At 58.5% G+C, this 170,511-nt stretch carries 153 protein-coding genes and 2 tRNA genes; 60 read left to right on the forward strand and 95 right to left on the reverse strand.

Translation table 11 applies throughout. The features are described from left to right. Positions 1–133 precede the first annotated feature (133 nt). From ACP7D9_RS05175 to ACP7D9_RS05190, 4 genes are all read left to right on the forward strand, one after another. Positions 134–487, forward strand: a complete 354-nt coding sequence (locus tag ACP7D9_RS05175) for an MGMT family protein (protein ID WP_101158364.1) — start codon at positions 134–136, stop codon at positions 485–487. 43 nt (positions 488–530) lie between these two features. Further along, positions 531–2,090 (forward strand): AmpG family muropeptide MFS transporter, encoded by a 1,560-nt coding sequence (locus tag ACP7D9_RS05180; RefSeq protein ID WP_426156011.1) that lies wholly within the window; start codon positions 531–533, stop codon positions 2,088–2,090. 129 nt (positions 2,091–2,219) lie between these two features. Then, a complete protein-coding gene (locus tag ACP7D9_RS05185; RefSeq protein ID WP_426156013.1) occupies positions 2,220–3,935 on the forward strand; it encodes a proline--tRNA ligase in 1,716 nt (571 codons plus the stop codon). 17 nt (positions 3,936–3,952) lie between these two features. Continuing rightward, positions 3,953–4,906, forward strand: a complete 954-nt coding sequence (locus ACP7D9_RS05190) for a hypothetical protein (RefSeq protein WP_426156015.1) — start codon at positions 3,953–3,955, stop codon at positions 4,904–4,906. Positions 4,907–5,000: 94 nt separating this feature from the next. Here the strand turns inward: ACP7D9_RS05190 and dinB are convergent, their stop codons facing one another. After that, the gene (gene dinB / locus ACP7D9_RS05195; RefSeq protein WP_101157985.1) at positions 5,001–6,062 is read right to left on the reverse strand and encodes a DNA polymerase IV; all 1,062 of its coding nucleotides are present in this window, start codon (positions 6,060–6,062) and stop codon (positions 5,001–5,003) included. A 281-nt stretch (positions 6,063–6,343) separates the two neighbouring features. On the opposite strand from dinB, the gene ACP7D9_RS05200 reads away from it, so the two are divergent. The 5 genes from ACP7D9_RS05200 (at position 6,344) to ACP7D9_RS05220 (ending at position 11,793) form a co-directional block, all read left to right on the forward strand. Further along, positions 6,344–6,420 (forward strand) — tRNA-Met (locus ACP7D9_RS05200). 217 nt (positions 6,421–6,637) lie between these two features. After that, a tRNA-Met gene (locus ACP7D9_RS05205) sits at positions 6,638–6,714 on the forward strand. A gap of 277 nt (positions 6,715–6,991) precedes the next feature. Beyond that, positions 6,992–9,631, forward strand: a complete 2,640-nt coding sequence (gene mprF, locus ACP7D9_RS05210; RefSeq protein ID WP_426156018.1) for a bifunctional lysylphosphatidylglycerol flippase/synthetase MprF — start codon at positions 6,992–6,994, stop codon at positions 9,629–9,631. Next, on the forward strand, positions 9,631–10,926 hold the full coding sequence (locus tag ACP7D9_RS05215) for a virulence factor family protein (protein WP_426156019.1): 1,296 nt from the start codon (positions 9,631–9,633) through the stop codon (positions 10,924–10,926). Before mprF ends, ACP7D9_RS05215 begins: the two co-directional genes overlap by 1 nt. A 555-nt stretch (positions 10,927–11,481) precedes the next feature. Further along, complete coding sequence (locus tag ACP7D9_RS05220) at positions 11,482–11,793, forward strand: DUF3077 domain-containing protein (RefSeq protein ID WP_426156021.1); 312 nt, start codon at positions 11,482–11,484, stop codon at positions 11,791–11,793. Positions 11,794–11,882: 89 nt separating this feature from the next. Here the strand turns inward: ACP7D9_RS05220 and ACP7D9_RS05225 are convergent, their stop codons facing one another. After that, on the reverse strand, positions 11,883–13,724 hold the full coding sequence (locus ACP7D9_RS05225) for a potassium transporter Kup (protein WP_371918375.1): 1,842 nt from the start codon (positions 13,722–13,724) through the stop codon (positions 11,883–11,885). Between the two features lie 508 nt (positions 13,725–14,232). Here ACP7D9_RS05225 and rimO point away from each other — a divergent pair. From rimO to tsaA, 6 genes are all read left to right on the forward strand, one after another. Further along, on the forward strand, positions 14,233–15,570 hold the full coding sequence (rimO, locus tag ACP7D9_RS05230) for a 30S ribosomal protein S12 methylthiotransferase RimO (RefSeq protein ID WP_041478077.1): 1,338 nt from the start codon (positions 14,233–14,235) through the stop codon (positions 15,568–15,570). Between the two features lie 217 nt (positions 15,571–15,787). Next, positions 15,788–16,261 carry a GNAT family N-acetyltransferase gene (locus tag ACP7D9_RS05235; protein WP_426156023.1) on the forward strand — a complete coding sequence of 158 codons (474 nt, stop codon included), beginning with the start codon at positions 15,788–15,790 and terminating at the stop codon, positions 16,259–16,261. 192 nt (positions 16,262–16,453) lie between these two features. Beyond that, positions 16,454–17,164 (forward strand): rRNA pseudouridine synthase, encoded by a 711-nt coding sequence (locus ACP7D9_RS05240; RefSeq protein WP_426156025.1) that lies wholly within the window; start codon positions 16,454–16,456, stop codon positions 17,162–17,164. 70 nt (positions 17,165–17,234) lie between these two features. Then, the gene (locus tag ACP7D9_RS05245) at positions 17,235–17,705 is read left to right on the forward strand and encodes a DUF1456 family protein (RefSeq protein WP_101157969.1); all 471 of its coding nucleotides are present in this window, start codon (positions 17,235–17,237) and stop codon (positions 17,703–17,705) included. Between the two features lie 129 nt (positions 17,706–17,834). Further along, positions 17,835–18,605, forward strand: a complete 771-nt coding sequence (locus tag ACP7D9_RS05250; RefSeq protein ID WP_101157967.1) for an SDR family oxidoreductase — start codon at positions 17,835–17,837, stop codon at positions 18,603–18,605. A 112-nt stretch (positions 18,606–18,717) separates the two neighbouring features. Further along, positions 18,718–19,416, forward strand: coding sequence for a tRNA (N6-threonylcarbamoyladenosine(37)-N6)-methyltransferase TrmO (gene tsaA / locus ACP7D9_RS05255; protein WP_397479833.1), 699 nt, complete (start codon positions 18,718–18,720; stop codon positions 19,414–19,416). 181 nt (positions 19,417–19,597) lie between these two features. On the opposite strand, the gene fpr is transcribed toward tsaA, so the two are convergent. Next, positions 19,598–20,377 carry a ferredoxin-NADP reductase gene (fpr, locus tag ACP7D9_RS05260; RefSeq protein ID WP_007908723.1) on the reverse strand — a complete coding sequence of 260 codons (780 nt, stop codon included), beginning with the start codon at positions 20,375–20,377 and terminating at the stop codon, positions 19,598–19,600. 132 nt (positions 20,378–20,509) lie between these two features. Between fpr and ACP7D9_RS05265 the strand changes: the two genes are divergently transcribed. Further along, a complete protein-coding gene (locus ACP7D9_RS05265) occupies positions 20,510–21,436 on the forward strand; it encodes a LysR family transcriptional regulator (RefSeq protein WP_397479835.1) in 927 nt (308 codons plus the stop codon). Here ACP7D9_RS05265 and ACP7D9_RS05270 read toward each other — a convergent pair. From ACP7D9_RS05270 to ACP7D9_RS05280, 3 genes are all read right to left on the reverse strand, one after another. Further along, positions 21,433–21,795 carry a diacylglycerol kinase gene (locus tag ACP7D9_RS05270; protein ID WP_090282071.1) on the reverse strand — a complete coding sequence of 121 codons (363 nt, stop codon included), beginning with the start codon at positions 21,793–21,795 and terminating at the stop codon, positions 21,433–21,435. The two genes, ACP7D9_RS05265 and ACP7D9_RS05270, sit on opposite strands and share 4 nt — an antisense overlap. Before the next feature lie 74 nt (positions 21,796–21,869). Beyond that, entirely contained in the window at positions 21,870–22,520 is a 651-nt protein-coding gene (erdR, locus tag ACP7D9_RS05275; RefSeq protein ID WP_064393119.1) for a response regulator transcription factor ErdR, read from the reverse strand. Between the two features lie 226 nt (positions 22,521–22,746). Further along, complete coding sequence (locus tag ACP7D9_RS05280) at positions 22,747–23,493, reverse strand: tRNA-uridine aminocarboxypropyltransferase (protein WP_426156029.1); 747 nt, start codon at positions 23,491–23,493, stop codon at positions 22,747–22,749. Between the two features lie 189 nt (positions 23,494–23,682). Here ACP7D9_RS05280 and ACP7D9_RS05285 point away from each other — a divergent pair, with 189 nt between their 5' ends. Further along, complete coding sequence (locus ACP7D9_RS05285; RefSeq protein ID WP_007908738.1) at positions 23,683–24,108, forward strand: PA3611 family quorum-sensing-regulated virulence factor; 426 nt, start codon at positions 23,683–23,685, stop codon at positions 24,106–24,108. Here the strand turns inward: ACP7D9_RS05285 and ACP7D9_RS05290 are convergent, their stop codons facing one another. Further along, on the reverse strand, positions 24,109–24,306 hold the full coding sequence (locus tag ACP7D9_RS05290; RefSeq protein ID WP_101157958.1) for a hypothetical protein: 198 nt from the start codon (positions 24,304–24,306) through the stop codon (positions 24,109–24,111). A gap of 341 nt (positions 24,307–24,647) precedes the next feature. On the opposite strand from ACP7D9_RS05290, the gene ACP7D9_RS05295 reads away from it, so the two are divergent. Then, positions 24,648–25,763, forward strand: coding sequence for a TIGR00730 family Rossman fold protein (locus ACP7D9_RS05295; RefSeq protein ID WP_312995734.1), 1,116 nt, complete (start codon positions 24,648–24,650; stop codon positions 25,761–25,763). A 58-nt stretch (positions 25,764–25,821) separates the two neighbouring features. Here ACP7D9_RS05295 and recX read toward each other — a convergent pair whose 3' ends face one another. The 23 genes from recX to ACP7D9_RS05410 form a co-directional block, all read right to left on the reverse strand. Beyond that, a complete protein-coding gene (gene recX, locus ACP7D9_RS05300; protein WP_426156032.1) occupies positions 25,822–26,292 on the reverse strand; it encodes a recombination regulator RecX in 471 nt (156 codons plus the stop codon). An 8-nt stretch (positions 26,293–26,300) separates the two neighbouring features. Next, positions 26,301–27,359 (reverse strand): recombinase RecA, encoded by a 1,059-nt coding sequence (gene recA / locus ACP7D9_RS05305; RefSeq protein ID WP_024011876.1) that lies wholly within the window; start codon positions 27,357–27,359, stop codon positions 26,301–26,303. Between the two features lie 83 nt (positions 27,360–27,442). Continuing rightward, positions 27,443–27,943, reverse strand: coding sequence for a CinA family protein (locus tag ACP7D9_RS05310; RefSeq protein WP_426156035.1), 501 nt, complete (start codon positions 27,941–27,943; stop codon positions 27,443–27,445). Between the two features lie 67 nt (positions 27,944–28,010). Then, the gene (locus ACP7D9_RS05315) at positions 28,011–28,529 is read right to left on the reverse strand and encodes a lysis system i-spanin subunit Rz (protein ID WP_426156037.1); all 519 of its coding nucleotides are present in this window, start codon (positions 28,527–28,529) and stop codon (positions 28,011–28,013) included. Then, complete coding sequence (locus ACP7D9_RS05320; protein ID WP_101157948.1) at positions 28,508–29,074, reverse strand: glycoside hydrolase family 19 protein; 567 nt, start codon at positions 29,072–29,074, stop codon at positions 28,508–28,510. Before ACP7D9_RS05320 ends, ACP7D9_RS05315 begins: the two co-directional genes overlap by 22 nt. Positions 29,075–29,211: 137 nt before the next feature. Next, on the reverse strand, positions 29,212–30,372 hold the full coding sequence (locus ACP7D9_RS05325) for a tail fiber protein (protein ID WP_101157946.1): 1,161 nt from the start codon (positions 30,370–30,372) through the stop codon (positions 29,212–29,214). Between the two features lie 11 nt (positions 30,373–30,383). Then, positions 30,384–30,983: a YmfQ family protein gene (locus ACP7D9_RS05330; protein WP_101157944.1), complete on the reverse strand. Its 600-nt coding sequence runs from the start codon at positions 30,981–30,983 to the stop codon at positions 30,384–30,386. Beyond that, positions 30,971–32,014 (reverse strand): baseplate J/gp47 family protein, encoded by a 1,044-nt coding sequence (locus tag ACP7D9_RS05335; RefSeq protein WP_101157942.1) that lies wholly within the window; start codon positions 32,012–32,014, stop codon positions 30,971–30,973. Before ACP7D9_RS05335 ends, ACP7D9_RS05330 begins: the two co-directional genes overlap by 13 nt. Then, on the reverse strand, positions 32,004–32,402 hold the full coding sequence (locus ACP7D9_RS05340; protein WP_101157940.1) for a phage GP46 family protein: 399 nt from the start codon (positions 32,400–32,402) through the stop codon (positions 32,004–32,006). Before ACP7D9_RS05340 ends, ACP7D9_RS05335 begins: the two co-directional genes overlap by 11 nt. Continuing rightward, positions 32,402–32,911: a phage baseplate assembly protein V gene (locus ACP7D9_RS05345; protein WP_426156041.1), complete on the reverse strand. Its 510-nt coding sequence runs from the start codon at positions 32,909–32,911 to the stop codon at positions 32,402–32,404. The genes ACP7D9_RS05340 and ACP7D9_RS05345 overlap by 1 nt, the downstream gene beginning before the upstream one ends. Before the next feature lie 136 nt (positions 32,912–33,047). Then, positions 33,048–34,097: a phage baseplate assembly protein gene (locus ACP7D9_RS05350; RefSeq protein ID WP_101157936.1), complete on the reverse strand. Its 1,050-nt coding sequence runs from the start codon at positions 34,095–34,097 to the stop codon at positions 33,048–33,050. 4 nt (positions 34,098–34,101) lie between these two features. Then, on the reverse strand, positions 34,102–35,337 hold the full coding sequence (locus tag ACP7D9_RS05355; protein WP_312995710.1) for a DNA circularization protein: 1,236 nt from the start codon (positions 35,335–35,337) through the stop codon (positions 34,102–34,104). Beyond that, complete coding sequence (locus ACP7D9_RS05360; RefSeq protein WP_426156043.1) at positions 35,334–36,875, reverse strand: phage tail protein; 1,542 nt, start codon at positions 36,873–36,875, stop codon at positions 35,334–35,336. The genes ACP7D9_RS05355 and ACP7D9_RS05360 overlap by 4 nt, the downstream gene beginning before the upstream one ends. Before the next feature lie 130 nt (positions 36,876–37,005). After that, the gene (locus tag ACP7D9_RS05365) at positions 37,006–37,302 is read right to left on the reverse strand and encodes a phage tail assembly protein (RefSeq protein ID WP_312995704.1); all 297 of its coding nucleotides are present in this window, start codon (positions 37,300–37,302) and stop codon (positions 37,006–37,008) included. Then, positions 37,299–37,646 (reverse strand): phage tail tube protein, encoded by a 348-nt coding sequence (locus ACP7D9_RS05370; protein ID WP_007908779.1) that lies wholly within the window; start codon positions 37,644–37,646, stop codon positions 37,299–37,301. Before ACP7D9_RS05370 ends, ACP7D9_RS05365 begins: the two co-directional genes overlap by 4 nt. Positions 37,647–37,713: 67 nt before the next feature. Next, positions 37,714–39,210: a phage tail sheath subtilisin-like domain-containing protein gene (locus tag ACP7D9_RS05375; RefSeq protein ID WP_426156047.1), complete on the reverse strand. Its 1,497-nt coding sequence runs from the start codon at positions 39,208–39,210 to the stop codon at positions 37,714–37,716. Continuing rightward, a complete protein-coding gene (locus ACP7D9_RS05380; protein ID WP_101157926.1) occupies positions 39,210–39,392 on the reverse strand; it encodes a DUF2635 domain-containing protein in 183 nt (60 codons plus the stop codon). Before ACP7D9_RS05380 ends, ACP7D9_RS05375 begins: the two co-directional genes overlap by 1 nt. Beyond that, positions 39,389–39,973, reverse strand: a complete 585-nt coding sequence (locus ACP7D9_RS05385; protein ID WP_426156049.1) for a phage tail terminator protein — start codon at positions 39,971–39,973, stop codon at positions 39,389–39,391. Before ACP7D9_RS05385 ends, ACP7D9_RS05380 begins: the two co-directional genes overlap by 4 nt. A 206-nt stretch (positions 39,974–40,179) precedes the next feature. Then, positions 40,180–41,025: a putidacin L1 family lectin-like bacteriocin gene (locus ACP7D9_RS05390; protein ID WP_426156051.1), complete on the reverse strand. Its 846-nt coding sequence runs from the start codon at positions 41,023–41,025 to the stop codon at positions 40,180–40,182. Positions 41,026–41,050: 25 nt separating this feature from the next. Beyond that, positions 41,051–41,221: a Com family DNA-binding transcriptional regulator gene (locus tag ACP7D9_RS05395; RefSeq protein ID WP_083387099.1), complete on the reverse strand. Its 171-nt coding sequence runs from the start codon at positions 41,219–41,221 to the stop codon at positions 41,051–41,053. Between the two features lie 37 nt (positions 41,222–41,258). Then, a complete protein-coding gene (locus ACP7D9_RS05400; protein ID WP_312995688.1) occupies positions 41,259–41,603 on the reverse strand; it encodes a phage holin family protein in 345 nt (114 codons plus the stop codon). A gap of 526 nt (positions 41,604–42,129) precedes the next feature. Next, the gene (locus ACP7D9_RS05405) at positions 42,130–42,873 is read right to left on the reverse strand and encodes a LexA family transcriptional regulator (RefSeq protein WP_101157919.1); all 744 of its coding nucleotides are present in this window, start codon (positions 42,871–42,873) and stop codon (positions 42,130–42,132) included. Between the two features lie 260 nt (positions 42,874–43,133). After that, on the reverse strand, positions 43,134–45,131 hold the full coding sequence (locus ACP7D9_RS05410) for a tetratricopeptide repeat protein (protein ID WP_426156054.1): 1,998 nt from the start codon (positions 45,129–45,131) through the stop codon (positions 43,134–43,136). A gap of 463 nt (positions 45,132–45,594) precedes the next feature. Between ACP7D9_RS05410 and ACP7D9_RS05415 the strand changes: the two genes are divergently transcribed. The 9 genes from ACP7D9_RS05415 (at position 45,595) to fdxA (ending at position 56,078) form a co-directional block, all read left to right on the forward strand. After that, on the forward strand, positions 45,595–47,268 hold the full coding sequence (locus tag ACP7D9_RS05415; RefSeq protein ID WP_426156056.1) for a sugar phosphate nucleotidyltransferase: 1,674 nt from the start codon (positions 45,595–45,597) through the stop codon (positions 47,266–47,268). After that, positions 47,265–47,669, forward strand: a complete 405-nt coding sequence (locus ACP7D9_RS05420) for a GtrA family protein (protein ID WP_256589735.1) — start codon at positions 47,265–47,267, stop codon at positions 47,667–47,669. The genes ACP7D9_RS05415 and ACP7D9_RS05420 overlap by 4 nt, the downstream gene beginning before the upstream one ends. Next, positions 47,666–48,364, forward strand: a complete 699-nt coding sequence (locus tag ACP7D9_RS05425) for a glycosyltransferase family 2 protein (RefSeq protein WP_101157912.1) — start codon at positions 47,666–47,668, stop codon at positions 48,362–48,364. The genes ACP7D9_RS05420 and ACP7D9_RS05425 overlap by 4 nt, the downstream gene beginning before the upstream one ends. Next, complete coding sequence (locus ACP7D9_RS05430) at positions 48,361–48,966, forward strand: phosphatidylinositol-specific phospholipase C/glycerophosphodiester phosphodiesterase family protein (RefSeq protein WP_426156058.1); 606 nt, start codon at positions 48,361–48,363, stop codon at positions 48,964–48,966. Before ACP7D9_RS05425 ends, ACP7D9_RS05430 begins: the two co-directional genes overlap by 4 nt. Further along, complete coding sequence (locus ACP7D9_RS05435) at positions 48,939–51,017, forward strand: hypothetical protein (protein WP_426156060.1); 2,079 nt, start codon at positions 48,939–48,941, stop codon at positions 51,015–51,017. The genes ACP7D9_RS05430 and ACP7D9_RS05435 overlap by 28 nt, the downstream gene beginning before the upstream one ends. Beyond that, positions 51,017–51,775 carry an HAD family hydrolase gene (locus ACP7D9_RS05440; RefSeq protein WP_218239543.1) on the forward strand — a complete coding sequence of 253 codons (759 nt, stop codon included), beginning with the start codon at positions 51,017–51,019 and terminating at the stop codon, positions 51,773–51,775. The genes ACP7D9_RS05435 and ACP7D9_RS05440 overlap by 1 nt, the downstream gene beginning before the upstream one ends. Then, complete coding sequence (locus ACP7D9_RS05445) at positions 51,762–52,772, forward strand: class II aldolase/adducin family protein (RefSeq protein ID WP_426156062.1); 1,011 nt, start codon at positions 51,762–51,764, stop codon at positions 52,770–52,772. Before ACP7D9_RS05440 ends, ACP7D9_RS05445 begins: the two co-directional genes overlap by 14 nt. A gap of 236 nt (positions 52,773–53,008) precedes the next feature. Next, complete coding sequence (gene mutS, locus ACP7D9_RS05450; protein ID WP_426156064.1) at positions 53,009–55,591, forward strand: DNA mismatch repair protein MutS; 2,583 nt, start codon at positions 53,009–53,011, stop codon at positions 55,589–55,591. Between the two features lie 163 nt (positions 55,592–55,754). Next, on the forward strand, positions 55,755–56,078 hold the full coding sequence (gene fdxA, locus ACP7D9_RS05455; protein WP_101157903.1) for a ferredoxin FdxA: 324 nt from the start codon (positions 55,755–55,757) through the stop codon (positions 56,076–56,078). A 529-nt stretch (positions 56,079–56,607) separates the two neighbouring features. On the opposite strand, the gene rpoS is transcribed toward fdxA, so the two are convergent. From rpoS to ACP7D9_RS05495, 8 genes are all read right to left on the reverse strand, one after another. Further along, entirely contained in the window at positions 56,608–57,615 is a 1,008-nt protein-coding gene (gene rpoS, locus ACP7D9_RS05460) for an RNA polymerase sigma factor RpoS (RefSeq protein WP_016771451.1), read from the reverse strand. Positions 57,616–57,721: 106 nt separating this feature from the next. Continuing rightward, a complete protein-coding gene (locus tag ACP7D9_RS05465; RefSeq protein WP_426156067.1) occupies positions 57,722–58,591 on the reverse strand; it encodes a peptidoglycan DD-metalloendopeptidase family protein in 870 nt (289 codons plus the stop codon). A gap of 211 nt (positions 58,592–58,802) precedes the next feature. Next, a complete protein-coding gene (locus ACP7D9_RS05470) occupies positions 58,803–59,438 on the reverse strand; it encodes a protein-L-isoaspartate(D-aspartate) O-methyltransferase (RefSeq protein WP_160768345.1) in 636 nt (211 codons plus the stop codon). A 38-nt stretch (positions 59,439–59,476) separates the two neighbouring features. Next, a complete protein-coding gene (surE, locus tag ACP7D9_RS05475) occupies positions 59,477–60,226 on the reverse strand; it encodes a 5'/3'-nucleotidase SurE (protein WP_024011837.1) in 750 nt (249 codons plus the stop codon). Continuing rightward, complete coding sequence (truD, locus tag ACP7D9_RS05480) at positions 60,214–61,272, reverse strand: tRNA pseudouridine(13) synthase TruD (RefSeq protein ID WP_426156069.1); 1,059 nt, start codon at positions 61,270–61,272, stop codon at positions 60,214–60,216. Before truD ends, surE begins: the two co-directional genes overlap by 13 nt. Next, on the reverse strand, positions 61,269–61,742 hold the full coding sequence (ispF, locus tag ACP7D9_RS05485) for a 2-C-methyl-D-erythritol 2,4-cyclodiphosphate synthase (RefSeq protein WP_101157895.1): 474 nt from the start codon (positions 61,740–61,742) through the stop codon (positions 61,269–61,271). The genes truD and ispF overlap by 4 nt, the downstream gene beginning before the upstream one ends. A 54-nt stretch (positions 61,743–61,796) precedes the next feature. After that, positions 61,797–62,642 (reverse strand): S-formylglutathione hydrolase, encoded by an 846-nt coding sequence (gene fghA / locus ACP7D9_RS05490; protein ID WP_101157893.1) that lies wholly within the window; start codon positions 62,640–62,642, stop codon positions 61,797–61,799. Between the two features lie 96 nt (positions 62,643–62,738). Further along, entirely contained in the window at positions 62,739–63,851 is a 1,113-nt protein-coding gene (locus tag ACP7D9_RS05495; protein WP_426156072.1) for an S-(hydroxymethyl)glutathione dehydrogenase/class III alcohol dehydrogenase, read from the reverse strand. 115 nt (positions 63,852–63,966) lie between these two features. On the opposite strand from ACP7D9_RS05495, the gene ACP7D9_RS05500 reads away from it, so the two are divergent. Beyond that, positions 63,967–64,863 carry a LysR substrate-binding domain-containing protein gene (locus tag ACP7D9_RS05500; RefSeq protein WP_397480229.1) on the forward strand — a complete coding sequence of 299 codons (897 nt, stop codon included), beginning with the start codon at positions 63,967–63,969 and terminating at the stop codon, positions 64,861–64,863. An 87-nt stretch (positions 64,864–64,950) separates the two neighbouring features. Here the strand turns inward: ACP7D9_RS05500 and ispD are convergent, their stop codons facing one another. From ispD to rpsB, 23 genes are all read right to left on the reverse strand, one after another. Further along, on the reverse strand, positions 64,951–65,658 hold the full coding sequence (gene ispD, locus ACP7D9_RS05505) for a 2-C-methyl-D-erythritol 4-phosphate cytidylyltransferase (RefSeq protein ID WP_101157887.1): 708 nt from the start codon (positions 65,656–65,658) through the stop codon (positions 64,951–64,953). Beyond that, entirely contained in the window at positions 65,655–65,933 is a 279-nt protein-coding gene (ftsB, locus tag ACP7D9_RS05510) for a cell division protein FtsB (RefSeq protein WP_007964293.1), read from the reverse strand. The genes ispD and ftsB overlap by 4 nt, the downstream gene beginning before the upstream one ends. Before the next feature lie 169 nt (positions 65,934–66,102). Further along, a complete protein-coding gene (gene eno / locus ACP7D9_RS05515; protein WP_426156075.1) occupies positions 66,103–67,392 on the reverse strand; it encodes a phosphopyruvate hydratase in 1,290 nt (429 codons plus the stop codon). Between the two features lie 155 nt (positions 67,393–67,547). Beyond that, positions 67,548–68,393: a 3-deoxy-8-phosphooctulonate synthase gene (kdsA, locus tag ACP7D9_RS05520; RefSeq protein ID WP_007954807.1), complete on the reverse strand. Its 846-nt coding sequence runs from the start codon at positions 68,391–68,393 to the stop codon at positions 67,548–67,550. 4 nt (positions 68,394–68,397) lie between these two features. Continuing rightward, complete coding sequence (locus ACP7D9_RS05525; RefSeq protein ID WP_016771462.1) at positions 68,398–70,029, reverse strand: CTP synthase; 1,632 nt, start codon at positions 70,027–70,029, stop codon at positions 68,398–68,400. A 274-nt stretch (positions 70,030–70,303) separates the two neighbouring features. Further along, positions 70,304–71,632: a tRNA lysidine(34) synthetase TilS gene (tilS, locus tag ACP7D9_RS05530; protein WP_426156077.1), complete on the reverse strand. Its 1,329-nt coding sequence runs from the start codon at positions 71,630–71,632 to the stop codon at positions 70,304–70,306. A gap of 130 nt (positions 71,633–71,762) precedes the next feature. Beyond that, positions 71,763–72,710, reverse strand: a complete 948-nt coding sequence (locus tag ACP7D9_RS05535; RefSeq protein ID WP_126360655.1) for an acetyl-CoA carboxylase carboxyltransferase subunit alpha — start codon at positions 72,708–72,710, stop codon at positions 71,763–71,765. A 139-nt stretch (positions 72,711–72,849) separates the two neighbouring features. Further along, the gene (gene dnaE, locus ACP7D9_RS05540) at positions 72,850–76,371 is read right to left on the reverse strand and encodes a DNA polymerase III subunit alpha (protein ID WP_426156079.1); all 3,522 of its coding nucleotides are present in this window, start codon (positions 76,369–76,371) and stop codon (positions 72,850–72,852) included. 76 nt (positions 76,372–76,447) lie between these two features. Then, the gene (gene rnhB, locus ACP7D9_RS05545; RefSeq protein WP_426156182.1) at positions 76,448–77,074 is read right to left on the reverse strand and encodes a ribonuclease HII; all 627 of its coding nucleotides are present in this window, start codon (positions 77,072–77,074) and stop codon (positions 76,448–76,450) included. Between the two features lie 11 nt (positions 77,075–77,085). Continuing rightward, positions 77,086–78,216 carry a lipid-A-disaccharide synthase gene (gene lpxB / locus ACP7D9_RS05550; RefSeq protein ID WP_101157877.1) on the reverse strand — a complete coding sequence of 377 codons (1,131 nt, stop codon included), beginning with the start codon at positions 78,214–78,216 and terminating at the stop codon, positions 77,086–77,088. A 2-nt stretch (positions 78,217–78,218) separates the two neighbouring features. Continuing rightward, complete coding sequence (gene lpxA, locus ACP7D9_RS05555) at positions 78,219–78,995, reverse strand: acyl-ACP--UDP-N-acetylglucosamine O-acyltransferase (RefSeq protein WP_016771468.1); 777 nt, start codon at positions 78,993–78,995, stop codon at positions 78,219–78,221. Continuing rightward, positions 78,992–79,432, reverse strand: coding sequence for a 3-hydroxyacyl-ACP dehydratase FabZ (gene fabZ / locus ACP7D9_RS05560; RefSeq protein WP_016771469.1), 441 nt, complete (start codon positions 79,430–79,432; stop codon positions 78,992–78,994). The genes lpxA and fabZ overlap by 4 nt, the downstream gene beginning before the upstream one ends. A 106-nt stretch (positions 79,433–79,538) precedes the next feature. Further along, on the reverse strand, positions 79,539–80,594 hold the full coding sequence (gene lpxD, locus ACP7D9_RS05565) for a UDP-3-O-(3-hydroxymyristoyl)glucosamine N-acyltransferase (RefSeq protein ID WP_426156082.1): 1,056 nt from the start codon (positions 80,592–80,594) through the stop codon (positions 79,539–79,541). A gap of 3 nt (positions 80,595–80,597) precedes the next feature. After that, positions 80,598–81,101: an OmpH family outer membrane protein gene (locus ACP7D9_RS05570; RefSeq protein ID WP_042557882.1), complete on the reverse strand. Its 504-nt coding sequence runs from the start codon at positions 81,099–81,101 to the stop codon at positions 80,598–80,600. Between the two features lie 45 nt (positions 81,102–81,146). Further along, positions 81,147–83,537, reverse strand: a complete 2,391-nt coding sequence (gene bamA, locus ACP7D9_RS05575; protein WP_101157874.1) for an outer membrane protein assembly factor BamA — start codon at positions 83,535–83,537, stop codon at positions 81,147–81,149. 74 nt (positions 83,538–83,611) lie between these two features. Then, the gene (gene rseP, locus ACP7D9_RS05580; RefSeq protein ID WP_397504698.1) at positions 83,612–84,964 is read right to left on the reverse strand and encodes a sigma E protease regulator RseP; all 1,353 of its coding nucleotides are present in this window, start codon (positions 84,962–84,964) and stop codon (positions 83,612–83,614) included. 53 nt (positions 84,965–85,017) lie between these two features. Then, positions 85,018–86,208 (reverse strand): 1-deoxy-D-xylulose-5-phosphate reductoisomerase, encoded by a 1,191-nt coding sequence (gene ispC / locus ACP7D9_RS05585; protein ID WP_426156085.1) that lies wholly within the window; start codon positions 86,206–86,208, stop codon positions 85,018–85,020. Next, positions 86,205–87,011: a phosphatidate cytidylyltransferase gene (locus ACP7D9_RS05590; RefSeq protein ID WP_101157868.1), complete on the reverse strand. Its 807-nt coding sequence runs from the start codon at positions 87,009–87,011 to the stop codon at positions 86,205–86,207. Before ACP7D9_RS05590 ends, ispC begins: the two co-directional genes overlap by 4 nt. Continuing rightward, positions 87,011–87,766 carry a polyprenyl diphosphate synthase gene (gene uppS, locus ACP7D9_RS05595; protein ID WP_039762463.1) on the reverse strand — a complete coding sequence of 252 codons (756 nt, stop codon included), beginning with the start codon at positions 87,764–87,766 and terminating at the stop codon, positions 87,011–87,013. Before uppS ends, ACP7D9_RS05590 begins: the two co-directional genes overlap by 1 nt. Before the next feature lie 14 nt (positions 87,767–87,780). Continuing rightward, complete coding sequence (frr, locus tag ACP7D9_RS05600) at positions 87,781–88,338, reverse strand: ribosome recycling factor (RefSeq protein WP_101157866.1); 558 nt, start codon at positions 88,336–88,338, stop codon at positions 87,781–87,783. After that, entirely contained in the window at positions 88,335–89,078 is a 744-nt protein-coding gene (gene pyrH, locus ACP7D9_RS05605; protein WP_003222124.1) for a UMP kinase, read from the reverse strand. The genes frr and pyrH overlap by 4 nt, the downstream gene beginning before the upstream one ends. Before the next feature lie 210 nt (positions 89,079–89,288). After that, complete coding sequence (tsf, locus tag ACP7D9_RS05610; protein ID WP_016771476.1) at positions 89,289–90,152, reverse strand: translation elongation factor Ts; 864 nt, start codon at positions 90,150–90,152, stop codon at positions 89,289–89,291. A 191-nt stretch (positions 90,153–90,343) separates the two neighbouring features. Further along, on the reverse strand, positions 90,344–91,081 hold the full coding sequence (rpsB, locus tag ACP7D9_RS05615; protein ID WP_003222119.1) for a 30S ribosomal protein S2: 738 nt from the start codon (positions 91,079–91,081) through the stop codon (positions 90,344–90,346). Positions 91,082–91,454: 373 nt separating this feature from the next. Between rpsB and map the strand changes: the two genes are divergently transcribed. The 4 genes from map to ACP7D9_RS05635 all read left to right on the forward strand — a co-directional run bounded on the left by map (position 91,455) and on the right by ACP7D9_RS05635 (position 97,107). Next, positions 91,455–92,237, forward strand: coding sequence for a type I methionyl aminopeptidase (gene map, locus ACP7D9_RS05620; protein WP_101157864.1), 783 nt, complete (start codon positions 91,455–91,457; stop codon positions 92,235–92,237). 40 nt (positions 92,238–92,277) lie between these two features. Further along, on the forward strand, positions 92,278–94,980 hold the full coding sequence (locus ACP7D9_RS05625) for a [protein-PII] uridylyltransferase (protein WP_426156089.1): 2,703 nt from the start codon (positions 92,278–92,280) through the stop codon (positions 94,978–94,980). 43 nt (positions 94,981–95,023) lie between these two features. Continuing rightward, positions 95,024–96,223, forward strand: a complete 1,200-nt coding sequence (gene dapC / locus ACP7D9_RS05630) for a succinyldiaminopimelate transaminase (protein ID WP_101157860.1) — start codon at positions 95,024–95,026, stop codon at positions 96,221–96,223. 149 nt (positions 96,224–96,372) lie between these two features. Next, positions 96,373–97,107 (forward strand): M12 family metallopeptidase, encoded by a 735-nt coding sequence (locus ACP7D9_RS05635; protein ID WP_101157858.1) that lies wholly within the window; start codon positions 96,373–96,375, stop codon positions 97,105–97,107. Between the two features lie 8 nt (positions 97,108–97,115). On the opposite strand, the gene ACP7D9_RS05640 is transcribed toward ACP7D9_RS05635, so the two are convergent. Continuing rightward, positions 97,116–98,747 (reverse strand): Na+/H+ antiporter, encoded by a 1,632-nt coding sequence (locus ACP7D9_RS05640; protein ID WP_101157856.1) that lies wholly within the window; start codon positions 98,745–98,747, stop codon positions 97,116–97,118. Between the two features lie 292 nt (positions 98,748–99,039). Here ACP7D9_RS05640 and ACP7D9_RS05645 point away from each other — a divergent pair, with 292 nt between their 5' ends. The 4 genes from ACP7D9_RS05645 (at position 99,040) to ACP7D9_RS05660 (ending at position 102,201) form a co-directional block, all read left to right on the forward strand. Next, complete coding sequence (locus ACP7D9_RS05645) at positions 99,040–99,402, forward strand: ArsC family reductase (RefSeq protein ID WP_093104271.1); 363 nt, start codon at positions 99,040–99,042, stop codon at positions 99,400–99,402. A 31-nt stretch (positions 99,403–99,433) separates the two neighbouring features. Continuing rightward, positions 99,434–100,468: a 2,3,4,5-tetrahydropyridine-2,6-dicarboxylate N-succinyltransferase gene (dapD, locus tag ACP7D9_RS05650; RefSeq protein ID WP_073476070.1), complete on the forward strand. Its 1,035-nt coding sequence runs from the start codon at positions 99,434–99,436 to the stop codon at positions 100,466–100,468. Between the two features lie 126 nt (positions 100,469–100,594). Next, positions 100,595–101,800 (forward strand): aminotransferase class V-fold PLP-dependent enzyme, encoded by a 1,206-nt coding sequence (locus ACP7D9_RS05655; protein ID WP_426156093.1) that lies wholly within the window; start codon positions 100,595–100,597, stop codon positions 101,798–101,800. Further along, entirely contained in the window at positions 101,797–102,201 is a 405-nt protein-coding gene (locus ACP7D9_RS05660; protein ID WP_426156095.1) for a SufE family protein, read from the forward strand. The genes ACP7D9_RS05655 and ACP7D9_RS05660 overlap by 4 nt, the downstream gene beginning before the upstream one ends. A gap of 99 nt (positions 102,202–102,300) precedes the next feature. Here the strand turns inward: ACP7D9_RS05660 and tcdA are convergent, their stop codons facing one another. Further along, positions 102,301–103,119, reverse strand: coding sequence for a tRNA cyclic N6-threonylcarbamoyladenosine(37) synthase TcdA (gene tcdA, locus ACP7D9_RS05665; RefSeq protein ID WP_426156097.1), 819 nt, complete (start codon positions 103,117–103,119; stop codon positions 102,301–102,303). Between the two features lie 214 nt (positions 103,120–103,333). Here tcdA and ACP7D9_RS05670 point away from each other — a divergent pair, with 214 nt between their 5' ends. From ACP7D9_RS05670 to ACP7D9_RS05685, 4 genes are all read left to right on the forward strand, one after another. After that, positions 103,334–105,925, forward strand: a complete 2,592-nt coding sequence (locus ACP7D9_RS05670) for a glycosyltransferase (protein WP_426156099.1) — start codon at positions 103,334–103,336, stop codon at positions 105,923–105,925. 220 nt (positions 105,926–106,145) lie between these two features. Further along, on the forward strand, positions 106,146–107,297 hold the full coding sequence (gene dapE / locus ACP7D9_RS05675; protein WP_101157846.1) for a succinyl-diaminopimelate desuccinylase: 1,152 nt from the start codon (positions 106,146–106,148) through the stop codon (positions 107,295–107,297). Then, positions 107,297–108,106, forward strand: coding sequence for a putative RNA methyltransferase (locus tag ACP7D9_RS05680; protein WP_101157844.1), 810 nt, complete (start codon positions 107,297–107,299; stop codon positions 108,104–108,106). The genes dapE and ACP7D9_RS05680 overlap by 1 nt, the downstream gene beginning before the upstream one ends. Positions 108,107–108,181: 75 nt before the next feature. Further along, positions 108,182–108,559 carry a hypothetical protein gene (locus tag ACP7D9_RS05685; RefSeq protein ID WP_007978418.1) on the forward strand — a complete coding sequence of 126 codons (378 nt, stop codon included), beginning with the start codon at positions 108,182–108,184 and terminating at the stop codon, positions 108,557–108,559. A 91-nt stretch (positions 108,560–108,650) separates the two neighbouring features. On the opposite strand, the gene ACP7D9_RS05690 is transcribed toward ACP7D9_RS05685, so the two are convergent. Beyond that, the gene (locus tag ACP7D9_RS05690; RefSeq protein ID WP_101157840.1) at positions 108,651–108,860 is read right to left on the reverse strand and encodes a cold shock domain-containing protein; all 210 of its coding nucleotides are present in this window, start codon (positions 108,858–108,860) and stop codon (positions 108,651–108,653) included. A 238-nt stretch (positions 108,861–109,098) separates the two neighbouring features. Between ACP7D9_RS05690 and plsB the strand changes: the two genes are divergently transcribed. The 3 genes from plsB to ACP7D9_RS05705 all read left to right on the forward strand — a co-directional run bounded on the left by plsB (position 109,099) and on the right by ACP7D9_RS05705 (position 112,835). Continuing rightward, positions 109,099–111,600, forward strand: a complete 2,502-nt coding sequence (gene plsB / locus ACP7D9_RS05695; protein ID WP_101157838.1) for a glycerol-3-phosphate 1-O-acyltransferase PlsB — start codon at positions 109,099–109,101, stop codon at positions 111,598–111,600. 119 nt (positions 111,601–111,719) lie between these two features. Continuing rightward, positions 111,720–112,118: a YbaY family lipoprotein gene (locus tag ACP7D9_RS05700; RefSeq protein WP_426156103.1), complete on the forward strand. Its 399-nt coding sequence runs from the start codon at positions 111,720–111,722 to the stop codon at positions 112,116–112,118. 27 nt (positions 112,119–112,145) lie between these two features. Further along, the gene (locus ACP7D9_RS05705) at positions 112,146–112,835 is read left to right on the forward strand and encodes a DUF4197 domain-containing protein (protein WP_426156105.1); all 690 of its coding nucleotides are present in this window, start codon (positions 112,146–112,148) and stop codon (positions 112,833–112,835) included. A gap of 196 nt (positions 112,836–113,031) precedes the next feature. Here the strand turns inward: ACP7D9_RS05705 and ACP7D9_RS05710 are convergent, their stop codons facing one another. Together ACP7D9_RS05710 and ACP7D9_RS05715 are read right to left on the reverse strand one after the other, a co-directional pair. After that, entirely contained in the window at positions 113,032–116,100 is a 3,069-nt protein-coding gene (locus tag ACP7D9_RS05710) for an efflux RND transporter permease subunit (RefSeq protein WP_426156107.1), read from the reverse strand. 6 nt (positions 116,101–116,106) lie between these two features. Continuing rightward, positions 116,107–117,207: an efflux RND transporter periplasmic adaptor subunit gene (locus tag ACP7D9_RS05715; RefSeq protein WP_426156109.1), complete on the reverse strand. Its 1,101-nt coding sequence runs from the start codon at positions 117,205–117,207 to the stop codon at positions 116,107–116,109. A gap of 94 nt (positions 117,208–117,301) precedes the next feature. Between ACP7D9_RS05715 and ACP7D9_RS05720 the strand changes: the two genes are divergently transcribed. Further along, entirely contained in the window at positions 117,302–117,937 is a 636-nt protein-coding gene (locus ACP7D9_RS05720; RefSeq protein ID WP_426156111.1) for a TetR/AcrR family transcriptional regulator, read from the forward strand. 268 nt (positions 117,938–118,205) lie between these two features. Here ACP7D9_RS05720 and ACP7D9_RS05725 read toward each other — a convergent pair whose 3' ends face one another. Continuing rightward, positions 118,206–118,988, reverse strand: coding sequence for a class I SAM-dependent methyltransferase (locus tag ACP7D9_RS05725; RefSeq protein WP_426156113.1), 783 nt, complete (start codon positions 118,986–118,988; stop codon positions 118,206–118,208). 92 nt (positions 118,989–119,080) lie between these two features. Between ACP7D9_RS05725 and ACP7D9_RS05730 the strand changes: the two genes are divergently transcribed. Then, on the forward strand, positions 119,081–119,701 hold the full coding sequence (locus tag ACP7D9_RS05730; RefSeq protein ID WP_426156115.1) for an energy transducer TonB: 621 nt from the start codon (positions 119,081–119,083) through the stop codon (positions 119,699–119,701). 3 nt (positions 119,702–119,704) lie between these two features. On the opposite strand, the gene ACP7D9_RS05735 is transcribed toward ACP7D9_RS05730, so the two are convergent. The 7 genes from ACP7D9_RS05735 to ppc form a co-directional block, all read right to left on the reverse strand. Beyond that, a complete protein-coding gene (locus ACP7D9_RS05735) occupies positions 119,705–120,397 on the reverse strand; it encodes an extensin family protein (protein WP_426156117.1) in 693 nt (230 codons plus the stop codon). Between the two features lie 2 nt (positions 120,398–120,399). Beyond that, positions 120,400–121,236 carry an isocitrate lyase/PEP mutase family protein gene (locus tag ACP7D9_RS05740; RefSeq protein WP_426156119.1) on the reverse strand — a complete coding sequence of 279 codons (837 nt, stop codon included), beginning with the start codon at positions 121,234–121,236 and terminating at the stop codon, positions 120,400–120,402. 30 nt (positions 121,237–121,266) lie between these two features. After that, positions 121,267–122,127 carry a DUF72 domain-containing protein gene (locus ACP7D9_RS05745; protein WP_101157811.1) on the reverse strand — a complete coding sequence of 287 codons (861 nt, stop codon included), beginning with the start codon at positions 122,125–122,127 and terminating at the stop codon, positions 121,267–121,269. Then, positions 122,127–122,435, reverse strand: coding sequence for a hypothetical protein (locus ACP7D9_RS05750; RefSeq protein ID WP_101157809.1), 309 nt, complete (start codon positions 122,433–122,435; stop codon positions 122,127–122,129). Before ACP7D9_RS05750 ends, ACP7D9_RS05745 begins: the two co-directional genes overlap by 1 nt. Positions 122,436–122,692: 257 nt before the next feature. Next, positions 122,693–123,367, reverse strand: a complete 675-nt coding sequence (tsaB, locus tag ACP7D9_RS05755; RefSeq protein WP_101157807.1) for a tRNA (adenosine(37)-N6)-threonylcarbamoyltransferase complex dimerization subunit type 1 TsaB — start codon at positions 123,365–123,367, stop codon at positions 122,693–122,695. A gap of 94 nt (positions 123,368–123,461) precedes the next feature. Continuing rightward, entirely contained in the window at positions 123,462–124,112 is a 651-nt protein-coding gene (gene adk / locus ACP7D9_RS05760; protein WP_039762420.1) for an adenylate kinase, read from the reverse strand. 299 nt (positions 124,113–124,411) lie between these two features. Further along, on the reverse strand, positions 124,412–127,042 hold the full coding sequence (ppc, locus tag ACP7D9_RS05765) for a phosphoenolpyruvate carboxylase (RefSeq protein WP_426156122.1): 2,631 nt from the start codon (positions 127,040–127,042) through the stop codon (positions 124,412–124,414). Between the two features lie 212 nt (positions 127,043–127,254). Here ppc and ACP7D9_RS05770 point away from each other — a divergent pair, with 212 nt between their 5' ends. The 3 genes from ACP7D9_RS05770 to ACP7D9_RS05780 all read left to right on the forward strand — a co-directional run bounded on the left by ACP7D9_RS05770 (position 127,255) and on the right by ACP7D9_RS05780 (position 129,204). Beyond that, positions 127,255–127,599 carry a pilin assembly protein gene (locus tag ACP7D9_RS05770; RefSeq protein ID WP_065615306.1) on the forward strand — a complete coding sequence of 115 codons (345 nt, stop codon included), beginning with the start codon at positions 127,255–127,257 and terminating at the stop codon, positions 127,597–127,599. A gap of 356 nt (positions 127,600–127,955) precedes the next feature. After that, positions 127,956–128,360: a DUF4398 domain-containing protein gene (locus ACP7D9_RS05775; protein WP_024011747.1), complete on the forward strand. Its 405-nt coding sequence runs from the start codon at positions 127,956–127,958 to the stop codon at positions 128,358–128,360. A gap of 55 nt (positions 128,361–128,415) precedes the next feature. Then, entirely contained in the window at positions 128,416–129,204 is a 789-nt protein-coding gene (locus ACP7D9_RS05780; protein ID WP_024011746.1) for an OmpA family protein, read from the forward strand. A gap of 138 nt (positions 129,205–129,342) precedes the next feature. Here the strand turns inward: ACP7D9_RS05780 and ACP7D9_RS05785 are convergent, their stop codons facing one another. From ACP7D9_RS05785 to ACP7D9_RS05845, 13 genes are all read right to left on the reverse strand, one after another. Further along, positions 129,343–129,672 carry a hypothetical protein gene (locus ACP7D9_RS05785; protein WP_426156126.1) on the reverse strand — a complete coding sequence of 110 codons (330 nt, stop codon included), beginning with the start codon at positions 129,670–129,672 and terminating at the stop codon, positions 129,343–129,345. Further along, a complete protein-coding gene (locus tag ACP7D9_RS05790) occupies positions 129,669–130,574 on the reverse strand; it encodes an alpha/beta hydrolase (RefSeq protein WP_426156128.1) in 906 nt (301 codons plus the stop codon). Before ACP7D9_RS05790 ends, ACP7D9_RS05785 begins: the two co-directional genes overlap by 4 nt. 153 nt (positions 130,575–130,727) lie before the next feature. Continuing rightward, positions 130,728–131,978, reverse strand: a complete 1,251-nt coding sequence (locus tag ACP7D9_RS05795) for a flavohemoglobin expression-modulating QEGLA motif protein (RefSeq protein ID WP_312997008.1) — start codon at positions 131,976–131,978, stop codon at positions 130,728–130,730. A gap of 195 nt (positions 131,979–132,173) precedes the next feature. Then, entirely contained in the window at positions 132,174–132,887 is a 714-nt protein-coding gene (locus ACP7D9_RS05800) for a TetR/AcrR family transcriptional regulator (protein ID WP_056783159.1), read from the reverse strand. A 105-nt stretch (positions 132,888–132,992) separates the two neighbouring features. Next, entirely contained in the window at positions 132,993–134,495 is a 1,503-nt protein-coding gene (lysS, locus tag ACP7D9_RS05805) for a lysine--tRNA ligase (protein WP_101157795.1), read from the reverse strand. A 79-nt stretch (positions 134,496–134,574) separates the two neighbouring features. Further along, positions 134,575–135,670 (reverse strand): peptide chain release factor 2 gene (gene prfB / locus ACP7D9_RS05810; RefSeq protein WP_101157793.1). Its coding sequence is split into 2 segments (ribosomal slippage): positions 134,575–135,597 and positions 135,599–135,670, totalling 1,095 coding nucleotides; the frame shifts between segments, so codons are not numbered across the junction. A gap of 225 nt (positions 135,671–135,895) precedes the next feature. Then, a complete protein-coding gene (locus ACP7D9_RS05815; RefSeq protein ID WP_426156131.1) occupies positions 135,896–136,897 on the reverse strand; it encodes a diguanylate cyclase domain-containing protein in 1,002 nt (333 codons plus the stop codon). 48 nt (positions 136,898–136,945) lie between these two features. After that, on the reverse strand, positions 136,946–137,956 hold the full coding sequence (locus tag ACP7D9_RS05820) for a chemotaxis response regulator protein-glutamate methylesterase (RefSeq protein ID WP_426156133.1): 1,011 nt from the start codon (positions 137,954–137,956) through the stop codon (positions 136,946–136,948). Continuing rightward, positions 137,953–140,223: a hybrid sensor histidine kinase/response regulator gene (locus tag ACP7D9_RS05825; protein ID WP_426156135.1), complete on the reverse strand. Its 2,271-nt coding sequence runs from the start codon at positions 140,221–140,223 to the stop codon at positions 137,953–137,955. Before ACP7D9_RS05825 ends, ACP7D9_RS05820 begins: the two co-directional genes overlap by 4 nt. Beyond that, positions 140,220–140,903, reverse strand: coding sequence for a chemotaxis protein CheW (locus ACP7D9_RS05830; RefSeq protein WP_426156138.1), 684 nt, complete (start codon positions 140,901–140,903; stop codon positions 140,220–140,222). The genes ACP7D9_RS05825 and ACP7D9_RS05830 overlap by 4 nt, the downstream gene beginning before the upstream one ends. Continuing rightward, entirely contained in the window at positions 140,900–142,171 is a 1,272-nt protein-coding gene (locus ACP7D9_RS05835) for a CheR family methyltransferase (RefSeq protein ID WP_426156140.1), read from the reverse strand. The genes ACP7D9_RS05830 and ACP7D9_RS05835 overlap by 4 nt, the downstream gene beginning before the upstream one ends. Then, entirely contained in the window at positions 142,168–142,704 is a 537-nt protein-coding gene (locus ACP7D9_RS05840; RefSeq protein ID WP_426156142.1) for a chemotaxis protein CheW, read from the reverse strand. Before ACP7D9_RS05840 ends, ACP7D9_RS05835 begins: the two co-directional genes overlap by 4 nt. After that, entirely contained in the window at positions 142,704–144,326 is a 1,623-nt protein-coding gene (locus ACP7D9_RS05845; protein ID WP_426156144.1) for a methyl-accepting chemotaxis protein, read from the reverse strand. Before ACP7D9_RS05845 ends, ACP7D9_RS05840 begins: the two co-directional genes overlap by 1 nt. Positions 144,327–144,768: 442 nt before the next feature. Between ACP7D9_RS05845 and ACP7D9_RS05850 the strand changes: the two genes are divergently transcribed. The 10 genes from ACP7D9_RS05850 to ACP7D9_RS05895 all read left to right on the forward strand — a co-directional run bounded on the left by ACP7D9_RS05850 (position 144,769) and on the right by ACP7D9_RS05895 (position 159,112). After that, positions 144,769–145,284 carry an Hcp family type VI secretion system effector gene (locus tag ACP7D9_RS05850; RefSeq protein WP_007949952.1) on the forward strand — a complete coding sequence of 172 codons (516 nt, stop codon included), beginning with the start codon at positions 144,769–144,771 and terminating at the stop codon, positions 145,282–145,284. 134 nt (positions 145,285–145,418) lie between these two features. Beyond that, positions 145,419–147,497: a type VI secretion system tip protein TssI/VgrG gene (tssI, locus tag ACP7D9_RS05855; RefSeq protein ID WP_426156147.1), complete on the forward strand. Its 2,079-nt coding sequence runs from the start codon at positions 145,419–145,421 to the stop codon at positions 147,495–147,497. Further along, positions 147,482–148,315 (forward strand): DUF4123 domain-containing protein, encoded by an 834-nt coding sequence (locus tag ACP7D9_RS05860; RefSeq protein WP_426156148.1) that lies wholly within the window; start codon positions 147,482–147,484, stop codon positions 148,313–148,315. Before tssI ends, ACP7D9_RS05860 begins: the two co-directional genes overlap by 16 nt. A gap of 1 nt (position 148,316) precedes the next feature. Then, on the forward strand, positions 148,317–151,328 hold the full coding sequence (locus ACP7D9_RS05865) for a hypothetical protein (RefSeq protein ID WP_426156150.1): 3,012 nt from the start codon (positions 148,317–148,319) through the stop codon (positions 151,326–151,328). Next, positions 151,321–152,292 carry a tetratricopeptide repeat protein gene (locus tag ACP7D9_RS05870; protein ID WP_426156152.1) on the forward strand — a complete coding sequence of 324 codons (972 nt, stop codon included), beginning with the start codon at positions 151,321–151,323 and terminating at the stop codon, positions 152,290–152,292. Before ACP7D9_RS05865 ends, ACP7D9_RS05870 begins: the two co-directional genes overlap by 8 nt. A 570-nt stretch (positions 152,293–152,862) precedes the next feature. Further along, entirely contained in the window at positions 152,863–153,705 is an 843-nt protein-coding gene (locus ACP7D9_RS05875) for a DUF6708 domain-containing protein (RefSeq protein ID WP_426156154.1), read from the forward strand. A 292-nt stretch (positions 153,706–153,997) separates the two neighbouring features. Next, positions 153,998–154,756, forward strand: coding sequence for a hypothetical protein (locus tag ACP7D9_RS05880; protein ID WP_426156156.1), 759 nt, complete (start codon positions 153,998–154,000; stop codon positions 154,754–154,756). Positions 154,757–154,760: 4 nt separating this feature from the next. Then, positions 154,761–155,858: a DUF6708 domain-containing protein gene (locus tag ACP7D9_RS05885; protein WP_426156158.1), complete on the forward strand. Its 1,098-nt coding sequence runs from the start codon at positions 154,761–154,763 to the stop codon at positions 155,856–155,858. Positions 155,859–156,987: 1,129 nt separating this feature from the next. Beyond that, a complete protein-coding gene (locus tag ACP7D9_RS05890) occupies positions 156,988–158,148 on the forward strand; it encodes a hypothetical protein (protein ID WP_426156160.1) in 1,161 nt (386 codons plus the stop codon). Next, a complete protein-coding gene (locus ACP7D9_RS05895; protein WP_426156162.1) occupies positions 158,141–159,112 on the forward strand; it encodes a tetratricopeptide repeat protein in 972 nt (323 codons plus the stop codon). The genes ACP7D9_RS05890 and ACP7D9_RS05895 overlap by 8 nt, the downstream gene beginning before the upstream one ends. Positions 159,113–159,455: 343 nt before the next feature. On the opposite strand, the gene ACP7D9_RS05900 is transcribed toward ACP7D9_RS05895, so the two are convergent. Together ACP7D9_RS05900 and ACP7D9_RS05905 are read right to left on the reverse strand one after the other, a co-directional pair. Beyond that, positions 159,456–160,178, reverse strand: coding sequence for a tellurite resistance TerB family protein (locus tag ACP7D9_RS05900; protein WP_426156164.1), 723 nt, complete (start codon positions 160,176–160,178; stop codon positions 159,456–159,458). 176 nt (positions 160,179–160,354) lie between these two features. Continuing rightward, positions 160,355–160,540, reverse strand: coding sequence for a hypothetical protein (locus ACP7D9_RS05905; protein WP_101159372.1), 186 nt, complete (start codon positions 160,538–160,540; stop codon positions 160,355–160,357). A 403-nt stretch (positions 160,541–160,943) separates the two neighbouring features. On the opposite strand from ACP7D9_RS05905, the gene ACP7D9_RS05910 reads away from it, so the two are divergent. Further along, positions 160,944–162,572: a glucan biosynthesis protein D gene (locus ACP7D9_RS05910; RefSeq protein ID WP_101159371.1), complete on the forward strand. Its 1,629-nt coding sequence runs from the start codon at positions 160,944–160,946 to the stop codon at positions 162,570–162,572. 177 nt (positions 162,573–162,749) lie between these two features. Here the strand turns inward: ACP7D9_RS05910 and ACP7D9_RS05915 are convergent, their stop codons facing one another. The 3 genes from ACP7D9_RS05915 to ACP7D9_RS05925 all read right to left on the reverse strand — a co-directional run bounded on the left by ACP7D9_RS05915 (position 162,750) and on the right by ACP7D9_RS05925 (position 166,418). Beyond that, positions 162,750–163,856: an NADH:flavin oxidoreductase/NADH oxidase gene (locus ACP7D9_RS05915; protein WP_101159370.1), complete on the reverse strand. Its 1,107-nt coding sequence runs from the start codon at positions 163,854–163,856 to the stop codon at positions 162,750–162,752. Between the two features lie 255 nt (positions 163,857–164,111). Continuing rightward, complete coding sequence (gene recJ / locus ACP7D9_RS05920) at positions 164,112–165,821, reverse strand: single-stranded-DNA-specific exonuclease RecJ (protein WP_101159369.1); 1,710 nt, start codon at positions 165,819–165,821, stop codon at positions 164,112–164,114. 54 nt (positions 165,822–165,875) lie between these two features. Then, entirely contained in the window at positions 165,876–166,418 is a 543-nt protein-coding gene (locus ACP7D9_RS05925) for a YaeQ family protein (protein WP_007908961.1), read from the reverse strand. Between the two features lie 146 nt (positions 166,419–166,564). Here ACP7D9_RS05925 and ACP7D9_RS05930 point away from each other — a divergent pair, with 146 nt between their 5' ends. Beyond that, complete coding sequence (locus tag ACP7D9_RS05930; protein ID WP_101159368.1) at positions 166,565–167,764, forward strand: CaiB/BaiF CoA transferase family protein; 1,200 nt, start codon at positions 166,565–166,567, stop codon at positions 167,762–167,764. A 222-nt stretch (positions 167,765–167,986) separates the two neighbouring features. Here the strand turns inward: ACP7D9_RS05930 and ACP7D9_RS05935 are convergent, their stop codons facing one another. The 3 genes from ACP7D9_RS05935 to ACP7D9_RS05945 form a co-directional block, all read right to left on the reverse strand. Next, complete coding sequence (locus ACP7D9_RS05935; protein WP_016771530.1) at positions 167,987–168,268, reverse strand: DUF3509 domain-containing protein; 282 nt, start codon at positions 168,266–168,268, stop codon at positions 167,987–167,989. A gap of 160 nt (positions 168,269–168,428) precedes the next feature. After that, positions 168,429–168,836: a response regulator gene (locus ACP7D9_RS05940; RefSeq protein WP_101159367.1), complete on the reverse strand. Its 408-nt coding sequence runs from the start codon at positions 168,834–168,836 to the stop codon at positions 168,429–168,431. Between the two features lie 117 nt (positions 168,837–168,953). Further along, positions 168,954–170,327, reverse strand: a complete 1,374-nt coding sequence (locus ACP7D9_RS05945) for a transporter substrate-binding domain-containing protein (protein WP_101159366.1) — start codon at positions 170,325–170,327, stop codon at positions 168,954–168,956. Between the last annotated feature and the right edge of the window lie 184 nt (positions 170,328–170,511).

A 170,511-nucleotide genomic window follows, 5' to 3' on the forward strand; every position in this document is an offset into this window, starting at 1 on the left:
GGTCGGCATTATCCGTAGGATTTTGCCCATGACAAGGACTGACCGGACTATTTCAATTGAGTTCATTTCTCAACTGGGCCGCGAGCGATTACGCTTGTCGCCTTCGCCACACCAATGTTCAGGAGCCGCGCACGTGAAAGACCCGCTCGACAGTGTCGAAAACGATGCGCACATCCGACGCACGGCACTCTACTCGACACTTGCCCAAGTGCCCGAAGGCAAAGTCGTCAGTTATGGTCAGTTGGCCGAACTCGCCGGACTCGGCCGCGCCGCGCGCTGGGTCGGCCGTACCTTGAGCCAGTTGCCTGACGATACCAAGCTGCCTTGGCACCGCGTACTCGGCGCCGGCGGACGCATCAGCCTGCCAGTCGGCAGCCCCTCCGGCGACGAACAACGCGCCCGACTGCGCATGGAAGGCATCTGCGTCCAGAACAATCGTGTGGATATTCGGCGCCATGGCTGGCGTCCGGTAGAGCACAGCGGTTAGAGTGCGCGCTTTGTTTCCGCAATCTTGAGGCAGACTTCAGCCCATGCCCCGTAAAACCTGGCGCGCCGCGCTCGCCGCCTATGCCAGTCCTTCGACGCTCGTGCTGTTGTTGCTCGGTTTTGCCGCCGGCCTGCCGTACATGCTGGTGTTCTCGACGCTCTCCGTGTGGCTGCGTGAAGCGGGCGTGGCCCGTGAAACCATCGGCTACGCCAGCCTGATCGGTCTGGCCTATGCGTTCAAATGGGTCTGGTCGCCGCTGCTCGACCAATGGCGCTTGCCCTTGCTGGGCAAGCTCGGCCGCCGCCGTTCCTGGCTGGTGCTCTCACAGGCACTGGTGATTCTCGGCCTGATCGGCATGGGTTTCTGTGATCCGCAGAAGCATCTGTCCTGGCTGATCGCTATTGCCGTGGTCGTCGCATTTGCCTCTGCCACGCAAGACATCGCGGTCGACGCCTATCGCCTGGAAATCGCCGATGACAGCCGCCAGGCTGCCCTGGCCGCCAGTTACATGTCGGGTTACCGCGTCGCCGCCCTGCTCGCTACCGCCGGCGCGCTGTTTTTCGCCGAAGGTTTCGGCTCCACCGGTTTCAACTATAAGCATTCAGCCTGGACCGGCACTTATGTGCTGTTCGGCGTATTGATGGTGCCGGCGCTGCTGACCTCGCTGTTTATGCGCGAGCCGCCGGTGCCGCTGCGCACGCAATTGCAGGCCGGGCGTTACACCTTCATGCATCAACTGATGTCGGTGTTCGTGCTGATCGTCCTGCTGGTGTCGGTACCGGCGATGTTCACTCAGTTGTACAACACCGATTTCGCTGGCGTGCTGTTCGGCGACATGAGCCCGCTCGACCTGCTGCTCGAAGACCGCGCCTTTCTGCGCGCCATTCTCTATACGTTGCTGACGGGGATGTGTCTGTCAGCCATGGGCCGGCGCGGCCTGGCACCGGTGCTGACGCCGGTCAACGACTTCATTCTGCGTTATCGCTGGCAGGCGCTTTTGCTGCTGGGCCTGATCGCCACCTATCGCATGTCGGACACAGTGATGGGCGTGATGGCCAACGTGTTCTACATCGACCAGGGCTTCACCAAAGATCAGATCGCCAGTGTCAGCAAGATCTTCGGCCTGATCATGACCCTCGTCGGCGCCGGCATGGGCGGCCTGTTGATCGTGCGCTTCGGTATCTTGCCGATCCTGTTCATCGGCGGAGTGGCTTCGGCGGGGACCAACCTGCTGTTCGTCATGCTCGCGGACATGGGCCCGAACCTGCAGATGCTGGTCGTGACCATTTCCCTGGACAACTTCAGCTCGGGTCTGGCGACATCGGCGTTCGTCGCCTACCTGTCGAGCCTGACCAACCTGAAGTTCTCGGCCACGCAATACGCCCTGCTCAGCTCGATCATGTTGCTGCTGCCGCGCTTGATGGGCGGCTATTCCGGCGTTCTGGTCGAGAAATTCGGCTACCACAGTTTCTTCCTCATCACCGCCCTGCTCGGCGTGCCGACGCTGGTGCTGATTGCGCTGCACTGGTTTCAGGAGCGCCGCCGCGAAGGCGCGACACCGTCGCCCGAGCCAGCACCGACGCCCGTCACCGAAGAATCGTAAGACACTTCGCCAATGGCGGGAGCAATCCCGCCGCTGGATCTTTACGCCGGCCACGCTTCTGTACGTCAGCAAAACTCGCCGGTACACTGCTCCGTCATTTCCAGTCATAGCAACCGACAACGGCCAACCATGCGCACCAGTCAATTTTTGCTCGCCACACAGAAAGAAACGCCTTCCGACGCGGTCGTGATCAGCCACCAGCTGATGCTGCGCGCCGGCATGATCCGCAAGCTTGCCTCCGGCCTGTACACATGGCTGCCGATGGGCTTGCGAGTCATGCGCAAGGTCGAAGCCATCGTTCGCGAAGAGATGAACGCCGCCGGTTCTCTGGAAGTGTTGATGCCGAGCACCCAACCGGCCGAGCTATGGCAGGAATCGGGGCGCTGGGAAGAATACGGCCCTGAGCTGCTGCGCATCAAAGACCGCCACGGTCGTGACTTCTGCGCGGGCCCGACCCACGAAGAAGTGATCACCGATCTGATGCGCAACGAGTTGAGCAGCTATAAACAGCTGCCGATCAACCTGTACCAGATCCAGACCAAGTTCCGTGACGAAATCCGCCCACGCTTCGGTTTGATGCGCGGCCGCGAATTCATCATGAAGGACTCGTACTCCTTCCACGCCGATCAGGCGTCGCTGCAGGTCACCTATGACCGCATGCACGAAGCCTATTGCAACATTTTTACGCGTCTGGGCCTGAAATTCCGCCCGGTTGAAGCCGACAACGGTTCGATCGGCGGCGCCGGCTCCCACGAATTCCACGTGCTGGCCGAGTCCGGCGAAGACGATATCGTTTTCAGCAACGGTTCCGACTACGCGGCGAACATCGAAAAAGCCGAAGCCGTGCCACGGGAAACCTCGCGCCCGGCGCCAACCGAAGAGCTGCGCCTGGTCGACACGCCAGACACCAAAACCATCGCGGCGCTGGTGGAAAAATTCAATCTGCCGATTGAAAAGACCATCAAGACCCTGATCGTGCATGCCGAAGAAGAAGGCAAGCTGATCGCGCTGGTGATTCGTGGCGACCACGAACTGAACGAAATCAAGGCTGCCAACCAGCCTGGCGTGGCCAGCCCGCTGGTCATGGCTTCCGACGCCGAACTGCGTGACGCGATTGGCGCCGGTGCCGGCTCGCTCGGCCCGCTGAACCTGCCACTGCCAATCATCATCGACCGCTCGGTCGCGATGATGAGCGACTTCGGTATTGGCGCGAACATCGACGACAAGCACTACTTCGGCGTGAACTGGGAGCGTGACCTGCCGGTTCCGACCGTTGCCGACCTGCGCAACGTCGTCGCAGGCGACCCAAGCCCGGACGGCAAAGGCTCGCTGGAAATCAAGCGCGGCATCGAAGTCGGGCACATCTTCCAGCTGGGCAACAAGTACAGCAAGGCGATGAAATGCGAAGTGCTGGGCGAGAACGGCAAGCCGGTCACCCTGGAAATGGGTTGCTACGGCATTGGCGTTTCCCGCGTGGTGGCTGCGGCTATCGAGCAGAACAACGACGCCAACGGCATCATCTGGAGCGACACCCTGGCGCCATTCCAGATCGCTCTGGTGCCGCTGCGCTATGAAACCGAGCAGGTGCGCGAAGCCACCGACAAGCTGTATGCCGAACTGACGGCGGCCGGCTTCGAAGTGCTGCTGGACGATCGCGACAAGAAAACCAGCCCGGGCATCAAGTTCGCAGACATGGAACTGATCGGCATTCCACACCGGATCGTGGTCAGCGACCGTGGCCTCGTCGAAGGCAACCTGGAATACAAGAGTCGTTCCGAAGCAGAGGCGCAAGCGCTGCCGGTGGCCGATGTTGTGTCCTTCCTTCAGGCCCGTATCCGCCGCTGAAACCAGATAGAGACGTCATGTTCAAGCGAAACACCTTAGGCCTCGGTGGCGCCGCCCTGTGCGGCGCCCTGCTGGTCAGCGGCTGCGCCAATCACATGTCGCAACGCAGCGAGCACGAAGAGCGGGTCGAGCGAAAGTTGCTTGATCACAGCCTGCAAATCGATGTCGGCGAGCCCAAGGTGCTCGAGCTGCCGCAGCGACGCGTGAAGATCAACGAGCAGAAAACTTTCGAAGTCACCGAGTTCGAGGTCACCCGCCGTTACGACCGTTACACGCCTTACCAGCCCTGGCGCGAAGTCTATGAGATTCCGCTGGGTGCGGTAGCCGTGGTCGGTGGTGTCGGTGCGAACGTAGTCAACGTGTTCGCCCTCGGCAACCTGCCGGACAGCGTCACCAGAGATTGGCTGAGCTACGGTTTCGCCGGGCTCAACCCGTTCATGAATGTGCAGTCCAATGGCCGCGCACAGCAGAACCTTGCGGGCATCGATGAAGTTCAGCGCGACAAGCGCACGGAGTATTCGAGCCTGCCTTGGAGCGAGCGACCGGTGCAGGTCAAGGCCGGCAAGCAGACCTTCGACATGACCACCGATCGCAACGGCGTGCTGCGTTTGAATCTGCTCGACAGTCCGTTTGCCGAGCATGACCTCAATCATATCGGCCGCTTGCAGATCAGCGTCGAAGACGCCAAGGACGACGTGCATTCAGACTCGACGCTGATGCTCAGCGGCCACCTGCGCGGCAAATTGCTGGAAGCACACGGGCTGATTTATGACGATCTGGAAGATGACGAGGTGAGCCAGTGGGTGCACCGGGTCAAACGCCTGTCGGAACTGGGCCTGGAAGAAGAAGCCAGCGAACTGGAGCAGAGCCTGATCGAACTCACCCGCAATGACCCTGAGTTGCAGGCTGAATTCCTCAAGGCGCTGACCAAGGACGCCGGGCGACTGGTGGCTGATCCGGGACCGAATTAAGCCCAAAAGATCGCAGCCTTCGGCAGCTCCTACAGGATGTACACCATCCCGGTGTAGGAGCTGCCGAAGGCTGCGATCTTTTTGCTTTTAAGATTCAGCGCTCAAACAACTCCATCTGCTCAAACCCGCCGCGCAGATCCTCCAGCCTCACTCCCACCCCTAACAACCGCACCGGCTTGCCGCCGCGATTGAACGCCTGCGTCAGCATCAATTGGTAACTGCCCAGATCGCGCCCCGCCCCGGCCTGCTCCAGTGTGGTCTGGGTGAAGTCATGAAATTTGACTTTGACGAAAGGCTTGCCCGGGCGGTAACTGCTGTCGATCCGCGCCATGCGGGTTTTCAGGGTGTCGAGCAGCTCAGGCAACTTGTCGAGGCAGCTGCGCAAATCCGGCAGGTCTACGTCGTAGGTGTTTTCCACGCTGATCGACTGGCGCCGACTGTCGTTGTGCACCGGTCGGTCATCGATTCCACGGGCGAGATTCCACAAGCGTTCGCCGAAACTGCCAAATTCGCGCACCAGCGCCAACCTGCCCCACTCGCGCAGGTGCTGGCAGTCAACGATGCCGAGCTTGCCGAGTTTTTCGGCAGTGACCTTGCCGACGCCGTGCAGCTTGCTCACGGGCAAACCGCTGACGAAATCCTCGACCTGATCCGGGGTGATCACAAACAAGCCGTTGGGTTTCTTCCAGTCGCTGGCGATCTTCGCCAGAAACTTGTTTGGCGCAACGCCAGCCGAGACGGTGATGTGCAGTTGATTGGAGACGCGACGGCGGATGTCTTGGGCAATACGCGTGGCGCTGCCGCCGAAATGCGCACTGTCGGACACATCCAGGTAGGCCTCGTCCAGCGACAGCGGCTCGATCAGATCGGTGTAATCGGCAAAGATCGTATGGATTTCCCTGGACGCCTCGCGGTACGCATCCAAACGCGGCTTGACGATGGTCAGATCCGGGCACAATTTCAAGGCGTGCCCCGAGGCCATCGCCGAGCGCACCCCATAGGCGCGCGCCTCATAATTGCAGGTGGCAATCACCCCGCGCCGATCGGCTGAACCACCCACTGCCAATGGCTTGCCGGCCAGACGCGGGTCATCGCGCATTTCGATGGCGGCGTAAAAGCAATCGCAGTCAATGTGGATGATTTTTCGCTGAGTCATGTCGGAAAAAGGGAACGTGGCGAGCCAGGCCGGCAGTATCTCACTGACACCTGTATATAGCACCAGTGGTGTTGAATGTTCCTGACCGGCTGTAGGAAACCGAGCATGAATTTATTTTCTCAATCAAACAAATGCATTCAATAGAGCCAGAACCCTTGCTGTGCCTGCCCTGCGGCCCGACAACCCCTCACGGAAAAACGCTAACCGTTTGAACCTGAACAGATTTATCCCAATCGGCGGTTGACACCTCGGCAAAGCTCTGTAGAATGCCGCCACACAGACGCGGGATGGAGCAGTCTGGTAGCTCGTCGGGCTCATAACCCGAAGGTCGTCGGTTCAAATCCGGCTCCCGCAACCAAACATCAAAAAAGGCTACTCGAAAGAGTGGCCTTTTTTGTGCGTGTCTGTTTTGTACATACGCGCCCTGCTCAATCGCTAACGAAACGGTAATTCGTTGCATTTCCGAAACTTACGCATCCCCTGCGACCGTTTGCCGCGATTTCGCACTTATTTGGCCCATTGCAGGATTAGCGGTTGACACCTCGCCGTTCGCCTGTAGAATGCCGCCACACAGACGCGGGATGGAGCAGTCTGGTAGCTCGTCGGGCTCATAACCCGAAGGTCGTCGGTTCAAATCCGGCTCCCGCAACCAAACATCAGAAAAGGCTACTCGAAAGAGTGGCCTTTTTTGTATCTGTGGAAAAAGTCCTTTCGCAACAATGACCTGTCATCGTGCAGTGAACCGTCCAGGATCTCAGTACCGCCGAGTTGCGACTATGCTTGAGTCGCGAACACGACGCCTGTGATCCACGACTGCCCTCGCCCACACCCGGTGAGAGGCGTAATATTTTGTGATTATTTTTTTCTACAGGGATTGGTAACTTGGCTGGATACCTCCATCCTGTCGCGCACAATCCAAGAGGTGATTGATGCGCGCCAACTCGTCTGATCCACAAGACTCCGTTACAGCAGAACAACCGATCAAACCCGAGCGTCTGCGCTGGCTGGATCGGTTCAGCAAATACCGTCAGCCGATCGGTCTGGCGGTGACGTTGCTGCTGTTTGCCATTGCCCTGATTGCTTGCCGCCATCTGCTCGCCGAGCTTGATCTCGACGCGTTGCATGACTCGATTCTCGACGTGCCCAAACCGGCCCTGCTTGGCGCCATCGGCGCGACCGTGGTCGGTTTCATCATTTTGCTCGGCTATGAATGGTCGGCCAGCCGCTACGCCGGTGTGACATTGCCACCGCGCACGCTCGCCCTCGGCGGCTTCACCGCGTTTGCGATCGGCAATGCGATTGGCCTGTCACTGCTGTCCGGCGGCTCGGTTCGTTATCGTTTATATGCGCGATTGGGCATCAGTGCGTCGGAGGTCGCGCACATGACCCTGTTCGCCAGCCTGTCGCTGGGCTGCGCCTTGCCGCCGTTGGCCGCGCTGGCCACCCTGAGCAACCTGCCTGCCGCCTCGCAAGCGCTGGGACTTTCCGAAGCCCTGCTCGGCTCGGTCGCCGCTGCCGTACTGATCCTCGGCGCAGTGCTGGTGATCGGCATCTATCGCCGCCGTCTGCCGGAACAACCCTACCCCGACAATTTGCTGGTTCGCGCCGGTCGCCGCACATTGCGCCTGCCGGGTCGGCGCCTGACCTTCCTGCAACTGGTGATCACTGCTCTCGACGTCGCGGCTGCCGCCACCGTTCTTTATTTGTTGCTGCCGCAAGCGCCGCCGTTTGCGCCGTTCCTGCTGGTGTATCTGTTGGCCTTGGCGGCGGGTGTGCTCAGTCATGTGCCGGGCGGCGTTGGCGTGTTCGAAGCGATTCTGCTCGCTGCGTTCGCCGACAAGCTCGGCGCCGCGCCATTGGCCGCGGCCCTGCTGCTGTATCGCCTGATTTACGTGGTGCTGCCGCTGCTGGTCGCTTGCGTATTGCTGCTGATCAACGAAGGCCAGCGCCTGTTTCAAACACAGACCATGCGCGCTGCATCTGGTCTGGCGGCGCCGATTCTGGCGGTGCTGGTATTCCTGTCTGGCGTGGTGCTGCTGTTTTCCGGCGCCACCCCAGAGATCGATACGCGCCTGGAGCACATTGGTTTTCTGATCCCGCATCGCCTGGTCGACGCCTCGCACTTCGGCGCCAGCCTGATTGGCGTGCTCTGCCTGTTGCTCGCGCAAGGCCTGCGCCGGCGCCTGTCGGCGGCGTGGATGCTGACCACTATTCTCTTGCTGGTTGGTGCCCTGCTCTCGCTGCTCAAAGGCTTCGACTGGGAAGAAGCCACGCTGATGACGCTGACGGCCGCGCTGCTCGGCGTGTTCCGCCGCTCCTTCTATCGCCCGAGCCGGTTGACCGAGCTACCGTTTTCGCCGCTGTATCTGGTTGCCAGCCTTTGCGTACTGGGTGCTTCAGCCTGGCTATTGCTGTTCGCCTATCAGGACGTGCCCTACAGCCATCAACTATGGTGGCAGTTCACCCTCGACGCTGACGCTCCGCGTGGCCTGCGCTCGCTGCTCGGCGCTGCGGTGTTGCTGCTGGTGATCTCGCTGACGTGGCTGCTGCGTACCGCGCGCCCGGTGATTCATCTGCCGACGCCGGACGAACTCGACCGCGCGGCAAAAATTCTCATGGCGTCATCGCAACCCGATGGCGGCCTCGCACTGACCGGTGACAAGGCGTTGCTGTTTCACCCCAACGACGAGGCGTTCCTGATGTACGCCCGCCGTGGCCGCAGTCTGGTGGCGCTGTACGACCCGATCGGGCCGAGCCAGCAACGTGCGGAAATGATCTGGCAGTTCCGCGACCTCTGCGACATCCATCACACCCGCCCGGTTTTCTACCAGGTGCGCGCGGAGAACCTGCCGTACTACATGGACATCGGTCTTACCGCGATCAAGCTGGGCGAAGAGGCCCGGGTCGATCTGCAGCGCTTTGATCTCGAAGCCAAGGGCAAGGAGATGAAGGATCTGCGCTACACCTGGAACCGTGGCACCCGCGACGGTCTGTCGCTGGAAATCCATGAGCCGGGCCAGGCGCCGATGGACGAGCTGAAAGTGATTTCCGATGCCTGGCTGACCGGCAAGAACGTGCGCGAGAAAGGCTTCTCCCTCGGCCGTTTCAGCGACGATTACCTCAAGCATTTCCGCATTGCAGTCATTCGCTTCGAAGGCCGTCCGGTGGCGTTCGCCAATCTGCTCGAGACTTACAGCCACGATCTGGCCAGTCTCGACCTGATGCGTGCGCACCCGGAAGCGCCGAAGCTGACCATGGAATTCATGATGGTCGGCCTGATTCAACATTATAAGAGTCACGGATACGCGCGCTTCAGCCTGGGCATGGTGCCGTTGTCGGGGTTGCAACCCCGGCGCGGCGCACCGCTGACCCAGCGGCTGGGCTCGATGGTGTTCCGCCGTGGTGAGCAGTTGTACAACTTCCAAGGCTTGCGCCGCTTCAAAGACAAGTTCCAGCCTGACTGGGAACCCCGTTATATGGCCGTGCCCGCCGGACTCGATCCGCTCGTGGCGCTGGCCGACACTGCCGCCCTGATCGCGGGCGGCTTGACTGGATTGGTGAAACGCTGATGATTCAACGCTCCCTGAAGTACATCCTGGCCGCCCTGCTGGTGCTGGCCGTGATTGCCGGCGGCGGTTTCTGGTACCTCAAACGCCCGGCACCGGAACCGACCGTCGAACAGCTCAAACCCGCCGATGGCGCGGCCATGACCCGCGTGATCCCGGGCAGCAAGCCGAAAGCCCAGGTGCTGGTGGCCGTCACCGACGAACAGAAGCTCACCGAGAAGCAGCTGACCACCCTCAGCCGCAGCGCCTCGGCGCAGATTGTTCAGGTGATTCTGCCAAAGGACTGCCTGCTGCAAAGCCGCGCCCTGCAATCGGGCCTGCGTGAACTGAACGGCCCGGCCACGCTGGTCAGCGGCATCGGCCCGGGCGCTGTGCTGGCGTGGCGCTGGCTGGCGGAACAGAAAGACGACAAGGCCCAGGCCATCTCCGTCGATCTGGCCCTGGAAAAACCCGGCTGCACCCACCTGCTGCCGAAATCCGCCGCCCATGGCCACTGGCTGGTGGCGTGGAACGATAACCCGGACGACGCCAGCGCAGGCTTCGTGCGCGATCAGCCGAACGCCGAAACCAGCATCAGTGACTACGACATCAACCTGCCGCAAGTGCTGAACAACGAACTGCGCAAAATCCTCGTCGGCGGCGACAAGGCCAACGGCGGCCTGGCGATCCCGGTGGTTGAAGTCCCGGCCGGCCAGGCCAACGACACCGTGACGCTGTTCCTCTCCGGCGACGGCGGCTGGCGCGACCTCGACCGCGACGTGGCCGGCGAAATGGCCAAGATCGGTTTCCCGGTGGTCGGCATCGACACCCTGCGCTACTACTGGCAGCACAAGAGCCCGGAACAAAGCGCACTCGACCTCACCGAACTGATGCAGCACTACCGGCAGAAATGGGGCACCAAGCGCTTCATCCTCACCGGCTACTCGTTCGGCGCTGACGTACTCCCGGCGATCTACAACCGCCTGCCAGAGAACGAGCAACAGCGCGTCGACGCAATCATCCTGCTCGCCTTCGCCCGCACCGGCAGCTTCGAAATCGAAGTCGAAGGCTGGTTGGGTAACGCCGGCAAAGAAGCCGCCACCGGCCCGGAAATGGCCAAGCTGCCTGCGGCCAAGGTTGTGTGTATCTATGGCGAAGAGGAAACCGACGAGAGTGGTTGCACGGACAAGACTGCAGTGGGTGAGCCGGTGAAGTTGCCTGGTGGGCATCACTTTGATGAGAACTACCCGGCGCTGGCCAAGCGCTTGGTCGAGCTGATTCAGAAGCGCCAGAGCAAGGACTCGGTGGCTGAAGAGTGATCTGAGCCACGCCCACAAAAAGCCCCCGCAACTTCGCAGTGACGGGGGCTTTTTAAATTCCAGTATCCGCGACCAAAATGTACTTGTGGGAGCGAGCCTGCTCGCGAATGCGGTGGGTCAGTTTACAGATTCGGCGACTGACACTGCGTCTTCGCGAGTAGGCTCGCTCCCACAGAAAAAAAGTGCCAGGTGTTTACTTTCGTTTACTTCCAGTCTCGCAATATCAGATGACGCCCACAGTCCTTGTAGGCAAACTCCGAATCGCGTGTTTGGGCACTTTTCCGCCCTATTGTGCTGTTTTTCCACGGGATACTCTCTGAACGTCGCTGACCCATTCAGCGATCGGGCTTGGTAACCCGGTGGAATAAGGCGCAACAGCGCACCTAATACGATTCAGGCGTATTTCCGCCTGTTGTCCAGTGTTATGGCAGCTGTGTGTGGGACGCTTTCGAGCGTGCCGGTTTCCTTGATTCCCCGGTTTACCAACCTGCGCACAGCTGCCACCCATTCGCTTGGTATCGGATGCGGCAGCTCTCGAAATCAAGGGAATTGAACATGAGCAATCAATCTGATCTTAAAATCATCGGCTTCACCCCCTTCCTCTACAACTCGGATCAAGCGTATTTCAACGTTCGCTCCGGCATCCACATAATCGATGCATTGTCCCAATCCTCCGACCTGCTATCCCTCGCCAAATCCTTCGCAGAAGACGCTGCATTCAATAGAGACACCGACCGCCATGCCTGGGCCGCGCATTACCTGACGTTGATGGGCAAAGCCTTGATTGATGATGTGATTCAGGCGCTGATGCCGCGACCCGCGCGGACGAAGACTGAATCTGAAGCGCAGATGCCTGAAAGCTTGTAGAGATTTGAAGAGCAAAAGATCTGACAGCGCCCACAAAAAAGCCCCCGCCAGCCACAAGGCTGACGAGGGCTTTTCATTTGAGGTGAAAGCTACATCTCCACCTGCGTCCCCAACTCGATCACCCGGTTCAACGGCAGATTAAAGAACCGCAAATTGCCATTGGCATTCTTCAACATGAACGCGAACAGCGCCTCACGCCAACGCGCCATGCCCTCAAGTTTCGAAGCAATCACCGTTTCCCGGCTGAGGAAGTAGGTGGTGCGCATCGGGCTGAAGTCCAGATCATCCAGATGACAAAGTTTCAGCGCCTGCGGCACGTCCGGCTCGTCGGTGAAGCCGAAGTGCAGGATCACCCGGAAAAAACCTTCACCATGGGCTTCGACCTCGAAGCGCCGCGATGGCGGCACACGCGGGATGTCTTCGTAGACCACCGTCAGCAACACCACCTGCTCATGCAGCACCTGGTTATGCAGCAGGTTGTGCAACAACGCATGCGGCACGGCGTCGGAACGAGCGGTGAGGAACACGGCGGTGCCCTGCACGCGATGCGGCGGTTGTACGCGGATGCTGCTGATGAAGATCGGCAGCGGCAATGCGCCTTCGTCGAGGCGTTCGACCAGCAGTTGTTTACCGCGCTTCCAGGTGGTCATCAGCACGAACAGGGCGATACCGGCGATCACCGGGAAGGCGCCGCCCTGGACGATCTTCGGCACGTTGGCAGCGAAGTACAAGCCATCCACCAGCAGGAAGCCGAGCAGCACCGGGACTGCGAGGATCGGTGGCCACTTCCACAGCAGCAGCATGACCGCCGACACCAGAATGGTCGTCATCAACATGGTGCCGGTCACTGCGACGCCATAGGCCGAGGCCAGTGCACCGGAGGATTCGAAGCCCAGCACCAACAGCACCACGCCGACCATCAGCGCCCAGTTCACCGCGCCGATGTAGATCTGGCCCTGCTCGTCGCTGGAGGTGTGCTGAATGTACATGCGCGGGATGTAGCCGAGCTGGATCGCCTGACGGGTCAGAGAGAACGCGCCGGAAATCACCGCTTGCGAGGCGATCACCGTGGCCAGGGTCGACAGGCCGACCAGCGGAATCAGCGCCCAGCTCGGCGCCAGCAAATAGAACGGGTTGCGCGCGGCGTCAGGGTTATCCAGCAGCAAGGCGCCCTGGCCGAAATAGTTCAGCACCAGCGCCGGCAGCACCAGCAGGAACCAGGCGCGGGCGATCGGCTTGCGGCCGAAGTGGCCCATGTCGGCGTACAGCGCTTCCGCGCCAGTGAGCGCCAGCACTACCGCGCCGAGGATCGCGACGCCCATGCCCGGGTGCACGACAAAAAAATTCACCGCCCACATCGGGTTCAGTGCGTGCAGCACTTCCGGCGTGTGGCTGATGCCATACACACCGAGGGCGCCAAGGACGAGAAACCAGGTGACCATGATCGGCCCGAAGAGGATGCCGATCCGCGCGGTCCCGTGGCGCTGGATCAGAAACAGCGCGACCAGCACCACCAAAGACAGCGGCACCACCCAGTGATCGATGCCTTCAAACGCCAGACCCAGACCTTCAATCGCCGACAATACCGAGATCGCCGGGGTGATCATGCTGTCGCCGTAAAACAGCGCCGCGCCGATCAGGCCGCAGACCACCAGCAACGAGCGCAACTTGCGTCGATGCCCCGCCGCTCGTCGTGCCAGCGCTGTGAGGGCCATGATCCCGCCTTCGCCCTGGTTGTCCGCGCGCAGGACGAACATCATGTACTTGATCGAGACCACCCAGATCAGCGACCAGAAGATCAACGACAGAATGCCGAGCACACCGTCGTGATTGACCGGCACGCCGTATCCGCCGGAAAACACTTCTTTGAGTGTGTACAACGGGCTCGTGCCGATGTCGCCGTAAACCACCCCGACCGCCGCGACCAGCATGCTCAGCGGTCTGCTCGCCGAACCTTCGGCGCCCGCCGCATGACTACTTGCCTGACCCATCCAACACTCCTGATCTCAATACCGGCTTCTTCGAATGAAGCACTACGCTTTGTGGTGCAGCATGCGCTGTTTTACCTGTTGTTACAGACTAATGATTGACTGCAAAAAATCGGTAAAGCTCAACGGCGCGAAGCATAGCGCAGCACTCGTCGTATTTCCCCGTATAAAGCTGGTCAAGTGCGTTGCCCGCCGCTAGAATTGCGCACTTTTTGATCAGAGGCGCACGAAACGTCCTGTCTCGCGAATCACTGCTGCTTTTTGACGGTGCCTGTTGTCGCCATGCTGCGTTGCCGCTTCTCGCCATAGCGCGCTATGACTCGGCGCGGCGCCTTGCCTGACGACAACAGTCACTCGTCAAAAAACAGCGGATTCACGAGACAGGACGTAAAGCGCCCATCCGTCCGCTGCCGCGCGTGGCCAGCGACGTCACAAAACACCGAGGTTAGACATGTCCACCACTCCTGCGCCGGCCAATCCAAAGGTTGGCTTCGTATCTCTGGGTTGCCCGAAAGCACTGGTCGACTCCGAGCGCATCCTGACCCAGCTGCGCATGGAAGGCTATGACGTGGTGTCCACCTATCAGGACGCCGACGTCGTGGTGGTCAACACCTGCGGTTTCATCGATTCGGCCAAGGCTGAGTCGCTGGAAGTGATCGGTGAAGCGATCAAGGAAAACGGCAAGGTCATCGTCACTGGCTGCATGGGTGTGGAAGAAGGCAATATTCGCAACGTACACCCGAGCGTGCTGGCCGTGACCGGCCCGCAGCAGTACGAGCAAGTGGTCAACGCCGTGCACGAAGTGGTGCCGCCGCGTCAGGATCACAACCCGCTGATCGACCTGGTGCCGCCGCAAGGCATCAAACTGACCCCGCGTCACTACGCCTATCTGAAGATTTCCGAAGGCTGCAACCACAGCTGCTCGTTCTGCATCATCCCGTCGATGCGCGGCAAACTGGTCAGCCGTCCGGTTGGCGATGTGCTCGACGAAGCCCAGCGCCTGGTCAAATCCGGCGTTAAAGAGCTGTTGGTGATCTCGCAAGACACCAGCGCTTACGGCGTCGACGTGAAATACCGCACCGGTTTCTGGAACGGCGCGCCAGTGAAAACCCGCATGACCGAGCTGTGCGAAGCGCTGAGCACGCTGGGCGTCTGGGTCCGCTTGCACTACGTTTATCCGTACCCGCACGTCGACGAGCTGATCCCGCTGATGGCCGCCGGCAAGATCCTGCCGTACCTGGACATCCCGTTCCAGCACGCCAGCCCGAAAGTCCTGAAGTCGATGAAACGCCCGGCGTTTGAAGACAAGACCCTGGCGCGCATCAAGAACTGGCGCGAAATCTGCCCGGACCTGATCATCCGTTCGACCTTCATCGTCGGCTTCCCGGGCGAAACCGAAGAAGACTTCCAGTACCTGCTCAACTGGCTGACCGAAGCGCAGCTCGACCGCGTCGGCTGCTTCCAGTACTCGCCGGTCGACGGCGCGCCGGCCAACGATCTCGACCTGGAAGTGGTGCCGGACGACGTCAAGCAAGACCGTTGGGAGCGCTTCATGGCGCATCAGCAGGCGATCAGCTCGGCACGCCTGCAAATGCGCATTGGTCGTGAGATCGAGGTGCTGGTGGATGAAGTCGATGAACAAGGCGCGGTCGGCCGCTGCTTCTTCGATGCGCCGGAGATTGACGGTAACGTGTTCATCGACAATGGCAGCAACCTGAAGCCGGGCGACAAGGTCTGGTGCAAGGTGACTGACGCCGACGAATACGATTTGTGGGCTGAGCAGATCTAAGCACCACGCAAAACCTGTGGGAGCGGGCTTGCTCGCGAAAGCGGTGAGTCAGTCAGTGAAGATGTCGGCTGATGTGACGCATTCGCGAGCAAGCCCGCTCCCGCAAGGGACAGTGCAGAATTCCAAAGCCTCGCTCTTTTTCAGGATGCGGGGCTTTTTTGCGGCTATCGTTTAGCGGGGGACGGACTCCCTTCAACTGCACAAGAGGCACACGCACATGCGTCAGCATTCGGTCATCCACACACCGAAAATCAGTGATTACGAAGAACTGGCCCGGGTCTGGGAGGCCTCGGTTCGTGCTACTCACCAATTCCTGCCGGACAGCTACATCGAGCTGCTGCGCAATCTGGTGCTCACCCGCTATCTCGACGCGGTGATGCTGATCTGTACCAAAGATGCCCAGCAGCGCATTACCGGGTTTGCCGGGGTAGCGGCGGGAAAGATTGAAATGCTGTTTATTGACCCCAGCCATCGCGGTCAAGGCCTCGGCAAGCAGTTGCTCCGATATTCGATCGAACGGCTGAACGCCGACGAACTCGACGTCAACGAACAGAACCCGCAGGCACTGGGATTTTATGAGAAACAGGGATTCGAAGTGATCGGCCGCTCCGAGGTCGATGGCATGGGCCAGCCGTATCCGTTGTTGCACATGCGGTTGCGGCAGTCCCTGCAACGCTCAAGCAACGGCTGACACAGCACAAAACAAACTGTGGGAGCGGGCTTGCTCGCGAAAGCGGTGCATCAGTCACTGCAAATATTGACTGACAGGACGCCTTCGCGGGCAAGCCCGCTCCCGCATTGAATACAGCGCCTGCAAATGGAACCGGGCTTAACCGCTTCCACACAGGTACAATGCCCACCCCTTTTTTGTTACGGCCCCGTCATGACTGACCCGATTCGCCTCTCCAAACGCCTCATTGAACTGGTCGGTTGCTCCCGCCGGGAGGCCGAGCTGTTCATCGAGGGCGGCTGGGTCACCGTGGACGGCGAAGTCATTGATGAGCCGCAATTCAAGGTCGGCGAGCAGAAGGTAGAGCTCGACAAGGACGCCAAGGCCACCGCACCTGAGCCGGTGACCATCCTGCTCAACGCGCCCGCCGGCATGGACGTCGAAACCGCCATGCAGTCGCTCAGCGCCGAAACCCTCAGCCAAGAGCACCGTTTCAGCAAGCGCCCTTTGCGCGGGCACTTCCTGCGCCTGACCGCCAGCGCTGACCTGCAGCCCAAGGCCAGCGGGCTGCTGGTGTTCACCCAGGACTGGAAAATCCTGCGCAAGCTCACCGCCGACGCGGCGAAGATCGAGCAGGAATACATCGTTGAAGTCGAAGGTGAGATGGCTGCCCACGGCCTCAATCGTTTGCAACACGGCCTGACTTACAAGGGCAAAGAGCTGCCGCCCGTCAAAGCCAGCTGGCAGAACGAAAACCGTCTGCGCTTCGCCATGAAAAACCCGCAGCCGGGAATCATCGCGCAGTTCTGCGAAGCGGTCGGCCTGAAGGTCATCGGCATCCGCCGCATCCGCATCGGCGGCGTGTCGATCGGCAAGGTCCCGCTCGGCCAATGGCGTTACCTGTCCGGCAAAGAGAAGTTCTGACACTTGCACTGTCGCCATATATTTCGGCAGCGTTTACGAGCGCTGCCCACCACGCATCAGGAATACCGACATGGTTCATAACGACGTACTGCGCAGCGTGCGCTACATGCTCGACATCAGCGACAAGAAAGTCGTCGAGATCATCAAACTCGGCGGCATGGACGTAGCGCTCGCTGACGTGGTGACCTGGCTCGACAAAAAGGAAGAGGACGAAGAAGGTTTCGTGCGCTGCCCGGACGAAGTCATCGCACACTTCCTCGATGGCCTGGTGATCTTCAAACGCGGCAAGGATGAAAGCCGTCCGCCGCAGCCAATCGAAGTGCCGGTAACCAACAACATCATTCTGAAAAAGCTGCGCGTGGCCTTCGAACTGAAAGAAGACGACATGCACGCAATCCTCAAGGCTGCCGAGTTTCCGGTGTCCAAGCCTGAGCTGAGCGCGCTGTTCCGCAAGGTCGGACACACCAACTATCGCCCGTGTGGCGACCAGTTGCTGCGTAACTTCCTCAAGGGCCTGACCCTGCGCGTCCGCCCTGCCTGATGCCCTTGTGCGGCGGCCACTGATGGTCGCCGCCGCTGCGCATGACCGCTTATTCCCTGCAAAAATAATGGCTCCGCTTTTCGCGGCTGACGACTAGGGTGTACTGACCCCTAATCTTCAGGACTCGCCATGCATCCCTACTTTTCCCTGCAAGGCCGCACCGCTCTGGTGACCGGCGGCACCCGTGGTATCGGCAAAATGATCGCCAAGGCGTTCGTCGAGGCCGGCGCCCATGTTTATGTGTGCTCGCGCGACGTTGAAGCCTGCCATCAAACCGCTGTAGAACTTGGCACGCTGGGCACTTGTCACGGCGTGGCGGCGAATCTGGCCACCGAGGACGGTGTGCGGGAATTGGCTGCGCGCCTGGGTGAGCAGATCACTCATCTGGATATTCTGGTGAACAACGCCGGCACCACGTGGGGTGCGCCGCTGGAGAGCTATCCGGTCAAAGGCTGGGAAAAGGTCATGCAGCTCAACGTGACCTCGGTGTTCAGCTGCATTCAGCAGTTCCTGCCGCTGCTGCGCAAGGCTGGCTCGGCGGCGAATCCGGCGCGGATCATCAATATCGGTTCGGTGGCGGGCATTTCTTCGTTTGGCGAGCAGGCGTATGCCTATGGGCCGAGCAAAGCGGCGTTGCATCAGTTGTCGCGGATTCTCGCGCGGGAACTGGTGAGCCAGCACATCAACGTCAACGTGATTGCACCGGGGCGCTTTCCGAGCAAGATGACGCAACACATTGGTAACGATGAGCAGGCGCTGGCCGAGGACACCGCACTGATCCCGATGAAACGCTGGGGGCGCGAGGAAGAGATGGCAGCGCTGGCGATCAGTCTGGCGAGTACCGCTGGGGCTTACATGACCGGGAATATCATTCCGCTGGATGGTGGGTTCAGTCTGTAGGTGGGCGGTGCGGCATGTGCGAGCAGGCTCGCGAAGAGGCCAGCCCTGTCACCACCAGACTTGAAGCGAGCCGGGTTATCATGCCCGCCCTACCCCGATTCGATTCCAGACCATGACTTACAGCGTCTCCCCCATCGGCTTCGTGCGCTCCTGTTTCAAGGAGAAGTTCGCCATCCCCCGCCAGCCACAACTGGCCTCGGCCGCCCGTGGCGTGCTGGAACTGGTCGCGCCGTTTGATCAGGGTGACGCCGTGCAGGGGCTGGAGCAGGTCAGCCACATCTGGCTGTTGTTCCTGTTTCATCAGGCGCTCGAAGAAAAACCGCGCTTGAAGGTGCGCCCGCCTCGGCTGGGCGGCAACAAATCGATGGGCGTGTTCGCCACCCGCGCCACGCACCGCCCCAACGGCATTGGCCAATCGGTGGTGAAGCTCGACAGGGTAGAAGCCAATCGACTGTTTATCTCCGGGATCGATCTGCTCGACGGCACGCCTGTGGTGGATATCAAACCCTATGTTCCGTATGCCGACATCATCCCTGGGGCGACCAATGACATCGCCAACGCCGCGCCGCAATTGATCGACGTGCAGTGGGCAGAGTCGGCCTTGAAACAAGCGCACACCCACGCTCAGCGGCTCGATGAGCCGTTGGTTGAGCTGATCGAGCAGTGTCTGGCGCAGGATCCGCGCCCGGCCTACCAGACGCCGGCACCGGAACGTGAATACGGCGCGCAGTTCTGGGATCTGGACGTGCGCTGGCATTATCCGACGCCCGAGCAGATCCGCGTGCTGGAAGTCATCCCGGCCGGGGATTGATGCTCACGGTCGATGTAGGAGCTGCCGAAGGCTGCGATCTGTTGATCTTGCTTTTAAGATCAAGATCAAAAGATCGCAGCCTTCGGCAGCTCCTACAGGAGATTGTCGTAAGCATGGGGAAATGTGTCGGGCATAAAAAAGCCCCCATTGCCTGCAAGGCAATGGGGGCTCTCTGTAGCGCTTACTTCTCGACGAACGCACGCTCGATCAGGTAATCACCCGGCTCGCGCATCCGCGCCGAGATCTTCAGGCCGAAGCTGTCGAGCACTTCGCTGGTCTCATCGAGCATGCTCGGGCTGCCGCAGATCATCGCGCGGTCGTCCTGCGGGTTGATCGGTGGCAGGCCGATGTCGCTGAACAACTTGCCGCTGCGCATCAGATCGGTGAGACGGCCCTGATTCTCGAACGGCTCGCGGGTCACGGTCGGGTAGTAGATCAGCTTGTCACGCAGCGCTTCGCCGAAGAACTCGTTCTGCGGCAGGTGCTCGGTGATGAATTCGCGATAGGCGACTTCGTTGACGTAGCGCACGCCGTGAACCAGGATCACTTTTTCAAAGCGCTCGTAGGTTTCCGGGTCCTGAATCACGCTCATGAATGGCGCCAGGCCGGTACCGGTGCTCAGCAGGTACAAGTGCTTGCCCGGGTTCAAGTCATCAAGGACCAGGGTGCCGGTAGGCTTTTTCGAGATGATGATCTCGTCGCCTTCCTTCAGGTGCTGCAACTGGGAGGTCAGCGGGCCGTCCTGCACCTTGATGCTGAAGAATTCCAGATGCTCTTCCCAGTTCGGGCTGGCGATCGAGTAAGCGCGCATAAGCGGGCGGCCGTTGGGTTGTTGCAGGCCGATCATCACGAACTGACCGTTCTCGAAGCGCAGGCCCGGATCGCGGGTGCACTTGAAGCTGAACAGAGTGTCGTTCCAGTGATGAACACTGAGGACACGCTCGTGGTTCATGTTGCTCATGTACGTTTGACTCCTGGAGATTGGTCTGCGCGGCTCATTGAGGCTTAACGTGCGCAATTGCATCGCATTCTAATAGCGACGACAATATCTGTTAACTGGATTATTAAGATAAGGGTTATCGGTTATATCGATATGCGATTTACTCTCCGTCAACTGCAAGTTTTCGTCGCCGTCGCCCAACAGGAAAGCGTATCCCGTGCTGCGGGTCTGCTCAACCTCTCGCAGTCGGCGGCCAGCACGTCGATCACCGAACTCGAGCGCCAGTCCAGCTGCCAGCTGTTTGATCGCGCCGGCAAACGCCTGAGCCTCAACGCCCTCGGCAAACAACTGTTGCCGCAAGCGGTTGCCCTGCTCGATCAGGCCAAGGAAATCGAAGACCTGCTCAACGGCAAATCCGGTTTCGGCTCTTTATCAGTGGGGGCGACGCTGACCATTGGCAACTATCTGGCCACCCTGCTGATCGGCAGCTTCATGCAGCTGCACCCGGAAAGCCAGGTCAAACTTCATGTGCAGAACACTGCCAATATCGTGCAACAAGTGGCGCACTACGAAATTGATCTGGGTCTTATTGAAGGCGATTGCAGCCACCCCGACATCGAAGTGCAGAGTTGGGTCGAGGATGAGCTGGTGGTGTTCTGCGCGCCGCAGCATCCGTTGGCCAAACGCGGCAGCGCGACGATGGAGGAGCTGACCCACGAGGCGTGGATTCTGCGCGAACAAGGCTCTGGAACACGCCTGACCTTCGATCAAGCCATGCGCCACCATCGCAGCGCGCTGAACATTCGTCTGGAGCTTGAGCACACCGAAGCGATCAAACGCGCAGTGGAATCAGGCTTGGGGATTGGCTGCATTTCGCGGCTGGCGCTGCGCGATGCCTTCCGGCGTGGCAGCCTGGTGCCGGTGGAGACGCCAGATCTGGACTTGGCGCGGCAGTTCTACTTCATCTGGCATAAACAGAAATATCAGACCTCGGCCATGCGCGAGTTTCTCGATCTCTGTCGCGCCTTCACCGCCGGGGTGCAGCGCAGCGACGAGATCGTCTTGCCGACCATCGCTTAAAGCAGAATCACCGCCCACACCAGCGCAATCATGCTCAACGCCACAAACTGCGCAGCGCTGCCCATGTCCTTGGCGTTCTTCGACAGCGGGTGCAATTCCAGCGAGATGCGGTCAATGGCCGCTTCCACTGCGGAGTTGAGCAGTTCGACAATCAGCGCCAGCAAGCAGACTGCGATCAACACTGCCTGCTCGACACGGCTGACATTGAGGAAGAATGTCAGTGGAACCAGCACCACGTTGAGCAGCACCAATTGGCGGAACGCCGCTTCGCCGGTGAAGGCTGCGCGCAGGCCATCGAGCGAATAGCCGGACGCGTTGAGGATGCGTTTCAGGCCGGTCTGGCCCTTGAAAGGTGACATAAGAAAGAGACCAGCCAAAAAGGAGTGGGGAAGCTAGATCAACGAAAGTCAAAAAAGCGTGAAACCGCCAGCGTTCACTGGCTCGGAATTGACTCAAGTTGTTGCAGCAGTAAAGCCGCTTGCGTGCGAGTGCGCACGTTCAATTTACGAAAAATAGCGGTGACGTGGGCTTTGATGGTCGCTTCCGACACGCTCAACTCATAGGCAATCTGCTTGTTCAGCAGGCCTTCGCAGACCATGGTCAGCACGCGGAACTGTTGTGGGGTCAGGCTGGCGAGCCCGTCGCTGGCGGCTTTGGCTTCATCGGAAACGGCGACCGCTTCGAAGGCTTGCGGCGGCCAGAACACATCGCCATCGAGCACTTTGCGCACGGCCTGCTGAATCACGCTGAGGTCGCTGGACTTGGGAATAAAACCACTGGCACCGAACTCGCGGGATTTGACCATTACCGACGCTTCTTCCTGCGCCGAGACCATCACCACCGGAATCTGCGGGTACTGTCCGCGCAGCAGCACCAAGCCGGAAAAGCCGTAAGCGCCGGGCATGTTCAGGTCCAGCAGGACCAGGTCCCAGTCAGCCTTTTCAGTGAGGCGGGTTTCCAGTTCCGCGATGCTCGCCACTTCCACCAGGCGTACATCCGGGCCAAGGCCCAGGGTCACCGCTTGGTGCAGGGCGCTGCGAAACAGGGGGTGATCATCGGCAATCAGGATGTCGTATGTGGCCATTTTTCAAATGATCCTGTTTTTTGATGGCAGACGCGGTGCATTCCGGTCTGGCCAAAGCAACTCAAGATGTCGCTTTTTGAAGCGATATCCACAGGGGCACGTTCAACGCCAATCAACAGCAAACACGGCGTTTCAAACCTTGGCCGCACCCTAATCGGCGCCCAGCATGCCCAGCGAAGCCGGGGTGGTCAAGCAGCGCGGCCGCTGGCTCGTACAGTATGGGCCACTATTGCGCCAACTCCGGCTGCGGCTTTCGTATATAGGGCAACAACTCGGTGTGCGCCGGAGTCGATTCGTTCATGTCCAGTTGCTGCTTGGCACCGAGGTAATGCTGGCTGAACACATCAAAATAAGCATCCAGCGCCGAAGCGGCAGCGCTGTCACCGGCCAGTTCGAGGCACAACGCCGCGACTTCTGCGGTGCACAGGTGCTCGCTGCGGGTCGACCGGCGCAGGCGATACCGCGAGAGTTTGTCGGGCAACAGGCTGAGGATCGGCAAACGTTCGAAATATGGACTTTTGCGGAAAATCTTGCGCGCCTCGGTCCAGGTCGCATCGAGCAAAATGAACAGCGGGCGCTTGCTGCTATCGACGGAGACGGTATTGGTCACCCGAGACGGCTCGACGTATTCACCGGGAAACACCAGGTACGGCTGCCATTGCGGATCGTTGAGCAGTGCAAGCATCTGCGGGTCGGGCTCTGTGCGCGACCAGATAAACGCATGGTTGTCGCGCACCACGTCGGCAATCAGCCAACCGGTGTTGCTTGGCTTGAACACTTCCTTGCCAGTCATGATCAGGCACACGCCGGAGCGGGTGTCGACGCTCGGCCGCCACGCGCACAGGCAATGGCTGATAATGACCCGGCAATCGCGGCAACGCTCGGAGCGAAAGCCGCGCGCCTGAATCGGCTTGATGCCCTCGTCCTCGCGCTGATCACGCAGGCGGGCCACGGCGTTAGGGGCATGGTTCATCGCAGGCAACACCGGCAGACAGGGAAACTCGACACGAATGACACTCGGCAGGGCAATAAAGGCCGGCAGTTTACCAGAGCGACGGCCACAAGCCTGTACCGTCCAGACCGGCTCCCCTATAATTCGCCGCCACTGAACGCACCGCCCCGTGACGGGTCGAACCACCAGTCACTGAATCAGGAGAGTTTCATGCTGCGCCTTATCGTTCCCACCGCTGCCATTCTGCTGGCGTCGTCCTTTACCGCTCAGGCTGCGTCCCTGAGTGAGCAGAATCTGAACAGAGAGCTGCGCAACGTCGCCGCCCAAAGCAGCGTCGGCACGCCACGGGCGATCAATGAAGACATTCTTGATCAAGGCTACACCGTCGAAGGCACGCAACTGATCAACCATCTGAGCGTGCAAAAGAGCCACGCAGACAAGATGCGCGCCGATCCCAAGGCTGTGTATTTCCAGTTGGGTGCGTCGGTCTGCAACAACCCGTCGTATCGCAAGCTGATGGCCAAGGGCGCGATCATGCGTTACGACTTCACCGAAGTGAAAACCAACAAGGCCATCGGCTCGGCCAGCTATCAGGAATCCGATTGCCCGAAAGCCGCGCCAGCGAAGAAGAAGTAATCAGCGCGAAGCGTTAGCGCGCCGCTGCTCATCCTCGGCGCGCAATTCGGCGACCAGAGCCTGCAAATAGCGCGAGCGACGCTCGCCGCCCGCCAATCGTCGGCAGCACTCTTGCTCAAGGCTCAATTGATGAGCCTTGGCCGACTCTTGCAACATTCGATACAGCTGCGTATCGATTTCCAGAACCACTCTGGCCATGCATCCCGCCTCCTTGCCACCACGAATCCTTGAGTTGCCTTTGCCTTGCGCCAATGCAAGGTTGTCTTGCGACATCTGTATTTGAGTAAATCAGACTGATGGCCCTACGCGACACGTTCAGACGAGCGGCGAGGCTTTGGCGCAGATTGGTGAGCAGTTGCCAGGCAAAACGTTACAACGCACTGTTCAAGCCAGCGCGAATGCGTGCGAGGGTCTAGATTGAGAATATTCCCGACCATTCGTTAACGGCAGAAAATGGAGCTGCCGGCCCGTGTTTTTTTGCAGTGCGGCCCTGACGCTGTTTGTCAGGGCTACCCGCTCTGTACAGAAGGAGACGTTGAATGCCTTATCAACCGAATGACCTCTTGAGCCGTCATTTTCAGGAAAGCGGCGACCTCATCACTCAGGTCGAAGCCCAGCTCGACCATGTTTCCCCCAATAGCCCAAATCTTCCCATCTACCGCGACATGATCCTGACCGTGCTGCGCATGGCCCAGGAAGACCACAACCGCTGGAACGCCAAGATCACCTTGCAAGCCCTGCGTGAACTGGAGCAGGCGTTTCGTGTGCTTGAGCAATTCAGGGGGCGGCGCAAAGTCACCGTGTTTGGCTCAGCGCGTACGCCAGTGGAACATCCGCTGTACGCGATGGCCCGCGAGCTCGGCGCAGCCCTGACGCGTGCAGAGATGATGGTCATCACCGGCGCCGGCGGCGGCATCATGGCCGCCGCCCACGAAGGAGCCGGGCGTGATCACAGTCTCGGTTTCAACATTACCCTGCCCTTCGAACAACATGCCAACCCCACCGTCGACGGCACCGACAATCTCTTGCCCTTCCACTTTTTCTTCACCCGCAAACTGTTCTTCGTCAAAGAGGCAGACGCGTTGGTGCTGTGCCCGGGCGGGTTTGGCACCCTTGATGAAGCGCTGGAAGTGCTGACGCTGATTCAGACTGGCAAAAGTCCTCTGGTGCCGGTGGTGCTGCTGGATGTTCCGGGCGGTACCTTCTGGCAGGGCGCGCTAGACTTCATCCGCAATCAGCTGGAAGAAAACCGCTACATCCTGCCGACCGATTTGAAGCTGATGCGACTGGTCTACAGCGTTGAAGAAGCGGTGGAAGAGATCAATCATTTTTACAGCAACTTCCACTCCAGCCGCTGGCTCAAGCGCCAATTTGTACTTCGCATGAACCACAAGCTCAGCGAACACGCAATGGCGCAGATGCAGGAGGAATTTGCCGATCTGTGCCTGAGCGACCAGTTCCATCAACATGCCTACAGTGGTGAAGAACACGACGATCCACAGTTCAGCCACTTGGCACGGCTGGCGTTTGCCTTCAACGGCCGCACCCATGGTCGTCTGAGAGAGTTGGTGGACTTCATCAACCTGCCGGAAAACTGGGCCGATTCAAAACCGCCCACTGCACAACGCTCCCGAGAACCTTCCAGCGTGATCTGAAAGCAAAAAAAACGGCCCGCTATTATAAAAAATAGCGGGCCGTTTTTATCGAAGCGGTTTAATCGTCCATCCCTCGACCGCTGAATAAGCGGTTGATCATCTCCATCGAGAACCCCCGATACGCCAGAAACCTGCCTTGCCTGGCCCGTTCTTTCGCATCAATCGGTAAATGCCCGGAGAACTTGCGTTGCCACGTCTCCTGAAGCTGCGCCTGCCAATTGATACCGCTTTCGCGCAGGGCGATTTCGATATCGGTACGCTGCAAGCCCCGCTGGCTGAGTTCCTCACGAATCCGCAATGGGCCATAGCCGGAACGGGCTCGGTAGGAAACAAAGCTTTCAAGGTAGCGAGCTTCGCAAAGCAGCCCCTCTTCCATCAGACGGTCGAGGGCTGTCTCGATCAGCTCCGCCTCGGCGCCGCGTTGACGTAACTTACGTGTCAATTCGACGCGACCATGCTCGCGGCGTGCGAGCAGGTCCATGGCGGTTCGCCGCACCGCGACGAGGGTATCCAGTACGGCGGTGGTCATCGCTGGTATCAGAGGTCAGCGTCGGCCAGGTCGTCTTCGGTCTCTTTGACCGCCGAGGCCTTGGAGTCCGCGATCACCGCTGGAGACAGCAGCTTGTCACGCAGCTGCTTCTCGAGCTTCGCGGCGATTTCCGGGTTGTCCGCCAGGAACTTGGCCGAGTTGGCCTTGCCCTGACCGATCTTGGTGCCTTCGTAGGCGTACCAGGCGCCGGATTTCTCAACGAAACCGTGCAGCACACCCAGGTCGATCATCTCGCCGTTGAGGTAGATGCCCTTGCCGTAAAGAATCTGGAACTCGGCCTGACGGAACGGCGAAGCCACCTTGTTCTTCACAACCTTGACGCGGGTTTCACTGCCGACCACTTCGTCGCCTTCCTTGACCGCGCCGGTACGGCGGATGTCGAGACGAACCGAGGCGTAGAACTTCAGCGCGTTACCACCGGTGGTGGTTTCCGGGCTGCCGAACATCACGCCGATCTTCATACGGATCTGGTTGATGAAGATCACCAGGCAATTGGCGTTCTTGATGTTGCCGGTGATTTTACGCAGCGCCTGAGACATCAGACGTGCTTGCAGGCCGACGTGCATGTCGCCCATCTCACCTTCGATTTCAGCCTTGGGTACCAGTGCCGCCACGGAGTCGACGATGATCACGTCAACGGCGTTGGAGCGCACCAGCATGTCGGTGATTTCCAGGGCCTGTTCGCCAGTGTCCGGCTGGGAAACCAGCAGGTCGTCAACGTTGACGCCCAGCTTGCCAGCGTACTCTGGATCGAGGGCGTGTTCGGCGTCGACGAATGCGCAGGTCGCGCCGGCTTTTTGCGCCTGGGCGATGACCGACAGTGTCAGTGTGGTTTTACCGGAAGATTCAGGACCGTAGATTTCAACGATACGGCCTTTTGGCAGACCGCCGATGCCGAGCGCGATGTCCAGACCCAGAGAGCCAGTAGAGATGGCCGGGATCGCCTGACGGTCCTGATCGCCCATACGCATTACGGCACCCTTGCCGAATTGACGTTCGATCTGACCCAGGGCCGCAGCCAAGGCTTTCTTCTTGTTGTCGTCCATTAAAGTCCTCACGTAATCAATAAGGCCTGACGGCCAACACCTGTATAAGTAGCCAGTATTATTCCACAGCGTTCGAAGATCGCCTACCCCTGATTTTCGATTTCTCGTGCCGCTAGTCGCACAAGGCCCTCTAGCGCGGCCTTCACCGTTTGTCGGCGGACTTCGTCACGGCTGCCGGGGAAGTACTGGACCTCGCTATAAACCGCGTCGCCGACACCCCAGGCCAGCCACACCGTACCCACCGGTTTGTTCGGCGTGCCACCGTCGGGGCCGGCGACACCACTGACCGCCACGGCAAAGTGCGCCAGGCTGTGCTGCTGCGCACCGCGCACCATGGCCTCGACCACCTCGCGACTGACCGCCCCCACCGTCTCGAACAGTTCCTCCGACACATTCAACTGCCGGGTTTTCTGCCGATTGGAGTACGTCACGTAACCCGCTTCAAACCAGGCCGAACTGCCCGGAATCCGCGTAATCGCTTCGGCAATACCGCCGCCGGTGCAAGACTCGGCGGTAGTGACGTGGGCATTGAGCACTTGCAGACGTCGGCCCAGTTCGGCGGCCAGTTGGGTGGTCTCTTTCACGGCGAGCTCCGGATCGTGTGGAATGCCTTCACCGTACACGAGCCGGACGCGCTTTCAATACACAGAATCATTCAAGATGTTCGGGCGCCAGCGCTCTTACATAGGCCTGACAGGCCTGCAGGGCAATCAATCCGCGGTCACCGGTGTCGGTAATGGCGATAATTCGTTGAGCATGCGCCGGGTCAAGTCGGGCGCGTACGGTTGCAGAATCCACGCCGCCGGCGCTGGCGGTGGCTGGCACGTGGCAGCCTGAGGCAACATCGCCGGCGTCGAGAAGGACTGACAGCCGAACATCGGCAGTAGCAAGACGATCGCGCAGGCGATCCTGATCACGTTGGGCATCGCTCAGCGCTCGATAATGGGTTTGTTCACTCGCCGACAGCCGTTGCTCCAGCGCCAGACGTTTATCCTGTTCGGCCTGTTGCGCGCTCGCGGCGGTCTGAGTGAGTTGATTCTGCGTTTCGGCATTTAACCGCGCCTGCTCGGCCAATTGGCGCCCGTAGCGCCAGTCCTGGAAGTGCCACGCCGCAGCGAAAGCCGCGGCCGCCAGCAACAACAGGCCAATCACCCGCCAGGAGCCGGACATAGCACCGCCCTCGCCCGCGCCCAGATTTCCAGACGATCCTGCAAGCCATTCAACCCGCCGTTGATCCGCCGGGTAATGCTGTTGAACTGATCAACATCGGCCAGTTCGTTCAGGCCTTTCTGCGCCCAGAACCACGCTGCCGATTCGGCCGCCCATTGCGGTTGCTCGAGCAATTCAGGCAACGACAACAGACGCTCATCGCCAAACAAGCCGAGGCTGCATTGTCGATAGTTGGCGCGACCGGTGATTTGTATAAGCCCACGCCCCCTGTATTTTTGTCCGTCACCATCTGCCTCGGGCGTGTTACCCAAACGCAGCGCTAACGTGCCGGTGTCATATTTGCTCAGATACTGGTTGTCGCCCAATTCGCGCACGTAACGCAATTGACCGGACTCGTGGCCGACCTGTGCGAGAAACGCAGCAACACGTTTCGGCGTATCGATGCGATGCCTGGCCATCGCGGCGTTGAGTGGCGAAACAAAAACGCCCGCTTGGGAGCGGGCGTTGGGCATGATGTCGATAAGGTGTTTTTCAGTTAATTGCATGATGCTTGATCCTCCCTGGATGTTGCCCCGATTGAATCACGGCTGACAGTGGATGTTTGCCAGCCATTTCTTTCTGGATTTTTCAGGGGTCTATCGCAACGATCGGTCCACCTGATGTGCGTTCCGGACAGCTGCGATCAGAACTTGATAACGTACAACAGCGCGGTGTTCATCGGGCGAGCCTCATTGCCGCCAGAGGCCGCCATCGAGATCGTATGCGTATGTTGCCCGGCGGCATCCACGCCGACGTTATGCGCGTGGTTGCCGTCCGCCACGATGCCGTGGGAGTGCGCGGGAGCGTTGGTGGTGAAGTTACGGTTGATGAAGGGCGCCGAGCTGGAGCCCATGATCGACCCCGCAGTATTACCGCCGTTGATCTGCCCCTGCCCGCCCATGACCGTGTCGATGTTGAACGCGCCTCCACTCGTCACAGCGCCACCGTGCGCGTGCAATCCGGCAGCATCAGTGCGCGCCGTGTGAGCATGGTTACCAGCGGCTGCGGCCGACACATCGTGAACGTGGGAAGCATTCTGCCCAGCCTGTTTGCTACCCAGAACACGGCCCGGATCGACACCACGGCCCTCGTCCAGACCCCGGACAAATTCCCCGCGCAAATCCGGCAGGTTAAAGGTATTGGCACCGTCACCGGCACCGAACCGGGTGCCGATTGCTGCGAACAGATTGGCATACTGGGTACGCAACACAGGCTGTCCGTTGCATTTGAGCCAGCCACTGGGCGCATCTACGGTAGCGACGGCTTTCACGTCGCCGACATCGGCCCCCAATTGTCTGGCCACGCCGGTACTGGCAATCAGAATCCAGGCGCCGCTGCCCAGCGAGCTGTTCCATTGCACCCAGACATCTCCCGTCGCAACGATTTCACCGGAGCGAAGCGGAGTATGGTCAAGACCGACCAGCGGTTTGGCGACCGACCCCGCTACGGAAAACGTACTGGCGCCGGTATTGGTATTCAAAGCCTTGAAGCGCAACACCATGCCGTCTGTCAGCGTAGCGGGAGCCGGCGAATAGTTCGCGGCATACGCATTGGCCGTGCCGGTATCCAAGGCGAAATCGATGAGACCCGCCTGATTGATTTTGCGCACGGCAGTCAGCAATTGTCCGACATCGGCCTCATCGGGTTTGAGCGCACCGCCCTTGATCACGCCGAGTATTTCTTCGGTTACCGCATTGCCCCATGATGCCGGGATCAACGATCCCGGCGTGCCTGCCACCGGATTCTCATCGACAAACTTGCCATCGACCAGCCCGACGCTGGGTACGCTTTTTGGATAATCCATTTATTCAGTCCTTAGTCATAATTGATGTACACCTGGGTATGCGCCGGTGCACTGCGGTGAATGAGGCATTCCAGGGCCGAGCCCGGGTACATGCCGAAACGTTCGCCCCAATAACTGGCGCCGAAACGCCGTCCGATCGCCAAGCGGCCGCCGGTGTTGAGGATCCACATGAATTGCCCTTTCCAGGTGCCAAAATGAGCGCTGCCGAACCGCGAACGGCCCATGCGCGGGACCCGCAGTTCGGTCACCGAGGCCTCTGGATAACCCTGAGTGCGGGCGACCTCAATGAAGTACGCGGCGCACTGGTTGCCCACCGCCAGCAACCGCCGACGCACAGCCAGGCGGCGATCGTCATAGAGCGGAGTGACTCCAAGACAGGGGTCGGGCAGGTTCATCACCGCCTCCCAATCCGGCACTAGCTCGCTGACGCCAGCCGGATCCATCTCGTTGAGCAAATCCGCAGCTCGGGCGTCAAGGCGAGCCAGTTCCTGAGCGACGCCTTCAAGCACTTGTTCGAGTTCCGGTACACGTTCCGGGTCCCAGGCCGGACCGCTGGGAAGCAGACTGCGCAACTGTTGCCGGTATTGTCTGGCACTTCTCAGGACAGCCATTCGCACCCCCCGAACGTCAGCAATTGATTGCTTTGGGCCGTGACGTTGGCCGAGGGGCTGATGAGGCTGTGATCGCTTTCACCGGTGGCGCTGCTGATGGCTTCGGTGATGTGACTGAGCAACAACGTATCGCCCAGCCCCGCCTCGCGGTTGTGCAAATCTCGCAACTGGGTTTCAACCGCCGCGCGCACTGCGCTGGTGTTCGGCGTCACGCGCATTGTGTACTTGACCAGCACTTGCACGGGCGCCATTACCCTCACATCGGCGGTGACTGGCCGCAGCGGCTCGATATAAGCCTCGACGTCAGCCAACTGTTCTTCGTTGGGGATCGGTTGTGGATCATCGTCGCGCATGACGAACAGACCAACCGTGCCGGGGCCGAGGAAGTTGCCACGGCACCATGCGCGGGTGATTCCGGGGCACTCCAGCGCCCATGTTTCATAGTCTTGCGCCGAGCCGCCGTGGGGGATCACCCGATAAGAGCGAATCACTCTGGCGCGCAACGATTCAAGGCTTTCGGTGCCGACGCCGCCTGTGAGACCAGGTGGCTGAACGATGAAGCTGTTACCGATGACACCCGCAATCGGTTGCACCAGATTCAATGTCAGACCGGCGTCGGCATTACCCACGCTGCCTGCATCAAGCGCAGCGATCGTGGTGCTGTTGGCGCCGCTGACGGCGATGCGGGCACCAGTAACTTTGTAAGTACGGCCATCATTGGACTGCAGCAGCGTATCGACATCCAGCACAGCACCGGCACTGGCGCTGAAACTGACGCTGCCCGTAGCTGCTTGCGCGGCTTTACGCGGTTGGTTAAGGCGCAGCGCGGCGATGCGCTCCAGAGTCGATTCGTCCGCCTTGTCTGGCAAAATCTGCTCGGCAATCCAGTCGAGATAACCGTACAAGCCATAAGCGGCGCCGCCGAGGGTGCGGGCCAGCACTTGCGCATCGGACTGGCGCAGCGAATCGCCGGCCAGGTCGCTTTGGGTGCGTTTGATCAGCACCGGCAGCGAAGGGGTTTCAAACGGCATAGATCACCTGCCAGCTGTTATCGGGGTTGATGTCCAGACGTTCACCGTCGGCCAGGGTCAGGACCGTGCGCAGGTTCAGGCGCTGGGCGTCGAGGCGTTCGCTGATGATGTCGATGGCGCTGCAATGGCCGTCGTCGAGCAGCCATTGCAGGGCTTCGCGGGCATAGAACTCGGCGTCCATTTGCGTCTGCCGGGTCAGCTTGACCCGGCGTAACAGCCACAGCCGCGAGCCGATGCGATCGTCGGCGACGGTGGGGAAACTGTCGCCCCACCAGCCGAAGCGCTCTTCGTCATCGAGGGCATCGTCATCGGCGGCGCGGCGCCAGGTGAACAGGCTGATGAGCACCGCGCGGGTCAGTGCGGCGTGGAGGTTCTGGCTGATGAGCATCATTGGCCTCCAGCCGGCGCGCCGGTCTGACCGTTACCGGCCTGCACGCCAATGTGAACATGCTTGATCTGGCTGATGCCGCCGGCGAGTTGATCACCGGTGGAAACGATCTTGCCGGTCTGGTTGATGACCGGCGTGTCGAAGTTGACCGCGCTACTGGCGCGGATATTCAGCGTGGCGGTCTCGATGTCGATGATCCGTCCGCGCTTGAAATGAATCCGGTCGCCCTCGTCGGTGTAGAGCGCCACTTCACCAGCAGCGAGTGCTTGCAGGCGATAGCGGCGGTCGGCGATGACCAGGGCGATGGCGTGGGAGCGGTCGCCGCCAATGAAGGTGACGACCCCTTCAGCACCGGCCAGCGGATGGCTGGTGAAACCGTAGGGTTCGAAGTGTTCGAGGTCATCGTTCACCTCGCCGGCGGTGAGGCGCATTTGCAGCGATTGCAGTTTCGAAGCCGAATTGGCGAGCACGACAGTGCCGCGCGCCAGCAGGCGTGTCAGTAGGCTCATGGAAGTTCCTTGGAGGTTGAGCTGACACAGCCAATCCTGTGGGAGCGGGCTTGCTCGCGAAGGCGGTGGGTCAGGCGATACGATGTCGAGACTGCCGCCGCTTTCGCGAGCAAGCCCGCTCCCACAGGGTCTAGTGTCAGGCTTGGGGATTTTTCACAGGGGCGGGATTGGCATCAAAGGTATGCGGCGGTGCTACTTGCAGCGTGGTCACAGATCCCTGTGCCGACAACGAATAGGTGACCTTGGAAATCAGCATGTCACCGTCGAAATCGAGCACCGGGTCCTTGACCTTCACCAACATGTTATGGCGCCACAAATCACCATTGCTCTGCCGCCAGCCCTGCACCTGATAGGTGGTGGTCTGCGCGCGGCCCATGCGGGTGGCGCTTTCCCATAGGGCACGCTGCTGCGCCAATTCAAAGGTCAGTTGCGTGCCTTCATTGATCACCGTGGTGCGCCGACGTTTGAAGCTCAGATCCGCCGCCGTCGATTCGACTTCGCTGACCGCCGCGCCGCTTTTCGCATCCGAGCCTTTTTGCTGGCCGATCACCCGGTACTCGGAGAACACCTGGCTGAAATCCATCGGCGCATCGGCCGACAGAATGTTCTTGCCCAGCTCCAGCGCATCGCTGGCGCGCCCGGCACTACCGGGTTTGGCCAACACCAACTGGCCCAGCTCGTTGTCGGTAGAAAACACCCGCAGCAGCGACAGCAGTCGGTCGATCGACTGGAATGCCGTTTCACCCGGCACGATGGTGTGTTTGGTCAGGCGTGTGGTTTCGCTGATTTCATTGACGACCCACAGCCCATATTCGCTCGCCAGATCGCGGACGATGTTCAGCAAGGGCTGTTGCTGCCATTGGCTGGGCAGATTGCGGGCGGCGCAATCGACCAGATCCTGGGTTTTGGAACTGCCTTCGATGGTCAGGCTGATCTGTCGCCCGTCATAGCGGATCGGCGCCTTGAACACGTAGCCGGTGAGCACAAGATCTTTGCCGATTTTTACCTCGCAGGGGTCGCCCGGTTTGATCCTTTGATCCACGGACTGACCGGGCCATTGCCAGGTGATGTCGAGTTTGAAGGTGCGGAACTGGCGCTCCAGATCGGCGGTGATCTCGACGCTTTTCCAGCCACCGTATTCCATGTCGTTGACCGTCAGCGTGACGTGATTGTCCATCTCATTCATGGCATCACTCCCGCGAGACTTTCACGTCGTTGGGGGAGAACCCCGGATGGGTAATTCCGTTGCGCTGAGTCACTTCGTCGACTCGCGTGGCGTCGCCGAACTGCTTGTAGGCCACGACCACTGCCGGAAAGCTTTCCTGAAACGATTTGCTGACTTGCCGCACGCCCGATGAAGCCACTGCTTTGAGATGGGCGACCAGCGCTTCCTTGACATCACTGATTGCCTGAAAATGCGCGGGCCCGGCCTTTGCCAGCATCGGGTCAATGGCGGCAGTCACCGCTGCGCGCAGGGCTTGCATGTCATCGCTGACGGGCACTTCCTGACGGCTGACCGGCGACGTCGACTGTTGCGCCACCGAGGGTGTCGACGCCAGTTTCACCGGCGTGGTTGCCACGGGCATCGACGCCACCCACTGCGCGACTTTGACCAGCATCGTGTCCTGCACCAGATCGGCCATCGCTTGCGCGGCGGCATTGGTGTCCTTGCCGGTGGTGATCTTCGGCGCATCGGCCTTGCGAATCGCTTCGAGTTGCTGCGACACGTCGGCAATCACGCCTCGGTAGCCTTCCTTGGCGAACGCTTTCAGCTCCTTGATATCGCCGAGCAAACCCTTGAATTCCGCCGCCACTTCCTTGGGCAACTCCTTCACGGCTTTGACCAGTTCGGTGATTTGCCGGTACTGCTCGATCAACGGTTTCAGCTGTTCCTTGATCACGTCATAGACGCCGGTAAGGCTGTTGCGCAGGTTGGTGATACCGATCCGCGCTGCCTTGATCAGCGTCATCGCCTGCTCGAAACGCGCCACCGCCGAACCCAGCAGACCGTCAGCTTTGACCAACAGCACTTTCTGCGTGCTGACCGTTGCCGTCGGAAACGGCAGCGGCTGATCGGGGTAGAACTTCAGGGTAAACGTCACCAGCCCGCCGTCCTGGCGGGTATGGGTCATGTCGCATTCGCCGACCTTGACCTGCAGGCGACCGAGCCACGGATGCACGAGTTCGCCACGGCCCTGCTCCAGCGCCTGGAGCAGTTTGTCGCGCTGCTCCAGGCAATCAGGGCCGATGATGAACGCGGTCAGATCGTGGGTCTTGGCCTGCTGGCCGAGATCCTCGAAAAACGGCAGGTCGCGTTGCGGGTATTCGTGCAACTGCCCTTTGCGCCCGACCGGTGTCTTCGCCTGGTCGATCCAGAAACCGACACCGCGAAAGGATGCCGGCAATAAACGGTCACGCCAGTTCATTGGGTACCTCCCATCGACAGCGAGCGATAGCCGATGCGCGAAGACACGGCCAGGCCCGGTTGATTGGTTTGCGGTTGTTCGGTGCGCAGGCCGGCCGGTGCATTTTCGAAGCGCACGGTCAGGCCGCCTTCGAGTTGCGTGCGGTTGTTGGCGGCGCTTTGCTGGATGAGGCTGCTCGAAGTTTGCGTCAGAGAAGTCGAGGGCTGTGTCAGCGCCACCATCGGCGCAGGACTTGTGGAAGCGGAATCCGCACTGGAGCCAAAGAATTCTGGCGCCCACTCCCCCTTGCCTTGGGCATTGGTTCGTTCCTGCGCGTGGGTAAAGACATCGACCTTGGCCGACGCTTCGGCGGCGAGCTCACCCAGGCCCCCGTTGAAAAATGCCCGGACCGGGGCAAGCGCCTGGTAAAACTTTTCGCTCCACTTCTCGATCCAGACCGTGACCGAGCCCCAGGCCTGAATGATCAGCTCCAGAGGCGACCAGCCCAACTGCTCGCGGATCACCGCATACAGGGCGAGCACGGGGAGTTTGATGGAATCGACAAGATCGTGGAAAAAAGCGCCCACCGGTACCGACACCGCTCGGAGCAGATCCCAGATCGATGCAAAAAGCCCTACCAGAGGCGCCCAGTTCTTCAGAATCAGCGCCTGCGGGGAATACGCAAACAACGTTGCATAAAAGTCGATGACCGGCGCAGCCAGCGCCTTGAGCACGTTCCACAGCGCCGCAAAGAACGTGCTTACCGGTCCCCAATTGCTGATCAGCATGCCCATCGGAGTGAACCCGAACATCGTGCGAAAGAAACTGGCCATCGGCATGACGACCGGCGCAATGTCTTGCCACAGTCGAGCAAAAAAAGCCGAGACGGGTTTCCAGTTGGCGACGATCAACCCGGCCGCCAGCGCAACTGCGGCGGCAAATAGACCGACAGGCGAAGCGAGCAGCGTCAGCACGGCGCTGAAACCGGCAGCCGCTGTTGTCACGAACGTGAACGCCAGCGCTGCCGCCGCCAGCCCTTCCACCAGTTGCGGGTGATCGGCGACAAATTCACCGACCGAAGTCACCACCGGCACCAGCGCCGTTACCAGTCTATTGACGGCGGGTAGCAAAGCCTGCCCGATCTTCAATGAAATGTTGTCGAGGGAGAGGTTGAACTTCGCCAGATTAGTCGAAGTTTCCCCCTTCACTACCGCCGGCACCTGTGCCGGGACGGGCTTGTTCAACGGTGCAGGAATCAGCGCGTCTTTGCCCAGCGTCGGCACGCTGAGCTTTTTGCTCTTGGTCGCCAGTTCGTCTTCGGCCTTGATCGCCTTCTTCAGTCCCTCCTGAAAAGGTTTCAGCAAGCCGCCACCGGAAAGGAAACCCGATAAATCGAAGGGCTTGATCGAACTGCTTTCCAGACTTTTCCTGAACGCCGCCACCTTGCCTCGGACGCCCTTCATTTCAGTGTCCATCTTCTGCAGACCCTGCATCACGACCAGCATGTTCACCGTGGTCTGCATGTTCTGCTGGAGCGCATTTATTTGTGTCTTCGCCATCACTGCACCTGCTGCATCGCATTGATCCGTTGCGCGTGCTCCAGCGATTCGCGGAGCACATCCAGGGGCCTGGCCATCATCTGTTCGGGGTCAACCTTCCAGAACCAGGCCAGGTCATAGGCGACGGCGATCAGGTCGGTGATGGCGCCGACGCCGCACTCATGAAAAAACTTGCGACGGCCCAGCTCAGCGCATTGAGGTCGGCCAGATCCAGCTGGTTGACCGACGACGGCGGAATGCCGGCGCACACCGCGATGTATTTCGCCGCCACGTCCATGTCGAGGCTGACTTCTTCGTTCTTGTCGATCTTGTACGGCAGCGCCTTGATCGCTCGCACTTCCTGCACCGTCGGACGGCGCAGTTCGAGTTCGGTCAGGGGCTCGCCGTGGGCTTCGATTGCTACTTGAAGCTTCACGGCGCCGCTCATTGCCAGGTCCCCTTGATGCCTTCGAATTTCAATTCGATGGTGGCGTCATCGCCCTTGGAGACAGGCTCTTCGACCAGATAGGCGCCGGCCAGCACGTAGACTTTGCCGTTGCTGAATTCGCAGGTGACGGTGATGTCTGTGCCTTCGATCAGCTTCTTCAGCGGGAAGTCGGCGGTGTGCAGCGCGGTCACTTTGAACGACGGCGCGATGTCGGTTTCCTTGTAGAAACCGGGCACGACGGTTTCACGTTTGACAGCCATCAGCGGGGCTTCGCAGCCGCCGTTGATCGTCAGTTGTGCGCCGTCGACCTTGACGTAGCAGGTGCCTGCAATCAGTTGACCCATGGTGTTACTCCCTTGAATGAAAAAGCCCACACGCGGTGGGCTGAATGCTTGACGGTAAACGCGGATATCAAGCCGCGTCGTCGTACTGCAGACGGAACTGGTTGAGCAGTGCGAACACACGCAGACCGTTGATGTAATCCGGCGGGAACAGCACGTTCACGCGGCTCGGGTCTTGCACGTCGCGCTCGACGATCAGGTGCTCGGCGAACAGCTCGGCGTTCTCCACGTGGCCTTCGAGTTCGAGCTTGGCATACTGGGCAATCAGCTCACCGCGAATGGTCGCCGGTGTAACGATCGGCTGGCCGGCGCCGAAACGGGTGCCGTCGGAGGCCAGTTTGTGCCGTCCGTATTTGCTGGTGATCACGCTTTGCAGACGGCGCACGATGAATGCCGACTGGTGCATGGTTTCGCTGTCCAGATAAGAGTTGTCGGCCTGGCCGTAAGCGTTCTTCTGGTAGGTGGTGATCGAACGCTGAATGCGCATGTAACCGCCCTCGTAGTAGGCGGTGGCGATCCCGTAGTTGAGCAGCGACTGACGCTCGGTCAGGGTAAAGCGTTCGCTCGCCGGTGCAGGGTCGACACCCGGCAGGCTGCCACTTTGCGTCGGACGGCTGGCATCGGCGGAGATGAACACAGCCGTGCGCGCAGCCAGCGCGGCGGCCTGCACCCAGAACGGTTGCGGTACGCCCGGCTCCAGCGCCTGAATGGTCATGTGCTGATCGTTGCGCGCCTGGCCTGCGGCGACCAGGGTGCCGACTGTGCCGCGTTTGGCGCTGTAGACGTGACCGAACAATTGCTTGGCCCACGACCAGCGCCCGGTGCTGTCATCCATGACCGCTTGCCAGGTGTTGAGGGTGGCCAGATCGGACCACGGCAAGGCGATGAATTCGAATGGCTCATCGCCTAGCGCCGCAACGGCAGCGATCTGATCAGGCACGCCAGCGCCGCCGATCATCGCGCTGATCGCAGTGGTCAGGCCAGCCGGGGTTTCTTCACCGTTGCTCTTGCCCAAACGATTGAATTGCAGGCTGATATCGTTGCCGCTGTCGCCGGTCCATTTGGCGTTCAAGGTGACAATACCTTCGGCAGCCGCCGCGCTGACAGGCAAATCGGCGCTGGCGTTGATTTTCTGCGCCAGTGCGGTGGCAGCTTGTGCTGCGGTGGCGCCGTTGACCACGGTGGCCTGCACCCGCACACCGCCAATATAAAGGTTGAGCATGCCCGCCTGTGTCGCGGTGCCGGTCAGAGTCAGCACGCCCTTGGCAATGGCGCCTTCGGTGTTGTGCAATGGCAGGCACCAGATCTCGCCGATCGGGTCAGCCTTGCGGAAGGTCTCGTACATCGAAGCGAGCATCGAACCCTGGCCACCGATGTTCTTCGCCAGCGCCACGCTGGAAACCAGCACCAGTTTACCGACTTCAGTCGGGGCGATATTGTCGTTGACCTGAGCGACGATCAAACGGCGCATGGCCGAGGTCGCGCTATTGGCAGCCGAGTTGTCCATTTCGGCATAAAACAGCGGCACACGAATGTCCGCCGGGATGTTGCTGAATCCGATTGCCATTATTTGGCTCCCTGTGGTTTAGCCGCTTTTGCGGCCTTGAGTGTGATGTCGCCATCGGCCAGACGCCGGCGCCACCAGGCGCTGTCCGGCACGTCACGGCCTGCAGCCGGCAGCAGGTCGCCCGACTCCGGGTCAGGTACAACACGGCCGGCGGCCGGCACTACGGTGATGCGGTTGCTCATGGGGTTACGTCTCCAGAGAAAGTCATTTCCACCCGTCCATCCGGACCCGGGTGTTGCAGGTTGGGGTCGGCCGGATCGATCGCATCGACCCGCACCGTCATCCCGGTAAAGGACGACAAAGCATCCAGTTCGCGCTCGTGCCAACTCTCCGCAGGCTGCCCTGGCAAATTGCGGCCGAGCTGGAATTGGGCGTAGAACCGCAGCCGATAGAGCACGTCGCTGCTGCTGATCGACACCAGTTCACCGCCGTCATAAACGATGGCGCTGTAGTTGGAATCGGGCTTGAACCCCACCAGCGCACGCCACAGTTCAGCGCGCAGGTCGTGCAACAGATCCAGCGCTTTTGTCGCGTCGGCTGCGTCAAGCACGAGGACGATTTCGAAACGGTCGCGGATCGGTTGGGTGGCGAGGTTTTGGGCGCTGCCAGAACTGGCCAGATCGGCCAGCGGAAGGACGTGGGCTGAGGGTGTCGGTAGATCGGGGTTGCCTTGCAGCAACGCCAGATCGACACCCACCGAAACATGATTGGCAAGCCCAGGGCATTGCCCACGCAACTGCGTGAGGATCGGGGTGATCTTCATGGGGGGTGTTCCAGAGTTGGAGGGAATTGACGAAAACACCGCTCCCACTTTGGGTTTTGTGCGGGGTTCAGGCGTTTGGGGCGCGGCGCGTCGAGTTGGTCAGGCAGCGATCGCTGTTTTCAAAAAAATAAATGCCGCTTGGCAGTGGGCAACTCAATATCAAACAAAACAGCCCCGAAGTGACTCGGGGCTGACCTCAGGAATACTTAAAACGACCAGACTGGACGCTCGATAAACGGCGTCCATGGTCCGTTATCCCACTGGTAAACCCGCTTCGGCAAAATGGTGGGGGTAAAACCGAATCGGGCCCACACCGGTTTCTCGCTGACAATCGAAAAACTGCCGTTAGCCTGTACCTTGGCCATGGCACCCGGTTTGCCAGCAGTACCGGTAAACCACAGTGGCGTATTGTTCGCGTCATAAATAACGAAGTTGCCGTCCTCCTGCATAACTGCACGGGTGGCACCTTTGTTCTGAGTCCAGCTCGCCCACAGGACACCAAGCGGGCCATTCGAAACCACCAGGTTGCCGTCGGACTGGAAGACTAGAGTCGTTCCCCCCACGACATACCGTCGGTCAACTTCGAGCGTGGTACCGGCGGGAATATAGACAGATTCCACCACCGGACTGATCGGGATGGCAGAGTTACTCGCCCACACCGGAACGGAGTCAACTACGACGAGGTTGCCGTCATTCTGCAACTGCAGATAGGTGCGAACATAAGCGCCCCAAATGTCATTGTTCAGTGGCGTACTGTTGGCAGTGCCCCACATCCGTCCGTGAGTCGGATCGTTGAGAAACGCGTAATACATCAGATAGAAATAAATCTTTGATTTATCAATCTGCTTACCCCCGGAGGTATACGGTTGACCGGCCGTAGCTACCCAGACAGGAGTGGCACCATCGTAAATCACCAGGTTGCCATCGGCCTGAACATCCAGCTTGAAGCGCTTGTCCGGCGATTGAAGATATTGTCCGGCGGACATCTCATGCAGCGGTAGCAAAACCGAACTGCCATTTTCGGTAAACGGATAACGAGGTAGCGATGCCATAGAACTTCACCTATTGCTTGATAAGTTATTGTTTGCAGTCTGAAGCTGTCAGTTCGCTCACAGGCGGGGTGCCAGGACGTTCAGCCTTGGCATAGTTCAATGTCCTGCATCGAGGACATTTGATTTGTACTTGGAATACTGTGTTTACTCGGGCGAGCAAACGGTTGCACTGGCCGCAGCGAAATTCGCTCAACATGAAATGACCTCCCTTTCAGATGTGTCGTAATTGCGTATTACTCCTTGTTGGTATTGCGTGACGGCACTTCGCAGACGCCAATGCGCTTGGCCGCCCAGCGTTCGTAAAGGCCAATGGCGACATCAGCGCCGGCCATCGCCGTCAGACAGCCAAAGGCTCCAGCCGCCCAGATCGACATGCCGGCCGCATACAGCAGCATGATCGCCGACACTCCGCAGATCATGCAGGCGCCTGAGCGCAGGGCCAGACGCCGTACCAGTGACCAGCCACGGGCGCCTTCCTTGTCGGCGCGCCACATTTCGCCAGACACCCCGCCGACGACGGCCAGGAGGATGACCAGCCAGATCGGCATGTCTGCCAACGCTTGTTGCTCGTTTGTCATGTCACGCCTCCGTGGGTGATTGATGAGTGATGGGGTGGATTCAAACGGTTTCGCTTGAGGCAGGCATTCCAAAAAGCCCGGCGCTCGCACGCCGGGCCTTTGAGTAATGCGCTCCTTCGCCTTCCTTCAAATCCTGTGTTCGAGAAGGAAGCTGACTTTTCGGCGCTGCTGGCGCGGTACGAGTCCATTCAGATTGTTTTTCCGACCGCGGTCCCTGCCCGCCGGATAACTGGTTCTGGTGCTTTACGCTGCACACCCGGGTCAGTTGCCAACCCTCTGAACCGTTGAGGCCGGTTCATCGCTGCCTGTTCTTGTGGAACCAAAGAGCTTGTCTTGCCAACCGCTTTGTCGAGCGGCTTGGTGGCAAGAATATGCATGGATGCATATACAGTCAATGCATAAACGCATTTATTTATGCATTAAATTTGCGTACGTGCATGGGAGCCAAGCGGGGCAAGGGTTGGGGAGGTTTCTATAGACGAAAAAAAACCTGCCGAGCGGCAGGTTTCTGTTGGATCGAAAGGGGTTAGCGTGCGTACATTCCCCACCAGAAGACATGACCGAGAATGACGATCTGCTCTTCCTGAATTTCCTGGAAGCTGTAGTCCTCATCCGGATGCTCGTCGCGATTGAAGCTGCGCAGACGAATGCCGGTGGGCAGGCGATAGAGTTGCTTCACGCGCAACTGGCCGTTGTGATTGATCGCATAAAGGTCGCCATCAATGATGTCGCCAATCCCGCATTTGCCGGCGTTTACGCCGACAGTGGCGCCATCACGCAGAACCGGCAACATGCTGTTGCCACGGACTGTCACGCATTTGGCCTGGTCGAATTGCACACCGTTGTGACGCAGGCTGCGCTTGCCGAAACGCAGGCTAGAGCGCTCGCTCTCCTCGATGACGAATCTTCCTGATCCAGCAGCCAATTCAACCTCACGTAGAAAGGGCACCGACACCTCGTCATCATCGACTGGCGTGTCGTCATCCCACAGGCTTATGTCCTTGAGTTCGGCATGCACATCTGCGCGCGTGCCGACGGCCGCTGGCGCGACATCCGCACGCCCGCGCAACTGATCGGTGCTGACGTTGAAATACTCGGCGATCTTCGAGATGTGCTTATCCGAAGGATCGACAATTTTCCCGCTGAGAATCCGCGAGAGCGTGGATTGAGGCACGCCGGTGCGACGGTGGAGCTCCGTGGGGGAGATCCCGTGCTGATCGAGCAGTGCTCTTAAGACGGAGGATACGTTGCGTTTTTGCATAACGCGCATAGTGCTTGAAGTTTTTTGCGAAGACAAATGCTGATTTGCATATTTCATATAAACTGCATTCTCATACCGACTGCAGCTCGCTTCAGGCATCGAAGCATCGGATACGATAAAACCACCACAAACCCTGGTCAGCGCTATCAGGGAATGTACGGTATGCAAAGTAATCTCTGCATACCGAACGCCCCTTTGAAACCACAAACACCTTCATTCGTGCATTTGCTATCGCTGGGCACGCAAGAAGTTCATTGCCCCCAACACGGCTATTTTGCCCTCGGTTTCAGGCGTTCAAGAGCGTTTACCGCATCTTGACTGCCGTTTAGCGCAGCCTTCTGATACCAGACGCTGGCTTCGACCTTGTTTTCAACAACCCCGATCCCGGTATCATAGGCTCGCGCCAGCCAATACTGAGCTTCAGCGTTATCGGTAGCAGCTGCTTTCATATACCAGTTCACTCCTTCGCCAGGATTCTTGGCGACACCTTGCCCTTCACTGTACATTCGCCCCAGAACAAGTTGAGCCGAAACATCACCATCGACGGCCCGCTTCAATATATTTCCGATACTTTCAGGCATATACTTGGTGCCCATCAGAACAATCGAGGGCTGAGATTGATTGCTACTCTGGTATGCGACATCGACAGGTTGCTCAAAGACAATCCGAATTCGCTTGAAGGATTCAATATATTGACCCGATAACTGGGTAAACAAAAGCAGCCCCCCAGTACTTGGAAGAACCCGGCGAGCGTGCAGCTCATGCACTTGCCCCTGCATATCCTCCACCAGTGCTCGGCCACGTATGTCACTATCGGAATCGGAGGCAGGCTTAATAAACAAAGCGATCGACACCAGGTTTCGGCTCTGAACAGACGCAGATATCGGCACCTCCAAGAGGTAACCCTCATCGCTCTTTTTAATTTGTTTTAATACGTAATTTTGCTCTGCCAAAGGCGTTAACCGCTCACAGTTTCTCCCGTACAGCCATGGAAAAGGATCAATAGGAACGCACAAGGGCGTGACACCTTGGTCAATAGCTCCCGAAAACTCCTTCCAATAGGAGTTTCCAAGACCCGGAGCAACCCACTGACGACTGATCTTGGTACCATAGGAAGCCCAGCCAGTGCCAATAAACCAAAGAGAGAAAATCACCACGGCGGCCAGGCGCCCGAAGCGAAACCTGGCAGCAGCCGACGCCAAAATGGCTGCACAGGCAGCGACAACAAATACAAACCCAATGTAAGCAGTCAGTATATATCTGGAAATTCTGAAATCTGTCACTACTGGCTGAAAGGAATCGGTCCAGACGAGACTAAACGCCAAACAATTTAAAAGCGCCGTGAACGCTACCAAGCCGACCCCAACCAACAATAGAGGACGGGCATTAATTACCTTTGCAAATGCCAATCCGAGGATGGCCAACACCAGGGATCCGACCACTGAAAATGTACCAAAACCAGCCTGAAAGTCAGGACCCAGTAAAAAACGTCCAAACAAGGTCACCGTATAAACGAGTGCCAGGTAGCCTTTGTAGAACAAAGAACTATCACTGTGTTGCAGCGGCGTCCACCCGGTATTCGCACTTACGACCATCCGTGCGACCTGCACCAGGCAAAACAGTACAGAAACGACAGCAATTGCCCTTATACGTCCCGGCCTCAAGAGTGCTGCGAAGACCAATACTGGGAGAATCGTCATTACCGCTGGTTTCGAGACGAATAGAAAGGGTACTAACCAGGCCCATAGCGGTAGGTCATTTTTTCGATCGCTCAATGCAAGAGCGATTAGAGCACCAATGAAGAAAACCGAAAAATAAGTAAAATTGATAAACGTACGGCTTTCAAAGTCAGCAACCATCAAGACAGCTATAACAACCAGCAATCGTAACCCGTCGCTTTCGATAACAGCTCGAAACCGCTCGATCAAAAAAGAGCAGATTAACAGAGAGATAAGTGCAACAGACATCCAGCTATAGTAATACGGCACGGAGACTGCCGGAATTGAAAACAACGCACCTATATAAGCGACAATACGTTGCGGTAAAGGTACGTACCCCGCGTCCACAGCGAAAAAATTCTGATAAAGCGATGGAGCGTTCGCATTATCAAAATAATTAGGCCCCATTTCCGCCCACATTGCACCACCCAACAACCAACCAGGTTGCAGGGCCAGTAAATAGACCACATGAAATAAAACTGCTGCCCAAAATAATATAGCGCCTCTCCCGAGGAAGTTATTTCTATTTGGGGATTCTACGGATTGCATAAAAAATTCCCTGGTTGAAAATCAGACAAAACTTCCGAAAAAATCAGAGCAGCCTATTCGCTGAGGACATCACCGTCCACCGCCCCCCCTTTTCTGGGGCAGCAGATCAAGGCGCTCATCCCCCCTGCGATGCGCGGGATGATACCTGCCAACCCTGCTTGTGGCTAACACAAGTCGAAGCAATTTGCTGAAGCAAACCAGGAGTAATCGGGCTCTGGCTTTGCATTAATGGATGCCAAAATCTGATCTACGGCAAATGAATTGCTCCTGTCACCGGATTTCCACAACCACGAGTCGAAGCCGGACCTCAGTTCATCGCTAGCTCGTCCCGCGTCTGAAACGGGCAGATTTGGCTACTCACAGGCCTTCTAAAGCGCCGTTCCAAGACGTATAATCGCGACACTTCAAAGCGTGCTGCCCCCTAGTAGCTTTCGATATCAACCAAGTACATGGCGAGGACATCTTGCAAATAATCATTCCAATGTCAGGCTTTGGTGAACGGTTCCGCCGTGCCGGTTATACCGTTCCAAAACCGCTAATTGAAATAGACGGCAAGCCTATCATTGCACATGTTCTAGATATGTTCCCTGGTGAGCAGGACGTCATTTTTATTTGCAATCAGGATCATCTTGATAACTCCGACTACCGTATGGAGTCGCTCCTGAAGAATCTTTGCCCGACGGGTAAAATCATCGGCATACCTGCGCATAAACTCGGGCCTGTTTATGCTGTTCGCCAAATTGAGCACTTGATCAAACTCGACAGCCCGGTCGTGGTTAACTATTGTGACTTTACCTGTTACTGGGATTGGCCGCATTTTAAGAGCTTTGTAAAAACCACAGGCTGCGCCGGTGCAATACCTGCCTACAAAGGATTCCACCCCCACTCGCTGGGCAGCACTAATTATGCCTATATTCGAGAAACTTTAGGCGCTGTACAGGACATTCAGGAAAAACAGCCTTACACCAATAATCGAATGGATGAGTATGCTTCCAGTGGTACCTATTACTTCGACTCAGGCAAGACGATGATCGATGCGTTCCGGCAAACCATGGACCAGCAACTCAACGTCAATGGAGAATATTATGTCAGTCTGGCCTACAAGCCGTTACTGGCCGACAGCCGTTCTGTAATGGTTTATCCGCTCCAGCACTTCATGCAGTGGGGCACACCCGATGACGTCAGAGAGTATAACGGTTGGTCTACAGCATTCAGAAAGATGAACCAGCTGTCCGCCCCTCTCTCTGCCCCACCCGCCGGCGCGCTGATCATTCCAATGGCCGGTATGGGTCAACGTTTCACCAACGAAGGTTATGCGCTGACTAAACCCCTGATACCTGTTTCAGGCAAAACCATGGTCAATCAGGCAACCGACGATTTGCCTAAAGCCAAACATCATGCATTCGTCATTCGCCAAGACATGCCGGGATATGCCGAAACCGCGGAGCAACTTGAAGGTTTGTATCCTGGCACGGTAATCAAGACAATTCCGAACGTTACACAGGGGCAGGCCTGCACAGCGTTACTCGGTCTTGATGCACTTGAGAGCGCCATTGGGCATATTGACGGTCCTATTACTTTCGGCGCCTGTGATAACGGTGCTCTTTATGATGAACAGGCGTTTCGAACCCTGATCGACAATCCTGAAGTGGACGTAATTGTCTGGGGCGTGAGAGGCCATGCAAATGCGATCCGTCAGCCACAAATGTACGGCTGGATCGACTCGGAGAATGGCCGCATTCTTCGTGTTTCGGTGAAGACACCACTGGCGTCTCCAGAAACAGACCCGATCATCCTCGGAACATTCACTTTCCGACGTGCAGAAGACTTCCGTTTGGCAATCTCTAATTTGATTCAGAGAGATGGTCGTATCAACGGCGAGTTTTATATTGACTCTGTTATCAATGACGCAATTGAAACAGGCCTGCGTTGCGAGCTGTTTGAGGTAGATAGCTTTCTATCGTGGGGCACCCCGAACGATCTGCGCACGTTTGAATATTGGCAATCCTGCTTTCACAAATGGCCAAGCCACCCTTATCGATTGCAGAACGACGCACGAATTCCACCGCAAGCCGTTGTAGAGCTGGAATCGCGTTACCAAGCGATACTACCCGAACTCCCTGGCTCAAACGTATGATCCTCCGCGAGCTTAAGGTTTTTTTAATCGTTGGAATCTTGACCGTTCTCATCGATTTCCTGACCTACCGCGCCATTATCTGGACCGCGCGACTGGATATCGACATGGCCAAAGCAGCTGGTTTTCTGGCAGGTACCTTATTCGCCTACGTTGCAAACAGGAGATGGACGTTTGATCAAAGGGAACATGCGCCCGGGAGCGCATGGCGCTTTATACCGCTTTACGCGATCACTTTGGGCGCCAACGTCTGGGTAAACTCGATGTGCCTGAGTCTGCTCCACTCCTTGCCCGGTTCAATCCAGATGTCGTTTCTGGTCGCCACGGCAATGTCCGCCGCGCTCAACTTTCTGGGAATGAAGCTCTATGTGTTCAAAGCGCACACTACTAAGGAGAGGTCATGAAGTTCTCGCTCGTCATTCCCTGCTATAACGAGTCGGCCAGTTTGCCGTTATTGCTTGAACGCTGCAAAGGCCTGGTTGCGCAAAAGGGCGTAGAGGTCATTTTGGTCGATAACGGATCGACCGATAGCACACCGCAAGTACTGGAAAGCCTGCTACCTGCTTACCCAGGTTGCAGAAGCGTGCGAGTCGACGTTAACCATGGATATGGCCACGGCATTCTCTGTGGTTTGCGTGCGGCCGAAGGCGACGTTCTCGGATGGACGCACGCAGATCTACAAACCGATCCAATGGACGCACTGCGTGGGCTAGCTATCTTTGATCAGTATGGACCGGAAATTTTCGTCAAGGGTCGTCGCTTTGGTCGCCCCTTAGCGGACGTCGCGTTCACGTTTGGCATGAGCGTCTTCGAAACCATTCTGCTGGGTAAACCCATGTGGGATATCAACGCTCAACCCACCATGTTTTCGAGAGACTTCTTTGCGCGTTGGGAGTCAGCTCCTGCGGATTTTGCACTGGATTTATATGCCTACCATCTGGCACAGGCCGAAGGACTGAAAATTCATCGATTTGCGGTTCGCTTTGGTGAGCGCCACCATGGTGTATCCCACTGGAACGTCAACTGGGCTGCTAAAAGAAAGTTTATCCGCAGAACTATCGATTTCAGCTTGCAACTTAAAAAGAGTCTAAGGAAATGAAGCTCATCTCGCATCGGCGTAATACTCGCCAAGAACTCAATGCCACTGATGGAAAATACGGTATTGAAGTCGACATCCGCAGCTTCGGAAATGAACTGATCATCCATCACGACCCCTATACAAAGGGTGAGTCATTCGAGGAGTGGGTTAATGACTATCGTCACGGTACGCTGATTCTGAACGTGAAGGAAGAAGGGCTGGAGGCGCGCCTGATTGCGCTGATGAAAGAAAAGGCAATTGAGGATTACTTCTTTCTGGATCAGTCATTTCCGTTCCTGATCAAGTGGTCCAAAGCAGGTGAACGCCGATGTGCTGTGCGTGTATCAGAGTTTGAGTCCATTGAAACAGCTCTGACACTTGCCGGAAAAATCGAATGGGTATGGGTCGACTGCTTTTCCCGCTTTCCGCTCAGTAATGAAGACGCCACGCGCTTGCAGAATGCTGGCTTTAAGCTGTGCCTGGTATCTCCAGAATTGCAAGGCCGGGATGCAGAGTCGGAAATCCCGTTACTGATGAACATGCTGAGTGAACGGAACATTGTTGCGGAAGCTGTCTGCACCAAAAGACCTGATTTGTGGGAAAAATTGGCGACGAAGGCATGAAATCAAAGCTATTTATCCACCCGCTCTTCCTGATCGGTCTGGCACTGCGCATTCTGCTCATACTGTGTATCGCTCCCGCGTCAATGACAAATTGGTATGTGCCCTTTCTGGATACCAGCGTTAGTACATTGACAATTGACCCGTGGGCTACGTGGCTTGAACAAGGTGGAGATATCGCTGCGTTTCCCTATGGTTACGTTATGTGGACAGCCTTCACGCCTTTGATAGCGCTATGCAAGCTCCTTTCAATACCGCTTTCTGTGGGTTATGGCCTGACTTTGTTTGGCACCGACCTGCTATTATTGATCGTTTTGCAAAAACTGATCCCAAATCGCGATCGCTTGCTGCTGGCAGTCTATTGGTTGTCGCCCATAGTGATTGTGGGCAGCTATGTACTGGGCTTTAACGACTTGATTCCAGTGCTTCTTCTTGCTGGCTCACTCTACTTTATCAAACGTGCCCGATTGGTTATCGCGGGACTAATATTTGTCTGTGCGGTATCAGCGAAACTCAGCATGGTGCTAGCCCTGCCTTTTTTCCTGGTTTACTTGCAACACAACCGACCACTACGTCAGTTTTTACCGCGTTTTCTAATCGCCCTTGCGGTGGGTGCCTTTGTCACGATATTGCCATTCCTTCTGTTCAGTTCCGGTTTGAGCATGCTTTACAACAACCCGGAAATTCAAAAGGTCTACAAGCTAACTATCAGCATCAACGAAAATAACCTCCTGTACATCGTACCGCTTGCATACTTATTGATGATTTATGCAACATGGAGAATTAAACGGCCTAACTTTGAACTCTTTCACTCAACACTAGGCGTCGTTTTTTTACTTGTGGTGCTCATGACACCTGCGTCACCTGGCTGGTTTATCTGGGTCATTCCTTCTCTGGTAGCTTACCAGGCAGCCAGTGACCGGATTGCTATTGTGATTACCGGAGTTTTCTCGCTGCTCTACGTCGCGAGCTCGGCGCTGATCATCTCTGATCTCGGTGTAGCCGCTCAGCAAGCGACCTGGTTACCGCAAGTCGTCAGCCAGTGGTTGCTAAACGGCAAGTTGTCTTCTCTGATTCATACAGCCATGGTTGCGACGGGCATTATTCTGACCCTTCGTATATGGCGTGAATCTGTCAGTCGCAACGATTATTTCAGACTGAGTCGAAAGCCTTTCGTCATTGGTGTGGCTGGAGATTCAGGGGCAGGCAAAGATACCTTTTCAGACGCCATCAAAGGTCTGTTCGGGGGCCACTCGGTAGCGACGCTATCTGGCGACGACTACCATCTATGGGATCGTCAGAAACCAATGTGGCAAGTGATGACCCACTTGAACCCGATGGCCAACGACCTCGAAGGTTTCGCCAATGATCTGGTATCGCTGACGGACTCAAAACCCATCCACTCTCGTCACTATGACCACCATACGGGTCGCATGAGCCGTCCCTTCGTCATCAACAGCAATGACTTCATCATTGCAAGTGGCTTGCACGCTCTGTACTTACCGATCTTGCGCGAATGCTACAACTTGAGTGTTTACTTGGATATCGATGAGGATTTGAGGCGCCATTTCAAGCTTCAACGTGATGTACACCAACGCGGACATACGGAAGAAAAGGTGCTCTCGTCTTTCGCTCGCAGAGAACCCGATTCCGCGCGTTTTATACGCCCTCAGGCGGCACATGCAGATCTCGTATTGTCCTTGCAACCGATACACCCGCGTATTCTCGATGGGGCAAACATAGAACGTCTTCTGCACTTCAAGATTGTGGCCCGTTCGTGCAATGGCTTGAACGAGATGTCCCTGGTCCGGGTGCTGGTCGGGGTTTGTGGGCTGCATGTCGATATGTCGACCAATGACGATGCGACTCAAGTAGAGCTGACTATCGAAGGCGAAACCTCTGCTCAGGATATTGAGATGGCAGCGAGGATGATCTGTCCAAGGATCTTCGAGTTTCTGGATCTGGCGCCCCAATGGCAGGATGGCGTAATGGGGCTGATGCAATTGATCACCCTCTCTCACATCAATCAAGCACTCACGAAACGGTTTATATAGTGAAAATTTTTACACCTGAGCGGTTTGACCGGCTTCCCGACGCTATTTTGTTCGACACCGACAATACTCTTTATCCCTATGATCCTGCACATGCGGCTGCGCAGCAGGCGATTCGGGATAAAGTCGTCAACACTTTCTCTATCAAACCGGAAGTTTTCGACGCCGCTTTCAAGGAGGCTCGTCAACAGGTGAAGACCCGGCTCAAACACACTGCTTCATCTCATAGTCGCCTGTTGTACCTTCAACGTATGCTGGAAATCATGGGACTGGGCTCACAAGTCCTTCTGGCGCTCGATTTTGAACAGACGTATTGGCGTACCTTTCTCAGCAATGCGGTTCTATTCGACGAGGTCAAAGACCTTCTTGACGACCTGAGACTGATGGGAATACCCACTGCGATCGTCACAGATCTGACGGCCCAGATTCAGTTTCGCAAGGTAGTCTACTTCGGGCTTGATCATTATTTTGATTACATCGTGACCAGCGAAGAGGCAGGTTACGACAAGCCTCATCCGGCACCATTCGAGATTGCCCTGGAGAAAATGCGTCCAAAAGGCAATTGCATCTGGATGATTGGCGACAACCCAATCAATGACATCCGAGGTGGCCGCGAGCAGATCAACGCGGTCACATTGCAAAAGATTCATACCGGGACCCCAATGGGTACTGGCGAGAACTCTCCGGACGCCGCATTCACTGATTTCAAAGAGCTACGTCGCCTGATCTCAAAATTGAGGGACAAACATGAACATGCATGAGTCCGTGCGAAAATTCTGCGCAATGATCGGTGAGAATCCGCTACTGGTTCAAGGCGCTGGAGGAAACGTCTCTTGGAAAGAAGACGCTACTTTATGGATTAAAGCGTCGGGCACCTGGTTGGCTGAGGCGATGACAGACGAAATTTTCGTTCAGGTTGAGCTCAAGAACCTCACTCAAGAACTGCAAAACAAAAACTATAGCATCACGCCTCAAGTGATCGAGCCCGGTTCATTGAAGCCTTCGATTGAAACTTTGCTTCACGCATTAATGCCACACCCGGTAGTCGTTCACCTACACGCGGTGGAAGTGCTTGCTCATTTAGTGCGTGAAACATTCGAGCTTTCCGCCTATCCAGATCTCGACACCACATTGAATGCAAGGGTAGTGAACTATTTAAAACCAGGGGTCGATCTCGCGAAAGGCGTTGCTGATCAACTTGAAAACTCGGATCAAACCCGTGTCATTTTTTTAAAGAGTCACGGCGTCATCCTCGGGGGCGAGAGCATAGAGGAAATAGATAAACTATTGAATTATTTGACGAAATTCTTCAGGACTCAACCAGCACACTTTGCCCCCTTGGAAGTACCCTTGCCTATAAGCCTAGTGTGCGGCGCAACATACAATCCTGTGTCGGACATCAGACTTCATGAGCTTTCATTAAACCCGGAGCACATCACTCGTATCAAAGAGAGCTGGGCTCTCTATCCTGACCATGTGGTGTTCATGGGCGCCCAAGCCCATATATTTGAGAGCCGTGAGGACGCTGAACGCCAGCTATCGGCATACGAAGAGCTCCCCGACGTTATTTTCATTAAAGGCGCAGGAACCTTTACAAGTGAAAAAATAAGCAAGGCAAAGAGTGCTCAACTTACTTGCTATTACGACGTCATAAAAAGACAGCCCACTGATACAGTGCTCTCAACACTGAGAGAGTCCGAAATTGCCGAACTTCTCAATTGGGATGCCGAGAAGCTCAGAATTCAACTCTCAAAATAGTCATAATCGCGTAAGCGCTCGATGGACAGTCCTTTCGCATGCGCTTCTGCTCGAGCCTCACCCTCCATGGTAACCTTGCACTAATTAGCAAAACTATGGGCGAGAGTTTCATCTCCGGACAGTGAATAGATCGGCCTGCGTTCGCAGCACCAAGCCGCATAGGCTCCGCGATCAAATCGCTTATCTAGACGCTCTCTTTTCGCCACACACTTTTAAAGAAAAGCGCTAAGCCATTGATGAATAAAGCAACTTCCGACCTGTCCTCCCACACCCCAATGATGCAGCAATACTGGCGCCTGAAGAATCAGCACCCGGATCAGTTGATGTTCTACCGCATGGGCGATTTCTACGAGATCTTCTACGAAGACGCAAAGAAAGCCGCCAAATTGCTGGACATCACCCTGACCGCGCGCGGGCAGTCGGCGGGTCAGGCGATTCCGATGTGTGGGATTCCTTACCACGCCGCGGAAGGTTATCTGGCGAAACTGGTCAAGCTCGGCGAGTCGGTGGTGATCTGTGAACAGGTCGGTGACCCGGCCACCAGCAAAGGCCCGGTCGAACGCCAGGTCGTGCGTATCATCACCCCGGGAACGGTCAGTGATGAGGCGCTGCTCGATGAGCGTCGCGATAATTTGATCGCAGCCGTATTGGGCGACGAGCGTCTGTTTGGTCTGGCGGTGCTGGACATCACCAGCGGCAATTTCACCGTGCTCGAAATCAAAGGCTGGGAAAACCTGCTGGCCGAGCTGGAGCGGGTGAATCCGGTAGAGTTGCTGATCCCGGATGACTGGCCAAAAGACCTGCCGGCGGAAAAACGCCGTGGCGTACGTCGGCGTGCGCCGTGGGATTTCGAGCGTGATTCGGCGCTGAAAAGTCTCTGCCAGCAGTTTTCCACTCAAGACCTGAAAGGCTTCGGCTGCGAGAACCTGACCCTGGCCATCGGCGCTGCCGGCTGCCTGTTGGCCTACGCCAAGGAAACCCAGCGCACCGCCCTGCCCCACTTGCGTAGCCTGCGTCACGAACGCCTCGATGACACCGTGGTGCTGGACGGTGCCAGCCGGCGCAATCTGGAACTCGACACCAACCTGGCCGGCGGCCGCGACAACACCCTGCAATCGGTCGTTGATCGCTGCCAGACCGCCATGGGCAGCCGTTTGCTCACTCGTTGGCTGAACCGGCCACTGCGCGATCTCACCGTACTGCTGGCCCGCCAAACCTCGATTCGTTGCCTGCTCGACGGTTACCGCTTCGAAAAGCTGCAACCGCAGCTCAAGGAAATCGGTGACATCGAGCGGATCCTGGCGCGGATCGGTCTGCGCAACGCGCGGCCGCGTGACCTTGCGCGTCTGCGCGATGCACTCGGCGCACTGCCTGAACTGCAAGTGGCGATGACCGATCTGGAAGCGCCGCACTTGCAGCATCTGGCGGCTACCACCAGCACTTACCCGGAACTGGCGGCGCTGCTGGCAAAAGCCATTATCGATAACCCGCCTGCAGTGATCCGTGACGGCGGCGTGCTGAAAACCGGTTACGACAGCGAGCTTGATGAACTGCAATCACTGAGCGAAAACGCCGGACAGTTCCTCATCGATCTGGAAGCCCGCGAAAAGGCCCGCACCGGCCTGGCCAATCTGAAAGTCGGCTACAACCGCATCCACGGCTACTTCATCGAATTGCCGAGCAAGCAGGCTGAGTCGGCGCCGGCGGACTACATCCGCCGGCAGACACTGAAGGGCGCCGAGCGATTTATCACGCCGGAGTTGAAAGAGTTCGAAGATAAAGCGCTGTCGGCCAAGAGCCGCGCGCTGGCTCGGGAAAAAATGCTTTACGAGGCGCTGCTCGAGGACTTGATCAGCCAATTGCCGCCGTTGCAGGACACCGCCGGCGCGCTGGCTGAGCTCGATGTGCTGAGCAACCTCGCCGAGCGTGCGCTGAATCTTGACCTCAACTGCCCGCGTTTCGTCAGCGAGCCGTGCATGCGCATCACCCAGGGTCGTCACCCGGTGGTCGAGCAAGTGCTGACCACACCGTTCGTAGCCAACGATCTGAGCCTGGACGACAACACGCGCATGCTGGTCATCACCGGCCCGAACATGGGCGGTAAGTCTACCTACATGCGGCAAACAGCTCTGATTGTGCTCCTGGCGCATATCGGCAGCTTTGTACCGGCCGCCAGTTGCGAGCTGTCGCTGGTGGATCGGATTTTCACCCGCATCGGTTCCAGCGATGACCTCGCTGGCGGTCGTTCGACTTTCATGGTCGAGATGAGCGAAACCGCCAATATCCTGCATAACGCTACCGAGCGCAGTCTGGTGCTGATGGACGAAGTCGGACGTGGCACCAGCACTTTCGACGGTCTGTCGCTGGCGTGGGCGGCGGCTGAGCGTCTGGCCCATCTGCGCGCCTACACCCTGTTCGCCACCCATTATTTTGAACTGACCGTGCTGCCCGAAGCCGAACCTCTTGTCGCTAACGTGCACCTCAACGCTACCGAGCACAACGAACGCATCGTGTTCCTGCACCACGTTCTGCCCGGGCCTGCCAGTCAGAGCTATGGCCTGGCGGTGGCGCAACTGGCGGGCGTGCCGAGCGAAGTGATCCTGCGCGCGCGCGAGCATCTGAGCCGCCTGGAAGACACTGCCCTGCCCCACGAAGCCCCGAAACCGGCGGCCAAGGGAAAACCCTCGACACCCCAGCAAAGCGATATGTTTGCCTCGCTGCCGCATCCTGTACTGGACGAATTGGCGAAAGTGGATCTGGACGACATGACGCCACGGCGTGCGCTCGAAATGCTCTACGCACTGAAGAACCGGATATAAGCACTGAAGAAGCGGATATAACGCAAATCGCTTCAAGCTGTTAGAATCTCGCGCGGTTCGGGATGCTGCTGGCTCATAGCCTGGTCAGCAGGTATCGCTCCCGAACCTGGCGACCCCAACCGTGAAGGGGCAACGCTGCCGCCGCCTGAGGAGAAAATTAGAAATGACCTTCGTCGTCACCGACAACTGCATCAAGTGCAAGTACACCGACTGCGTAGAAGTCTGTCCGGTGGACTGCTTTTACGAAGGCCCGAACTTCCTGGTGATTCACCCGGACGAGTGCATCGACTGCGCGCTGTGTGAACCAGAATGCCCGGCTGTGGCGATCTTCTCGGAAGACGAGATCCCAAGTGGCATGGAAAACTTCATCGAGCTCAACGCCGAGCTGGCAGATATCTGGCCGAACATCACCGAGCGCAAGGATCCTCTTCCGGATTCCGCCGAGTGGGATGGCAAGCCGAACAAGATCGAACAACTCGAACGCTGATCGCTCGCGCTCGATTGAAAAGGCCCTTGCGGGCCTTTTTGCTTTTGCAGCCATCACTTTTCTGCAGGCGAAAAAAGGGGCGGTATGACCCGCCCACATTTTTTCCCTATTCCCTGTGATCCTTTTCATCGTCCTGATGAATCGCTTCCTGCGATGTCCATTCCCCTCCTCCGTGAAGGGCGTGTCTGTCCGTCGACACACTTGAGATATTAGCGGTTTTGCGCTGAGGAGCAATTGGCCCTCGGTGTGCTTGCAACCTGTCATAAAGGCATAACAATGAAAAAATACGATTAAAAATCAGAAGCTTAGCGGTTGTAGCAGATGGCGATCGCCGTCTACCGAAGTGTAAAAATAACGAACACTTACGGCACAGTAAGCGAAGGCTTACAGCGCGAGACGACAAACACAGAAATTGCCGACCGCTTGTCTGGTGCCCTGCCTGCCAGACCGAGTGCACGAGACAGGTATCAACAAAAAGCCCCGACTGATCAAATCAGCCGGGGCTTTTTGCGGGCGGTCAAAAAAGCGCTTATTGAAACAGCGACTCGCTCGACAGGCCATTCTTCTCGAGGATCTCGCGCAAACGCTTGAGGCCCTCAACCTGGATCTGCCGAACCCGCTCACGGGTCAGACCGATCTCCAGGCCTACGTCTTCCAGGGTGCTGCTCTCGTGGCCGCGCAGGCCGAAGCGGCGAATCACCACCTCACGCTGCTTGTCGGTCAGCTCCGACAGCCATTGATCGATGCTCTGAGACAGGTCGTCATCCTGCAGCAGTTCGCAAGGATCGGTGGGACGATCGTCAGTGAGCGTGTCCAGCAGGGTTTTATCCGAATCCGGACCCAGCGAGACGTCGACCGAAGATACCCGTTCATTCAGGCCGAGCATACGCTTGACCTCGCCTACCGGTTTTTCCAGCAGGTTGGCGATTTCTTCGGGTGAAGGTTCGTGATCGAGTTTTTGCGTCAGCTCCCGTGCAGCCCGAAGGTACACGTTGAGTTCCTTGACCACATGAATCGGCAACCGAATGGTCCGGGTCTGATTCATGATCGCGCGCTCGATGGTCTGACGGATCCACCAGGTCGCATAGGTCGAGAACCGGAAGCCGCGCTCGGGATCGAACTTTTCCACCGCGCGGATCAGGCCGAGGTTGCCCTCTTCGATGAGATCCAGCAGCGACAGCCCACGATTGACGTAACGCCGAGCGATCTTGACCACCAGCCGCAGGTTACTTTCGATCATGCGCTTGCGCCCGGCCGGGTCACCACTTTGCGACAAGCGCGCAAAATGAACTTCTTCTTCCGGAGAGAGCAGAGGGGAAAAGCCGATTTCGTTGAGATACAGCTGCGTGGCATCAAGTGCCCGAGTGTAGTCGATGTACTTATGTTGTTTGAGTGTGGCGGAGTGTCTGGATTTGGAACGAACGGAAGGTGGAGCAGCCCCTTCATCATTCAACATCGAATCCGAATCGATGCCGGTCTCCATAAGGAGAACCTCATCGTCGATGTCAAACTCCGGCACTTCTTTACTGAGAGCCATTGTTATAGTCCTTTGGTGAGTTCGACCCCAAGCTCAAGCGACGCCTTTATCCTTGGCAACGCTGGAGCCTGTCCCCTCTACGCGACGGAACAGGCTGGCCTTCAAATCAACGTCTTGGCAGGAACTGCAGCGGATCCACAGGTTTACCTTGGCGGCGAATCTCAAAATGCAGTTTCACCCGGTCTGTACCCGTTGACCCCATTTCGGCAATTGTCTGTCCGACCTTGACCTGCTGCCCCTCCCGAACCAACAGCCTGCGGTTATGTCCGTAAGCACTGACGTAGGTTTCGCTGTGTTTGATGATGACCAATTCGCCGTAGCCCCTTAAGCCACTCCCGGCGTATACGACCGTCCCATCAGACGCAGCTAAAACAGGCTGTCCCAAATCTCCGGCGATATCAATTCCTTTATTCAAACTACCGTTTGAAGAGAATTTTCCAATAAGAACGCCATTAGATGGCCACCCCCAGCCGGTCGGGGCCGGGCCTGCCGGAGGCAGTGGAGCGGGCGCAGGTTTGCTCGCGACGGACGGTACAACCCCTTTGGAACCGGTGGTTGTAGTGGTTGTGGTGCCATTCGCCTGGCGCCGGATTACCGTGGTTTTACTCGACGAAGATGGCGAAGAACTGGAGTTGCTCACCACCGCCGTCGGCGCTGAACCGCTACGGCCGTCGAAGCGAATTGTCTGACCCGGGTGGATCGTATACGGCGTAGGAATGTTGTTCCGCGCGGCGAGGGTTTTGTAGTCCCAGCCGTAACGAAAAGCGATCGAAAACAAAGTATCGCCAGGACGGACTACATACTGCCCGGTGGTGACGGTAGGACGTTGCGCCACCGCATTATTGCGATCAACGACGCGCACGCTGCTTGATTTGGTGCTGGAGCAACCGACCAGCAAGGTGCTCAAGACAAGGCCAGTCACCAGGCGCTGAAAGCTCGTGTTACCCATACGCTGCGCAATGACTGTGAGACTCACCCGCCGCTCCCTTTGTGGTGGCTGAAAATTCTGGATGCCGCGTTGCGGCATGAAACGTCGCAAGTATAACGGGCCGAACCGGCTTTACCTTCAATGATGCGAAATCACCGGACGCACACGTTTGCCAAGGGCAACTACGCTGCGTTTAAACCTTGGCTGCCGGTGTAAGACCGGCACCGTTGAAAGGAATTCAGCGTCTGTTTATAAATGCTCAGGCCAGTGGCCCGTTGAGCAACGGCACGAAACGCACAGCGCCCAGAACGTGTCGGGAAAAGCCATGTTCTTCGCGCACGATCAGCATCAGTTGTTGCACTTCACCGGAGCCGACCGGAATCACCATGCGCCCACCGGGAGCCAGTTGATCGAGCAATGCCTGCGGCACGTCGGTGGCAACGGCGGTGACGATGATGCCGTTGTACGGCGCGAGCGCCGGCCAGCCTTCCCAGCCATCGCCCCAACGAAACACCACGTTACGCAGGTTCAACTCGACCAGTCGCTCTTTGGCGCGGTCCTGCAGCACCTTGATGCGCTCGACGGAAAACACCCGCTCAACCAGTTGCGACAACACCGCCGTCTGGTAACCAGAGCCGGTGCCGATTTCCAGCACCTTGTCCAGCGGGCCCGCCTCCAGCAGCAGCTCGCTCATGCGCGCCACCATGTAAGGCTGGGAAATGGTCTGGTTGTTGCCGATCGGCAGCGCGGTGTCTTCGTAAGCGCGATGGGCCAGCGCCTCGTCAACAAACAGGTGACGCGGGGTGCGGCGGATCACTTCCAGCACCTTGGCGTTCGACACGCCTTCTTCATACAGACGCTGGATCAGTCGCTCACGCGTGCGCTGTGATGTCATGCCAATGCCGCTGCGCAGGCGGTCGTCATGTTCACGCATCAGCTCAGCCCTCCCAGCCAGCCATCGAGACTTCTGAACGCATCGTTGAAGGTACGATCGAGCTGCAATGGCGTGATGGACACATAGCCCTGCATGACGGCATGAAAATCAGTGCCCGGGCCGCCGTCTTCAGCGTCGCCGGCAGCGGCGATCCAATAACCGGCCTTGCCGCGCGGATCGACCACTTTCATCGGTGCCGCCGCACGGGCGCGATGGCCGAGGCGGGTCAACTGAATGCCGCGGATGTGATCGATCGGCAAATTGGGAATATTCACGTTGAGCACCGTGCGCGGTGGCAGATCGAGCCCGGCATGGGCCTCGACCAGTTTGCGCGCAAAGTAGGCCGCGGTCGGCAGGTTATCCACCTGGCGCGAGACCAAGGAAAACGCGAACGACGGACGCTCAAGAAAACGTCCTTCAAGCGCTGCCGCCACGGTCCCGGAATACAGGACGTCGTCACCGAGGTTGGCGCCCAGATTGATGCCGGAAACCACCATGTCCGCCTCGCGCTCAAGCAAGCCGTTGAGGCCCAGGTGAATGCAGTCGGTCGGTGTGCCGTTGAGGCTGATGAAGCCGTTGGCCAGGTATTGCGGGTGCAACGGACGGTCGAGCGTCAGCGAACTGCTGGCGCCGCTTTTGTCCTGTTCCGGGGCGATAACCACGCATTCGGTGTAATCCGCCAGCGCAGCATAAAGCGCGGCGAGACCGGGTGCAGTTACCCCATCGTCGTTAGAAATCAGAATACGCATGGGCTGTCCGTCTGCCCCACCGGCACCAGATCAACAAGCTCGCGCACCAGTACAGTGGCAAAGCATCCGGCCGGGAGGACGAATTCCAGTTGCAGAATGTCAGGTTGGGGATAATGCCACGTCAACCCGCCAATGGGCAGCCGCAGGATGCGACGTTCATGGCTCATGCCGGCGTGGATCAACCAGTCGCGCAGATCCGCTTCACGGGCGGCGATCGCCTGCTCCAGTGCATGGACTGCGCCAGCTGCGGGCGAGTCACCTTCGCCCCACTGCGGACCGGTCGGGTGCAGGTCGAGAATCGCCAGACGCGGATCGCTGCATTCGGCCTCACCGGCGGGGAAAAAACTGCGGCTGTCAGTGAACGCCAGCAGATCGCCAACCAGTGCGGTGTTCCAGGTGCCATTGGCGACGCGCGCCGCCAGCACCTGATTGAATAGATAACTGCGCGCCGTCGACAGCAAGCGCGAACGCACATTGCGCTGTTCCGGCAAGGCCTTGCGCGCCGCCCACGCCCGCGCGTCGACGACATTGCCGCCGTCATGGCCGAAGCGCTGGGCGCCGAAATAATTGGGAATGCCTTGTTTGGCGATCAGTTGCAGCCGCTCTTCAAGCGCATCTTTATCGCCATTGAGTTGAGTCAGGCGCAGCGTGAAACCGTTGGCCGAGTGCGCACCGCGTTGCAGCTTGCGCTTGTGGCGCGTGATCTTGAGGATCTTCAGCGTGTTGTTTTCCGCTGCCGACAGATCCGGATCGGCCTTGCCCGGCAATTGCACGCTGAACCACTGTCGGGTCAGGGCCTGACGGTCTTTCAGGCCGGCGTAGCTGACGGTGCGCAACGGCACGCCCGCCGCTTTGGCAATCCGCCGCGCCGCTTCTTCGGTATTGAGGCCGCGCTTTTCCACCCAGATCCACAGATGTTCGCCGTCACTGCTGAACGGAATATCCAGCACTTCATCGACCTGGAAATCTTCCGCGATGGCTTTCAATACCGCCGTGCCAAGGGGTTCGCCATAGGCTCGCGGGCCGAGCAATTGCAGTTCATTCATGCGCGCAGCAACAAGGCAACGGAGTGCACGGCGATGCCTTCTTCGCGACCGACAAAGCCAAGCTTTTCGGTGGTGGTAGCTTTGACGTTCACTTGATCCAACTCAACTTGAAGATCCGCCGCGATCAGCGCGCGCATCGATTCGATATGCGGCGCCATTTTCGGCGCCTGGGCAACGATGGTGTTGTCGACGTTGCCGACTTTCCAGCCGTTGGCGTGGATCAGACTGACCACATGACGCAGCAGCACGCGGCTGTCGGCGCCCTTGAATTGCGGATCGGTGTCCGGGAAGTGTTTGCCGATATCACCCAGCGCCGCCGCGCCAAGCAAGGCATCGCTCAAGGCGTGCAGCAAGACGTCACCGTCGGAATGAGCGAGCAGCCCGAAGCCGTGTGCAATCTGCACGCCGCCCAGAGTAATGAAGTCGCCTTCAGCGAAACGATGCACATCGTAGCCGTGGCCAATACGCATAAAAAAAACGCCCCGATTTTTGTCAGGGCGTGATTCTACCTGCTTTGTCGGACATTAGGCGCCTAGAGCGCGTGCGTGATGCTGCAAGTGGTCGTCAATGAAGCTTGAGATGAAGAAATAGCTGTGGTCGTAGCCCGGTTGCAGGCGCAACTGCAGCGGATGATTCGCTTGTTTTGCCGCGTGTTGCAAGGCTTCGGGTTTAAGCTGGCTGGCGAGGAAGTCGTCGCGATCGCCCTGATCGACCAGCAACGGCAACTTCTCGGCAGCATCGGCGATCAGCACACAGGCGTCCCACTCCTTCCACTTGGAACGGTCTTCGCCCAAATAATGCGAGAAAGCTTTCTGGCCCCACGGGCAATCGATCGGATGGGTGATCGGCGAAAAGGCCGACACCGATTTATAACGCCCAGGGTTGCGCAACGCGCAGACGAGAGCGCCATGACCACCCATGGAGTGACCACTGATGCTGCGTTTTTCGGAAGCGGGAAAATGCGCTTCAACCAAAGCAGGCAATTCCTTCACGACATAGTCATGCATCCGATAGTGCCGCGCCCACGGCTCCTGCGTGGCGTTCAGATAAAACCCGGCACCGAGGCCGAAATCCCAGGCTTTGTCCGCATCATCCGGGACGTCCGGGCCGCGTGGGCTGGTGTCCGGAGCGACGATGATCAAACCGAGTTCCGCCGCCATGCGCAGCGCACCGGCCTTGTGCATGAAGTTCTCGTCGGTGCACGTCAGCCCCGACAACCAGTACAACACCGGCAGCTTGCCGCCCTGCTCTGCTTGGGGCGGCAGGTACACGGCAAAGACCATGTCGCAATCCAGCACTTCGGAACGATGGCGGTAGCGCTTGTGCCAGCCACCGAAACTTTTCTGACAGGAAATGTTTTCCAGATTCAAGGGATTCTCCCCAGCGGCAAGCGGCAAGCTTCCAGCTAGAAGAAAAGGCACGTTCGCCCTTACTTGCAGCTTGAAGCTTGAAACTTGGAGCTGCTGTTAGAAATGTATGACTGTGCGGATGCTCTTGCCTTCGTGCATCAGGTCGAAGGCCTTGTTGATATCTTCCAGGCCCATGGTGTGGGTGATGAAGGTATCCAGCGGGATTTCGCCGCTCTGGGCCATGTCGACGTAGCTTGGCAATTCGCTGCGGCCACGCACGCCGCCGAACGCCGAACCGCGCCAGACGCGACCGGTGACCAGTTGGAATGGGCGAGTGGCGATTTCCTGGCCGGCGCCGGCAACACCGATGATGACCGACTCGCCCCAGCCTTTGTGGCAGCACTCAAGCGCGGCGCGCATCAGTTGCACATTGCCGATGCACTCGAAGGAGAAGTCGACGCCGCCATCGGTCATGTCGACGATCACTTCCTGAATCGGACGATCGTAGTCTTTCGGGTTCACGCAATCGGTGGCGCCCAGCTGTTTGGCGATTTCGAATTTGGCCGGGTTGATGTCGATGGCGATGATCCGCGCAGCCTTGGCTTTCACCGCACCGATCACGGCCGACAAGCCAATCCCACCGAGACCGAAGATGGCCACGGTGTCACCCGGTTTGACCTTGGCGGTGTTAATCACTGCGCCGATGCCGGTGGTGACGCCGCAGCCCAGCAGGCAAACCTTTTCCAGCGGCGCGTCTTTGGAGATCTTGGCCACGGAAATTTCCGGCAGCACGGTGTACTCCGAAAAAGTCGATGTGCCCATGTAGTGGAAGATGGTTTCGCCCTTGTAGGAAAAACGCGAAGTGCCATCCGGCATCAGGCCTTTGCCTTGAGTGGCTCGAATCGCCTGACAGAGGTTGGTCTTGCCCGACTTGCAGAACTTGCACTGGCCGCACTCCGGGGTGTACAGCGGAATGACATGATCGCCGACGGCAACCGAGGTCACGCCCTCGCCGATCGCTTCAACGACGGCGCCACCTTCATGCCCGAGGATCGACGGGAAGATGCCTTCCGGGTCTGCGCCCGACAAGGTGTAGGCGTCCGTGTGGCAAACGCCGGAAGCAACGACGCGAAGCAACACTTCACCAGCCTTGGGCATGGCCACATCGACTTCTACGATTTCCAGCGGCTTCTTGGCCTCGAAGGCAACGGCGGCACGCGACTTGATCATGCTGACTCTCCAGTGAATCCAGTGAATAAAAAAGCAGACAGACAGTGTAGTTCAGCGCCAAGTGATTAATAATCCGGGCAAATGCAAAATATTATTGCTGTGCAGGGATAATCCAATGTCCGAAAACCGTTGGGAAGGCATCGATGAATTTGTCGCGGTCGCCGAGTGCAGCCAATTCACCGCAGCGGCCGAACGCCTTGGGGTTTCTTCCTCGCACATCAGTCGACAAATCGTACGACTGGAGGAGCGCTTACAGACGCGCTTGCTCTATCGCAGTACTCGACGGGTAACATTGACCGAAGCTGGGCAAACCTTCCTGCAACATTGCCAGCGTCTGCAGGACGGTCGCGAGGAAGCCTTGCGCGCGGTAGGCGATTTGGCCAGTGAACCGAAAGGCATGCTGCGCATGACGTGTGCCGTGGCGTATGGCGAGCGCTTCATCGTGCCGCTGGTGACGCGGTTCATGGGCCTTCATCCACAGTTACGCATTGATATCGAGCTGAGTAATCGTCAACTGGATCTGGTACATGAAGGGCTGGATCTGGCGATTCGCCTTGGCCGCTTACAGGATTCGCGATTGGTCGCCACCCGGCTCGCGCCCCGAAGGATGTATCTGTGCGCGTCCCCGTCCTACCTGGAAAGGTACGGGCGCCCACACAGCTTGTCGGAATTGAGTCGGCACAATTGCCTGATCGGCAGTTCGGATATCTGGCAACTGGAGCAGAACGGCCGCGAATTTTCCCAACGCGTGCAGGGTAACTGGCGTTGCAACAGTGGACAGGCGGTGCTGGATGCGGCGCTGCAGGGGGTGGGTTTGTGTCAACTGCCGGATTATTACGTGCTTGAGCATTTGCACAGGGGCACGTTGATTTCTTTGCTGGAGGCGCATCAGCCACCGAACACGGCGGTGTGGGCGTTGTATCCGCAACAACGACATTTGTCGCCGAAGGTGCGCAAGTTGGTGGATTATTTGAAGGAGGGGTTGACTGAGCGCCCGGAATATCGGGATTGAAAAGTCAAAAGATCGCAGCCTTCGGCAGCTCTTACAGGAGATCGCATTCCCCTGCAGGAGCTGCCGAAGGCTGCGATCTTTTGGCCTTTAATGGCGGTTAGCCCAACGCTGGCGCAACCACTCCAGATCTTCCGGCCGGGTCACCTTAAGGTTGTCCGCCCGCCCTTCAATCAGACGCGGTGCCAGCCCCGCCCACTCCATTGCCGACGCTTCGTCAGTAATCACCGCATCAGCCACCAGACTGTCCGCCAACGCCCGATGCAACGCGCCGAGGCGAAACATCTGTGGGGTATAGGCCTGCCAGATAACGCTGCGATCCACCGTTTCAACCACACGACCGTTTTTATCGACGCGCTTGAGCGTATCCCGGGCGGGCACCGCCAACAGACCACCGACCGGGTCATCCGCCAGCTCGGTCAACAACTTGTCGAGATCATCGCGACTCAGATTCGGCCGCGCCGCATCGTGCACCAGCACCCAGTCCTCATCACCGGCACCCTGCGCATGCAAATGCAACAAGGCATTGAGCACCGAGCCTGAACGCTCGCCCCCGCCGTCCACCCGTTGAATGCGCGGATCGCTGACGCAAGCCAGGTTAGGCCAATAAGGATCGTCTACAGCAAGACTGACCACCAGCCCCTTGAGGCTCGGATGATCGAGGAAACAGCCGAGGCTGTGTTCGAGAATTGTGCGCCCGCCCAGTTGCAGGTATTGCTTGGGACGGTCCGCGGCCATTCGGGCACCGACGCCCGCGGCAGGAATCACGGCCCAGAAGGCCGGCAGGGAATCGATCATTGGGCCAACTGGTAAAGGGTTTCGCCGTCCTTGACCATGCCCAGTTCGTGACGAGCCCGCTCTTCAACGGTCTCCATGCCTTTTTTCAACTCGCTGACTTCAGCGTCCATCACCCGGTTGCGCTCCAGCAGGCCTTCGTTTTCGGCATGTTGATCGGCGATCTGCTGTTTCAGCTCGGCGACCTGCGCCAGACTGCCATTGCCCACCCACAGGCGGTACTGCAGACCGGCCAGCAGCAAGAGCAAAACAAGAAACAACCAGTAAGGACTGCGCATCGAATATCAGGTATCCAGTGAAAAAAGACAGCCACGCATAATGTTGCAGCATCTGATAGCACGAAGCCTGGAAAGGTCCAGGCTTGTGCTTAAGGCATCAGATTAGTGGCAAATCCATCGCTGTCACGACTTTTCCGACACAATCCGGTGTCCTTTGATCAGGTTGCGCTTAACCGCGAAACTCGGCGCGACCGTTGTACTTGGCCTTGCCGTTCAACTGCTCTTCGATACGCAGCAGTTGGTTGTACTTGGAAACACGGTCGGAGCGGCACAGCGAACCGGTCTTGATCTGGCCAGCCGAGGTGCCCACGGCCAGGTCGGCAATGGTCGAATCTTCGGTTTCGCCGGAGCGGTGCGAGATCACGGCGGTGTAGCCGGCAGCCTTGGCCATCTGAATGGCTTCCAGGGTTTCGGTCAGGGTGCCGATCTGGTTGAACTTGATCAGGATCGAGTTGGCGATCTTTTTATCGATGCCCTCTTTCAGGATCTTGGTGTTGGTCACGAACAGGTCGTCGCCTACCAGCTGAGTCTTCTCGCCGATCTTGTCGGTGAGGATTTTCCAGCCAGCCCAGTCGGACTCGTCCAGACCGTCTTCGATCGAGATGATCGGGTAACGCTCGGTCAGACCTTTGAGGTAGTCGGCGAAACCTTCAGCAGTGAACACCTGGCCTTCGCCGGACAGGTTGTAATTGCCGTCTTCGTAGAACTCGCTCGCGGCGCAGTCCAGCGCCAGCGTCACGTCGGTGCCCAGCTTGTAACCGGCGTTGGCCACGGCTTCGGAGATCACTTTCAGCGCGTCTTCGTTAGACGCCAGGTTCGGTGCGAAACCGCCTTCGTCGCCCACCGCAGTGCTCAGGCCACGGGCCTTCAGCACAGCTTTCAAGTGATGGAAAATCTCGGTGCCCATGCGCAGACCTTCCGAGAACGACTTGGCGCCAACCGGCTGCACCATGAATTCCTGGATGTCGACGTTGTTATCGGCGTGCTCGCCACCGTTGATGATGTTCATCATCGGCACCGGCATCGAGTACACACCTGGGGTGCCGTTGAGGTTGGCGATGTGTGCGTACAGCGGCAGGTCCTGATCCTGCGCAGCCGCCTTGGCCGCAGCCAGGGACACCGCGAGAATGGCGTTGGCGCCCAGGATTGCCTTGTTTTCGGTACCGTCGAGCTTGATCATCGCGTGGTCAAGGGCTTTCTGGTCGCTTGGGTCGGTGCCCAGCAGCAGATCGCGGATCGGACCATTGATGTTGGCTACCGCCTTGAGCACGCCCTTGCCCAGGTAACGGCTCTTGTCGCCATCACGCAGCTCGAGTGCTTCACGCGAGCCAGTGGATGCACCGGACGGCGCGCAGGCGCTGCCGATGATGCCGTTGTCGAGAAGCACGTCCGCTTCCACGGTGGGATTGCCACGGGAGTCGAGAACTTCACGACCTTTGATGTCGACGATTTTTGCCATTGTTGTAAACACTCCAAAGTTGACGAAAACGACGCAGCTAGAGGAAATCTTTATCGTCGGCAAGCGAGGTACAGCGGGCAGACTTGCAGACGACAGCGCTCAAGCCCGAAGGCCTGAGCGACAAATCGTGCGGTACTTTACCGGAGAATCGAGCGTTACGCGGTTTCTACCGTCGGAAAACTCTTCACCAGTTCATCCAGAGCTTTGAGCTGGGCCAGGAATGGCTCCAGTTTGTCCAGACGCAAGGCACAAGGGCCGTCGCATTTGGCGTTGTCCGGATCCGGGTGCGCTTCGAGGAACAGCCCCGCCAGCGACTGGCTCATGCCGGCCTTGGCCAGATCGGTGACCTGCGCGCGGCGACCGCCGGCGGAGTCGGAACGACCGCCGGGCATTTGCAGCGAGTGGGTCACGTCGAAGAACACCGGGTATTCGAACTGCTTCATGATGCCGAAGCCGAGCATATCGACCACGAGGTTGTTGTAGCCGAAGCTCGAACCGCGCTCGCAGAGGATCAACTGATCGTTACCGGCTTCCACGCACTTGTTCAGGATGTGTTTCATTTCCTGAGGCGCAAGGAACTGGGCTTTCTTGATGTTGATCACTGCGTTGGTCTTGGCCATCGCGACGACCAGATCGGTCTGGCGCGACAGGAAGGCCGGCAGTTGAATGATGTCGCAGACCTCAGCGACGACCGCAGCCTGATCCGGCTCGTGAACGTCGGTGATGATCGGCACGCCGAAGGCTTGCTTGATGTCCTGGAAGATGCGCATGCCCTCTTCCAGGCCAGGACCGCGATACGAAGTCACAGAAGAACGGTTGGCCTTGTCGAAGCTGGCTTTGAACACGTACGGGATACCGAGTTTTTCGGTGACCTTTACGTACTCCTCGCAAACCTGCATGGCCATGTCACGGCTTTCCAGCACGTTCATGCCGCCGAACAGGACCATGGGTTTGTCGTTGGCAATCTCGATGTCGCCGACGCGGATGATCTTCTGTGCCATCGGGTTACGCCTTCTTCTGGTGTTGAGCCAACGCGGCTTTGACAAAACCGCTGAACAGCGGGTGGCCGTCGCGTGGTGTCGAGGTGAACTCTGGGTGGAACTGGCAGGCGACGAACCATGGATGATCCGGCGCTTCGACCACTTCGACCAGCGCGGCATCGGCGGAACGACCGGAGATTTTCAGGCCGGCTTCAATGATCTGCGGCAGCAGGTTGTTGTTCACTTCGTAACGGTGACGGTGGCGCTCGACAATCACGTCCTTGCCGTAGCAGTCGTGAACTTTGGAGCCCGGCTCGAGCAGGCAATCCTGGGCGCCGAGGCGCATGGTGCCGCCCAGATCGGACGCTTCGGTACGCACTTCGACAGCGCCGGTGGCGTCTTCCCACTCGGTGATCAGACCGACAACCGGATGGCCGCTGGCACGATCGAACTCGGTGGAGTTGGCATCTTTCCAGCCCAGTACGTTACGGGCGAATTCGATGACCGCCACTTGCATGCCCAGGCAGATACCGAGGTACGGAACCTTGTTTTCACGAGCGTACTGAACAGCAGTGATCTTGCCTTCCACGCCACGCAGACCGAACCCGCCCGGCACCAGAATCGCGTCGACACCTTCGAGCAGCGCAGTGCCCTGGTTCTCGATGTCTTCGGAGTCGATGTAGCGCAGGTTGACCTTGGTGCGGTTGCTGATGCCGGCGTGACTCATCGCTTCGATCAGCGACTTGTAGGCGTCGAGCAGTTCCATGTACTTGCCGACCATGGCGATGGTCACTTCGTGTTCCGGGTTCAGCTTGGCATCGACCACCGCGTCCCACTCGGACAGGTCAGCGCTGCCGCACTGCAGACCGAAACGCTCAACGACGAAATCGTCCAGACCCTGCGAATGCAGGATGCCCGGGATCTTGTAGATGGTGTCGGCGTCTTCCAGGGCGATCACCGCACGTTCTTCAACGTTGGTGAACTGCGCGATCTTGCGACGCGAGGACACGTCGATCGGGTGATCGGAGCGGCACACCAGCACGTCTGGCTGCAGACCGATCGAACGCAGTTCCTTGACGGAGTGCTGGGTCGGTTTGGTCTTGGTTTCGCCAGCGGTGGCGATGTACGGCACCAGCGTCAGGTGCATCAGCATCGCGCGCTTGGCGCCGACTTCGAAACGCAACTGGCGGATGGCTTCGAGGAATGGTTGCGACTCGATGTCACCGACGGTGCCACCGATTTCGACCATCGCCACGTCTGCGTCACCGGCACCCTTGATGATGCGGCGCTTGATTTCGTCGGTGATGTGCGGGATCACCTGGATGGTTGCACCCAGGTAGTCACCACGGCGCTCTTTGCGCAGCACGTGCTCGTAGACACGGCCAGTGGTGAAGTTGTTGTTCTGGGTCATGGTCGTGCGGATGAACCGCTCGTAGTGACCCAGGTCCAGGTCGGTCTCGGCGCCATCGTGGGTGACGAACACTTCACCGTGCTGGAACGGACTCATGGTGCCTGGATCGACGTTGATGTACGGATCCAGCTTCAGCATGGTGACCTTAAGCCCCCGCGCCTCCAGGATAGCCGCCAATGAAGCCGAGGCAATGCCTTTCCCCAATGAAGAAACAACACCGCCCGTGACGAATATGTAGCGCGTCATGAAAAACCCTAGAAGTCTGCGTTAAAGCGGAACGAGCCGCCGGGGAAAGCGAAGGAAGGCCGAAGCCCCCGATCACCTGCATTAATCACAGTGCACCTTTCGAAAAAACCGCCGCGTTGTGACAGACCGGCAGATGAAACACCGGTACGTTGCTCGCTACACATTTTTTGGAATCGCCCAGCAAAGACTGCTTGGTAATCGGCAACTCCTGCAATTCAGGCGAATCCACAGAAGTTGTATCAAGAAGGGAGCGTAGTCTACCGGAATGCTCCTTTCAGCTCAAACCTTGATCTTCGTCTGTTGGCTGCCAGCGCAACGTCCAGCCTTCGTGCATCTGACCATCCAGACCCGGCAGGTTCGCCACGGCGAGCAGTTCATCGCCGCGAAACAGCAGCGGCAATCTGCCACGGACGAACCCCGGCACAGCGCGTTCGTTGAGCAGACGCTTGAGATCACGGCGGCCACGCTCGGCCAGTTGCATCACCTCACCGCCCTGCCGATAAGCAATGCGCAACGGCCCGGATGGCGCCGCCCCGTCGAACCGCACACGGCCGTTATCGGCCAAGCGTAGCGCCCTCGACGGGGTCTGCCAGTCAGTGCCGATGATTGGCGCGCGCAGCCATTCGCCACTCAGCCACCATACCCGACCCGCGCTGCGGTGCAGTTCGCCATCAGCCAGATGCCAGATGGGCGAAGCATCGGTAGCGGCGTCGCACAGGTCGGTCCAGCCCGACCAGTGGTCAGCGTCCGGCAAACGAGTCAAAGGCTGGAGCCAATGGCTGAGGGCGTTGCGCTGACGAGCCGGAGATAGCGCGGCCAGCGGCGCCAAATCCAGCGAGAATAAACCCAACCATTGGAAATCATGCGCCGTGCGGGCCTGCGCCAGATCCATTTGCGCCAGCTCATCGAGCAAGCCCTGCGCCTCACGCAGATGCGCAACCGTGCGCGCCATGCTCGCTTGCGCTTGTGGCCAGCGCTCGGTCAGCACCGGCATGACTTGGTGGCGCAGATAGTTGCGCGAAAACTGGCGATCCTGGTTCGACGGGTCATCGACCCAGCGCAACTGATGCGCCTGCGCATAACGTTCCAGCTCAACGCGGCTGATATTCAGCAACGGTCGAACCAGTGTGCCCTGCCCCACGGGGCGCTGCTGCGGCATCCCGCCAAGTCCGCGCACACCCGCGCCGCGCAACAGCCGAAACAGCAGCGTTTCCGCTTGGTCGTCGCGGTGCTGACCGGTCAGCAACACGTCATCGGCTTGCGTCAGCGAACTGAAGACGGCATAACGCGCATCCCGCGCCGCCCGCTCCAGGCTCGCCCCCTCCTTCACGCTTACCCGCTCCACTTGCAAAGAGATATCCAGCGCATCGCAGACGGCCTGGCAATGTTGCGGCCACGCATCGCCCGCAGCCTGAAGGCCGTGATGGATATGGATGGCGCTCAGCGCAGGGAGGGATTCGGTTTTCGCCAAGGTGGCGAGCAGATGCAGCAGGACGGTGGAGTCGAGACCGCCGGAGAAGGCGATGCGCCAGTGAGCGGCATTGCGCCAAGGCTCAAGGTTCAGCAGAAGCCGTGAAGGCAAATCCATCGAACGCTGACTCATATCCGCCTCTATGCCCCAATCAAATATGGGAGCGGGCTTGCTCGCGAAGGCGTCTCAGCATTCAACACATTCGTCGACTGTGATACCGCTTTCGCGAGCAAGCCCGCTCCCACATGGGTATTGCGTTCGATCAGAGACCGTAGCTCATCAGGCGATCATAACGGCGCTTGAGCAGCGCTTCGTTATCGAACTGCTTGAGCATCGCCAGTTGCGAGCTCAGCTCGGCGCGGATCGATGCAGCGGCAGCGGCCGGATCACGGTGCGCGCCGCCCAGCGGCTCGCCGATCACCTTGTCGACGATGCCCAGGCCTTTCAGACGCTCGGCGGTAATGCCCATCGCCTCAGCGGCGTCCGGTGCTTTCTCGGCGGTTTTCCACAGGATCGATGCGCAACCTTCCGGCGAGATCACCGCGTAGGTCGAGTACTGCAGCATGTTCAACTGATCGCAAACGCCGATGGCCAGTGCCCCGCCGGAACCACCTTCACCGATAACGGTGGCGATGATCGGGGTCTTCAGACGCGACATCACGCGCAGGTTCCAGGCAATCGCTTCGCTCTGGTTGCGCTCTTCAGCGTCAATGCCAGGGTAGGCACCCGGGGTGTCGATAAAGGTCAGGATCGGCATCTTGAAGCGTTCAGCCATTTCCATCAGACGGCAGGCCTTGCGGTAGCCTTCCGGACGCGGCATGCCGAAGTTGCGGCGAACTTTTTCGCGCACTTCACGGCCCTTCTGGTGGCCGATGATCATCACCGGCTGGTCTTCCAGACGGGCGATACCGCCGACAATAGCAGCGTCGTCGGAGAAATGACGGTCGCCGTGCAGTTCGTCGAACTCGGTGAAGATGTGCTCGATGTAATCGAGGGTGTAAGGACGTTTCGGGTGACGCGCCAGACGTGCGATCTGCCAACTGGTCAGCTTGCCGAAGATGTCTTCGGTGAGCGTCTTGCTCTTGTCCTGCAGGCGGGAGATCTCATCGCCGATATTCAGCGAATTGTCATTACCGACCAAGCGCAACTCTTCGATCTTGGCTTGCAGGTCGGCGATCGGCTGTTCGAAATCTAGAAAATTCGGGTTCATAGGCGTCCGTCTTGGGTCGTGTCCCAAATGAGCTTGGGCCGGCCGGTTGTCTATTCGCGCCCTACCTTAAGGGAGAGGCGCGCTAAGGTCGAGATTAAAAATTCAGGTTGCGGGCAAGCGCAATGATGGCGCCTGCCGGTCAACGGTATTGGAGGAAGACGTTGTCTCGCCCGAACTGGTCACGCAGGGCTTGAATCAACGCATCCGCCGGGTCGATCCGCCAGGTCTCGCCGAACTGCAGCAAGGTCTTCGCATCCGGGCTGGTGTATTCCATGGTCACCGGGCACGCGCCGCGATGACGCTTGAGCAATTCGCCCAACCAGCGTAGCTGATCGCCTTTGAGATCCTGGGTGTGCAGCTTCAGGCGCAGACTCTCGGCCAGATTGGTCCGTGCATCTTCCATGCTCATCACACGCTTGACCCGCAGGCGCAGGCCGCCGGAGAAGTCGTCGTTGCTGACCTCGCCTTCGACCACGACCATCGCGTCGGTCTGCAGCAGCGATTGCGCCGAATGGAACGCATCGGCAAACAGCGACGCTTCGATCCGCCCGGAGCGGTCGTCGAGGGTGATGAAACCCATCTTGTCGCCCTTCTTGTTCTTCATCACCCGCAGGGCAATGATCATCCCCGCCACAGTCTGCGTATCGCGGGCCGGTTTCAGGTCGATGATGCGCTGACGGGCGAAACGGCGGATCTCGCCTTCGTATTCGTCGATCGGGTGACCGGTCAGGTACAGGCCCAGGGTGTCTTTTTCACCCTTCAGACGTTCCTTGAGAGTCAGCTCCTTGGCCTTGCGATGAGACGCATAAACGTCGGCATCTGCCTCGACGAACAAACCGCCAAACAGGTCGGCGTGGCCCGAGTCATGAGTACGCGCGGTCTGCTCGGCCGCCTTGATCGCTTCTTCCATCGCCGCCAGCAGCACAGCGCGGTTGCGGTCGATGTTGGCCTGATAAGCCTTTTGTTCGTCGTGGAAATACGGGCCGAGGCGATCCAGCGCGCCGCTGCGAATCAAACCGTCGAGGGTGCGCTTGTTGATGCGCTTGAGGTCGACCCGCGCGCAGAAATCGAACAGATCCTTGAACGGACCGGCCTGACGCGCTTCGGTAATTGCTTCCACCGGACCTTCACCGACACCCTTGATCGCGCCGAGGCCATAAACAATGCGGCCATCGTCGTTCACCGTGAACTTGAACTCCGACGTGTTCACGTCCGGCGCGTCGAGGCGCAGCTTCATCGTCCGCACTTCCTCGATCAAGGTCACGACCTTGTCGGTGTTGTGCATATCCGCCGAAAGTACCGCGGCCATGAACGGCGCCGGGTAGTGGGCTTTCAGCCAGGCGGTCTGGTATGACACCAGGCCGTAGGCGGCGGAGTGGGATTTGTTGAAGCCGTAACCGGCGAATTTTTCCACCAGGTCGAAAATGTTACCGGCAAGGTCGGCATCGATGCCGTTGGTCGCGCAACCTTCAATGAAACCGCCGCGCTGCTTGGCCATTTCCTCGGGCTTTTTCTTACCCATCGCCCGACGCAGCATGTCCGCGCCACCGAGGGTGTAACCGGCCATGACCTGAGCGATCTGCATCACCTGTTCCTGATACAGGATGATGCCGTAAGTCGGCGCCAAGACTGGCTTGAGGCCGTCGTACTGGTAGTCCGAGTGCGGATAGGCCAGCTCGGCGCGCCCGTGCTTACGGTTGATGAAGTCGTCCACCATGCCCGATTGCAGCGGGCCCGGACGGAACAGCGCTACCAGAGCGATCAAGTCTTCCAGGCAGTCGGGCTTGAGCTTTTTGATCAGCTCTTTCATGCCCCGCGATTCAAGCTGGAACACCGCCGTGGTTTCGGCTTTTTGCAGCAACTGGTAAGTCGGTTTGTCGTCCAGCGGAATAAACGCGATATCCAGCGGCGGTTCGTTGACCTTGGCACGGTCGCGGTTGATGGTTTTCAACGCCCAGTCGATGATCGTCAGGGTTCGCAGGCCGAGGAAGTCGAACTTGACCAGACCGGCCGCTTCAACGTCATCCTTGTCGAACTGGGTCACCAGACCGTCACCGGCCTCGTCGCAATAGATTGGCGAGAAGTCGGTCAGTTTGGTCGGTGCGATCACCACGCCACCGGCGTGCTTGCCGACGTTACGCACCACGCCTTCGAGCTTGCGCGCCATCTCCCAGATTTCCGCGGCCTCTTCATCGACCTTGATGAAGTCACGCAGGATCTCTTCCTGCTCGTAGGCTTTTTCGAGGGTCATGCCGACTTCGAACGGAATCATCTTCGACAGACGATCCGCCAGTCCGTAGGACTTGCCCTGCACCCGCGCCACGTCGCGCACCACAGCCTTGGCGGCCATGGAACCGAAGGTGATGATCTGGCTCACCGCGTTGCGGCCGTATTTCTCGGCCACGTAGTCGATCACGCGGTCGCGACCGTCCATGCAGAAGTCGACGTCGAAGTCGGGCATGGAAACCCGCTCCGGGTTGAGGAAACGTTCGAACAGCAGGTCATATTCCAGCGGGTCGAGGTCGGTGATCTTCTGTACGTAGGCCACCAGCGAACCGGCACCCGACCCCCGGCCCGGACCTACCGGTACACCGTTGTTCTTGGCCCACTGGATAAAGTCCATCACGATCAGGAAGTAACCGGGGAAGCCCATCTGGATGATGATATCCAGCTCGAAATTCAAGCGGTCGACATAGACCTGACGCTTGGCTTCGTAGTCTTCGGTAGTGTCTTTGGGCAGCAGCACTGCCAAGCGTTCTTCAAGACCTTCGAAGGACACCTTGCGGAAATATTCGTCGATGGTCATCCCATCGGGGATCGGGAAGTTGGGCAGGAAGTGCGTGCCCAGCTTCACTTCGATGTTGCAGCGCTTGGCAATCTCGACGGTGTTTTCGATCGCGTCGGGGATATCGCTGAACAGCTCGAGCATTTCCTCGGCGCTTTTGAGGTATTGCTGATCGCTGTAATTCTTCGAACGGCGCGGATCGTCAAGGGCGCGGCCTTCACCGATGCATACGCGGGTTTCGTGGGCAGCAAAGTCTTCCTGCTTGATGAAGCGCACATCGTTGGTCGCCACCAGCGGCGCACCCAGCTTGTCGGCCAAGGCCACGGCACCGTGCAGTTGCTCTTCATCGTTAGGGCGATTGGTACGCTGGATTTCAAGATAGAAGCGATCCGGGAACACGGCCATCCACTCGCGAGTCAGCGCTTCGGCTTCCGCCGGGTTGCCGCCGATCATGGCCATGCCGATCTCGCCTTCTTTGGCGGCGGACAGCATGATCAGGCCATCGCTGGCCTCGGCCACCCACTCGCGCTCGACGATGACCATGCCGTTGCGCTGGCCTTCGATGAACCCGCGCGAGATCAGTTCGGTGAGATTGCGATAACCCTGAGCGTTCATCACCAGCAGGCTGAGGCGGCTCAGCGGTGCATCCGGGTCTTTGTTCGCCAGCCACAGGTCGGCGCCGCAGATCGGCTTGATGCCGGCGCCCATGGCGTTTTTATAGAACTTGACCAGGGAACACATGTTGTTCTGGTCGGTGACCGCGACCGCCGGCATGTTCATGGCGGTCAGCGCCTTGACCAGCGGCTTGATTCGCACCAGCCCGTCGACCAGGGAGTATTCAGTGTGCAGGCGTAGATGAACGAATGAAGCCGGCATGGTGATCCTGTCCAGTTACATAAAGACAACGAGGCCCGGATTGTACCGGGCCTGAATTAAAACATCAGCCTTGCGCCTAAACCTGCGTCAGGCTTTCCAGCGCCTCGTAAGCCAGGCGCACCGGGGCGAAAGAGCGACGGTGAATCGGCGTCGGGCCGAGCCGCGCCAGTGCTTCCAGATGAACGGGTGTCGGGTAGCCTTTATGGCCGCCAATGCCGTAGCCCGGGTAGATCAATTCGAACGCCGCCATCTCGCGATCACGACTGACCTTGGCCAGAATCGACGCCGCTGCGATCGCCGGCACCTTGCCGTCACCTTGAATCACCGCTTCAGCGCGCATTGGCAAATGCGGGCAGCGGTTGCCGTCAATCATCGCCAGTTTCGGCTGAACGTGCAGGCCGGCGACCGCACGCTGCATGGCCAGCATGGTCGCGTGCAGAATGTTCAAATCATCGATTTCTTCGACTTCGGCGCGGGCGATGCACCAGCTCAGGGCCTTTTCGCAGATCTCTTCGTAGAGCTTTTCGCGCTTGGCTTCGGTGAGTTTCTTCGAATCGTCGAGGCCAAGAATCGGCCGATTCGGATCAAGAATCACTGCCGCCGTCACCACCGCGCCGCACAACGGGCCACGCCCCACTTCATCGACACCGGCGACCAGTTCGTCGACTTCGGCGACCAGGGTGAAATCCAGGCCCATCTGCATGCTTGTCTTGCTCATTGTGGTTTGCCGATCAGGTCGAGGACGGCTTGCGCCGCCTGATTGGAAGCATCGCGCCGCAACGTGCGGTGGATCTCGTCGAAGCCGCGGGTCTGTTCCTCGCCGTCATCGATCAAGGGCGACAGCGTCTGTGCCAACGCCTCGACAGTCGCATCATCCTGTAACAACTCCGGCACCAGCAAGCGCTGGGCGAGCAAGTTGGGCAGCGACACGTACGGGCTTTTGACCATGCGCTTGAGAATCCAGAACGTCAGCGGCGCCAGCCGATACGCCACCACCATCGGCCGTTTGTACAGCAGCGCTTCAAGGGTAGCAGTGCCCGATGCGATCAACACGGCGTTGCACGCGGCAAGGGCCAGATGCGATTTACCATCGAGCAACGTCACCGGCAAATCGCGGCCGGCGAGCAACGCTTCAAGTTGCACGCGGCGCTCCGGATTGGCACAAGGAATGACAAAGCGCACGCCCGCTCGCATGTCGCGCAGACGTTCGGCGGTATCCAGAAACAGCGCGCCGAGGCGACTGACTTCACCGCCACGGCTGCCCGGCATCAGCGCGACCAGCGGACCGTCGGGCAAGCCCAGCTCGGCACGTGCAGCGGCGCGATCAGCCTCAAGCGGAATGGTATCGGCCAAGGTGTGACCGACGAAGCGCACCGGCACCCCTTTCTCTTCGTAGAACTTCGCTTCGAACGGCAACAGAGTGAGCATCAGATCGCAGCCTTCACGAATCTTCAGCACGCGCTTTTGCCGCCATGCCCACACCGACGGGCTGACGTAATGCACGGTTTTGATCCCGGCCTGACGCAGCTTGAGTTCGATATTGAGATTGAAATCCGGAGCGTCGATGCCAATGAACACGTCTGGCTTCGCGGCGATCAGCGTGGCGATCAGTTCTTTTCGGCGCTTGAGCAATTCACGCAGCCGACCCAGAACTTCCACCAATCCCATGACCGACAAGCGTTCCATGGGAAAGTACGAAGTCAGGCCTTCGGCCTGCATCAGCGGACCGCCGACACCGATGAATTCGACTGCCGGGTGCTGAGCCTTGAGCGCACGCATGAGGCCGGCGCCGAGGATGTCACCGGAAGCCTCACCCGCCACCAGCGCAATACGCAGACTGGCCATGATCAGCGGGTGATGCCGCGAGTCGATGCCTGGATCGAATCGCGGAACACGGCGACTTCAGGGAACTGCGCAGATGGCTCGGCCAGCTCGGCCAGTGCCTGCTCGACCGTCAGGCCCTGGCGATAAACCGTCTTGTAGGCACGACGCAGGGCGTGGATTGCATCTTCGCTGAAACCGCGGCGGCGCATGCCTTCGAAGTTCATGCTGCGCGCTTCGGCCGGGTTACCGAATACGGTGACGAACGCCGGAACGTCCTTGCCGATCGCCGTGCCCATGCCGGAAAAACTGTGCGCGCCAATGTGGCAGTACTGATGAACGAGAGTGAAGCCGGAGAGAATCGCCCAGTCGTCCACGTGTACATGTCCGGCCAGCGCAGTGTTGTTGACCAGAATGCAGTGATTGCCGATGACGCTGTCGTGACCGATGTGGGCATAGGCCATGATCAGGTTGTGATCACCCAGAGTGGTTTCCGAACGGTCCTGAACGGTGCCACGATGAATGGTCACGCCTTCGCGGATAACGTTGTGGTCACCGATTACCAGGCGGGTTTCCTCGCCTTTGTATTTCAGATCCGGGGTGTCTTCGCCTACCGAGGAAAACTGGTAGATACGATTGTGTTTACCAATGCGGGTCGGCCCCTTGAGGATCACATGCGGCCCGATCACGGTACCCTCGCCGATTTCCACACCTGCGCCGATGATCGACCACGGGCCGACCTCGACGCCGTCAGCCAGAACGGCGGACGGATCGATGATTGCGCGAGGGTCAATCAAACTCATACTTTCTGTTCCGCACAGATGATTTCTGCCGAGCAGACCGGCTTGCCATCAACCGAAGCCTGGCACTCGAACTTCCAGATCTTGCGCTTGCAACTGATGAAGGTCGCTTCAAGGATCAACTGGTCGCCCGGCTTGACTGGCTGGCGGAAGCGCAGCTTGTCGGAGCCGACGAAGTAATACAGGGTGCCGTCGGCCGGTTTGACGTCGAGCATCTTGAAACCAAGTATCCCGGCAGCCTGAGCCATCGCTTCGATGATCAGCACGCCTGGCATGATTGGATGCGCAGGGAAGTGACCATTGAAAAACGGTTCATTGATGCTGACATTCTTGTAGGCGCGAATTCGCTTGCCTTCAGTGTCCAGTTCCACCACCCGGTCCACCAGCAGGAACGGGTAACGGTGAGGCAGGTATTCGCGAATCTCGTTGATGTCCATCATTTCAGGGGGAAGCCTATGTAAAGATTGGGAGCGCGACTGACGCGCACTCCTCTAGCAAATCAAGGAGGCAGTCCAGAGGCTGTGCACACTTGATATGGAAATGGTATCAGCCTTCAGATGAAGCATTGCCGTCAGGGGTCACTTCCCCAGCGCGCTTTTCCAGCTGTTTCAACCGTCGCGCGATGTCATCGAGCTGACGGATACGGGCCGCGCTTTTGCGCCATTCGGCCGCCGGTTGCATGGCTGTGCCGGAAGAATAGGCGCCTGGCTCGGTAATCGAGTGGGTCACCATGGTCATCCCGGTCAGGAAAACGTTGTCGCAAATATCGATGTGGCCGACCAGACCGACACCACCGGCGAGCATGCAGTGCTTGCCGATTTTGGTGCTGCCCGAAATGCCGACACACGCGGCCATGGCAGTGTGATCACCGACCTGGACGTTGTGTGCGATCTGAATCTGGTTGTCGAGCTTCACGCCATTGCCAATCACGGTATCGGCCAGAGCGCCACGGTCGATGGCGGTATTCACGCCGATCTCGACATCGTCGCCGATGGTCACGCCACCGATCTGGGCGATTTTCTGCCAGACGCCTTTTTCGTTGGCGAAGCCGAAGCCCTCACCGCCAATCACCGCACCGGACTGAATGACCACACGCTTGCCGATACGCACATCGTGATACAGCGTGACGCGCGGAGCCAGCCAGCCTGCTTCACCGATCTCGCTACGAGCGCCGACCACGCAATGCGCGCCCAGCGTTACCCGTGCAGCGATGCGTGCACCGGCTTCGATGACCACGAACGGGCCGATGCTGGCACTCGAGTCAACTACCGCATCCGGCGCGATCACCGCTGTCGGGTGAATACCCGCGGCAGCTTTTGGCTTTGGATCGAACAGGTGCGAAATGCGCGCATAGGCCAGGTAAGGATCCGGCACCACCAAAGCATTACCGGCAAAGCCCTCGGCATCGGCTTCCTTGAGCAGCAGCGCAGCTGCCTTCGAACCGGCAAGGTATTTACGGTATTGGGGATTTGCCAGAAAGCTCAACTGAGCTGGGCCAGCCTCTTGCAAAGTGGCTAGCCCAGTAATTTGCGTCTCGGGGTCGCCACGCAGGGTGGCGCCGAGGTGCTCGGCCAACTGGCCGAGCCTGATAGTCACAGTCATGGGTTACTTCAGCTGATTCATGCGCTCGATAACCTGGCGCGTGATGTCGTACTGAGGTTTGACATCGATAACTGCACCACGCTCGAACACCAGGTCAAAACCACCTTTCTTGATGACTTCTTCCACTGCGCCGTCCAGCTTTGGCTTCAGTTGCTTGAGCATTTCGCGGTCGGCAACAGCTTTGGCTTCGTTCAGTTCCTTGGACTGGAACTGGAAGTCGCGGGCCTTTTGCTTGAATTCCAGCTCCAGACGCTCGCGCTCGCCCTGCTGCATCTTGTCACCACCGGCCATCAGACGGTCCTGAATGCCTTTGGCGCTGCTTTCCAAGGTTTTCAGTTTGGTCAGTTGCGGACCGAACTTCTTCTCTGCATCCACCGCGTACTTCTTCGCCGCGTCGGATTCCAGCAGTGCCATCTGATAGTTCAGCACGGCAATTTTCATGTCGGCGAACGCCGGGCCTGCCACCAGTACGGAGGCCAGGAGAACCAATTGAGTCAACTTACGCACGATGCACTCCTACAAAATCCATTGTCGTTATCTTGGGTCAGACGCTTAGAACGTCTGGCCGAGGGAGAATTGGAACACTTGAGTTTCAGCGTCATCCGGTTTCTTGATCGGCATCGCCAGGGCGAAGCTCAACGGCCCCAGTGCAGTGACCCAGGTCACGCCGACACCGACGGAACTGGCCATGTTGCTCAGGCTGATGTCGTTGCATTGAGTGCTGGAAGTCGACCCTGCGGCTGCGTTGGTCGTCTTGTCGCACTTGGAATCGAACACGTTACCTACGTCCCAGAATACGGACGTGCGCAGCGAGCGCTGGTCTTTCACGAAAGGCAGCGGGAACAGCAGCTCAACACCACCTTGAATCAACACGTTACCGCCGAATGGCAGCGGATCCTGATCCGGGTCGGCAAGCGTACCCGAGTTACCCGTTACAGCTGCACCGCGGCTCGGCGTACTGCGCGGGCCAAGGGTGCTGTCCTTGAAGCCACGAACCGAGTTGAAACCACCGGCATAGTAGTTTTCATAGAACGGCAAGCCATCGGTCGAACCGTAGCCGTCGCCATAACCGAGTTCGGAGTGCAGGCGCAGGGTGTAGTTTTCAGTGATCGGCTGGAACAACTGACCACGGTAATCAAGTTTGAAGAACGACAGGTCGCTACCAGGAAGCGTGGTTTCCAGGGTCAGGCTCTGGGAACGACCACGTGTCGGCAGGACGCCTTTGTTCAGGGTCGACTCGGACCAGCCGGCCGAGGCCTTGAAGTTCAGGTAGTTGTCGCCTTCTTTCTCAACGAAGTCGAAAATCTCGTCAACGGTGTAGCGACCGGTGTTGATCTTGTCCTGCTGGGCAGACAGACCGAACGTCAGACGCGAAGTCTCACTGATCGGGTAACCGACGTTGACGCCCGCACCAAGACTGTCTACCGCGTAGCTGGAAATGTCGGCATCGAGTTCATCATAGTCGGTGGTGCGATAGAACGCGTTGTAACCCAGGCTTACGCCATCGGCGGTCCAGTACGGGTCAACGTAGCCAAAGTTGTAGCGGCTCTGGTATTCGCTGCGTGTCAGACCGATGCTGACGCGGTTACCGCTACCGAGGAAGTTGTTCTGGGTGATCGAACCACCGAGGATGAGACCGGCGCTCTGCGCAAAACCAACGCTGGCGGTGATCGAACCGGACGCCTGTTCCTCAACGGCATAGTTCACGTCGACCTGGTCATCGACACCCGGCACAGCCGGCGTCTCAACGTTGACTTCCTTGAAGAAGCCCAGACGCTCCAGACGGGTCTTGGACTGGTCGATCAGGTACGTCGAAGCCCAGCCGCCTTCCATCTGACGCATTTCACGACGCAGCACTTCGTCCTCGGACTTGGTGTTGCCACGGAAATTGATGCGGTTGACGTAGGCACGCTTGCCCGGATCGACAGCGAAAAGAATGTCTACCGTGTGGTCGTCGTCATGCGGCTGTGGCACGCCGTTGACGTTGGCGAAGGTGTAACCTTCGTTACCCAGACGACGAGTGATCAGCTCGGAGGTGGTGGTCATCAGCTTGCGCGAAAACACCTGGCCTTTCTGCACCAGCAACAGCGACTTGATCTGGTCTTCAGGAACTTTCAGGTCACCGCTGAGCTTGACGTCACGAACGGTGTACTTCTCGCCTTCGGTCACGTTGACGGTGATGTAGACGTGCTTCTTGTCCGGGGTAATCGATACCTGGGTCGAAGCGATGTCCATGTTGATGTAGCCGCGGTCCAGGTAGTAGGAGCGCAGACGCTCCAGGTCACCGGAGAGTTTTTCGCGAGCATATTTGTCATCGTTCTTGAAGAACGACAGCCAGTTGGTGGTTTTCAACTCGAACAGGTCGGTCAGGTCTTCCTCGGGGAACACCGTGTTACCGACCACGTTGATGTGCTGAATGGCGGCAACGGTGCCCTCGTTGATCTTCACCTTCAGACCCACACGGTTACGCGGCTGCGAGACCACTTCGGTATCGACGGTAGCCGAATAGCGGCCTTGGGCGACGTACTGACGTTGCAGTTCGTTGCGCACACCTTCGAGAGTGGCACGCTGGAAAATCTCGCCTTCGGACAATCCGGATTGCTTGAGGCCTTTCATCAGGTCTTCAGTGGAAATCGCCTTGTTGCCTTCGATCTCGATACTGGCAACGGATGGGCGTTCAACCACGGTGATCACCAGGACATTGCCTTCGCGGCCCAGCTGGATATCCTGAAAGAAACCGGTTTTGAACAACGCACGAGTGGATTCCACCAGGCGGCGGTCATCCGCCTGCTCGCCGACGTTCAACGGCAAGGCACCAAAGACACTACCCGCGGAGACCCGCTGGAGGCCATTGACGCGAATATCAGAGATAGTGAAGGACTCGGCGTGAACTTCGGCGATCATCAATACGGTGAGAACCGCAGTTAGCAGCAGACGTTTCATGAAGTCCTTTCTTATTCCAACTGGCAATAAACAAACTGCCGCAAAATGCGGCAGATTCGCAATTCAGCGAAGCGTTACAGTCGACCCAGATCGTTGACCAGAGCAAGCAACATCACCCCGACCACCAAACTGATACCGATCTGTATCCCCCAACCTTGCACCCGATCCGACAAGGGGCGACCACGCACCCACTCGATCAGATAAAACAACAAATGCCCCCCATCCAGTACAGGAATGGGCAGCAAATTCAGAACGCCCAGGCTAATACTCAGATAAGCAAGGAAATTCAGGAAATCAGCGACACCCGACTGGGCAGAAGCGCCCGCCACTTTAGCAATGGTTATCGGTCCACTCAAGTTTTTTACCGAGAGCTCGCCGAACAGCATTTTCTTCAGTGAATCCAGCGTCAGAATGCTCATGGTCCAAGTGCGACGGGCGCCCTCGCCAATCGCGGCCAGCGGGCCATAGCTGACCTCGCGGATCATTTCCGGCGGCCAGTCGATGGCTTTCACGCCAGCGCCCAGATAACCGCTTGGCGATTTGCTTTCACCGCGTGCCGCCAGGGTCACAGGGACGTCGATTTGAGCATTGTCGCGCTCGATGCGCAGCATGATTTTGGTATCAGGACGCGTACGAACGGTATCGACTACCTGCTGCCAGTCATCGAGCGGCTGCCCATCGAGCGCCAGCAAGCGATCGCCGGTTTTCAGCCCGGCCGCCTGAGCCGGGCCTTTCGGGTCGAGCTCGGCAAGCACTGGCGGCAAGGCCGGACGCCAAGGACGGATACCCAGCGAACGGATCGGATCCGGTTCGTCGGCACCCTTGAGCCAGTTATCCAGTGCCAGCGTGCGCGGCGACTCAGCGGTCGAGCCCTGGTCGCGCACCAGCAATTGAATCGCACCGCTCTCACCGAGACGACGCACCAGTTGCAGATTGACCGCCGCCCAACCGGAGGTTGGCTCGCCATCGATCGAGACGATCTCCTGACCAGCATTCAGACCGGCCCTGGCGGCAATACTGCCGGACTCGACCGCACCAATGACCGGGCGAACCTGTTCGCTGCCGAGCATCGCCAAAACCCAGAAGAACACCAGCGCCAGCAAAAAGTTGGCAATCGGCCCGGCGGCGACAATGGCGATACGCTGACGCACCGATTTGCGATTGAACGATTGGTCGAGCTGATCGACCGGCACTTCGCCTTCGCGCTCGTCTAGCATCTTGACGTAGCCGCCCAACGGGATCGCCGCTACGACGAATTCGGTGCCTTGCTTGTCATGCCAGCGCAGCAGCGGCATGCCGAAGCCCACGGAAAAACGCAGAACCTTGACGCCACAGCGACGCGCGACCCAGAAGTGGCCGAATTCATGGAAGGTGACCAGCACACCCAGGGCGATCAGGGTGCCGGCAATCATATAGAGCGCGCTCATCTACTTTCTCCGCAATCCTGTTCAGTGTCGCGTGTCGCCATTGAGTTGCAAAACTATCGGCCGTGCCGACTCAACCATTGCTCAGCCAGCATTCGCGCTTTAGCGTCCGCCGTAAACACGGCGTCGAGGTCGCTCAGCGCCACCACCGCCTCCAGATTCAAGACTTCCTCGATGATACTCGCGATTTCCAGATAGCGGACCCGTCCGTCGAGAAACGCTGCCACGGCCACTTCATTGGCCGCGTTGAGCATCGCCGGAGCGCTGTCACCAGCTACCGCCGCTTGACGAGCCAACCGCAGGCAGGGGAAACGACCCTCATCGGGCGCCTCGAAATCCAGTCGCGCAATGGCAAACAGATCCAGTGGCGGTACGCCGGAGTCGATGCGCTCCGGCCAGGCCAAAGCGTTGGCGATCGGCGTGCGCATGTCAGGGTTACCCAACTGCGCCAATACCGAGCCGTCCACATAATCGACCAGAGAATGAATCACGCTCTGCGGATGGATCACCACCTCGACTTGCGCAGGTTTGGCATCGAACAACCAGCAGGCTTCGATCAGTTCGAGACCCTTGTTCATCATGCTCGCCGAATCCACGGAGATCTTGCGCCCCATCGACCAGTTCGGATGCGCGCAAGCCTGCTCAGGCGAAACATGCGCCAACTCGGCCATCGGCGTCTGCCGGAAAGGACCGCCTGAGGCTGTCAACAATATCCGCCGCACCCCCACCGAGCTCAAGCCGCGCGAGAAATCCACTGGCATGCACTGAAAAATCGCGTTGTGCTCACTGTCGATCGGCAGCAGAACCGAGCCGCTTTTGCGCACGGCCTGCATGAACAGAGCGCCGGACATTACCAATGCTTCTTTATTGGCCAAGAGAATCTTCTTGCCCGCCTCGACTGCCGCCAGGGTCGGACGCAGCCCGGCCGCACCGACAATGGCTGCCATCACCGCGTCGACTTCAGGCGCCGAGGCGACCTGACACAAGCCCTCCTCACCTACCAATACGCGAGTCGGCAAGCCGGCTGCACGCAAGTCATCCTGCAAACCGCGCGCCGCAGCACCTTCGGGCACTACGGCAAATTGCGGGACATGACGCACGCATAACGCGAGCAACTCGCTGAGGCGCGAGAAGCCACTCAATGCGAAAACCTGATAACGCTCAGGATGACGTGCGATCACATCCAGAGTGCTCAGACCAATCGAACCGGTCGCACCCAACACCGTAATCTGCTGGGGGCGACTCACGGTGCGGCCATCCAGAGCAATACGGCAAATACCGGAATGGCAGCGGTCAGGCTGTCGATACGATCCAGCACACCGCCATGCCCGGGCAACAGATTACTGCTGTCCTTGATGCCGGATTGACGCTTGAACATGCTTTCGGTCAGATCACCGACCACGGAAATGAAGACGATCAGCGCAGCGCCGATCAAGCCTTTGAGCAGCTCGGCCACGGTCCAGTCGCGTACCAGCCCGACAACCGCAGTGATCACCAGACTCAGCGCCAGACCACCGTAAACGCCTTCCCAGCTCTTGCCCGGGCTGACCTGCGGCGCCAGCTTGCGCTTGCCGAACTTGCGCCCGGAAAAGTAAGCACCGATGTCCGCGCCCCAGACCAACACCATCACGGCCATGATCAACCAGTTACCCAGCGGATATTGCTTGATCTGCACCAGGCCCTGCCACGCAGGCAACAGGATCAGCAGGCCAATGACCAACTTGGTCGCCGCTGTGGACCAGTGCGCGCTGGAGCGTGGATACGTCAGCACCAGATATGTCGCAATCGCCCACCAGATCACCGATGCACCGAGCACCCAGGGCGCAAGGCCCGGCAGCACATACATGACGAACAGCATCAAGGCGACCACAGCGGCAAAGCCGACGCGGAACGACTGTGCGGTGAAGCCGGCCAGACGCGCCCATTCCCAGGCACCGAGGCTCACCACCAGGCCGATGAACAGCGCGAAGCCGGCACCTTTGAGCAGGAAAAACCCGCACAAGGCAATCGGCAGCAGGATCAGTGCAGTGATGATTCGTTGTTTAAGCATTAAACCCGGGCTCCAGCTTCGACCTGTTCGCTCGTTTTACCGAAACGACGCTGGCGCGAAGCGAAATCGGCCAGCGCGGTGCGCATGGCTTCGTGTTTGAAGTCCGGCCAGAACAGGTCGGAGAAGTACAGCTCGGCGTAGGCCAGCTGCCACAGCAGGAAATTGCTGATGCGATGCTCGCCACCGGTGCGAATGCACAGGTCAGGCAACGGCAGATCGCCGGTGGCCAGACAGGTCTGCAGCAGATCCGGAGTGATGTCCTCCGGGCGCAAGTGCCCGGCCTGAACCTCACGCGCCAGACGCTGCGCGGCCTGAGCGATATCCCACTGACCGCCATAGTTGGCGGCGATCTGCAGGACAAAGCGATTGGCACCGACCGTCATGGCCTCGGCCTCGCGCATCGCCGCCTGAAGCTCAGGGTGGAAGCGCGAGCGATCGCCAATGATGCGCAGGCTGATGTTGTTGTCGTTGAGGCGCTTGGCCTCGCGACGCAGCGCCTTGAAGAACAGATCCATCAAGGCACTGACCTCATCGGCCGGGCGCTGCCAGTTTTCGCTGGAGAAGGCGAACAGGGTCAGGACCTCGACCTTGGCCTCAGCGCACACCTCAATCACCGCCCGCACAGCATCCACGCCCGCTTTATGCCCGGCGACACCCGGCATAAAGCGTTTTTTCGCCCAGCGATTATTACCATCCATGATGATCGCGACATGGCGCGGCACCGCGGACGGCGCAGTCTGCTTGGTCTTGTCCATTTAAAGCTCGACCCTTATACGGCCATCAGGTCTTTTTCTTTCTCGTCCGTGGCCTTGGTAATCAGGGCCTCGGATTCTTTGGTCAGCTTGTCGATATCAGCGATGGCACGACGCTCTTCGTCTTCGCTGATTTCCTTGTCCTTGACCAGTTTTTTCAGCTCACCCAATGCGTCACGACGAATGTTGCGCACAGCAACGCGCGCGTCTTCGGCTGCGCTGCGGGCCTGCTTGGTGAAGCCTTTACGCGTTTCCTCGGTGAGGGCCGGCATAGGAATCAGCAGCAACTCGCCGAGGTTGGTCGGGTTGAGATTCAGACCGGCGCTCTGGATTGCCTTGTCGACAGCCGCGAGCATGTTGCGCTCGAACGCCACGACCTGCAGGGTGCGCGAATCTTTCACGGTGACGTTGGCGACGCTGCTCAGCGGAGTGTCAGTGCCGTAGTAAGGCACCATGACGCTGCCGAGAATGCTCGGGTGAGCCTTGCCGGTACGGATCTGGCCGAACGCGTGGTTCAGGGATTCCAGGGATTTCTGCATACGCGCTTGGGCGTCTTTCTTGATTTCGTTGATCATTGTTGGCCTTCCTCGATCAAAGTCCCTTCAGCGCCGCCGTGCACAATGTTCAGCAGGGCGCCGGGCTTGTTCATGTTGAATACGCGCAGCGGCATCTTGTGATCGCGGCACAGGCAGATAGCAGTCAGATCCATCACGCCCAGCTTGCGATCCAGTACTTCATCATAAGTCAGATGATCGAACTTCTCGGCATGCGGGTCTTTGAACGGGTCTGCGGTGTAGACGCCATCAACCTTGGTCGCCTTGAGCACAACGTCGGCGTCGATTTCGATCGCACGCAGGCAGGCAGCCGAATCCGTGGTGAAGAACGGATTGCCGGTACCGGCCGCGAAGATCACGACGTCTTTGGAGTTCAGGTGGCGCATGGCTTTGCGGCGATCGTAGTGATCGGTTACGCCAACCATTGAAATGGCCGACATGACGATGGCGGAGATATTGGCACGCTCCAGAGCGTCGCGCATGGCCAGTGCGTTCATTACGGTGGCCAGCATGCCCATGTGGTCGCCGGTGACACGATCCATACCGGCCTTACTCAGGGCTTCGCCACGGAACAGGTTGCCACCGCCGATTACCAGACCGACCTGGACGCCGATGCCAACCAGTTGACCGACTTCCAGCGCCATGCGATCCAGAACCTTTGGATCGATCCCGAACTCTTCCGAGCCCATCAGGGCCTCGCCGCTAAGCTTGAGTAGAATGCGTTTATAGCGAGCCTGATAACCACTGCCCTGCTGAGCCATTGCGAATCTCTCCTGCGGCGTATTTAAAATTCTTTGCGAGCTGTTTACAGCTGGCGTTCACTCTAGCTTGGCGCTGCTGCAGCGCCATCGGAACATGGCTTTGTAAGTCAGTTCCGGACGGAAACCAAATAAAAAATTTGGTACCTCATCTGAAAAGAGGCTGCGCGCGTTAGCGGGCAGCCTCTTTTGGGCGACAGTTGAAAAACCGTCTTATTGCTTGGCGGCAGCCAGCTGGGCAGCAACTTCTTCAGCGAAGTTGTCGACCGGCTTCTCGATGCCTTCGCCTACTTTGAAGTAAGTGAAGGAAACGATTTCTGCGCCGGCTTTCTTGGCCAGCTCGCCAACCTTGACTTCAGGGTTCTTGACGAACGCCTGCTCGACCAGGCTCGCTTCTGCCAGGAACTTGCTGATACGGCCCTTGACCATGTTTTCAACAATGTTTTCTGGCTTGCCTTTGATCTTTTCTTCGTTCAACTGCAGGAACACAGCTTTCTCACGCTCGATCGCTTCGTCGGAGACTTGCGAAGGCAGCAGGAACTCAGGGTTGCTTGCCGCAACGTGCATGGCGATGTCTTTGGCCAGCTCGACGTCACCGCCTTTCAGGACAACCGCAACACCGATCTTGTTACCGTGCAGGTAAGTGCCGACAACGTCACCCTCTACGCGGACCAGACGACGGATGTTGACGTTCTCGCCGACTTTGGCAACCAGAGCTTCACGAGCCGATTCCTGAGCGGCGATCAGCGGAGCTGCGTCGGTCAGTTTTTCGTCGAAAGCTTTTTCTACGCTGGCAGCAACGAAGTTCTTGAAGTCGTCTTGCAGGGCCAGGAAGTCGGTCTGCGAGTTGACTTCCAGCAGCACGGCTGCCTTGTCATTCGATTTGATGGCGATTGCGCCTTCAGCGGCAACGTTGCCGGCTTTTTTCGCAGCCTTGATCGCGCCCGAAGCACGCATGTCATCAATGGCTTTTTCGATGTCGCCGTCAGCCTTTTCCAGGGCTTTCTTGCAATCCATCATGCCTTCGCCGGTACGCTCGCGCAGTTCTTTGACCAACGCCGCAGTAATTGCTGCCATTTTCAAATTCCTCTTGGATAGGTTTTCAACCATTCCACCCGATCGAACGGGCGATCAATTCTTCCCGAACCAACTTGTAGCTGCTGCACGTTACAGACGCTGTAGCTGCGCTGCCGACAAATGGTTTTCGAGGTGGCAAAAAGGGGGCCAAGCCCCCTTTTTGCTTACTGAGTCAACGCCAGGGGCGTCGATTACTCAGCTGCAGCCTGAGTTTCTTCGGCTGCGAATTCAACAGTACCGCCAGCAACATTGTTGCGACCACGGATAACTGCGTCAGCCATCGAACCCATGTACAGCTGGATAGCGCGGATTGCGTCATCGTTGCCTGGGATGATGTAGTCAACGCCTTCCGGGCTGCTGTTGGTATCGACAACACCGATAACCGGGATGCCCAGCTTGTTGGCTTCGGTGATCGCGATGCGCTCGTGGTCAACGTCGATCACGAACAGTGCGTCAGGCAGACCGCCCATGTCCTTGATGCCGCCCAGCGAACGATCCAGCTTCTCAAGATCACGGGAGCGCATCAGCGCTTCTTTCTTGGTCAGCTTGGCGAAAGTACCGTCTTCGGCTTGAACTTCAAGGTCACGCAGACGCTTGATGGAAGCACGAATGGTCTTGAAGTTGGTCAGCATGCCGCCCAACCAGCGGTGATCGACGTACGGCGAACCGCAACGTGCTGCTTCTTCAGCAACGATCTTGCCAGCGGAACGCTTGGTGCCGACGAACAGAATCTTGTTTTTGCCCTGGGCCAGACGCTCTACGAAAGTCAGAGCTTCGTTGAACATTGGCAGGGTTTTTTCAAGGTTGATGATGTGAATCTTGTTACGCGCGCCGAAAATGTACTTGCCCATTTTCGGATTCCAGTAACGGGTTTGGTGACCGAAGTGCACACCGGCCTTCAGCATATCGCGCATGTTGACTTGGGACATGATAGTTCCTTGATAAGTCGGGTTTGGCCTCCACGTATCCCAATGACCAACCAGAGGCATAAAGCCCAAGGCACCCAGGTCATCGTGTCGACACGTGTGTGGATTTAAGCTTTTCGGGGCATCCCCGGAAAGCGGCGCATTTTATACCACAGGGTGCGCAGAAACGGAAACCGGAATCTGTATTCCCTCCGGCGACATGGACGCAGCCCCCTTGGAATCGGTTCGATGGGCACCATTGTATAGACACAAGCCAGACAGGCAGGCGCAGTTTTGCGCCTCCCGTCTGATAGAATCGCGTTTTTCAGGGTCGCAAAATCCACACCTGCCACCCAATTCGTATCCGTAAGCGCCGCCGAGCGCAGAGAGAGCCTGTATGACCGTCAACCTCAAAACCCCCGAGGACATCGCTGGCATGCGTGTCGCCGGCAAACTGGCCGCCGATGTGCTGGAAATGATTGCCGAACATGTCAAACCGGGCGTGACCACCGATCAGCTCAACCAGATCTGCCACGACTACATCGTCAATGTGCAGGAAGCCATCCCCGCCCCGCTCAACTACAAGGGCTACCCGAAGTCGATCTGCACCTCGATCAACCACGTGGTCTGCCACGGCATCCCGAACGACAAGCCGCTGAAAAACGGCGACACGCTGAACATCGACGTCACCGTGATCAAGGACGGCTACCACGGTGATACCAGCCGCATGTTCCACGTCGGCGAAGTGCCGGTCTGGGCCGAGCGTCTGTCGCAGGTCACCCAGGAATGCATGTACAAGGCCATCGAGATCGTCAAGCCCGGTTGCCGCCTCGGCGACATCGGTGAAGTGATCCAGAAGCATGCGGAAAAAAATGGTTTCTCGGTGGTGCGCGAGTTCTGCGGTCACGGTATCGGTAAGGTCTTCCACGAAGAACCGCAAATCCTGCACTACGGTCGCGCCGGCACCGGCATGGAACTGAAGGCGGGCATGACCTTCACCATCGAGCCGATGATCAACCAGGGCAAGGCCGACACCAAGGTACTCGGCGACGGCTGGACTGCAATCACCAAGGACCGCAAGCTCTCGGCCCAGTGGGAACATACCCTGCTGGTCACCGACACTGGCTATGAGATCTTCACTTTGCGCAGCGATGACACCATCGCGCGCATCTCGGCCTGACACTCAGAACGCTCCCAGCCTATAGAAGGAAAGCCAATCGATGCCGCAGGTGGATCCCGAACTCTTCGACCGCGGCCAGTTCCAGGCTGAACTGGCCCTCAAAGCGAGTCCTATCGCGGCGTTCAAGAAGGCGATCCGCCAGGCCCGCGAGGTCCTCGACACGCGCTTTCGCAATGGCCGCGACATCCGCCGCCTGATCGAAGACCGTGCCTGGTTTGTCGACAACATCCTGCAAAAGGCCTGGGAGCAGTTCAACTGGAGCGAAGACGCCGATATCGCTCTGGTGGCGGTCGGCGGCTACGGCCGCGGCGAACTGCACCCCTACTCCGATATCGATCTGCTGATCCTGCTCGACAGTGCCGACCACGAAGTTTTCCGCGATTCCATCGAGCGTTTTCTGACGCTGTTGTGGGACATTGGCCTGGAAGTCGGCCAGAGCGTGCGTTCGGTCGACGAATGCGCCGAAGAGGCCCGCGCCGATCTGACCGTGGTCACCAATCTGATGGAAAGTCGCACCATCTGCGGCCCCGAGCGTCTGCGCCAGCGCATGCTCGACGTCACCAGCACCGCGCACATGTGGCCGGCCAAGGAGTTCTTCCTGGCCAAGCGTGCCGAACAAAAGGCTCGTCACCACAAATACAACGACACCGAATACAACCTCGAACCCAACGTCAAAGGCTCGCCCGGTGGCCTGCGCGATATCCAGACGATTCTCTGGGTGGCCCGACGTCAGTACGGCACCCTGAACCTGCGCGCCCTCGCTGGCGAAGGCTTTTTGGTCGAAAGCGAAAACGCCCTGCTCGCTTCCTCGCAGGAATTTCTGTGGAAAGTGCGCTACGCCCTGCACATGCTCGCCGGTCGTTCCGAGGACCGCTTGCTGTTCGATCACCAGCGCACCATTGCCGGCCTGCTCGGCTTTGAAGGAGACGACGCCAAACAGGCGGTCGAAAACTTCATGCAGCAGTACTTCCGTACGGTGATGAGCATTGCCCAACTGAGCGATCTGATCATCCAGCACTTCGAGGAAGTCATCCTCGCTCCGGAAGACGAAGCGCCGCCGCAGCCGATCAACTCGCGCTTCCAATTGCATGACGGCTACATTGAGGCGCGCAACGACAATGTCTTCCGCCGCACGCCGTTCGCCATGCTGGAAATTTTCGTGCTGATGGCCCAGCAGCCGGAAATCAAAGGCGTGCGCGCCGACACCATTCGTCTGCTGCGCGAACATCGTCATCTGATCGACGACAATTTCCGCAACGACATCCGCAACACCAGCCTGTTCATCGAGCTGTTCAAGTGCAAGATCGGCATCCACCGCAATCTGCGGCGGATGAACCGTTACGGCATTCTTGGGCGCTACTTGCCAGAGTTCGGTTTCATCGTCGGGCAGATGCAGCACGACCTGTTCCACATCTATACGGTCGACGCGCACACGCTGAATCTGATCAAGCACCTGCGCAAACTGCAGTACACCCAGGTTTCGGAGAAATTTCCGCTGGCGGCCAAGCTCATGGCCAAGCTGCCCAAGCCTGAACTGATTTACATGGCCGGCCTGTACCACGACATCGGCAAGGGTCGGCACGGCGATCACTCGGAGATCGGCGCGGTCGATGCCGAGGCGTTCTGCCAGCGCCACCAGTTGCCGGTGTGGGACAGCCGCCTGATCGTCTGGCTGGTGCAGAACCACCTGGTGATGTCCACCACTGCCCAGCGCAAGGATCTGTCCGATCCGCAGGTGATCCACGATTTCGCCCAGACGGTCGGCGATGAAACGCGCCTCGACTACCTCTACGTGCTGACCGTGGCGGATATCAACGCGACCAATCCGACGCTGTGGAATTCATGGCGCGCCAGCCTGCTGCGCCAGCTCTACACCGAAACCAAACGGGCCCTGCGCCGGGGCCTGGAAAATCCAGTGGATCGCGAAGAACAGATTCGCCAGACGCAAAGTGCGGCGCTGGATATTCTGGTGCGCGGTGGCACCGACCCGGATGACGTCGAGCAGCTGTGGGCGCAATTGGGCGATGACTATTTCCTGCGTCATACCGCCGGCGACGTGGCCTGGCACAGCGACGCGATCCTGCAGCAGCCGGTCGATGGCGGGCCGCTGGTGCTGATCAAGGAAACCACCCAGCGCGAGTTCGAGGGCGGCACGCAGATCTTCATTTATGCGCCGGATCAGCACGACTTCTTCGCTGTGACCGTGGCGGCGATGGACCAGCTCAACCTGAACATTCACGACGCGCGGGTCATCACCTCGAGCAGCCAGTTCACCCTCGACACCTACATCGTGCTCGACAACGAAGGCGAATCGATCGGCGATAACCCGGCGCGGATCAAGCAGATCCGCGAGGGCCTCACCGAAGCCCTGCGTAACCCGGACGACTACCCGACGATCATCCAGCGCCGGGTGCCGCGTCAGCTCAAGCATTTTGCCTTTGCCCCGCAAGTGACGATTCACAACGACGCGCAGCGTCCGGTGACCGTGCTGGAACTGACCGCGCCCGACCGGCCGGGCCTGCTGGCGCGGGTCGGGGGGATTTTCCTCGAGTTCGACCTGTCGCTGCAGAACGCCAAGATTGCGACCTTGGGCGAGCGTGTGGAAGACGTGTTCTTCATCACTGACGCGCACAATCAGCCGCTGTCCGACCCGCTGCTGTGCAGCCGTTTGCAGGATGCGATCGTCGAACAGCTGAGCGTCAATCAGGAACCGGATATCAAATTGTCGCGCCTCAGTATTTGATGGCGCCTCGGATTCAAATGGCTTTGCGAGAGACCCAGCCCCGATGAACAACGCTCTGAACCAGCTCCAGCCGTACCCGTTCGAAAAGCTCCGCGCCCTGCTCGGCAGCGTCACGCCGAACCCGGACAAGCGCCCGATCGCCCTGTCGATCGGCGAACCGAAACACCGCTCGCCGAGTTTTGTCGCCGAAGCGCTGGCGAACAATCTGGATCAGATGGCGGTGTACCCGACCACGCTCGGCATCCCGGCACTGCGCGAAGCCATCGCCGGCTGGTGCGAGCGTCGCTTTGGCGTGCCGAACGGCTGGATCGATCCGGCGCGCAACGTGCTGCCGGTCAACGGCACCCGTGAAGCGCTGTTCGCCTTCACCCAGACCGTGGTCAATCGTGGCGACGATGCGTTGGTGGTCAGCCCCAACCCGTTCTATCAGATCTACGAAGGTGCGGCGTTTCTCGCCGGGGCCAAGCCGCACTACCTGCCGTGTCTGGATGAAAACGGCTTCAACCCGGACTTCGATGCTGTAGCGCCAGAGATCTGGCAGCGCTGCCAGATCCTGTTCCTGTGCTCGCCCGGCAACCCGACCGGCGCGCTGATTCCGGTCGAGACCCTGAAGAAGCTGATCGCGCTGGCTGATCAGTACGACTTCGTGATTGCCGCCGACGAGTGCTACAGCGAACTGTACTTCGACGAACAGACCCCGCCGCCGGGCCTGTTGAGTGCTTGCGTCGAACTCGGCCGCAAGGACTTCAAGCGCTGCGTGGTCTTCCACAGCCTGTCCAAGCGCTCCAACCTGCCGGGCCTGCGTTCAGGCTTCGTTGCCGGGGATGCCGACATCCTCAAAGGCTTCCTGCTGTATCGCACCTACCACGGCTGCGCGATGCCGGTGCAGACCCAACTGGCCAGCGTGGCCGCGTGGAATGACGAAGTGCACGTGCGCGCCAACCGTGCGCTGTATCGCGAGAAATTCGATGCGGTGCTGAACATCCTCAGCCCGGTCATGGACGTACAGCGTCCGGATGGCAGCTTCTATCTGTGGCCGAATGTGCAGGGCGATGACGCGGCGTTCTGCCGGGATCTGTTCGAGCACGAACATGTGACCGTGGTGCCTGGCTCGTACCTGTCGCGCGATGTCGATGGCGTCAATCCAGGGGCAGGCCGCGTGCGCATGGCGTTGGTTGCGCCGCTGGCCGAGTGTGTCGAAGCGGCTGAACGCATTCGCGACTTCATTCAGCGCCGCCGGTAACACCCGATCGCCTGTGCCGGGCAATCCGGCACAGGCGATTCAAACATCGCGTAACAGTTCGCCTATTCCTGTACCCCGCCTTTTTGCCGTCCAGACGCTAGTCTTGGACCGCGTCTCCATAGAGCCCTCGACTTCAAGGAAGAAGTGAAATGCAAGAACTCCTGGATTGCCAACTCGTTCAGTGGCCAGACAATCAAGCGGCCTACCTGGCTGCGATCAATGAAAACCCGGCCAACGCCGGCACCGACAGCGCGACCCGTTCGCGCCGCAAGCGATCTGTGCTCGATTACTCAAAATTGTGGGCCAACGGCCGCACCTTGAAGATTGCCTTCATGGATGCGCCCGAGCGCGATCACAAACGCAGAATCATCGACGCGGCCAGCCGTTGGTTACCGTACGTCAACCTCAAGTTTGAATTCGTCGACGATCGGAAAGGCGATATCCGTATCGCCACAAAGAATAATGACAACAGCTCGATGCTCGGCACCGATGCGCTGCTGATTCATCCAGACCACGCGACCATGAATCTGGGAGTCAAACCCGATCATGCCGACTTCGAGGTGATCGTGACCCACGAATTCGGTCATGCTCTCGGAGCACTGCACGAGCACCAGCACCCTCAGGCCAACATTCCGTGGGATAGACCCAAGGTGTATGAGTTCTATCAAAATCGGCCAATGAATCCGCTGACCCGCGAGCAGGTCGACCACAATCTGTTCGCCTCTTTCAACACGCTCGATGCCATTTTCACCGCCTATGACAAGCGTTCGATCATGCATCACCCTGTAGCGAATGCACTAACGGTGGGCGACTGGCACGTCCCGATCAATCGCAAGATCAGCAAAAAAGACAAACGCCTGATGCGACTGCTCTATCCCAAGTGACGCTTGGCCTACTTGACCTGCCCCAGGTTGGCCTCGCTCAGATCCAGCTCCCCCAATACCTCTCTGAGCACATCATCACCGATCTGATGCTGACGGCTCAGGCGATACAACTCGAGGCGTTGCGCGCGCAGCGCCTTGAGACGCAGCCGACGCTCAAGCAGATCCATCTGGAATGCCAGCGCCTGGGCTTCGGCGGAATCGTTGAACACCTCCAGTTGATGGCGATATTCGGACATGATCCGCGCTTTGAGCTCCGCTGCCAGCGCCGCTTGAGCGGCATCCTGCGGCACGACCTCTTCGGTTTCCAGCGAGTGGATCGCAGCTTCAGCAGTCTTGCGCCAGGCATCGCGCACTTCCTGACGACGTTTGTCGTCGGGACTTTTGTCGATGCCGCGCAGCAACAACGGCAGCGCGATACAGGCCGAGACCAGCGACAGCAGAATGACTCCGGCAGCGATGAAGATCAGCAAGTCGCGCTCAGGAAAAGCCTCGGCGCCGATCAGCATCGGCACCGACATCACGCCCGCCAGCGTCACCGCCCCGCGTACACCGCCGACCGTCAGCAACCAGCAGGAGCGCGCCGTTGGCACCTGGGTCAGCTCGCCCTTGCCGCGCAACCGGCGCAGCAACACCGACAGGCGCCAGATGCTCTGTACCCAGATGAATCGCAGCAACACCAGCGCGACGAAAATCGCCAGTACATCGAGGCAGCGATAGAACAGCGTCGGCCACAAGGTGGGTTCGTGGCTGACGACAGCTTTGATGATGTCCGGCAGTTGCAGACCGAGCAGCAAGAAGATCAAGCCGTTGAAAGCGAATTCGAGCAGCGACCAAACGCTGCGATTAAGCAATCGCGTACTGGTCTGGCGCGGCAGCAGATCGAGCCAGCTCTGCATCATCCCCGCCGCCACCGCCGAAAGAATCCCGGAAGCGCCCAGACGTTCGGCCAATACGTACGCGGCGAACGGCAGCAGCAACATGAATACCACGTGAGTGGCCGGGTCATCCCAGCCACGGCTGATCATCCATGCGCGCAGGCGCCCCACCAGCCAGCTCAGTGCCACGCCGACCGCCAGGCCACCGAACGCCACGGCGACGAAGGTCAGACTGGCGTTGGTCAGCGAGAACACGCCTGTCACTGCCGCTGCCAAGGCAAACTTGAAGGTCACCAGACCCGAGGCGTCGTTCATCAGCGCCTCGCCTTGCAGCATGTGCATCAGCGGTGTCGGCAAGCGGTTCTGTGCAATTGCCGAAACCGCCACTGCGTCGGTCGGTGACAAAACCGCCGCCAAGGCAAAAGCGACGGGCAGCGGGATCGTCGGCAACAGCCAATGAATGAAAAATCCGGCACCGACCACTGTGAACAGCACAAGGCCGACGGCCAGGGTCAGTATCGGACCGCGCAATTGCCAGAGCGCGCGTTTGGGCATGCGCCAGCCATCGGAAAACAGCAGTGGCGGCAAAAACAGAAACAGAAACAGCTCGGGATCGAGGGCGACGTGCAGGCCCAAAGTCGGCCAGGCGAGCAAGGCGCCGGCAGCGATCTGCACCAGCGGCAACGGCAACGGGATGACTCGCCCGAGCAGGCGCGAGACGCTGACCAGCGTCAGCAGGATCAGGACGGTGTAAGCAGTTTGCATAAAACGAAAATCTCAGACGGTCGACAGCGTTGAACTGCCATATTAGCGCCTTAGGCTGTGGCTGACCGTTGCACCTATGTCGCAGCCCACCTGCACGGCTCTCGTGTGGTAGCTGCGGCACGCTGCGATTTTTTGATATTTAAAAACAAAATCAAAAGCTCGCAGCCTCGTTTCACTCGTCAGCTCCTACAGGGTTTTGCATTGCCAAATTGCCCTGAGGCGCCGCGAAACCGTCCGGTCATGGCATAATCCGTCACCATTTTTTTCCAGCACCTGTAAAGGGGGCGATTCCTTGGCCGTTTCAAGTAAAACGTTGCACCTTTTCGGCATCAAGGCGTGCGACACCATGAAAAAGGCGCGCACCTGGCTCGATGAACACGCTGTCAGCTATGACTTCCACGATTACAAGACCGCCGGCATTGACCGTGAGCACCTGACCCAATGGTGCGACGAGCACGGTTGGCAAACCGTGTTGAACCGCGCCGGCACGACCTTTCGCAAACTCGACGACGAACGCAAAGCCGATCTCGACCAGTCGAAAGCCATCGAACTGATGCTCGCACAACCCTCGATGATCAAGCGCCCGGTGCTCGATCTCGGTGACCGAACCCTGATTGGCTTCAAGCCAGACATCTACGCGGCCGCTCTGAAGTAAGCAGCCCGTCACTCTTTGTAGAGGTATTCACATGTCCAATTCCCTGTTCAGCATCGCCTTTGGTGTCGGCACCCAGAACCGTCAAGGCGCATGGCTGGAAGTGTTCTACGCCCAGCCACTGCTCAACCCTTCGGCTGAACTGGTCGCGGCTGTTGCGCCGATCCTCGGTTACAGCGAAGGCAACCAGGCCATCACCTTCACCACCGCCCAGGCTGCGCAACTGGCTGAAGCAGTCAAAGGCATCGACGCCGTGCAAGGCAAGCTGCTGACCCGTCTGGCCGAGAGCCACAAGCCACTGGTCGCCACGCTGCTGGCTGAAGATGCACAACTGACCTCCACGCCTGAGGCCTACCTCAAGCTGCATCTGCTCTCGCACCGTCTGGTCAAGCCGCACGGCGTGAGCCTGGCCGGTATTTTCCCGCTGCTGCCGAACGTGGCGTGGACCAGCCAGGGCGCCATCGACCTGAGCGAACTGGCGGAAATGCAACTCGAAGCGCGTCTGCGCGGCGAGCTGCTGGAAGTGTTCTCGGTGGATAAATTCCCGAAAATGACCGACTACGTGGTACCGGCCGGCGTGCGTATCGCTGATGCCGCACGTCTGCGTCTGGGCGCTTATGTCGGCGAAGGCACCACCGTCATGCACGAAGGTTTCATCAACTTCAACGCCGGCACCGAAGGCCCGGGCATGATCGAAGGCCGCGTTTCCGCTGGCGTCTTCGTCGGCAAGGGTTCGGACCTGGGCGGCGGTTGCTCGACCATGGGCACCCTGTCGGGCGGCGGCAACATCGTGATCAAGGTCGGCGAAGGCTGCCTGATCGGCGCCAATGCCGGTATCGGCATTCCGTTGGGCGACCGCAACACTGTCGAGTCAGGCCTGTACGTCACCGCCGGCACCAAGGTTGCACTGCTCGACGAGCACAACAATCTGGTCAAGGTCGTGAAGGCGCGTGAGCTGGCTGGCCAGACTGATCTGCTGTTCCGTCGCAACTCGGAAACCGGTGCCGTGGAATGCAAAACCCACAAATCGGCGATCGAACTGAACGAAGCGCTGCACGCTCACAACTAAGCGCTGTAGGCCTGTGGGAGCGAGCCTGCCCGCGAAGCTTCTGGCGTCCTCAAGGACGCTTTCGCGAGCAGGCTCGCTCCCACGAGGCTTGGCGTACACCCCGCCCAATTTCGCAGGGCTGACCCCATGATGATCCCCTCCCCCTGGCGCGCCGATTTCCCGGCTATCGCCGCACTGCAACGGCAAGACCAGACCTATCTGGACAGCGCCGCCACTACACAAAAACCTCAAGCCCTGCTCGACGCACTGACGCATTACTACGCCAACGGCGCGGCCAATGTGCATCGTGCGCAACACCTGCCCGGTGCGCACGCGACGCAAGCGTTCGAAGACAGTCGGCGCAAGGTTGGCCAATGGCTGAATGCCGGTGACAGCGGGCAAATCATCTTCACCCACGGCGCCACCAGCGCGCTGAATCTGCTGGCTTATGGTCTGGAGCCTCTGTTTCAGCCGGGCGATGAGATTGTCATCAGCGCACTGGAGCATCACGCCAACCTGCTGCCGTGGCAGCAACTGGCGCAACGCCGTCAGCTGAAACTGGTGATCCTGCCGCTGGATGCCGACGGTCTGATCGACCTCGGCGCTGCCGTGCATCTGATCGGCCCGCGCACACGCTTGTTGGCGGTCAGCCAGTTGTCCAATGTGCTCGGCGCCTGGCAGCCACTGACCGCTTTGCTCGGCATGGCCAAGGCGCAGAATGCGCTCACGGTAGTCGATGGCGCGCAAGGTGTGGTGCACGGCCGGCATGATGTACAGGCGCTGGGTTGCGATTTCTATGTATTTTCCAGCCACAAACTGTATGGCCCCGATGGGCTCGGCGTGCTGTTCGGGCGCACCCCTGCGCTGGAGCAATTGCAGCCATGGCAGTTCGGCGGCGAAATGGTGCTCGATGCCAATTATCAGGATTCGCGCTTCCGCCCCGCGCCGTTGGGGTTCGAGGCAGGCACACCGCCGATCGCCAGCGTGATCGGCCTCGGCGCGACTCTGGATTATCTGGCGGGGCTCGATCACGAAGCGGTGTCGGCCCATGAAGCGGCATTGCACGACTATCTGCTGCGTGGGCTTGCCGCACGCAATGGCATTCGCCTGCTGGGCACGCCGCAACTGGCGCTGGCCAGTTTTGTCGTCGACGGCGTGCACAACGCCGATCTCGCGCATCTGCTTACCGAACAAGGCATCGCCGTGCGTGCCGGGCATCACTGCGCCATGCCTTTGATGAAAAGCTTCGAACTGGCCGGCGCGATTCGCGTGTCGCTGGCCCTGTACAACGATTCGGAAGATCTGGAGCGCTTTTTCGAGGCGCTGGATCAGGCGCTGGAGCTGTTGCGATGAGCTTGCCGGTGGACGCGGCCGAAGCGCTGCAGACTTTCCAAAATGCGGCGGGCTGGGAGCAGCGGGCGCGATTGCTGATGCAGTTTGGTGATCGCTTGCCGGCGCTGGATGACGCGCAAAAGAGTGACACCAACCGAGTGCATGGCTGTGAGAGTCAGGTGTGGCTGGTCGGGGAGTTGCGCGACGGGCACTGGCAGTTCAGGGCGAGCAGCGATGCGCGGATGATTCGCGGGTTGGTGGCGTTGCTGCTGTTGCGGGTCAACGGCTTATCAGCGGCGGATTTGCAGCAGGTGGATCTGCCGGAGTGGTTCAACCAGTTGGGATTGTCGCGGCAGTTGTCGCCTTCGCGCAGTAATGGCTTGAATGCCGTGCTCCAGCGGATGAATGAATTGGCCGGTTAGTCGCCATCGCTGGCAAGCCAGCTCCCACAGGGGATTTTTTTACACCACAGATCCAATGTGGGAGCGGGCTTGCTCGCGAAGGGGCCAGCAGCCCCAACATCAAGCCTGAGGTTTTACTCGGTCCGAAGGGCGCCGCACCCCCGCCACAATCTTGTCCACAGCCTTGGTCGCCGCGACCATACCGAACGTCGCCGTGACCATCATCACCGCGCCAAACCCGCCGGCGCAGTCGAGTTTTACGCCGTCGCCGACAAAACTCTTCTGCAGACAAATGCTGCCGTCCGGTTTCGGGTAGCGCAGCTGTTCCGTGGAAAACACACACGGCACGCTGTAGTGGCGGGTCACGGTGCGGGAAAAGCCGTAGTCCCGGCGCAATGTCGAACGGACTTTAGAGGCCAGCGGATCGTTGAAGGTGCGATTCAGATCACAGACCTGAATCAGCGTCGGGTCGATCTGCCCACCCGCGCCGCCGGTGGTGATGATCTGGATCTTGCGGCGTTTGCACCAGGCGATCAGCGCCGCTTTGGCATTGACCGCATCGATGCAGTCGATCACGCAGTCGATGTTCGGCGTGATGTATTCGGCCATGGTGTCGCGAGTGACGAAATCGGCCACGGCGTGCACCGTGCAATCGGGATTGATCCCGCGCAGACGCTCGGCCATCACTTCGACCTTGGGTTTGCCCACGGTGCTGTCCAGGGCGTGCAACTGGCGGTTGGCGTTGCTGACACAGACGTCGTCGAGGTCGAACAGCGAAATCTCGCCAACCCCGCACCGGGCCATGGCTTCCGCCGCCCAGGAACCGACGCCACCGACGCCGACGATCGCCACATGGGCGGCGCGCAAGCGTTCCAGGCCCTCGATGCCATACAAACGGGCGATGCCTGCAAACCGCAGATCTTCTGTACTCATGACCATTACCCCAAAAACTGGCGCGCATTATAGGGCTACGCAGCGACAAGTTTTAAGCTGCAAGCGACAAGTGCAAGAACTTAAGTCAAAGAGGCTTGCCCAATGTGAGCCATTTCCCTGTCTGATGTACGACCGGCGAACTGTCGGTGTAGGATGCGCGCCCTTCGGCGTATTAGCCTACCGATCCTTCGTTCCACAGCCTTTGGAACCTGAAACAGCTATGTCATCGCGTAAATTTGGACTCAACCTGGTGGTGGTGCTGGCCATCGCTGCCTTGTTCACCGGTTTCTGGGCGCTGGTCAATCGCCCGGTCACGGCGCCGGACTGGCCGCAGCAAATCTCCGGCTTCTCTTATTCGCCATTCCAGCAGGGGCAATTCCCACAGAAGGATCAATATCCGTCTGACGACGAAATGCGCCGTGACTTGGAAATCATGAGCAAGCTGACCGACAACATCCGTATCTATTCGGTGGACGGTTCGCTGGGAGACATCCCGAAACTGGCTGAAGAGTTCGGTTTGCGTGTGACCCTCGGTATCTGGATCAGCCCGGATCAGGAACGCAACGAACGGGAAATCGTTAAAGCCATCGAACTGGCCAATACCTCGCGCAGCGTGGTGCGCGTGGTGGTCGGCAACGAGGCGCTGTTTCGCGAAGAGATCACCCCTGAGTCCTTGATCGTTCTGCTGGATCGGGTGCGCGCCGCCGTCAAAGTGCCGGTGACTACTTCCGAGCAATGGCACATCTGGGAGAAATACCCGCAACTGGCCAAGCACGTTGATTTGATCGCCGCCCACGTCTTGCCCTACTGGGAATTCATTCCGGTGGACAAGGCTGGCCAGTTCGTCTTCGACCGCGCCCGCGACCTGAAAAAGCTCTTTCCGAAAAAACCGCTGCTGCTGTCTGAAGTCGGCTGGCCGAGCAACGGGCGCATGCGTGGTGGCGCCGACGCATCGCCGGCGGATCAGGCGATTTATTTGCGCACTCTGGTCAACAAGCTCAATCGCCAAGGCTTCAACTACTTCGTGATCGAAGCTTTCGATCAGCCTTGGAAGGCCAGCGACGAAGGTTCTGTGGGCGCTTACTGGGGCGTGTTCAACGCCGCGCGTCAGCAGAAATTCAATTTCGAAGGCCCGGTGGTGGCGATTCCGCAGTGGCGCGTGCTGGCCATCGGCTCGGTGGTGCTGGCACTGCTGTCGCTGACCCTGCTGATGATCGACGGCTCGGCGCTGCGCCAGCGCGGCCGCACGTTCCTGACGTTTATCGCGTTCCTGTGCGGTTCGGTGCTGGTGTACATCGGTTACGACTACAGCCAGCAATACAGCACGTGGTTCAGCCTCACGGTCGGATTTCTGTTGGCGCTCGGTGCGCTCGGGGTATTCATTGTCCTGCTCACCGAGGCCCATGAACTGGCCGAAGCGGTGTGGATTCACAAGCGCCGGCGCGAATTCCTGCCGGTGCTTGGCGATTCCGATTACCGACCGAAAGTGTCGATCCACGTGCCCTGCTACAACGAGCCGCCGGAGATGGTCAAACAGACCCTCGACGCTCTCGCTGCACTGGATTATCCGGACTTTGAAGTGCTGATCATCGACAACAACACCAAGGACCCGGCGGTGTGGGAGCCGGTGCGCGATTACTGCGCGACACTCGGCCCGCGCTTCAAGTTCTTCCACGTATCGCCACTGGCCGGTTTCAAGGGGGGCGCGCTGAATTACCTGATTCCGCACACCGCCAAGGATGCCGAAGTGATCGCGGTGATCGACTCCGATTACTGCGTGCACCCCAACTGGCTCAAGCACATGGTGCCGCACTTCGCCGACCCGAAAATCGCCGTGGTGCAGTCGCCGCAGGATTATCGCGACCAGAACGAAAGCACCTTCAAGAAGCTTTGCTATGCCGAATACAAAGGCTTCTTCCACATCGGCATGGTGACCCGCAACGACCGTGACGCGATCATTCAGCACGGCACCATGACCATGACCCGCCGCTCGGTACTGGAAGAATTGGGCTGGGCCGACTGGTGCATCTGTGAAGACGCCGAACTGGGTCTGCGCGTGTTCGAGAAAGGGCTGTCGGCGGCGTATTACCACGACAGCTACGGCAAGGGCCTGATGCCGGATACCTTCATCGACTTCAAGAAACAGCGTTTCCGTTGGGCCTACGGCGCAATCCAGATCATCAAGCGCCACACCCGCAGCCTGCTGCGCGGCAAGGACACCGAACTGACTCGCGGTCAGCGTTATCACTTCCTCGCCGGTTGGCTGCCGTGGGTCGCCGATGGCATGAACATCTTCTTCACCGTTGGCGCGCTGTTGTGGTCAGCGGCGATGATCATCGTGCCGCAACGGGTCGATCCGCCGTTGCTGATTTTCGCGATCCCGCCGTTGGCGCTGTTCGTGTTCAAGGTCGGCAAGATCATCTTCCTCTATCGCCGCGCCGTCGGCGTGAATCTGAAGGATGCATTCTGCGCGGCGCTGGCCGGGCTGGCGTTATCGCACACCATCGCCAAAGCGGTGCTGTACGGTTTCTTCACCAGCAGCATTCCGTTTTTCCGCACGCCGAAAAATGCCGACAACCATGGTTTCTGGGTGGCGATCAGCGAGGCTCGCGAAGAGTTGTTCATCATGCTGTTGCTGTGGGGCGCGGCGCTGGGGATTTTCCTGGTGCAGGGCATTCCGAGCAATGACATGCGCTTCTGGGTAACCATGCTGCTGGTGCAGTCGCTGCCGTATCTGGCGGCATTGATCATGGCGTTCCTGTCGTCGCTGCCCAAACCTGTGGCCAAGGCTGAGCCGGCACCGGTCGTCTAAAACCGCAACGCAGCACTAAACGGCGGCCAATGGTCGCCGTTTTGCTTTAAGATAACCGCCATTTTGCGGGACTGACCGAACACTATCCCCCTGTGGGAGCGGGCTTGCTCGCGAAAGCTTTGCAACATTCAGCCTGTATGCTGACTGACACACAGCCTTCGCGAGCAAGCCCGCTCCCCCATTTTGTCCGCGCCCACATTCATGATCTTCGGAGCTTTCCATGACGGCCCACGCCGACCTATCGCCGACCCTTCAACTGGCCATCGACCTGATCCGCCGTCCTTCCGTGACCCCGGTCGACGCTGACTGCCAGAAGCAGATGATGCAGCGCCTGGGCGATGCCGGTTTCACCCTGGAGCCGATGCGCATCGAAGATGTGGATAATTTCTGGGCCACTCACGGCAATAACGATGGCCCGGTGCTGTGCTTCGCCGGCCACACCGACGTGGTGCCTACCGGTCCGGTTACCGCATGGCAGATCGATCCGTTCAACGCCATCATCGACGAACACGGCATGCTCTGCGGCCGTGGCGCGGCGGACATGAAAGGCAGCCTGGCTTCGATGACCGTTGCCGCTGAACGCTTCGTCGCCGATTACCCGAACCATAAAGGCAAGGTCGCGTTCCTGATCACCAGCGACGAAGAAGGCCCGGCGCATCACGGCACCAAGGCTGTGGTCGAACGTCTGGTGGCGCGCAACGAGCGTCTGGACTGGTGCATCGTTGGCGAGCCATCGAGCACCACGCTGGTCGGCGATGTGGTGAAAAACGGCCGTCGCGGCTCCCTCGGTGCCAGGCTCACGGTCAAAGGCGTGCAGGGTCACGTGGCCTACCCGCATCTGGCGAAAAACCCGATCCACCTCGCCGCTCCGGCGCTGGCGGAACTTGCCGCCGAGCACTGGGACCACGGCAACGATTTCTTCCCGCCGACCAGTTTCCAGATTTCCAATCTCAATTCCGGCACCGGCGCGACCAACGTGATTCCCGGTGATCTGGTGGCGGTGTTCAACTTCCGTTTTTCCACCGAATCGACCGTCGAAGGCCTGCAGAAACGCGTCGCCGACATCCTCGACAAGCATGGCCTGGACTGGCACATCGACTGGGCGCTGTCCGGCCTGCCATTCCTCACCGAACCGGGCGCGCTGCTCGATGCAGTGTCGTCGAGCATCAAGGACATCACCGGTCGCGAAACCAAAGCGTCAACCAGTGGCGGCACATCCGATGGCCGCTTCATCGCGACCATGGGCACGCAAGTGGTTGAACTGGGCCCGGTCAACGCAACCATTCACCAGGTCAACGAGCGCGTGCTGGCGGCGGACCTCGATGTGCTGACCGAAATCTATTACCAGACTCTGATCAAGTTGCTCGCCTGATGCTCGCATGCCCCATCTGCAGTGAACCGCTCAATGCGGTGGACAACGGCGTAGTCTGCCCTGCCGGGCATCGGTTCGACCGTGCGCGTCAGGGATATCTGAACCTGTTGCCGGTGCAGCACAAGAACAGCCGCGACCCGGGCGACAATCAGGCGATGGTCGAGGCGCGGCGTGACTTTTTGAACGCCGGGCATTACGCACCGGTGGCCAGGCGCCTGGCCGAACTGGCCGCCGGTTATGCGCCGGATCGCTGGGTCGACATCGGTTGTGGCGAGGGTTACTACACCGCGCAAATCGCCGAGGCTTTGCCCAACGCTGACGGCTACGCACTGGATATCTCTCGCGAAGCGGTCAAACGCGCCTGCAAACGCAATCCGGCGATCACCTGGTTGATCGCCAGCATGGCCCGCGTGCCGTTGGCTTCAGGCAGTTGCCAGTTTCTCGCCAGCGTTTTCAGTCCGCTGGACTGGGAAGAGGCCAAGCGTCTGCTCAGCATCGGCGGTGGTCTGATGAAAGTCGGCCCGACTCGCGGCCATCTGATGGAACTGCGCGAGCGCCTGTACGACGAGGTCCGCGAGTACACCGACGACAAGCATCTGGCTCTGGTGCCAGCCGGCATGGCACTGGCGCACAGCGAAACCCTGGAATTCAAACTGACCCTGGACAAGCCCGAGGATCGCGCCAACCTGTTGGCGATGACGCCCCACGGCTGGCGTGCCAGTGCCGAGCGTCGTGCGGCGGTGATCGACCAGGCCGAGCCGTTCGAGACCACCGTGTCGATGCGCTACGATTATTTCGTTCTTCAATAATTTTTGGTCTCGGGCACAGGCCCGGGGCCGGCTAAATCCGCGAATGGATTTTTCAGACCCGCAGTGAGGACATCCATGCGCCAACCGGACATCGAGATTTACCTGAAAGACGCCGACGTCGACCACAAAGCCATCGCCGCCTGGCTCGGCGCCGCGTTAGGCCCGTGCAGCGACTGGGTGCAGAAAGGCCAGACGTACAAGTGCAAGGCCGGCAACGTGCCGGTGACCTGGCTACCGAAAGCGGTGGGCAAGTGGAACAGCCTGTACCTGGAAAGCGACCAGACCCCATGGGACGACGACATCGCCTGCGCCCGCGCAGCCTTTGCCGCGCTGAACGTCGAAGTGCGTTGCGCACCGGGAACCTGGGTTGAAGAAGAAGGTGAAGAAACCGCCGATCGCTGGATTCGTATCAGCGCTGACGGGGAAGAAGAGATCACCTGGAAAACCGCCTGAAAGCAAAAGATCGCAGCCTTCGGCAGCTCCTACAGGGTCATGTGTACACTTGTAGGAGCTGCCGAAGGCTGCGATCTTTTGGTCTTCAAGGTTACAGGCCTACAACGTCCTCAGCCTGCAAGCCCTTCTCACCGCTGATCACGGCGTACTCGACCTGCTGACCTTCAGTCAGCGAACGATGCCCCTCCCCGCGAATCGCGCGGTAGTGCACAAACACGTCCACCCCGTCTTCGCGCTGGATAAAGCCGTAGCCTTTGGCGTCGTTGAACCATTTCACGTTGCCGGTTTCGCGTGTTGCCATCTGTTCATACTCCTTTTTTATTATTGAACGGGCTTTTCGCAGGAAAGCCTTCGAGGAACGTCAGCCTGCGTCCGACGTCCATCGAAGGGCACCGGCAACAGAGCGCCGAGTATATGACAGGTGGAAAAAGTCTCAACAGGAGATTACTTCGGTGCTTTTTTGCCGATTTTCACCCAATACGGCAAACTGTCGCCCACTTGAGCAACCGCTCGGTTTTATCCACTCACGCAGAAGCCGTATGACCCGTTCCCCGTTCCGCCGTCTTGTGTTTGGCACCCTGCGCCGCCTGTTGTATCTCTGGGTTCGCTCCGAGACCATCAATCAGTCGTCGTTCACCCTCAACCTCGACCGCAGTCGTCCGGTGTTCTACGTCCTGCAAAATCCTTCGCTGACCGATCTGGCGGTAGTCGACACCGAGTGCACCAAGGCCGGCCTGCCCCGTCCGGTGCTTGCAGTGTCGGTGGGTGCGCTGATCGAACCGGCGGCGTTTTTTTACCTGACGCCGGATCCGGACTGGCTCGGTCGCCAGGACAAACGCGGTGCACCGCCGACCCTGACCCGACTGGTCAGCGCGCTGTCGCAAAATGCCGCCGAAGATGCGCAGATCATTCCTGTCAGCGTGTTCTGGGGCCAATCGCCGGATAGCGAAAACAGCCCGTGGAAATTGTTGTTCGCCGACAGCTGGGCGGTCACCGGCCGTCTGCGGCGCTTGCTGAGCATCATCGTCCTTGGCCGCAAGACCCGCGTGCAATTTTCCGCGCCGATCCACCTGCGCGAGCTGATCGATCACAACAAGGGCCACGAGCGCACCGTGCGCATGGCCCAGCGCATCCTGCGTGTGCACTTCCGCAATCTGAAAGCCGCAGTGATCGGCCCGGACATTTCCCACCGGCGCAACCTGGTCAAAGGCCTGCTCAACCAGCCGCTGGTCAGGCAAGCGATCCTCGACGAAGCCGAGCGCGAAAAAATCTCCCCGGAAAAAGCCAAGGCCCAGGCCCTGCGCTACGGCAACGAGATCGCTTCGGACTACACCTACACCGCGATCCGTTTTCTGGAAGTGGTGCTGAGCTGGTTCTGGAACAAGATCTACGACGGCATCAAGGTCAATCACATCGAGGGCGTGCAGAACGTCGCGCAGGGTCACGAAGTGATCTACGTGCCGTGCCACCGCAGCCACATCGATTACCTGCTGCTCTCGTATCTGCTGTTCCGCAACGGTCTGACTCCGCCGCACATCGCCGCCGGGATCAACCTGAACATGCCAGTGATCGGCAGCCTGCTGCGGCGCGGCGGCGCGTTTTTCATGCGCCGAACGTTCAAGGGCAATCCGCTGTATACCTCGGTGTTCAACGAATACCTGCACACGCTGTTCACCAAAGGTTTCCCGGTCGAGTATTTCGTCGAGGGCGGGCGCTCGCGCACCGGGCGCATGCTGCAACCGAAAACCGGCATGCTCGCGATCACCCTGCGCAGTTTCCTGCGTTCGTCGCGGATGCCAATCGTGTTCGTGCCGGTGTACATCGGTTACGAGCGCGTGCTCGAAGGCCGCACCTACTTGGGCGAACTGCGCGGGGCGAGCAAGAAGAAAGAATCGATCTTCGATATTTTCAAAGTGATCGGCGCACTCAAGCAGCGCTTTGGCCAGGTCGCGGTGAACTTCGGTGAGCCGATCAAACTGGCAGAATTCCTCGACGCCGAGCAACCGGACTGGCGCCAGCAGGAACTCGGTCCGCAGTTCAAACCGGCGTGGCTCAACGAAACCACCAACCGCCTCGGCGAGAAAGTCGCCCGGCACTTGAACGAAGCGGCGGCGATCAATCCGGTCAATCTGGTGGCGCTGGCATTGCTCTCGACCACGCGACTGGCGCTGGATGATCGGGCCATGGCGCGGGTGCTGGATCTGTATCTGGCGCTGCTGCGCAAGGTCCCGTATTCACCGCACACCACCTTGCCGGAGGGCGATGGCCGTGCGCTGATCGAGCACGTGAAGGACATGGATCTGCTCGCCGAGCAGAACGATGCACTGGGCAAGATTCTGTATCTGGACGAGCAGAACGCAGTCCTGATGACTTACTACCGCAACAACGTCCTGCACATTTTCGCCCTGCCATCCTTGCTGGCGAGTTTCTTCCAGAGCACCTCGCGCATGAGCCGCGAGCAGATTCTGCGCTACACCCGCGCGTTGTATCCGTACCTGCAATCGGAGTTGTTCATTCGCTGGACGCTGGATGAGCTGGACGGCGTGGTCGATCAATGGCTGGAAGCGTTTGTCGAGCAAGGCCTGCTGCGTTTCGAGAAGGACCTGTACCTGCGCCCGGCGCCGAGTTCGCGACATTTCGTGTTGCTGACGCTGCTGTCGAAAAGCATCGCGCAGACCTTGCAGCGTTTCTACATGACCGTGTCCCTGCTGCTCAACAGCGGCCAGAACAGTATCAGCGCCGAAGAGCTGGAAGACCTGTGCACGGTCATGGCCCAGCGCCTGTCGATCCTCCACGGTCTGAATGCCCCAGAGTTCTTCGACAAGAGCCTGTTCCGCCATTTCATCCAGACCCTGCTCGACCTCGATGTGCTGCGCCGCGACGAAGCCGGCAAGCTCAGCTACCACGAACTGCTCGGTGAACTCGCCGAAGGCGCGGCGAAACGCGTGCTGCCAGCGGAGATTCGTTTGTCGATCCGTCAGGTCGCGCTGCATCGCAGTGAAGATGCGGCGGACCAGGTCACACCTCAACCTGAGACCTGACACAAATACCCTGTGGGAGCGGGCTTGCTCGCGAAAGCGGCAGATCAAACAATTTATATGTTGAAAGAAAAACCGTCTTCGCGAGCAAGCCCGCTCCCACATTGAAAGGAGCTCCACCGATGAAAAAACTGCTGACCCTCGCTGCCGCCACGCTACTCAGCGCCTGCCAATCAACCACCCCCGCCGGCAAGGCCAGCCTCGACGGAGAAGTCTTCTACCTGCAACGCATCGCCTTGCCGCCGAGCGCAACCTTAAGCGTCAGCCTTCAGGACGTGTCGCTCGCCGATGCCCCAGCCGTCGTCCTCGACCAACAGAAAGGCCCGGTCAAAGGTCAGGTGCCGGTGCCGTTTCATTTGAGCTACGATCCGGCGCAAGTCAAACCCGGCCACCGTTACTCGGTCAGCGCGCGCATTGAAGTCAACGGCGAGCTGCTGTTCATCACTACCCAAAACCACGCCGTGCAACTCGACGGCAATGACCCGCAGCCGCTGAAAATTCGCGTCGACGCCGTTCGTTAACCCATTCTTCGCCACAAGGAAGCCGCCATGCGCCGCCCTACCCTTCGCTTCGCCGCCGTCTGCGCCAGCCTGCTGATCTGCGCCAACGTCCTGGCCCTGTCGCTCAATGACCTGTCGCAGCAAGACGCCACCGGCGGTCTCAAGGACGCTCTGACCCAGGGCGCACAGATCGCCGTCAAACAACTCGGCACCCCGGGCGGCTTCAGCAACAACCCCGACGTGAAAATCGAACTGCCGGGAAAACTCGGCAAAGCCGCGAGCAAGATGAAAGCCTTCGGCATGGGCGCCCAGGTGGAAGAACTGGAAACCGCGATGAACAAAGCCGCCGAATCCGCCGTGACTCAGGCCCAGCCCATCCTCGTCGATGCTGTGAAAAAAATGAGCGTGGCCGACGCCAAAGGCATCCTCAGCGGCGGCAACGATTCGGCGACCCAATACCTGAACAAATCCAGCCGCGAACAAATCCGCGCGAAATTCCTGCCGATCGTCAAACAAGCCACCGACAAAGTCGGCGTCGCACAGAAGTACAACTCGTTCGCGGGCCAGGCCGCTGCGTTTGGCGTGGTGGACGCGAAGAGCGCCAACGTTGAAAGCTACGTCACCGAACAGGCGCTCAACGGTTTGTTCGAGATGATTGGCAAACAGGAAGAAACGATTCGTCAGAACCCGGCCGCTGCGGCGACGAGTCTGGCGAGGAAGGTGTTTGGTACGCTTTAAGCTGTCTTTACACGGGGCGAGACGATTCGCCCTCGAAGGATTGATCCGGGCGTGCTAGCGCAGCGACCGTCTGGCGCAGCCAGACACAGCGCAAGGAGGTGCAGCGAAGCAAACAGGAGCCGCTGCGCCGCTACCGAAGCAACGGATATTCACCCAACCCCACCAGCCACCTTGGCGGCCCGAAGGCCGCCAAGGATCAACCCTCCCGACGAACCCTGAACCAGGCCGCATACAACGCCGGCAAAAACAACAAAGTCAGCGCCGTAGCCACAATCAATCCACCCATGATCGCCACCGCCATCGGCCCGAAAAACACACTGCGCGACAACGGAATCATCGCCAAAACCGCCGCCAGCGCCGTCAACACAATCGGCCTGAAGCGCCGAACCGTAGCCTCGATAATCGCCTGCCAAGGCTTAAGCCCCGAGGCGATATCCTGCTCGATCTGATCCACCAGAATCACCGAGTTACGCATGATCATCCCGGACAACGCGATCGTCCCCAGCATCGCCACGAACCCGAACGGCTGACGAAACACCATCAGAAACAACGTCACCCCGATCAAGCCCAACGGCGCCGTGAGAAACACCATCGCCGTGCGCGAGAAACTGCGCAGTTGCACCATCAGCAATGTCAGCACCACCACGATGAACATCGGCACGCCGGCATTCACCGACTTCTGGCCACGCTCGGAATCTTCCACCGTGCCGCCAACATCCAGCAGATAACCATCGGGCAATTCGGCGCGAATCGGGTCCAGCGTCGGCATGATCTGCTTGACCAGTGTCGCCGGCTGTTCCTTGCCATAAATGTCAGCGCGTACCGTCACGTTCGGCAGGCGATTGCGGTGCCAGATGATGCCTTCCTCGAAACCGTATTCCAGGGTGGCAATCTGCGACAGCGCCACGCTGCGGCCGTTATCCGTCGGCACCGCGAGACTCGGCAACAACGACAATTCAGTGCGTTCATGCACGGTGCCGCGCAGTAGAATCTCGATCAATTCGTTGTCTTCGCGGTACTGGCTGACCGTCGAACCGACCAGCGAACTCTGCAGGAATTTCGCCAGATTGGCGGTGCTCACGCCAAGGGCCCGAGCGCGATCCTGATCGATGTTCAGATAAACAACTTTGCTCGGCTCTTCCCAATCCAGGTGCACGTTGACCACATGCGGATTCTCACGAACCTTGGCCGCCACTTTGCGCGCCAGCGCTCGAACCTCTTCGATGTGTTCACCGGTAACGCGGAACTGCACCGGATAGCCAACCGGCGGACCGTTTTCCAGGCGAGTAACCCGCGAACGCAGGGTGGGGAATTGTTCATTGAGGGTCTCAATCAACCAGCTGCGCAGCGTTTCACGCTCTTCAATGGTTTTGGCCAATACCACGAACTGGGCAAAACTCGCCGCCGGCAGTTGCTGATCCAGCGGCAGGTAGAAACGCGGTGAACCGGTGCCGACATAGGCCACGTAATTGTCGATACCGGCGTGCTCCTTGAGCAGCGCTTCGAGGCGTTTGACTTCACTGGTGGTGTTAGCCAACGACACGCCTTCGGCCAGTTTCAGATCGACCATCAACTCCAGCCGATTCGAAGCCGGAAAGAACTGTTGCGGGACGAAACGGAACAGCATCACTGAGGCGATGAACAGCCCGACGGTCAGCACGATCACCGTCTTGCGATGCGCCACGCACCACTCGACCAGACGCCGCACGCGCTGATAAAACGGCGTGGCATATGGGTCCGGCTGGCCATCGCCAGCCCCGTGTTTTGCCGCGTGAATTTTCGCCAGATCGGGCAGAAGTTTTTCCCCCAGATAGGGCACGAACATCACCGCCGCCACCCATGAGGCGAGCAAGGCGATGGTCACGACCTGGAAAATCGAGCGGGTGTATTCACCGGTGCCGGACTGCGCAGTGGCAATCGGCAGGAAGCCGGCAGCGGTGATCAACGTGCCGGTGAGCATTGGGAACGCAGTGCTGGTCCAGGCATAACTCGCCGCGCGAATGCGGTCGAAGCCCTGCTCCATTTTGATCGCCATCATTTCCACAGCAATGATCGCGTCGTCCACCAGAAGCCCCAGCGCCAGCACCAGCGCGCCGAGGGAGATCTTGTGCAGGCCGATACCGAGGTAATACATGCAGGCGAAGGTCATCGCCAGCACCAGCGGAATGGTCAGCGCGACGACCATGCCGGTGCGCACGCCGAGGGAGAAGAAACTCACCAGCAAGACGATCGCCAGCGCTTCGACCAATACCTGAACGAACTCGCCGACCCCGGTTTTCACCGCAGCCGGTTGATCGGAGACCTTGCGCAGCTGCATGCCGGCCGGGAGGTTTTTCTGAATGCGCGAGAACTCGCCTTCGAGCGCCTTGCCCAGTACCAGAATGTCGCCGCCGTCCTTCATCGCCACCGCCAGGCCGATCGCATCGTCGCCCATGAAACGCATGCGCGGCGCCGGTGGGTCGCTGAAACCGCGACGCACATCGGCGATATCGGAGATGCGGAACGTGCGATCGGCGACGCGGATCGGAAAGTTTTTTATCTCATCGACGGTCTGAAAATTCCCCGAGACGCGTAGCTGCAAGCGCTCGCTGCCGGTTTCGAAGAACCCCGCCGTGGACACCGCGTTCTGTTCTTCCAGCGCCTGCTGCACTGCCGCCAGCGGCAGACCCAGAGTGGCGAGTTTGACGTTGGACAGCTCAACCCAGATTTTCTCGTCCTGCAGGCCAAGCAATTCGACCTTGCCGACGTCCTTGACCCGTTGCAGCTGGATCTGGATGCGGTCGGCGTAATCCTTGAGCACGGCGTAGTCGAAGCCATCGCCGGTCAGCGCGTAAATATTGCCGAAGGTGGTGCCGAACTCATCGTTGAAAAACGGCCCCTGAATTCCCGGCGGAAGGGTCTGGCGGATGTCGCCGACCTTCTTGCGCAACTGGTACCAGAGGTCGGGAATGTCCTTGGAGTGCATCGAATCGCGGGCAATGAAGGTGACTTGGGATTCACCGGGGCGGGAGAACGACATGATGCGTTCGTACTCGCCGGTTTCCATCAACTTCTTCTCGATGCGTTCGGTGACCTGGCGCGAGACTTCCTCTGCGGTCGCGCCGGGCCAGCGGGTCTGGATGACCATGGCCTTGAAGGTGAACGGCGGGTCTTCGCTCTGGCCGAGCTTGGTGTAGGACAACGCGCCAACAACGGCGAGCAAGAGCATCAAAAACAGTACGATCTGGCGATTACGCAACGCCCATTCGGAGAGGTTGAAGCGCATCGGGGCTTACTCCTTGTTCGCCAGATTGACTACACGGTTGGAGCGATCCACCGGCCGCACCTGCTGGCCTTCGAGTAGCACGTGAACGCCAGCAGCCACTACCCAATCGCTGGCATTCAAGCCTTCGAGCACTGCCACGGTTTTCTCGCCGAACGGGCCGACCCGCACCGGGGTTTTCTTCAATGTGTTGTTGCCGTTGACCACCCAGACGTAGGTCGCGCCGTTCTCAGCGGTCAGCGCCGAAAGCGGTATCGACAGCGAGACACTGTCGGCCGATTGCACGAACACCCGGGCGCTCTGCCCCAGTTCGGCCGGAACCTTGCCGCTGGTGAACGAGATGCGCGCGGCGAAAGTGCGCGAGCGCGGGTCGGCGGACGGCGACAACTCGCGGATCTGCCCGGCGAAGCGCTGGTTCTGCTGTGCCCACAGTTCCACGGTCACTGGTTGACCGACCTTGAAACGGCCGAAGCTCTGCTCCGGCAAGCTGATCAGCACTTCGCGTTCGCCATCGGTGGCGAGGGTGAATACGGTTTGCCCGGCGGCGACCACCTGGCCAACTTCGACCGAACGCTTGGCCACGATGCCATTCTGTGGCGCACGCAGCACCGCGTAACTGGCCTGATTGGTCGAGACGTTGAATTCGGCTTTGATTTGTTTCAGGCGGGCTTCGCCGGAGCGGTACAGGTTTTCCGCGTTGTCGTAGGCTGAGCGGCTGACCATCTGCCGCTCCATCAAGGTTTTGTAGCGATCGCGCTCGGCGCGCACCAGGTTCAGATTGGCTTCGGCGGCGGCGACCTGAGCGCGAGTGGCCTCCAGTTGCAGGCGCACATCCTGCGGATCGAGTTCGGCCAAGGGCTGATCGGCCTTGACGCGCTGGCCTTCGTCGACCAATCGCCGGCTGACTTTGCCGCCGATGCGGAACGCCAGATCCGGCTCATAGCGAGCGCGAACTTCGCCCGGATAACTTTCCATCGCCTGCGCCGAAGGCTCGGGTTGCACCACCATGGCCGGGCGCACGGTGACTTTCGTCACCTCTTCCTGTCCACACGCCGATAACAGGAACGCCAGACTGACTGGCACGGCAAAAGACAACGCATGGCGGTACATGGTGACGGACCTTTCGCGAATGAGGCTTGGAATATTTATACTGGCGGGTATGGTATTAATAGCAAACTCACCAGTCCAGTATTAAAAGCGAAGAATGTCGAACAATCTTTCAGCTCCAAATGGCCCGGGCCGCCCCAAGGATCTGGCCAAGCGCCAGGCAATCCTTGATGCGGCGAAAATCCTCTTTCTTACTCATGGTTACGCCAACACCAGCATGGACGCGGTGGCCAGCGAGGCCGGCGTATCGAAGTTGACGGTTTACAGTCATTTCAATGACAAGGAGACGCTGTTTTCCGCCGCCGTCGTCGCCAAATGCGAGGAGCAACTGCCGCCGTTGTTCTTCGAGTTGCCGGAAAACATCCCGGTCGAAAATGTGTTGTTGAACATTGCCCGAGGCTTCCATCAACTGATCAATAGTAATGAGTCAGTTAACCTGCACCGGCTGATCATGGCGCTGGGCAGTCAGGATCCGAAGCTATCGCTGATCTTCTTCGAGGCCGGGCCTGAGCGCGTGGTTAATGGCATGGAAGGTCTGCTGGCGAAAATCCATGCGACCGGCGCGTTGAACATCAACCAGCCACGCAATGCCGCCGAGCATTTTTTCTGCCTGATCAAGGGTGCGGGGAATTTTCGTTTGTTGTATGGCTGCGGCGAGCCGCTGACTGGCGACGCGGCGGAGTGCCATGTGCGCGAGGTGGTGGGGTTGTTTATGAAGGCGTATAGGCCCTGATCATGCGGTGTCTGAACGGATGCTTTCGCGAGCAAGCCCGCTCCCACATTTGAAATGCATTCCATTGTGAGAGCGGGCTTGCTCCCACATTTGAAATGCATTCCATTGTGAGAGCGGGCTTGCTCCCACATTTGAAATGCATTCCATTGTGAGAGCGGGCTTGCTCCCACGTTTGAAATGCATTCCATTGTAAGAGCGGGCTTGCTCCCACATTTGAAATGCATTCCATTGTGAGAGCGGGCTTGCTCGCGAAGGGCGCGACTCGCTCTCAGGGTTTGAGGGCTTTCTTCGGATAAATGTCATACCGGCTCGATTTGCCATCCAGCGCATGGCTCGGCTTCGGCCCGTCGATGCACGGTGCCTTGCGCGGACGCTTGACCACCACCCGGTGCGTGGCCAGGGCCAGCGCGGCTTCAAGCAAGGCCGAAGCGTCCGGATCATCGCCTACCAGCGGGCGGAACAGGCGCATTTCCTTTTTCACCAACGCGGTTTTCTCACGATGCGGGAACATCGGGTCGAGATAGATCACCTGCGGCGGCTCCCCTTCCCAGTCACGCATGACCTCAATGGAATTGCCCTTGAGCAATTTCATCCGCGCCACGATCGGCGCCACGTCGAAATCTTCCGCCGCCCGCGCCAGACCGTCCTCAAGTAATGCGCCGATCAACGGCTGGCGCTCGATCAGGCTCATTTCACAGCCGAGACTGGCGAGGACGAACGCATCCTTGCCCAGCCCGGCGGTGGCATCCAGCACGCGCGGGCGCACACCTTGGGCGATGCCGACGGCCTTGGCGATCATCTGGCCGCTGCCGCCGCCATACAGACGACGATGCGCCGCGCCGCCCTCGACAAAGTCGACCCGCACCGGCCCCGGGGCATCCGGGCCGAGCTGCTGCAACTGCAAACCCTGCTCGCCAACCTGCAAGGCGAACTCGCCGTCCGCCTCGCCCAGCGGCAGGTCGAGACGTTCGGCCCATTGCTCGGCTTGCGCTTGAAACGTCGGGGCGAGGGCCAGGACATGGATGCGGCAGGCCGCGGGTGACTCGATCATGAAAAAACGCTCAAAAAAGTTAAGGATCGACAAAAACCGCCGATAAACCATTCAACGCGCATTTTGCCAGAGCTGAGCGTCAACCGAAAAAAATGTCAGGCATTCTTCCCACATCGATTGGCTACGTTTCGCCTCATGGCGACTTCAGCCGTCATAACACTCAAGCACTGAGCGGCGTCAGTCACCTGTGGCAGGATTTCTTTGCCCAGGCACTGGCCGAACAGACGAGTGACGTGGTGCCGGCCTGTGGCACATTTCCACCGGTTGACCTGAACAGCCCGCAAGAGCCGACCGTTGGCAGCGAGCTGCACGCGCACATCGTCAGCCAGCGCGAGTGCGACGTGGTCGAAACCGAAGTTCGCCCGCCAGAGCCGCTGTTCCTGCCAATCGCCGAGTTCGAAATGGAACTGCTGGACAAGCCGTTCCCACCATTCCCGCCAGAAGAACTCAAAGCCCAGCAAGAGCAACAGGATTTCGACAGCAGCTGGGTGCGCCCGGTTGTGATCAACAATGGCCAGCCACTGCCGGAGCCGGGCCCTGCTCCGCAGAAACGTGCACTGTACCTGCCGATCGCCGAGTTCGATCTGGACTTGCTGCAAAAACCTTACCCGCCGTTCCCGCCGGAAGAAATCGTCGAGCAACAGAAGGCTCTGGACTTCGATAACGGCTGGGCTCGGCCGATCGTTCTGCAGAACCTGCGACTGGCCGCCTGACCCTCAGCGACACACGCTCCAGCGCCCGACATCGACATGAAAGTGATTGCGATGGGCGGCGTTGTAATCCGGGCTCAACACCACACTGAATGACTCGCAGGCGCCATCGCGCACCTGGCGCAAAAATTCTGCGTCTCGATTTTGCCTGGGCCAGTCCTTGAGCACGCTGATCACACGTCCGTCAGCCAGGCGGAAACCAGCAATATCGAGCGCGTCGGCACTGGCGTGTCGACTGAGGGCACCGTTCTCTCGGTTGTAGACATTGCGGCAGGCGAAGCTGCCAAGGTGATCGACCCGCGCGATCTTCTGGCCGTAAACCGATTGCGCGGCCGGTTGCAGGGTGTGGTGTTCGAAGATCGCGTAGGCGACCGCCAGCGGGCAACTGGCGATGAAACTGCTGCTCAGCGCCACCTCACCGCCTTGCACACGCAGAGCGTCGATCAGCGGACACTTGGCGCCGGGGCTGTCAGCCTGGCGGCTGACGCGTAAATCCGAACTGCTCAGCGCCTGTTTGCACAGCTCGGGGTCGCTGCGCAGGCGCATGAATTTGTAACCGGTCAGCCAGTTGGGCGCGGTTTTCACGTCAAGGGGTGCCCAAGGGTTCCATTGCGGCGGCACGTCCAGCCAGCCGCGCCAGACGCTCAACGCCGCACCCGCCAGCGCCAGCACCACCAACCAGAACAGCCAACGCCCCATGCTCAGTCCTTGAAAAATTGATTGGCCCTGGCGTACGGCATCGACTGCGACGTAAAGCCAAACGTGCCGGACTGCTGGATTTCTTCTGCTGCGCGAAAGAACTCGCCGAACGCCGCCAGCGCCAACGCTGACCCGGTGCTGATGCGGCGTACGCCCATTTCCTCGAGCTGCTGCACGGTCAATTTCAGACCGCCGGACATCAACACGTTGACCGGTTTCGGCGCCACGGCCTGCACCACTGCGCGCACTTCTTCGACGGTGCGCAAACCCGGTGCATAGAGCACGTCGGCACCCGCTTCGGCGAATGCCTGCAAGCGGCGAATGGTGTCATCGAGGTCGGGATTACCGTGCAGGTAGTTTTCCGCGCGAGCGGTGAGGATGAAGGGAAACGCTAGCGTGCGCACCGCCGCGACGGCGGCCTCGATCCGTGCCACGGCGTGTTCGAAGCAATAGAACGGTGCGTCCGGACGCCCCGTGGCGTCTTCGATCGAGCCGCCCACCGCGCCCGCCTCGGCTGCGCGTAGAAGACTCTGCGCCGATTCGAGCGGGTCATCGGCAAAGCCGTTTTCCAGATCCACCGCCACTGGCAGATCCGTCGCTGCAACGATCGCGCGGACATTGGCCAGAGTCTCGTCGAGACTCAACGCGCCATCAGCCTTGCCCTGGGAAAATGCGTAACCGGCGCTGGTGGTGGCCAAGGCCTGATAGCCCAGACTGGCGAGCATCTTCGCCGAGCCGGCATCCCATGGATTGGGAATCACGAAAGTCCCCTGGCGATCATGCAGGGCCTTGAAGGCTTGGGCTTTAAGGAGTTGCTGTTGACTGACCTGGACGTTCATCGACCGGCTCCCGCACAGAAAAAAACCGCCTCAGAGCAAGCCAAGCTGCTCGGCGGCGGGTTCTCTGTATAGCTCAGGCAGCGCGGGCAAGCCAGGCAAACGTTGCATCAGTTGAGCGTGAAAACGTTGCGCCAGTTTCGCTGCCAGCAAATTGTCGGCGGTGTGCAGAAAGACGTACGGGGTACGGCCCTCTTCAATCCATTCAGCAACTTTCGTCACCCACGGCGCAAGAAATGGATCATTGGCCTCAAGCTCGGGATGGCCGATGAAGCGCACCTGCGGAAACTGGGTAAACGCCGCCGGACGCGTCGGCACTCGCGGTTTTTTCGATTGCGCGTGAATCACCGGCGACTCGGTCGACAGGCAGCTGAATAGTGCACGCGGATCCAGACAGATGCGCTCGACACCGCGATCCAGCAGCAGACGATTGAGCAGGCGCTCGCTTTCGCCTTTGGCGAAGAATTGTTCATTGCGCACCTCCACCGCAAGTGGGCGATCCAGAGCGTCAATGAACGCCGCCAGTTCCGGAAGACGCTGCGGTGTGAAGCTTTTCGACAATTGCAGCCACAGCGGCGAAACGCGGTCGCCCAACGGCTTGAGTAATTGCAGGAAGGTTTCGGCAGCGGTCAGTTGCTCGCGCAGGTCGCCACTGTGACTGATGTCGCCGGGGAATTTGGCAGTGAAGCGAAAGTGCGCCGGCATGATCTCGGCCCAGCGCTGCACAGTGGCTGGCGACGGACTGGCGTAGAAGGTGGTATTGCCTTCGACCGCGTTGAATACCTGACAGTAGAGAGCGAGAAAATCGGAGGTTTTTGCGTCTACCGGATACAGATACTCGCGCCAGGCATTCTCGCTCCAGGACGGGCAACCGAGGTAGTAAGGCAGATCCATCAGATATACAGATCGAGGCCCAGCACGTCCGCGTCCCAATCGACAAAACCGGCAGTGCTCAGGTAGCTGGCCAGCGCCATGGCTACGCTTTTCTTCATGGTGCGGTGGTAGATCATGTCTTGCTGACGGGCGGGCAGGTTGCTCAGACGTTGCGCAGCGGCTTGCGCGGCACGCGCCGCCAGTTGCTCCTCGCTCGGAAATTCCAGCTCGCCATCGATAATCTCGACGGATTCATCCAGCGCCGCGTTGCCTTTGCGCGGCTTGCGCTTGATGGGGTAGGACTGAGTGGAAACGCCGTCTATACGCATAATGTCATGCTCGGTATCGATGATGGCAATTTAGCGGCACTTGACCGACTTAGCAAACTGCCGAGTGATAACTAGAACACAGAAAGCGCAAAAGGTTTTAAGCGAGGGGGTAGAAACTGACGATTGGCGATATTTACCAGTCGACACCAGAACTTGTGGGAGCGGGCTTGCTCGCGAAAGCGGTGTGTCAGATGAGCTGATCGAGACTGATACACCGCATTCGCGAGCAAGCCCGCTCCCACAGGTATTGCGGTATGTCAGCGGGCTTTAGGCGTGGCGACCTTATCGCGCAGGTAAACCGGTTGTGCGTCGTCCGCCGGGATCGCTTCACCGCGCTCCCAGGCGAAACGTGCCAGGGTCAACAGGTCTTCGGCGTGGGGCAGCATGCCAGCGTCGGAGCCGCTCAGATTGACCGCGATGCGCTCACCATAACCCCAACCGGTACCGGCACCGAACCAGTCGCCACTGGCATCGACCGGCAGCGCAGCCACTTGCGGCGGCAGCACGGCTTCGGTACCGACCAGACGCATCTCCCCCGCCGTCTCGCGATAGCAACCCCAATACACTTCATCCATCCGCGCGTCGATGGCAGCCGCCACCTGACTTGCGCCATGCTCGCGAAAGGCACGCTGCGCCAGCACGGCAAGGTTGGATACCGGCAATACTGGACGATCCAGCGCAAACGCCAAACCCTGCACCACGCCGATGGCAATACGAACGCCGGTAAACGCGCCAGGGCCACGACCAAAGGCAATCGCGTCAACCGCTTGCAGCGTGGTGCCCGCATCGGCGAGCAATTGCTGAATCATAGGCAGCAGCTTCTGCGCATGCAGGCGCGGGATCACCTCGTAATGGCTCGTCACCTTGCCGTCATGCAGCAAGGCAACGGAGCAAGCTTCAGTCGCGGTGTCCAGGGCCAGCAAGGTGCTCATCGATGTTTCCAAAACAGGGGTGGGAAAAAAGTGCGTCAGTATAAACAACTACGGCCCGCAAGCGGGCCGTGGATGATGCGCCGATTCAGACTTTTCAGCTCAACGCGGCCAGCACCTTGGCGGTGATCGCATCAACCGAACCTACGCCTGGAATGTGGCTGTACTTTGGCTTGCCACCGTTTTTGGCGGAAAGGTTCTGATAGAACTCCACCAGCGGTTTGGTCTGCGAATGGTAGACCGACAGGCGATGACGCACGGTTTCTTCGGTGTCGTCCTTGCGCTGCACCAGCTCTTCGCCGGTGATGTCGTCCTTGCCTGCCAGTTTCGGCGGGTTGTAGACGATGTGGTACACGCGGCCGCTGGCTTCGTGAACACGGCGACCGGCGATGCGCTGAACGATCTCTTCATCTTCAACAGCGATTTCCACCACGGCGTCCAGTTCGACCCCGGCAGTGACCAGTGCTTCAGCCTGCGGAATGGTGCGCGGGAAGCCATCGAACAGGAAACCGTTGGCGCAATCAGGTTGAGCGATGCGGTCCTTGACCAGCGCGATGATCAGGTCATCCGACACCAGGCCGCCGGCATCCATGATGCTCTTGGCTTGTACGCCCAGTGGCGTGCCAGCCTTGACCGCAGCACGCAGCATGTCGCCGGTGGAGATTTGCGGAATGCCGAATTTCTCGGTGATGAACTTTGCCTGAGTACCTTTACCGGCCCCGGGAGCTCCCAGCAGAATGACGCGCATCGATGTGCTCCTCAATTTTTTATATAAAAGCTTACAAAACAAAGGATTCGCTCGTAACCGACGGATCCTGAAAATACGGGTCGTGGCCGCACAAACGGCCAAAGGCTGATCAAGATACACAGCAGGCTGCGCCCACACAAGACGCCAAAAGTCGGAGAAACCGACGCCCGCCGCGACCTTGCGACGCGGTAACCCAAGTCGCAACCCCAACATTAACTGTCGCCTCGCGGCACTTTCCTGCAGCTGGAGTAGCGGCATCCGACCCTCATCGCGAATGCCGCCCGGCGTGGTCAGCAACCTTAGCCGGTGTTGCGCAATCCGGCGGCGATCCCCGCCACAGACACCAGCAGCGCCTGTTCCACCGGGCTGCCCTGCTCCGCATCCTGCCGCCGCGAACGCGCCAACAGTTCGGCCTGCAATAGATGCAGCGGGTCGAGGTAGGTGTTGCGCAGGCGGATGAATTCGAGGGTGTCCGGGCTGTGCGCCAGCAGCTGCGACTGCCCGGTCAGACCGAGCACCACCGAGCACGCCTGCGACAATAGGTCGCGTAACTGCGCACCCAGCGGCAGCAGATCGGCTTCGACCAAACGTTCGTCATAGGACTGCGCGATATCCGCGTCGGCCTTGGCCAAGACCATTTCCAGCATGTCGATACGAGTGCGGAAGAACGGCCACTGTTCGCGCATCTGCCCGAGCAACTCGCCCTCGCCGCGCTCCAGTGCCTTGCTCAGCGCGGTCTCCCAGCCCAGCCAGGCCGGGAGCATCAGCCGCGTTTGGGTCCAGCCGAAGATCCACGGGATCGCCCGCAAGCTTTCGATACCGCCGGCACGACGCTTGGCCGGACGACTGCCGAGCGGCAAGCGACCCAACTCCTGCTCCGGCGTGGACTGGCGGAAGTATTCGACGAATTGCGGATTTTCCCGCACGACCTGACGGTAAGCGCTGACACCGTCCGCCGCCAATTCGTCCATCAGATGCCGCCATTCAGCGGTCGGCGGTGGCGGTGGCAGCAAGGTCGCTTCGAGCACGGCGGCCAGGTACAGATTGAGGTTTTGCTCGGCGATGTCCGGCAGGCCAAATTTGAAACGAATCATTTCTCCCTGTTCGGTGGTGCGGAAACGCCCGGCCACTGACCCAGGTGGTTGCGACAGAATCGCTGCGTGCGCCGGGCCGCCGCCACGGCCTACGGTGCCGCCGCGACCATGGAACAGCAGCAGTTCGACTTGCTGTTCGCGGCAGATTTCAACCAATCGTTCCTGCGCGCGGTATTGCGCCCAAGCCGCAGCAGTGGTGCCGGCGTCCTTGGCCGAGTCGGAATAACCGATCATCACTTCCTGCGGGCCGTGCAGGCGCGCGCGATAGCCTGGCAACAGCAGCAGACGCTCCATCACCGGCCCGGCGTTGTCGAGGTCGGCGAGGGTTTCAAACAGCGGCACCACGCGCATCGGCCGCAGCACGCCGGATTCCTTGAGCAGCAGTTGCACCGCGAGCACGTCGGAAGCGGCGCCGGCCATGGAGATCACGTAGGAGCCCAGCGAAGCGGCGGGCGCGGCGGCGATTTCCTTGCACGTGTTAAGCACCTCAGCGGTGTCCGCCGACGGTTTGAAATGCGCGGGCAGCAAAGGACGGCGGTTGCTCAACTCCTCGGTGAGAAAGTTGATCCGCTGTTCTTCGTCCCAGTCCTCATAGCGGCCGAGGCCGAGGTAATCGGTGATTTCCGTCATTGCCGAGCTGTGCCGCGTCGAGTCCTGACGCACATCGAGGCGCACCAGGAACAGGCCGAACGTCACCGCGCGGCGCAGGCAATCGAGCAATGGCCCGTCGGCGATCACACCCATGCCGCACTCGTGCAGCGAGTCAAAGCACAGCTGCAGAGGCTCCAGCAGGTCGCGATTATCGTGCAGTACATCGGCGGTTGCCGGGGTCGGCGCGGTCAATGCAGCGTGCGCCCAGTTGCGTGTAGCGCGCAGACGCTCGCGCAATTGCTTGAGCACCGCACGATACGGTTCGGCGCTGTCGCCGGCCTTGGCTTTCAGCGCGGCGCTGGCCTGCTGCATCGACAGTTCGCCAGCGAGATGATCGACGTCGCGCAGGTACAAGTCAGCGGCCATCCAGCGCGCCAGGAGTAAAACTTCGCGGGTCACCGCTGCGGTGACATTGGGGTTGCCGTCACGGTCGCCGCCCATCCACGAGGCAAAGCGAATCGGCGCGGCTTCCAGCGGCAAGCGCAGGCCCGTCGCGGCGAACAGCGCCTGATCGGCCTTGCGCATATGATTGGGGATCGCCTGCCACAACGAATGCTCGATCACCGCAAAGCCCCATTTGGCTTCATCGACCGGCGTCGGGCGGGTTCGGCGGATTTCTTCGGTGTGCCAGGCTTCGGCGATGAGCCGCTGCAGTTTGGTCTGGATCTGCTCGCGCTCGGCGCTGGTGAGGTCGCGATGGTCCTGCGCAGCGAGTTGCGCAGCAATCGCGTCGTACTTCTGGATCAACGTGCGCCGGGCCACTTCGGTCGGGTGAGCGGTCAGCACCAGTTCGATTTCCAGCCGTGCCAGTTGCCGCGCCAAGGATTCGCCGCTGTGACCTTCACTGCGCAGGCGCGCGAGCAGTTCCGGCAACACCCGCGATTCGAACGGCGCCGGTTGCGACTCCTCGCGGCGATGGATCAGCTGATATTGCTCGGCGATGTTGGCCAGGTTGAGAAACTGGTTGAACGCCCGCGCGACCGGGAGCAATTCGTCTTCGCTCAATTGATTGAGGCTGGCGCTCAGTTCGGCATCCATCGAGCCGCGCCGGTCGGCCTTGGCGCCCTTGCGGATCTGCTCGATCTTGGCGAGGAATTGCTCGCCGTACTGGTCTCGAATGGTGTTGCCCAACAGCTCTCCGAGCAGGTGAACATCTTCGCGCAAGCGTGCATCAATATCGGTCATCAGCAGTTCTCCAGCGGTAATCGGGGACAGCGCAGAAACGAATGCTTTGCCAGAGAGTGCCGCTCTGCGCCGCTTCTTACAAGCAGGCGACGAACCGACTTAAACCTTGCACGCCAAAGCCAGTCTCAACAGTAAGCCGTACGACGGCCCGCCGCCGGCGCTGCCGGACACTCACCCAGGCCTGCTCTGCGCAGGCGCGAAATGAGGTCATCATGAAAATTCGTGAACTCGCCCAGCATTGGGAAGAAAACGCCAAAGGTCGCCTGACCGACACCGGCTACACGATTCATCTGGACGTGGAATCTGCCGCGCGCCTGGCAGCAATAGCCGAGATGTATCCCAAACGTCATCCCGAGGAGCTGCTCGGCGAGCTGATCGGCGCCGCGCTTGAGGAATTCGAAGCAAGCCTGCCGTATGTGAAGGGCTCGACGGTGGTGGCGACGGATGAGGAAGGTGATCCGTTGTATGAGGATGTCGGCCCGACCCCGCGTTTTCTGGCGTTGTCGCGGCGGCATTTGCATGATTTGTCCTCGACTGAGAACAAGCAGAAGCACTGACCTGGAACACCTCAATCTGTGGGAGCAAGCTTGCTCGCCAATGCGGTTTGTAAGCCAACATCTGAAGTGCCTGATAAACCGTATTCGCGAGCAGGCTCGCTCCCACATTTGATCTTTTTACGCTTGTTTAACACCCCGCGCGTACCGCTTCAAACCGCCAAAGTTCCCGTCCCAGAGCCTTGTCCAAACGGTCAATTTAATTTTTGGCGATAGGCCATCTTTTCTGAACTTTTCAAAAATGCCGCCGGTCGGAACAGGTAACCACGCCTGGAACGAGCGTTTCAATTCGCGTCAACAAGCGATGCTTTCGGCTCCTCTGCCAGGATGGATTCAGTTGTATTTTCAGGAGATGCCTAATGGAGTTGAAGACCATGAAAACCCAAACCTCGTTTTCCCACCTGCGCGGTCTGAAACTGGCCGCTCTGGCCATCGGCACCAGCTTCGTGCTCGCCGGTTGCGCGGGTAACCCACCGACCGAGCAGTACGCCGTGACCCAGTCGGCCGTCAACAGCGCCGTCAGCGCTGGCGGTACCGAGTTCGCTGCAGTGGAAATGAAGCAGGCTCAGGACAAACTGAAACAAGCTGAAATCGCCATGCATGACAAGAAGTATGACGAGGCTCGTCGCCTGTCCGAACAGGCTGAATGGGACGCTCGCGTCGCCGAACGCAAGGCTCAGGCCGCCAAGGCCGAACAGGCTGTGAAGGATTCCCAGAAAGGTGTTCAGGAACTGCGTCAGGAAAGCCAGCGCACTGTGCAGTAAGCGCGCATCCCGATCGCAAAGCTGAAACTCTTATCGATAGAAAGGACGACAAATTATGCGTAAGCAACTGATGATTCCCGCTCTTCTGGCCGCAAGCGTTGCACTGGCTGCCTGCTCCACCCCGCCTAACCCGAACCTGGAACAGGCGCGCACCAACTACGCCGGCCTGCAGGCCAACCCACAGGCGAGCAAAGTCGCGGCACTGGAAACCAAAGACGCCAGCGATTATCTGGACAAGGCCGACAAGGCTTATCTGGACAAGGAAGACGCGGCCAAGGTTGACCAACTGGCTTATCTGACCAACCAGCGCGTGGAAGTGGCCAAGCAGACCATCGCCCTGCGCACCGCTGAAAACAACCTGAAGAACGCCGCTGCCCAACGCGCCCAGGCTCGTCTGGATGCCCGTGACCAGCAGATCAAACAGCTGCAGGACAGCCTCAACGCCAAGCAGACCGATCGCGGTACGCTGGTGACTTTCGGTGACGTGCTGTTCGCCACCAACAAGGCTGATCTGAAATCCAGCGGTCTGGTGAACATCAACAAACTGGCGCAATTCCTTCAGGAAAACCCGGATCGCAAAGTGATCGTCGAGGGTTACACCGACAGCACCGGCACCGCGAGCTACAACCAGTCGCTGTCCGAGCGCCGCGCGACTTCCGTGCAGATGGCCCTGATCAAAATGGGCGTCGATCCTTCGCGCATCGTCGCTCAGGGTTATGGCAAGGAATACCCGGTAGCGGATAACGGCAGCGTCTCGGGCCGTGCGATGAACCGTCGTGTGGAAGTGACCATTTCCAACGACAACCAACCGGTTGCACCGCGTTCTTCGGTGAGCTCGAACTAAGCTTTACGTCGTAACGCAAAAACCCCCGCCTCAGTCATCAGGCGGGGGTTTTTGAAGATTAAAGGATCGCAGCCTTCGGCAGCTTCTACATGGGAATCCATCTCCTGTAGGCGCTGCCGAAGGCTGCGATCTTTGCTTTTAAGGCTGTAGTTTTTGTGGGGTCTCTTCACCCATGCAACGCACCGCTTTCTTCTGCGCATTGACCAACACCCCGGTCAGGCCTTTCTGCTCGGTATCAAACAGCACCAACACCCCGTCAACGCACTGCGCCACTTGTGGCGCGGGGGTCAGAGAAACTTTGTAGTCTTCGCCCGGCACGGTCTTGAGCATGGTGAATTCGCTGAGCAGCAACGCATCCTCGGGTTTGGCGAAGTGCAGGTAGCCGTAGTACCACAGCGCCCCGACGGTGCCGAGGATGCTGCAGATACCGGTGATGATCAGCGGGATGGCATTACGTTCTTCAGTCATTGGGGGGTCTCATCTTCGGAATTCGGGGGCGGCGGATAGTTGGGGATTTCGCCGAGGCGGCGCAGGCCGTCGAAGTGCTCGGGATCATCGAGATAGCGCAGCATGACCTGACGCCACACCGGGTCGCCAAAGGTTTGCACATGACCACCACGGGTCAGTTGGAGCACGCGCGGTGGTGGCGCTGCCTGATACAGACGAATGCCGTTGGCCATCGGCACCAGCGGATCGTCGATGCTGTGGAAGATCAGCTTGGGCACGCCCGTCAGCTGCGCCATCGAGTTGATTGCGCTGTCGCCGTCGGGCACCAGCCACGACAGCGGCACCTGCAACGGCCAGGTCAGCCAGGAAGTGCTGAGGGCAAACTGGCCGACGCTGCGATAACTGGCCGGTACGCCATCCAGCACCAGCGCCTTGAGCTGTTTTTGACGCTCAGGATGTTGCACCAGCCAATGCACAGCCATGGCGCCACCGAGGCTCTGCCCGAGCAGCACCATCGGTTTTCCCTTGACCTCGGGCGCGTTGTCGAGCCAGGCGAACGCCGCGTCGATGTCCTGATAAATCGCCGGCAGGCTCGGTTTGCCCTCGGACAAACCGTAGCCACGATAGTCGACCAGCAGAACCTGATAGCCATGCTTCGGCAACCACCAACTGCCGCCCAGGTGCATCGGCAGATTGCCGCCGTTGCCGTGCAAATGCAGGACCGTGCCTTTGACCTCGACGCCGGATTTGGCCGGCAGCCACCAGGCGTTGAGCTTCAAGCCATCAGCGGTGACCAGAGTGACGGTGCGGTATTCGAGTTTGGCTTTGTCCGGGGTGAAGACCTGACCCGGCTCCGGGTAGAACAGCAGCGAACTGCAACCGCCGAGGGTCAAGAGCAGGCAAAGAATGCCGAGGATTCTCATCCGGTGAAACCTCGCAGAGAAAAGAGCTGAACACAAATCAAACCTGTGGGAGCGGGCTTGCTCGCGAAGGCGGTGTGTCAGTCGACACCTTTTTTGAATGTCAGACCGCTTTCGCGAGCAAGCCCGCTCCCACAGGGGATAGACGGGTTGGGGTTAGAGGATATTGGAATAGTCCGCCTCAATCCGGTCCAGGCTCAAATGGTTGAGGAAGTTGGAGAAACACATCCACGCCGACAACGCATTCATGTCACGGAACTGATCCGGCAGATATTTGGGTGGCACCACCAGCCCTTCATCCACCAGCTGACGCAAAGTCCGCATGTCTTCCAGCGTAGTCTTGCCACAGAACAACAGCGGAATCTGCTCAAGCTTGCCCTTGCGCACGGCCAACTGAATGTAGTTGTAAACCATGATGAAGCCCTTGAGGTAGGACAAGTCTTTGGTGAATGGCAGACCGGTCGGCGTCGAGCCACGGAAGACCCGGCTGGCGTTGCCGTAGCTTTCGGCCATTTCGAAACCCTGCTCGCGGAAGAATTCGTAGATCTGCAAGAAGTCCGCGCCCTCCTCGACCATATGAATCGCACGGGTGCGGTTGGTCAGTTTGCGCAAGCGACTCGGGTAGGAGGCGAAAGTAATGATCTCCATCAGGATCGCCAGCCCTTCCTGGGTCACCGTCGACGAGGGCGGGCCTTTCGACAGGAAGGTACAGATCGGCTGATTCAAGCCGTTGAGCGTGGTGCCGACATGCACCAGGCCTTCGTGAACTTCCAGCGCACGCACGTCGCGGTCGTTGAACAGCGCGTCGGTGCGGATCTTGATGTAGTCGGCGCCCGCTGCGGCGTCGGCAACAATGCCATCGGACTCGAACACGCGAATGGTTTCTTCGGCCTCGCCAAACACCTTGTTCAAGCGGGTTTGCAACAAGTGCACCGCATCTTTCGCGGTGAGGATTTTCGGTTCGTCCTTGAGGTCGCCGCGCCCGTCGATGTTATTCAGGTAGTCGGACATCATCAGGCCGAGGTCGGCCAACGTCGGGTCGCCGGCGTGGAAGGCATCGGACGCTGCGCCGTAGAGCTCCTGCGAAATCAGGCCGAAGTCCTCGGTGCCGCGCGCCTCCAGCATGCGCACCACCATGCGGTATTCCTTGCACATGCGGCGCATGATCTGCCCGACCGGATTGAACTGGCCGAGCTGGCGGGTGATGTCGCGTTCGATGTTCTGGAATTCCAGTTTGACCTGGCTTGAATCAAACGACAGCGGGCGGTTGAGGTAGTAGTCGCGATCCACCGCCGGCATTTCCTTGCCTTTGGCCTTGAGGAAGCCCTTGCGCACGTTGTCGTCCCACTTGACCGCATCGAGCACGCGGATCGGCGTCTGCGCCAGCACAATGCGATCGGACAACATGCGTATCGTCTGCTGGTAATCGTCCACCCGAAACTCCTGTAGAAAACGTGACGCTTTGAATGACTGGGCGCGGGCCCTCTGTAGGAGCTGCCGAAGGCTGCGATCTTTTGACCCTGGTCTTCTAAAAGCAGATCAAAAGATCGCAGCCTTCGGCAGCTCCCACAGGGGGATCGGCGTCAGACGGACGACATTGTGTTACACCGACGCCAATACAAGGTGCATATAGCGCGTCAGGATCCCGAGCATGTCCTCTTCAGCCAGGGGCTCGGCGTCATTGAGCAGGCCCTGATATTCCATCCGTCCGATAATCGCCGTCAACACCTTGGCATCCTGCTGCGGTTCACGCGAGCCCAGCACCTGGAACAACTGGCAGGTGCCCTGCAACAGAATCTGCTGATGCGAGCGCACCAGAATGGCCAGACGCGGGTTGAGCAGCGCTTCCTGGCGGAACGCCTGTTCGGCCATCAGATGCTCACGGCGATTGATCAGTTGCCGATGCACGTAATCGGCCATCAACCGCGCAATGTCGTCGGCCAGTTGCGACCGCGACTCCGGGCTACCGTCGGCACTGACCACCATTTCGCGCAGCAGGCCTTCGTTGTTGATCCACAACTTGGCCATGTACGCCGCGCTGCGTTCCACGTACTGGGCGAAGGTATCGGTGAGCAGATCGTCGATGTCCTTGAAGTAATACGTGGTCGCCGACAACGGCACACCGGCCTCGGCCGCCACCGCACGATGGCGCACGGCACGCACGCCGTCGCGCACGACAATGCGCATCGCCGCGTCGAGAATGTCCTGGCGACGCTGCTCACTGCCCTGTCGGCTGGCCTTGCGGCCCTGGTACTGAACACTTTCAGCGACCGCAGTGGCGATACCCGCTGCGCCTTCTTGAGCTATTGCACCCATCACGACAGCACTTCCTCTACTAATTCCAAAGTAACCAAATGATACATTTGTACCAGACAGGCAATAAAAAGCCGCCTGTTTTAGGCGGCTTTTTAACTGAAACGTTTACGCTTGCGGTCGCATGTGCGGGAACAGGATCACATCGCGGATCGATGGCGAGTTGGTCAGCAACATCACCAGACGATCAATGCCGATGCCTTCACCGGCCGTTGGCGGCATGCCGTACTCCAGCGCCCGAACGAAGTCGGCGTCATAGTGCATGGCTTCGTCGTCACCGGCGTCCTTGTCGGCCACCTGCGCCATGAAGCGTTCGGCCTGGTCTTCCGCGTCGTTCAACTCGGAATAGGCGTTGGCGATTTCACGACCACCGATGAACAGCTCGAAACGGTCGGTGACGTTCGGGTTCTCATCGTTGCGACGGGCCAGCGGCGACACTTCGAACGGGTACTGTGTGATGAAGTGCGGCTGCTCCAGCTTGTGCTCGACCAGCTCTTCGAAAATCATTACTTGCAGCTTGCCCAGACCTTCGAAGCCAAGCACCTTGGCGCCGGCCTTCTTGGCGATGGCGCGAGCCTTGTCGATGTCATTCAGATCATCGGCGGTCAGCTCAGGGTTGTACTTGAGAATCGAGTCGAACACCGACAGACGCACGAACGGCTCACCGAAGTGGAACACCTTGTCGCCATACGGGACGTCGGTGCTGCCCAGGACCAGCTGCGCCAGTTCGCGGAACAGTTCTTCGGTGAGGTCCATGTTGTCTTCGTAATCGGCGTACGCCTGATAGAACTCCAACATGGTGAATTCAGGGTTGTGGCGGGTCGAAACGCCTTCGTTACGGAAGTTGCGGTTGATCTCGAAGACCTTCTCGAAACCGCCAACCACCAGACGCTTCAGATAAAGCTCAGGGGCAATACGCAGGAACATTGGCAGGTCCAGCGCATTGTGATGGGTTTCGAACGGCTTGGCCGCAGCGCCGCCGGGAATGGTCTGCAGCATCGGCGTTTCGACTTCGAGGAAGTCGCGCTTCATCAGGAAGCTGCGGATGTGCGCGATCACTTGCGAACGTACGCGGAACGTCTGGCGCACGTCTTCGTTGACGATCAGGTCAACGTAACGCTGACGATAGCGCTGCTCGGTGTCGGTCAGGCCGTGGTGCTTGTCCGGCAGCGGGCGCAGCGACTTGGTCAGCAGACGGACGTTGGTCATTTCTACGTAGAGGTCACCCTTGCCGGAACGCGCCAGGGTGCCTTCGGCAGCAATGATGTCGCCCATGTCCCAGGTTTTCACCGCGGCCAGGGTTTCTTCAGGCAAGGTCTTGCGATTGACGTAGACCTGAATGCGCCCGGTCATGTCCTGGATCACCATGAACGAGCCACGGTTGAGCATGATGCGACCGGCGACCTTGACCGGGATTGCAGCCTCTGCCAGCTCTTCCTTGGTCTTGTCCGCGTACTGTTTCTGCAAGGCATCGCAGTAGTTTTCGCGGCGGAAGTCGTTGGGGAAGGCATTGCCCTTGGCGCGCTCGGCAGCAAGCTTTTCCTTGCGCAGGGCGATCAGGGAGTTTTCTTCCTGTTGCAGGGCTTGCGGGTCGAGTTGTAGGTCGCTCATGTCTTTAAGTATTCCATCAGGTTCGTTGCCCCCAGCCTTCGGCTGGGGATCGCGGGCGAGCCCGCTCCCACAGAGGGTGTTACAGGCCGGATTTCAGGCTGGCTTCCAGGTATTCGTCGATGTCGCCGTCGAGCACCTTGTCGCAATCGCTGCGTTCGATATTGGTGCGCAGATCCTTGATCCGCGACGCATCGAGCACGTAAGAGCGGATCTGGTGACCCCAGCCGATGTCCGACTTGGTGTCTTCCAGCGCTTGCGAGGCGGCGTTGCGCTTCTGCATTTCCTGCTCGTACAACTTGGCCCGCAGCATTTTCATGGCGGTGTCCTTGTTGGCGTGCTGGGAACGTTCGTTCTGGCAGCTGACCACGGTGTTGGTCGGTACGTGAGTGATACGTACCGCCGAGTCGGTGGTGTTTACGTGCTGACCACCGGCACCGGAGGAGCGATAGGTGTCGATCCGCAGGTCTGCCGGGTTGATTTCGATTTCCACCTTGTCATCGATCTCTGGCGAGACGAAAACGGCGGAGAACGACGTGTGGCGGCGGTTGCCGGAGTCGAACGGGCTCTTGCGCACCAGACGGTGCACGCCAATCTCGGTACGCAGCCAGCCAAAGGCGTATTCGCCCTTGATATGCACGGTCGCGCCCTTGATACCGGCGACTTCACCGGCGGACAGTTCCATGATGGTCGCTTCGAAACCGCGTTTGTCGGCCCAGCGCAGGTACATGCGCAGCAGGATGTTGGCCCAGTCCTGCGCTTCGGTACCGCCGGAACCGGCCTGGATGTCCAGGTAGGCGTTGTTCGGGTCCATTTCATGGCTGAACATGCGGCGGAATTCCAGCTTGGCCAGATTTTCCTCGAGACGGGCCAGCTCGGCGACGACATCGCCCACTGCGCCTTCGTCGTTCTCTTCGACGGCCATTTCCAGCAGGTCGCGGCAATCGGCCAGACCGCCGTTCAGTTCGTCGAGGGTGTCGACGATCTGCGCCAGCGCGGCACGCTCGCGGCCCAGCTCCTGGGCGTATTCAGGTTTGTTCCAGACACTCGGATCTTCAAGCTCGCGATTGACCTCGGTCAGACGCTCATGCTTTTGATCGTAGTCAAAGATACCCCCGAATAGTTTCGGAGCGCTCGGACAGGTCCTTGATGGTGTTCAGGATCGGGTTGATTTCCATGACGGGCAGCACTCGTTGGCGAACTTTTGAAAGCCGGCGAGTATAACGTAAACAGGCTGCTGCGGCAGCCCGTCTGGCGGGTGTGAGCCGATTCACTTGTCATGGCCTGACGCAGATTCCTTGTGAGAGCGGGCTTGCTCGCGAAAGCGGTGCATCAGGCAACATCAATGCTGAATGACACATCAAATTCGCGAGCAAGCCCGCTCCCACAAAGGTATCGCGTAGCTATTCGATCCCGACCTGATTACGCCCATTGTTCTTCGCCAGATACAACCCGCGATCCGCCGCCGAAATCAGCAACCGGCAATCCGTACCCGCCTGCGGCACCATGGTCGCCAGGCCGATACTGATGGTCAGGCCGCAGCCTTCGGTCGGCGTGTTATGTGGGATCTTCAGCGCCGCGACAGTCTGGCGCAGCTTCTCGGCCAACAACCGCGCACCGCCCGGCGAGGTGTTCGGCAGGACGAGCACAAACTCCTCACCGCCATAACGCGCCGGCAGATCCGACGGTCGTGCACTGGCATCACGGATGGCTGCGGCAACCTTGCGCAAGGCTTCGTCGCCTTCGACGTGGCCGAAACTGTCGTTGTACGATTTGAAGTAATCCACGTCGATCATCAGCAACGACAGCTGCGTCTGATCGCGTAGCGAACGGCGCCACTCCAGTTCCAGGTATTCGTCGAAGTGGCGACGGTTGGACAGCCCGGTCAGGCCATCGGAGTTCATCAACCGTTGCAGCACCAGATTGGTGTCGAGCAATTGCTGCTGGCTGACCCGCAACGCCCGATACGCCGCGTCGCGCTGCAGCAAGGTCATGTAGGAGCGCGAGTGATAACGGATGCGCGCGACCAGTTCGATGGTGTCCGGCAGCTTCACCAGATAATCGTTGGCGCCAGCGGAGAACGCCGCGCTCTTGATCAGCGGGTCTTCCTTGGTCGACAGAACGATGATCGGGATGTCCCTGGTCGCCGGATGATTGCGGTATTCGCGCACCAGGCTCAGGCCATCGAGGCCGGGCATCACCAGATCCTGAAGGATTACCGTCGGCTTGATCCGCACCGCCTGGGCGATGGCCTGCTGCGGGTCAGAGCAGAAGTGGAAGTCGATGTTCTCCTGATTCGACAGCCCACGGCGCACCGCTTCGCCGATCATCGCCTGATCATCCACCAACAACACCATGGCGGCGTTCTCGTCGGTTTTAATGTCGTCGATCTGTAAATCATTCATGGGCGGTCACCTGAGTACTGCGGGGGCCTGGATTGCGGATCAACCTGTTCATTTGGGGAAAATCTCCAGCAATCGTGGCGCTATCTTTTCCAGCGGGCGGATTTCCACCGCAGCATCGATCGCCGCGGCAGCCTTGGGCATGCCGTACACCGCACTGCTGTGCTGATCCTGAGCGATGGTCAAATAACCCTGTTGGCGCATGAGCTTAAGCCCTTGCGCGCCATTGCGCCCCATCCCGGTCAATAAAACCCCGACCGCGTCACCGTTCCAGTAACTGGCAACGCTCTCGAAAAACACGTCGATCGAGGGGCGATAGATTTCGTTGACCGGTTCGGCGGTGTAGGCCAGCGTGCCGTTCTTGAGCAGGCGAATATGGTGATTGGTGCCGGCCAGCAATACCGCGCCGCTCTGCGGCGGCTCGCCTTCGCGGGCCAGACGCACATCGAGACCGCTGGCGCTGGCCAGCCATTCGGCCATGCCTGCGGCGAATACCTGGTCGACATGCTGCACCAGCACGATCGCCGCAGAAAAATCCCTCGGCAGGCCTTTGAGCAACATTTCCAGCGCGGCCGGCCCGCCGGCGGACGAACCGATCGCCACCAGCCGCTGCCGTGACGGCGAACTGCGCGGCGAACTCGGCGTCGGGCGCGCACGCGGCGCCTTGTCGCCGATCAGCCAGCCGATGTTGAGGATCTTGCGCAGCAACGGCGCGGCGGCTTCCTGAGCATTGCCAGCGCCGATCGCCGGGGTGTCGACCACATCCAGCGCGCCGTGACCCATGGCCTCGAACACACGATGCACGTTCTGCTGACGGTCGACGGTGACGATGACAATGGCGCACGGCGTCTCGGCCATGATCCGCCGCGTGGCTTCGACGCCGTCCATGATCGGCATGATCAGGTCCATCAGAATCAGGTCCGGAGTGTATTCGGCGCAGCGTTGCACCGCCTCGGCGCCGTTGCTGGCGACCCAGATCACCTGATGCGCCGGCTCGAAGGCCAGCGCTCGGCGCAGCGCCTCCACCGCCAGGGGCATGTCGTTGACGATTGCGATCCTCATGCCCGCGCTCCCCCAATGAGCTCGACCACTGCATCGAGCAGGGCGTCGTCATGAAAACTGGCTTTGGCTAGATAATAGTCGGCGCCGGCGTCCAGTCCACGGCGGCGGTCTTCTTCGCGATCCTTGTACGACACCACCATCACCGGCAGCGATTGCAGACGGTTGTCGCGGCGCAACAAGGTGACCAGCTCGATGCCGTCCATGCGCGGCATGTCGATGTCGGTGATCAGCAGGTCGAAGTTCTCCGAACGCAGCGCGTTCCAGCCGTCCATGCCGTCCACCGCTACCGCGACGTCGTAGCCGCGATTGAGTAGCAGTTTGCGCTGCAGCTCGCGCACCGTCAGCGAATCGTCGACCACCAACACCCGTTTGCGCGCTGCTTCGGCGGCCTGGTTACCGTGGCGGGCAATGCGTTCCAGACGCCCGGTATTGAGCAACTTGTCCACCGAACGCAGCATGTCTTCGACATCGACGATCAGCACCACCGAGCCATCATCGAGCAAGGCCCCGGCGGAAATGTCCTGAACCTTGCCCAGACGCTCATCCAGCGGCAACACCACCAGCGTGCGCTCGCCGATGAAGCGCTCGACCGCCACCCCATAAATTGCTTCGCGCTCGCGGATCACCACGACTTTGAGGGTATTGCCATCGTTCTGACTGGCCGGGCGGTTGAGCAACTGACTGGCCGCCACCAGGCCAACATGCTGGCCTTCGTGCCAGAAATGCTGACGCCCTTCGACCTGCACAATGTCTTCGGGGGCCAGATCGCACATACGTTCGATATGCGCTAACGGGAATGCGTAAGCCTCCTCGCCGACTTCCACCACCAGACTGCGCACCACCGACAAGGTCAGCGGCACTTCCAGATGAAAACGACTGCCCTCGCCCGCCGCCTGTTCGAGCACCACGGCCCCGCGTAGTTGCCGAACCATGTGCTGAACCGCATCGAGGCCGACGCCACGGCCGGACACTTCGGTGACTTTGTCGCGCAGGCTGAATCCCGGCAGAAACAGGAACGTCAGCAACTCCTCTTCGCTCAATTGCGCTGCCGTTTCGGCTGGGGATAACTGGCGTTCGACGATGCTGCGGCGGACTTTTTCCAGATCGACGCCATTGCCGTCATCGCTCAACTCCAGCACCAGCAGACCGGCCTGATGGGAGGCGCGCAGGCGGATCAGGCCTTCTTCGGACTTACCCTTGAGCAGGCGTTGTTCCGGGGTTTCGATGCCGTGATCCACGGCGTTGCGCAGCAGGTGGGTCAGCGGCGCTTCGAGCTTCTCCAGCACGTCGCGATCGACTTGGGTTTTCTCGCCTTCGATCTCCAGGCGCACTTGTTTGCCGAGGCTGCGGCCGAGGTCGCGAACCATGCGCGCCTGCCCGCTCAACACATCGGCGAACGGGCGCATGCGGCAGGCCAGCGCAGTGTCGTAAAGCACTTGTGCGCGCTGGCTGGCCTGCCAGGCGAATTCGTCGAGTTCAGCGTTTTTCTCGCTGAGCAGTTGCTGCGACTCGGCGAGCAAGCGCCGCGCATCCTCCAGCGACTCGAGTGCTTCCAGACTCAGAGCATGTTCCTTCAGGTGCACATTGAGGTTTTCCAGCGCGCGCAGACCGTTGTTCTGCATGCGTTTGAGGCGCTGCATGGTCGCCAGATGCGGCTTGAGACGCTGGGTTTCCACCAGCGATTTGCTCGACAGATCGAGCAGGCTGTTCAGGCGTTCGGCGGTGACGCGCAAGACGCGTTCGCCGCCTTCCGTGGTGCGTTTGTTTTTGCGCGGGGGCGGCTCGGCGGGCTCGTCCATGATCGGTATTGACGCTACTGGCGCTGGCTCGATCTGCAACTCGGCCATTGGCGGCGCGGCAACCACAGCGGCTGGGGTCGAGGGATCGAGCAAACGCCCCATCAGCGCCACGTAGGCGTCAATGTCCGCAGGTTGCGGCGCGTTGGCCGGCGTGGCGATGCGCATCAGCAGGTCGGTGCCCTGCAGCAACGCGTCGATGTGCTCGGGGCGCAGCAACAAACGCCCTTCCTGCGCGCTGACCAGGCAATCTTCCATAACGTGGGCGACGCTGACGCCACTGTCGATACCAACGATGCGCGCCGCGCCTTTGAGCGAATGCGCCGCGCGCATGCACGACTCCAGTTGATCGGCCTGGGTCGGATTGCGCTCCAGCGCCAGCAGCCCGGCGCTGAGGACTTGAGTCTGGGCTTCGGCTTCGAGGCTGAACAGTTCGAGCAGTGAGGCGTCGCGCATTTGCTCGGGGGTCATGTCAGGCTCCGGGTCACGGCGGACAACAGCTGTTCTTCATCCAGCCAGCGCAGGCTGCGACCGCGATATTGCAGAACGCCTCGAGTGTACTTGGCACTGGCCTGCGCACCGGACTGCGACGCCGCGTCGAGGATGCGTTCGTCGATCGCATGAATGCCGTCAACCTCATCCACCGGCACCACCACCGGCCCGCCATGGGCGGCAATGATCAGCATGCGCGGCATGATTCGCCCGCCGCTGACCGGCGCAGCGCTGCCGTCGAGGTCGAGCAACTCCACCAGCGACAGACACGCGACCAGCGCACCACGGACATTGGCTACCCCGAGCAGGGCGCGCGAGCGCTGATGCGGCAACGAGTGAATCGCCTGCAGTGGCGCCACTTCGACGAGACTGCGCGTCGCCAGTCCGAGCCATTCCTCGCCGAGACGAAACATCAACAGCGAGCGGGTTTTGACATCGATTTCGACCTTGCCGACCACCGCTTCGCGCTGGTCCTGCTGCAGTGAATAGCGGTCGAGCAGGCGCGTGGCGGCGGCGGAATACACCGAACAGTTGCGGCAATGGATGTGCTCGTCCAGCAGCGGGCAGGTCTTGTCGCCATGAATGCCGATACGGTTCCAGCAATCATCGATGGCCCGGGCGTCTTCGTGGGTAACGTTCAAGGTGTCGGACGCGCTCATCGTTTACGCTCACTGTCGGCGGTGCGCCCGCTGCGGGCGGCGCGCTCCTGCAATCGTCGGGCACCCGCCGTGTCGCCCTGGGCCTGCAGCAACGCGGCCAGGTGCATCAGCGCTTCGGGGTGTTGCGGCTCAAGGTACAAGGCCTTGCGATAGAAACCCTGGGCTTCGAGGCTCAGGCCGGCGACATCGCTGAGCAGGCCGAGCCAGTAGAACACCTGCGCCACAGGTTCATGGCGGCGCAGATAATGTTCGCACGCGGCACGAGCCTCGGCGCTTTTGCCTTCGTTGGCCAACGCGGCGATGTTGGCCAGCAGTGTTGCGGCGTCCGGGTCGGAGGCTTTTTTCGTCACCGGCAAAGGCGTCACGGCAGCGAACGGCCGGTTGCGCACTGGCGCGGGCGGCGTGCTGCGGGGCGACTGGCTGACTGGCACGGCAACCGGTTTGGGCGTCGGCAGCGGTTCGGGGTGCGGCTCGCTGTGACGGCTGAAAGCGAACGACTGCGCGATGCCGATCGAGCGCATGCCCAAGCGCCCGAGCAGACTGCCCTCCGCCGGGCCGATAAACAGCACGCCGTCGACATGGGTCAGGCGCTTGAGCACTTCGAACACCTGCTTCTGCGTCGGCTGGTCGAAGTAGATCAGCAGGTTGCGGCAGAACACGAAAGCGAAGGCAGGCTCGCTCGCCAACAGTGTCGGATCGAGGACATTGCCGACCTGCCAGCGCACTTGTTCGCGAACATATTCGCTGACCCGGTGGCCGTCCTGCTCAGGCAGGAAATGGCGCTCGCGAAACTGCAGGTCCTGCCCGCGAAACGAGTTCTTGCCGTAAACAGCGCGGCGCGCCTTGTCCACCGACAGCGGGCTGATGTCCATGCCATCGACCTTGAACTGATGCGGCTTGATCCCGGCATCAAGCAGGGCCATGGCGATCGAATAGGGTTCTTCGCCGGTCGAGCACGGCAGGCTGAGGATGCGCAACGCGCGCATGTTGTTGAGCTCGGCGAGACGCTGACGGGCCAGTTTGCCCAAGGTGGCAAAGGATTCCGGGTAACGGAAAAACCACGTTTCCGGAACGATCACCGCTTCGATCAGTGCTTGCTGTTCGTCCCGCGAGCCTTGCAACAGCTGCCAATATTCGTCGGCGTGGGCGGCCTGGGACAGCGTGGTGCGCTGGCGCACGGCACGCTCGATGATCGCCGCGCCCACCGAAGCGACATCGAGGCCGATGCGTTCCTTGAGGAAATCGAAAAAGCGCTGATCACCACTCATGGCTGCGCCTCTGACTGCGCCGGATCACGCGGCGGCTCGGGGAACAACAAACCGCGCACGGCATCATCGAGCAAGTCATTGACCCGCACCCATTGCAGCAATCCCTGCGCATCTTCGCGCACCGGGCCGAGGTACGGCGCCTCGCGGTTGTCGAGGCCGTAGGGCTGGAAGTCGTCCGGATGACAGCGCAGCGTGTCGGTGGCCTGCTCGAGTATCAGCCCGAGCCATTGCGCTGGTTGCGATTGCTCCGGCTGATAATTGACCAGCACCAGCCGCGTGCTGGTGCGCTCCTTCGCGGGCTGGCCAAAAGTCAGCGCGCTGAGATCAATCACCGGCACCACCGCACCGCGATAGGCGAACACCCCGGCCACCCACTGCGGCGCCCGGGCAATCGGCTTCAGCGGCAGGCGCGGCAGCACTTCCGCCACTTCAGTGGCGCGCAGGGCGTAGCGTTCGCTGCCGATGCGAAACAGCAGGAACAGCGCCTGCTTCGCCACTGGCGCGGCGCTACGCTTGGCGACGATTTCGCTCATCAGACTTTGAATCGCGAAACGCCGCTGCGCAGGCCGACGGCCACCTGGCTCAGCTCATCAATGGCGAAACTGGCCTGACGCAGCGATTCGACGGTCTGGCTGCTGGCATCGCCCAACTGCACCAGCGCATGGTTGATCTGCTCGGCGCCGGTGGCCTGGGCCTGCATGCCTTCGTTGACCATCAACACGCGCGGCGCCAATGCCTGCACCTGATGGATGATCTGCGACAGCTGCTCGCCGACCTGCTGCACTTCGGACATGCCCCGACGTACTTCTTCGGAAAACTTGTCCATGCCCATCACTCCGGCCGACACCGCCGACTGGATCTCGCGAACCATTTGCTCGATGTCGTACGTGGCCACGGCGGTCTGATCGGCCAGACGACGGACTTCGGTGGCGACCACGGCAAAACCGCGACCGTACTCGCCCGCCTTCTCGGCTTCGATCGCCGCGTTGAGCGACAGCAGGTTGGTCTGGTCGGCGACCTTGACGATGGTCACCACCACCTGATTGATGTTGCCGGCCTTCTCGTTGAGGATCGCCAGTTTGGCGTTGACCAGATCCGCCGCGCCCATGACCGAATGCATGGTGTCTTCCATGCGCGCCAGGCCTTGCTGGCCGGAGCCGGCGAGCACCGAAGCCTGATCGGCAGCGGTGGAGACTTCGGTCATGGTGCGCACCAGATCCCGCGAGGTCGCCGCGATCTCGCGGGAGGTGGCGCCAATTTCGGTGGTGGTCGCTGCGGTTTCAGTGGCGGTGGCCTGTTGCTGCTTGGAGGTGGCGGCGATCTCGGTGACCGAAGTGGTCACCTGCACCGAAGAGCGCTGGGCCTGGGACACCAGCGACGTCAGTTCGGTCATCATGTCGTTGAAGCCGGTTTCGACCGCGCCGAACTCGTCCTTGCGATCAAGGTTCAGGCGCGAACTGAGGTCGCCGGTGCGCATGATCTCGAGAATGGTCACGATGCGGTTCATCGGGGCCATGATCGCGCGCATCAATAGCAGGCCACACAGGCCGGCAGCCAGTACCGCGACCAGCAGGGAAATGACCATGCTGACTTTGGCCGTTGCAACCGCGTCGTCGATATTGGCCATGGCGTTATCGGCGACGACTTTGTTCTCGCCAATGATGTCGTTGACTTTCATGCGCCCGGCGTACCAGGCAGGCGTCAGTTTTTCGTGAAACATCTTCACGGCTTCAGCCTCAAGATTGCGCTTGTGCAGATCCAGCACAGCATCCTGAGTCTGGATGTAGGTGGCGTGAAGCTTCTCGAAAGCGGCAAATTCGGTACGGTCTTCTTCGGTCGCCATCGTCTTGCGATAGTTGGCCATCTGCTCCTGCAGACGCGCTTCGAACGCCTTGTAGTCAGCCGCATCCTCGCTGGAAATGCCCTGGCCTTCCTTGAGCCCGAGCAGCTCTTGGGTCTGCAAATAACTGTCGACCCAGGCACCGCGTATCATCGAGCTGTAATAGACACCGGGAATGGCATCGTCGCGCACGCTGTTTTCACTGGCCTCGATCTTCAGCAACCGTGAATAAGAGAGCACCACCATCATCAGCATGATGGCGATGATCACCGCAAAGCTCGCCAAAATGCGTTGGCGCAACGTCCAGTTCTTCACAGTGATTCCTCGGTGCCTGATCGAAATGCGGGGAGTATAGCCGAGCGCGGTGTTTCATTTATAAGACGCTTTCCAACCCGAGTTTTGCGCCTCTGCAGGAAGGTGCCTGCTCGCGAAGCAAACACCTCGGCCCCGGCAAATGCCCAACTGCGCAAGAAGTTGCGCAGTTGGGCGTAATATTTCAGGGGATAAATCCCCTGCAGCCCACACCGTTCAAGTCCTGCAGCCAAGTGCGCAAGAAGTTGCGCAGTACTGCGCAACTTCTTGCGCACTTTCTTCCGGTTATCGCGGTAAAAAATCGGCCGTTTCTGAATCCGCCGCCCTCAAGCCCCCGCCATCCGGGCACCGCGCAAAACCTGGCACGCTCCTTGATATCCCTCAGCCACCCACCGGGCGATTTCGCCTCCGGGCACCCTAACTTTATCCGCAAGGAGAGCACCCCATGGCAACACCAGCGTACATGTCGGTTACCGGCGAAAAACAAGGCCTGATCACTGCCGGCGCTTTCACCGCCGACTCCGTTGGCAACACCTATCAGGAAGGCCACGAAGACCAGGTCATGGTTCAGGCTTTCACCCACGACGTGATCATCCCGCGTGACCCGCAATCCGGTCAGCCAACCGGTCAGCGCGTTCACAAGCCAGTTGTGATCACCAAGGTCTACGACAAGGCTTCGCCACTGCTGCAAGCAGCACTGACTTCCGGCGAGCGCATGAGCGAAATCGTTATCCAGTGGTACCGCACTTCGGCCCAAGGCACCCAAGAGCACTACTACACCACCAAACTGGAAGACGCGATCATCGTCGCCATCAACAACAAAATGCACAACTGCCAGGATCCAGGCAACGCGCACTTCACCCACCTGGAAGAAGTGCAGTTCACCTACCGCAAAATCACCTGGACCCACGAAGTATCCGGTACTTCGGGTTCCGATGACTGGCGTGCTCCAGTCGTTTAATTACGGCTGACCGTTACAAGCATCGGCCAGCTCTGCTGGTCGATGTTGTTTACGCCCCTCCAGAATTTCGCGTACGTTGAGCCGCTTTTTTGCGGCCGTCGACGAGCGCCGCTGTACAGCACGAGGAACAAGGGATGTTCGCGCCGGCCAATGAAACCCACTTTGCCCTGACCATCGAAGGGCTTTCCGCCGATTTTCAGGTATTCACCCTGACCGGCCGGGAAGCCATCAGCCAGCCTTTTGTCTTTGAGGTGGAGCTGGTCAGTGAGCAGCCGTCGCTGGACCTCGAAACCCTGCTGCACAAACCGGCCTTTCTGCAGCTGTCGCCTGACGGCAGCGGCATTCATGGCCAGATCTACCGCGCCGCGCAAGGCGATTCCGGCAAGCGTCTGACCCGTTATTCTGTGACGCTGCGCCCACAACTGGCGTATCTGGCGCACCGCATCAACCAGCGCATCTTCCAGAACCTCAGCGTGCCGAAAATCATCGGTATGGTCCTCGAAGAGCACGGAATCCAAAGCAACGCTTACGAATTCAAGACCGGTTCGATCTATCCCGAGCGCATCTACTGCGTGCAATACGACGAGTCGGACCTGCACTTCATCCAACGTCTGTGCGAGGAAGAAGGCATTCACTTCCACTTCAAGCACAGCGCCAACGCGCACAAGTTGGTGTTCGGCGATGACCAGACGGTGTTCCCGAAACTCGCGCCTGTGCCCTATCAGCAAGACTCGGGCATGGTCGCCAGCAACCCGGTGATCAAGCGCTTCGACCTGCGTTTGGAAACCCGCACCAGCCGCACCACGCGCCGCGATTACGACTTCGAAAAGCCGCGCCTGACACTGGAAAGCGAAAACCGTGGCGACGCCCTGCCCGACCTCGAAGACTATGATTACCCGGGCCGTTTCATCGACCGCGAGCGCGGCAAGCACCTGGCCAAACGCGCCCTCGAACGCCATCGCAGCGACTTCCAATTGGCCGAAGGCAAGAGTGATCAGCCACTGCTGGTCAGCGGCCATTTCCTCGCCCTGACCGAACACCCGAAAGCCAAGTGGAACGACCTCTGGCTGCTCACCGAAGTCCTGCACGAAGGCAAGCAACCGCAGGTGCTCGAAGAGTCGGTGACCAGCGACACCACCGCGCTGAAAGACGATTTCCATCAGGGTTATCGCAACCGTTTCCAGGCCACGCCGTGGGACGTACCCAATCGCCCGCCGTTGCGCCACCCGAAACCGCGCATCCTCGGCAGCCAGAGCGCCGTGGTCACCGGCCCGAAAGGCGAAGAAATCCACTGCGACGAGTACGGCCGGGTCAAAGTCCAGTTCCATTGGGACCGCGAAGGTCAGGCCGACGACAAGACCAGCTGCTGGCTGCGCGTCTCCAGCGCCTGGGCCGGCGCCCAGTACGGCGGCATCGCCATCCCGCGCATCGGCATGGAAGTGCTGGTGACCTTCCTTGAAGGCGATCCCGATCAGCCATTGATCAGCGGCTGCCTGTACCACAAGGAAAACACCGTCCCGTACGAGCTACCAGCGAACAAGACCCGCAGCACCTTCAAGACCCTCAGCTCAATGGGCGGTGGCGGCTACAACGAACTGCGCATCGAAGACAAAAAAGGGCAGGAACAGATCTACCTGCACGCCCAGCGCGACTGGGACGAAAACATCGAGCACGACCAGAAAATCCGCGTCGGCAACGAACGCCACGACACCGTCGAACAGAACAGCTACAGCGAATTCAAGGCCGAAGAACACCACACCGTCTACGCCGACCGCAAAGTCGAAACCCGCGCCAACGACCACCTCACCGTGGGCGTCAACCAGCACATCAAAATCGGCACCGGCCAGTTCATCGACGCAGGCCAGGAAATCCACCTGAGCAGCGGCATGAAAGTGGTCATGGAGGCCGGCGCCGAGCTGACCCTGGTCGGCGGCGGCAGCTTCATCAAGATTGATGCTGGCGGCGTGACCATGAGCGGGCCGGTGATCAATATGAACTCCGGTGGTAGTCCGGGCAGTGGGACTGTTGCTGCGCCGTTGATGCCGGGGCCTTTAAAACAGGCTGATGCTGATAAGGCGGGGCAGGTAACAGTGCCACCTATGGCAAACCCGTTCGTACGAAAAAGCATTCAAGGCCTGCCCCTTGTTCCGATCTGTGGAAAACAAGCTAATGGCGCTTGCTCGCGGGAGGTTTGCCCATGTCTGAATGGTTAAGTCACTTTTTGGAAAAACCCGTGGCCACGACGCCATCGGGCACCACCGCAAACCGCACCCTGTATGGCATCGTAGACAGCGTTCGCCAGCCTCGGGCTCTGGAAAAGCTTTTCCAACAGGCCGGGTTGAATGGTGTTGAAAAGTTGTTTCAGGACACGCCGTTTGCCGAAATGAATGATGTCAGTCCGATCTGGCTACAACTGACACCGGGAAGTCCTGCCGCCGCCCAAGCCCTTGAGCTATGCCACGACAACCGCGCCGGCATTCTGCTCACCTCACGTGAAAAACCGGAGACCGCGCTCTTGCATGCTCGTCGCCTCCTGCGCATGAACGACCCGACTCATGGTGACTCGCTGGCGCGTTACTACGACCCGGCATTCTGGAGCGCGCTAGCGCTGACGGTACCCGTCCAACCTCTGTTTGGCCCTTGGGACAGCGTCTTCACCCCGCCCGCCCACAGAGACGATCAACAATGGCGCCTTTGGGAACAAACAGAAAAAGTTGATACCTCTAGCGTCGAACAAAAATATCCGTTGCAACTAAAGAGCAACACACTGATAGCGTTCGATGAAATCCGCTGGTGGTACTGGATTCGGCTGCGGAACGCCGAGTCCGCTACGGGCTTATCGGATTCGCAGCTGTCTGGCGTGGCCGATAATTTGCAACTGCTGGTGGATCACGGCATTGAAGAAGGACGTCATCTTGAGCGCCTGCTGCCGAATCTAAACCAAGGTCCGTTACAGGCCCGCACTGACGTCATGAACGTGCTGAGCAGCGACATGCCGGCATTCGAGAAAGTACAACGACTGGAAGTCTGAGATGACAGGTACGTCCGAACAAACACCCGCGCCAGAACAACCACCTGTTGTCATTCCGGCCGATCCGCCAAAAAAGACTGCCGACGCGGAAACGTTCTGCAAAGACATGAAGCCAGGCTGCAGCAGCAGCTATGACGACATCATCTACGTCACTGGTCAGCGCCGTTTCTGGCTGTTGCCCAAGCGCACGTCCGAGAAACTCAAGGAAAGCGTCAGCCTACTCAAACAGAAAACCGTCGACACTGATAAAGCCACGCGCATGAGCAACATCGCCGATGCAGGTTTGATGGACTACTTCCTCACTCCGGGTCCGGAAGCTTTTCTTGAAGGTGAGCAACACACCAGTTATATGGCGTCGAAAGCCGCAATCCCCGAAGACACTGCAAAAAAAGCACAGTGCCGCAAGGATTGGGAAGCGGCAAAAGCCAAAGGTGATAGCGACGCGGTAATGCATGCCGAACGTGAGATGTTCCACGCCGGAAAACGCATCGAGACAAATCAGCAGAACATGCAAACGCTGGAAAAAGTCTCCGATGCAAAAGCAAAGACACTGGGGTACAAACGGGAAAACGGAGTTTTTTATACCCCGCGTGCCTTGAAGGCGCGTGACGCAATTGACAAATACATTGAAGAGCGCGACAAGGCGAAAGCCCACGGCTACAAAATGTTTGATCCTGGCACTGGCAAGATCGCTTCGGCCTGGGAGCACTTGAAAGAGTACAAGGCTCTTCACAAAAAGCTGATCGAAACCGGCGAGATCGACGAAAAAAAGCTAAGGGGTGTCCAGCTCAACATCCTGGCGTTGAAAGATCTGATGTCAACGTACATAAACGCTATCGTAGAAGTTGCCGAATGCGGGATTGCAGTTCCCGAGTTCGCGCTCAGCCCTGACGACCAATACACCGGCAGCGAGGATTTTCAGGCGTTTATCGAGCTGACCAACAAACGCGATGAACTCGAAAAAAAAATCGAGGAGCGTTACTCTCAATGGGTGTCGGCGACTGGCGGCAAGTCCGCACCGCCCGGCGTCCTGTTCGTCAGTTTGCAAAAGCAGTGGTACGACTTGAATAACGAGGCAGAGCGAATCCAGCTTACTGCAGAGGCGCGTATACGTGGGCTCAAGCCATCCCGCCTGTTCCTGTGGGAAGCGGAAAGCTATAAGCCTAAGCCGATCGAACGTCTGGCCAAAACCAACATACCTCTGCGCGAACTCAGTAGCGCCTCGTCAACGACGATCCTCAACCACATCAGCCTGAAACACCTGGCACAAATCAGTGGTAACGCATTCCAAGGACAGCTCAAGGAACTGGCGACCAGTCTGCCGAAATCGATTGCCAAAGAGGCCGACGACGACCGGGTATTCAGCGATTGGCTGGAACAGGAAGGTGCGCTCCAATTCGATGAAAAGGGACCATGGTTCGATGAACATGGACTGTTTGTGCCTGATAAGTTCTTCGCGGCGCTGGAAGCCAAAGGCTACAAAGTCGAAAGCCTGAAAGCCGAAGCCAAACGCCAAACCTGGGGCGAAAACCTGAAAGCCATGGTTTTCGAAGATAAACAGCTGCGCAATCTCATGCTGTTCGACAACAGCCCCCAGGCCCAACTGGTTCGATGCTTACTCCCGGAAAGCGCCAACCTGCTGTCGGAAGTCAAAATGGAAGGCCCCACTCTGAAAAGTGGTTCCCCTCAGATTGCCAACTTGGAGGTTGCACTGGATGTAACAGCGTGGCGCGGGGAAGTCAGCTTGCTCAAAGTCGAGTTCCCTAAACGGGCAAAGGCCGATCCCTGGATAGCGAAATACAAGGCACACGACGGCAGCGTACGTAGCGTCAACTTCGGCAAACTGTCATTGGATCTTGAAGCCAAGGCTTGGGGCTTCGCCGGCGCAAGTCTCATGCTGTCGCGCGATTTGACCCTTGATCAAAAAACTGGCTACACCAGCCTGGTCGGCGTTGACATGGCCGAAAAATCCGGCGATCTGGCAAAGTTTGAAGTCTTTGCCGGTGCCCAGGCCGGGTGCAAGGTAACCGGCAAACTGTTCTGGTGCCCTCCCCCAAGCGTCCTCCCTCCTGCACCGGTGCCCAACCGCATCTCCGCCAACCAGTGGCGTCCACTGGCCAAACTCGAAGTGGAAATGGCCGTAGCCCTCGGCGCCGGCTACTCCGGTGATATGCAGCTGCGGATGCAAAACGGCCATCTATTGCTGTCGATCAAGGGGGCCCTGGTCTGGGGCGCAGGCGTAAAAGGTTATTTGACCTTTGAAGTCGGCTACGACAGCATCGTGGCCCTGACGGAACTGGTGCGACAGGAAATGGCCGCGAACCAATACAAGGATCTTGAGTGGGTGGATAAGGAAGCATCAGCCTATATGGAAAAACTGAGCTTCCTTGGCGCCACAGGTATTGATGTAGTTTTTGCGTATGTGCGTGGGTATGCAATTGTTAAAGAGATTTTTGAAGCGCTCACGGAAGGGGATCGGGGTGGGCAGATTGCTTACTCAATCGCAATAGCTGAAAACCAGAAAATAATGCGGGATTGGGTATATAACTTGCAACCGCAGGCATTAGGGCCACTACTTCTGGCGCTGAGCACTCCGCCCAAACCGCTCACAGTAGAAGACAGCGGAAAAGAAAAAGAAAATTTCAATGAAGATGAAGTTCACCTTTTACAGCAACAGTCAATTGAACGATGCCTAGGATGGATATCCAGCAAGCCTGACGCAAACCAACAGTTTGAAGAAGCGATCATCCGTATGAATCGAGATGGTGCACGAACTGAACAAGCTGGACTCTCTTACTGTAAAAACAAGGCAAAGCTAGATCTATTTATGGCTGAACGGGTATTAGGGCTTGACGAAACCAACAACGCCATGCGATCCAGGTATCGAGATCGGGTCTCTAAACTTGGAATACGTTTAGATAAGCACTGCGACTACAGCACCATATACACCGGACCTGCTTTCGCACCAGTTCAAGGTCTCAAAGCTACTTACAAAGGGCCAAACATTGATTAATCGAGTAATCTTAAGTTTTTTTACATTCTTTATTTTATCCAGTGCCTGCGCTGCACAGTTAACAGAGTCCGAGGCAATAGCCAAAGACAAGGGAATTATTCTTTATCAACAAGGAGCATGGACTTCCTCGCAATCTTTTTTACGAACCGCAGCTGAGGCCGGCGATAAAAAATCTCAATATTTTCTAGGTGAGGCGATACGGCTGAGCAATCGATACATGACAGAGGAGGCCAGAAATTGGTACGTCGCCGCGGCAGAGCAAGGTGAACTTTACGCTATGCTACGACTAAGTAGTAAAAAGGATCTTTGCAACTTATCAGATGACTGCGCGGGGAAAGGTAATGTTGACTGGAGAGAGCAAGCTTTAAAAATTGCCCGTGAACGTGCCGACAAAGGTGATACGGAGGCAATGGTTGTGCTGTTTACGGCAAATCAAGGATTGGAATGGCTAGAAAGAGCCGCAGAATCGGGTGATAGTTTTGCTCAACAGCGGCTCGCTAGTGCTTACCAAAGTGGAGAGGGATGGTTTTTGATCCCAGGGAGTCGGGAGAGAGCAATAAAAAAATGGTTTAAGGCTTCAGCAGAAGGAGGTTTTCCTCCTGGCATGTATCTGTATGCAAACTATTTATATGAACACAATGGCAGTAAAGAAGAGGTCGGAAGCTGGCTCAAAAAAACAGCTGAATCCGGACATATAAACGCATTAGGGGGCTATGCATTAAACATTGCCCATCTTCCAGACACTTATGGATTCCCTTTAGATCTCGTTAAGGCTTACGGATTCACCTACTTAATAGCAAGCCTCAAAGGTGAAGCAATCGCACCGGAGGATGCAAGACTGAACCTCTTAGAAATCGCAAAAAAAATGCAACCTGAAGAAATAAATCTTGGGATATCGTTTGCGAAAGAATGGGAAAAATCTCACCCTCCTTTATCGTATTTTCATCCGACATACGGGTACTAGCGAACCCATTACGCTTAGAGAACAACCAACAAAAAAAAGCGATGGATTTATTTAACAGACACTTCTGCAATTAAATAATCCGTCGCTTTTTCATTTAATCAAACACCCCTTTGCACGGCCCTGCCACAAAGTTGCGATACCTTCCAGTCCCGGGAGCCCAAAAACATCAGGAAATAATGTTTCAACCAAAACACTTAACCTTGGAAGCGGAAAGGGATTTTCAACAACCGGGTTTCTCAGCGCACGAAATACAGCTGCTCAAGCATTCATTGTGACCACCGACACGCTAATTGTGCTCGAATCATCAAAACAAGCCGGGCAAACCTAATGTCTTCAATAAATGAGCAATCGAGCGACGATCTAAATCTCAAAAAAATACGGCCCGTGGCTGGTGAGAAACGTAAATTCGCGACAGGTGAGGCATTATTCTTCTCCCCGCTTCCGATACCAACGGGCAATGTCCCCATGGATTTGGGCGGAAGCTTTGTTGAGGTAAATGATACATTCCTCGACGTAGGCAGTAGTAATTTCGGCAAGGCTTTCTAAGCGAGGGCAATGATTGGGCTCGGGATGATGTTTATTTTTTCATGCCTGATTATTTTGCCTTTGCTTGCAGGATCTACTACCTGGGGATCCCCATTTTCCGAGTCCTTTTGGGACAGAACTGCAGGCATGTTCGATTTCGGTGTGACCTTTAGTATTTGGGGTGGAGGTATAGCTGCGCTTTTGGGTATTTACGTTATCTTAAGCACTACCAGAGCGAAGTCGCGCACCCGTCCAATTAGATTCAACCGCCAACGTCGTGAAGTCTGTTTCTTTCCCGAAGGTTCTGACCTCCCCGTCATTCAACCATGGGAAGAGATAGTATCTTGGCTTTCGATCATTACAGGTATTACTGGAGTAGGCGTAACAAGCGCCTATACATTTGGTATGGCGTTCGACGATTCCAGAGCTGACGTAGTGCATTTTGTGAGACAAGGCGTTATGACTCCTGCCCATGCCTTGGGTAAGTGGGAAGCCATACGGATCTATATGGAAAAAGGACCGGAGTTATGCCCTGCTAAAGCACCCTACGAGGGTCGCCACACCTTCGATAAAGAACGACAAGACATGCACGAGGAATACCAGCACAACGAACGTTCCGCTTTAGGAGTTTGTTGGTGGTACCTGACACATCTGATCACTTGGTGGCGTTTTCCGTATTGGGTAGCAGAATGGGACCATCGTTTCAGCATGAAATCTCTACCTGATTCCATTGCTGAGTGGTCTAAACCTCTTCCGCCTGATCAATGTGGCAAGCCAAGTCCCGCGCTTAAAGAGCAAAGCGCGAAAATCGAAAGAGCCTTTGCTCAAGGACAGGATTTTATGACGTACTTCAAGGCAAACCTAAACGAAAGCAAGGCAGAAGAATAAAAAACAGCTGAGCTATATAGTAGCCAGAAATCAATAGCCCGAGAGCCGTCAGGTCAAGTCTGAGCTTTTACAAAACTGAAAAACAAAAGGGGATGGTTCATTTCAAAAAAAATAAGCCCGTCCCTTTTCGAGCCGTAACTAGCGACTCCCTGTAGTTGCCTAAACCGCCTAAATATTTTCGGTTCAATTGCATGCCATCCAAACCTGAACAGCAAGTCGAACTTGATCATAAAAATCACCGCCCCACGGCAGGTGAAACTCGTCGTTTTGCCACAGGCGATTAAGTCGAGAAGTGTCTAAGTCAGCTGGCGGGGATTTGTTCGCTTCGGCAGCGGCAGTGATGCAAATAATCAGCTTTATTAGAGTATCTAGTAAATACTCCCTCAAAAAAGAAGCGGACGCTTCAGACAAATTAGCTTTATTTAATCCCTTCTTTTCTATGGCAGGAGGCACCTTCGCTGCCTTCCAAGGCATCGCTATCACTAGTCTGTCTCCTGCAATAGAAAACTATTCCAGTGCTGCTGGAAAAATAAAACTGGCAGCTAGACTGGGTAGAATCACAGGTGCTTTAACCCCCTTTGCATATGTTTTTAGCACTATTGCAGTTGGCACTGGTATTTACGGCGAAAAAGGCTCTGCGGCAAGACGGACTGAAGCTCTTCGCTCAGGTGATGGAGCCAAGCTGGCCGGTGCCAGTATGACTCTGGCTGGCGACTCGGGACAACTGATCGTCAATGGCTGGGAGCCGTGGAGTGAGCCGATGCTCTATCAACTCAATCTGTTGAGTGCTCTGGATGCACCGCTCAAACTTGGCTTTGAGATTTTTCAGAATGAAACCAATGCGCAACATGGCATGGGTATTGCTCTGCGCTATCCCCCTGTGGCAGGCGAAGAGATATTTCTAGAAAAGCGCTTCGAGTCTGTTACGTTTAACGCCCAAAGTGGCAAGTTTTCGTTTTCACCAGTTTCAGTACTACGAACTCGAGCATCCGATGCCCCATGGTTAGTAATCAACAGTGAAGCCTTGAGTTCTCCAAACCTGACAGGTTGAAAGCATGTATTCGAACCTTAACAAAAACGATGAGTTTGATTTCAAACAAAACCGACCTTTTGCGGGAGAACGCCGGCGCTTCGCTACAGGTGAAGCCATATTTTTCTCACCGAAACCAATTCCGACGGGGCAAACGCCCATGGATTTGGGAGGAAGCTTCATTGAAGTAAACGATACGTTTCTTGATGTAGGCAACAGTAATGTGAACAAGGCATTCCAAGCGAGAGTGATGATCGCAAGTGTGATGCTCGTACTCATTTCATGTTTATTAATTGTTCCAACACTTGCAGGCCTCGCTGGAATCAATAATCCCTTTAGTCGCAGTTTCTGGTGGTACTTTATCGATTTTTTTGAGTTTGGCTTGCGACTATCTATCTGGTGCGCTGGGGGAGTGGCGATCCTCGGTAGCTATGTAGTAATCAGCAGTACCCTCAAAAAATCAAGAGCTCGTCCAATTCGATTTAATCGCCAACGGCGTGAGGTCTGTTTTTTTCCTGACGGATCTGAAGAACCGATAATCCAACCTTGGGAAGATACTGTCGCCTGGCTTTCAATAAGTACGGGAGTTATGGGAGTAGGTGTAATGAGAAATTATACATTTGGCATGGCCATCGATAACCCCAAGGCTGATACGGTACACTTTCTGAATCAAGAGGTAATGACACCTATTCATGGTTTAGGAAAATGGGAAGCCATCCGCATCTACATGGAAAAGGGCACTCAATTCTGCCCCGGCAAGGCCCCTTTTGAGGGCAGCCATAGTTTCAATAAAGAACGCGATGATATGCGAGAGGAATACCAACACAAGGAGCGCTCTGCATTGGGTGTGGCATGGTGGTATTTGACTCATTTAATTACGTTGTGGCGTCTTCCGTACTGGATAGCGGAATGGGATCACCGCTACAGCATGAAAGGATTTCCCGAGTCAGTTGAAAGGTGGTCAGAAGAGCTTCCACCCGAAGAGTGGGCACAACCGAGCGCAGCGTTGAAAGAACAGTCAGCAAAAATCGAAAAAGCTTTTGCTCGTGATCAAGATTTCATGAGTTACTTCAAAATAGATCTAGAGCGCTCATCAACGGAACAGGAAGCACAGCATAATTAACCAGGCGTAGGAGCCAAGAGAGCTAAAGGTGACAGGGTGATAGATGTATTTTTTAGAAAATAAATCTGTCACCTTTGCTTTGCTGTAGTTGCCAATACCGCCTACATTTTCTCGGTTGAATTGCATGCCATCCAAACCTGAACAGCAAGTCGAACTTGATCTTAAAAATCACTGCCCCACGGCAGGTGGAACTCGTCGTTTTGCCCAGGTGAAGCATTATTTTTCTCACCGCTGCCAGTTCCGACCGGGCAAATCCCAGTGGATCTCGGCGGAAGTTTTGTTGAAGTCAACGACACCTATCTGGACTTGGGTAGCAGCAATCTCACCAAGTCTTTCCAAGTGCGATTAGCTGTATCAGCTCCCAACAGTCGTAGTTATCGTTTGTCTATTGGTTCTCCCAACATTGATGGGCTTCGCAGCATTCATAAACCCATTCGGCAGAAGCTTCTGGTTTTACTTCAACGATTTTTTTGAGTTCGGAATATCACTAGCGTTCTGGTGTGGAGGGGGCGCAGCGCTGATTGGCCTGTACGCGATTCTCAGCACCACAAGGAACAAAGCCCGCGCCAGACCCATCCGATTTAACCAACGCCGAGAGGTCTGTTACTTCCCGAATGGCTCCGACGAACCCGTGATCCAGCCTTGGGAAGACAAGGTTGCGTGGATCTCAGTCAGCACCGGATTCACTGGAGTAGGCGTAATCAGTAGCTACACCTTTGGCATGGCCATAGATAATCCCAAGGCCGATACGGTGCACTTTTTCACACAGGAGGTCATGACTCCTGCCCATGCCTTGGGTAAGTGGGAAGCCATACGGATCTATATGGAAAAAGGACCGGAGTTCTGCCCTGCTAAAGCACCCTAGGAGGGTCGCCACACCTTTGATAAAAAACGACAAGACATGCACAAGGAAATACCAGCACAACGAACGTTCCGCTTTAGGAGTTGGTTAGTGGTACCTGATACATTTGATCACTTGGTAGCGTTTTCCGTATTGGTAACAGCGTGGCGCGGGGAAGTCAGCTTGCTCAAAGTCGAGTTCCCTAAACGGGCATAGGCCGATCCCTGGATAGCGAAATACAAGGCCCACGACGGCAGCGTACGTAGCGTCAACTTCGGCAAACTGTCATTGAATCTTGAAGCCAAGGCTTGGGGCTTCGCCGGCGCAAGTCTCATGCTGTCGCGCGATTTGACCCTGGATCAAAAAACTGGCTACACCAGCCTGGTCGGCGTCGACATGGCCGAAAAATCCGGCGATCTGGCAAAGTTTGAAGTCTTTGCCGGTGCCCAGGCCGGGTGCAAGGTAACCGGCAAACTGTTCTGGTGCCCTCCCCCAAGCGTCCTCCCTCCTGCACCGGTGCCCAACCGCATCTCCGCCAACCAGTGGCGTCCACTGGCCAAACTCGAAGTGGAAATGGCCGTAGCCCTCGGCGCCGGCTACTCCGGTGATATGCAGCTGCGGATGCAAAACGGCCATCTATTGCTGTCGATCAAGGGGGCCCTGGTCTGGGGCGCAGGCGTAAAAGGTTATTTGACCTTTGAAGTCGGCTACGACAGCATCGTGGCCCTGACGGAACTGGTGCGACAGGAAATGGCCGCGAACCAATACAAGGATCTTGAGTGGGTGGATAAGGAAGCATCAGCCTATATGGAAAAACTGAGCTTCCTTGGCGCCACAGGTATTGATGTAGTTTTTGCGTATGTGCGTGGGTATGCAATTGTTAAAGAGATTTTTGAAGCGCTCACGGAAGGGGATCGGGGTGGGCAGATTGCTTACACTCTCGTTTTTGACAAAAATCAGCAACAGATGCGTGAGTGGGTGTTCAACTTACAACCTCAAGCGTTTGGACCATTGTTGATGGCGCTGAGCTCGGCTCCTACTTCCTTTTCAGTGGAGGAGGAGCAGGAGAATAAGACCTTCGAGGAGGACGACGCGCATCAGATCCAGCAAAGAGCAATTGAGCAGTGCCTAAGATGGATATCCACCAAGTCTAATGCTGCTCAGCAGTTTGAAGAATCAATTATCCGTATGAACCGCGATGGAATACGTCCAGCACAAGCAGGTTCAGCATACTGCAAAAACAAATTGAAGCTTGACTCTTTTATGGCAGAACGCGTCAACGCTCTCGACACCATTAGCAATAATACTAGACTACGATATCGCGAGCATGTCGCAAAGCTCGGCGCACGTCTAAATGGATATTGCGATTACAACCCGATTTACAAAGGCCCAGCCTTTGCCCCCATTCAAGATACTAAAGTAGTTTATAAAGGACCCAACATTGATTAATAAGATTATATCTGGACTACTGTTCTCATTACTCATATCCTCCACGGCTTTCGCACACCTAACACCGGAACAAAAATCTGCTAAAGAAAAAGGATTAATTCTATACCAGCAAAGTGACTGGTATGACTCCCAGCCGCTACTGGAAAGAGCAGCGGAAGCTGGAGACAGTACTTCTCAGTATTACTTGGCCGAAGCAATTCGACTTAGTAATAGATATACGACTTCCGACGCGAGAAAATGGTATGAGGCCGCAGCTGAACAGGGCAACCTTTATGCAATGCTCCGATTGAGCAGTAAAAATGATCTCTGCAACGAGTTGGGTGAATGTACGGGCAAGACAGCTGATGACTGGCGCGAGCAAGCAATAAAAATCGCGCGTGAACGCGCCCAGAATGGCGACACCGAAGCGATGACAGTAATGTTTATCACTAAACAAGGATTTGACTGGTTGGAAAGAGCCGCCAACGCAGGTGACCCACTAGCTCAAAATACACTCGCCGGTATTTATAAAGACGGCGGGGGATGGTTTTTGATTCCTGGCAGTCGTGAAAAGGCTGTTGAGAAATGGTATGGAGCCTCAGCTAATGGTGGTTATCCGAGAGCAATGTATCTTTACGCCAATTATTTGTTTGAACACAACGGTAAAAAAGAGGATGCAGCTTACTGGCTAAAAAAATCTGCTGAAGGCGGATACATTAATGCCGTAGGCAACTATGCACTCAGCGTCGCTCATATGCCAGACAATCTTGGATACACCAAAAATCTTGTGGAGGCATATGGACTAGCGTACCTGATGTCCAAGCTCGAGGGTGGTGGAACAGGACCTGAAGATGGAAAAATGATCCTGCCTGAGATCGCAGAAAAAATGACAAAAGAAGAAATTGAACTTGGCATAGTATTTGCGAAAGAATGGAAAAAATCGCACCCTCCGCTTTCGTATTTCGTACCCGTTTACGGCTACTGAAAAAACGCTTAATGCTTGCCAGCTTTGTTCCGCGCTGCAGTTAGCACAAACGATCAGAACTAACTATTCACGCTTGCAAAGAATTTGTGATCGAAATGCTAAATATCGAATACGATAAAGCGGTAGTCCAATCAAAAACTCCGAATTTTTCTACCTGAGTTCAGGATCAAAAGCAAACTCGAATTTTTTGAAAAAACTGAATAATTCATGATCGGCTTGCTTGCATCGCTGCTCACGAATGGAACAAATTCAAAACAGCTTTCCATGCTTAATCCGTATTTAAGCCTCAATAGGCGACCAGGGAAAATCGCAGCACAACACTGCGATTTCTCACCCCATAGAATCAATCTGCCGCCAACCGCACCTGCCTCTCCAACTCCACCTTCAACCCCGGCTCCAGCTTCAACTGCCGCGCCAGCTCATCCAGATAGCTTTTCTCCATAAAATTTTCCTCATCCACCAGCATCACACTGGCGATGTACATCTCTGCCGCCATTTCGGGCGTGTTCGCCGCGCGGGCGACGTCGGTGGGGTCGAGGGGTTTGTTGAGTTCGGCGTGGAGCCAGTGTTGCAGTTCCTGGTCGCTGTCGATTTTGGTGAATTCACCTTCGATCAGTTCGCGCTCGCGCTCGTCGATGTGGCCATCGGCTTTGGCGGCGGCGACCAAAGCTTTGAGGATCGCCTGGCTATGTTCCTCGACCTGCGCTGGAGGCAGGCGGTCGAGGGTTTGCGGTTCGCGTTGTGGTGCGCTGCCTTTCTGCGCGTTGTAGTTGCCGTAGGCTTTGTACGCCAGCACGCCCAATGCGGCCAGGCCGCCATAGATCGCCACTTTACCGCCGACTTTGCGGACCTTTTTATTGCCTAGCAGCAGGCCCATCGCGCCTGCGGCCAATGCGCCGCCGCCCGCGCCGGAGAGCAATCCCCCGAGGCCGCTGGAGCCAGGCGAGCCACCGAGCAGACCACCGAGTCCGCCGGCAGCCGACTTGCTGGAACCGCCGCCGGCCTTGTTCTGCAGCATTTCCTGCCCGGACTTGAGCAGTTGATCGAGCAATCCACGGGTGTTCATGTTCCGTCTCCAAACAAGGGTTATCCGGATCTAAGGCCCTCAGCCTAGTTCGAAAGTGCCCGGTCCCGACTTCCCAGTGTGCTTCCAGATGTTGCTCGCTGCTCGCAAGAGCCCGGTTCGCACGTTACGCAATGAAAAGGCGCAGGCTTTTCGGCCTGCCCCTTTCCCCTCCTCTATTAGAATCGCGAAACACTGCGCATCGCATCCACCAGATAGCGCATGGCGATCCGGTCGCTTTCCGACAGCTCTCGATAACGTTCCACCAGTTTCAACTCGTCGGAATTGAGACGGCGTCTTCTGCGTCCGCCGCCCAAGCAAGGGAAGATGCCCAGGATTTCGGTGATGCTCTGTATTTTTGCCATGGACGATGTCCTTCTCTGTTGAGTCAAGAAACTGCTGAACCTCACATCGCCCTGCCTCTTCGAGCAGCGTCGTGTGCCCCGCCGGCACGAAGGCTTGTATCCGGTCTTGTCCATAGCATAGGAATTAAATCGGCGTTGAAAAGTGGTTTTTAGAGTAATTAATCGACAAAAGCAGATATGCCCTCTAAATCAGAGAGTCCTGTCAGAAAAGTTACAGACATGTCTTGTTTCATTGCCAGATGACACGATGCAAACAAGCCTTTTTGCCCGACAATCGAACCGATTAAGCTAGCGGGCATCTGTTTATAGTCCGTTGCGTTTGGCCGAAGGCATGACCGAACCGTAATTTCCGATCCGACAGGTGCCAGGAACGGCGCTGGATTGCACACGACAGGTTGTATTTATGCACCGCAGGAATTTGCTCAAAGCGTCCATGGCCATTGCGGCCTATACCGGTCTTTCCGCGTCGGGCCTGCTAGCGGCTCGCGCTTGGGCTGCCAATGGTGGCGCCGCTGATGGTGAGGCCCAGGCCTTCGATTTCGAGTCGTTGAAGCGTCAGGCCAAGCAGCTCGCCGGCAGTGCCTATCAGGATACGAAACAGGTGTTGCCACCAACTCTGGCGACCATGACGCCGCAGAATTTCAACGCGATCCGCTACGACGGCGAACACTCCTTGTGGAAGGAAAACAAAGGCCAGCTGGACGTACAGTTCTTCCACGTCGGCATGGGTTTCCGTCAGCCGGTGCGCATGTACAGCGTTGATCCCAAGACACGCATGGCGCGCGAAGTACATTTCCGCCCGGCGCTGTTCAATTATGAAAACACTTCGGTCGACACCCAGCAGCTCAAGGGCGACCTGGGTTTTGCCGGCTTCAAGTTGTTCAAGGCGCCGGAGCTGGATCGGCATGACGTGGTGTCGTTTCTCGGCGCCAGCTATTTCCGTGCGGTCGACGCCACTGGCCAATATGGCCTCTCCGCGCGCGGCCTGGCCATCGACACCTACGCGAAGAAGCGCGAGGAGTTTCCCGACTTCACCCAATTCTGGTTCGAGACGCCGGACAAGAACGCCACGCGGTTTGTGGTTTATGCCCTGCTCGACTCGCCGAGCGCTACTGGCGCCTATCGCTTCGATATCGATTGCCAGGCCGAACGTGTCGTCATGGAAATCGATGCGCACATCAATGCGCGTACCGCCATCGAACAGTTGGGCATTTCACCGATGACCAGTATGTTCAGCTGTGGCACTCACGAACGGCGCATGTGCGATACCATTCATCCGCAGATTCATGACTCCGATCGCCTGGCCATGTGGCGCGGCAATGGCGAATGGATCTGCCGTCCGTTGAACAACCCGGCGACGCTGCAATTCAACGCATTTGCCGACACCGATCCGAAGGGTTTTGGCTTGGTGCAGACCGATCACGAATTTGCCAACTATCAGGACACTGTCGACTGGTACAGCAAGCGCCCGAGCCTGTGGGTAGAACCAACAACCGCTTGGGGCGAAGGCTCGATCGATCTGCTGGAAATTCCTACGACCGGCGAGACGCTGGATAACATCGTTGCCTTCTGGACGCCAAAAAAACCCGTCGCGGCAGGTGATTCACTGAATTACGGTTACAAGCTGTACTGGAGCGCCTTACCGCCAGTGGGAACGCCGTTGGCCCGGGTGCATGCGACCCGCTCCGGCATGGGTGGGTTCACCGAAGGCTGGGCACCCGGCGAGCATTACCCGAAAGTGTGGGCGCGCCGTTTTGCCGTGGACTTCACCGGTGGCGGTCTGGAGCGCTTGCCGCAGGGCACCGGGATCGAACCGGTGATCACTTGTTCCAACGGCAAGGTGCAGGACTTCAGTGTGCTGGTACTGGATGACATCAAGGGTTACCGGATCCTGTTCGACTGGTACCCGACCAATGACAGCGTCGAGCCGGTGGAGCTGCGCCTGTTCATTCGCACCAATGACCGCACATTGAGCGAGACCTGGTTGTACCAGTATTTCCCGCCGGCGCCGGACAAGCGTAAGTACCCTTGAGGACTTGAAGCCCAGCTCAGGCGCCATTCGCGAGCAGGCTCGCTCCCACAATTGGAATTTGTATGCTGTGGGGAGCGGGCGTGCTCGCGAAGAGGCCTGCTCAGGCAATACAAAACTCTCGAGCACACAAAAGCCCCGACCATCACTGGCTCGGGGCTTTTGCTTTCCAGCCTTCAGTCAATCCCGCATATCCGATTCATGAATCGGCTGATCCCGATGCGTCGCCCGCTGATATTGCGCCGGCCACACCGCTTTGCGCCCGCCCAGATCATCGTCGGCATGCAGCGGCCAGTACGGATCACGCAGCAGTTCGCGAGCGAGGAAGATGATATCGGCCTGGCAAGTGCGCAAAATGTGTTCGGCCTGCGCAGGCTCGGTAATCATTCCGACGGTGCCGGTGGCAATGCCTGACTCTTTGCGTACACGTTCGGCGAAGCGCGTCTGATAACCGGGCCCAACCGGGATTTCCGCGTTTGCAGCGGTCCCTCCTGAAGACACGTCAATAAGATCGGCGCCCAGCGTATGAAGGCGACGCGCAAGCTCGACGGTCTCATCCGGATTCCAGCCATCTTCCACCCAATCGGTCGCCGAGACGCGAACGAATACAGGCAATTGCTCTGGCCACACCGCCCTCACCGCTTCAGTGACTTGCAGCACCAGACGGATACGATTCTCGAACGAGCCACCATATTGATCGCGGCGTTGATTGCTCAGCGGCGAAAGAAACTGATGCAGCAGATAGCCGTGCGCGGCATGCACCTCAACCACGCTGAAACCCGCCGTCAGCGCACGTTTGGCCGCATCGACGAAGGCCTGAATCACTTCGGCGATCTGCCCTTCATCCAGCTGCTTCGGTTGCGTGTGCTGCGGGTCGAAGGCAATCGGTGATGGCCCGACCGGGGTCCAGCCGCCATCTTCCGGTTTGACGCTGCCATGCTTGCCGATCCACGGCCGATGGGTGCTGGCCTTACGCCCGGCGTGAGCCAGTTGAATACCGGCGACCGCGCCTTGAGCGGTGATGAAACGGGTGATGCGTTGCAGCGGCGCGATCTGTTCGTCGTTCCACAAACCGAGGTCTTCGGCAGTGATGCGCCCGTCAGCGGTAACCGCCGTGGCTTCGGTAAACACCAGACCGGCACCACCCACCGCGCGGCTGCCCAAGTGCACCAGATGCCAGTCGTTGGCCAGGCCGTCGACGCTGGAGTACTGGCACATCGGCGACACGGCGATGCGGTTGGGCAAGGTCAGTTGGCGAAGGGTAAAAGGTTCAAGCAGCAGACTCATGGGGCACCTCTCGAATCAGTGGGCAGGCTCCAGGGTTCTGTTTGAAAAGTCGACGAGTGACAGAAAAAGGGTGCAACACCCGCCCCCGCGGGCAAAATTCGACAAGACGTCACAAGGCCAATCAAGCAGTGCTTAGAGCCTAGTCGACAATGGGGGATCTCGAGGGGTTCCAGAAAAGATCGCAGCCTTCGGCAGCTCCAGCAGAGAAAATGCGGCCCACTGCAGGAGCGGCCGAAGGCTGCGACCTTTTGATCTTCAGCGCGGTTCGATGTGGGCAATCATCAACTGCACAGTCTCGTTGCCGCGAAACTCGTTAACGTCGAGCTTGTAAGCCAGTTCAACCCACTGGATCGTCGGGTTCGGCCACACATCGCGATCAATGCCAAACGCGATGCCATCGAGCTTCACCGAACCGCATTCGCTTTTGAGTACCACTTTCAGATGCCGCTCGCCGACCACGCGCTGCTCGACCAATTGAAACACACCGTGAAACAGCGGCTCCGGGAAGTGTTGCCCCCAAGGCCCGGCATGGCGCAAGGCGCGGGCCAGTTCCAGGTGGAATTCTTCGACGGCGAGCGTGCCATCCGACAACATGCGCCCGGTGAGATCTTCTTCGCGAAGTTGCCTACGCACCTCTGCGTCGAATGCCTCGGCGAACAGCGCAAAATTCTCCTGCGGCAAGGTCAGTCCGGCCGCCATCGCGTGGCCACCGTACTTGGCGATCAGATTTGGATGCTGCGCCGCGACGACGCTCAGCGCATCGCGAATATGAAAGCCCTGCACAGAGCGTCCGGAGCCCTTGAGCAAGCCATCACCGGCATCGGCGAACGCAATGGTCGGGCGGAAATAGCGCTCTTTCATGCGCGAGGCAAGGATGCCGATCACACCCTGGTGCCACTCCGGATCGAACAGGCACAGACCAAACGGCATCGACTCCACCGGCAAGTCCTTGAGCTGCGCCAGTGCTTCACGCTGCATGCCCTGCTCGATGGATTTGCGATCCTGGTTCATGCCGTCCAGTTGCGCGGCCATTTCCCGGGCCCGATTGGCATCGGCAGTGAGCAGGCATTCGATGCCCAGGCTCATGTCGTCCAGACGCCCGGCGGCGTTCAGGCGCGGGCCGACGATGAAGCCCAGGTCGGTGGAAGTGATCCGCGCCGCGTCACGCTTGGCCACTTCCAGTATCGCTTTGATCCCCGGTCGCGCCCGGCCGGCCCGAATTCGCTCGAGCCCCTGATGCACCAGAATGCGGTTGTTGGCGTCCAGCGGCACCACATCGGCGACGCTGCCCAGTGCCACCAGATCAAGCAGTTCGCCGATGTTCGGTTGCGGCTTGCTCTCGTACCAGCCGAGGCTGCGCAGGCGCGCGCGCAATGCCATCAGAACATAGAAAATCACCCCGACGCCGGCCAGCGCCTTGCTCGGAAATTCGCAGCCCGGCTGGTTCGGGTTGACCAGCGCATCGGCTTGCGGCAGTTCGTCGCCGGGCAAGTGGTGGTCGGTGATCAATACTTTCAGTCCGGCGCGCTTGGCCGCCGCGACGCCTTCGACACTGGAAATACCATTGTCGACGGTGATCAATAGTTGCGGTTCGCGGGTCAGCGCGACTTCGACGATTTCCGGCGTCAGGCCATAGCCGTATTCGAAACGGTTCGGCACCAGATAATCGACGTGCGCCGCGCCCAGCAGGCGCAGGCCGAGGACACCCACGGTGCTGGCAGTGGCGCCGTCTGCGTCGAAGTCGCCAACAATGAGAATGCGCTGGCGTTGCTCCAGTGCCGTCACCAGCAGGGCTACCGCCGCGTCGATGCCTTTGAGCTGCTGGAACGGAATCAAGCGCGCCAGACTCTTGTCCAGCTCCGCCTCCGACAGCACGCCCCGCGCCGCATACAGGCGGGTCAGCAGGGGCGGCAGATCACCGAGGAAAGGCAGCGTTGCAGGCAGTTGACGAGGTTCGATACGCATGGGGCGACGGAGGCTTCTCTTTGATTCGTGGGAAATATCAGCGGTGTCGCGAACTCAGCCGCGCTCACCTTGCAGCCATTGCAACTGGACTTCGTGTTGACCGCGGTCGTCGGTGACGAAGATCGTGCCTTCACTGATCATCACGTCCCACTTGATGACACGCGGCATGTCCTTGGCCAGGGTCTCCAGCACTTCTTGCGGAACGGCTGCGATGTTGACGTTTTTCAGGTTCTTGATCGCCGGGATCACCTTGGTTTCCCATACGCGCAGGCTGCCGTAGGCCAGCAGGCTGGTGCGTTCGGTGCGGCGCGAGCACCAGGTCAGGCGATCGGCATCCGGCTGGCCGACTTCAATCCAGTGCAGAACACGGTCGTCCAGGCTCTTTTCCCACAAGGCCGGTTCATCCACATCTGACAGACCACGGCCGAACGACAGCTGCTCGTTGTACCAGAGCGCGTAGGCCAGCAGCCGCACGGTCATGCGCTCTTCGGTCTCCGAAGGATGACGGGCGATAGTCTGCTTGACGCTCTCGTAGACGCTGCGGTCGAGGTCGGTGAGGTTCAGTTCAAATTTGTAGGTAGTGGACGGCTGGGCCATGAACGGGCTTCTTGATACGAGGAAAGTCGGCAAGTCTAACCGATGCCACAGGCAATCATCGAATTGATGGCAATCAAGCTGCGGCGTCTGACCGTCGGCTATGTTAAAACCCTGTATCCGCTCAACCTTGTCCTACAGGATTTCGCATGCCGTTTACCAGCAAACCGCTCTCGGGCCTGAAAGTCATTGAATTGGGTACGCTGATCGCCGGGCCGTTTGCCTCGCGCATTTGCGGCGAATTCGGCGCCGAAGTGATCAAGATCGAATCGCCGGACGGCGGCGATCCTCTGCGCAAGTGGCGCAAGTTGTACGAAGGCACCTCCCTCTGGTGGTTCGTTCAGGCACGCAACAAAAAGTCCCTGACCCTGAACCTCAAACACCCTGACGGTTTGGCGATCCTGAAACAACTGCTGGGCGAAGCTGACATCCTCATCGAGAATTTCCGCCCCGGCGTACTGGAAAAACTCGGTCTGAGCTGGGAAACCCTGCACGCACTCAACCCGAAACTGGTGATGGTGCGCTTGTCCGGTTTCGGTCAGACCGGGCCGATGAAGGATCAGCCAGGCTTCGGCGCGGTTGGCGAATCCATGGGCGGCTTGCGTTACATCACCGGTTTCGAGGATCGGCCCCCGGTGCGCACCGGGATTTCCATCGGCGACTCGATTGCCGCGCTGTGGGGCGTGATCGGCGCGCTGATGGCGCTGCGTCATCGCGAGGTCAATGGTGGACACGGCCAAGTGGTCGACGTCGCCCTGTATGAAGCCATTTTCGCCATGATGGAAAGCATGGTGCCGGAGTTCGACGTCTTCGGTTTCATCCGCGAGCGCAGCGGCAACATCATGCCTGGTATCACGCCCTCCTCGATCCACACCAGCGCCGACGGCAAACATGTGCAGATCGGCGCCAATGGTGATGCAATCTTCAAACGCTTCATGCTCGTGATTGGCCGCGAAGATCTTGCCAATGACCCTGCGCTGGCCAGCAATGACGGCCGCGACAGTCGCCGTGACGAGTTGTATGGCGTGATAGATCGCTGGGTCAATTCGCTGCCACTGCAAACTGTACTCGACCGGCTCAACCAGGCCGATGTGCCGGTCAGCAGGATCTTCAGCGCCGAAGACATGTTCAGCGATCCGCAATACCTGGCGCGGGAAATGTTTCTCCATGCCAAGCTGCCGGACGGCAAGGATTTCAAGATGCCCGGCATCGTGCCGAAACTGTCCGAAACACCGGGCGCGTCCGAGTGGGTCGGACCGCAGCTTGGCGAACACAATGCGCAGGTGCTTGGCGATCTGGGCTACGACGCGGCGCAAATCGCTCGGCTGCGTGAAGACGGGGCCATTTGAGCACCACCCGGCGCTTCGCTTTTTCGAGCAACAAGCCGCGCATTGAGCAACCGACGGGCAAAAGAAACCCCGAGAAGTGGGGAGACGACTCGGGGTTAAACGGGGTCTGCTTTGAGACCCGTAGCAGCAAGCGACAAGCACCGGAGCACAATGCTTGATCCTGCTGTTATGGGGTCTGACTGACAGGAATGCAGGAAGGTTCCCACAAAAGATATTTCATCTTTACAGGGCCGGACGCTTGTCCAGAGCGGCGTTGCGCAACGCCGCAATGACGCAGGGTTCCAGTCGTCCTTCGGCAATCATCACGTCACGATGCAGGCCGTCCACTACGTCGGTCAGCAAGCGCTTGTCGCTCAACTGGGCCTGATTGAACTCGCGCTCCACTACAATCGCGCCGCTGCTGTTCTTCAGCGTCACCAGACATTCACCATGGCTGCCGCGAGGGGTCAGCGTCACCTGATACGGGCTCAGAGCCTCACCGAGCAATAGACTGATACTTTCCATCTCGATCTCCACTCAATAGTCCGAAAACAGTGCCTGGGGCGTGTTCACATTAAATGACCACCGGCCCGAGAAGAAAGTTCTGTCTGTCGCGCCCCGATCTTCCGGGTCCGCGTCTGACAAAGCATGCACGGCGAAGATGACAGAAAAACAACCGCCGGTTTCAGGCCTCGACAAGTGCTTGCGACGTGATCAGATAGCTGTCGAGCAGAGCTCTCATCAACACTGCCGAGACCGGCGTTTGCAGCCGCCCCAGCAGGCGCAGGCGTTGTTGGCAAAGTACCGGTTCCAGATCACTCAACAAGCTCTGCGCGACCGAGCCCAGCAGAATCAGCGCACGGGCCTCATGGTGCGCCGCCAGGTGATGAATCAAAGCCAGTCCATCGCCACCCTTGAGCTGCGGATCGCAGATGGCAATATCAACTGCGCCGCGATGCCCTAATGAACACAAGGCTGAGGCAAGCGAAGGCGCCGTCAAAACGTCGTAGATGCCAATGGCATTGAGCATTTGATGCAATGCCATCAGTTGGAACGGGTTGGGTTCAAGAATCAGGACTTTAAGCGAGCGCATGGGCGACCTCTGAAGCGATCATCGCGGACTCTCACCGCAGTTATCGTTCACTCTAGGCCAGGCGTCTTAAGCCTCCCATCAGAAAAGTAGCCGCGTCTTGCAGGACATTTCCCTTCTTTAATGCAGACATCGGCAGCCGCTCTCGGTCCGACGCTGGGTGATGTCGGTCCAGCCACCCAACAAGCCGCGCAGTTTGCCGTCACCGCTGTAAAACGGCACAGTCCAGTGATAGATCTCACGTGGCCCGCCATTGAATAGCAACTCGCGCTTACTGAAGCGCGACTTACGCGTTTGCAACTGCGAGACATACTCGTCGTGCAGCATCCGCGCGGTACTTTCAGGCAGCGCGTCGACCTCGATCAGCAAACGCCCCTGCATCTGATCCAGGCGCACCGACAGCGCCTCTTCGTAGCTGCGGTTGCAGATGATCAGGCGTCCCTGCAGATCGCGCACGAACACCGGATCCGGCATGGAATCAATCAGGGCGTGCTGAAAAGCCAACTGATCACCCAGTTCCTTTTCTGCTTCACAGCGCAACTTGATCACTGCCGCCAAGCGTCTGTTCCACACCAACGACAGCATTCCGAAAACGCCAATACCCCCCATTGCCCAGCATCCCCACCCGACCAACTGCTGCCAGATCGATGGGACGGGTGCCGGCGAAATACCTTCGAGCCATTTGAGTCGGATCGCTCGCAACTCAGCGGCCGGGAAAGCTTCCAGCGCCTTGTTGAGAATACTCAGCAGCTCTGGCATGCCCTTTCGTACAGCCAGATGATCGGCTTCCCACTTGCCCTCCACCAAGCCACCGACTTTGAGCATGCCCAACGGATAGAGCTGCGCGCCGATTTCGTTTTCGATCGTGGCATAGGCTTCACCACTTTCGACCAACGCTCGCGCTTCGGCATAAGTTTTTACAGAAAGAATTTCAATCGACGGATAGTCACGCCGGATCACATCTTCGAGCGCATGCCGGGCCGGCAGCACCACAACACGTTTCGCCAATTGTTCGAAAGATTCCACACTCGGCGCGCTGGCGTGCCCGACGAACACCCAGCCCGCCCCGCCGAACGCGTGGCTGAAATCAAGGAACAGCTTGCGATCATCGCTCATGGCCAAGGTCGTACTGATGTCCGCGACCCCACTTTGCAGACGTTCGAGCATGTGATTGGTGGAAAAGGATTCCTGATGCTCGAATTGCAGCCCGGTCATCGCAGTGACACGCTTGAGCACATCATTGTTAAGACCGCTCCATTGCCCGTGCTCGTCCTGAAACAGATACAGCGGATACTGCACCGACGCCACCGTCACCTTCGGGTTTTCGCGAAGCCATTGACGCTCGCGTGCGTCGAGTTCGACAGGCTGCACATTGACGGACGCATTCGTCTGATCGCGTACCATTTGCGCTGCCACGCCGCTGTGCATCCATCCCAGCAGCGCCAACATAAACAACCAGCCCAGCGCCGGTTTCAAACCTCTGTAAAACAGCATTGCCATTTCCTTCGTGATCGACTCACCCCTCCTTCGTGGGTGAAAACCCGAGCAGTGTGGCAGCATGTCTAGTCCTGAAATAGGTTTACACCTGTTTCAGTTTCAAAACGCCCGATGCACCGCATCGGGCGTTTTGTATTTCAGGGACAAATGAGGTCGCTTACGGTTATAGATTTCTATCGAT

The sequence above is a fragment of the Pseudomonas sp. TSRC2-2 genome (genome assembly GCF_049897785.1).
In the GTDB taxonomy this organism is placed as follows: Bacteria; Pseudomonadota; Gammaproteobacteria; order Pseudomonadales; family Pseudomonadaceae; genus Aquipseudomonas.

Coding starts and splice junctions, on each gene's coding strand:
- ACP7D9_RS05180 (WP_426156011.1), top strand. CDS start 531: ATGCCCCGTAAAACCTGGCGCGCCGCGCTCGCCGCCTATGCCAGTCCT.
- ACP7D9_RS05185 (WP_426156013.1), top strand. CDS start 2,220: ATGCGCACCAGTCAATTTTTGCTCGCCACACAGAAAGAAACGCCTTCC.
- ACP7D9_RS05190 (WP_426156015.1), top strand. CDS start 3,953: ATGTTCAAGCGAAACACCTTAGGCCTCGGTGGCGCCGCCCTGTGCGGC.
- dinB (WP_101157985.1), bottom strand. CDS start 6,062: ATGACTCAGCGAAAAATCATCCACATTGACTGCGATTGCTTTTACGCC.
- mprF (WP_426156018.1), top strand. CDS start 6,992: ATGCGCGCCAACTCGTCTGATCCACAAGACTCCGTTACAGCAGAACAA.
- ACP7D9_RS05215 (WP_426156019.1), top strand. CDS start 9,631: ATGATTCAACGCTCCCTGAAGTACATCCTGGCCGCCCTGCTGGTGCTG.
- ACP7D9_RS05220 (WP_426156021.1), top strand. CDS start 11,482: ATGAGCAATCAATCTGATCTTAAAATCATCGGCTTCACCCCCTTCCTC.
- ACP7D9_RS05225 (WP_371918375.1), bottom strand. CDS start 13,724: ATGCTGGTCGCGGCGGTCGGGGTGGTTTACGGCGACATCGGCACGAGC.
- rimO (WP_041478077.1), top strand. CDS start 14,233: ATGTCCACCACTCCTGCGCCGGCCAATCCAAAGGTTGGCTTCGTATCT.
- ACP7D9_RS05235 (WP_426156023.1), top strand. CDS start 15,788: ATGCGTCAGCATTCGGTCATCCACACACCGAAAATCAGTGATTACGAA.
- ACP7D9_RS05240 (WP_426156025.1), top strand. CDS start 16,454: ATGACTGACCCGATTCGCCTCTCCAAACGCCTCATTGAACTGGTCGGT.
- ACP7D9_RS05245 (WP_101157969.1), top strand. CDS start 17,235: ATGGTTCATAACGACGTACTGCGCAGCGTGCGCTACATGCTCGACATC.
- ACP7D9_RS05250 (WP_101157967.1), top strand. CDS start 17,835: ATGCATCCCTACTTTTCCCTGCAAGGCCGCACCGCTCTGGTGACCGGC.
- tsaA (WP_397479833.1), top strand. CDS start 18,718: ATGACTTACAGCGTCTCCCCCATCGGCTTCGTGCGCTCCTGTTTCAAG.
- fpr (WP_007908723.1), bottom strand. CDS start 20,377: ATGAGCAACATGAACCACGAGCGTGTCCTCAGTGTTCATCACTGGAAC.
- ACP7D9_RS05265 (WP_397479835.1), top strand. CDS start 20,510: ATGCGATTTACTCTCCGTCAACTGCAAGTTTTCGTCGCCGTCGCCCAA.
- ACP7D9_RS05270 (WP_090282071.1), bottom strand. CDS start 21,795: ATGTCACCTTTCAAGGGCCAGACCGGCCTGAAACGCATCCTCAACGCG.
- erdR (WP_064393119.1), bottom strand. CDS start 22,520: ATGGCCACATACGACATCCTGATTGCCGATGATCACCCCCTGTTTCGC.
- ACP7D9_RS05280 (WP_426156029.1), bottom strand. CDS start 23,493: ATGAACCATGCCCCTAACGCCGTGGCCCGCCTGCGTGATCAGCGCGAG.
- ACP7D9_RS05285 (WP_007908738.1), top strand. CDS start 23,683: ATGCTGCGCCTTATCGTTCCCACCGCTGCCATTCTGCTGGCGTCGTCC.
- ACP7D9_RS05290 (WP_101157958.1), bottom strand. CDS start 24,306: ATGGCCAGAGTGGTTCTGGAAATCGATACGCAGCTGTATCGAATGTTG.
- ACP7D9_RS05295 (WP_312995734.1), top strand. CDS start 24,648: ATGCCTTATCAACCGAATGACCTCTTGAGCCGTCATTTTCAGGAAAGC.
- recX (WP_426156032.1), bottom strand. CDS start 26,292: ATGACCACCGCCGTACTGGATACCCTCGTCGCGGTGCGGCGAACCGCC.
- recA (WP_024011876.1), bottom strand. CDS start 27,359: ATGGACGACAACAAGAAGAAAGCCTTGGCTGCGGCCCTGGGTCAGATC.
- ACP7D9_RS05315 (WP_426156037.1), bottom strand. CDS start 28,529: ATGTCCGGCTCCTGGCGGGTGATTGGCCTGTTGTTGCTGGCGGCCGCG.
- ACP7D9_RS05320 (WP_101157948.1), bottom strand. CDS start 29,074: ATGCAATTAACTGAAAAACACCTTATCGACATCATGCCCAACGCCCGC.
- ACP7D9_RS05325 (WP_101157946.1), bottom strand. CDS start 30,372: ATGGATTATCCAAAAAGCGTACCCAGCGTCGGGCTGGTCGATGGCAAG.
- ACP7D9_RS05330 (WP_101157944.1), bottom strand. CDS start 30,983: ATGGCTGTCCTGAGAAGTGCCAGACAATACCGGCAACAGTTGCGCAGT.
- ACP7D9_RS05335 (WP_101157942.1), bottom strand. CDS start 32,014: ATGCCGTTTGAAACCCCTTCGCTGCCGGTGCTGATCAAACGCACCCAA.
- ACP7D9_RS05340 (WP_101157940.1), bottom strand. CDS start 32,402: ATGCTCATCAGCCAGAACCTCCACGCCGCACTGACCCGCGCGGTGCTC.
- ACP7D9_RS05345 (WP_426156041.1), bottom strand. CDS start 32,911: ATGAGCCTACTGACACGCCTGCTGGCGCGCGGCACTGTCGTGCTCGCC.
- ACP7D9_RS05350 (WP_101157936.1), bottom strand. CDS start 34,097: ATGAATGAGATGGACAATCACGTCACGCTGACGGTCAACGACATGGAA.
- ACP7D9_RS05355 (WP_312995710.1), bottom strand. CDS start 35,337: ATGAACTGGCGTGACCGTTTATTGCCGGCATCCTTTCGCGGTGTCGGT.
- ACP7D9_RS05360 (WP_426156043.1), bottom strand. CDS start 36,875: ATGGCGAAGACACAAATAAATGCGCTCCAGCAGAACATGCAGACCACG.
- ACP7D9_RS05365 (WP_312995704.1), bottom strand. CDS start 37,302: ATGAGCGGCGCCGTGAAGCTTCAAGTAGCAATCGAAGCCCACGGCGAG.
- ACP7D9_RS05370 (WP_007908779.1), bottom strand. CDS start 37,646: ATGGGTCAACTGATTGCAGGCACCTGCTACGTCAAGGTCGACGGCGCA.
- ACP7D9_RS05375 (WP_426156047.1), bottom strand. CDS start 39,210: ATGGCAATCGGATTCAGCAACATCCCGGCGGACATTCGTGTGCCGCTG.
- ACP7D9_RS05380 (WP_101157926.1), bottom strand. CDS start 39,392: ATGAGCAACCGCATCACCGTAGTGCCGGCCGCCGGCCGTGTTGTACCT.
- ACP7D9_RS05385 (WP_426156049.1), bottom strand. CDS start 39,973: ATGAAGATCACCCCGATCCTCACGCAGTTGCGTGGGCAATGCCCTGGG.
- ACP7D9_RS05390 (WP_426156051.1), bottom strand. CDS start 41,025: ATGGCATCGCTACCTCGTTATCCGTTTACCGAAAATGGCAGTTCGGTT.
- ACP7D9_RS05395 (WP_083387099.1), bottom strand. CDS start 41,221: ATGTTGAGCGAATTTCGCTGCGGCCAGTGCAACCGTTTGCTCGCCCGA.
- ACP7D9_RS05400 (WP_312995688.1), bottom strand. CDS start 41,603: ATGACAAACGAGCAACAAGCGTTGGCAGACATGCCGATCTGGCTGGTC.
- ACP7D9_RS05405 (WP_101157919.1), bottom strand. CDS start 42,873: ATGCGCGTTATGCAAAAACGCAACGTATCCTCCGTCTTAAGAGCACTG.
- ACP7D9_RS05410 (WP_426156054.1), bottom strand. CDS start 45,131: ATGCAATCCGTAGAATCCCCAAATAGAAATAACTTCCTCGGGAGAGGC.
- ACP7D9_RS05420 (WP_256589735.1), top strand. CDS start 47,265: ATGATCCTCCGCGAGCTTAAGGTTTTTTTAATCGTTGGAATCTTGACC.
- ACP7D9_RS05425 (WP_101157912.1), top strand. CDS start 47,666: ATGAAGTTCTCGCTCGTCATTCCCTGCTATAACGAGTCGGCCAGTTTG.
- ACP7D9_RS05430 (WP_426156058.1), top strand. CDS start 48,361: ATGAAGCTCATCTCGCATCGGCGTAATACTCGCCAAGAACTCAATGCC.
- ACP7D9_RS05445 (WP_426156062.1), top strand. CDS start 51,762: ATGAACATGCATGAGTCCGTGCGAAAATTCTGCGCAATGATCGGTGAG.
- mutS (WP_426156064.1), top strand. CDS start 53,009: ATGAATAAAGCAACTTCCGACCTGTCCTCCCACACCCCAATGATGCAG.
- fdxA (WP_101157903.1), top strand. CDS start 55,755: ATGACCTTCGTCGTCACCGACAACTGCATCAAGTGCAAGTACACCGAC.
- rpoS (WP_016771451.1), bottom strand. CDS start 57,615: ATGGCTCTCAGTAAAGAAGTGCCGGAGTTTGACATCGACGATGAGGTT.
- ACP7D9_RS05470 (WP_160768345.1), bottom strand. CDS start 59,438: ATGACATCACAGCGCACGCGTGAGCGACTGATCCAGCGTCTGTATGAA.
- surE (WP_024011837.1), bottom strand. CDS start 60,226: ATGCGTATTCTGATTTCTAACGACGATGGGGTAACTGCACCCGGTCTC.
- truD (WP_426156069.1), bottom strand. CDS start 61,272: ATGAATGAACTGCAATTGCTCGGCCCGCGAGCCTATGGCGAACCCCTT.
- ispF (WP_101157895.1), bottom strand. CDS start 61,742: ATGCGTATTGGCCACGGCTACGATGTGCATCGTTTCGCTGAAGGCGAC.
- ACP7D9_RS05495 (WP_426156072.1), bottom strand. CDS start 63,851: ATGATCAAGTCGCGTGCCGCCGTTGCCTTCGAGGCCAAGAAGCCGCTG.
- ACP7D9_RS05500 (WP_397480229.1), top strand. CDS start 63,967: ATGTCCGAAAACCGTTGGGAAGGCATCGATGAATTTGTCGCGGTCGCC.
- ispD (WP_101157887.1), bottom strand. CDS start 65,658: ATGATCGATTCCCTGCCGGCCTTCTGGGCCGTGATTCCTGCCGCGGGC.
- ftsB (WP_007964293.1), bottom strand. CDS start 65,933: ATGCGCAGTCCTTACTGGTTGTTTCTTGTTTTGCTCTTGCTGCTGGCC.
- eno (WP_426156075.1), bottom strand. CDS start 67,392: ATGGCAAAAATCGTCGACATCAAAGGTCGTGAAGTTCTCGACTCCCGT.
- kdsA (WP_007954807.1), bottom strand. CDS start 68,393: ATGGCACAGAAGATCATCCGCGTCGGCGACATCGAGATTGCCAACGAC.
- ACP7D9_RS05525 (WP_016771462.1), bottom strand. CDS start 70,029: ATGACGCGCTACATATTCGTCACGGGCGGTGTTGTTTCTTCATTGGGG.
- tilS (WP_426156077.1), bottom strand. CDS start 71,632: ATGAGTCAGCGTTCGATGGATTTGCCTTCACGGCTTCTGCTGAACCTT.
- ACP7D9_RS05535 (WP_126360655.1), bottom strand. CDS start 72,710: ATGAACCCGAATTTTCTAGATTTCGAACAGCCGATCGCCGACCTGCAA.
- dnaE (WP_426156079.1), bottom strand. CDS start 76,371: ATGCCGGCTTCATTCGTTCATCTACGCCTGCACACTGAATACTCCCTG.
- rnhB (WP_426156182.1), bottom strand. CDS start 77,074: ATGCAGATGGGCCTGGATTTCACCCTGGTCGCCGAAGTCGACGAACTG.
- lpxB (WP_101157877.1), bottom strand. CDS start 78,216: ATGGCCAGTCTGCGTATTGCGCTGGTGGCGGGTGAGGCTTCCGGTGAC.
- lpxA (WP_016771468.1), bottom strand. CDS start 78,995: ATGAGTTTGATTGACCCTCGCGCAATCATCGATCCGTCCGCCGTTCTG.
- fabZ (WP_016771469.1), bottom strand. CDS start 79,432: ATGATGGACATCAACGAGATTCGCGAATACCTGCCTCACCGTTACCCG.
- lpxD (WP_426156082.1), bottom strand. CDS start 80,594: ATGACTGTGACTATCAGGCTCGGCCAGTTGGCCGAGCACCTCGGCGCC.
- bamA (WP_101157874.1), bottom strand. CDS start 83,537: ATGAAACGTCTGCTGCTAACTGCGGTTCTCACCGTATTGATGATCGCC.
- rseP (WP_397504698.1), bottom strand. CDS start 84,964: ATGAGCGCGCTCTATATGATTGCCGGCACCCTGATCGCCCTGGGTGTG.
- ACP7D9_RS05590 (WP_101157868.1), bottom strand. CDS start 87,011: ATGCTTAAACAACGAATCATCACTGCACTGATCCTGCTGCCGATTGCC.
- uppS (WP_039762463.1), bottom strand. CDS start 87,766: ATGGACAAGACCAAGCAGACTGCGCCGTCCGCGGTGCCGCGCCATGTC.
- frr (WP_101157866.1), bottom strand. CDS start 88,338: ATGATCAACGAAATCAAGAAAGACGCCCAAGCGCGTATGCAGAAATCC.
- pyrH (WP_003222124.1), bottom strand. CDS start 89,078: ATGGCTCAGCAGGGCAGTGGTTATCAGGCTCGCTATAAACGCATTCTA.
- tsf (WP_016771476.1), bottom strand. CDS start 90,152: ATGGCAGCAATTACTGCGGCGTTGGTCAAAGAACTGCGCGAGCGTACC.
- rpsB (WP_003222119.1), bottom strand. CDS start 91,081: ATGTCCCAAGTCAACATGCGCGATATGCTGAAGGCCGGTGTGCACTTC.
- map (WP_101157864.1), top strand. CDS start 91,455: ATGACCGTCAACCTCAAAACCCCCGAGGACATCGCTGGCATGCGTGTC.
- ACP7D9_RS05625 (WP_426156089.1), top strand. CDS start 92,278: ATGCCGCAGGTGGATCCCGAACTCTTCGACCGCGGCCAGTTCCAGGCT.
- dapC (WP_101157860.1), top strand. CDS start 95,024: ATGAACAACGCTCTGAACCAGCTCCAGCCGTACCCGTTCGAAAAGCTC.
- ACP7D9_RS05635 (WP_101157858.1), top strand. CDS start 96,373: ATGCAAGAACTCCTGGATTGCCAACTCGTTCAGTGGCCAGACAATCAA.
- ACP7D9_RS05640 (WP_101157856.1), bottom strand. CDS start 98,747: ATGCAAACTGCTTACACCGTCCTGATCCTGCTGACGCTGGTCAGCGTC.
- dapD (WP_073476070.1), top strand. CDS start 99,434: ATGTCCAATTCCCTGTTCAGCATCGCCTTTGGTGTCGGCACCCAGAAC.
- ACP7D9_RS05655 (WP_426156093.1), top strand. CDS start 100,595: ATGATGATCCCCTCCCCCTGGCGCGCCGATTTCCCGGCTATCGCCGCA.
- ACP7D9_RS05660 (WP_426156095.1), top strand. CDS start 101,797: ATGAGCTTGCCGGTGGACGCGGCCGAAGCGCTGCAGACTTTCCAAAAT.
- tcdA (WP_426156097.1), bottom strand. CDS start 103,119: ATGGTCATGAGTACAGAAGATCTGCGGTTTGCAGGCATCGCCCGTTTG.
- ACP7D9_RS05670 (WP_426156099.1), top strand. CDS start 103,334: ATGTCATCGCGTAAATTTGGACTCAACCTGGTGGTGGTGCTGGCCATC.
- dapE (WP_101157846.1), top strand. CDS start 106,146: ATGACGGCCCACGCCGACCTATCGCCGACCCTTCAACTGGCCATCGAC.
- ACP7D9_RS05680 (WP_101157844.1), top strand. CDS start 107,297: ATGCTCGCATGCCCCATCTGCAGTGAACCGCTCAATGCGGTGGACAAC.
- ACP7D9_RS05685 (WP_007978418.1), top strand. CDS start 108,182: ATGCGCCAACCGGACATCGAGATTTACCTGAAAGACGCCGACGTCGAC.
- ACP7D9_RS05690 (WP_101157840.1), bottom strand. CDS start 108,860: ATGGCAACACGCGAAACCGGCAACGTGAAATGGTTCAACGACGCCAAA.
- plsB (WP_101157838.1), top strand. CDS start 109,099: ATGACCCGTTCCCCGTTCCGCCGTCTTGTGTTTGGCACCCTGCGCCGC.
- ACP7D9_RS05700 (WP_426156103.1), top strand. CDS start 111,720: ATGAAAAAACTGCTGACCCTCGCTGCCGCCACGCTACTCAGCGCCTGC.
- ACP7D9_RS05705 (WP_426156105.1), top strand. CDS start 112,146: ATGCGCCGCCCTACCCTTCGCTTCGCCGCCGTCTGCGCCAGCCTGCTG.
- ACP7D9_RS05710 (WP_426156107.1), bottom strand. CDS start 116,100: ATGCGCTTCAACCTCTCCGAATGGGCGTTGCGTAATCGCCAGATCGTA.
- ACP7D9_RS05715 (WP_426156109.1), bottom strand. CDS start 117,207: ATGTACCGCCATGCGTTGTCTTTTGCCGTGCCAGTCAGTCTGGCGTTC.
- ACP7D9_RS05720 (WP_426156111.1), top strand. CDS start 117,302: ATGTCGAACAATCTTTCAGCTCCAAATGGCCCGGGCCGCCCCAAGGAT.
- ACP7D9_RS05725 (WP_426156113.1), bottom strand. CDS start 118,988: ATGATCGAGTCACCCGCGGCCTGCCGCATCCATGTCCTGGCCCTCGCC.
- ACP7D9_RS05730 (WP_426156115.1), top strand. CDS start 119,081: ATGTCAGGCATTCTTCCCACATCGATTGGCTACGTTTCGCCTCATGGC.
- ACP7D9_RS05735 (WP_426156117.1), bottom strand. CDS start 120,397: ATGGGGCGTTGGCTGTTCTGGTTGGTGGTGCTGGCGCTGGCGGGTGCG.
- ACP7D9_RS05740 (WP_426156119.1), bottom strand. CDS start 121,236: ATGAACGTCCAGGTCAGTCAACAGCAACTCCTTAAAGCCCAAGCCTTC.
- ACP7D9_RS05745 (WP_101157811.1), bottom strand. CDS start 122,127: ATGGATCTGCCTTACTACCTCGGTTGCCCGTCCTGGAGCGAGAATGCC.
- ACP7D9_RS05750 (WP_101157809.1), bottom strand. CDS start 122,435: ATGCGTATAGACGGCGTTTCCACTCAGTCCTACCCCATCAAGCGCAAG.
- tsaB (WP_101157807.1), bottom strand. CDS start 123,367: ATGAGCACCTTGCTGGCCCTGGACACCGCGACTGAAGCTTGCTCCGTT.
- adk (WP_039762420.1), bottom strand. CDS start 124,112: ATGCGCGTCATTCTGCTGGGAGCTCCCGGGGCCGGTAAAGGTACTCAG.
- ppc (WP_426156122.1), bottom strand. CDS start 127,042: ATGACCGATATTGATGCACGCTTGCGCGAAGATGTTCACCTGCTCGGA.
- ACP7D9_RS05770 (WP_065615306.1), top strand. CDS start 127,255: ATGAAAATTCGTGAACTCGCCCAGCATTGGGAAGAAAACGCCAAAGGT.
- ACP7D9_RS05775 (WP_024011747.1), top strand. CDS start 127,956: ATGGAGTTGAAGACCATGAAAACCCAAACCTCGTTTTCCCACCTGCGC.
- ACP7D9_RS05780 (WP_024011746.1), top strand. CDS start 128,416: ATGCGTAAGCAACTGATGATTCCCGCTCTTCTGGCCGCAAGCGTTGCA.
- ACP7D9_RS05785 (WP_426156126.1), bottom strand. CDS start 129,672: ATGACTGAAGAACGTAATGCCATCCCGCTGATCATCACCGGTATCTGC.
- ACP7D9_RS05790 (WP_426156128.1), bottom strand. CDS start 130,574: ATGAGAATCCTCGGCATTCTTTGCCTGCTCTTGACCCTCGGCGGTTGC.
- ACP7D9_RS05795 (WP_312997008.1), bottom strand. CDS start 131,978: ATGTTGTCCGATCGCATTGTGCTGGCGCAGACGCCGATCCGCGTGCTC.
- ACP7D9_RS05800 (WP_056783159.1), bottom strand. CDS start 132,887: ATGGGTGCAATAGCTCAAGAAGGCGCAGCGGGTATCGCCACTGCGGTC.
- lysS (WP_101157795.1), bottom strand. CDS start 134,495: ATGAGCGACCTACAACTCGACCCGCAAGCCCTGCAACAGGAAGAAAAC.
- ACP7D9_RS05815 (WP_426156131.1), bottom strand. CDS start 136,897: ATGAATGATTTACAGATCGACGACATTAAAACCGACGAGAACGCCGCC.
- ACP7D9_RS05820 (WP_426156133.1), bottom strand. CDS start 137,956: ATGAGGATCGCAATCGTCAACGACATGCCCCTGGCGGTGGAGGCGCTG.
- ACP7D9_RS05825 (WP_426156135.1), bottom strand. CDS start 140,223: ATGACCCCCGAGCAAATGCGCGACGCCTCACTGCTCGAACTGTTCAGC.
- ACP7D9_RS05830 (WP_426156138.1), bottom strand. CDS start 140,903: ATGAGCGCGTCCGACACCTTGAACGTTACCCACGAAGACGCCCGGGCC.
- ACP7D9_RS05835 (WP_426156140.1), bottom strand. CDS start 142,171: ATGAGTGGTGATCAGCGCTTTTTCGATTTCCTCAAGGAACGCATCGGC.
- ACP7D9_RS05840 (WP_426156142.1), bottom strand. CDS start 142,704: ATGAGCGAAATCGTCGCCAAGCGTAGCGCCGCGCCAGTGGCGAAGCAG.
- ACP7D9_RS05850 (WP_007949952.1), top strand. CDS start 144,769: ATGGCAACACCAGCGTACATGTCGGTTACCGGCGAAAAACAAGGCCTG.
- tssI (WP_426156147.1), top strand. CDS start 145,419: ATGTTCGCGCCGGCCAATGAAACCCACTTTGCCCTGACCATCGAAGGG.
- ACP7D9_RS05860 (WP_426156148.1), top strand. CDS start 147,482: ATGTCTGAATGGTTAAGTCACTTTTTGGAAAAACCCGTGGCCACGACG.
- ACP7D9_RS05865 (WP_426156150.1), top strand. CDS start 148,317: ATGACAGGTACGTCCGAACAAACACCCGCGCCAGAACAACCACCTGTT.
- ACP7D9_RS05875 (WP_426156154.1), top strand. CDS start 152,863: ATGATGTTTATTTTTTCATGCCTGATTATTTTGCCTTTGCTTGCAGGA.
- ACP7D9_RS05885 (WP_426156158.1), top strand. CDS start 154,761: ATGTATTCGAACCTTAACAAAAACGATGAGTTTGATTTCAAACAAAAC.
- ACP7D9_RS05900 (WP_426156164.1), bottom strand. CDS start 160,178: ATGAACACCCGTGGATTGCTCGATCAACTGCTCAAGTCCGGGCAGGAA.
- ACP7D9_RS05905 (WP_101159372.1), bottom strand. CDS start 160,540: ATGGCAAAAATACAGAGCATCACCGAAATCCTGGGCATCTTCCCTTGC.
- ACP7D9_RS05910 (WP_101159371.1), top strand. CDS start 160,944: ATGCACCGCAGGAATTTGCTCAAAGCGTCCATGGCCATTGCGGCCTAT.
- ACP7D9_RS05915 (WP_101159370.1), bottom strand. CDS start 163,856: ATGAGTCTGCTGCTTGAACCTTTTACCCTTCGCCAACTGACCTTGCCC.
- recJ (WP_101159369.1), bottom strand. CDS start 165,821: ATGCGTATCGAACCTCGTCAACTGCCTGCAACGCTGCCTTTCCTCGGT.
- ACP7D9_RS05925 (WP_007908961.1), bottom strand. CDS start 166,418: ATGGCCCAGCCGTCCACTACCTACAAATTTGAACTGAACCTCACCGAC.
- ACP7D9_RS05930 (WP_101159368.1), top strand. CDS start 166,565: ATGCCGTTTACCAGCAAACCGCTCTCGGGCCTGAAAGTCATTGAATTG.
- ACP7D9_RS05935 (WP_016771530.1), bottom strand. CDS start 168,268: ATGGAAAGTATCAGTCTATTGCTCGGTGAGGCTCTGAGCCCGTATCAG.
- ACP7D9_RS05940 (WP_101159367.1), bottom strand. CDS start 168,836: ATGCGCTCGCTTAAAGTCCTGATTCTTGAACCCAACCCGTTCCAACTG.
- ACP7D9_RS05945 (WP_101159366.1), bottom strand. CDS start 170,327: ATGCTGTTTTACAGAGGTTTGAAACCGGCGCTGGGCTGGTTGTTTATG.